The sequence below is a fragment of the Vallitalea guaymasensis genome (assembly GCF_018141425.1).
In the GTDB taxonomy this organism is placed as follows: Bacteria; Bacillota; Clostridia; order Lachnospirales; family Vallitaleaceae; genus Vallitalea; species Vallitalea guaymasensis.
In genome coordinates this window covers 4152347-4383032 of sequence record NZ_CP058561.1, presented here as the reverse complement: position 1 = coordinate 4383032, position 230686 = coordinate 4152347, and the positions used below count along the sequence as shown (strand labels likewise).

Annotated in this window: 192 protein-coding genes, 1 other RNA gene, 3 riboswitches and 2 other annotated features (2 of these 198 cut by a window edge); of the genes, 25 read left to right on the top strand and 168 right to left on the bottom strand. The window is 31.2% G+C overall.

What is annotated here, in order from left to right:
* The 24 genes from HYG85_RS18765 to HYG85_RS18650 all read right to left on the bottom strand — a co-directional run.
* Positions 1–730 carry the 5' portion of a uroporphyrinogen decarboxylase family protein gene (locus HYG85_RS18765; RefSeq protein WP_212690948.1) on the bottom strand. 506 nt of this gene lie to the left of the window's left edge, so only the first 730 of its 1236 coding nucleotides appear in the window; its start codon is at positions 728–730; the stop codon falls past the left edge of the window.
* A 208-nt stretch (positions 731–938) separates the two neighbouring features.
* The gene (locus HYG85_RS18760; protein ID WP_113671451.1) at positions 939–1931 is read right to left on the bottom strand and encodes an ABC transporter substrate-binding protein; all 993 of its coding nucleotides are present in this window, start codon (positions 1929–1931) and stop codon (positions 939–941) included.
* A 27-nt stretch (positions 1932–1958) separates the two neighbouring features.
* A complete protein-coding gene (locus tag HYG85_RS18755) occupies positions 1959–2939 on the bottom strand; it encodes an ABC transporter permease (protein WP_113671452.1) in 981 nt (326 codons plus the stop codon).
* Between the two features lie 53 nt (positions 2940–2992).
* Entirely contained in the window at positions 2993–4486 is a 1494-nt protein-coding gene (locus HYG85_RS18750) for a sugar ABC transporter ATP-binding protein (protein ID WP_212690947.1), read from the bottom strand.
* 244 nt (positions 4487–4730) lie between these two features.
* Complete coding sequence (locus HYG85_RS18745) at positions 4731–5726, bottom strand: substrate-binding domain-containing protein (RefSeq protein WP_212690946.1); 996 nt, start codon at positions 5724–5726, stop codon at positions 4731–4733.
* Positions 5723–7516, bottom strand: a complete 1794-nt coding sequence (locus HYG85_RS18740; RefSeq protein WP_212690945.1) for a sensor histidine kinase — start codon at positions 7514–7516, stop codon at positions 5723–5725. Before HYG85_RS18740 ends, HYG85_RS18745 begins: the two co-directional genes overlap by 4 nt.
* On the bottom strand, positions 7510–9129 hold the full coding sequence (locus HYG85_RS18735; RefSeq protein ID WP_212690944.1) for a response regulator: 1620 nt from the start codon (positions 9127–9129) through the stop codon (positions 7510–7512). The genes HYG85_RS18740 and HYG85_RS18735 overlap by 7 nt, the downstream gene beginning before the upstream one ends.
* Before the next feature lie 213 nt (positions 9130–9342).
* A complete protein-coding gene (locus tag HYG85_RS18730) occupies positions 9343–10353 on the bottom strand; it encodes a LacI family DNA-binding transcriptional regulator (RefSeq protein ID WP_193774347.1) in 1011 nt (336 codons plus the stop codon).
* 168 nt (positions 10354–10521) lie between these two features.
* Positions 10522–10941 (bottom strand): PPC domain-containing DNA-binding protein, encoded by a 420-nt coding sequence (locus HYG85_RS18725; RefSeq protein ID WP_212690943.1) that lies wholly within the window; start codon positions 10939–10941, stop codon positions 10522–10524.
* A gap of 78 nt (positions 10942–11019) precedes the next feature.
* Positions 11020–12942, bottom strand: coding sequence for a cache domain-containing protein (locus HYG85_RS18720; RefSeq protein ID WP_212690942.1), 1923 nt, complete (start codon positions 12940–12942; stop codon positions 11020–11022).
* Positions 12943–13328: 386 nt separating this feature from the next.
* Positions 13329–13946, bottom strand: a complete 618-nt coding sequence (locus tag HYG85_RS18715; RefSeq protein ID WP_113671463.1) for a cyclodeaminase/cyclohydrolase family protein — start codon at positions 13944–13946, stop codon at positions 13329–13331.
* Between the two features lie 40 nt (positions 13947–13986).
* Positions 13987–15240 carry an imidazolonepropionase gene (gene hutI / locus HYG85_RS18710; RefSeq protein WP_212690941.1) on the bottom strand — a complete coding sequence of 418 codons (1254 nt, stop codon included), beginning with the start codon at positions 15238–15240 and terminating at the stop codon, positions 13987–13989.
* Between the two features lie 60 nt (positions 15241–15300).
* Entirely contained in the window at positions 15301–16200 is a 900-nt protein-coding gene (gene ftcD / locus HYG85_RS18705; protein WP_212690940.1) for a glutamate formimidoyltransferase, read from the bottom strand.
* Positions 16201–16213: 13 nt separating this feature from the next.
* Complete coding sequence (locus tag HYG85_RS18700; protein WP_212690939.1) at positions 16214–18247, bottom strand: urocanate hydratase; 2034 nt, start codon at positions 18245–18247, stop codon at positions 16214–16216.
* 33 nt (positions 18248–18280) lie between these two features.
* A complete protein-coding gene (hutH, locus tag HYG85_RS18695) occupies positions 18281–19807 on the bottom strand; it encodes a histidine ammonia-lyase (RefSeq protein ID WP_212690938.1) in 1527 nt (508 codons plus the stop codon).
* A 472-nt stretch (positions 19808–20279) separates the two neighbouring features.
* The gene (locus tag HYG85_RS18690) at positions 20280–21011 is read right to left on the bottom strand and encodes a glycerophosphodiester phosphodiesterase family protein (protein ID WP_113671470.1); all 732 of its coding nucleotides are present in this window, start codon (positions 21009–21011) and stop codon (positions 20280–20282) included.
* A gap of 235 nt (positions 21012–21246) precedes the next feature.
* Positions 21247–22008: a PHP domain-containing protein gene (locus HYG85_RS18685; protein ID WP_113675980.1), complete on the bottom strand. Its 762-nt coding sequence runs from the start codon at positions 22006–22008 to the stop codon at positions 21247–21249.
* A 90-nt stretch (positions 22009–22098) separates the two neighbouring features.
* A complete protein-coding gene (locus tag HYG85_RS18680) occupies positions 22099–22980 on the bottom strand; it encodes a carbohydrate ABC transporter permease (protein ID WP_113675979.1) in 882 nt (293 codons plus the stop codon).
* A gap of 11 nt (positions 22981–22991) precedes the next feature.
* A complete protein-coding gene (locus HYG85_RS18675; protein ID WP_113675978.1) occupies positions 22992–23882 on the bottom strand; it encodes an ABC transporter permease in 891 nt (296 codons plus the stop codon).
* Positions 23883–24017: 135 nt separating this feature from the next.
* Positions 24018–25703 carry an extracellular solute-binding protein gene (locus HYG85_RS18670; RefSeq protein WP_212690937.1) on the bottom strand — a complete coding sequence of 562 codons (1686 nt, stop codon included), beginning with the start codon at positions 25701–25703 and terminating at the stop codon, positions 24018–24020.
* A 374-nt stretch (positions 25704–26077) separates the two neighbouring features.
* A complete protein-coding gene (locus HYG85_RS18665) occupies positions 26078–27574 on the bottom strand; it encodes a response regulator transcription factor (protein ID WP_212690936.1) in 1497 nt (498 codons plus the stop codon).
* Between the two features lie 96 nt (positions 27575–27670).
* A complete protein-coding gene (locus HYG85_RS18660; protein ID WP_212690935.1) occupies positions 27671–29407 on the bottom strand; it encodes a sensor histidine kinase in 1737 nt (578 codons plus the stop codon).
* A 246-nt stretch (positions 29408–29653) separates the two neighbouring features.
* A complete protein-coding gene (locus tag HYG85_RS18655) occupies positions 29654–29839 on the bottom strand; it encodes a hypothetical protein (protein ID WP_212690934.1) in 186 nt (61 codons plus the stop codon).
* 650 nt (positions 29840–30489) lie between these two features.
* Positions 30490–31323, bottom strand: coding sequence for an AraC family transcriptional regulator (locus tag HYG85_RS18650; protein WP_212690933.1), 834 nt, complete (start codon positions 31321–31323; stop codon positions 30490–30492).
* A gap of 119 nt (positions 31324–31442) precedes the next feature.
* Here HYG85_RS18650 and HYG85_RS18645 point away from each other — a divergent pair, with 119 nt between their 5' ends.
* Entirely contained in the window at positions 31443–32513 is a 1071-nt protein-coding gene (locus tag HYG85_RS18645; RefSeq protein ID WP_212690932.1) for a uroporphyrinogen decarboxylase family protein, read from the top strand.
* 274 nt (positions 32514–32787) lie between these two features.
* Here the strand turns inward: HYG85_RS18645 and kamE are convergent, their stop codons facing one another.
* Genes kamE through kal form a run of 10 tightly spaced genes read right to left on the bottom strand, consistent with a single transcriptional unit; the run spans position 32788 to position 42627 of the window.
* Positions 32788–33570 (bottom strand): lysine 5,6-aminomutase subunit beta, encoded by a 783-nt coding sequence (gene kamE, locus HYG85_RS18640; RefSeq protein WP_212690931.1) that lies wholly within the window; start codon positions 33568–33570, stop codon positions 32788–32790.
* Positions 33571–33585: 15 nt separating this feature from the next.
* Entirely contained in the window at positions 33586–35139 is a 1554-nt protein-coding gene (kamD, locus tag HYG85_RS18635; RefSeq protein WP_330619134.1) for a lysine 5,6-aminomutase subunit alpha, read from the bottom strand.
* A 31-nt stretch (positions 35140–35170) separates the two neighbouring features.
* The gene (kamC, locus tag HYG85_RS18630) at positions 35171–36625 is read right to left on the bottom strand and encodes a lysine 5,6-aminomutase reactivase ATPase KamC (protein WP_212690930.1); all 1455 of its coding nucleotides are present in this window, start codon (positions 36623–36625) and stop codon (positions 35171–35173) included.
* A 22-nt stretch (positions 36626–36647) separates the two neighbouring features.
* Positions 36648–37676 carry a lysine 5,6-aminomutase reactivase subunit KamB gene (gene kamB / locus HYG85_RS18625; RefSeq protein ID WP_212690929.1) on the bottom strand — a complete coding sequence of 343 codons (1029 nt, stop codon included), beginning with the start codon at positions 37674–37676 and terminating at the stop codon, positions 36648–36650.
* Positions 37648–38943, bottom strand: a complete 1296-nt coding sequence (kamA, locus tag HYG85_RS18620; RefSeq protein ID WP_330619133.1) for a lysine 2,3-aminomutase — start codon at positions 38941–38943, stop codon at positions 37648–37650. Before kamA ends, kamB begins: the two co-directional genes overlap by 29 nt.
* Before the next feature lie 18 nt (positions 38944–38961).
* Positions 38962–39996 (bottom strand): L-erythro-3,5-diaminohexanoate dehydrogenase, encoded by a 1035-nt coding sequence (gene kdd, locus HYG85_RS18615; RefSeq protein ID WP_276515008.1) that lies wholly within the window; start codon positions 39994–39996, stop codon positions 38962–38964.
* A 44-nt stretch (positions 39997–40040) separates the two neighbouring features.
* A complete protein-coding gene (locus tag HYG85_RS18610; protein WP_330408071.1) occupies positions 40041–40703 on the bottom strand; it encodes a 3-oxoacid CoA-transferase subunit B in 663 nt (220 codons plus the stop codon).
* A gap of 16 nt (positions 40704–40719) precedes the next feature.
* Positions 40720–41364: a CoA transferase subunit A gene (locus HYG85_RS18605; protein WP_212690928.1), complete on the bottom strand. Its 645-nt coding sequence runs from the start codon at positions 41362–41364 to the stop codon at positions 40720–40722.
* 53 nt (positions 41365–41417) lie between these two features.
* Entirely contained in the window at positions 41418–42236 is an 819-nt protein-coding gene (kce, locus tag HYG85_RS18600) for a 3-keto-5-aminohexanoate cleavage enzyme (protein WP_212690927.1), read from the bottom strand.
* 10 nt (positions 42237–42246) lie between these two features.
* Complete coding sequence (gene kal / locus HYG85_RS18595; RefSeq protein WP_113675963.1) at positions 42247–42627, bottom strand: 3-aminobutyryl-CoA ammonia lyase; 381 nt, start codon at positions 42625–42627, stop codon at positions 42247–42249.
* Between the two features lie 188 nt (positions 42628–42815).
* Positions 42816–43011: riboswitch (Lysine riboswitch) on the bottom strand.
* Positions 43012–43411: 400 nt separating this feature from the next.
* Here kal and HYG85_RS18590 point away from each other — a divergent pair.
* Positions 43412–43954: a DUF6512 family protein gene (locus HYG85_RS18590; protein ID WP_212690926.1), complete on the top strand. Its 543-nt coding sequence runs from the start codon at positions 43412–43414 to the stop codon at positions 43952–43954.
* Positions 43955–44074: 120 nt separating this feature from the next.
* Here HYG85_RS18590 and HYG85_RS18585 read toward each other — a convergent pair whose 3' ends face one another.
* From HYG85_RS18585 to HYG85_RS18485, 21 genes are all read right to left on the bottom strand, one after another.
* Positions 44075–44797 carry a GntR family transcriptional regulator gene (locus HYG85_RS18585; RefSeq protein WP_212690925.1) on the bottom strand — a complete coding sequence of 241 codons (723 nt, stop codon included), beginning with the start codon at positions 44795–44797 and terminating at the stop codon, positions 44075–44077.
* A 409-nt stretch (positions 44798–45206) separates the two neighbouring features.
* Positions 45207–45431: a NifU family protein gene (locus HYG85_RS18580; protein WP_113675960.1), complete on the bottom strand. Its 225-nt coding sequence runs from the start codon at positions 45429–45431 to the stop codon at positions 45207–45209.
* A 131-nt stretch (positions 45432–45562) separates the two neighbouring features.
* Positions 45563–46819, bottom strand: a complete 1257-nt coding sequence (locus tag HYG85_RS18575; protein WP_212690924.1) for an MFS transporter — start codon at positions 46817–46819, stop codon at positions 45563–45565.
* A gap of 120 nt (positions 46820–46939) precedes the next feature.
* Positions 46940–48157, bottom strand: coding sequence for a MerR family transcriptional regulator (locus HYG85_RS18570; RefSeq protein WP_212690923.1), 1218 nt, complete (start codon positions 48155–48157; stop codon positions 46940–46942).
* 237 nt (positions 48158–48394) lie between these two features.
* The gene (locus tag HYG85_RS18565; protein ID WP_212690922.1) at positions 48395–48868 is read right to left on the bottom strand and encodes a zinc ribbon domain-containing protein; all 474 of its coding nucleotides are present in this window, start codon (positions 48866–48868) and stop codon (positions 48395–48397) included.
* Between the two features lie 19 nt (positions 48869–48887).
* Positions 48888–49238, bottom strand: a complete 351-nt coding sequence (locus HYG85_RS18560; protein ID WP_212690921.1) for a hypothetical protein — start codon at positions 49236–49238, stop codon at positions 48888–48890.
* A complete protein-coding gene (locus HYG85_RS18555) occupies positions 49238–49798 on the bottom strand; it encodes an RNA polymerase sigma factor (RefSeq protein WP_212690920.1) in 561 nt (186 codons plus the stop codon). The genes HYG85_RS18560 and HYG85_RS18555 overlap by 1 nt, the downstream gene beginning before the upstream one ends.
* A 102-nt stretch (positions 49799–49900) precedes the next feature.
* Positions 49901–50218: a hypothetical protein gene (locus tag HYG85_RS18550; RefSeq protein WP_212690919.1), complete on the bottom strand. Its 318-nt coding sequence runs from the start codon at positions 50216–50218 to the stop codon at positions 49901–49903.
* Between the two features lie 125 nt (positions 50219–50343).
* On the bottom strand, positions 50344–51639 hold the full coding sequence (locus HYG85_RS18545) for a peptidylprolyl isomerase (RefSeq protein ID WP_212690918.1): 1296 nt from the start codon (positions 51637–51639) through the stop codon (positions 50344–50346).
* A gap of 304 nt (positions 51640–51943) precedes the next feature.
* On the bottom strand, positions 51944–54100 hold the full coding sequence (locus HYG85_RS18540; protein WP_212690917.1) for a glycoside hydrolase family 3 N-terminal domain-containing protein: 2157 nt from the start codon (positions 54098–54100) through the stop codon (positions 51944–51946).
* A 37-nt stretch (positions 54101–54137) separates the two neighbouring features.
* Positions 54138–55124 carry a LacI family DNA-binding transcriptional regulator gene (locus HYG85_RS18535; protein ID WP_212690916.1) on the bottom strand — a complete coding sequence of 329 codons (987 nt, stop codon included), beginning with the start codon at positions 55122–55124 and terminating at the stop codon, positions 54138–54140.
* Positions 55125–55198: 74 nt separating this feature from the next.
* Positions 55199–58546 carry a cellobiose phosphorylase gene (locus HYG85_RS18530; RefSeq protein WP_212690915.1) on the bottom strand — a complete coding sequence of 1116 codons (3348 nt, stop codon included), beginning with the start codon at positions 58544–58546 and terminating at the stop codon, positions 55199–55201.
* Between the two features lie 13 nt (positions 58547–58559).
* A complete protein-coding gene (locus tag HYG85_RS18525; protein ID WP_113675948.1) occupies positions 58560–59384 on the bottom strand; it encodes a carbohydrate ABC transporter permease in 825 nt (274 codons plus the stop codon).
* 25 nt (positions 59385–59409) lie between these two features.
* A complete protein-coding gene (locus tag HYG85_RS18520) occupies positions 59410–60309 on the bottom strand; it encodes a carbohydrate ABC transporter permease (RefSeq protein WP_212690914.1) in 900 nt (299 codons plus the stop codon).
* 102 nt (positions 60310–60411) lie between these two features.
* Entirely contained in the window at positions 60412–61677 is a 1266-nt protein-coding gene (locus tag HYG85_RS18515) for a sugar ABC transporter substrate-binding protein (RefSeq protein WP_212690913.1), read from the bottom strand.
* Between the two features lie 446 nt (positions 61678–62123).
* Positions 62124–62948: a hypothetical protein gene (locus HYG85_RS18510; RefSeq protein WP_212690912.1), complete on the bottom strand. Its 825-nt coding sequence runs from the start codon at positions 62946–62948 to the stop codon at positions 62124–62126.
* A gap of 49 nt (positions 62949–62997) precedes the next feature.
* Positions 62998–63420, bottom strand: a complete 423-nt coding sequence (locus HYG85_RS18505) for a hypothetical protein (RefSeq protein WP_212690911.1) — start codon at positions 63418–63420, stop codon at positions 62998–63000.
* Between the two features lie 66 nt (positions 63421–63486).
* On the bottom strand, positions 63487–64137 hold the full coding sequence (locus tag HYG85_RS18500; RefSeq protein ID WP_212690910.1) for a hypothetical protein: 651 nt from the start codon (positions 64135–64137) through the stop codon (positions 63487–63489).
* 9 nt (positions 64138–64146) lie between these two features.
* Entirely contained in the window at positions 64147–65322 is a 1176-nt protein-coding gene (locus HYG85_RS18495) for an alpha/beta fold hydrolase (RefSeq protein WP_212690909.1), read from the bottom strand.
* A 73-nt stretch (positions 65323–65395) separates the two neighbouring features.
* Positions 65396–66121 carry a helix-turn-helix domain-containing protein gene (locus tag HYG85_RS18490; protein ID WP_212690908.1) on the bottom strand — a complete coding sequence of 242 codons (726 nt, stop codon included), beginning with the start codon at positions 66119–66121 and terminating at the stop codon, positions 65396–65398.
* A gap of 26 nt (positions 66122–66147) precedes the next feature.
* Positions 66148–66660 carry a hypothetical protein gene (locus tag HYG85_RS18485; protein WP_113675943.1) on the bottom strand — a complete coding sequence of 171 codons (513 nt, stop codon included), beginning with the start codon at positions 66658–66660 and terminating at the stop codon, positions 66148–66150.
* A 306-nt stretch (positions 66661–66966) separates the two neighbouring features.
* On the opposite strand from HYG85_RS18485, the gene HYG85_RS18480 reads away from it, so the two are divergent.
* Positions 66967–67725, top strand: coding sequence for an abortive infection system antitoxin AbiGi family protein (locus HYG85_RS18480; RefSeq protein WP_212690907.1), 759 nt, complete (start codon positions 66967–66969; stop codon positions 67723–67725).
* A 185-nt stretch (positions 67726–67910) separates the two neighbouring features.
* On the opposite strand, the gene HYG85_RS18475 is transcribed toward HYG85_RS18480, so the two are convergent.
* Entirely contained in the window at positions 67911–68393 is a 483-nt protein-coding gene (locus HYG85_RS18475) for a hypothetical protein (RefSeq protein ID WP_212690906.1), read from the bottom strand.
* Positions 68394–68623: 230 nt separating this feature from the next.
* Between HYG85_RS18475 and HYG85_RS18470 the strand changes: the two genes are divergently transcribed.
* Entirely contained in the window at positions 68624–68851 is a 228-nt protein-coding gene (locus tag HYG85_RS18470; RefSeq protein WP_212690905.1) for a hypothetical protein, read from the top strand.
* A 40-nt stretch (positions 68852–68891) separates the two neighbouring features.
* Here HYG85_RS18470 and HYG85_RS18465 read toward each other — a convergent pair whose 3' ends face one another.
* The 5 genes from HYG85_RS18465 to HYG85_RS18445 all read right to left on the bottom strand — a co-directional run bounded on the left by HYG85_RS18465 (position 68892) and on the right by HYG85_RS18445 (position 73012).
* A complete protein-coding gene (locus HYG85_RS18465; RefSeq protein ID WP_330619129.1) occupies positions 68892–69446 on the bottom strand; it encodes a DUF6144 family protein in 555 nt (184 codons plus the stop codon).
* Between the two features lie 159 nt (positions 69447–69605).
* Positions 69606–70424 (bottom strand): creatininase family protein, encoded by an 819-nt coding sequence (locus tag HYG85_RS18460; protein ID WP_212690903.1) that lies wholly within the window; start codon positions 70422–70424, stop codon positions 69606–69608.
* 369 nt (positions 70425–70793) lie between these two features.
* Entirely contained in the window at positions 70794–71234 is a 441-nt protein-coding gene (locus tag HYG85_RS18455) for a GyrI-like domain-containing protein (protein ID WP_212690902.1), read from the bottom strand.
* A gap of 150 nt (positions 71235–71384) precedes the next feature.
* Entirely contained in the window at positions 71385–72359 is a 975-nt protein-coding gene (locus HYG85_RS18450) for an alpha/beta fold hydrolase (protein ID WP_212690901.1), read from the bottom strand.
* Between the two features lie 80 nt (positions 72360–72439).
* Positions 72440–73012, bottom strand: coding sequence for a TetR/AcrR family transcriptional regulator (locus HYG85_RS18445; protein ID WP_212690900.1), 573 nt, complete (start codon positions 73010–73012; stop codon positions 72440–72442).
* Between the two features lie 128 nt (positions 73013–73140).
* A riboswitch (guanidine-I (ykkC/yxkD leader) is annotated at positions 73141–73238 on the top strand.
* Positions 73239–73299: 61 nt separating this feature from the next.
* On the opposite strand from HYG85_RS18445, the gene sugE reads away from it, so the two are divergent.
* On the top strand, positions 73300–73623 hold the full coding sequence (gene sugE / locus HYG85_RS18440; RefSeq protein ID WP_212690899.1) for a quaternary ammonium compound efflux SMR transporter SugE: 324 nt from the start codon (positions 73300–73302) through the stop codon (positions 73621–73623).
* A gap of 118 nt (positions 73624–73741) precedes the next feature.
* On the opposite strand, the gene HYG85_RS18435 is transcribed toward sugE, so the two are convergent.
* From HYG85_RS18435 to HYG85_RS18360, 16 genes are all read right to left on the bottom strand, one after another.
* Positions 73742–74080, bottom strand: coding sequence for an SH3 domain-containing protein (locus tag HYG85_RS18435; RefSeq protein WP_212690898.1), 339 nt, complete (start codon positions 74078–74080; stop codon positions 73742–73744).
* Positions 74081–74201: 121 nt separating this feature from the next.
* The gene (locus HYG85_RS18430) at positions 74202–74603 is read right to left on the bottom strand and encodes a hypothetical protein (RefSeq protein WP_212690897.1); all 402 of its coding nucleotides are present in this window, start codon (positions 74601–74603) and stop codon (positions 74202–74204) included.
* Between the two features lie 171 nt (positions 74604–74774).
* Complete coding sequence (locus HYG85_RS18425) at positions 74775–75809, bottom strand: fibronectin type III domain-containing protein (RefSeq protein ID WP_212690896.1); 1035 nt, start codon at positions 75807–75809, stop codon at positions 74775–74777.
* A 334-nt stretch (positions 75810–76143) separates the two neighbouring features.
* Positions 76144–77085: a methionyl-tRNA formyltransferase gene (gene fmt / locus HYG85_RS18420; protein WP_212690895.1), complete on the bottom strand. Its 942-nt coding sequence runs from the start codon at positions 77083–77085 to the stop codon at positions 76144–76146.
* Positions 77086–77224: 139 nt separating this feature from the next.
* Positions 77225–77587, bottom strand: a transfer-messenger RNA (tmRNA) gene (gene ssrA, locus HYG85_RS18415).
* 85 nt (positions 77588–77672) lie between these two features.
* Complete coding sequence (smpB, locus tag HYG85_RS18410; RefSeq protein WP_113676113.1) at positions 77673–78134, bottom strand: SsrA-binding protein SmpB; 462 nt, start codon at positions 78132–78134, stop codon at positions 77673–77675.
* 140 nt (positions 78135–78274) lie between these two features.
* Positions 78275–80428, bottom strand: a complete 2154-nt coding sequence (gene rnr / locus HYG85_RS18405) for a ribonuclease R (protein ID WP_212690894.1) — start codon at positions 80426–80428, stop codon at positions 78275–78277.
* 207 nt (positions 80429–80635) lie between these two features.
* Entirely contained in the window at positions 80636–80884 is a 249-nt protein-coding gene (secG, locus tag HYG85_RS18400) for a preprotein translocase subunit SecG (protein ID WP_113676115.1), read from the bottom strand.
* A 135-nt stretch (positions 80885–81019) separates the two neighbouring features.
* Positions 81020–81688: a PHP domain-containing protein gene (locus HYG85_RS18395; protein ID WP_212690893.1), complete on the bottom strand. Its 669-nt coding sequence runs from the start codon at positions 81686–81688 to the stop codon at positions 81020–81022.
* Positions 81689–81748: 60 nt separating this feature from the next.
* A complete protein-coding gene (eno, locus tag HYG85_RS18390; protein WP_212690892.1) occupies positions 81749–83068 on the bottom strand; it encodes a phosphopyruvate hydratase in 1320 nt (439 codons plus the stop codon).
* Between the two features lie 216 nt (positions 83069–83284).
* Positions 83285–84823, bottom strand: coding sequence for a 2,3-bisphosphoglycerate-independent phosphoglycerate mutase (gene gpmI, locus HYG85_RS18385; protein WP_212690891.1), 1539 nt, complete (start codon positions 84821–84823; stop codon positions 83285–83287).
* Positions 84824–84901: 78 nt separating this feature from the next.
* Positions 84902–85651: a triose-phosphate isomerase gene (gene tpiA, locus HYG85_RS18380; RefSeq protein ID WP_212693789.1), complete on the bottom strand. Its 750-nt coding sequence runs from the start codon at positions 85649–85651 to the stop codon at positions 84902–84904.
* A gap of 26 nt (positions 85652–85677) precedes the next feature.
* Positions 85678–86871, bottom strand: a complete 1194-nt coding sequence (locus tag HYG85_RS18375; protein ID WP_212690890.1) for a phosphoglycerate kinase — start codon at positions 86869–86871, stop codon at positions 85678–85680.
* A 190-nt stretch (positions 86872–87061) separates the two neighbouring features.
* Complete coding sequence (gene gap / locus HYG85_RS18370; protein WP_113676120.1) at positions 87062–88051, bottom strand: type I glyceraldehyde-3-phosphate dehydrogenase; 990 nt, start codon at positions 88049–88051, stop codon at positions 87062–87064.
* A 68-nt stretch (positions 88052–88119) separates the two neighbouring features.
* Positions 88120–89151 (bottom strand): sugar-binding transcriptional regulator, encoded by a 1032-nt coding sequence (locus tag HYG85_RS18365; protein ID WP_212690889.1) that lies wholly within the window; start codon positions 89149–89151, stop codon positions 88120–88122.
* A gap of 187 nt (positions 89152–89338) precedes the next feature.
* Positions 89339–91009, bottom strand: a complete 1671-nt coding sequence (locus HYG85_RS18360) for a Na/Pi cotransporter family protein (RefSeq protein WP_212690888.1) — start codon at positions 91007–91009, stop codon at positions 89339–89341.
* 449 nt (positions 91010–91458) lie between these two features.
* Here HYG85_RS18360 and HYG85_RS18355 point away from each other — a divergent pair, with 449 nt between their 5' ends.
* Complete coding sequence (locus HYG85_RS18355; RefSeq protein WP_212690887.1) at positions 91459–92271, top strand: histidinol-phosphatase HisJ family protein; 813 nt, start codon at positions 91459–91461, stop codon at positions 92269–92271.
* A 142-nt stretch (positions 92272–92413) separates the two neighbouring features.
* Positions 92414–93412 carry a patatin-like phospholipase family protein gene (locus HYG85_RS18350; protein ID WP_212690886.1) on the top strand — a complete coding sequence of 333 codons (999 nt, stop codon included), beginning with the start codon at positions 92414–92416 and terminating at the stop codon, positions 93410–93412.
* A 264-nt stretch (positions 93413–93676) separates the two neighbouring features.
* Here HYG85_RS18350 and mnmA read toward each other — a convergent pair whose 3' ends face one another.
* The 20 genes from mnmA to HYG85_RS18250 all read right to left on the bottom strand — a co-directional run bounded on the left by mnmA (position 93677) and on the right by HYG85_RS18250 (position 119884).
* Positions 93677–94759, bottom strand: coding sequence for a tRNA 2-thiouridine(34) synthase MnmA (mnmA, locus tag HYG85_RS18345; protein ID WP_212690885.1), 1083 nt, complete (start codon positions 94757–94759; stop codon positions 93677–93679).
* Positions 94760–94844: 85 nt separating this feature from the next.
* Positions 94845–95285 carry a Fe-S cluster assembly scaffold protein NifU gene (gene nifU / locus HYG85_RS18340; protein ID WP_212690884.1) on the bottom strand — a complete coding sequence of 147 codons (441 nt, stop codon included), beginning with the start codon at positions 95283–95285 and terminating at the stop codon, positions 94845–94847.
* 51 nt (positions 95286–95336) lie between these two features.
* Positions 95337–96518 carry a cysteine desulfurase NifS gene (gene nifS / locus HYG85_RS18335; protein ID WP_193774827.1) on the bottom strand — a complete coding sequence of 394 codons (1182 nt, stop codon included), beginning with the start codon at positions 96516–96518 and terminating at the stop codon, positions 95337–95339.
* A 53-nt stretch (positions 96519–96571) separates the two neighbouring features.
* Positions 96572–96991, bottom strand: a complete 420-nt coding sequence (locus HYG85_RS18330; protein ID WP_212690883.1) for an RrF2 family transcriptional regulator — start codon at positions 96989–96991, stop codon at positions 96572–96574.
* Positions 96992–97134: 143 nt separating this feature from the next.
* The gene (locus tag HYG85_RS18325) at positions 97135–99510 is read right to left on the bottom strand and encodes an ATP-dependent Clp protease ATP-binding subunit (RefSeq protein WP_212690882.1); all 2376 of its coding nucleotides are present in this window, start codon (positions 99508–99510) and stop codon (positions 97135–97137) included.
* Positions 99511–99822: 312 nt separating this feature from the next.
* Positions 99823–100848, bottom strand: a complete 1026-nt coding sequence (gene queA / locus HYG85_RS18320; RefSeq protein WP_212690881.1) for a tRNA preQ1(34) S-adenosylmethionine ribosyltransferase-isomerase QueA — start codon at positions 100846–100848, stop codon at positions 99823–99825.
* A gap of 81 nt (positions 100849–100929) precedes the next feature.
* Entirely contained in the window at positions 100930–102522 is a 1593-nt protein-coding gene (locus HYG85_RS18315; protein ID WP_212690880.1) for a SpoIID/LytB domain-containing protein, read from the bottom strand.
* A 211-nt stretch (positions 102523–102733) separates the two neighbouring features.
* Positions 102734–103456 carry an amino acid ABC transporter ATP-binding protein gene (locus HYG85_RS18310; protein WP_113676132.1) on the bottom strand — a complete coding sequence of 241 codons (723 nt, stop codon included), beginning with the start codon at positions 103454–103456 and terminating at the stop codon, positions 102734–102736.
* Positions 103443–104171, bottom strand: a complete 729-nt coding sequence (locus HYG85_RS18305) for an amino acid ABC transporter permease (RefSeq protein ID WP_244971222.1) — start codon at positions 104169–104171, stop codon at positions 103443–103445. The genes HYG85_RS18310 and HYG85_RS18305 overlap by 14 nt, the downstream gene beginning before the upstream one ends.
* Positions 104172–104498: 327 nt before the next feature.
* Complete coding sequence (locus tag HYG85_RS18300; RefSeq protein WP_212690879.1) at positions 104499–105350, bottom strand: basic amino acid ABC transporter substrate-binding protein; 852 nt, start codon at positions 105348–105350, stop codon at positions 104499–104501.
* Between the two features lie 297 nt (positions 105351–105647).
* Positions 105648–108041 (bottom strand): phenylalanine--tRNA ligase subunit beta, encoded by a 2394-nt coding sequence (pheT, locus tag HYG85_RS18295; protein WP_212690878.1) that lies wholly within the window; start codon positions 108039–108041, stop codon positions 105648–105650.
* Between the two features lie 128 nt (positions 108042–108169).
* A complete protein-coding gene (gene pheS, locus HYG85_RS18290) occupies positions 108170–109189 on the bottom strand; it encodes a phenylalanine--tRNA ligase subunit alpha (RefSeq protein ID WP_212690877.1) in 1020 nt (339 codons plus the stop codon).
* 72 nt (positions 109190–109261) lie between these two features.
* Positions 109262–109519 (bottom strand) — a binding site (T-box leader).
* A gap of 318 nt (positions 109520–109837) precedes the next feature.
* The gene (locus tag HYG85_RS18285; RefSeq protein WP_212690876.1) at positions 109838–110863 is read right to left on the bottom strand and encodes a sensor histidine kinase; all 1026 of its coding nucleotides are present in this window, start codon (positions 110861–110863) and stop codon (positions 109838–109840) included.
* Positions 110860–111534: a response regulator transcription factor gene (locus HYG85_RS18280; RefSeq protein ID WP_113676138.1), complete on the bottom strand. Its 675-nt coding sequence runs from the start codon at positions 111532–111534 to the stop codon at positions 110860–110862. Before HYG85_RS18280 ends, HYG85_RS18285 begins: the two co-directional genes overlap by 4 nt.
* A 176-nt stretch (positions 111535–111710) precedes the next feature.
* Positions 111711–112832: a KamA family radical SAM protein gene (locus HYG85_RS18275; RefSeq protein WP_113676139.1), complete on the bottom strand. Its 1122-nt coding sequence runs from the start codon at positions 112830–112832 to the stop codon at positions 111711–111713.
* 558 nt (positions 112833–113390) lie between these two features.
* Entirely contained in the window at positions 113391–114392 is a 1002-nt protein-coding gene (locus HYG85_RS18270; protein WP_113676140.1) for a GGGtGRT protein, read from the bottom strand.
* A gap of 12 nt (positions 114393–114404) precedes the next feature.
* The gene (locus HYG85_RS18265) at positions 114405–115097 is read right to left on the bottom strand and encodes an iron-sulfur cluster assembly scaffold protein (protein WP_113676141.1); all 693 of its coding nucleotides are present in this window, start codon (positions 115095–115097) and stop codon (positions 114405–114407) included.
* A 332-nt stretch (positions 115098–115429) separates the two neighbouring features.
* A complete protein-coding gene (locus HYG85_RS18260) occupies positions 115430–116980 on the bottom strand; it encodes an ABC-F family ATP-binding cassette domain-containing protein (protein ID WP_212690875.1) in 1551 nt (516 codons plus the stop codon).
* Between the two features lie 224 nt (positions 116981–117204).
* Positions 117205–119133: an ABC transporter permease gene (locus HYG85_RS18255; RefSeq protein WP_212690874.1), complete on the bottom strand. Its 1929-nt coding sequence runs from the start codon at positions 119131–119133 to the stop codon at positions 117205–117207.
* Positions 119120–119884: an ABC transporter ATP-binding protein gene (locus tag HYG85_RS18250; protein ID WP_212690873.1), complete on the bottom strand. Its 765-nt coding sequence runs from the start codon at positions 119882–119884 to the stop codon at positions 119120–119122. Before HYG85_RS18250 ends, HYG85_RS18255 begins: the two co-directional genes overlap by 14 nt.
* A gap of 228 nt (positions 119885–120112) precedes the next feature.
* Here HYG85_RS18250 and HYG85_RS18245 point away from each other — a divergent pair, with 228 nt between their 5' ends.
* The 3 genes from HYG85_RS18245 to HYG85_RS18235 are packed head-to-tail and all read left to right on the top strand — an operon-like array spanning position 120113 to position 122216.
* Positions 120113–120472 (top strand): GntR family transcriptional regulator, encoded by a 360-nt coding sequence (locus HYG85_RS18245; protein ID WP_212690872.1) that lies wholly within the window; start codon positions 120113–120115, stop codon positions 120470–120472.
* Positions 120473–120474: 2 nt separating this feature from the next.
* Positions 120475–121167, top strand: coding sequence for an ATP-binding cassette domain-containing protein (locus HYG85_RS18240; protein ID WP_212690871.1), 693 nt, complete (start codon positions 120475–120477; stop codon positions 121165–121167).
* Complete coding sequence (locus HYG85_RS18235; RefSeq protein WP_212690870.1) at positions 121164–122216, top strand: hypothetical protein; 1053 nt, start codon at positions 121164–121166, stop codon at positions 122214–122216. The genes HYG85_RS18240 and HYG85_RS18235 overlap by 4 nt, the downstream gene beginning before the upstream one ends.
* 47 nt (positions 122217–122263) lie before the next feature.
* Here HYG85_RS18235 and HYG85_RS18230 read toward each other — a convergent pair whose 3' ends face one another.
* From HYG85_RS18230 to HYG85_RS18175, 12 genes are all read right to left on the bottom strand, one after another.
* The gene (locus tag HYG85_RS18230) at positions 122264–122974 is read right to left on the bottom strand and encodes a hypothetical protein (protein WP_212690869.1); all 711 of its coding nucleotides are present in this window, start codon (positions 122972–122974) and stop codon (positions 122264–122266) included.
* 150 nt (positions 122975–123124) lie between these two features.
* Positions 123125–124789, bottom strand: a complete 1665-nt coding sequence (ilvB, locus tag HYG85_RS18225; RefSeq protein ID WP_212690868.1) for a biosynthetic-type acetolactate synthase large subunit — start codon at positions 124787–124789, stop codon at positions 123125–123127.
* Between the two features lie 88 nt (positions 124790–124877).
* Positions 124878–125130 (bottom strand) — a binding site (T-box leader).
* Between the two features lie 74 nt (positions 125131–125204).
* Complete coding sequence (locus HYG85_RS18220) at positions 125205–126008, bottom strand: aminoglycoside N(3)-acetyltransferase (protein WP_212690867.1); 804 nt, start codon at positions 126006–126008, stop codon at positions 125205–125207.
* 94 nt (positions 126009–126102) lie between these two features.
* The gene (locus HYG85_RS18215; protein WP_212690866.1) at positions 126103–126561 is read right to left on the bottom strand and encodes an NUDIX hydrolase; all 459 of its coding nucleotides are present in this window, start codon (positions 126559–126561) and stop codon (positions 126103–126105) included.
* Positions 126562–126605: 44 nt separating this feature from the next.
* Positions 126606–127037, bottom strand: a complete 432-nt coding sequence (locus tag HYG85_RS18210; protein WP_212690865.1) for an RrF2 family transcriptional regulator — start codon at positions 127035–127037, stop codon at positions 126606–126608.
* A gap of 45 nt (positions 127038–127082) precedes the next feature.
* The gene (cysK, locus tag HYG85_RS18205; protein ID WP_212690864.1) at positions 127083–128000 is read right to left on the bottom strand and encodes a cysteine synthase A; all 918 of its coding nucleotides are present in this window, start codon (positions 127998–128000) and stop codon (positions 127083–127085) included.
* Between the two features lie 282 nt (positions 128001–128282).
* Positions 128283–130073 carry a glycoside hydrolase family 30 protein gene (locus tag HYG85_RS18200; RefSeq protein WP_212690863.1) on the bottom strand — a complete coding sequence of 597 codons (1791 nt, stop codon included), beginning with the start codon at positions 130071–130073 and terminating at the stop codon, positions 128283–128285.
* Positions 130074–130182: 109 nt separating this feature from the next.
* Complete coding sequence (locus tag HYG85_RS18195) at positions 130183–132354, bottom strand: glycoside hydrolase family 3 C-terminal domain-containing protein (RefSeq protein WP_212690862.1); 2172 nt, start codon at positions 132352–132354, stop codon at positions 130183–130185.
* Positions 132355–132500: 146 nt separating this feature from the next.
* The gene (locus HYG85_RS18190; protein ID WP_212690861.1) at positions 132501–134024 is read right to left on the bottom strand and encodes an ABC transporter substrate-binding protein; all 1524 of its coding nucleotides are present in this window, start codon (positions 134022–134024) and stop codon (positions 132501–132503) included.
* A gap of 62 nt (positions 134025–134086) precedes the next feature.
* Positions 134087–134992, bottom strand: a complete 906-nt coding sequence (locus HYG85_RS18185) for a carbohydrate ABC transporter permease (protein ID WP_212690860.1) — start codon at positions 134990–134992, stop codon at positions 134087–134089.
* 12 nt (positions 134993–135004) lie between these two features.
* A complete protein-coding gene (locus HYG85_RS18180; protein WP_244971221.1) occupies positions 135005–135952 on the bottom strand; it encodes an ABC transporter permease in 948 nt (315 codons plus the stop codon).
* A gap of 116 nt (positions 135953–136068) precedes the next feature.
* On the bottom strand, positions 136069–137316 hold the full coding sequence (locus tag HYG85_RS18175) for an ABC transporter substrate-binding protein (RefSeq protein WP_212690859.1): 1248 nt from the start codon (positions 137314–137316) through the stop codon (positions 136069–136071).
* 253 nt (positions 137317–137569) lie between these two features.
* Here HYG85_RS18175 and HYG85_RS18170 point away from each other — a divergent pair, with 253 nt between their 5' ends.
* Entirely contained in the window at positions 137570–139429 is a 1860-nt protein-coding gene (locus HYG85_RS18170; protein ID WP_212690858.1) for a sensor histidine kinase, read from the top strand.
* Positions 139407–141002, top strand: coding sequence for a response regulator (locus tag HYG85_RS18165; RefSeq protein ID WP_212690857.1), 1596 nt, complete (start codon positions 139407–139409; stop codon positions 141000–141002). The genes HYG85_RS18170 and HYG85_RS18165 overlap by 23 nt, the downstream gene beginning before the upstream one ends.
* Here HYG85_RS18165 and HYG85_RS18160 read toward each other — a convergent pair.
* Positions 140988–142166 (bottom strand): glycoside hydrolase family 130 protein, encoded by a 1179-nt coding sequence (locus HYG85_RS18160; RefSeq protein ID WP_212690856.1) that lies wholly within the window; start codon positions 142164–142166, stop codon positions 140988–140990. The two genes, HYG85_RS18165 and HYG85_RS18160, sit on opposite strands and share 15 nt — an antisense overlap.
* 204 nt (positions 142167–142370) lie before the next feature.
* On the opposite strand from HYG85_RS18160, the gene HYG85_RS18155 reads away from it, so the two are divergent.
* From HYG85_RS18155 to HYG85_RS18145, 3 genes are all read left to right on the top strand, one after another.
* Positions 142371–143246, top strand: coding sequence for an AraC family transcriptional regulator (locus HYG85_RS18155; RefSeq protein WP_212690855.1), 876 nt, complete (start codon positions 142371–142373; stop codon positions 143244–143246).
* Positions 143247–143425: 179 nt separating this feature from the next.
* Positions 143426–144244 (top strand): YihY/virulence factor BrkB family protein, encoded by an 819-nt coding sequence (locus tag HYG85_RS18150; RefSeq protein WP_113676164.1) that lies wholly within the window; start codon positions 143426–143428, stop codon positions 144242–144244.
* Positions 144245–144456: 212 nt separating this feature from the next.
* Positions 144457–145464 (top strand): ketoacyl-ACP synthase III, encoded by a 1008-nt coding sequence (locus HYG85_RS18145; protein ID WP_212690854.1) that lies wholly within the window; start codon positions 144457–144459, stop codon positions 145462–145464.
* A 403-nt stretch (positions 145465–145867) separates the two neighbouring features.
* Here HYG85_RS18145 and HYG85_RS18140 read toward each other — a convergent pair whose 3' ends face one another.
* From HYG85_RS18140 to HYG85_RS18095, 10 genes are all read right to left on the bottom strand, one after another.
* Complete coding sequence (locus tag HYG85_RS18140; RefSeq protein WP_212690853.1) at positions 145868–146263, bottom strand: hypothetical protein; 396 nt, start codon at positions 146261–146263, stop codon at positions 145868–145870.
* 442 nt (positions 146264–146705) lie between these two features.
* Positions 146706–148181, bottom strand: coding sequence for a xylulokinase (gene xylB, locus HYG85_RS18135; RefSeq protein WP_212690852.1), 1476 nt, complete (start codon positions 148179–148181; stop codon positions 146706–146708).
* A gap of 25 nt (positions 148182–148206) precedes the next feature.
* On the bottom strand, positions 148207–149247 hold the full coding sequence (locus HYG85_RS18130) for an NAD(P)-dependent alcohol dehydrogenase (protein ID WP_212690851.1): 1041 nt from the start codon (positions 149245–149247) through the stop codon (positions 148207–148209).
* Between the two features lie 75 nt (positions 149248–149322).
* Positions 149323–150333: a sugar ABC transporter substrate-binding protein gene (locus HYG85_RS18125; RefSeq protein WP_113676169.1), complete on the bottom strand. Its 1011-nt coding sequence runs from the start codon at positions 150331–150333 to the stop codon at positions 149323–149325.
* Between the two features lie 106 nt (positions 150334–150439).
* Complete coding sequence (locus tag HYG85_RS18120; protein ID WP_113676170.1) at positions 150440–151417, bottom strand: ABC transporter permease; 978 nt, start codon at positions 151415–151417, stop codon at positions 150440–150442.
* Positions 151418–151435: 18 nt separating this feature from the next.
* A complete protein-coding gene (locus HYG85_RS18115; RefSeq protein WP_212690850.1) occupies positions 151436–152929 on the bottom strand; it encodes a sugar ABC transporter ATP-binding protein in 1494 nt (497 codons plus the stop codon).
* A 252-nt stretch (positions 152930–153181) separates the two neighbouring features.
* Positions 153182–154780, bottom strand: coding sequence for a response regulator (locus HYG85_RS18110; protein ID WP_212690849.1), 1599 nt, complete (start codon positions 154778–154780; stop codon positions 153182–153184).
* Positions 154781–154813: 33 nt separating this feature from the next.
* Positions 154814–156562, bottom strand: a complete 1749-nt coding sequence (locus HYG85_RS18105; protein WP_212690848.1) for a sensor histidine kinase — start codon at positions 156560–156562, stop codon at positions 154814–154816.
* A gap of 20 nt (positions 156563–156582) precedes the next feature.
* Entirely contained in the window at positions 156583–158076 is a 1494-nt protein-coding gene (locus HYG85_RS18100) for an extracellular solute-binding protein (protein ID WP_212690847.1), read from the bottom strand.
* Between the two features lie 111 nt (positions 158077–158187).
* Positions 158188–160665 carry a SpoIID/LytB domain-containing protein gene (locus HYG85_RS18095; RefSeq protein ID WP_212690846.1) on the bottom strand — a complete coding sequence of 826 codons (2478 nt, stop codon included), beginning with the start codon at positions 160663–160665 and terminating at the stop codon, positions 158188–158190.
* 465 nt (positions 160666–161130) lie between these two features.
* On the opposite strand from HYG85_RS18095, the gene gltB reads away from it, so the two are divergent.
* The 3 genes from gltB (at position 161131) to HYG85_RS18080 (ending at position 167623) form a co-directional block, all read left to right on the top strand.
* Positions 161131–165663, top strand: a complete 4533-nt coding sequence (gltB, locus tag HYG85_RS18090) for a glutamate synthase large subunit (RefSeq protein ID WP_212690845.1) — start codon at positions 161131–161133, stop codon at positions 165661–165663.
* Positions 165663–167126: a glutamate synthase subunit beta gene (locus tag HYG85_RS18085; protein ID WP_212690844.1), complete on the top strand. Its 1464-nt coding sequence runs from the start codon at positions 165663–165665 to the stop codon at positions 167124–167126. Before gltB ends, HYG85_RS18085 begins: the two co-directional genes overlap by 1 nt.
* Before the next feature lie 296 nt (positions 167127–167422).
* Positions 167423–167623 (top strand): cold-shock protein, encoded by a 201-nt coding sequence (locus HYG85_RS18080; RefSeq protein WP_113676178.1) that lies wholly within the window; start codon positions 167423–167425, stop codon positions 167621–167623.
* A 65-nt stretch (positions 167624–167688) separates the two neighbouring features.
* On the opposite strand, the gene HYG85_RS18075 is transcribed toward HYG85_RS18080, so the two are convergent.
* From HYG85_RS18075 to hcp, 5 genes are all read right to left on the bottom strand, one after another.
* A complete protein-coding gene (locus tag HYG85_RS18075) occupies positions 167689–169116 on the bottom strand; it encodes an arylsulfatase (RefSeq protein WP_212690843.1) in 1428 nt (475 codons plus the stop codon).
* A gap of 218 nt (positions 169117–169334) precedes the next feature.
* Positions 169335–169697, bottom strand: a complete 363-nt coding sequence (locus HYG85_RS18070; protein WP_212690842.1) for a DUF1667 domain-containing protein — start codon at positions 169695–169697, stop codon at positions 169335–169337.
* Between the two features lie 3 nt (positions 169698–169700).
* Positions 169701–170963, bottom strand: a complete 1263-nt coding sequence (locus HYG85_RS18065; protein WP_212690841.1) for an NAD(P)/FAD-dependent oxidoreductase — start codon at positions 170961–170963, stop codon at positions 169701–169703.
* 17 nt (positions 170964–170980) lie between these two features.
* Complete coding sequence (locus tag HYG85_RS18060) at positions 170981–172729, bottom strand: FAD-dependent oxidoreductase (protein WP_212690840.1); 1749 nt, start codon at positions 172727–172729, stop codon at positions 170981–170983.
* Between the two features lie 322 nt (positions 172730–173051).
* A complete protein-coding gene (hcp, locus tag HYG85_RS18055; RefSeq protein WP_212690839.1) occupies positions 173052–174692 on the bottom strand; it encodes a hydroxylamine reductase in 1641 nt (546 codons plus the stop codon).
* 709 nt (positions 174693–175401) lie between these two features.
* On the opposite strand from hcp, the gene HYG85_RS18050 reads away from it, so the two are divergent.
* Positions 175402–175740: a helix-turn-helix domain-containing protein gene (locus tag HYG85_RS18050; RefSeq protein ID WP_193774833.1), complete on the top strand. Its 339-nt coding sequence runs from the start codon at positions 175402–175404 to the stop codon at positions 175738–175740.
* Between the two features lie 106 nt (positions 175741–175846).
* Here HYG85_RS18050 and HYG85_RS18045 read toward each other — a convergent pair whose 3' ends face one another.
* The 4 genes from HYG85_RS18045 to HYG85_RS18030 all read right to left on the bottom strand — a co-directional run bounded on the left by HYG85_RS18045 (position 175847) and on the right by HYG85_RS18030 (position 182306).
* Complete coding sequence (locus tag HYG85_RS18045; protein WP_212690838.1) at positions 175847–179377, bottom strand: NPCBM/NEW2 domain-containing protein; 3531 nt, start codon at positions 179375–179377, stop codon at positions 175847–175849.
* A gap of 237 nt (positions 179378–179614) precedes the next feature.
* A complete protein-coding gene (locus HYG85_RS18040) occupies positions 179615–180820 on the bottom strand; it encodes a hypothetical protein (protein WP_212690837.1) in 1206 nt (401 codons plus the stop codon).
* Positions 180821–181133: 313 nt separating this feature from the next.
* On the bottom strand, positions 181134–181493 hold the full coding sequence (locus tag HYG85_RS18035; RefSeq protein ID WP_212690836.1) for a hypothetical protein: 360 nt from the start codon (positions 181491–181493) through the stop codon (positions 181134–181136).
* Between the two features lie 36 nt (positions 181494–181529).
* The gene (locus tag HYG85_RS18030) at positions 181530–182306 is read right to left on the bottom strand and encodes a hypothetical protein (RefSeq protein WP_212690835.1); all 777 of its coding nucleotides are present in this window, start codon (positions 182304–182306) and stop codon (positions 181530–181532) included.
* Between the two features lie 215 nt (positions 182307–182521).
* A riboswitch (cyclic di-GMP riboswitch) is annotated at positions 182522–182607 on the bottom strand.
* A gap of 235 nt (positions 182608–182842) precedes the next feature.
* On the opposite strand from HYG85_RS18030, the gene HYG85_RS18025 reads away from it, so the two are divergent.
* Positions 182843–183118, top strand: a complete 276-nt coding sequence (locus HYG85_RS18025; protein ID WP_113676192.1) for a hypothetical protein — start codon at positions 182843–182845, stop codon at positions 183116–183118.
* 55 nt (positions 183119–183173) lie between these two features.
* Here HYG85_RS18025 and HYG85_RS18020 read toward each other — a convergent pair whose 3' ends face one another.
* The 11 genes from HYG85_RS18020 to HYG85_RS17970 all read right to left on the bottom strand — a co-directional run bounded on the left by HYG85_RS18020 (position 183174) and on the right by HYG85_RS17970 (position 197137).
* A complete protein-coding gene (locus HYG85_RS18020) occupies positions 183174–183998 on the bottom strand; it encodes an undecaprenyl-diphosphate phosphatase (RefSeq protein WP_212690834.1) in 825 nt (274 codons plus the stop codon).
* Between the two features lie 195 nt (positions 183999–184193).
* On the bottom strand, positions 184194–185246 hold the full coding sequence (locus HYG85_RS18015; RefSeq protein ID WP_212690833.1) for an ATP-binding cassette domain-containing protein: 1053 nt from the start codon (positions 185244–185246) through the stop codon (positions 184194–184196).
* The gene (locus HYG85_RS18010; protein ID WP_212690832.1) at positions 185236–185943 is read right to left on the bottom strand and encodes a GTP-binding protein; all 708 of its coding nucleotides are present in this window, start codon (positions 185941–185943) and stop codon (positions 185236–185238) included. The genes HYG85_RS18015 and HYG85_RS18010 overlap by 11 nt, the downstream gene beginning before the upstream one ends.
* Before the next feature lie 17 nt (positions 185944–185960).
* The gene (locus HYG85_RS18005; RefSeq protein WP_212690831.1) at positions 185961–187190 is read right to left on the bottom strand and encodes an ABC transporter substrate-binding protein; all 1230 of its coding nucleotides are present in this window, start codon (positions 187188–187190) and stop codon (positions 185961–185963) included.
* 265 nt (positions 187191–187455) lie between these two features.
* A complete protein-coding gene (locus HYG85_RS18000) occupies positions 187456–189855 on the bottom strand; it encodes a hypothetical protein (protein ID WP_212690830.1) in 2400 nt (799 codons plus the stop codon).
* Between the two features lie 175 nt (positions 189856–190030).
* Positions 190031–190606, bottom strand: coding sequence for a hypothetical protein (locus tag HYG85_RS17995; protein WP_212690829.1), 576 nt, complete (start codon positions 190604–190606; stop codon positions 190031–190033).
* A gap of 201 nt (positions 190607–190807) precedes the next feature.
* On the bottom strand, positions 190808–191614 hold the full coding sequence (locus HYG85_RS17990; protein WP_212690828.1) for a sugar phosphate isomerase/epimerase family protein: 807 nt from the start codon (positions 191612–191614) through the stop codon (positions 190808–190810).
* A 14-nt stretch (positions 191615–191628) separates the two neighbouring features.
* The gene (locus HYG85_RS17985; protein WP_212690827.1) at positions 191629–194658 is read right to left on the bottom strand and encodes an efflux RND transporter permease subunit; all 3030 of its coding nucleotides are present in this window, start codon (positions 194656–194658) and stop codon (positions 191629–191631) included.
* Positions 194659–194663: 5 nt separating this feature from the next.
* Positions 194664–195527 (bottom strand): efflux RND transporter periplasmic adaptor subunit, encoded by an 864-nt coding sequence (locus HYG85_RS17980; protein WP_212690826.1) that lies wholly within the window; start codon positions 195525–195527, stop codon positions 194664–194666.
* A 126-nt stretch (positions 195528–195653) separates the two neighbouring features.
* Positions 195654–196283 carry a TetR/AcrR family transcriptional regulator gene (locus HYG85_RS17975; protein WP_212690825.1) on the bottom strand — a complete coding sequence of 210 codons (630 nt, stop codon included), beginning with the start codon at positions 196281–196283 and terminating at the stop codon, positions 195654–195656.
* A 113-nt stretch (positions 196284–196396) separates the two neighbouring features.
* A complete protein-coding gene (locus HYG85_RS17970) occupies positions 196397–197137 on the bottom strand; it encodes a flavodoxin family protein (protein WP_212690824.1) in 741 nt (246 codons plus the stop codon).
* Between the two features lie 264 nt (positions 197138–197401).
* Here HYG85_RS17970 and HYG85_RS17965 point away from each other — a divergent pair, with 264 nt between their 5' ends.
* Positions 197402–197539, top strand: coding sequence for a hypothetical protein (locus HYG85_RS17965; protein WP_212693830.1), 138 nt, complete (start codon positions 197402–197404; stop codon positions 197537–197539).
* Positions 197540–197652: 113 nt separating this feature from the next.
* On the opposite strand, the gene HYG85_RS17960 is transcribed toward HYG85_RS17965, so the two are convergent.
* The 9 genes from HYG85_RS17960 to sigI all read right to left on the bottom strand — a co-directional run bounded on the left by HYG85_RS17960 (position 197653) and on the right by sigI (position 206207).
* Complete coding sequence (locus HYG85_RS17960; protein WP_212690823.1) at positions 197653–198288, bottom strand: chloramphenicol acetyltransferase; 636 nt, start codon at positions 198286–198288, stop codon at positions 197653–197655.
* 99 nt (positions 198289–198387) lie between these two features.
* Positions 198388–198870, bottom strand: a complete 483-nt coding sequence (locus tag HYG85_RS17955) for an LURP-one-related/scramblase family protein (RefSeq protein ID WP_212690822.1) — start codon at positions 198868–198870, stop codon at positions 198388–198390.
* Positions 198871–199296: 426 nt separating this feature from the next.
* The gene (locus tag HYG85_RS17950; protein WP_212690821.1) at positions 199297–199674 is read right to left on the bottom strand and encodes a CoA-binding protein; all 378 of its coding nucleotides are present in this window, start codon (positions 199672–199674) and stop codon (positions 199297–199299) included.
* A gap of 12 nt (positions 199675–199686) precedes the next feature.
* Positions 199687–200481: an ABC transporter permease subunit gene (locus HYG85_RS17945; RefSeq protein ID WP_212690820.1), complete on the bottom strand. Its 795-nt coding sequence runs from the start codon at positions 200479–200481 to the stop codon at positions 199687–199689.
* Positions 200482–200515: 34 nt separating this feature from the next.
* Complete coding sequence (locus HYG85_RS17940) at positions 200516–201313, bottom strand: ABC transporter permease subunit (RefSeq protein WP_212690819.1); 798 nt, start codon at positions 201311–201313, stop codon at positions 200516–200518.
* A 3-nt stretch (positions 201314–201316) separates the two neighbouring features.
* On the bottom strand, positions 201317–202201 hold the full coding sequence (locus HYG85_RS17935) for an ABC transporter ATP-binding protein (protein WP_212690818.1): 885 nt from the start codon (positions 202199–202201) through the stop codon (positions 201317–201319).
* Between the two features lie 235 nt (positions 202202–202436).
* Complete coding sequence (locus HYG85_RS17930; protein ID WP_212690817.1) at positions 202437–204149, bottom strand: S-layer homology domain-containing protein; 1713 nt, start codon at positions 204147–204149, stop codon at positions 202437–202439.
* A 100-nt stretch (positions 204150–204249) separates the two neighbouring features.
* Complete coding sequence (locus HYG85_RS17925) at positions 204250–205506, bottom strand: anti-sigma factor domain-containing protein (protein ID WP_212690816.1); 1257 nt, start codon at positions 205504–205506, stop codon at positions 204250–204252.
* An 11-nt stretch (positions 205507–205517) separates the two neighbouring features.
* On the bottom strand, positions 205518–206207 hold the full coding sequence (gene sigI, locus HYG85_RS17920; RefSeq protein WP_212690815.1) for an RNA polymerase sigma-I factor: 690 nt from the start codon (positions 206205–206207) through the stop codon (positions 205518–205520).
* Between the two features lie 244 nt (positions 206208–206451).
* Here sigI and HYG85_RS17915 point away from each other — a divergent pair, with 244 nt between their 5' ends.
* Together HYG85_RS17915 and HYG85_RS24700 are read left to right on the top strand one after the other, a co-directional pair.
* Positions 206452–207198, top strand: a complete 747-nt coding sequence (locus tag HYG85_RS17915) for a DUF2087 domain-containing protein (RefSeq protein ID WP_212690814.1) — start codon at positions 206452–206454, stop codon at positions 207196–207198.
* Positions 207199–207360: 162 nt separating this feature from the next.
* Positions 207361–208032 carry a Crp/Fnr family transcriptional regulator gene (locus HYG85_RS24700; protein WP_212690813.1) on the top strand — a complete coding sequence of 224 codons (672 nt, stop codon included), beginning with the start codon at positions 207361–207363 and terminating at the stop codon, positions 208030–208032.
* 13 nt (positions 208033–208045) lie between these two features.
* Here HYG85_RS24700 and HYG85_RS17905 read toward each other — a convergent pair whose 3' ends face one another.
* The 7 genes from HYG85_RS17905 to HYG85_RS17875 form a co-directional block, all read right to left on the bottom strand.
* Positions 208046–210328, bottom strand: a complete 2283-nt coding sequence (locus HYG85_RS17905) for a carboxypeptidase-like regulatory domain-containing protein (RefSeq protein ID WP_212690812.1) — start codon at positions 210326–210328, stop codon at positions 208046–208048.
* Between the two features lie 32 nt (positions 210329–210360).
* The gene (locus tag HYG85_RS17900) at positions 210361–210660 is read right to left on the bottom strand and encodes a hypothetical protein (protein ID WP_212690811.1); all 300 of its coding nucleotides are present in this window, start codon (positions 210658–210660) and stop codon (positions 210361–210363) included.
* The gene (locus tag HYG85_RS17895) at positions 210653–211189 is read right to left on the bottom strand and encodes an RNA polymerase sigma factor (RefSeq protein WP_212690810.1); all 537 of its coding nucleotides are present in this window, start codon (positions 211187–211189) and stop codon (positions 210653–210655) included. Before HYG85_RS17895 ends, HYG85_RS17900 begins: the two co-directional genes overlap by 8 nt.
* A gap of 146 nt (positions 211190–211335) precedes the next feature.
* Complete coding sequence (locus HYG85_RS17890; protein ID WP_212690809.1) at positions 211336–213705, bottom strand: transglutaminase-like domain-containing protein; 2370 nt, start codon at positions 213703–213705, stop codon at positions 211336–211338.
* Between the two features lie 25 nt (positions 213706–213730).
* On the bottom strand, positions 213731–214930 hold the full coding sequence (locus HYG85_RS17885) for a DUF58 domain-containing protein (protein ID WP_212690808.1): 1200 nt from the start codon (positions 214928–214930) through the stop codon (positions 213731–213733).
* Positions 214917–215873, bottom strand: coding sequence for an AAA family ATPase (locus HYG85_RS17880; protein ID WP_212690807.1), 957 nt, complete (start codon positions 215871–215873; stop codon positions 214917–214919). The genes HYG85_RS17885 and HYG85_RS17880 overlap by 14 nt, the downstream gene beginning before the upstream one ends.
* 139 nt (positions 215874–216012) lie before the next feature.
* Complete coding sequence (locus HYG85_RS17875; protein ID WP_212690806.1) at positions 216013–216768, bottom strand: PIG-L deacetylase family protein; 756 nt, start codon at positions 216766–216768, stop codon at positions 216013–216015.
* Positions 216769–216961: 193 nt separating this feature from the next.
* Between HYG85_RS17875 and HYG85_RS17870 the strand changes: the two genes are divergently transcribed.
* Complete coding sequence (locus HYG85_RS17870) at positions 216962–218254, top strand: MFS transporter (RefSeq protein WP_212690805.1); 1293 nt, start codon at positions 216962–216964, stop codon at positions 218252–218254.
* A 1002-nt stretch (positions 218255–219256) separates the two neighbouring features.
* A complete protein-coding gene (locus tag HYG85_RS17865) occupies positions 219257–220216 on the top strand; it encodes a hypothetical protein (protein WP_212690804.1) in 960 nt (319 codons plus the stop codon).
* A 125-nt stretch (positions 220217–220341) separates the two neighbouring features.
* Here the strand turns inward: HYG85_RS17865 and HYG85_RS17860 are convergent, their stop codons facing one another.
* The 12 genes from HYG85_RS17860 to HYG85_RS17805 all read right to left on the bottom strand — a co-directional run.
* Positions 220342–221862: an extracellular solute-binding protein gene (locus tag HYG85_RS17860; RefSeq protein ID WP_212690803.1), complete on the bottom strand. Its 1521-nt coding sequence runs from the start codon at positions 221860–221862 to the stop codon at positions 220342–220344.
* 127 nt (positions 221863–221989) lie between these two features.
* Positions 221990–223303, bottom strand: a complete 1314-nt coding sequence (locus tag HYG85_RS17855; RefSeq protein WP_212690802.1) for a S41 family peptidase — start codon at positions 223301–223303, stop codon at positions 221990–221992.
* Between the two features lie 10 nt (positions 223304–223313).
* Positions 223314–224129 carry a hypothetical protein gene (locus HYG85_RS17850; protein ID WP_212690801.1) on the bottom strand — a complete coding sequence of 272 codons (816 nt, stop codon included), beginning with the start codon at positions 224127–224129 and terminating at the stop codon, positions 223314–223316.
* Complete coding sequence (locus HYG85_RS17845; protein WP_244971220.1) at positions 224122–224475, bottom strand: PadR family transcriptional regulator; 354 nt, start codon at positions 224473–224475, stop codon at positions 224122–224124. Before HYG85_RS17845 ends, HYG85_RS17850 begins: the two co-directional genes overlap by 8 nt.
* Positions 224476–224633: 158 nt before the next feature.
* On the bottom strand, positions 224634–225368 hold the full coding sequence (locus HYG85_RS17840) for a hypothetical protein (protein WP_212690799.1): 735 nt from the start codon (positions 225366–225368) through the stop codon (positions 224634–224636).
* Between the two features lie 91 nt (positions 225369–225459).
* A complete protein-coding gene (locus HYG85_RS17835; RefSeq protein WP_330619125.1) occupies positions 225460–226221 on the bottom strand; it encodes a type II toxin-antitoxin system prevent-host-death family antitoxin in 762 nt (253 codons plus the stop codon).
* A gap of 170 nt (positions 226222–226391) precedes the next feature.
* On the bottom strand, positions 226392–226916 hold the full coding sequence (locus tag HYG85_RS17830; protein ID WP_212690798.1) for a peptidylprolyl isomerase: 525 nt from the start codon (positions 226914–226916) through the stop codon (positions 226392–226394).
* A gap of 96 nt (positions 226917–227012) precedes the next feature.
* The gene (gene arcC, locus HYG85_RS17825) at positions 227013–227960 is read right to left on the bottom strand and encodes a carbamate kinase (protein ID WP_212690797.1); all 948 of its coding nucleotides are present in this window, start codon (positions 227958–227960) and stop codon (positions 227013–227015) included.
* Positions 227961–227983: 23 nt separating this feature from the next.
* Positions 227984–228319: a sulfurtransferase-like selenium metabolism protein YedF gene (gene yedF, locus HYG85_RS17820; protein ID WP_212690796.1), complete on the bottom strand. Its 336-nt coding sequence runs from the start codon at positions 228317–228319 to the stop codon at positions 227984–227986.
* Positions 228320–228722: 403 nt separating this feature from the next.
* The gene (locus HYG85_RS17815) at positions 228723–229943 is read right to left on the bottom strand and encodes a 6-phosphofructokinase (protein ID WP_212690795.1); all 1221 of its coding nucleotides are present in this window, start codon (positions 229941–229943) and stop codon (positions 228723–228725) included.
* A gap of 36 nt (positions 229944–229979) precedes the next feature.
* A complete protein-coding gene (gene dhaL, locus HYG85_RS17810; RefSeq protein WP_212690794.1) occupies positions 229980–230627 on the bottom strand; it encodes a dihydroxyacetone kinase subunit DhaL in 648 nt (215 codons plus the stop codon).
* A gap of 34 nt (positions 230628–230661) precedes the next feature.
* Positions 230662–230686: the final stretch of a dihydroxyacetone kinase subunit DhaK gene (locus HYG85_RS17805; protein WP_212690793.1), read on the bottom strand. 983 nt of this gene lie beyond the right edge of the window; 25 of the gene's 1008 nt are visible here — the last part of the coding sequence; its start codon lies beyond the right edge, outside the window; it ends in the stop codon at positions 230662–230664.

The following is a 230686-nucleotide window of genomic DNA, read 5'->3' as shown; positions in this document are numbered from 1 at the left end:
TGTACTGTCCAACAGCATTTAGGTATTTCTCTAGATTATATAAATAAACATCAGTTAATTTTTGTAAATAGTAATGCACCAACTCTGGATTTAATGCCAATTCCATATAAAATCGTTCATATCCCCAATCGATTTGACCTGATTCTAGTATGTTGCCTCCAAATGCACCTAATATAGCATAATCCGTTTCTTCGTATAATTTCTTTGCCGTTTTACGTAAATACTCCAATTCTTCATCTGTAATTTTTTCCATTGGGATTTTATCGATATCTTCTTTTGTTTGCACATCAGCATAAGGGTGGTGTATCTGATCAAAATAGAATCCATCTTTTGGCATTCTCGCTATTACTGTACCATCTTTTACTATATCTAATCCTTCATCCTTATTAGTAATTGGGTTAAAGTCTTTGGGAACCATACAATTTGAGCCATCCTGAAGTATGCTTTCTTTCCACTCTCTTATATCTAATCCAAAAGTAGGACGTAGTCTATGTAGCTGAATGACGTCTGCTCCCATTCTTTTCATTAATTTTTCTTCAGGTTCTGCTAATTGTTGAAATACATCGTATACTTTTGTAGCTCCATCAGTCATTTTCAAATGTTTTTTCAACTTATTATATCCAATTGCACTAATACCCGATGATCTCATTCCTCCAAAATCTATAGGTATTTTATCAGGTTCCTCATGGTTTAATGCCATACGTACACGCTCTCTTGATGTTAGAATCATTTTATTACCTCCTAATAATAACTTACTTAATTCATTGTTTTAACTAAGTTAATTATACTATAGCTTTTATTATATTTCAATGCTTTTGTATTAATTTATTGATATATCTTAATTTTATATATTCAAGATAATCATTGTTCCCCAAAATAAAAAACCTAGCTAGAGCTTAATATGCTCTGGCTAGGCAAGTATTTTTCAATAATGTTTCTTATTCATATAATAACGCTTGTATATCATCTGAATCAATTGTTGTTTTATCATAATAATGGAATCCTGTATCTATATTCTTTTCTACTTCTTCACCATTAATAGCTTTTACTGCAGCTTCTACAGCCTTGTATCCAATACCGATTGGATCCTGTGTTACTGCACCTGCTTGTTGACCATTTCTAATGGCTTCTTGTTGTTGCTTACCTGAATCATATCCTATTACTACGATATCTCCAACTTTGTCAAGTTCATTTACTGCATTGAGTACACCGATGATAGAACCTTCATTTGCACCAAACATACCTTTGATATTTGGATGAGCCTGAATAATTGATTTAGCTATATCTGTAGATTTTAATTGGTCTCCATCTCCATATTGAATATCTACAATTTTAATATCTTTATACTTCTCTTCGATTCTGTTTTTGAAACCATCTCTTCTGTCTATACCAGTACGACTAGTCTGGTCATGAACAACTAAGGCGATTTCACCTTCTCCACCGATAAGTTCTGCCATTTTATCAGCTGCTTCTGCTGCTGCTGCAATATTATCAGTTGCTGCTGTAGCAATAGGAATTTCACTATCAACACCAGAGTCGAATCCTATGATAGGAATACCTCTTTCATCTGCTTGTTCTAGTAATGGTATAACCGCTTGACTGTCAAGAGCTGCTAAACATATAGCACTAGGATTTTTACTTAATGCAGCTTCTAGCATCTCTATCTGTTTATCAACCATAGCTTCTGATTCTGGACCTTCAAAAGTAATCTCTACATTATAATCTTTTGCAGCATTTTCTGCCCCTAATTTAACTGCTTGCCAGAATTGATGTTGGAAACCTTTTGATATTACAGGTATATATATCTTTTCTTCACTACTTGAATCACCATTGTCATTACCAGAATTACTAGGCTTTGTTTCCTTAGGACTACAACCTGCTACAACACCTATCATGCAAATAATCAGTAATAATGAAATTAACTTCTTCATAAAACTCCTCCTTAAGATTAATTATTTTTATTTTTTATTTTTTCTAGCAACATCAGCAACTACCGCAGCAATAACAATAATTCCTGTAACCACTGTCTGCCACTCTTGTGGAACAGATAATATCCTTAGTCCATTAATCAACACACTCATGATGAATGCACCAATGATAGTACCTAAAATAGTTCCTTTACCTCCACTAAGTGAAGTTCCACCAATAACTACCGCTGCAATGGCATCTAGCTCATATCCTTGACCTAATGCTGGATGAGCTGAATTAAGTCTTGCAGCCATCAAGATTCCTGCTACACCACAAAAAGCTCCAGTTAGTGTATGTATAATTATGAGCCATTTATCAGTATTGATTCCTGATAATCTTGTAGCTTCTTCATTGCTGCCAATAGCAAAAGTGTATCTTCCAAGTAATGTTTTATTTAAGAGAATACCACCGATACCTGCAACTACGAATAGAATAATAACCGCATTAGGTATTCCCAAAATTGTACCTGTAGATATATCTGAGAATTTATCTATAAATACTCCTTTGGCACCAGTAAAATATATTGGTTTGGCATTAGATATAACAAGAGATAATCCCTTGGTTATCATCATCATTCCTAATGTAGCAATAAATGCAGGTATTCGAAATTTTGCAACATTGAAACCATTAATAAATCCACATAAACTTCCTGCCAATATTGCTCCTAGAAGACCTAACCATATAGGTAGCCCCCACATAGATATTATTACTCCAGCTATTACTGAAGAAAATGTCATGACTGTTCCGATTGATAAGTCAATCCCACCTGTTATAATAACAAAAGTAACTCCCACAGCTAATACACCATTAACCGCTGTTGCCAGCAATATACCTTTTATATTCGTTCCAGTAAAAAAGTTAGGTGATGCAATAGAAAAAATAATTAATAGCAATATCAAACTACTGAATGCCAATATTTTTTGAGTAGTATTTGAATTAAATAATTTTTTCTTTAATCCAATCTTATCCATTTCTCTACCTCCACATAATAATTAGTTAGCTTATTATAATCTTCAAAATATATCTATCTTGCAGTTGCATACTGCATAATCTTTTCTTGGGTAGCTTCTTCGTTACTAAGCTCACCTGTTATTCTTCCTTCACACATTACAATGATTCTATGGCTCATTCTAAGTACCTCAGGTAATTCTGAAGAAATCATGATAATTGATTTCCCCTGACTGGCTAGTTCATTGAGAAGCTTATAGATCTCACCTTTCGCTCCAATATCAATACCTCTAGTTGGTTCATCGAAGATTAAGATATCACAATCTCTAGTTAACCATTTTCCAATGACCACTTTTTGTTGATTACCTCCAGATAGGTTCTTGACTTCTTGAGAAATACCCGGTGTTTTTATTGCTAATTCCTTGACACTTTCAGTAGCTGATTTAGAAGTTTTACCAGTCTTCACAAATCCTATTGGATTAATATAATCACTGAAATTAGCCATAACAACGTTGGTTTCAATATCAAGCCCTAATACAAGCCCGTATCTCTTTCTATCCTCTGATAAATAACCTATACCATTTTTTACTGCATCTTTTGGAGATTTTATTTGTATCTTTTTATTATTCAGTAGAATCTCTCCTGAATCTCTTTTATCCGCTCCAAATATTGCTCTAGCCACTTCTGTTCTTCCTGCTCCCATCAACCCTGCAAAGCCTAATATTTCTCCTTTTTTCAATTTAAAGCTTACATCTTTCACCTTGTTACCTTGATTCAGGTTATTGACTTCCAATACAACTTCGTCTGAATGGGTAATCTCTTCAGGGGCTGATACATATAACTCACGTCCAACCATCATATTAATGATTTTATCTATAGTCACCTCATTCATATTTTTTGTATCAATATAACTTCCATCACGCATTACTGTAACTCTATCGCATATTTGCTTTAACTCTTCCATTCTATGGGATATGTAAACTATCCCTACACCTTTTTCCTTTAACTCTTTTATAATACTAAAAAGTTCTTCAATCTCCAGTTCCGTCAATGCAGCAGTTGGTTCATCCATGATGAGTACATCTGAGTTATAGGATAATGCTTTTGCTATTTCCACCATTTGCTGTTTGGCTACTGACAGATTCTCTACTTTTTCTTCTGGACTAATACTAAGGTTCATCTGATTCAATAATTCACTTGCCTTATCATTAATTTCCTTATTATCCAAAAACAGATTTAAACACTTTTTAGGTTCTTTCCCAATAAAAATATTTTGAGCCACTGTCAAATCAGGCATTAGATTCAATTCTTGATGAATTATACTTATACCTAAATCCCTAGCCATTCTAGGATTAGTAATATTAATCTCTTCACCTTTATAAAAAATTCTTCCTGCATCTTTTTTATAAACACCTGTTAGAATTTTCATTAGTGTTGATTTTCCTGCTCCATTTTCTCCTATTAAAGCATGAATCTCTCCTTTTAATAATTGAAATTTACAATTATCAAGAGCCTTTACACCTGGGAAACTTTTATCTATGCCTTCCATTAAAACCAAGGAATCCTCCATATATTTAACTCCTTTCATTTTTTCTTGAATTACGAGATAAATGCAGGACTTCTATTTATTCTCGTTATTCGAAACATCAATTACAGGAAATTTATAATAAGATTATATAATTATTTCTTATAAAAAAAATTGAATATTCTACTTAGAAAGTTGAAATTTATGTACATAAGAATAAAAGCTATACCTCCTCTTACTTAGGAACATTCATAAAAAAAATCACCTTTGATAAGGCGATTTGACAAATCTATTTGTTCTCAAAAGAAAACAATAATTTTTGATTTTCTGGTGTGTACAAGTTGCTTTTATCTATAAGTACTGCTCCTGTATCAATTATTTCTGGTTTTTTTTCTCTATTGGCTATTTTAATAGCTTCTTTTATTCCTTGATATCCCATATTGAAAGGTTTTTGAACCACTATTTTATCTATGATACCTGATTCTATTCTACTTACTATCTCTTCATTGGAATCAAATCCTACTACTACAACTTCATCCTTCAAACCGAATTCTTCTATGGCTCTCCCTATCCCTACGATACATATTTCATTAGCACCGAATATAGCTTTTGTATCAGGATATTTTTTTAATATCTCTTTTGTTTTTTCATAAGCAATATCTATTGAACCATTACTATACCAAGTCTCTTCAATGACGTCAATATCAGGATATTCTTTTAGAACTTCTCGAAAACCTGCCTCCCGTTCTATTGATGTTGATGTTCCATACACATATGACATAACAGCCACTCTGCCTTTGTTATCTATCATACCTGCTAATTCTTTTGCAATGGTTTTGGATGCTCCAATATTATCAGTTCCAATAAAACTATGATCAGTATCAACATCAACTTGTGAATCAATAGTAATCAATGTTATTTTATTGGATATAACCTCTTGTCCCACTTCACGTAATTTCTTGTAATCCGTGGCTGCTAAAACTATTGCTGTAGGTTTTTGCTTTATGGCATCTCTTATCAATCTGATTTGTTCCTCAACTTGAGTTTCATCTTCTGGACCAGTAAATATTACATCAACATCTAATTCAGTTGCAGCTACATCAGCTCCCATCTTAACTATTTCCCAGAATTCAAAACCTTCACTTGGTTTACTGGACTTGACAATCATATATACTACTGGTTTCTCTTTGGTATTATATTTAAATGACTTTGCCAAATCGAACCCTATTATCAATAACATCGCTAATGAAATACAAATACTTAAGGGTACTATATATTTTTTCAAACGTTATCCCCTCCTATAATTGATATATTGGGTAACCAAGCTTTAACAGTAGTTCCTTCGTATATCTCACTCTCAATCTCAAGTCCATAATCTTCCCCATAATACAGCTTTATTCTATTATCAACATTCCTGACTCCCACACCGCCTAGTTTTTTCTCTTTTGGCAACTCTTTATCTTTTTGAAACAGCAGATTGATTTCTTGTTCACTCATACCAACTCCATCATCAGCAATTGTGATTAATATCTTATTATCATATTTTTTCACACTTATATCTATCATACCACCACCAGGAACATTTTTAATTCCGTGATAGATAGCATTTTCTACTATAGGTTGTATGATAAGCTTGATGATCTTATTCTGTTTGATATCTTCCTCTACATCAATATGATAATCCAGATGGTCACCATACCTTATCTTCTGTATCTTCAAATAATTCTCTACGTGCTCAATCTCTTCAGCTACAGTTATATATTGCTCCCCTTTACTTATACTAATCCTGAACAATTTCGCTAGGGCAGAGGTCATAGTCACTACCGCCTTATAATTCTTTGATTCAGCCATCCATATGATTGAATCCAGTGTATTATATAGAAAATGAGGATTTATCTGAGCCTGTAAAGCTCTCAATTCATTTTTCCTCTTATTTTTCTCTATCTTCTTATTTTGGTTGACTAGATTGTTGACTCTGTTTGTCATAAGATTAAAAGCTTTTGCCAGTTCTCCTATTTCATTATCATTTTTTATATCTATTGATACATCAAGATTGCCTTCTTCTACTTGATGCATGGTATTAACCAATTTCTTGATTGGATGGAGAATACTTCTTGATATTAGTACAGATATAAATATAGAAATAAATATTGCAAGAGTTCCCATAATGAAAAAGAATCTATCCAAGTTGGGTTTATAGGATAGTATATCCTCCATATATACTGAACTGACTACTTTCCATCCTGAATATTTGGATGTGGTAATTGTATACTGTTTCTTTTTTCTATCCTCCACTACAGTCTTGGTACCGTCCTCAGAATTCAATATGGTATCCATATCTTCTGATTTCAAACCACTGTACAGAAGTTGTTGTTTTGGATGATAGACTATATCTCCATTATTATCAACAATGAATACGTACCCTTTCTGTCCTAATTTAATTGAACTAACCATATCATTGATAAGATTATAATTTATATCAACAAGAAGGACTCCAAGATTTTCTTCATAATATGGACTTTTAAGTAAGGTACTACATGAAACGACCCATTTATATCTTGATTCAAACAATCTTTGGATATGGGATTCTGAAACAACGAATTTCTCTTCATTCTTTGCCTTCTTATACCACTCAAAGTCTTCAAAATTAATATTATCTTTGAGTTTTAATTGTAGATTATTGTGAAATACTTTACCTTTGTTAGAGATGAAAACAATATTAATAATGTCATTTCTTGATTCAACGTATGTATTCAAATCTGAAATTATATCTTTTTCCAGTTCTTGGTCTTCAGTTCTTACATACTCGTTTAAATCATTATTATATCGTATATTTTCAGCAATGGTTTCTACTGTTTTAAGATAATAATCAATATCATTATTAACTTGTTTCACTAATTGATAAACATATTCGTTGGTATTTTCCTCTACAACTGTCCCTGTTATATGATAAGATAAAAATGCTATGGCACATATAATAAAAAATATTAATATAGAAAATGAAAATGTTATAAGTACCTGGATACTTTTTAAATTATATCTATCAATCAATTTGATAAGTAGATTCTTCAACATTCCACCTCTTTTTTTCTATATTGTGTTGGTTTCACTCCTGTCTTCTTCTTAAAATTATAACTAAAGTAATGAGGATCTTCATATCCAACTTTCTCAGATATTTCATATACTTTATAATCTGAATTCATCAGCAGGTCTTTAGCTTTTTCCATTCTTACTTTTGTCAGATACTGCATAAATGTTTCATTTGTCTCTGTTTTGAAAATACGGCTAAAATAACTTGAACTTATATTAAGATGATTACAAATCATGTTGATATCGAGACTCTTGTTCTGATAATTGTTATAAATGAATTGATAGGCTTTCTGCATCTGAGAAGCTTTGATATCTATTCGTTCTTTGTTTATTTCATTAGATAAATTCTTACATAGCTTTTTGTAATAAGTCTTTACTTCATCTATTTTTTCTTTTCCAAATACTTCATTGAATTGATTGAAGTCAATTATTACATCATTAGGTGATCCACTACAGATATCTTCATATGCCTTCAATATTGTAGTTGTTATCTTAAGAAGAATTGTTCTGAATTGTGATATATGAACATTAGAAAATATTATTATACTAAATATATAATCAATGATTTTATCTGTTTTATTTCCACCTATTTTTATGGCATATTCTAGTTCTCTAAGGTATTCGTCAATTTTATGATAAGAGAAGGATGATGTCTTTTCAACATCCATTTTATAAATTATTTTATTACTTCCGTTTAATACCCTATATTCTAGAGCATTCAAAGCATCTTTATATGAGAAATGCAAATCCTGCAATTCAGCATAGTTGTCACCTACACCAATATACATACCGATGTTATAAAATTTCTCAACGCATACAATAATTTTATTCATTATCTCATCAATGGTATCTCTAAACTCTATTTCATCTTGATTATCATTAACAAAAAATATTATCAACTGGTCATCATTCCCTAGTATACAGATATTTTGACCGTAGTTGGTTAACACTTCATTACAAATGTTTAATATAGCAAATTCCAATAATTGATAATCACAGTCCCAGTTTGAATCAGCTATTTCTTTTATATTTTCTGGTTGTAGTACAGCTACAATATATTTGGTTCCTTCTAGTTTGATACCAAGATTATTGACTTTCTCTCTGATTATATTTGAATTTATTTTATTGTATAATAAATTCATCAAGAATTTATCTCTAAGGATGTCTTTATTGGTTTCTACTTGTTTTTTCAATGCTAACAGATTTCTCTTCTTAGAGAATTCATTATCCAATTCATTTTTAATTTCTATAAGCATTTTGGTAAATTCATCTGCAGTTATAGGCTTCAATAAGTAATGGTCAACACCTATTTCTACTGCTTTGTGTGCATATTCAAATTCATTATATCCAGTGATGATAACAATTTTTACAGTGGGTAATATTTTTTTCGCTTCATTAGACAGCTCCAGACCATCCATAAAAGGCATACATATATCGGTCAAAATAACATCAATCTGTTTATTCTCTATGTATGTTAATGCATCTTGTCCATCGCCTGAAACATAGACTAGTTCATAACCTAATTCTTCCCATTCAATAATATTACATATAGCATTTCTAACAGGTATTTCATCTTCGACAATAATTATTTTATACATACCTCTCCTCCTAAGATATATATTTGTATTTACCTTAATAATTATACTATTTGTTTATTCTTTTTTCATCTTTGGTTTGGTTATATATACAAAATAATACCACGAGAACAAAGATTTTTCAAATGGGTTATTTAGGTTAAGGTAAAAATAAAAATGCACCTTAAAAAATTTATTTTAAGGCACATTTACTATTAAACCTACTATACAACTTACTTAATCATTTATTTTTTTAACAGAATCTCTAATTATAAGATTTGTTGGAATTTTAATATTTGGTTTCTCTTTATTATTTTTCTCTATCATATTAATCAAGTTCTCAGCAGCTATTTTCCCTTTTGCAATGATATCCTGATTGATAGTTGTAAGCTTTGGATTTACAAGTCTGGATAAATAAACATTATCAAATCCAATTATGGATATATCTTCTGGTATTCTATAACCTTTACTTCTTAATAGTTCCATAATTTCAATGGCTAATATATCGGCACTAATACAGATACCAGTTTTATCCTTAACAAAATCAAGTATCTTATTTTCGCAGTCTTTACCGATAGGGTCAAACCCGACTATTTCTAATACGTTCTCTGAACAGTCAAAAGGCAATCCTTTACTTTCAATAGCGTCCTTGAATCCATTAAGTCTCATACTAATAACACTTGGATAATCTATATGATAAGATATAAAACCTATTGATTCATGTCCCATTTCTAACAGATAGTTAGCAGCTTTGAATTCACCTTGATAATCTTCAGAACCTATATTTATGTATTTAAGTTCTTCATAATAGGTATCAATAAAAACTGCAGGAACATTTTTGAACTTTTCCAGCTGTGGAAGTTGATACCCTATAAGACTAAGTATTATAAAACCATCAACACTCCAATTTCTCATCAATTCATAGATTTCTTCGTAATTATCTATTGATTTAATCATGAGATCATATTTCTTAGCACCAACAATCTTCTCAATACCTGTTAATATTTGAGAGTGAAAAGGGTCTTGCATAAATCCTTCCGTTGTTTTTGGAAATATTACTCCGATTATTTTTGATGAATTATTTGCAAGGGCTCTAGCATTTTTATTAGGAACATATCCTGATTCTTTTATTACTTTTTGAACTTTATCAATAGTTTTCTGTGAAACTTTATGATAATTTCCATTAATAACATTGGAAACTGTAGTAGGAGTAACTCCTACAGCATTAGCAATATCTTTTATAGTCATATATTTTACCCCTTCATTCATTTATATATATGATAGTAATAGTACAGCTAAACGTTACATATGTCAAGCAATTTGTTTACCGTTAAACCAGTAATACTTAAAAAATTTGGATGTTTATTGCTGAATAAGTTCAATTAGCAGGACTATCATATGATAGCCCTGACTATACTAGAATTTGAACAAATTCAATCCTATCTCTTCACTGAATTCTCTATCTATTTCACCATCAATGACATCAATAATCATTTCACAAGTTGCAGATACCATTGCTGAGTTAAGATGTCCACCAAATATCTCCTTATTATCATTAGCTACATTAATATGTAAGTGTAGATATACTTCACCATTCATAGTAGATATATTACCTATAAGATTTGCTATTTCATGATCTCCCTTAAGGATATAGGAATTGTATGATTTATCTGTAGTATTTAATATACCTAATTCTACTTCATTAGTTGCTCCTATAGCACTTACTGAACCTAACTTGATATTTTCTTTTTTACATAGATCAGTTAGTGTAGCTATGATTTCTTCGCCTTTATCAAACCTTACCACATACTTGCTTCCAAATTTTTTAAACTCCATTGAATCTCTCCTTTTCGTATAATTTGTCACATATTTCAAATCACTATTATTAAGTAAATGTCTTTGAAATATGTTTATCTATATTTCAATTCTATCTCTACCATTTCCCTTTGCCTTATACAATAGACGGTCAACTTTTTTAATATATTCAGCTATATTCAATTGACTGTTATTTGTATCAATTTCTACTATACCAGCACTAAAAGTTAATTTCAACTCTTTTTCTTTAAATGAGTGATTTTTTATAATATTTTTTATTCTATCTAAACTTGCATAAGCTGAGTCTTTATCAGTTTCTGGAAATATTATAATAAATTCTTCTCCCCCATATCTTCCAATATAATCCATATCTCTTATATTCTGTTTGAAGGTATCTGCAAAATATTTTAATATTTCATCTCCATATGTATGACCATATGTATCATTGATTGATTTGAACAAGTCCACGTCAATCATTGCCAGTGAAATTGGTTTATCTTTTTTTCTGTGATTGTTTACATCTGATTTAATCTGACTAATCAAAAATCTTCTATTATAAACTCCTGTCAGCTCATCTACAAGAGCTAACTTTTCCAGTTTCTTTTCATAGTTTATTCTTTTAGTCAAATCTCTTAGATAAGCTATATAATACTCTCTTCTCCTTATTTTAGTTAACTTTATATGTATTTCAACAGGAATTTTTTTACCTTTTTTATTTTCTAATACACTATCAATATAGACATGTTTCCTATTATCCAGTTTTGATATTATGTTATCTCTGAACATTTGAAAAATATTGGTATCATTTACTTCTTTACGAGTTATCCCTATTAATTCAAGCCCTTTTTTATTGATATCCAGTACTTGCCCACCTGAATTGATTATTAGGATTCCATCCACTGATAATTCTGTTATAGTAGAGTAGAATTGAAACAATAGCAACATGAATACCAATAAACCAATAACTAAAAGTACACTTAATAAATTATCTCTCATTTCTTTTTTAAGATCAACTTCAATAGCTAGCACATTGGCTTCAATATTATCTTTATAGACACCTGTTCCAATAATCCATTCCCACTTCTCATATGATTTAAAATATGAAAGCTTAGAAAATACACCTTCTGAGAAAGGCTTAGTCCAAAAATATTCAAAATAACCTTCGCCTTTTTCGTTTACCCTATCAATTATTTCTTGATAGACATTTGTACCTTTGATATCTTTTATCAGAGTAATGTCTTTTCCAATATAACTCTTATCAGAAAAAGCTAGAGCAGTTCCATCGTAATCTGTTACATAAAAGTATCCGTCTGTATCATATTTGATATCTTCAATTGTATCCAGCAGTTCTTCTTTTACTTCACTCTCTAAATCCTTAACATTAATACCTGAACCTATTAGCATATTCAAAGGTTCAAAATATTTGATGAAGGATAGTTCACTCTGATTTTCATCACCCTTTTGTTCTAGTATAGAACCATCTAGACTAGCATATGATTCTCCTTCTTTTTTTACTAGATCAACAATCCCCTCGATCTCTTTATATTCTATTAATTCTAATGTACCAAATGTAGTTTTATCTGATCCTTTTGTTGGTACTATTATTTTCCCTTCATCCAATTCTATTGCAAAATAGTTTGTTAATGGTCTTGGAGTTACTCTATTAAGAATGTCTAATACTTCTTTTTTTATTTCCTGTTTAGATTTGAGATTGTTGGTTCTACAATGATTGTTGATAATATCGTACAGTGTATATACCTGCTGCTTAATATTATCTTTATATGTTTCTTCTGATTTGTTTATGTAATAATCCATATATTGACATATATTATCAACTTCACTCTTGATAACCTTTTTATGATGGGAATAATATTGTTCTCTTATTTTTTTACTATCGGATTCAAATTTATTATATGACATGGTAATAATGAAAAGGGTTATGGATAACGATATAATTATCATAAATAAAAATATAATTTCTCTTATATAGGATAACGGTTTTACTCTTAGAAATGTTCGCATTCTTATACCCCCAGCAGAATCAACAGTCAAGATTAAGTCATTTTATTTATTTATTGGCACAATGTCATGCCTTTAGCCAAAATATGTAAATCAATACTATCATTATATAATTATTACATATTTTATGCAAATGTAATTCTGTACATGATTTATATATTCCAAGGAGTATTTTTTGAAAAACCACGAAAAATAATTCATATTATACATAGAATTTTATTAATATTTACCATAAAGCATATTAGAATATAAATAATAGGAGAATACATATACAAATTAGCCAAATGAACTCTGAAATAAAATAATATGTTGTCAAAAATATTCCAACAAAAAGCTAATTTATATTAGTATTCTCCTAATAGACTCTGAAACTATGTAATTATGTAATCCTACAATTCTACTTTACCTAATATTTCTTTCTCTTTACTGTTTACATTCATTTCCAGCCAACTTACTTCACTATCAACTTTTTCAACATAGATATTATCTTTTATGGATGAAAGATTTATCTTTACATTGTATATAGCTGATAATACAGCTGTCCTAGCCATCATTGCTGACACAGCACCATCAGTTACGGCATTTTTATTTCCACTTTCTACAACTCTCATGGACAGCTCCATAATATCATAAGATTTTTTTGCAACTTCCAGCGGAACAGATGCAGCATATTTCATAGCATTTTGTATTGTCATTTTTCTTACGATTTTTTGTTCCTCTGTATCTTTTGGCAGCTTATAAGCATTCATAACTCTATTGAATGCCTCTGAATCGATATCTATATATTTTAATAACTGCTGTCGTAGATCATTAGCTTTTTTAGATATTTCTTTCATCTCATCATTGACATCTTCATATTTTTTCTTACCAATAGTTAAATTGGCTACCATTTCCACCAAAGCTGCAGCTGTTGCACCACTACTGGCAGCTATTGACCCTCCGCCTGGAACTGGATCGTTAGATGCTGTTGCATCCAAGAACTGAGAGACACTTTTATCTATCAACATTTTATTAACCTCCCTTTATTATATATGACTCCTAGAATATCTATTGTTCGTATTTATAATAGACCATCTGTCCATCTTTAATAACTTTTTCTGCTGTACTGACCCCTATATGGTATGGAATAAACTTATAAGAAGGATATTCATGTATTACAACATCACCTTTTTTACCCACATCAATACTTCCTATATTATCTGCTTTATCAAGAGCTGCTGCGCCATTGATTGTAAGAGCAGTTATAGTCTCTTCTATGGACATTTTCATATATAGAGTTGCCAGAGCAATTATCAATGGAATAGATTCTGTAAAACAGCTGCCTGGGTTAAAATCAGTAGCCAAGGCTACAGCCAAGTCATTATCAATCATGTATCTTGCTCTTGCAAAATTTTCTCTTAAACTAAATGCAGTACCAGGAAGAAGGGTGGCTACTACGTCGTTCTTAGCCATTTCTCTTATTCCTTCATCAGATGCCATCAGTAAATGATCTGCTGAAACAGCACCTAACTTGGCAGCAAGATCTGCTCCGCCTAACTGAACTATCTCATCAGCATGGATTTTCAATTTCAATCCTTTTTCCTTAGCCGCTGACAGCATTCTCTCTGATTGTTCTAATGAAAAAACTCCTTTTTCACAAAAAACATCACAGAATTCTGCTAAGTCTTTATCCACTACATGAGGTAATACTTCGTTAATCATAAGATCTATAAATTTATCTTCTCTGCCTTTGTAATCCTTTGGTACAGCATGAGCTCCTAAAAATGTAGGGACTACATCAATTTTATGTCTGATATCAAGTTTTTTCATTACTTCCAACTGTTTAATCTCTGTATCATAATCCAAACCATAACCACTTTTACCTTCAACAGTGGTTACACCAAACGAAAGCATGGAATCTAATCTTTTCATTCCTATCCTTATCAGATAATCTTTTGAAGCCTCTTTCGTCTGTCTTACACTATTTACTATCCCACCACCCTTTTGCATTATTTCCATGTAGTCGTCGCCTTTTAATCTCCAAGAATATTCTTCTTCTCGATAGCCTCCAAATACAAAATGAGTGTGAGAATCTATAAATCCAGGAAGAACAGTTTTATTAGTTGCATCAATGACTTCAGCAACCTTTTCGAATTGTCTAGGAATATCTGGTGTCTTACCAACCCATTTTATGATACCTTCCTCAATAACAACAGCACCGTTTTCTATTATACCTAGATCATTCATTTCTTTACCTTTTTTAGCCTTGAATCCACTGCATGTTACTAGTTGGCTGGCATTTTTAATAATCGTTCTTTTCATACTATTTTCACCCTTTACTAATTATTAATCAAGGTTACTAGGAACATGTTATAAAATTGATTACTCCATCAGATTTGTTTCTATGACTTTATCCATTGAAAATCCATACAGACCTAGATAATATGCCGCTGAATCAACTAAAGCTTCCATAGGAACCAACCCAACTATTTCACTACCTAAAACATTCACACCATATCTTTTTGCTTCCATCTTAACTGTTTCAAACACACGATAGATGGATGTCTTAGTATAATTAGTGATATTCATTGTAACTTGAGTTATACCTCTTTCTTCGACTTTGACACCACCTGCTTTAATATATCGAAATCCTCCGCTAGAATGTCTAATGCATCTGGATATCTTATTAGCTATTTCCACGTCCTGAGTGTCTAAATCAATGTTATAAGCTACTAAAGGCATTCTAGCACCTACTGCTATCGCTCCAGCAGTTTCATGGATTTTTGCTTCACCAAAATCAGGTTTCCATTCTTCCTGCTTAATCTTGTCTTTCATTCCTTCAAACTGTCCTTTTCTGATTTTAGCTAGATTGGTTCTGCTTGGAGAATTAGCAGCATCTTCATATAAAAACACAGGTATACCATATTTATCAGCTATTTCTTTTCCTGTTTCATTAGCAAGTTTTACACATTCTTCTGTTGTCATATTTTTTATTGGTATGAATGGAACTACATCCGTAGCACCCATTCTAGAATGCTGTCCTTCATGCTTATTGAGATCAATAAGCTTTGTAGCTACTCCAATAGCTTCAATTACTGCATTCTTAACAGCTTCAGGTTCTCCCATTACTGTAACTACAACTCTGTTATAATCTTTATCGGCTTCATAGTTCAACAATTTCACATCTTTTTTACCGCGCAATGGTTCAACTATTTTTTCAATCTTATCAAGGTCTCTTCCTTCACTAAAATTAGGTACACATTCTACAATTTTGTTTTGCATGATTTTCTCCTCCCTATTTACCGTAAACTTTTTTGACTTCCTTGGAAATCATTTCATCATCAGCTATAAAAGGTAGTGTAATATGGTCAAGTCCGTTCATCATATCGTTGTACCCTGCAGAAGTCTCTATTGCATTTTCACATCTTGCCCAAGCTCTTCTTGCTACACCTCCCATAACATCCCATAGGATAGCGTTCTTAAGGATTTCATCCACTCTTCTGCTACCATCAAGAACCATTCCGAATCCACCGTTGATTGATTTACTGATTCCTACTCCGCCGCCATTATGTAGAGTAACCAAGCTCATGCCTCTAGCACTGTTTCCAGCGAATATATGAGTAGACAAGTCAGCCATTATATTACTGCCATCCTTGATATTGGAAGTTTCTCTAAATGGAGAATCGGTTCCTCCTGTATCATGATGGTCACGACCTAGCATAATAGGACCTACTTGCCCTTTTCTAACCATTTCATTGAATCTTAGAGCTATCTTCAATCTTCCAAAAGCGTCTTGATATAATATTCTTGCCTGAGTACCAACAACTAATTTATTCTTCTGTGCATCCTTTATCCAAACATAATTATCCTTGTCTTGATATCTCCTTGAAGGATCTATACAATCCATGGCAGCTTTATCAGTCTTGATTAAATCTTCTTCTTTACCACTTAAGCAAACCCATCTAAAAGGTCCATATCCATAATCAAAAAGCCCAGGTCCTAAGATATCTTCTACATATGAAGGCCATATAAATCCATCTTTATCATTTCTACCATTTTTAGAAATTTCCTTGATACCAGAATCATAAATAGCTTTCATAAAAGAATTACCGTAATCAAAGAAATAAGTTCCTTTTGATACAAGTTTCTTAATGACTTCATAATGATTCTTAAGAGTTTTATCAACCAAGCTTTTAAAGCTTTCTTTATCAGTCGCTAACATCTTGGTTCTTTCTTCAAAAGTAATTCCCTGTGGGCAGTATCCACCGTTATATGCTTCGTGGCAAGATGTTTGATCTGATAACAAATCTATATGTATATCTTCATCTACTGCATATTGCAGCAAGTCAACAATATTACCGTGGTATGCTATGGCATATGACTTATTATCGGCTATACATTCTTTTGCTAGAGAAAAAGCCTCTTTTGGTGTATTGGTAATCTCATTTATCCAACCTTGGTCGTATCTTGTCTTTATTCTTGAATAATCTACTTCAGCAATGATACCAATACCGCCTGATATTTTAATTGCTTTTCCTTGTGCTCCACTCATCCCGCCAAGTCCGGAAGAAACGAATAACTTGCCTGATAGGTCATCATCTTCTCCAATATCAAGTTTTAATCTTCCTGCATTAAGCAATGTGCTATATGTTCCATGAACTATTCCTTGAGGTCCAATATACATCCAACCACCAGCAGTCATCTGTCCATAATTAGCAACTCCTAGTGCAGCTGCTCGATTGAAGTTCTCATAATCGTCAAAAGCTCCCACCATAAGACCGTTGGTTATCATAACTCTTGGTGCATCTTCTCTTGAATGGAAGAATCCTAGAGGATGACCTGATACTATGACCAATGTTTGGTCTGTAGTTAACTCTTTCAGATATTTTTTTATCAGCCTGTATTGCATCCAATTCTGAAATACACTGCCTGATTCCCCATAAGTCACTAATTCATATGGATATAGAGCTATATCAAAATCCAGATTATTATCTATCATGACTTGGAAAGCTCTACCTTCTATACATTTCCCTTCGTATTCATCAATAGGTTTTCCCACTATTTTACCTTCTGGTCGAAATCTATAACCATATATACGTCCTTTGGTCAATAATTCTTCTAGGAACTCTGGTACAAGCTCTTCATGATATTCTTCTGGGATATATCTTAGCGCATTTTTAAGTGCTAATTCTGTTTCTTCCTGTGTCAATGTAAACTCTCTCTTAGGTGCTCTTCTTATTCCATCTTGGAACTTTGAATATTCTGGTAGACCTTCTCTAAAATCCAATTTGATATCCATCATATTGTATACTTCTGAATTACTTAACATTAAACCATCCCCTTAATATAATAATAAATATGTCTACAGCAATTCTCCGATACGCACTTCTACTTCATCAATCATTTTATTGCTTGTAACTAAAGCGATAATTTTTTCAATGTCCACATACATGATTCTATCTTCCATCAATTTATCTACTTCTGTTCTAACTAATTCATATGCTACTTTTGTACCTTTTCCTAATGTTTTACCTTCCCTGAATTCTAATGCTTGTGAAGCCGCTAGTAGCTCTATCGCAATGACTCTTGTAGTATTATAGAGTATATCTCTTGCTTTTCTAGCAGCTATAGATCCCATACTTACATGATCTTCTTGATTAGCTGAGGATGGTATAGAATCAACACTTGCAGGATGAGCTAACACTTTATTTTCAGAAACCAGTGAAGCCGCTGTATATTGAGCTATCATAAAACCTGAGTTAAGTCCGCCATGCTCTGTTAAAAATCCTGGCAAGCAGCTTAGATTAGGATTAACTAATCTTTCTATTCTTCTTTCAGCCGAATTAGCTAGTTCAGCAAGTGCAATACCAAGAAAATCAAAGGCTAACGCCATAGGCTGACCATGAAAATTACCGCATGATATGACTTCATCTTCGTCTGGGAATATTAATGGGTTGTCAGTTGCTGCATTTATCTCTTTATTAACCTTATCAAGTACATAATTTATTGCATCCTTACTTGCACCATGTATCTGTGGGACACATCGTAAGGAGTAAGGATCCTGTACTTTTATTTCCCCTTGTCTTGTTGTAAGATTACTACCTTCCAATATTTTCAACATGTTTTTGGAACATTTCATTTGACCTATATGATTTCTTAACAGATGTACTTTTTCATCAAAAACATCTGTAATACCTCTTAAGGCTTCAAAAGTAAGAGAAGCTGATACATCTGACAGTTTTGCAAGTTTTATTGCATCATATGTAGCTAGTGCACCTACTGCCGTAAGTACTTGAGTTCCATTAATTAATGCTAGACCTTCTTTTGCACTTAGACTAATTGGCTCTATACCAGCTTGATTCATAGCCTCTTTACCACTTAGCAACTCACCTTTATAGTATGCTTCCCCTTCTCCTAACATAACTAATACCATATGGGCTAGAGGTGCCAAATCACCACTTGAGCCAAGAGAACCTTTTTCTGGAATAGCTGGATGAACTCCCTTATTAATCATTTCTACTAATGTATTAAGTGTTGTAAGCTTTATACCTGAATAACCTTTTGTAAGTGCATTAACTCTAAGGAGCATAATTGCTCTGACAGTTTCAATAGGAAAATGATTCCCAACACCACAAGCATGACTTTTTATTAAACTTGATTGGAGATTTTCCACTTGATCTTTTGAGATAACTACATTACTAAATTTACCAAAACCAGTTGTGATTCCATATACAATCTTCTCTTTGTCAACTATTTCATCAACATATTTCCTTGATTTATTGACCTTTTCTATTGCTTCTTTTGAAATACCAACCTTTTTGTTGTGTCTAGCAACATTTACTACTTCTTCTAATGTTAAATTATTTCCGTCAACATAAACAGTATCCAATAAAAACACCCCACTTATTTTTTAGTATATTCTTTAGAAATGTTTTGCCGTTATATTTACAAAATAGTATTTTCCTCTTTGTAAATAATCTTTTTTTAGTGTCTAATTAAATTGTAAACCATCCCAAGAATATAATCAATATTTTTTGAAATTTCTATTATAAGTTAGAGTTTTACCATGATAAAGAGGTGACAGGGTAATATTTTCAAGAATATTTTTAATATAGTAACATCTTATTTAGATTAAATTACTTTATAAATTAATAACTATTATTAACTTAATAGCTGAACATATTTTGATAAATTAACCATACCTAGATTTTTACAATTCTTTGTTAATTTACTACTCTATTACTTTATTAGAGCAGAATAAAAGTAGTATACCTTTTTACTTTTTATATGAGAATTTTTATAAGATCATTTATTAAAATTGAAAAAAAGCTAGATAATTCTAGCTTTGATTGGTAGTGGGTTCACTCACAAGGATTAAAATCTTCAAACACAGCATTTTCACATCTATTCAATGCATCACAAAACTCCGTCTTACTCCTAGCTGTCCACCCAAAGACAAACTTGCCTTTACATCTTATTAATTTTATCGGCAATCTATGTAGATAATTAATATCGTAGTTAATGAAATCAGGTTTACTCAAGAAATTCAACAGATAGTTTCTTAGCAATACCCTAGATACAAGTGATAGATCATCATCTTTGAAGTATCCCGAAAGCTGACCTCTGACAATCTCTGGTGCATTTTTATAAAACCATGCCACGGAAAAAGGATTGAAGGATTGTATTATATATCTTCCTTTATAGTTTTTTAGCATTTCATATGTCTTTTCTTCCAAAGGTCCAGCCTTACCCCTGGTCTTCAATTCTATCATAATACCTACTTTTCCATTTACTTCATTTAATACATCTTTGAATAAAGGAATGTTTTCATTAGAATCTAACAACTTAAGATTTTTTATCTCTTCATATGTACATTTTTCTATATCCTTATCTACACCTGTGACTCTCTTTAAATTATCATCATGATAAACAACTATCTCTCCATCCGATAACATATGTATGTCCAACTCAATTGAAAATCCATGATCTATGGCTCTTTTGAAAGCTCCCATTGAATTCTCTGGATATCTGCTATTATGATATCCCCTATGAGCTATTTTATCCTCAGCTAACCATTTCATTCTTGAATCCATATTAAATCCTTCTTCCTAAAATTTATTGATAATCTATAAATAATATGATAATAAAATTATCTTAGTTTTTCAATAGAATACAATAACTTTAACATAATAATTAAATATATTTAACAAAAAGCTAAGATTTATTATTAAATTATAAATACAAAATAGAGCTTTCTATTAACGTACTCTGGTTAATAAAAAGCTCTTAATACTTTAATTAATATATAATTATCTATAAACTTATAAATTATATTTCATAAGATTTACCCATTGCAACTCTATCAAATTGACCTTCCCAATTTCCTGTAGTTTCTTGATAATATTTTTTATCCTTACCTTCTTTAATGAGTTTTCTTATTATTTCTTCTTGCTTTTTCACTTTTTCATTGAATATCTTTACTCTCACGCTACTTGGTTCGCATGTATACTTACCTGCCTTCAATATCTCAACTAATTCAGCATCATCTTCTGGTGTATAATCCAAATCATTATGATAAATGCCAACATGTTTGGAATCATGTCCGTCAGAATTAGTTATTAATCTAGTATTTAACCTTTTTGCTAGATTTTTGATATTCTGCTCATCATCTTTACCTATATTGGTTGAATGAATCTCTATAGCATCTGGTATGTAATTTTCTATGTCTACATTTACATAGTCTTTATATCTATATGGATGGGCTAATGCTATGAATCCATTATTTTCTTTTACATATTTGTATAGTTCTTCATATGACCAGTCTTTCTCTTCCAATATCTTATCATTAATACCAATAACCAAGATATCTTCACCTTTATCTTTTATAGTGATTTCAATTCCACTATATATTCTGAATGGCTTATATTTCTTGTTTAATTCATCTATATGTTCTTTTGAAGAAATCCTGTTATGGTCTGTAAAAACCAATCCATCCAATCCAAATCTAATTGCGGATTCTATATGTTCCTTTTCACTTGCTATACTACAAGCTGAACGTTCCTTAGCATGTACGTGTAAATCTATTTTCATATTAATCTTCCTTTCTATAATTTATTTTAAATCAAAATAAGGTATTGTGTATATAATATCAATACCTTATTTCAATAATTAAATATAATTTTATTCTTTAACGGCTCCTACAACAATTCCAGTTACAAAATACTTCTGTATAAACGGATATATGAGTAGTATAGGTACCATGGAAACAATAACCTTAGCTGAGTTGAAGGTTAAACTAGACATTGCCATTTGTCGCTCAATCTGTTCTGGCGTCATGTTAGCCATTCTTTCAGGATTCAAATCAACTGTCAAGGATTGAATATATGTCTGTAATGGTAATTTTGATGGAGAGTTAATATATATCTTACCATCAAAGAATGCATTCCAATGAGCTACTATAGCAAACAATGCAATTGTAGCCAAAGCTGGCTTTGAAATAGGTACGAAGATTTTCCATAAAATCTGCATTGGATTAGCTCCATCCACTTCAGCTGCTTCTTCTAATGAATTAGGTACACCTTTAAAGAAGTTCATCAGAAGTATTACATTAAATACTGGAACAGCAGTTGGTAGAACTAATGACCATATTGTATCCATTAGACCTAGATTCTTAATAACTAAGAATGTAGGAACTAAACCACCATTGAACATCATGGTAACAATTATTATCCACATATATACTTTCTTGTATTTAAAAGCTTTTGTACTCTTAGATAGTGGATATGCCATCAATATTGAAAGCAACATATTAATTGACACACCTAATAAAACTCTATATATTGAATTGAAGAATGATACTATAAATTGACTCTCATGTATCATAGCCTCATAAGCTGCCATTGTGAAATTAACTGGCAGGTAATATACTTTTCCTAATGCTGCACTGGTTCTATCACTAAAAGATATGGCAATAGTATTAAGTATAGGCATTAAACAGGAAAAAGCACATAAAATGAGGATGATACCTATAATAATATCAGCGGTTGTAATTTTTTTTCTCATTTTTGTTCCTCCTAGAAAATTCTATAATCCGAATACTTAGCTGCCAATTTATATGATACGAACAACATTACAAAGCTGATTACTGATTTTAATAAACCTACTGCTGTACCAAAACTGTATTGCAGATTTACTAAACCAACTCTATAAACATATGTATCTATAATATCACCAGTTTCATATACCAAAGGACTATACATGTTGAAAATCTGTTCAAAACCAGCGTTCATTACCTTACCCATGTTAAGGGTTGTCATCAAGATAATAGTTGGTAAAATACCTGGTATCGTTATACTTTTGATTTTCTGCCAACGAGTCGCCCCATCAATATCTCCTGCTTCATAGAGTGTAGGATCAATACTGGTCATGGCTGCAACATAGATGATTGCGTTATAACCAAAGTTTTTCCAAACATCTCCACCAATCATAATGGACCTGAACCATTTATTACTAACCAGATACATTGATGGTTCGCCACCAAAAAATGTTACTACTTGATTCACTATTCCTGTATATGAGAAAATGTTACTGAACATAACTGCCAATATTACCCATGACAAGAAATGAGGTAAGTACACAATAGTTTGTACTGCTCTTTTAAATATTAATATTCTACATTCATTCAATAGAAGAGCAAATGCAACAGCAACAATCATTCCTATAAGTATTTTAGCTACGGCAATTATTATTGTATTGAAAAATATTTGTTTTGCATCAGGCAATAATAATATACGTTTAAAATTGTCCAATCCTATAAAATCAGAATGTAAAATCCCTTTTGCAGGTTGGAAGTTCTGGAAAGCCATGATTATTCCACCCATAGGAATGATGCTGAAAATAATTAATGCTACCATCCCTGGCAATAACATAGCATGATAATATAATTGATTAACCTTGCTTCTCAAAATATGTTCCTCCTAATATTTTATTACACCATCATAGACAACCAAGGATATTTATATAAATTTTTATTTAATTTCTACCCTATTATAATATTAACCGCCTAATCTTATAGGCGATTAATATGTTTTGTCTATATATTATTTCAAGATATCTTCTACTTCTTTAGTTAATACATCTCCACCTAACTTGTACCATTGTTCTACGAATTCATCAAAATAATCAAGTGGTTTTTCACCAATAATGATTTGTAAGAACATTTGATCTTCCAATTTGTCAAGTGTAGGCTTTAATCTTGCAGATGATTCAGTTGTATAACAGTATGCTGCATCAACTGGATTGTTTTCTGGTGTATCTAAAATATTAGATGATAAATATCTTCTCTCATATGCTTTAAAATGATTTTTATCTTTATTAACGCCATCTACATAATCTTTTGCATATTGAGCTTGAGCTCTGTCATAATCTGATGTAGTTTCATCTTCATGTAATTCTCCAGTTTCAATAAGACCTTTAGTCAATTTACCTAACTTAGGTACTACATCATAATAATCAATATTAAAGTTTCCTGTTGGGAATAAAGCTACTCTACTGATACCTTTATCAATAAGTGGTTGAATTGCTTTGTTTCCTTCTACGTTAAAACCTCTATACATATCAAATGATAAGTTTACGATCTTTAATAATGCTTCTGGATTCTTGAAGTTCTTGTTAATTGCTAATAAGTCACCTGTTGGTGATGGATTAAGGTGATTGAATTTTCCATTGGCATCAAGTGGTGCATTTACTGGAATAAATTCAGCATTTGGATCTGTTTTGATTATATCACCAGGCACTGACCACCAAGGTCCAAAATACGCTCCTGATAATCCAGAAGTTAATAATGCTTCTGTTTCACCAGTTCCAAGACGTGTTAAGAATTGCTTATCGATCAAACCTTCACTATACATATCTCTTAAAACTTTTAAACCTTCTTTTACTTCAGGTGCTGTTGAACCATAATAGATTTTTCCGTTCTCATCTTGCATCCATTGTGCTGGATAAGCTCCTAAACTATGGAATATTGGTTCTGCTCCGTATTGGTTAGCATATCCCCCAACAGGTTTTACTGCACTTAATGCTAAACCAACTGTATTACCAGCTCCATTATTTCCTGGGTCTTTTTCAATGAACTCTTTTAAAACATGTTGAAGGTCTTCAATTGACTTAGGTTCTTCTAACCCAAGTTTGTCCATCCAGTCTTTACGTAACCATAGAATGTTGTGTCCATAACCTAAGCTGGCACTAGAGATAGCTCTTAATTTTCCATCAATAGTTAAAGGCTCTAGGTTTTTACCATTGTATGACTCATATGTACTCTTCATATATTCACCAGCACATTTATCATATATATCAGTTAAATCTGCTAATAAATCATTATCTACCATTTGTCTGAATGTTAAATAGTTTTCTGCAGGAATAATGAACATATCTGGTAAAGCTCCTGCTGCAATGTTTAATGAAAGCTTATTATTATATTCGCTTCCTTCTGCTTGCCATGCAACTTTTACATCAATATTTAATTCATTACGAATCCAGTCTAGTAGGATATTATCTTCTGGAGTTTGTCCATCAACTAGATTAGGATTAGCTGCAATAGTTTTCGCTACGTTTATAGTTACCATTTCAGGGTATTTACCCAAAGGTGTCATTGCTTCAGAATCTTGAGTTGCCGTATTCTTATCGGATTCGTTATCCTTTGGTTTGCTATTTGATGTACCACATGCAGATAGTACCATACTAACTATTAATAATAGTATTAATAAACAGCTTTTCTTGTTTTTCATTATCTGATCCTCCATGTTTTTAATCAATTAATATTTTCATACCATCATTAGCAACTTATCTCCTAGGGTGAATCATGTTTATAGATATCTACCATGTTTCGTGGGTAAATTATTGTTTAATATGAGATATAGGCATAAAACAAACATTTGATATTAGTTAAGGCTTCTTATATCTAAATGGGAGATAGGCATTTCTCCCTTATCAACGCAACCGTAAGTTCCCTTAACCATAATTATCAACTTCCATTTCACTATCCTTACACATATCATTCATAGACATTTCATTCACCCTTGCTTGCTATATATATATAATATCTGATATAAATATTTATATAAATAAACAAACATGTGGTGTTTTGTGTACAAATCCGACATTAATTATACAATTCCTTATATTCCTTTGGTGTATATCCTGTACTTTTTTTAAAAATCTTACTGAAATATTGTGGATTATGTCCTAATCCTATTTTCTCTGCAACCGTATATATCTTCTCATCTTCGCTCATTAAGCTTATAAGATTCTTAGCTCTTTCAATACGTTTGTGATTAAGGTAAGATGTAAAATTCTGACCTACCTGCTTAGTGAATGCTCTGCTGATATAATCTTCATTAAGGAAAACCAATTCCTTTGCACACCACTTCAAAGTAAGATTTGAATCATCTAAGTGTTCATCAATATATTTAGTTATTTTATCTACAAAATTCTCATCTTTATTTTCTACAATCAAGCTACATATAATGTTGTTCAGAATAACTATTACTTCATCTGTATCATCTATTGCATAGACTTGATTCAAGACACTTGTCAAATGCTTAGTATCAAGTAGACCTGCAGATGAATATTTTATTAATAATTTTGTACATACCATAACCGAAAAATTTCTATCATATTTGTAGAACAAGGATTGGATATGATCTTTTATGCTACTCTTATCACCTTTTGTAATATATTTCACAAACTGCTCATGAATATGCGCAATATCCACATCATTATATGCTCCCTTTATATCACATCGACTTATACCATCTCTATTGATAATTAGATAGTATGATGATTTTTTGTATATTTTAGTGATAATACCGCATAACTCATTAGGTGAGCATTTTATGACCTTGTTAAGTACAGGCATGCTGCCTAATTGCTCCAATAGTCTTTTTTGCAAAAATGTAAGTTCATTGTAAGGTAATTCATCCTTTGTAGAAAAGTAGAAACAGCCTAGAGTATTATTTATTTTCATTACTGATGAAATGACTGTAGATGAAGTTGACTCAGCAAATTCTAAAAAGCTATCATAAACACCCTCTGGATTATTAACATCCTCATCCCAATTGAAGCTGACCCAAAATAATTTATCATAATCAGAGAATAATATATTAAGCCAATGTTCCATTTCTAGGTCTGGCTCTTTATTCTGTAATACCAGATTTATGAATTGCTGCAAAAAGATATGTTGTACAAATTGTTGTGCCTCCATTTTCTTCTCTATCATTCTTTTACTATTGATATCTGAGATAGTTTTCAATAATGCCTCTTCTATCTCCTTTTCACTACAAGGCTTCAAAATATAATGCTTCACGTTCTCCTGCATTGCATTTTTTGCGAATTCAAATTCATTATAACCTGATAAAATAATGAACTCACAATCAATACCCAATCCTTTTACATTCTTTATAAGTTCTATACCACTCATCACAGGCATTTTGATATCAGTAATAATAATATCTATTTCATTTTTCTTTGCTATATCTATCGCTTCAATAGCATTAGAACAACTTCCAATAAGACTTATATTATATTTCTCCCAATTAATCAATTTACTTATACTCTCTCTTACAATACTTTCATCATCAACTAATAATAGTTTATACATGATAATCCTCCCAGTAATCTACTAATTATAAGAACTTCAATAATTGAAAATCTCTCAATTATAATAGTTGTAAAATATATTTATTAATGTTTGAAACTATCCTTTTGGCAATTTTATTATTACTCTCGTTCCATGTCCTGTATTATGAAGTTCAAGACCATATTCATCTGAAAACAATAATTGTATCCTTTTATGGATATTAGTTAATCCAATACCTAGTCCTGAAGGTTTTACAGTCTTGTTTTCCAATTTCTCCAGCATATTTTCTTGAATCCCAGGTCCATTGTCTTCTACTATCAAATTAAATGAATCACCTGTATCTTCTGTAGCAATCTTGATGATACAAGTCTCAAGCATATTTTCAAGGGCATGATTGATGGCATTTTCTACAATAGCCTGTAATGCCATTTTGGGTATTTTTTGATTATATAGGGATTCTGAAACATCTACTTCCGTTTTCAGTCTATCTTTATACCTTATTTTTTGTACCACTATATAATTTTGTGTATTCTCCAATTCTTTTTCCAATACTACAACATTATTTTGCTCATCCAATGCAAATCTTAGCATTTTACCTACTGATTCAACTATAACTGATATTTCCGTCTGATTATTGGCTTTAGCCATCCAATTAACGGTCTGCAATATATTAAACAAAAAGTGAGGGTTAATCTGTTGCTGTAAAGATTTTATATGAGCATCCTTTATCAATAATTGTTTCACATAATTATCATTTACCAATTTCCTGATATCATTAACCATTTCGTCAAAACTTCTATGGACGAATCCTAATTCATCATTCCTATTGGTGTAGTCATACTCGCAATCAATAGTAAAATTGCCTTTTTTAAATGTATGCATTTTATTAACAAGGGTATCAAAATGTTTAATGATCTGAGATACTATTTTAATGCTCAATCCAAAGGCTACTATCATGACAATGACAAGTACAATTGTCATAACTAACCTAAGGGATTTTATTGACCCTCCTATAGAATCAAAAGGAATGTACATTGTATATTTCCAAGGCAAGAAAAGATTTTGGGTTTCTGTAACAAAATACTCACTCTTACCGTTTTTCATAATGCTGTAAGTATTATCCAAGCTCTTTCTCTTAACCTTCAAATCTATTCCTAAGTTACTGTACAATACTTCATCTTCTGAAACAATGCTTATTAATGGATTATAGTTAAGCTTTTGGTAATATACCAATTGTTTCTCTAATATATCTTGCAAATCAACATGGACAACTAATACTCCCATACTGTTTAAGGAAAGATTCTTTACCTGTCTTATATCTCTGGCACATATAACACTTGAGTCACTTCTGCCACTTGATAACCATACAGTTTTACCACCAGCATTTTTAGCTTCTAAAATAGCCCTTTGTATTACTTCATGTTTATCATCGAGAAAATTCCACCCGCAATTGATACGTAGATTATCTGTATATATTGCCATAGAAATAATATTTCCATCTGAGTAGTACTCATTCAATGTTTTGTTGATACTAGCGATGGATTCGCTGTACATAATATTCATTTCTTCAGTTTGAATAATGGGCATCTGATTTTGAATAACACTATCACCAATGATAGAATCTGTTATTTTTTCTATTTGTTTAAGATCTTTTTCTATATTGACAATAGTCATTTCTAGAATATGAGATGTGTTATGATAAAGTAATTGGTTATATTTCCCAAAAATATAAAACGAAAATATAGATGTTACTCCAACACATATTAATACAGAAACAGTTATAATTACCGAAAATTTATGCTTAAGACTTATATTCCTAAGAGTTTTTTTTATGTATTGCACAATCTTATTCATTGAACTATCCTTCCATTTAATAACATTTACCACTAATTCAACAACATTTTTCGCTAATTACCGGCAATTTATTTATATTATACATTGTAGCACCTATAGTTATTAAAATACAATATATTTTATCCCAAAAATATATTTCTAAACATTTAAATATATCATTCTAATTAAATAGGAACCAGATATATGCCTATATACAGGCTATATATTCTAGTTCCTATTATAATTTTATATTCTATTGATTTAGTATTATCTTATCAAGTAATTACACATTGAATATTCATCTAACCTTTGATTTTTTTCTTTAATGGCTTCTTTTATTCTCTTTCTAGCTTGATAATTCTTTTTCTTTTTATTTACTAGTTCGTCACTTTTATTAACCGTCAAATTTACTTTAAAAGTTCCTACATTCATTGCCATACTTAAAACTGACATTCTTATTCCCTCCTTGATGCTGTCCTTATATTCCGCACTATTTCTATTATCTATATTTTGTATTATTGATATGTCACTCACAAATATCAACTCCTGTTATTTTTTTGATTTATTATAACTTTAATCTACATCTTTTCCTATTGTTACCTATCTAAATATCTAATCCCAATGTTCTGTTTTTTATATTCATAAGTATCCTCCCATAAAATTCTAGCCTACATTATTAGTTATAATTTTATCACCATCATATTTATTTAACCTCCTTTATCCTTAGAATTATATGTAATCCAATAAAGGTTACAAACATAGAAAAAGCCATAGGTACTACCCTATGGCTTATCTAAAGCTATGCATAAAAAAACCATAGAGCATTATACATGACCTACGGCTGTTATTATCTATATAATTAATTCATTACTATATATGAATTCTTAAAAGGTCTAAGTCGTGTATAACATTATTACAATATGAAGTTTGTTTGCTGTTCATTACTATTATATTTAACATTTGTACACAACCTCCTTTTTTCTCTTTTATATTCTTCTGTTATTAAATATCTTAACCGATAACTATTATATACTATTATCAAGCAAATTGCAACCTTTTTTTGGAATGTAATATTTTTGTAATATTTTACCATTGAAATACTACTATATTCCCTCTCTAAAATTCTTTGGTGACACACCAACAATTTTCTTGAATTGGTTTGAAAAAGCATATGAATCATAAAATCCCAACATATCAGCTATTTCAGATATAGTAAGATTAGGGTCATGGAGCATACTCTGAGCCTCATTGATACGCTTTGTTATCAAGTATTTATGTGGAGAGACTCCTATCCTCTGTTTAAAAAGTTTTCTCAACTTTTCATAACTCATACTGTATTTCTTAGCTTCTTCTTTTATATCTATCTTTCTGTGGAATCCGTGACTTAATGTATCACATAACATTTCAATACATCTATCTTCTTCATTCAATATATATAACTGTTCATTAATAGAATTGATTAAAATCAAAAAGCTTTGAACCTTTATAAATAATTCATTCATGTCCTTTTCCTTTGCTTCCTTGAAACTGGCTAACAGCTTACAACATTGATTAATAAGCATAGGACTAGGCTTAATCTTAAATACAGGATCAACCGTATTAAGAATCCCTATATCTCCTAATGTTCTATATATAGAAGGACCCACACAAATATAAAATTCCAACCAAGGTTCACTACCATCAACAACAGTTGTATGTTTTACATTAGGTATTCGCTGAACAAAATAACCTGGCTTCAACTCAGTCTCATATCCATCTTCACTAATATATCTACCCTTACCACTTAGAACAATGAACCCTCCATAATAAATGAAGTTATGTAATTTCTTCTCAGCATTTTTAGTTAAAAATCCACATGATATTATTCCTTCAATAGGTTTTTGATTAATATGATAATAACAAGTATCTGTCACAAAAAGTTCCCTTGGAATATCCACTCTACCATCCCCATACCATTTTTTACATTATTTGTACCATTTATATCATTCTTACTAACAATAATACCATATATACTTATACCTATAATACCATATTATACATATTAGGAGGTATAACAATGACAAAAAAAGATAATTTAATCTCATTAATCAAAAGACAAGGTTATGAAGAAGCTCCTGTCTACTTCGACTTATGTCCATCCTTGATAGAAAAATATAAAGAGGAAACGAAATCTGATAAATCCTACCAAGAATACTTTGATATGCCTTGGCGTTGTATCGAAGACAGAAAACTGATTAATCATGATACAGAAAAATATCGTTCCTACTATAACTTTCAACTAAAAGAAGGAACTTATATTGATGAGTGGGGAGTTGCCCATGAACCAGGCAGTGAAGCAGCTATGCATATGACATATATGCGTCATCCAATGAAAGACTTGACAACCATGGAAGAACTTGAAGCATATCCATTCCCTGACTTCGCTAATGCTGACCATGCAGATCAAAAAGCACAATGCGATGAATATCACGCAAAAGGCTTAGCAGCTATGGGCAACATGCAATGTACAGTTTGGGAACTATCATGGTATATGCGTAGCATGGAACAACTAATGATGGATATGATTACCGATCCAGAAAAAGCAGCATTTATCCTAGACCGTGTAACTGAATTATCTATTATAAGAGCAGTATCATTCGTCAAAGCAGGAGCAGATATGCTCTTCTTCGGAGACGATGTTGGAATGCAAAACAGCATAATGCTCAGTGAAGATATGTATGTAACTTGGTTAAAGCCTAGATTAAAAAAGATTATAGACACCGTTAGAGAAATCAATCCTAACATAATAATCTTCTATCACAGCTGCGGTTTCATCACACCATTCATACCACACCTTATAGACGTAGGTGTAGATGTACTTAACCCCGTTCAACCAGAATGTATGTCCTTTGATGAAATCCACAAGAAATACAACGACAAAATCTCTTTCTACGGAACCATAGGTACTCAAACCACTATGCCATTCGGAACCCCAGCCGAAATTAAAGAAGAAGTAACCAAAAATCTGACTCTAGCCGGTAAAAAAGGCGGATTAATATGCGCTCCAACCCATTTATTAGAACCCGAAGTACCCTGGGAAAATATACTAGCTTACGTAGAAGCCTGTAAAAACTTCAAACTAATATAATATAATATAATATTTAATTATATATAAATCACTTATAAACTTCAACTATAAGTTAGTAACCAAACTAATTATTTTGCAAATAGAAGAAAAAGTGTTTTGTAACTAAATTGACGTTCACTAAGAGCAAAATAGTATATGTATATGTGGAGTAGTGAGGCAGGACGCCGAACCCAGCTTTTTGCTCAGGACGAGCAAGTAGCTGGCGTAACATATACATATACTATTTTGCAAATAACCAAGTCCGAACAAAACACTTTTTCTGACTTATTTGATATTAAAATCTCTCCTTCATCTGAGTTACCACAAAAGAAGCCACATCATCAGCATACTTACCTGGTCCAAACCCAGCATCAAAACCTATCTCCTTCGCCAATTCATGAGTAATCCTTGGTCCACCACATACAAGTATAATCTTATCTCTCAACCCTTCAGCTTCAAGTAATTCAACAAGATTAGTCAAATTAGCTATATGTATATTCTTTTGTGTAACTGTCTGAGAAACCAAAAGAACATCAGCTTTCAACTCTATAGCCTTTTTTATAAACTCCTCATTAGGTACTTGACTCCCAAGATTATAAGCATCAATCATGTCATATCTCTCTAATCCATAATGTCCCGCATAACCCTTCATATTCATGATTGCATCTATACCAACAGTATGAGCATCAGTACCTGTACTAGCTCCAATTATTACAACTTTTCTTTTGATATGCTCTCTTATATAATTATTAATCTCTTTCATATCCATAGTATCCACTTCAATACGCTCAACATGGATTTTTGTATAATCTACTCTATGACTCACACCACCATATACAACATAAAAAGTAAACTCTTTATCTAAAGCATTATGGCAAACCACCGAAGGCTCTGCAATACCCATCTTCTTAGCCAGAATCTTAGCTGCTTCCATTCCATTTTCATCATCAACAACTGGTAATGTAAAACTTAACTGTACCTTACCATCATTCATTGTATCTCCATAGGGAGCTAACTTACATAGATCAAGGGTTGTATCATAATCCCTTTTCTCCATAGAATATAAACCACCACTCATACATACCACTCCTATCTATTTATCTAACATCAATTCAATAAAAGGATTATAATATTCTCTATCCTTCATAATTACTCCATCTAATCCTTTACCACCATCTATAGGTCTCTTAACTCCAGCAAATATGCCTTTTTCAAGAGTCTTAAAAAGTCCTTCTTTTTCTATTTCAACTAACAGATCATTAGTTTTTGCAAGAACTTCTTTAGCTCTATTTTGAATAATGCCATCTTCTTTATAAGTTATTTCCTCTCCAAGAGAATGCATGTTGTTAAAGATATACCTGGCATTTTCTATTGATAAGGCTCTATCTGCCATAAAAGGTGTATGTATGGCTTCTGTCAGCATACCTAATAAATGTATCTTTTGATTGGTTAAAATTGAAACCATATTAAATAATGTATTCTGAACATGCCCTTTGAAAATATTACCTGTCATGAATTTTGTTGGAGGCATATATTTCAACGGAGCTTTCGGAAAAATCTCTCTTGCCATTTGTGCTTGAGCAAGTTCCATCAAAAAACCATCCTTCAATTCTGGATTCATTTCAAATGCATGACCAAGTCCCATTAATTCTTCTTTTAATCCTGCAAGCAAAGCAAATTGCTCATTTATGAATTGTGAAGCCAGAACAGTATGTGCCTCTTCAACTGCATCCGAAGTAGTTAGATAATTATCTTCACCAGTATTGATAATTACACCTGCAAAACCATTTATTATTCTGGAAAAATGCTGGTCTATCATTGTTCTCTGCATATTGATATCCCTGAAAAGTATTCCATACAATGCATCATTAAGCATTACATCCAATCTTTCAATAGCTCCCATTGCCGCTATTTCAGGCATACATAAACCTGAACAATAATTACATAATCTTATATATCTCCCTAGTTCTATAGAAACCTCGTCTAGAGCTTCTCTCATTAAGCGAAAGTTTTCTTGTGTAGCATAAGTACCTCCAAATCCTTCTGTAGTTATTCCATATGGAACATAATCAAGAAGACTCTGCCCTGTTGTTCTTATGACAGCAATGATATCTGCTCCCTGCTTAGCTGCCGCTACAGCTTGAGTTATATCTTCATATATATTACCTGTAGCAACTATGACATATAGATAAGGTTCTGTCTTGTCTCCAAAATCTTCTAGTAGCTTTTCCCGTCTATTACTATTCTTTCTTATCTTGGCTACTGTCTCTTTTGCTGTTTTATCAAGTTCTAATTTTATATCAAAAATATCCCCCATTGGAATCTTGGTCAAATCAAGTTCCTCATTTGCTACTTTTTCTGCCACCATTTGTGGTGTCATAGAATACTTAAGCATAGCATTACCTATGTAAACAGCTGCACCACTGGATAATCCTTCTCCCTTTTTAATATTATCAACCACAACGTTAGGAAGTGGAACCATATAGTCATTGACACCATCAATACCTAACAATCTACATACAGTTCTTTCTACAGAAACAGTCGTATGTCTTTCAATGAATTCTTGTGTATCCGTAGCAATGTTTCTTGCTGCGTTTCTGCAATCATCTACTAACTCCATGTTAAGATTTATTTTACTTTCCATCATACCCACCAACCTTCTCTTAAAATAAATATTACTAAGAATTTTTTATCATTGCTTCTGTATAGTCTAATATTTTTTCATCAAGTCCTAATAATTTAGCTACCTTTATGGCATCTTTTGGAACAGCACAATGCTCATCTACAATTTCTAATCTATAATCCATTTTGTCTTGAATAATACGCGTTGAATCTTCTCTGTCCACATTGATTTTATTTTTCAAATTGTTCTCATCAACATTCTTAAGTCCCACAACTTGATAATGTTTCATATCCCTATCAATGATGCCATCATAATGTGTTGATATAAGACTTACAGTATTATAATCTTTAAGGAATTTACATAAAGATCTTAGTAGAATGACTCCTTCTCCTGGATTGGTTACTCTTGCGAATTCATCTAATCCTATGAAGCCATTACCTGTCTTAATATCTTTAATAGCTTCATTTATCTTGATAATCTCTGCCCCAAAAGAACTAAGACCTCTACTTATTGACTGCATATCATCTGATATCAAGTATACGAAGTCCATCATAGCCACTTTAGCCTCTGCTGCAAATACATAAAAACCCATTAGTGCCAATAATAGATTAAGAACCATTGTTTTTATTGTAACGCTCTTTCCTCCCATATTAGCTCCTGTAATAACAGTAACCCCTTTTTCCAAACTAATACTTACAGGTATATAATCTTTATTGTTCTCTCTTAGATAATTTATCACTTTTGGATTTTTCATATCCTTGAACCAAATATTGACTTCTTTCAGTATCTTAGGTTTTACAGCCAAATATTTTATTGCAATCCTGCCTTTTGCAATAAGCATATCCAATCTTCCTATTGCATCAATATTATGCTTTATATCATCTATATAATCATAAATCTTTTTACTCAAACACATCTTTATGCTGCTCTCTAACTTCTCTTCCTCAACTACTAAATCCAATCTTTCACTTTTCAGTAGTTTAATTCTTTCTTGATTTTCTTCCTTGAATATAAGTTTTTCTAACTTTATCTTCTTAGTTCTAACCTCTTCTAGTTCTATGCTATAAGCATTATATATAGAAAAAGTATGGGAAGTCTTATTCTCCGGATTCAACAGTTTAATAATACTTTTCATAGATTGAAATTTGATATCTATAACAAGGTCAAGATTCTTATATGTACTCAATAACTTTTGTGTATTTATTGCAAAACTCTTGATTTCAAACAATTCCACTTCGTCTAGTATATAATTTCTGTTATATCTTTTTACAAGATTAGTTATATCCTTAAATTCCATCATAGTTCTTTCAATTTCACTATATGCCTCTTTGTTTCTATGTAAACTAGTAATGATTTTTTCAACATTGTCTAGTTCATTGCAAAGTAAATTATATTCTTCTTTTCTATAGACCCTGATTTTTTTCTTGACAGCCATTCCATAGGGAGTATTGATAGATAACTCATTCAATACATAGTTAAAACCAATCTCTTCTTTTATCTTATTATCCAAATATTTTATTATAACCACCTCCCTAATATTTTTCATCATCCATTACGTTATAGACAGGTAAATTGATTTCTCCACTAATTAATGACTTGAGTCTATCTTTGTCAAATTCATAACCATATGGGGATACTGGATTAACGGTAACTCCTATTAGATTTATCTTCTTCAATGCCTCAATGGTTCCACCGCTTCTTAGAAATATATCATACTCTTTTTTACTAACGAACATCTTAGTACCATCTTCAATAATAAACTTTATTTGTTTGTATAACTGTGTGCTTCCTATGATTCCCTGAAGTAATCTATCGGATATAATGCCTTTGATAACTACATATTTTGTATGTTCATTGATATTATTTACGATATCTCCCGATGCTTCTAATGCTGTAAGAACAGGAAGATTTCTTATACCATAATCCTTATCAACTAAACATACCTTGTAATCACGGTTTTCCTTTAATAGATTCAATAAATTGATATCTTCATTTTCTTTAATAGATAATAGATTCACTGTGTGTACAGTTTCATATACCACTTTATTTATATCATTGCTCAGAGATGCTCCAGTACATAATATGGTTCCATCAGTAATCGTTGGTGATGCAAATGTTTTTCTTGAAACGGCACCATCACATAATACATAGTCAGATCCATAATCTTTAAGCTTGATGCAAATATCTTTCATGTAGTTATTTACTGAAGGTCCAGCTAATTCTATATAACCATCGCTTAAGGACCTAATGATTATAATTTCTCCCATTGGTGTGTCAATACCAGTAGTATCAATAATCTCCATAGTTACATCACTTGTCATGAGACATTTCTTGGCTGTGGCTACAAAAGTATTTTTACCAATGTATATTTTGGGCTTGTTTGTACCTGTAACCATATCTTTTTCTTCTCCATCTCTTCCAATGGAGGTAAGGCCAAGGGTATACCTACCCCTAGCCTTGTTTATTATGAAATTTAATGTAGTTGTCTTTCCAACATTTTTATCCATACCAATAATTGATATGCTGTTGTATTCAGTTAACCTTTGCAGTAGTTTTTTCAAGGTGTCCATACCCTCTCATTTTTCTTTCCAGACCTTCTGGCTCTATCAATGATTTTTCATTATTAGATAATAATTCTGCAACTCCAACCATATGGGTTTCTTTTTCATGTCTGCATACCTCACAATTACATGCTGGTTCATAATGGTTTGGTTCTTTATAAGTTGTTATAACTCCTTCAAAGTTTCTAAGAACAATCTTATTATGACCCTGCGAAATAAGGTAATTAGGCATTACTGGTATCTTTCCGCCTCCACCAGGTGCATCAACAACAAAAGTAGGTACACAAAGTCCAGACGTATGTCCACGAAGCCCTTCAATGATTTCAATACCTTTTGCTACAGAAGTCCTAAAATGTTCTATGCCGACTGTAAGATCACATTGATATAAATAATATGGTTTTACTCTTATTTTAACCAATTCATTTACCAATTTTCTCATTACGAACACACAATCATTTACACCCTTAAGCAAAACTGATTGATTACCAAGTGGAATTCCTGCATCTGCTAATTTTTCACACGCCTCTTTTGATTCTTTCGTAATCTCATTAGGATGGTTGAAATGTGTATTAATATATATTGGATGATATTTCTTTAACATTCCTACAAGATTATCTGTTATTCTCTGAGGCAACACAACAGGTGTCCTAGTACCTATTCTGATTATCTCTACATGAGGGATTTCTCGTAATTTCTTTATTATGGATTCTAGTTTGTCATCTGATAATAATAGGGCATCTCCACCAGATAACAATACATCTCTAACAACTGGTGTATTAGCAATATATTCTATGGCAGTATTTATTCTATTCATTGGCAGTTCTTTATCTGTATGTCCTGCAAATCTTCTACGAGTGCAGTGTCTACAATACATAGAACATTGATCAGTTACTAAAAACAACACTCTATCAGGATATCGATGAACCAACCCGGGCACAGGTGAGTGTGCATCTTCTGATAGGGGGTCAATGAAGTCAACGGTTGATGTGTGTAATTCTAAGCTATTAGGTACAGCTTGTTTTCTGATAGGGTCATTTTCATCATTCTTATCAATAAGGGATAAGTAGTATGGTGTAATGGCCATCCTTAGTGATTGCAAGCATTTTTTGATTCCTTCTTCTTCTGATTCATTAAGTGGTAAATATTTTTTTAACTCTTCAACATTTCTTATCCTGTTTTTTATCTGCCACTTCCAATCATTCCAATCGCTATCACTAACATTACTATAATATTCATACCTTCTGCTCTTTTCCATTTTACACCCCACAAAATTTCCTTCCTATAATTAGTTTAAATACATTTTTTCAAAGATATCTCTGATTATTTTACTTTCTCTAACATCTTCTAGTGTAATATCAGCATGATTCTTAGAATATCCATTTCCAATAATCATGTTAACGTCTTTTCCAATACCTTCTGCTCCAAGGGCAGCTTTTGTAAAGCTTGTAGCCATTGAGAAGAAATATACTATTCCTTCTTCTCTTACAGGAAGTATTGTTGACATCTCAGTATTTGGGATATTAACACAGTTTATTGCAACATCAATTTCTTTTCCACCAGTTACTTTCATAACTTCTTCTAATACTTTTGTAGGATTAGTAGCATCAGCAAGGATGATATCATGACAAAATCCTGTTTCTTCCAAGAATTCTCTCTTGCTTTCACTTCTAACCATACCAATTACTTTACCATTTTCGCCTACTTGTTTTCTTGCTTCGTAACAGCATAATAAACCTGATTTTCCATTAGCTCCTAATACAAGAACTGTTTGATCTTTTTTAACTAGTTTTCTAGTTTGAGCTGGTGCTCCTGCTACATCAAGTGCTGCAAGTGCTAATGTTTCTTCCATATCATTTGGTAGCTTAGCATATATACCGCTTTCAAATAAAATAGCAGTACCTTTTACTTCTACACGGTCAATGTCCATCTTAATATCCAATATTTCTTCAATCTTAAGTGGAGTAAGAGTAAGTGATACCAATGAAGCTATTTTATCTCCAACTTTCAAGTCTCTGTCTTTTAAATCGCTTCCCATTTCTTTGATTGTACCTATTAGCATACCACCAGAGCCAGTTACTGGATTCTGCATTTTACCTCTTTTACCAATAATCTCCAGTATCATAGCTTTCATTTTTTCTTTGTCTTTATTACAGACCTCTTTTATTTGAGTGAAGCTCGCTGAATCTATGTTTAGTGCTTGGATATCAATAAGCATTTCATTATCATATATTTTCATATCGTTAGATATTTTCTGTGCAGCTTGTGGTAATACTCCTTTTGGCTCTATAACTCTATGTGTTCCGTATTTGCAACCTCTCATAATTTAATCAATCCTTTCAAAATAATATATTTATTATTAACCACTTACACTTCCATCACTTGTAAATTATCATCAATGATAAGTTCACAAGCAGTTAAAGATTTTATTTCTTCTATTGTTGTATCTTTATTTATTTCTTTTAACACTATTCCTTTATCGGTTACTTCCATTACTCCAAGCTCTGTTACTATAAGGTCTATAACTCCTTTTGCTGTTAACGGTAATGTGCACTCATCTAATATCTTAGGTGTACCTTTTGCAGTATGAAGCATAGCTATTATCACTTTCTTGGCACCTGTTACAAGGTCCATAGCTCCGCCCATACCTGGAACCAATTTCCCTGGTATGATCCAGCTTGCAAGATTGCCCATCTTATCAACTTCAAGTGCTCCAAGAACAGTGAGATCCACATGTCCTCCTCTTATAAGTCCAAATGAGAAGCTGGTATCAAAAAAAGCTCCATCAGGTAATACACTCACGTATCCTCCACCAGCATTTATGATATCTTTGTTTTCACTTTCCTCTGGAGATAGTTTACCCATACCTGTCATGCCGTTTTCTGATTGAAAACTTACCTCTATACCTTCTGGAATATAGTTGGCTATTTTAGTAGGAAGACCAATACCCAGATTAACCAGCTGACCACTCTTCAATTCTTTTGCTACTCTCTTAGCAATTATTTCTTTACCTAACTTTTTATCTATCAAAAAATCCACCCCCATCTTAGTTAATTATGTAGTCAACCACAACACCTGGTGTTATAATACTATCTTTATCAAGTTCGCCTGTCTCAACTAATTCTTCGGCTTCTACTATAACAGTATCAGCTGCCATAGCTATCATGGGATTAAAGTTTCTTGTAGTTCCTTTATAAATTGTATTGCCGAATTTATCAACAACACTTCCTCGAACAATTGCTATATCAGCTCTTAGAGGCATTTCAAGTAAATATTCCTTATCTTTAACTTTTATAATTTCTTTGCCTTCTTCAACTAAAGTACCGACTCCTGTAGGAGTAAGAACTCCACCTAATCCAAATCCACCTGCTCTTATTCTCTCAATAAGAGTTCCTTGTGGTGACAACTCTACTTCTAGCTCGCCACTATTCATTAATTCTCCAGTAACAGGGTTAGTTCCAATATGTGATGTTATCACTTTTTTAACCTGTCTATTGACTATTAACCTACCAATACCTTTATCTTCATAACTAGTATCGTTACCAATTATTGTAAGGTCTTTGATTCCCATTTCAATTATTAAGTCAATAATCGTTTCTGGGGTACCACATCCTAGGAAACCACCCACCATAATGACTGAACCATCTTTTAACAAAGGCTTTAAATCGTCTTTACTAACTAATTTATTCACCTTTTCACCTCTTTTAAAATATTATTTATATAAACCTTCTCCTTATTTGACTCTTAACCTATACCTAATATTTTTCTTGCTTCATCAGGAGTTGCAATTTCTCTTCCAAGTTCTTTCGCTAACGTCACTACTTTTTCCACAAGCTCTCCATTGGAATTTGCTAACACACCTTTTTTCATGTAAATATTATCCTCATAACCTACTCTAACGTGTCCACCCATAATAATACTTATAGTAGCCATGTTGAACTCATTTCGTCCTATACCAGTTACTGTATAAGTTGCATCATCTGGAATACTGTCCACTAAGTATATTAAATCTCTAGGTGTTGCGGCTATTCCTCCGTTAACTCCTAATACAAAGTTAAAATGGAGTGGCGCTTTTAGAATACCTTTTTTGTATAATCTAAGTGCCATATCAACCATACCTTTGTCAAAAACCTCTATTTCAGGCTTTATACCTAGACCATAGATTTTTTCTGCAAACTCTATTATTGTGTTTTCAGTGTTAACAAAAATATCGTCACCACCAAAATTACAAGTTCCACAATCCAGTGTTGCCATCTCAGGATCAAGATATATTGGCTGTAATCTCTCTTCATTTGTCATCCCTACTGCCCCACCAGTGGATGGTTGAATGATTACATCTTTGCATCTTTCTTTTATACCATCTATGCATTCTTTGAATCTATTTTTATCTTGTGTAGGAGTTCCATCATCTTCTCTTACATGTAGATGAATGATACTTGCTCCAGCTTTGTAAGCTTTCTCGGCTTCACTTACAATTTCATCCACAGTGTAAGGTACAGTAGGATTATGTTCCTTGGTAACTTCTGCTCCGCAAATAGCTGCTGTAATTATTAATTTTTCCATAACTACTTCCCTACTTTCTTTGTTTGTCCTTAGGAACTACACATGTTCCACTTGCCTTGCATACTACAACAGACTCTTCCATAACCTCAGCTGCTGAATCATTTATATCTGGTCTTTGTCTTATTACTTTCCTTGCTTCAAATACCATTTTCCTTGAAGTGTTTCCAAAACCAGTAATCTGTCCTTCACATTCTATGTAATCACCAGCATATACAGGAGCTATAAATTCAATATTGTCATATGCTTTGAATAATCCTTCGTCCCCATCATTTTTAATCAATAATTCTGTTGCTACATCGCCAAAAAGCTGTAAAATCTTAGCTCCATCAACTAGATTTCCCCCATAATGAGCGTCATGACAACTCATTCTTACTCTTATTAATGATTTCATCTACCTAACTCCTTTCTCCCAAACCTAAGTTACTTCTAAGTAATAACCTTAAAACGTTTACTATCAACTCCCTTTTTCTCAATTTTCCACCCTAAATCCAGTCACATAACGCAAGAAAAGCACTGAAAATAAGATTTCAATGCTTTTCGTAAATAAAAGCTATTTATGTAATGAAATCTTATTTTCAATACATAAATAGCTCTCCATAAAACTTAGGATATCTAATCATCCCTTATGGCAGTGATAATGTATTGTCATTATCACCAAGAATATATTTAAGAACCAACATACTCTTTCGGCAAAGGAACCATTCATCTTTAATATTGGAGGTTCTTCTCCTTAACAATTAAAGATTACCCTCTCCTTCGCGCCTCTATTCATGTTTTATATAATATTTATATAGATTGTTATATGAATCTATATAATAATCATATTCAATTTATTATTTAATTGTGTTTGTCAAATTACTATTTCATATAGTTATAATATAATCATGATATAGTTAGCTTGGGGTCATTTTAGTTTGTTATTAGACTTATTACATTATAATATTTAAGATTACTATTATAATTATTTTTAGAAGACTTAGGGGTATGTTTTTATATTATCATCTTCTATTTTAATATTCAATTATTCTGATAATACTTTTATCATTCGAAATATTTTTTTATGGTTTAATAATTATAATAAAATAAAACTGTATATTTTATTAACTTTTTTTAAGATATGACTATTTTTTAAAGTTCATTGACATATACTATAGACATATGAAGGTGGTGGTTTTATGAATGACCATAAAAAGGTTATTATAGCTGAAATTGTATCGGCAATTGCAATAATACTAGTAGGAAGTTTATTTCACTTCTTATATGAGTGGACAGAATGTACGTTTATAGGAATATTCAGTCCAGTTAATGAAAGCCAGTGGGAACATATCAAAATAATGTTTTATCCTGTTATTTTAGTAAGCATCATTGAATATTTTTTCGTAAGATATGATGTTAATAATTTTGTGTTCGCAAAAGCTATGTCAGTACTAGTTTTTATTGGAACTACTTATTTATTGATATTCTTATATGAGTGCATTTTTGGCGAAGGTGAAATGGTACTTCATGTAGTAACATATATTATTGGAGCTTTTGTTGGTCAATTGGTAAGTTATTTTATATTAAAATCTCCAAAAAGAAGTAAATGCAAAAATCTTATAGGTTATTATATTTTTCTATTACTGTTTTTGGTAATTACTCTATTTACCTTTAGACCTTTGCAGTGTGATTTCTTTAAAGATTCTACAACAGGATATTATGGAATACCTCCTAAAAGTTGAAGATTAAGTATTCTATAAAAGTAAAATAGCTGTCTAGTAATATATTTTATGTCAGTGCTAATAAAATATATTACCAAACAGCTTTATTTTTATAAATCTATTCTCACAATATAGATTTTTCTATACAAAATTATCCATACCTATTTTACTGAGTTTTTCTCCACAATAGAATTTTAAGTGATAGAGTATATCTTTTTTATCATTCACATAGACAACTCTATTAGAAATCATCATTTTACTGTCATCATTCAATTGAAGTAATTCTTTTTCTTCACCTACAGCTTTTACAATTTCCAAGTCCATATTCATTTTGGTTACAGAAACTTTCAGTTCTTCAAATAAGTAATGAGATATACCATTTTCAAAGTTAAAATCTTTGAAGAAATTCTCCTCTTCATATACAAAATGAAAGACTTCCAGCCCAATGGGTCGTCCATCCATCATCCTGAGTCGTTTTACAAAAAGGCATTTTGTATTTTCTTTTATGCCTGTTTTTTCAGCTATTTCTGCATCTATTATAATTTCTTTTTTATCTAGTATCTTAGTACTTATGTTCAAGCCTCGCATCTTAATGAAATATGTTAAACTTACAAATGGTTCAATAGATATTCCAACTTCTCTTTGAGCTACAAAAGTTCCAATACCTTTTTTTATATATAAATAGCCTTCGTCTATAATTAACTTAATAGCTTCTCTTACTGTTCCACGTCCTGAATGATATTCTTCCATTAGCTTTAATTCTGATGGGATTTTTTCGTTTTCTTTCCAAATTCCCAAGCGTATTTTTCTTATTATATCTTCTTTTATTTGAATATATACTGGTAATGATGGATTATACTGCATACTCATCCTCCTATCTTGTTACTTATGATTATCCATTAATAATATTACCATATAATAGTGTTGGATGTCTAATTTTAAATTTAATAAATGTAATGGTGAACGGTCGTGTAGGTAGTATAGGGGAATATTACGTCAGTCAATTAAACGTCCGTGTTTAAATGACTGAGTTCGCCGTCCATGGCTCACTGCTTCATATTCCCCTATACTACCTACACTCGTTCATATATACTGATGTATAGTTGTAAAATAAAGGGGCTGGCTCACAATATATTTTAGATGATGGCAACTCAGTAATATGGCTTATGTTAAGCTCTATATTACTAAAGCTGATTACCTAAAAAATGTATTGTTAGACAACCCCTTAATGTAAACTTAATATATAATTTTAGGTAATATTACCTTTAATTTACTAGTTTACTGCTTGGACTTCTTTAATTTCAGGTATTTGCTCTTTTAGGGCTTTCTCAATAAAATTCTTAACTGTTAATTGAGAGAATGGACATCCTTTACATGAGCCTTGTAGTTCTACTCTTACAATACCATCTTCTGTTACTTCTACTAATTGTACATCGCCGCCGTCGCTTTGTAATCCTGGACGAACTTGATCTAATACTTGTTCTACTTTATCTTTCATAATTAAATCTCCTCTAGTCTACATTTTATTGGTGAAACCAATTATGTTTATAATAACCTATGTGTTTAGTTTTAGTCAACCCATATATAAATTATACAACTTTTGAAATAATTGATTTTAATTTTCTACTATTATTCATTATCTTCCTTATACAGCAATGGGAATATTTTTTTATCCAACTTATAGTTATATGCTATAATAATCACAATTACAGCTCCTACGCAAGTGACTACAGTAAAGGCTACGGAATATGAATAAGCATCGATAAGCCATCCCATCAATACACGTCCTCCAACTGCTCCTATGAAAGCGCCAATATTACGATAACTATTTATTCTTCCTCTATGAGAAGCTGGGATTCTTCTGCTTAGGTAAGGTGAAGCTCCCAACATATTAATGACTTCACCTAGAGTAAAGGCAAACATCATTACAAAGAACAGAGGATATGCTGGTGAATCTCTTATGATGAGAAAGCTGAATGAGTATAAAAATATACCTATAATCACTTTCTGTAATTCATGCAATGATTTTAATAGCCAGGTCATCAATGGTGTGAAGATTATTACAACCAATCCATTAAAGCTCGATATGAACCCGAAGTATTTTCCTCCCTTTTCTAGAAATAAAGTTTCCATATATAGTGGTACTGAAAAGCTCCATTGTTCGTATATGAAAGCTGCAAATATAAATACTATGAGTTGAATCAATACTGATTTTCGTTGTTTCAGAATCGAGAATGAAGTCATTTTTTCATCTTCATCATTTTCATATTCATTTTTTTCTTCTTCTTTGATATCTTGAATATTGATTGTCTTTACAAAAACAATAATCAATATTGTAGATGTAAGTGTTGTTAATCCATCAATAATAAAGGCTAGACTTAGATAGTTTTCAAATAAAAATCCTCCTATAGCGGCTCCAACCATAAATCCCAGATTATGTCCTAGATAGGATAATGAATATACTTTTTCTCTCTCTTGTGGTTTAGATACGTCCGCAATCAATGCTTCAAAAGCAGGACCTTCTATATTAGCAAAAATACCTGCCGCAGCAAATAATATAGTCATTAAATTACCAGGTTTCACGAATGCACAGGATATAAAGAAGGTAACACTGATCAAGTCAAATATTATTATTAATTTTTTACGATTATACTTATCAGCAAGTTTACCACCTATTATATTAGCTGGTATAAACAATACTCCTATACCTACTGAAATGTATGATATAGTTAAGGCAGAATATCCTATCTTTCTACTTAGAATAAGGGTTAATAGAGGCCAGATGAAAGCACCCATATTAGTTATGATTCTAGCATAAAATATAACATATGCTGATTTGGATAGACCTTTGTATTGAGAAAACATATTGAGTATCTTTTTAAACATGTAAAATTCCTCCAGTAAATTATAATATAATCATTTTAATAAATGGAGTTGAGCCTATGTCAAGTGATTATATTAACTGTTTATAATCAATATTTTTGAAAAGATAGGGTTAACCCCACCTTACCTTTTGCCATAAAAAGCGTATAAATAGACTTTTTCACCTTTTGTAAAATAATTTTCATATTCTCCAGCAGTTTCAATGTAATCATATATATAATCTTCCATTTTTTTCTCATATCCCAGACTTTTAATATCCTTTTTGATATTATCCTTGATGAAATTCTTTCTATACTCTACATTAATCAAACTTGAATTACTGAAGTTTTGAAATAAGATATAAGCACCAATTAACGACGCTTGTTTCTTAATATAATGATTAATAGAATTCAATAAATATTCTTTATTGTTAAAACCATAATTACTGGTACCAGCTATATCTAGAAGTATATCAACAGATTCGTTTTTGATAGGTATCTGTAAAAAGTCAGAACAAATAAAAATAATATTCTTATCACATTTAGCTTTTTCAAGCATTTTTTTAAGATATCTATGCATCGTAATATTATGGTCAACTGCAATATATATCACATCATCCGAGAGATCATTTAGAATATTCCTTAAAATAAATCCTAATCCCGAACCTACTTCAAGTATAACTTTATCTTTAAAACCATGCCAATCTATCTTTTGACGCACCAATTCAATACCTTTATATAAATTATCAATAAAATGTTGGTCTGTATTTATAATATAATTACTGATGCTATATGGATTATCGCTATAATCTTTATCATAATTGCCATCTACTATGAGTATACCATCATCAATAGAATATTCTTGTCCACATTTACATTTAAGCTTTCCCTGAATTATCTCATTATTATTTATTATTCCATCATTAAGTGTTAGATTTCCTTTACAGCTTCTACAAGTAAACATATCCAAAAACCTAATGTTGATACCCCTTTTATAGGGCTTTTGTCGATTTTCATTTGCTAGTTTTTGTATTTCTTTTTCCAGACTGACTTTCACATTAATAAGATGTTCTATTTCTTTTTCAATGTTATTATGCTTATCTATAAATAACTTTTGATAGTAGTCATTCTTTTGATAATCTGAATATTTTCCTAATAATTGCATTCGAAATATATTTCTAATCTCATTTAATGAAAACTCCATGTTTTTTAACATTAGTATTTGTTCTAAACTTGTTTGGCATTTTTCATCAAAGTAGTATTGACCCGATTTCTTATTAGGAACTATCAAATCTAAGTCCATATAATGTCTAATTGTATCTTTACTAACTTTATTATGTTCTGCAAATTTACCAATCCTCATTATATCACCATCGTATTACTTAATATTTATACATACAAGAATTATATCATATTTTGTTGTGTGTTAATTACAATTATATTTCATATTCAGATAAAACACAAATATAATTGTGCACTATGTACTTTTTAACTATAGATGAAGATTAGGCTAAACAAAAAATCCATGCTACTATAAATATTAGTCACATGGATTTTTTATTAATGTATTATTGTTATTGGTATAACTAATTTCATTATACTACTTTTTTTCTATATCTTTTCCACAATAAGGACATATGGAAAATTCTTTCTTTACGTACCTACTACAATTGGAACATACATCAGCTAATTGATGTCCACAATTAGGACAAATATTATAATCTGATTCTACTGCACTACCACAATTAATACATCTTGATTTATTTTTTTCATTGCTTCGAACTACCAAATAAATGATTAACCCTATGAAATAAGGAACATACATAACAATTAAAGTCCACATCCAAGGGTCCATCTGTAATCTCTTAGCATCTTTATGAACTAATATACCCATGATAATTGGAATTAATGAAATAAATAAACCAAACACACCCACTATAATTGAAGGAATAACATCCTGCTCTTTGATTGTACCACTTAGGATTACAATAAATACCATACTCCCTATACCTAATATTATAACTGAAGTAATAATCCAAAATATTATTTTAAACTTATTAGTATTCTCGTTCATACAATTAACCTCCTAATAATTATGACAGTCGAGATATTTCTTTAACAATTACATCTTTGAAAATTAGAACTACTGCTAAAATACTCACATTAATAGTCATTGTAACAGATAAAATAATGATCCATTGATACAGCTCAAGAGTAAAGTAAAAACCTATACCGAGTATTGAAGCAACTGTTATAATAAAATTTATTCCTATAGCAAATGCAGCAATCCAAGGAACAGCACCATCTTTTCTTTCATTATCCTTTTGTATTTTTTCATAAGTCTTTATAGATAAATTTTTGGGTATTGTTATTTCTTGCTTGCTTAATTTTTTAAGTTCCTTGTCAATATCAATATTATGTTTTTCATCTGGTTTATGGCTCATCATTTCACCTCCAACTTCTCTTTTAATATTTTTTTAGCCTGATTCAATCTAGATTTTACAGTTCCTTCAGGAACACTAAGTATATAACTTATTTCCTTGATAGTCTTTTCTTCAAAGTAGAAAAGAAGAATAACTACCTTATAATGTGGTTTTAGTTCTAACACTGATTTTTTTAATTCCTTAGAAATATCTTTGAATAAAAATTCTTCTTCTGGCAAAGGATCTTTTGAGGGTATGGATGCTAATTCTTTATTCATTTTATCTTCTGCAAAATAATTTTTGATTTTACTGGACCATCTTTTTTGTTTACGATACCAATCTTTATACGTATTTGATGCAATAGATAGTAACCAATTTTTAAAAAGATATTTGTCTGAATACAGTTTTATTTTTGAATAAGCTTTTAACCATGTTTCTTGAAAAAGATCTTTTCCCTCTTCTTGGGAACCGGTTAGATAGAAACAATATTTATATAGCATGCCTTCATATTTTTCAATAAGTATTTCAAAATATTCACTATATCCATTTTTACATCTTTCAATGATTATTTTTTCATCCAAGTCCTCACCCCTTTTGCTCTTGTCTGCCTACATTTATTATTACGAGCGAGATAGTAAAAGGTTCGAAAAAAAAATTATTTAATTTCTTATATATTTTAAAATTTACAAATTCATTGGTGAGGAAATGAAATATGCAATAATAACTATGGCATCAATAGTAATCCAAATAACATTAAAAAGCATTAATATTATTGTTGAAACTATGTTAGTCCTTGTTATAATTAAATGCATTATTGAAGATATTACCCCAGCAATAGGTAAAATGTGTAACACAATTAATAATATATTAACTGTTATTCCACCATTATACTCATCTATGGAAGCCAAACTGTAAATTATTATTATTGTACCTATAGTTGTAATTAAAAACGCAAATAATGGAAATAAACGACTCAAAAAAATATTTCTTAATCTTTTCATGATACTACTCCCTTCTATTATTAAATAGTATAATATTAAAACCAATAAATTAAAAGGGGTATGTTTTTAATAATCACTATTAGTTAGTATAAAAAAAGCATCCTTTCGGATGCTAAACATTCAATCTAAAATTCAAATTCAGAAATTTTAACATTCTTCCAAATTTCATCATTAATTTCTATTTTATAATCAGCTTGCCATTCTTCAACTTTTTTATTAAATGCTTGTAGCTTTAATTGTTCAATGGCTTGAGCTTTTATATTAGCTTCATTATCTTTTATCGCTTTAATATCTTCCTCAGTAGGTTCTATCACTTCTTCTAATTTTATGACATGGTATCCATAACCAGTCTCAACAATTTTACTTATTTCTCCTGGCTTGAGATTAAAAGCAGCTTCTTCAAATTCTGATATCATTTCTCCTCTTGCAAAAGTATATTCTCCACCATTATCTTTAGAACCAGGATCTTGTGAATATTCTTTTGCTAGAGCGGCAAAATCTTCTCCTGCTTTAGCTTTAGCTAATATTTTCTCAGCTTCTTTTTTAGCCTCTACCTTTTTGTCTTCTGACAAAGGTTGATTACTATCATCTACTGTTTTTATTAATATATGTCTTGCTCTAACTTTTTTAGCATAATATTCATAACCATTTTCTTGATATCTCTTATATTGTACATTTTGGTCTAATATAGCGTTTAGTTTCTCTTCATCAACAGTATAATCCTTCATTTCTTTATTATATAATAATTTATATAACTCTTGATTTTCCATTGTTTTCTTAACAATTTCTTGAGTAATACCACTTTTGCCAGTACTTTCTTTCTGCAATGCGCTCATAAAACTATTAACTTGGCTATCAATACCTTTTTGTTGTTCATCAGTCAATTTTATACCCTTTTGTTTGGCTATTAAACCTATAAGGTTACTAGATTGAGCTGCACTAATGGCATTATCTTTAGCTACCTGTTCTACAGATTGCCCATCTTCTGTTGTCTGTTCCCATACATTAGGTCCGAAATATGATTCATATTGAGTTTTTATTTGTCCTAAATATAGATTGATTTCACCAAGGGTAATCTTATTTTCTCCATTTATAGTAACTATAGTATCTTCATTATTATTATTAGGTTGTGTAGATAATATAATTGATTTGGTATCATTTTCCCACCCTACTGATACACCAAGAGCATCGCATAATGAACGAACAGGTAAGTAAGTTCTTCCATTATATATGATTGGTTCTAATTCAGTTCCATCAGTATCTTTTGGACTAAATTCTTCACCGTCCAATACTGTTTTGATCTCATAAGATATCTTAGCGGTTATATCTTTTACTAACCCACTAGCTGAGACTCCTATTACAGCAGCTGATAAAAAAGTTGCAGTAACAAATCCTAAAATAAAATGTTTATAATTCTTCATTTCTTCCTCCTTTGTCCTAAGTAAATAATCACATATGTAAGTTATTTATACTTCTTATTCAGATTAATTCATAAATATGGTATAAATAATGCAAATAATAATATAATTTAAATTTTCTTTAATTATATTATTATAATGATATCAGATAATAAGACATAGAGCAATAAAAAATTCCATATAATTCAAAAAGGAATATCCCCCAATATAATTCTATTCAATGCCAACATAGACCTTTCTATCTGGAATATAAAATAAAAATATATTAGAGAGATAATCCTTCTACTTATTCTTGCTCATATGGAATTTATAGCAAAGTGAACTTTTTAGTATAAGTATCTGCTGAATTACATCCTACCATTGCGTGGAAATCTCCTGGTTCACTTACTAATTCACAATCTATATTATAATATCTTAACATTTCTTCTGTTATCACAAATTCAACTTTTGATTCTTCCTGTGGTTCAAGCTCTATTCTTTTGAATCCCTTTAGCTCTTTTACTGGTCTTACAGTACTTCCTACCAAATCTCTTATGTAGAATTGTACTGTTTCTGTTCCTTTTCTATCACCAATATTTTTTACTGTTACAGAAGCAGTTATTTTATCATCCTTAGTCATTTTATCAGAACTTAAAGTGAAATCTTTATATTGGAACTGTGTATAACTAAGTCCATATCCAAAAGGATAAAGAGGTTCATTGGGAATATCTATAAACTGAGAAACATACCTTGTTTCAGCAGTATTAGCTGTTTTTGGTCTGCCTGTATTATAGGAATTGTAATATACTGGTATTTGACCTGTAGCATAAGGAAAACTCGTTGTCAGTCTGCCAGAAGGATTGAAGTCTCCGTATAACACTTCAGTAATAGCTGATCCACCTTCTGTACCAGGAAACCAGGCTTCTATTATTGCAGGAGCTTTTTTACTGAGATTTGTTATTTCTAGTGGACGACCGCTAAATAATAAAACTACAGTAGGTTTGTTTAGTCTTAAAATTTCTTCTGCAAGTCTTTCCTGTACTCCAGGTAATCCTATATATGCTCTACTTCCACCTTCACCACTCATCTCTGAACTTTCTCCTAAGGCTAATATAACAACGTCAGCTTCTTTTGCTACATTTACAGCTTCTTCAAAACCACTTTCATCATGACCATTGACATCACAACCCTTTGCATATGATATAAGGTTATTTCCAATTTCATTAATCAGATTTTCTTTTAGAGTTGTAATTTTTTCTTTTCTTCCTTGCCATGACCAACCTCCAAGTAAATCAGTGCTATCCCCTTTTGGTCCTATAACAGCTATTTTCTTATCCTTAGATAGAGGTAATACATTATCATTCTTCAAGAGTACTATTGATTCTCTAGCAACTTTTCTTACGGCTTCTTTGTGTTCATTACACATAAACATTTGTTTTGCTTTATCTCCATCCATACCTCTGTACGGGTCACTGAATAATCCTAGATCTTTTTTCAACTGCAGTATTCTAAGTACAGCTTCATCTATTAATTCTTCTTGTACCCTGCCTTCTTTTACAAGGTTTTCAAGATTGTTAATATAACAAGAAGTCATCATTTCAACGTCTACCCCTGCACTTATAGCTTTTTCAGCCACTTCTTCATCATCTGCTGCAACACCGTGAACCTGCAATTCTCCAACAGCACCCCAGTCGGAGATAACAACACCATCAAACTGGAAGTTATCCCTTAGAATATCTTGCATAAGATATTTACTGCCAGAAGCAGGTACACCATGAATTGTATTAAAAGAAGTCATAACCATCTTAGCACCCTCATCTATAGATGCTTTATATGAAGGAAGATAGTATTCTTTTAATTGTCTATCGGATAAATCAACTGTATTGTATTCTCTCCCAGCTTCTACCGCACCATAAGCTGCAAAGTGTTTTACACAAGAAGCTATATTATAATTAGAAGATAAATCTCCCTGATATCCTTCTACAAAAGCTTTACCAAAGACACTATTAAGATATGTATCTTCTCCAGTAGACTCCATCACTCTACCCCATCTAGGGTCTCTAACCAAATCTACCATAGGTGAGAAAGTCACATGCACCCCTGAAAGAGCTGCTTCTTTGGCAGATACTTGTCCACACAACACAGCATTATCAAGATTCCATGTACATCCTATTGCAAGGGGTATAGGAAAAATGGTTCTGTATCCATGAATGATATCAGCCATAAATAATAGAGGAATCTTTGTACTGCTTTTATCTAGGTATTTATCTTGAATCCTCCGAGCTTCTTCAGCATCTTTTACTCCTAGAACACTACCTGAAACCCATATTTTTTCTTCTGATATCCCTAGGTCTTTTAAGGGTCCAGTAAGTTCTCCTTCAGAATCTTTTATATAAAATTGGGAAGCTAATTGCTGTAATTGTCCAATTTTTTCTGATAGAGAAAGTTCTTTCAATAACTCATTTATATCAACTTCTTTATTCATTATTACACCTCACATGGAATAATTATATCATTAACTGTTAGCAACTTTCCCTGATAACAAGTTCTGATGAAAGACTTATTAAATTAGAAACCTTTTCTCCTTCTAATTTACTTATAAGACTGTTGGCAGCCATTGTCCCTAGTCCAAAACATGGTCTATGTACAGTACTTAGATTAGGAGTAACATATTTACATAGCTCTATATCATCAAACCCGATAATTGCCATTTGCTCTGGAATACTGATTCCGCACTCTTTAAAAGCACGCATGGCACCTATTGCCATTTCATCATTACTAACAAAAAAAGCACTAGGCAACTCTTCTAAAGGAATATTTTCCAAGAACTCTCTAACAACTTGGTATCCTCCTTCTTCTGTAAAATTAGAAGTTAGACACCACTGTTTTGGAAAATCCAAATTAAATTTATCCATAGCATTTTTAAATCCTTTATAACGTGTATTGTTATCATAAGAATTGTTTGGACCTCCTAGGAAACCAATTTTTCTGTGTCCATTTTCATAAAAGTAGTTAATTGCCTCATAAGCTCCTGATTCGTTATTAATTAGAATACTAGTTATATTTTTATTTTTTATTTCTCTATCTAAAACTACTATAGGGAAATTATCCCCTGCTAGGTCTTTTATCATATTATCACTTAGATATGAAGCCAAAATAACAGCGCCATCCACAAATCTTTCAGATAATACTTTTGTTATTTCACTTTTCTCTGAAAAGCATTCAGCTGCAATAACTTCATACCCATATTTTTTAGCAGCTTTACTTACACCGTGCATGATTTCTTGATATATAGGTCCAATGAATTCATTTACCACTACTGCTATCATTTGGTTTCTTTTCATTTTTAAGCTTCTTGCAATACCACTAGGTTTATAATCCAATTCTTTTACAGCAGCATAGACTTTTTTCTTGGTTTCTTCGCTTATGCTTCTTGTTCCGTTTAGAGCATATGATACTGTGGATATAGAAACACCTGCTAATTTTGCTACATCTTTTATTGTAGGCACTTATCATCACCCTCTTCTATCCCTGTTTTTACCTATTATAACATATCACATTAATATACTAAAACTAATATAACTTACTCAACGTAGATATTAACAATACCTTCTTGCTTCAAAATATCTTCAAAAATATTCTTATCGATGATAGCTCCACCTTGACGATATTCATTATCAATTATGTCAAAATCTATTTCTTTATCATTTACAATAACTTTTCTTATTGTACCTGTATCACCCTTTATATGATAGATCCATTTAACAGGTTTTCTCATATAATTATAATTCATAATCAATCCATCCAAATCCTTACTAAGAATAGGATCAATAATTATTGAATCAGATGTCATCCTTATACCAAGGATATTGCTTATAATTTGATTCAGATATATTCCAGGGCCACTTGAATATATACGCCATCCGCCTTTTACACCTATATCACCATTACGAAGCTTATCAAAGTTCTCTTGATATATATATCTATCATTGAACATTCCTTCAGAACTGCTGAAATATGTGTTGCTCTGTCTTATTTCTGCATTTGGAACTTTTTCTTTTATAAGTATGGGATTTATCTTCATCATTGCTTCCCATGTTTCCTGAGCCAATCCTAACTTAGCCACAGCCTCTATATATCTAATATGAGCATGAATATAATTTAGACTTATCTCTCTTCCAACATTAGATGCTTGTTCAGCTCTTTTAAAATATTCAATGACTCCACCTTTGTAACTTGCAGGACGATTCATGAGTCTAACTCCATCAGTACAATTAAGGTGTTCATCTATAATGCTTATATTCATATCAGCTTGCTGTTTTGATACTAATTCCGAAATTATACTTCTTGTCATAGGCAACAATCTATATTCAATACCTGTTTTACTATCTTCTGGATGAAGCATATATTCCATATCTTTTTCATTTTCAAAATACGCAAATCCTGCAATCACTTCACCTTTTATCAATAATTCATTAAAATCTTTATTGATCGCTTCTGACAATCCTATAAGTTCTTTGGACCAGTCCTTATCTACTTGTTCAAGAACTTCACCAAGTTGTTTAATTACCTGATATGTAAGTGCTACAGTCCATGAACTTACTAATTTCTCTTTTAATTCTTCACTGGCAGGTTGAAGTGTATCATCCCAATCTCCTCCAGCATAAGAGATTAAAGTTGTATCATGCATGAAACGCTGTTTTATGGTATCTACAGCATATTTCATATGTTCTAAAAGTGTTCTTTGCTCATTAGCTATGCTACCATCAATATTTCTAAAACCAATTGATTTATTCAGAATATCCACATCACCTGTAACTCTTAGATAATCTCCAACTACTTTCAACGGCCAAAGCACTACATCTCCATGACAATCTTCCTGTTGTATATGATAATCATCAATCATGAACCATTGAGGCCATTCTTTATTTTCAAAAAACTGATGTGAATATATTTCAATGATTATATCTCTAACCACTTCATAATGCTGAGTCGCCATAAAATATTCAATAGGTCCCTGACAGATGTCTCTAGTTCCCCAAGCTGCTCCACCTGGTTGTTCTAATCCATGAGGTACAGCATAATGTACCATGGCATTATGTGTGTACCACCAGAAAATCTCATTTATCTTAACTAAGTCAGAATTATCTTTCCCTGGTAAATCTAAGCTGAAACCACAAGTAAGTCTTTCGTAGAATTCATCATATTTTTTCTTCTCTGTTTCAAAACTATAATTATATGTTTTGTCTTCTCTATATCCAAGATTCCCTGATATAATTAACTGTACAGATGACGAAGGCATAATTTTCAGTGTTAATAATGTACCATTACGAACCTTGTCATCTTCAAAGAATATATTATCTTGTATAACATCCATTTGTGAACCATTCAACTTAATAGTATAATGAAGCTTCTCGTAAACTCCTGCTGTGAAACTATTAGAATCTGGTCTAAGGACTATTCTATTATTATCTATCTCAGCTTCACATTGATTTTGAAATTCATGCTCTCCCATTACCAATTGATTAGTAATAAGCATCTCATATGCTCTATCAAGTTCAGATTTAATTTCTAATATAACATCTGAAGAATCAGCCGCTACATAACTAGTAACAATCAACATATCTCCATCAACTTTATAGTACCATCTTGCAAAGTTCTGTCCCATCTCATATGCAGCAGGTAGAGTTAAAATACGGTATCTTCCATTACATTTTATATAAATGCGTTGTCCTGAATTCTTTTGTATATTCAATGTTCCTCTTGTTTGAGACACCATCTTGTTAAGAGAGGTATTACCTGCTACAAGCTGTGAATTAAAAACACCATACATATAATTAGTAGACGTTATAGTCTCTTTACTTATTTTTTTCTCATCTATGGCATTTGCAATGATATGTCCGCTAGGTCTTTCTTCCAGCAATTCTTTTTCTTGTAAAACAATATGCCTATGCCCATTACTGAAAAAGGAAAGCAATTTATCTTGAGCTCTTTCTTCTAGAATTCGTGTAGGAAAATATTTATCTAACTCATGGTCACTAAATGCATCACTATATAAAGGTTCACCTATACTATTAGATAAACTAACTTTTTTGACTCTTATAAAATCATCTTTTTTTGCCTTATCAATATACTTCCATGCATTTTCTTTTTCTTCATTAAATTCAATTGCACTAACAGCTTTTTTGAAGTTCATTTGAAATACTCCATAAAATCCGAAATTTACTGGTTTGTCCAGTGTTATTTTTTCAGTTTGAAGAGCAATATAACTTAATTCATATTGATAATTCTCATTTTCAAGATTACCTTCTAAAGCTACTTCTTGATTATTCTTTTTATATGACTTTCCAAAAAACTGTGACTGATCTGTTGAATAACCTACAATTTCTATATCTTTGCTTCCCTGTTGAATATATGGATATCCACAAGATTGTTTTTGATTTTGTCTGGAACTTATAATATATCCACACTTTCCTTTTAAGACTTTATGGTCTATATATTGACTGATGTACAATTCGTTGGCTAATACTCCACCTTTATCTGCAATACTTATATCTTGTCCATATACTATATCTACCGTTTCATTATTTCCATCCAGTATGATATCGTAACACCATGTACTTTCATTAACTAGAGTAAGTGTTATTTTATATATTATTCCTTCAATATTACCTTCCCATCTAACACTTTCATCATTATAGGAAAATAAACTATTAGAATTTATACCTAACAATTTATAGTTTTCAATCTTAGTATCTTTGTAAATACGAAGATATATATTATTTATTGAACCATAGATAGGGTCACCTATCATCTGATTGATCATTATTTCATTGTTTCTTATTTCTCTTAAATCTCCTGTATCTAAAAAAGCAAATTGCGTACTATCTTTTTTAATACTTATAAGATTATTTTCTTGTCTTAATCTCAATATGTGCATCCTCCTATTTTATTCCTGAAGTCACAAATCCTTCCATGATGTGTTTCTGGAATATGCAAAAAATAATCATTATAGGTACTACCATTATTGAAGCACCTGCCATCTGTAAAGCGAAGTTGGTTACATTTTGTCCCTTTAATAAAGATAATCCTACGGATAATGTATAGAATTTCTCATCATTGGCAATTATCAACGGCCATAAAAAATTATTCCATCCTGCTATGAATGTCAATATTCCCTGTACTGCTAAAATCGGTTTTGATATTGGTATAATCAATTTAAAAAATATATAATATTCCCCTGCGCCATCTATTCTGGCAGCTTCCATTAGTTCATTAGGAACTCCTCCCATGAACTGCTTGAAGAGGAATATATTAAATGCACCTACAAGACCTGGAAGCACAATACCTAACATAGTGTTAATAAGTCCCATCTTATTAAGTATGAGATAAACTGGAATCATAGTAACCTGTGAGGGAATCATCATTGTTGCAAGTACCATATAGAATAGAAACTTCTTCCCAGGAAACTTAAATTTACCAAAGGCATATCCTGCCATAGCATTGAATAATAATCCAATAAAGAATATGGCAACTACTATTAAAGTGTTTTTCAAGTAAACCAAGAAATTCAATTCTTCAAATAATTTTATATAATTTTCTAATGTTGGTACTTTGGGAAATAAAGTTGGCGGTACAAGCATAGCTTCATTTGCATGTTTGAATGAAGAAAAAATCATCCAAATGAATGGTGTCAACATTAAAATACCACCTATGGTAAGTAATATTATCACAATAATCTTATCTATTTTCATTTTATCTTTTTTCATTTTTCTCACCTCAGTTATCATAGTTTTATTCCCATGCATCTTGTTTGTTCATTCTAAATTGTATAAGCGTTACTATAATAATGATTACAAATAATACAAATGAACCTGCAGCAGCATATCCAAACTGACTTTGCTTAAATCCATTCTGATAGATGAATAATGCCATTGAATTGGTTTGTCCCAGAGGTCCTCCGCTTGTCATGACCATTGGTTCTTCAAAAAATTGTATCCAACCTATTAAAGTCGTTATAGTAACAAAGAATGTAGAAAACCTTAACTGAGGTAATGTGATATAACGTAAAGTCTGGAATTTCTTAGCTCCATCAATTTTAGCTGCTTCATAATATGATTTTGGTATACCCTTTAGGGCAGCTAAAAATATCAACATATTTATTCCTATAGCTTTCCACACAGCTAAAATAATAAGTGATATCTTTGCAAGTATAGGATCTTGCAACCATCGTAGTCCTTCTAATCCTAATCCATTTAAGATATTATTCAAAAGACCGTAATTTGTATTATATAAGAATCCCCATACAACTGCTACTGCAACGATATTAGTAACGGCAGGGGCATAGTATACTACTCTAAAAAAGGAAAATATCTTTTCTGTACCATAATTTATCAAAAGTGCTGATGTAAGAGATAAGAAAACTACAAAAGGTACACCAATCACAACATAAAATATTGTATTACGAATCGCTTGATGAAAATCAGCATCTTTCAATAATTCAATATAGTTTTCAAGTCCAATAAAATCAATATTATTAAAGTTAGCTAATCCTTTGATATTCATGTCTGTGAAGCTTATTCCTACAGAAACAAAAATTGGAATGATAGAAAACATAAATAGCAATATAATAGCTGGAGCTATGAATAAGTAAGGATATTTGTATTTATTCAATTTACTGATAAAATTTTTCATTTAGTCACCTGATTTCTGATTAAAATGGGGCTGTCGGATAGCCATCCAAAAAAATGTATTATCCGACAGCCCCTTATTTTATGTATAAGTAATTAAAACTAATTACTTATCAAGCATCTTTTCAACTGTCTTGTTCAATTCATCTAATTCTGTTTCAATATCAGCTCCACCGATACTAATTTCTTCGAGGCTTTTCTTAACTTCCATTGCTATAGATTCCCACTCTGGAATAAATGGTGCTATTTTTGAATTTTTCATTTGTTCTCCAAAAGCACTGAAGAATGGGTCACTTACAAGGCTATCATCATTCCATGCTTCTGTTCTTGCAGGTAAGCATTTCGCTACGTCAAACCATTTTACTTGTGTTTCTACTTCTGTCATATAAGAAATGAATTTCAAAGCTGCTTCTTCATTTTTAGTATTATCAAAAATAACAAGATTGGAACCACCTACAGATGATGTATTATTTTCTTTAGCTGGAACAGTACGAACAGCCCATTTTCCATCTATCTCTGGAACTTGATTCTTGATAATGTTTATCATCCATGGTCCACTTACAAACATTGGTTTGATTCCTTCTTTGAAAGCTTGGATTAAATCCATATCATCCTGAATTGGTGCTAATCCTTCTTCAAAGAAACTATTAAGATATTTTACTGCTTCAACATATTCTGGCTCATTAAATAGAGGTTTACCATCTTTTATTATTTCTGAACCATTTTGCCATCCGTAAGGAATTGAGAATACTTGGTCTGCTAAGTCAAAACTTATTCCGTAGTACTCATCTCCTCTTGCTGATAGCTTAGTCGCTGCGTCCTTTAATTCATCCCATGTGTTAGGTCCTTCAGGATATCCTACTTCTTCTAATAAGTCAGTTCTGTAGAACATAGCACGTGTATCAACATACCAAGGTACCCCTATATATTTACCATCAAATTTTGTAGTACCTACTGAACTATCAAAGTAATTAGCAGGGTCTAGATTAGGATACTCGTCAATATATTGTGTTAGATCTTTTAATACTCCAGCTTCTGCAAATTCTGGAATCCATGTTGTACCTAATTGAACAACATCTGGTCCTTTACCTGAAGCAACTGCCATTAATAATTTATCATGTGCCTGATCCCAAGGAATAGCTTGTACAACCATATCAATATTAGGATTTTTTGTTTCAAAATCATTTTCAATCTCTGATAATAATTTTGCTTCTTCACCCATACCCCATATATTTAAAGTTACTTTTTCATCTACACCTTCTGTTTTCGAGTCATTTTCTTTTGGAGTACTATCATCTTTTGAACCGCATCCTACAAAAAGTGATACAGTCAATAACATACAGAGAACTCCTGCTAAAAATTTCTTACTCATAATTATTTCCTCCTTTAATTATCAATATAATGTTTTCGAAACGTTTAAACTGTTAGCCAAAAAAATTTTATTAGCTTGTAAGTATAATAACATCTTATTTTATATTTTTCAAGTTTATTTTTTATAATTTGTATATTTTTTTTATTTTATTTGAATTTATATTGTTATATTTTGCCTCATTCTATGTTTTATTTTGAGCAATATTATATTCAAGATTATATTTTTATTCGATACGTTTCACCTATATATAGGTTTTTTCATCTGATTTATCCTCTTTTAGCTCTATTACTTTTTTATTCTTTTATATTTGAGTATCCCTCATATTGTCAATTTTTATTCCAACAAAAGGATTAATAAATCTCATAAAATGGCATATAAAAATCACAGGAAATAATTAATTCCTGTGATTTATGTGGCATAAATATTTTATTATCTTAATAAATAGGCTAAATAACTTCTAAAAACATTAGTAACAGGATTCCACAAAATATGAATCCACTTACTGTCAGCATATTTTTCTTGTCTTCATTATTAAAACTATTTTTTATATGTATAATGGATTTATATAATAAAACGCTTAGTATTAAGATGCTTGTTAACTCAGTCAAATGTATATTAATATTCCCAATATAGTCATATTTATTAATGACTTCACCTATTTTGATTATTAAAATATAAATCAATCCAATTATATTAGCATACCAAAAAATATTTAATTTTCTTTTGTATGCAACAACTACTATTATACTGGAAATCAACATTATAACACTATAAATAATTATACGATAATCTTGGAAATACACAAATTCATATAGGGTTTTAGTATAATATGAAAATCCTTGGTGAAATAAAAATGTTATAGTCACAAAAACTATGTTATATATATTTAACCATATTAGCGAAAATTCCAAAACTTTTTCTTGTATTTGATTATCTTTATAATCAATATTTTTTTTACCTCTATTTAACAAATACATTATTCCCCAAAAACATAGTAGACCAATCAATATAACATCTACACTTATTGATATAATCAGAGATGCAAAATAATTTGGCTTCACTTTATCGATTTCATCATCATTAAAACTATTAAAAATGCTAAAATCTTCTAAATCAATATTTTCTTTTAAAACTGCTAATGATTTATCAATTAGTTCATTTATATTATTGTCACACCTTATACTATAACTATATTCTCTATATCCTATTATCAAAATAACAACAATTACGGTCAATATACATATTACACTCATTTTTAAACGTTTGTTCATATAATTACTCCTCATATATTATATCCTTATCTCTTGCATTAGTTATCAATTACTGCTCATACATTATATAATCCATTTCTTCATAATTAAAATCATTATATAACTTTTTAACATTCTCTTTTACTTCATCATCAACCACAAACCAATGACCATCTACTTCAATTTCGTTTCCTATGAATGTTAAGGTATGTGAACCCTTATTAATCTTAATTAGCAGTTCCCAACCTTTCTGACTTTGAAAAGCTCTTAATATTAATGGTTTACCTTTTATTTGATTATAGTAGTTAACGAATTTGGCTATATCTTCTTTTCTGGTTATTTTCTTAACTTTTGGCGGAGATGGAAGGGTAGCTATGGTTATGCTTTTTATATTTTCTTCATGTAGCGTAGGCTTTGTTGATATATATTTAACCACTAAGATAATAAGTACTAATATTAAGAGTAATATTATTATTTTCTTATATCTTCTCATAATTAACACCATTCCTTAAAGTCTTAAACACCTTCTACAATATACAAAATATGCATTTTGTTAAAATCATTGATTTATTATATTGAATAACTCACTTTTTTGTTGTATTCGTTCTATTCCTAAATCACTAAAATTCAGTTCAATATTAAAGCATTCTTTTAATGCTATACTTGTTTCTCTTAATACATCAGCACACCAATATTCATTACCACTAGAAAGTTGGTCATAGCGGTCAACATCTTCATACAAAACTTTTGCTTTACTATAATATTTCTTAGATTTATTATTATCAAGCAATAAATATATATCACCCAGTAATTCAACATTCATTGCATATTCATTGGCAAGCCTAATATTAACATTTTGATTCAATACCTTTTTCTGTGAGAAAGCAATTAATTGTGCTAGTAAATTTGAGTATTCACTATTTATATATTTATAATAGTAACAACTTACATTAAGCAAACTATGGGCTTGATAATTATAAGTAAGATAATTATTGAAAAATAGTTTATTAGCACTTTTATAGTTCATTCCAATAAGTTCGTAGATAGATGCTAATTCATTGTATCTTTGTTCTTTCAAAAGCATTATTCTTACTTTTGTCAAGAAATCGTTTTGAGTAATTAAACCCAATAAATCATTTTCAATAGTATGTACTGATTCTTTAATTAACGAATTTAAATAATCACGATATATATCTTTTGTATTTAGCATGAAATATAATCACCCCATATATGAATCTCTCTTCTTCATCTGCTCTATCCAATTAATCATTGTATCAAAACAAAGTTTTGAGCATCCTACATTACAGTGTCCTTCACCATATTCTTTCTCAGTAAATAATCGGTAAGTTAGAGAACGTACATTAACTAATGAATCCAACTCTTCTTTATAGAGTTCCTTGTTGATAAAATGGTCTTTTTCAGCACCTATTACTAACATATCCTGATTAATTCTATGACCAACATCAACCATTTGATAGGTGTTCAGCTTCTTCAGATATTCAAATGGGGATTCAACTTCATATGCATACATACCATGTTTTATTCCCCAATCAACTGTTGGATCTTTTTTCATTAGCTTTTTTACTTTAGAATTTATAATCCACTTGAAGTTATTGTTAAGCATCCATTTAACAATCCCTCTAGCTGATTTTGGAAATGAATAAAGAGCAACGCTAAGAAAATTTGGGAATATAGACCATCCAATTACCCTTTTTATTCTTTTATCAAATGCAGCGGCTCGTGGAGCAAGCATACCACCAAGAGATGCTCCAATTATGGTTATATCCTCAAGTTTTAATGCATCAAGAATTGCCTTTACTGGTTTCTCCCAATATGGTGTGAAATGTTTTCCTTGTTCTCTTACTACCCCGCCTTGACCGGGACCTTCAAATAAATAGACATCAAAACCATTCTCAGCAAAATAAAGCATTGGATAGAAAAACTCTTCATAGTATGAATCATTGCCTCCATGAAGAAGAATCGTATCCTTCTTCTCTCCAATAGCCTTCGTATACATAACCGGTAGCGCAACCCCTTCATAGTCTACCTTTAACCTTTTTACTTTATTATTTGAAAAATGATCTTGGTAATAATCATAAAAAAGCTTTGTAGCAAGCTGATAATATTTTAGTTTATCTTCATCTCCGTCATACATAAAAAATTCACTCATACGATAATAAGCTATTGCATTCTCTGTACGATTTTCTTTTATTGCTATATCACCAAGTTTAATAAGTTGTTCTTTCCAGCTTTTACTATCAGTAATTTTATTTGAAATAGGTTCAACATCTTCTAGTCTTCCACCATCCCACATAATAACCCTATTAAGCTGAAAATTGAAGTTATCCTGTTTGTTAAGTCTATATGACCCTTTTTTGAGTTCTATTTTCTTCATTATATAAAAATCTCCTTTTTTTGTGTGTATTATATCTCACTGTAAAAAAGGAAACTTTTAAATAAACGCTAACTTAATCTCTCTTAAAATCCGAAAATGATAATCCAAACATCTTTTTACACGTTGCAGAAAAATGTGATGAACTATCAAATCCTGCATGTATAGAAGCTGTAGTTAAATTTTCTCCACGCATATAATAATTATAGGTCTTATGCATTTTTGCCATTACTAAAAAACTTGCTAAAGATATCTTTACTTGCTCTCTAAAAAGATGTGAAAGACGACTCTGTGATAGATATGCAATATTACTTAGCTTATCAAAAATATCTTTCTGTATGCTTTCAGTTCTATCAATTTCATCAATAACTTTAATTACTCTATCATCATAAGTTATTTGGTTAAAATTTTGAATATCGCATATTGATAATATTTTTTCATCAAGTTCTTCAGTATCTTTACACTTATAGTAATAAGTTGAAACTTGATTAACAATTTCTTCATCTATTATTTTATATTTTTGACCTTTGAGAAACTTATAGCTGATTGAACGTGCAATTTCACTTGTTTCATCAATTAATAATATTATCCTTTTTGTATTTTGAGTTAGTACAGTATGAAGGACATTTGATTCAATACATATTCCCCTACAAATTACCTTTTTATCTCCAATAGCACATTCAAGATTTCCATCTACTCCATATATAAGATGTTTGGCAAAATGTTTATGTTTGTTAGGAGTTTTTTCAGAAAATAATAATATATGGTCTTTTAGATAATGGATATTGGAAATATTTATCACCTCTAACTTTGTTAATACTCATAGTCTTACTCAAAATTTGCATATTTCAACTTATCATTTAACTGCTCTTTCAATTCTTGATATGTATATGGCTGGTAGTTATCTTCATGATATCTATCTTCTAACCAACCTTTTATAATGTTAAGGTCGTTAATAACATCTTTGAACTTTTGTTCCTCTTCAATGACGCCCTCTCTAATTTGTTCCATTTTGTATTGTTCCAATAGATGTGTATATTCTCTATAGAATTTACTAATGTCCAAACTATCATCTTCAAATAAATGCATATTACTTATATCAGCTTTTTTTAGAGCATTTATTATGTTCTGTATTTCAATCTGTGGAAATTCAGTTTCTAATATTTCATCACCATATAAATCGCCAATAATATTAAAGCTGAGTATATGATCATTCATAATCATCTTCTGTTTATTGTCATATGTTTCTTTCATCTTATTTAAATTAGTATTTACTCTTAATGAATATATTAATAAGAACAAAATAATGGGTATAAATATTAAATAGTACTTTTTCTTCATGCATAATCACCTTTTTTATTAATGTTATTTTTCTTTTTTAATTGTATAAACTTATTTATTACATAGATTTTTTCTACTTGATTATATACAATCTTGTTTAAATTCTCATTTAATATTAACAGATAATTCGGGAATAAGCAACAATATCGAGCAAAATATTCTGTATATATCTTGTTTGCATTGTATAAAATAACATCATACCACTACAAACTATTTTAGTCTCAAAGGGAACTGTAGGTCATTATATAATTCAACTTATACAATTGTGCCCTTAGATATTAAAATACAGAAAAGGAAGCTTAATATATGAGTATTATTAGTGCAGAAACCTTATTTCATTTTATGAAGGAATTTTCTTTCTTGGAAGATATCTTAAACAATAAATTTTCTCCTAGATATTATAAAGAACAATCCGTGTTTTTTAATGAACCGGTCTATATTCTGATGAAATGTTTTTGTGATATTCCATTGTCTTTAGTAAAAAAACATATAGAACAATACGGCTGTTATGCTATTGGATTCAACAAAAAATGGGGAATGACTAATAGAATTAATCCAATAAACTATTATAATGAAAACTCAAACTTCATTCACGCAATTAAAATACAATATGATGCATGTATTGATATGATAACCAACAACAAAAGTATCAACTTTGACAATTTTGATTTAAATAGACTAAAAAAAGCACTCGAGTACACTTTTATGAATTATAAACCTGTGCGTATTGAAGCAGGTGCTAAAGATTATTATAACGAAAGAGAATGGAGATATATTCCTTTGGAAGAAGAAAAAGACTCTATTATAATAAAAAAAGATAATATTAAGCAATTGTATTTATGTTCAGAAATACAAGAAGAAAAGATTGAAGAATATAATGAAACCATGAAAAATTATCATGTCCTTAACTTTGAATTAGAAGATATAAACTTTATCATTGTTAAAAGCAATGAGGAAATTCGTTATCTATGCAAGTTCTTTGATACTAATTATAAAGATAACCCTTATAGAGAAATAGTTAAAACGAAAATCATTAAAAGTGAAGACATAGAAATGAATTTTTAGTTACCTACAAAACTACCATCATTAAATTATATATTTTAAATAGATAAGTTACAAGTAATTGGATACTTGAAAAAAAGGACTCCTTAATAAAGAATGAATCCATTATTATGAAATCCTATTTCCCATTATTTATATACACAAATTATTTCATATTGGAGTCAAAAAACTAAAATGCTTATTAAGTGCTATAGATTAGTTCCTGTTGCCCAAAGTGGTTGAGTTCCTTGGTAAATCACTAGATTACCATCATCTTGAAGTATAAGATGTGCACCAGGGTTATTATATGTTTTGGAATCCCAGACTGGCATATCATACAAAGTCTGATCACCTATGTCACCAGGATCTGGTTTACTAGGAAACAAATTATGGTACATAACCAAATTACCATCGTGTTGCATTATAAATCTATTAGGTCTATGATTATATCCTGGATAATATGATATTGGTGATGTCCAAAGTACACCTCTACTTTTACTATATAGAACCATTTTTCCACCTGTTTGCATTTGAAGTAAATATTCATGATTACTGGATTCAATCCACTGCCACATACTTAGAGATTCACCAGGTCTTAAAGTATTTTCGCCATGAGCCGCTAAACAAGTCATACCATTTAATAACAACATAATTGAAAGAGTTAAGATTACTACAAAACTTCTTTTTCTCATTAATACCCTCCTGTATATAATTTTCTAATTTGTGTATATTTTGAATTATATCACACAATTTCAAAAATACATATAATTATTTTATATATTAAAGTAATTTTTTTCTTATTCTTCTTATTTAATCACTGTATTTTATCTATATTTTGAGAAATTTCAACAAATATTATATCAATTTATTCAGAAAAATGTTATAATATGAATTAATATGATATAAAGGAGGTACATTCAAGATGGCACCCAAAATTATTGGAATAATAGTACTTTCAATTTTGACACTAATTAACTTCTTTAAGTTATTAGGTACCATATTTCTAATATTTATTCAATCTAACGAATTGAATTTTGATTCAGGTTTTGCTATTGGCTCTACTATCGGTTCTGTATTAATGATGGCTCTTTTTATCTTTGGTATAGTCAAGATATCAAAATCATTAAGTACTACAAATCCTTCAAAGTAGCTGTATATGCTACTTTTTTATACTATACAAATCTTATTTATTATTGTTTTTTAGAAAGCGGAATAATCTTCATTAGACATTGATTATCACCCATCTTAATACTTTCTAATAGTTCAATATCAACTTCACAATTAAAAACATATTCAAATATTTCCTTATTATATCCTACTGTACAATAGCACCAAGTCTTAGTTGGTAGACTACTAACAGCTTCAAGCATTGGACATGGACACAAATAATATTTTGTATGTAAATTCCCATCTTTTATATACCATCCTGCTTGATACTCATTCATTTTGTTAACGAAATCTGTCATCGATACAGAATTATCATAAATTTTCTTTATAAATGTTTTAGATTCTTCTAATTTCCCATTTTCTGTACAATAACACCCCATCCTGATCTTCTTTATGGTTTTTTCATCAAAATGCTTTTCAAGTTCAGTTGATATATATCTTACCCATTCACTTTTTTCAATGGGTGTAGGATTGACTGGTAAATCAATTCCTAAAGCTATTTTATGTGCAACATCCGAACTGCTGTTTTTTCTTATATTATCAATAAGCTTTTTTACTTCGTTATTTATTAGTTTCAACATCTTCCCCCTTTTAATTATTTCTAAATACAACTAGCTATAGTCCATTAGCCTATAATTAAGATAAAATCAATATATTTAATGTTAGCTAATAATATCTTAATAATCAATTAAAAGGACTTACTTCTATTAATCAAGCAAGCCCTCAATCTTATTATATTATAAAGTATTTTTTATTAGTCTAGCAGTTATATCTGAAAAACCCTTTATGAACCCTGCAGCATCTTTCAAATTAATATTTGAAGGATCACCACAGTACCCTAGGGGAGTTACTTCTTTAGCACTTTCCCCTCCTTGCTGCCATTTCCTTAAATCCTGAAAAGTTGTTTTTGATGATTTAAGCTTTCTTGCTTTATCTTCATCCACTAACTCTTTAAAGTCTATTAACATTAGACTTGTTTCAAAACCGCCAGCATGTATATCTATATATTCTTGTTTATCATCAAAATCTCCATCATCCTCTTGAACTAATATGTATGGCTCCTTACCGTCTAGTCCACATGCATTTTTAAAAAACTCTGGAATTATATCGTAAGCATCTATTTTCATATGGGATTCATATATTTCTTTTGCTACATCTAAAATCGTCTTACAATGTAATGAATCTCCATGCAGATTGATGAAAAAGACTTTTTTGAAACCCCATCTATCAAGACATTCAATGGTATCTTTTAGTACTGCTTTCATCGTATCCACTTTTACAGTGAAAGACCCTACAAACCCACCTGTTGCCTTATTTATTCCCCAATAGAACGGAGGCGCTATTATAGAATCAATATTCATTTTACTCAAATCTTCCTGTATATATCTTAACATTGAATATGTTAAATATGTATCTGTTCCCAATGGTAAATGAGGTCCATGTTCCTCAATGACTGCTATTGGAAATAATACTACTGCTTCTTTTTCTATGAATTCTTCAATTTCTTGGTATGTCATATCTGCCATAGTTTTATCAAAGATAGATTTGTTGTTCATATATACATCCTCCATTTACTATAAATTATTATTACCAGTAACAATATATCCTTATTGCTATTGGTGTTATAATACTATCAGAAATAATAGTTTATTTCAAATAAAATTATAGTGTTCTATTTTGTCATTGTCTATTTTTAACTCATTTACTATAAAAATGATTCATTTCCTTCCTCCTTAATGTATTAAGAATTATGGATACTCTTATTTAGTTGTCTATACATCTATTTTGGAAAATAAAATTGAAAGTGATCTTAAGCTAATAATCTAACTTGGAGTAATAGATAAGGTAATATTCAGCTTATGATTTTAGATAGGGTTATATTATGTACTGAAACAATAGATACTTTAAAGATTTTATTTATTCTATTATACAATTTTAATTGGTATATAATAATCCATTTGGTTATATCCCATAGCTGTATTAGCTGATGGTGGAGTTATTATATTTCCCAGATATGCTCTAGTGGAATCTTCGTCATAACATTCTTTTTCTTTGATAAATTCTTTTATTGCATTTAATACCTTGGAATTATCCTGTCCATCAATATCTGTAGCAACAGCATATAGTCCTCCAGGGAAATCAATGATTTCAAATTCATCTGGTATAGTCATATCTTCGCTGTAAATGTAATACCATACAAAACCACCTTTTTTCTCGTCATACCACAAAAAATCTTTTGGGAACATAGGTCTTGGTAAAGTACTGAACCATTCATCAAATTTCTCAAGTTTACCATCCCCAAACATTCCTACTTGAGAAGAAACCATTTTACAAGAAGGTATTTCATAAATACGTACATTTTCCATTCTTTTATTCTCCTTTTAAGTTATATTAGATAATTAAATAAATATTATATTTAGTTATAAAATTATCTTATTTTATAATATCAAATTATTTATTTATATGCAAACAAAAACCTATATCCATTTTTCTGAACATAGATTTTTCAGAGCATTCTACTTCTTGTGATTATAATCTTTACTTATCCACTCATGTAACATTTCACTGAATTCTTCATATTTATCTTGATAAGAGAAATGACCACAATTTTTAAAAATGTGTAATTTACTACGCTTTAATCTCTTATGCAAATTTCTTGCATTGTCTGGTAATAATAACTTATCATCATTTCCCCAAAAAACAAGAACAGGTTTGTCTATCTTTTCTAATTTTGGATCAACAGTTGCAAGACTGTCAGGATAATTTTTGAACCACTTAGTAATCGTACCCACTCTATTTTTATATGATAAATTATAGTCATCTATCTCTTCTTGATTAGGCTGATAATTAACATAACCTAATCGACTACCTACAAAAACAAATGTTTCTGAACCAACTATACTAAATACCTTTCTCCAAAATCCAGACTTTACAATTTTATTTATTAGACTACCATTTTGAGAAGGACTTACACCAGGACCATCTCCAATAATCAGGCTTTCTACTTCGTTAGGCAAATTACACACATAATATAGTGCTGCTGCCATACCAACATCAGGTCCCACAATATGAGGTTTTTTTATATTAAAATGATCAATGAATTTTTCCAAGAATATACCTTGCATTTTAAAATTCATGTATTCTTCTCCACCTTCACTGCGACCAAAACTTGGCATATCATAAGCATAAATATTATAATCTGATTTTAGTTTATTCCAAATAGGAGCGTATGCTACTATACTTTGCGGAAGGGGACTTAATAAAATAATTGTAGGTCTATTGGGTTTAACTTCATGAGCATAACGTATTTTAACCCCATCTATTTCCTTATATTTTAGTGGAAGTTGGGTTAACTTTCTAAAAGTAGGTTGCTTGTCTTGCCTCTTGCTTTGATTTTTTTTAATCGAAAAATATTCAGGTGTTATCGTTAAAAAAGCACTAGCATTGAATCTACTCCATAAAGAAACTTTTACTTTTGATAAATTAGACATAAAAATCATTCTCTCTTTTATTGTAATTTTTATAAAATAAATTGTTAGTAAGTAATTGCTAACCTAAGATTAAAAAAAATTTATTTATTTACTAGCATTATATCTATTACATTTGTAATTACCATCTCTCTTAATTCATTAGAAATTTCTAATCCTCCCATATGGCAAGCCCTAGCAACTTCAAGAATAGGTGCATTAACAAATGCTTCATAAAATGCGAATGGCATATTCTTTATATACCCTTTTTCAATATTCTCAGTAATATATTGGTTAACATATTCTAACTTAGTCTTACCCATTTCATGTACTACTTTATTCATGTAAAATGAATTACTGAATTGAAGAAAATACATTAATTCATCAGGGTGACTTAAAAAATAGTTCAAATAATTAGTTAATGCTTTTTTTGTTCTTTCTTCAAATGCAATACTATGATCAACACCTACTGAAAATGCTTGGTTTAAGTCAGCTTTGATTTCTAGGTATACTTCAATAATCAATTCATCTTTGCTTGAAAAATTTTTATATATTGTAGCTTCAGAAAATCCTGCTGACTTGGCTATTTTTGAGGTTGGTGTGTTGTGTAATCCAAATTCATTAACTAATTCCATTGTAGCTTTTAATAATTTTTGTCTAGTATTTATTTTAATCATCTCCTACAACACTAATTTAGTGAGTAATCACTTACCAGTTAAGTATACTTTAATTTATACCACATGTCAATAATCTAATTTATAATTTTCTATTGACACTTTGGAGTATATGATTCATAATATAGCAGATAAATGTTTTCTAGGGTTCCGCAGTTCATAGACTGGTCTGGTCCAAGAGAAAACGCATAGGTAACTATGTACACGGAGGGACAAAAACCCGGGAGGATATTATTTTAATATCTTTCTGGGTTTTATTTTTTTGTTTTTATACTAAAGGAGGTAATAAAATGTCTTGGTTTTATCTAATTATTGCTGGTGCATTTGAAGTAGTTTGGGCAACTGCCTTAAAATATTCTAACGGCTTTACCCGATTATACCCATCAATAATTACTGTATTAGGAATGATAATAAGTTTTTATTTTCTATCCATAGCCACTAAAGTACTACCAATGGGTACAGCATATGCTATATGGACTGGAATAGGTGCCCTAGGTTCAATAATCATAGGAATATTATTATTTAAAGAACCTTGTAGTTTAACACGTATTTTTTTCCTACTATTAATCTTGATAGGTATTATTGGACTTAAAATAACGTCTATTAATCATTAATTATAATTATACTTTTCTTAATTAATTAGGATATAGTTAATAATATTACATAAAAATAAGCCTATATACATAAAAATTATATTTATAGGCTTATTTTGAAATATGTATTAATCAGTTCTTAGTATTCGTTAACAAAGTATAGATACCTGAAATGAACGTATCCAAATTGTCCAGTCTTATATCTGTATACATATTGATAAGCTCCATCATTACCATAGTAAGCTACTCTTTCTCCTTTATCAAACACTCCTAATATAGTTGAAGATGGATTAGGTTCTTCTCTAAAATATACATTATCACCATATACGTATCCATCTGATATAAATTCTTGTCCAATTGATTCAGTTAAGATCATATTATTCTTTGAATTATTCATAGTGTCTTTTGCAAAAGTATTTTGACTAAATGTTAATATAACTCCCATCACTAAAAATAATGCTACTACCTTTTTACTCATAAAATCCTCCTTTCATTTTTGATTAACTCAGTACATATATTAACATTTAGGTGATAAATTTTTTGTAAATTTCTGAATATAGAATTCGCAAAAAAAGACAAGGTATTTATCTCAAATAATCCTATGTATTAAATTTACTTCTATTACTCGAATGATATTGTAACCATTCATCTACTTCATTTTTCAAAAAATATTTTTCATCATCAATTTCAATATAAGGCATATATCTATAAGTATCGTAACTACTCAATTTTTGCCTTTCTATCTTTTCTTTCTGTAATATTATATTAAGCTTATCTTGATGGATACCTAAATATTGGGCAACCTCTTTCTCTGTTAATAATGCTTTGTCAGTAATATTCAAGCTGACTACCTGACCTTCTAACTCTTGTGCTTTATTACCTACTTTACTATCAGACTCTTTGTTTGTACTTTTTATAGCATTTCCTATCCAAACAGAACCAAAAATTATAGCCGCTGAAAGAATCAGGATACTTGTTATTAATAACTTATTTAGTTTCATCCATTTTCTCCTTTAAACATATTTTTAATAATGTTATAGTATATAGTATTTTCCCGATATTACCAGTTAATATTAGCAGATAATTTAATAATAATCAATAAAAAAGAACCCACTTTTAATTAAGAAAGCAAGTTCTATATATGTATCAACATCTATTTAAGCATATATACATTACTCTTCATATTCATTTACTTCAATACAAATTATTTTATTATAAGTAATATAATCTTTTCTGCTTAGATAAGGTCCTACATTAAAGCTTTTATTAAAAACATAATACGCTGGTCCTTGTCCCTCGCCTCTTTCAAAATACCAATTCATGAAAGTATCTACGTCACTTATAGGTAAGTCATACTCTTTATCATTTTCATCTAATAGTTTAATTAGTAAAAGTGCTCTATTATTATTTTTCTCAATCATAGCCGATGCTACATTTGAATCTGTACTTTCCACACCATCTTTTACTGCTCTTACTACATAGTAATAAGTTACTCCTGGTTCAACATCATTGTCTATGTAAGTTGTATCTGTTACATTAGAAGCAATAACTGTGTCTATTGAACTTGATGTAGTTGATTTCAATATAGTATAACTTTCAGCTTTATCTGTTGCATTCCATGTAAGCTTTACGTGTTCGTTACTTGGTGATGCTATAAGGTTTGATGGTGATTCAAGTAATGTTGGATCAAGCAAAATGCCATTTTCGTCAATATCTATTGAATCTAAACCATACCTTACTCCGTCTATAGAATAAATCTCCACTGAATGATAATCAAATTCTAATCCTGTTATTTCGCAAACTAAAGCTTGTTCTAATAAACTGTCGCCACTTATATATTCTTGATATGTAGTAACAAGTTGTCCATCTATCTTTACTCCAATCTCCTTACTTCTCTGATAATAGCTATCACTTATTATTCTCAACTTACTTCCTTTAAAAGCAAAAGATACAGATGCTTCAAGAATATCTTCTGAAGATACACCTTCTTTTATAAATGTTGTGGTTCCCCCAGATTTTGTTGGTGCAGGATAATTTAATGTCCAATTATCTCCTTTAAATACAATATAGTTATCAGATTGTTCTATTCTTTTCCATCCAGCCTCTGGTTTAGTTAATTGATTTCCCACTGTTGCAGCATATACATTAACCCCACTAATTACTATCAACATTGTAATAAATAAAACTAACTTCTTAATATTTTTCATAATATCTCATCCTTTTTTTCATTTAATATGGCAAATTATACCATACTATTCAATTAATATATAGCCTTATAATTACTAATATTAGGTAGTATAATTAAATATTGTAGTTTTTTCGACATATTATTACCTTATATTTAATTTAGTTGTTCTTATTAATTCACTACTTATTTTAAGATAATATCATAAATAAAAAATAGGGTTCAAGGTTTATACCTTTACCCTATTATTATTTTATTAATATTTACCAACCGATAACCAGACACATATCCCTATTAAGCGGACATGGCTGTGGTAAGTGGAGGTTAACCACACTCGATGAGGGACTATTCATAAATTACCTGAACACCTTACCAATTAGATTGTTTTTTTCTTTATAACCATTAAGATAATCTTTCACACTCATTTTTTTATTACCTGAAGGTTTTATTGTTTTTAAAATAATTTCCCCATCGGATACTTTAATTACTATTCCATCCTTGTATAATTTTACTATTTCTCCGTTTGATTTTTCTTTATAAATATCTTCACCTATAATAGCTTCGTATATTTTTATTTCTACATTATCTAAAATTGCATAAGATGATGGCCATGGATTAAGCCCTCTTATTTTATTAAGTACTTCTATTTTTGTTTTATTAAAATCTATATGTTCATCTTCTCTTGATATATTATAACCGAATGTTACTTCTTCTTCATTTTGGACTATTCTATTTATATGTCCACTTATAATATTTGGTAATGTTTCTATTAATAATCCTGCACCTAAAAAGCTTAATTTATCATGTAACGTACCTACATTATCAGTTTTTTCTATTTCAATGCTTTTTTGGCTTATTATATCACCATTATCCATTTTTTGCCCCATATACATTATGGTTATACCTGTAGTGGTATATCCATCAATAATCGCTCTATGAATAGGTGCTCCTCCTCTTAATTTTGGAAGAAGTGATGCATGGACATTTATGCAACCATATTTAGGATAATCTAATATTTCTTTTGGGAGAAATTGACCATATGCACAAGTTATAATGATATCAGGATTTAAATCTATTACACTTTGATATTCATTTCTTATTTTAGTTGGTTGCATTACTTTTATATTGTTTTCAAGTGCGACCTTTTTTACAGCTGATTCTGTCAATACTTGTTTTCTCCCAACTAATTTATCTGGTTTAGTTACTATTGCTATTACATTAGTATTACGAATTAAACTATTAAGTACATTTACACTAAATTCAGGTGTACCCATAAATATTACTTTCAAATCTTTCATTATTATTACCGTTCCTTTCTACGAAAATCACAAAAGGTCAATTATACCTAAGTGCCTTTTCTGGTTATGATTTCCTATATATTCACTCTTCTTCCAAATATATAAAAAATCCACGACATCTTCCTGTCGTGGATTTGACTAATGGAGGTGAGGGGAGTCGAACCCCTGTCCGAAAACCCATCCATCCGAGTATCTCCCATTACAGTCGCTATTTTAACATTCCCTCCATCTAACGCCTAACGACAGGCTGTAGACTTTAGTAGCTTCATAGTGTCTTCCTCTCCCTCAAAGCTTTGGAAGTGAAGTTCCCCGTTTAATTTGGTGCCTCAGCCCTAGCTACGGGTCACTAAGGTGAGACAGCTACCTAATTAGGCAGCAAATGCGAAATTATTATTATTTTCGTCTGCGTTTAATTTAATTTACCAGGTTGATGACGCAGGCCCAGTGATCTGCGAATGGCTGCTCGTACTTCTGATGTCCCCGTCGAAACCAGTACACCCCCGTATATGATAATCAAGATTTTCAGCTACAATATGCATATAAAATGCTCAGTAAGCTTAGAATCTTTAATTATTAACTAGGATTTATTACAGGTTACTGACTTTGAACCTTTTTTCTGCTTCACGACGTTGGTCTTTCTTAGCAATATCTTGGCGTTTGTCATACTTTTTCTTACCTTTTGCTATACCAATTTCCATTTTCATAAGACCACCTTTTAGATAGACCTTTATTGGAACGATAGTATAACCTTTGGTTGTAACAGCACCTTGAATCTTATTGATTTCATAACGATTCAATAAAAGTTTTCTTGTTCTAAGTGGGTCTTTATTAAATATGTTACCTTTTTCATAAGGACTAATATGCATATTCAATATAAATAACTCACCATCAACATTTTTTATGAAACTTTCTTTAATACTGCATTTACCCATTCTAAGGGATTTCACCTCAGTACCTACAAGAACAATACCTGCCTCATAAGTATCTTCAATAAAATAATCATGCCTTGCTTTTTTATTTTGTGCTATTAATTTATAATTACTTGCCATAATATCACCACCATTACTTGCCGTGAGATATATTATAACATAAATTATAATTATTGCAAGTAATGTGATGATGAAATTTATATCTTAAATGTTATTTTATATATACTTTGGACATTTTTTTCACAATTTGTAATAATTTTCTATTCTTCTTCCTCTGTATCTTCGCTAACTAATTCAAAATCAATAGTCCTCTCCACTTTGTTTACACTTAGAACTGCTATCTTGACAGGTTCACCCATTCTATATATCTTACTTGTTCTTTCACCTATGAAAATATGTTTCTTTTCATCAAAAATATAATAATCATCATCTAGAGTTGTGACATGAACAAGTCCTTCAACAGTGTTAGGTAATTCTACATATAAGCCCCAAGCTGTTACACCAGAGATAACCCCTTCGAATTTTTCACCTATGTGTTTTTCCATATATTGAACTTTTTTAAGTTTAATAGTTTCTCTTTCTGCCTCTTCAGCAGTTCTTTCTGTTTCAGATGTTTGTTTTGCAACATTAGGCAATATAGCATTAAAATGCCTGATTCTTTTTTCTTCCATTTTACCATTTAGATTTTCTTTAATGATTCTGTGAATCTGTAAGTCTGGATATCTTCTAATAGGTGAAGTAAAATGAGTGTAGTATTTGGTTGCAAGTCCATAATGTCCATCACCTGTTACTGTATAACAAGCTCTTTTCATTGAACGAAGAGCTAATCTGCTGATAATAGCTTCTTCTGGTTTTCCTTCAATTTCAATTAATAGTTTTTGAATTTCCTTAGGATGTATTTCTCCTTCGCCTTTTATATTGTAACCAAAATTGTGAATAAAAGAGGCAAGAGTAGCAAGTCTTTCTGGGTCTGGTTCTTCATGTGTTCTATATACAAAAGGAAGCTCCTGCCAGAAAAAATCTTCTGCTATAGTTTCATTAGCTAATAACATGAACTCTTCAATAATTTTTGTAGCTACATTTCTATCATAAGGAATGATGTCTATTGGCTCACCCTTCTCATTAAGGATAACTTTTGTTTCTGCAAAATCAAAATCAATAGAACCTCTTCTTTTTCTCTTATCTCTAAGAATAGCCGCTAATTCTTCCATCTCTTCAAACATTTTTACAAAATCTTTATATTCACTTATAACTTCCTGATCCTTGTCAGATAGGATTTTCCTGACATTGGTATAAGTCATTCTTCTATCTACATTTATAAGGGTTTCAGCAATTTTATGATTAACTACATTACCTTTTTTATCAATGTCCATAAGACATGATAGTGCTAGACGGTCTGTTCCCATGTTAAGAGAACAAATACCATTTGATAATTTGTGTGGCAACATAGGTATAACCCTATCAACTAAATAAACACTAGTACCTCTTCTTAACGCCTCAACATCAAGGGGTGACCCTTCTGTAACATAGTTAGTTACATCAGCTATGTGGACACCTAGAGTAAATGTACCGTCTTCATTTCTTTGAATGGTTATTGCATCATCCAGATCTTTAGCATCTTCTCCATCTATTGTTACCATTTGAATTTCTCTAAGGTCTAACCTACCTGCTTTATCTTCTTCTGTTACTTCAGATGGAATATAATCAAGTTGGTTCATAACTGCATCAGGGAATTGCATTGGCAATTCATAACTCCTTACAATTGATAATATATCTGTCCCAGGATCATTGATATGTCCTATAATCTCAATAATCTCACCTTCTGGATTTCTTCTTTCATTACCCCAATCAGTGATTTTTACAACTACTTTATGACCTGATACTGCTCCTTTACTCTTGTTCTTGGAAATAAAAATATCCTTGGTAAACTTTTTGTTATCCGCAACAACAAATCCAAAATTTTTGCTTTTTTGGTATGTTCCTATAACATCGCTGTCATTACGTTTGATTATCTTTATTACTTCTCCCTCTTTACGTTTCCCCTTAGAATCTCTTCTAATAAGCTTTATGGCTACTGTATCATTGTTAAAAGCACCATTAACATATGGGGCAGGTATAAAGATATCATTCTCTTCACCCTCAATTTCAACAAATCCAAAACCTTTAGCATGAGCTATGAACTTTCCAACAATCATATTTACAGCTTCTGGTCTTGCATATTTTCCTCTTTTTGTTTTAATGATCTTTCCTTCAGCTATCAATTGTTCTAATGTTTCTTCTAGCATAGCTCTTTTTTCATCATCACCATTAATACTTAATAGTATTCCTAGCTCTTTGATCTTCATTGGTTTATAATCTTTGTGATTAATTATCTCCAACAATACCTGTTTTTTTTCTTCTAATGTATTTTCCATATTTCACCTTCAAAAATTTATTTTTTATAGCATCTTCATATAACCATTATAGCTTATATATTAAACTAATATATTTTTTACCTATAGTATTTGTTAAATCAATTATTATTATTTATATAAAATTAAACTAACAGGAAAGGAACTGAATGTATAGTTTACTATAGAATAAAAAAACACCCTGCTTTGATGCAAAGTGCTTTACTTTTATTATTGGTATTTAATTAATAAACTTAATACTACAGATAAAACAATAAAAAGTATTGCTCCTAATCTAGTAAATTTTTCTAATTTACCTTCCATAGAACGAGCCTTGTTTTTACCCCAATAAGTTTCAGCAGCTCCACCAATTGCACCTGATAATCCTGCAGCTTTTCCTTTTTGTAAAAGCACTACAGCAATTAGTCCTAAACATAATATGAAATATACTATTTCAACAATTATTATTAATGCTCCCACGGTTACACCTCCTAAAGTTTAACACTAGTATTTTAGCACAAACTATGTATTAATTCAACTATTTTTTTCTAGTTAAATTTTTATATACCAATAAAAGTAGCTGCAGTCTGCAAAAAGCAAAGTGCAAGTACAGCTTTATCCTCTGAATAATGTATAATCTTTACTTTTTAAAACTTCAATCAAATCCTCATTGGTTTTTATTCTATTACTAGTAATAATTCCCCCATTATTTTCATCTCCATATTCATGGAAATCAGAACCTGAAATCATATATAGATCATTTTCACTAGCTATTACTTCTATTTCATCGTTATGTGAATCATGACGCGGATTTCCATTATGTACTTCAACACCATCCAAAAATGCTATATCCTCTAAATTACAATATCCCCTTAATGGATGTGCTTGAAAGAATAATAAATTATTTTCTTTACAAAATTTACTCAAACCTTCAAAGCCCAAATTAAATAGATCTGTAGATTTCATTAACATTTCTTCAGTGATACCATATATAAGAAAATCATTTGTTTTTGTATTATTAAAAGCAAATTCAATTCCTAGTAGTACATCCATACCATATTTATCACCTTGGTATTTTGCGTTCCTATATCCTCTTAAAAAGTCCTCTACTTTTTCTTCCCAAGTTGTAAATTCACTAGTGTTAAAGAACACTGGTCTATAATGGTCAGTAATTACAACACCAGAATAACCATTATCTCTATAAACCGCTATCATATCAGCTGCTGCTACGTGAGCACAGGGGCTAGTCTCTTTTGTATGAACATGTAAATCATATTTATACATAATATTCACCTACTTATCGCAAAATTAAAGACCCCGACGAATCGAGGTCTATTAATTTAATTATTTATCTTTTAAATTAAACCAAGCATCAATTCCTCTATATTCAGCTGCATCTTCTAATTCTTCTTCAATTCTTAATAATTGATTATATTTAGCAACACGGTCTGATCTACAAGGTGCTCCTGTTTTAATTTGTCCTGCATTAGCAGCTACAACTATATCAGCAATAGTATTGTCTTCTGTTTCACCAGAACGATGTGATACAACTGCTGTATAACCAGCTCTATTAGCCATTTCTATAGCATTAAATGTTTCAGTCAATGTACCAATTTGATTAACTTTGATTAGGATAGAATTAGCAACACCAAGGTCAATTCCTTTTTCTAATCTCTCAGTATTAGTTACGAATAAATCGTCTCCAACTAATTGTACTCTGTCTCCTAATCTTTCAGTTAATAATTTCCATCCTTCCCAGTCTTCTTCATCTAATCCATCTTCTATAGAGATGATTGGGAATTTGTTAAGTAGGTCTTCGTAATAGTCAACTAATTCTTCTGAAGTTCTTATTACTTCTTCACCTTTCATTTTGCTTTCGCCAGGGAAGTGGTATTTACCAGTTTCTTCATTATACAATTCTGAAGCTGCTACGTCCATAGCGATTCTCATATCATCACCAGGTTTATATCCAGCTCTTTCAATTGCATCAATAATGATTTGAATAACTTCTTCAGATGAAGCTATATCAGGTGCAAATCCACCTTCATCACCAATACTAGTTGCTAAACCTTTTTCATTTAAAACTTTTTTAAGATTATGATATACTTCTGCACACATTTTTAGCGCATCTTTAAATGAAGTTGCACCTACTGGCATAATCATAAATTCTTGAATATCAACTGTATTATCAGCATGCTCTCCACCATTTAATATGTTCATCATAGGTACAGGCATTACTTTAGCATTAAAACCACCTAGGTATTGATATAATGACATACCTACAGCTTCTGCTGCTGCTTTTGCAACTGCCATTGATACACCAAGAATAGCATTAGCTCCTAATTTACCTTTGTTGTTAGTTCCATCTAATTCAATTAATTTTTGGTCAATTTTTACTTGGTCAAGTGCATTCATTCCAATTATTTCTTCAGCGATAATATTATTAACATTATCTACAGCATTCTCTACACCTTTGCCCATATAACGGTCTCCACCATCTCTAAGCTCCACTGCTTCAAATGCTCCTGTTGATGCTCCTGAAGGAACTGCTGCACGTCCTAAATATCCGTCTTCTGTCACTACTTCTACTTCTACTGTTGGGTTCGCTCTTGAATCAAGTATTTCTCTTGCATAAACGTCAATAATCTCTACAAAACTCTTCATACTTTTTTCTCCTTTCGTATCTATTAAGAATTATATTAAATAAAAGGTAAATATTGTATATATGCAATATTTCAAGTTAATAGAATCGGTCAACATATATTATTACTCATAAGATAAATCTTATACTCTATATTTTACCCATATTAATATCTAATTAAAAAAATATAAGTTATATATATATTGAACTTAACATATACACCATTTAATAAGTTTAATCTATTTTTCCTTTAATAAGGATTCTCCAGTCATTTCAGCTGGTTTCTCAACTTCCATTAATTCAAGTAGTGTAGGTGCAATATCTGCTAACTTTCCACCTTCTCTGAGTGTTACACTATCTTTATAGTTAACTAAGATAAATGGAACCGGATTAGTTGTATGTGCTGTAAATGGATCTCCAGTTTTGTAATCAATCAATTGTTCTGAATTACCATGGTCAGCACAGATGAACATTTGACCATCTGCTTCAATCAAAGCATCAAGTGTTCTTCCGACACAACTGTCAACTGTCTCAACTGCTTTAACTACCGCTTTTTCTATTCCTGTGTGTCCAACCATATCAGGATTAGCAAAGTTAACGATGATAAGATCGTATTTATCTGATTTAATAGCATTTACTAGATTGTCACACACTTCATTAGCACTCATCTCTGGCTGTAAATCATAAGTAGCAACTTTTGGTGATGGTACTAATATTCTATCTTCACCTTCATTAGGTTCTTCAATACCACCATTAAAGAAAAATGTAACATGAGCATATTTTTCTGTTTCTGCCAATCTAAGTTGTTTTAATCCTTTATCAGCTAAATATTCACCTAAAGTATTTTCAAGCATAACCTTATGGAATGCTACTATTTTATTAGGTATAGTAACGTCATAATCTGTAAAACAAACATAAGTTAATTTGAAGAATTCTCTTTCAAATTTATCAAATTCTTCATCACAAAAAGCTCTTGTGATTTGTCTAGCTCTGTCTGGTCTGAAGTTAAAGCATATTATTGAATCGTTTTCACTAATCTTACCAGTTGGTTCTCCTTCTGCTAAAACAACAGTTGGAAGTACGAATTCATCATATACCTCTTCTTGATATGAGCCTTGTATAGCAGCTAAAGCACTCTTAGCAAGTTTTCCTTCACCTTTTACCATTGCATCATATGCAAGTTTTTCTCTTTCCCAACGATTATCTCTATCCATAGCGTAATAGCGACCAATTATAGTAGCTATTTTACCTACGCCTATTTCTCTCATTTTTTCTTCTAACTCTTCAATATAATCTTTACCTGAAGCTGGTGGTGTATCTCTACCATCTAAAAATGCATGTACATATACTTTTTCAACATTATGTTCTTTTGCTAATTTCAATAAAGCATATAAATGTGTATTATGTGAGTGTACGCCCCCGTCTGATAATAGACCATATAAATGCAATGCTGAATCATTTGCTTTACAATTGTCTATTGCAGCAAGTAATGCTGTATTTTTAAAGAAATCACCATCTTCTATTTCTTTAGTGATTCTAGTAAGCTCTTGGTATACGATTCTTCCTGCACCAATATTGAGATGCCCTACTTCTGAATTACCCATTTGTCCATGAGGTAATCCAACATCTAATCCACTAGCAAATCCTTCAACACAAGGATATTCTTTCATTATTTTATCCATTATAGGTGTATTTGCAAGTTTAACTCCATTACCTTCAGTCTTTTCATTGAGTCCAAATCCATCTAATATCATTAATACTGTTGGTTTTTTTGACATTTCATAACTCCTTCTTATCAAATCTATAATAGATTAGAAGGTTATGAATAAATTCATAACCTTATCTAATAATCATTATTATTTGTAATTTACTACCTTACCGAAATCAGCCTTCAGACTAGCTCCACCAACTAATCCACCATCAATATTTTCCATTGCGAAGAGTTCTTTTGCATTGCCTGCATTAACACTTCCACCATATTGAATTCTAACTGCATCAGCTACTTCTTGGTCATAAACTTCTTTAACTACTTGACGTATAGCTGCACAAACTTCTTCAGCTTGCTTTGATGTAGCAGTTTTACCAGTTCCTATAGCCCATATTGGTTCGTAAGCAAGAACAACATTTTTTGCATCTTCTTTTGCAACGTCTTTAAGTGCAACTTTGATTTGTGCTCTTATAAGATCTACTGTTATTCCTTGTTCTCTTTGCTCTAATGTTTCACCACAGCAAATAATTGGTGTTAAGCCATGTTCTATAGCTTTAAGTACTTTTTTATTAACTATTTCATTAGTTTCTCCAAAATATTCTCTTCTTTCGGAGTGACCTAATACAACGTATTTAACTCCAATTTCAGTTAACATGTTTGGAGCAATCTCTCCAGTGTATGCTCCACTTTCTTCAAAGTACATATTTTGAGCACCTATTTCAATGTTACAATCTTTTGTAGCTTCAACAGCTAATACTAATGAAACATAAGGTGTACAAAATACAACATCTACATCATCATTTTTAACTAATGGTTTTAACTCTTCAATTAAAGCTAATGCTTCTCTTGGAGTTTTGTTCATTTTCCAGTTTCCTGCAATAATCATCTTACGCATTATCAAAACCTCCATTTATATTGTTATAACTATTTATCGTTTGCTGCTGCAACACCTGGTAATTCTTTTCCTTCTAAGAATTCAAGTGAAGCTCCGCCACCTGTAGAAATATGAGTCATTTTATCTCCGAATCCAAGTTGGTTAACAGCTGCTGCTGAATCACCACCACCTATGATAGTTGTTGCATCAGTTTCAGCTAATGCTTTTGCTACAGCAATTGTTCCACCTGCAAAGTTTTCAAATTCGAATACACCCATTGGTCCGTTCCATACAACTGTCTTAGCGTCTTTTACAGCATTAGCGAATATCTCTCTAGTTTCTTCTCCAATATCAAGACCTTCCCAATCAGGTTCGATCATTCCTCTTTTTACAGTTTTGAATGGTGTATCATTCTTGAATTCTTGTGCTACTACATTATCAACTGGTAATAAGAAATTAACACCTTTTTCTTTTGCTTTTTCAATCATTTCTCTTGCATAATCAATTTTATCTTCTTCAAGTAAAGATAATCCAACTTCATTACCCATAGCTTTTAAGAATGTATAAGCCATTCCTCCACCTATGATTAGAGTATCTACTTTATCAAGAAGGTTATTGATAACATTTATTTTATCAGATACTTTTGCTCCACCAAGAATAGCTACAAAAGGTCTCTTTGGATTATTTACAGCGTTTCCTAAGAAATCAATTTCTTTTTGCATTAAATAACCTACTACACAAGTATCAACATAATTAGTTACTCCAACATTAGAACAATGTGCTCTATGAGCAGTTCCGAATGCATCATTAACAAATATTTCAGCTAGACTTCCTAATTCTTTACTGAAATCTTCACCATTTTTTGTTTCTTCTTTTCTATAACGAGTATTTTGAAGAAGTACCACATCTCCATCTTTCATGTCAGCAACTGCTTTTTTAGCATTGTCACCAACTACATTGTCGTCTGCTGCAAAAACAACTTCTTTATTTAATAATTCTGCAAGTCTTTTTGCTACTGGAGCAAGTGAAAGCTCTGGCTTAGGTTCTCCTTTTGGTTTTCCAAGGTGTGAGCAAAGAATAACTTTTGCACCATCTTTAATTAATTTATTAATTGTAGGTAATGCTGCTGTTAAACGGTTCTCATCTGTAATTACACCATCTTTTAAAGGTACGTTAAAGTCACATCTTACTAAGACTTTTTTACCTTGTACATTTATATCGTCAACTGTCTTTTTATTAAGCATTGGTAGTCGTCTCCCTTCTAATACTTGATTTATGTTAGTTAATCTCAATATAACTAGTTTATTTTGAAATTTTCTAACTTTTCTAATCAACTTTAATACTCATATGAGTATTAAAAAAGTCCTCCCTATAGTCTGACCTACAAGAGAGGACCATATGGACCTTATATAAATCTATTCAAACTTATATTAATTAAAGTCTTTCAGCTACATATTTTGCTAAGTCAATAATTCTGTTTGAATAACCCCACTCGTTATCATACCAAGAAACTACTTTAACTAAGCTTCCTTCCATAACAAGTGTTGCTAATCCATCAACGATTGATGAACGTGAATCTTTTCTGTAATCAATTGATACTAATGGCTCATCAGAATATCCAAGTACGTTACTTCCTTCTGATGCAGCTTTTAAAGCTCCATTAACTTCTTCAACTGTTACTTCTTTTCCTAATTCTACTGTTAAGTCAACAACAGATACTGTAGGAGTAGGTACACGCATAGCCATACCAGTTAATTTACCTTTTAATGAAGGGATAACTTTAGCTACTGCTTCAGCTGCTCCAGTAGTTGTTGGGATAATAGACTCAGCTGCTGCACGAGCTCTTCTTAAATCTTCGTGAGGTAAGTCTAAGATTCTTTGGTCATTAGTGTATGAGTGAACTGTAGTCATGATACCTCTTTTGATTCCGAAAGTATCATTTAATACTTTAGCGAATGGTGCTAAACAGTTAGTTGTACAAGAAGCGTTATCAATGATATTATCTTCTGCTGGGTTATAATCTTCTTCGTTAACACCCATTACAATTGATTTTGTTCCTTTACCAGGAGCTGAAATGATTACTTTCTTTGCACCAGCATCAATATGTAATTGAGCTTTTTCTTTTTGTCTGAATAAACCAGTTGACTCAATAACAATATCAACACCTAATTCTTTCCAAGGAAGATCTGCAGGATTTCTTTCTGCTAATACTTTGATTTCTTTTCCATTAACTACTAAAGTTCCGTTTCCAACTTCTACAGTTCCTTCAAATCTACCAAAGCATGAATCATATTTTAATAAGTGAGCTAATGTATTAGCATCAGTTAAATCATTAATAGCTACGATGTCAACTCCTTGTTCCATAGCTACTTTAAATGCGTTACGTCCGATACGTCCAAATCCATTAATTGCAATTTTTGCCATATTCTTGTTCCTCCTAAAATTATAATTTTTATATTAAACTGTATAACAGTTAATAAACATTTTTAGTTTTACTTCATAATCTCAATAATTCTATTGGCTGCATCTTCATCAATTATCAGTGAACCGTTTTTAATAATATTCTTTACAGCCATTATAGCTTCTGCCTTTTTTGCTCCTCCCGCTACAGCTATAGGATAAGGAGTCTTAGTCATATGTTCTAATTTTATACCAATTGACCTTGATGTATACACTATTTCACCATTTTTATTAAAATAATAACCCAGTGCTTCAGCGACAGCCTGTCTTCTATGAAGAAAATCCATAACTGGTTCAGGCAAGTTCCTTCTTCCAGCCATCTCATAAGCATTACCTATACCAAAAAGTATTATATTAGCTTTCAGTATATTAGATATTGTTTGTTCGATTTCAGGTTCTTTCCTTACACTGTCTAGTGCCTTTTTACTTAGATTATCTGGTATATTAAGAAGTTCATAATCTCCATTTAGCTTCCTAGCAAGCTTAGATACTATAGTATTAGCTTGATATTCAACATTATTCCTTAAACTACCTCTAGCTGGAACAACCAGCACATTTTCATAGGATGTATTTGGTTTATTATTCAAAGATTTCACTACATTGTAAACTGTACTTCCACCAGTAAGAGCAATGATAGTATTATCTTTTATGTGTTTTAATAAAACATCAACAGCAGCTTTTCCAATATTTTCTTTTATCTCTTCATATTCAGATGAATTACCAGGTACGACAACTACCTCTTTGCAACCTATAAGTCTCTTAACTTCTTCTTCCATATAGTTAAGACCCTTAACATGATGCATAATCTCTTTCAAATCATCCAGTATAGTATCTCCAGAATCAGTAGTACTCATACCAACACTTGATACTAGTATAAAACCTTGTGATTTCAAATATTCCGTTTCATTCCTAATAATTTTTTCTGATATTGATAATTTTTGGGATAAGCTTCGTCTTCCTATTGGTTGATAAATATGTATTCCCTTTAGTATTTCGTATCTTCGTTGCAATATATCAATCTCTTTTGGAATAATTTTCTTAAGTGTTAACAAGGTATTTTCCATTACAAATCACCTTTCGGTACCTTCTCGGGCCCTATGAACAATTATAGTCCCTATTGCTTCAAAAAAAAGGAATTAAACCACCAATTCATCCCAATTTATATTATAAACAATGTAGTATATAATTTCAAGTTTTTTTTGTGTTTTTAATAAAATAATAACAAGGGGCAGTTATCTGCCCCTGACTAATCTATAATAATTCATCTCTTACATAATAAGCAATATTTAGTGCATGGTCTGATATTCTTTCGTAATTGCTTATTAGATCTAGAAATACCACACCAGTAGTTGAATCACATATGTTTTGAGCTAATCTCCTGATATGTTTCTCTCTTAACTCATCCTCTAATTCATCTACTAGGTCTTCGTTTTGTTCAACCTTCCTAACAAGGTCAACATCATCATTTTCTCTTGACTTTATTGCAAGTTCTATTGTTTCAGTAGCTCTATTTGATATATCCAACAGTTCTTGGTTCGCACTATCTGAGAAAGTAAGATTATTTTCGATAAAGTACTCTGCAAGTTCGGCTATATTCTCAGCATGGTCTCCAACACGTTCAATATCATTGACTGTATGGAATAGATTAGTTACAATCTCATTTTGCCTTTCGTTGATAACTGAGTTGCTTATCTTGATTAAATACTCAGTGATAAGTCTTTCTAAAGAATTAATGTTCTTTTCTTCTTCATAGACCTTCTTAACTTTTTCCATATCTTTTTCTATAATAGCCGTTGTAGCACGTTTAGCATTTTCTACAGCTAAATCGCCCATGTGTATAACTTCTTTGATTGCATTTTCCACAGCGAAACTAGGAGTTTCAAGTATTCTATCATCAAGGTGTCTCAAGGCTACCTGCTCTTCAGTTTGATCTTCGTCATCTTTACCTCTTACGATTCTCTTGGATAGTGATACAAGCTTATCTGCAAATGGGAAGAGAAGGACTGTATTACTGATGTTGAAAACCGTATGGAATATACTGATACCTACCATGTTGACAGCTACATTATTACCAAAATTAGAATTAATGAATGTAAAATATACCACACATAGTATTGCAAATATCACTGTACCAAGGACATTGAATAGTAAATGGATATAAGCAGCTCTTTTAGCTGTTTTATTAGCTCCAATACTTGATAACATTGCTGTTACACAAGTACCAATGTTTTGTCCAAGAATAATATATACAGCTGCGCTCCATGGAACAAAAGTTACTGTTGCTACTGTTTGCAAAATACCAACTGATGCCGAACTACTTTGAATGATAGCTGTTACGACTGCACCTGTTAATATACCTAAGACTGGATTTCTTCCAAACATTCTAAATGCTTCTGTAAATGCTGGTGAATCTTGGAAAGGTTCTATTGCATCTTTCATATATTCAAGACCTATGAATAATAGACCAAACCCAATGATAATCTCACCAATTTGTTTTTTACGTTGATTTTTTGCAAAAAATAATAACAAGGCACCTATTCCAATAGCTAATGGCGCTAATTTTGATGGTTTCAAGAATACTAACCATTCTTGACTTGATACTATCCATGAAGTAATGGTTGTACCAATGTTTGCTCCCATTATAACTCCTACAGCTTGTGATAGATTGAATAAGCCTGCGTTAACAAATCCAACTACCATTACAGTACAAGCAGAACTACTTTGAATAATGGCTGTAACCAGTGCACCAACTGTTACTGCTAAAAATCTATTGTTGGTCAATGCACCAAGAAGACTTTTCATCTTATTACCTGCTGATTTTTGAAGACCTTCAGCCATAATGTGCATACCGTATAGGAACATACCAAAACCGCCAATAAATGCAAAAAATATAAATATGTATTCCTTTGTTAGCCAATTCATTTAGATATTTCCTCCTAATTGTGATATATATTTTGTCTTAGATGAATAAATAGAGTGAAACTTAAAAATAAATAACAGATTTAAATATTATGTAAATAAAATGTTAATTTATTATTAACAACACATTAATAGTATCATAATCATTTCATCAAAAACAAGCAAAAATATTTATCAATAATTATTTTTTTTCTCTCGTTTTTTAGTAATTATGCCAAATATACCTGTGATAACTGAACAATATACTTACAGCTCTTGTTGTTTTTATTGTTTTTTAGTATAATATTCAGATAAAGATTTATACATTTTTTACTACACGATTTTAATAATTACTAATCTTAATCATTTCCAATTATTTAATAATTCACTTATTATATATTATTATTAAAAACCATTAATTTTATTAAGTAATTATTTTCATAAATTTATTTATAGAAAGAAAGGTGTCAAATATGAGTTACTATGATTTCCATACACATACATCGTTTTCAGGTGATTGCAAATATCCAATGGAAACACAGATTCTACATGCTATCCAACACAACTTTGTTAAATTATGCTTTACAGATCATTATGACTATGATTATCCCAGCACACCTGAGTTAGCCTTTGATATTGACTTACCTAATTACTACAAAACATTTCTTGAACTAAAAGAAAAATATAAAGATAAAATCCAATTATTGTTTGGTATAGAATTAGGTCTGCAACCACATATATATGATACTGTCAATAAAGTCATCAATGATTACCCTTTTGATTTTGTTATCGCTTCCACACATGTTGTAGATAAACTTGACCCATATTTTGGTTCGTACTATTCCAATAAAACAAAAAAAGAAGCTTATACCAGGTACTTAGAAGACATTCTACACAATGTAACCAACTACGACAATTATAATGTATACGGTCACCTTGATTATATAATTCGTTATGGACATTATGAAGATAAAAAATTATACTACTATAATTATAGTGAACTTATCGATAAAATATTAATGCAAATTATAGAAACAGGTCATGGAATAGAACTTAATACCTCCGGTTATCGCAAAAATCTAAACGAACCACATCCTAATATAGAGATTTTACAAAGGTACAGACAATTAGGGGGCGAAATAATAACAGTGGGTTCCGACGCTCACTTTCCTGAACATCTTGCATATAACTTTGATGGGGCTTATAAAGTTTTAAAAGAATGCGGTTTCAAATATTTTACAGTATTTGAACAAAGAAAACCTGAATTCATTAAAATACCTGATTAAAGTCAACAGTAAGCTATTAGAAGAAAAAGAATTTTGTGATTATGTTTAAGATTACTAGGAAGCAAAATGCTTTTTCTTATTTAGTTATAAAAGACAAGAAGTTTCATATATAATTTAAGTAAGAAACTCTTTAGGTGTTGACATGATTAATAAAAAAGATATTGTTAAGATTCTCTCTATTGATGGCGGAGGTGTACGAGGTCTAATTCCATGTATATTTCTAGACCATCTTAGAAATGAATTAGATAGTTTTGGTAATAAAACACCTTTTTACGATTTATTTGATGTAATATCAGGAACTTCTACTGGCTCATTAATATCATTAATGTTAATAAAACCACCAGAAGATTATACGGATCACGAAAGACTGGATCTATTATTGGACTTGTACGAAAACAAAACAAAAGAAATATTTCCAGAAGCAAAATGTGAAATATGTCAAACAATCAAACACTTCTTTCGACCTAAATACAATGGCAGACCACTGCGCAGATTACTGCGACAAAACTTCAAGAACCTTACACTGGAAGATTCTCTATCCAATTTAATTATACCTGCCTATGATATGATATCCATGAGACCATATTTATTCAAACATCGTATAGACGTAAAAGATTACTACCATAATTTTTTCCTAAAAGACGTTGGTCTATCATCATCAGCTGCACCTACATACTTACCTCCTGCTAATGTGAAATCCATAACATCAGGTGAATCTTACTGCTTTGTAGATGGAGGAATATTCTGCAATAACCCTTCACTATGCGCCTATACATACGCCAAAAAACTATACCCCCATGCAAAACAATACATAATTGTATCCTTGGGTACCGGCGAATATGTAAGAACCTACGAATGTAAAAAAGTAAAAAAATGGGGAGTCCTAGGATGGATGAACCCTATCAACGGAATCCCTCTACTAACTGCATACATGGATTCCCAAATGGAAAGCGACAACTACATCATCAACAGCATGGATGACGTCAAAGAATATAGATTTGAAATATCCCTCAATGGAATATCCTCCGAATTAGACGATTCATCAGAAAGAAATATAGACTTCCTAAAAGGAAAAGCCGCCGAACTTATCCTACTAAACAGACACAAAATAAATCAACTAGTCAAACTACTAAATATCTAACAGTCTAATTATATATATTGAACCTAATCATCTATTCCCCATTTCAATAAGTTCAATATATCCCTTGCTAAAAGTTGCATCCAAATCATATTTTACTCAATGTTGTACGACAAATAAATAACCATATATAGTGATAAAAACGCCTTTTACGGCTTGTTGTATCCTTACTAAAACAGATAAAACAACAAACGTAATGAAAGTGATTATCACTATATATGGTTTTAATTATACTACCGTTGTCCACTTGATTTTTATAAAAATTCCCTATCTTCTTATTATATTTCCTCCACCAATAAGAATATCCCCATCATAAAACACCACTGCTTGCCCCGGTGTTATAGCTCTCTGGGGTTCATCAAATACACATTTCAATGTATCTTCATCAACCATCTCTATAGTACACAAAGCAGGTTTATGACTATAACGAATCTTCGCTTCTACCTTCAACTTGCCTTCTATCTCTTCTATTGCCATTAGATTAACATTATCAGCATATAGCGTATCACTGAATACATCACTATTGTCACCGATAACAACTTCATTAGTATCAGGTCTTATCTCTACAACAAAAGCTGGTTTCCCTAAAGATAATCCAAGCCCCTTGCGTTGACCTACCGTATAATTAATTATCCCCTTATGTCTACCTAAGACTTTTCCATTCATATCTACAAAATTACCCTCAGGGACTTTTTTATTAGTATACTCTTCTATAAAAGCTGAATAATCATTATCAGGGACAAAACAAATTTCTTGACTATCTGGTTTATTGGCAATTCTTACATTTATCTTTTCTGCAATTTTCCTTACTTCTTCTTTGGAATACTCACCAACTGGCATAAGTGTATGTTTTAATTGATCTTGAGTTAGGTTATATAATGCATAAGTCTGATCTTTTCTTATACCAACAGCTTTCTTTAATGTATATCTTCCATTAGGTAATTCTATAACCCTGGCATAATGCCCTGTTGCTATATACTTAGCACCTATAGCAAGACTTCTTTTAAGCATTGATTCCCATTTTACATATCTATTACATGCAATACAAGGATTAGGCGTATTACCTTTCTGATATTCATCAACGAAATAATCTATAACGCTATCCTTGAACTCTCCTTTGAAATTCATAACATAATAGGGAATTCCAAGAGCATCTGCAACACGACGCGCATCATCTACAGCACTAAGGCCACAACATCCAGCATTTTCTTCTTGAATATCTGTTTCTTCATCCTGCCATATCTGCATTGTTACTCCGATAACATCGTAACCTTGTTCCTTTAGTAGATAAGCCGCAACAGAGCTATCAACTCCACCTGACATACCAACTACTACTTTTTCTCTGTCCATTTAATCACCTGTTCTATATATTACACAACTTTTTAAGTATTATTCATAAATCAGTTTTATCATTGAATAGCCCTATTAATATTTTCTATTCATCATCTGTATCAATAGGATGGTCATCATGTATATCTGCCTTTGGTGGCTCTAACCCTTCTATATCAATACCATGTTTCTTAGAATAATCCCATAAAGCTGCATGTAAAGCTTCCTCAGCTAATAATGAACAGTGTATTTTAGCTTTTGGTAATCCATCTAGCGCTTCTACAACTGCATCATTAGTAATTTTCAAAGCATCTTTTATTGATTTTCCCTTAACTAATTCTGTTGCAATACTACTTGTTGCTACTGCAGCACCACATCCAAAAGTTTTAAAAGTTACATCTTTGATAATTTCATCTTCCACTTTTAGGTAGATACGCATAATGTCCCCACATTTAGCGTTTCCAACAGTACCAACACCGTCTGCATTTTCAAGTTCTCCCATATTTCTAGGATTAACAAAATGATCCATTACTTTTTTAGTATACATAACTAACACCTCAATTTTTTTTATTTATTAATAAGTACCTAATTATTTACTCTATTTATTGTTTTTTACAAAATCCTCATATAAAGGTGACATATCTCTTAATCTCTTAACTATTCCTGGTAATACTTCAATAATATAATCTACATCTTCTTCTGTATTATCAATTCCTAAAGTTAATCTTAATGAACCATGTGCTATTTCATGAGGAAGACCAATACCTAATAATACATGAGATGGATCAAGTGAACCTGATGTACAGGCAGAACCGCTAGATGCACTTATACCTTTCATGTCTAACATAATAAGTAAGGATTCTCCTTCAATGAATTCAAAACTATAATTAACATTGTTAGGTAATCTTTTTACTGGGTCACCATTCAACTTGCAATATGGTATTTCTTCCTTAATGCCTTTTATCAATTTATCTCTTAATTTATTTAATTTCTTAGTCTTTTCTTCCATGTTGGATTCAGCAATCTCTGATGCTTTACCTAATCCAACAATACCTGGAACATTCTCTGTTCCACCACGACGTCTTCTCTCTTGAGCTCCACCGTGAATGAAAGCCTTAAGCTTAATCCCTTTCTTAACATACAAGGCACCTGTACCTTTTGGTCCATTGAGCTTATGACCAGTCAATGATAACATATCAATATTCATATCTTCTACATCTACTGGAACCTGTCCGATAGCTTGTACAGCATCAGTATGGAAAATAATTTTATTTTCTCTAGCTACTTCACCAATCTCTTTTATTGGCTGAATAGTTCCTATCTCATTATTAGCAAACATAATTGTTATTAGGATTGTTGTATCTTTTATTGCATTCTTAAGATCGTCTATACTTATCAATCCATTTTCATCAACAGGTAAATAAGTAACTTCAAATCCATTTTTCTCAAGATATTCACATGTGTGTAAAACAGCGTGATGTTCAACAGTTGAAGTTATAATATGATTTCCTTTATTCTTATAACTCTCTGCTATACCTTTTATAGCCCAGTTATCAGCTTCTGTCGCTCCACTAGTAAAAAATATTTCTACTGGCTTGGCACCTATTAATTTCGCAACTTGCTCTCTTGCATCATCTATAGCATTTTTATTAATTTGTCCTATTTCATATATACTTGAAGGATTACCAAAATTTTGTGTAAAATATGGTAACATTGCTTCCAACACTTCTGGATGAACACTAGTTGTAGCAGCATTATCAAAATATACTCTTCTATCCATCTTTATCTCCTCTTTTACTGTATATTTTATTAATCATATTCTTCTAGATTTTACTATAAATCATTATGACCTTCTACCAAATCTTGCAATGATATATTATTAACGACGTCATTAATACTATCACTAATTTTTTTCCAAACAACCTTTGTAATACAGCAATCAGCTTCATCACATTGTTTATCTTCATTAACCAAAGCACAATCCACCGGATTAAGGTCACCTTCTAGTGCTCTTAAAATATCTCCAACAGAAATATCCTTGGGCGATTTTGCCAATGAATATCCACCTTTTGCACCTCTTACACTTTTAACATACCCTGATTTCTTAAGAACAGAAATAATTTGTTCAAGATAGTTCATGGAAATACCTTGCCGCTGGGATATGCTTTTTAACGAGATATTGGTTTCCTTGCTATTCACAACTAGATCTACCATAGCTCTCAAACCATATCTACCTCTCGTCGATAATTTCATACTAACACCTCAATTCAATTCCTAGTAGAATACTAGGATTTAAATGTATTATAAGATTATCATTTTTTTTTACAAATGTCAATATGTGTATACAAAATATTTTAAACAATATTATAGGCCACCCATTAGGCAGCCTACAAATATTATTCATGTTCAATTGTATCTATATCTTTATCCTTTACTTTAATCACAATCTTATCATCTTTCAAATTAAGAATTGCCGTACAACCATCTTTTATATTACCCTTAATGTAACTTTCGGCAATCTCATCTTCAATATATCTTTGTATCGTTCTTCTTAATGGTCTAGCACCATATTTTGCATCATAACCTTTTTCCAAGATGAATTCTTTGATGTCCTCAGCAATCTTAATAGTAATATTCTTAAGTTTTGCTTCTGTAATTACTTCATTCAACATCAAATCAATAATATCTCTAAGTTCATCCTTATTCAACTCAGTAAATACTACCGTCTCATCTACTCTATTAAGAAATTCAGGTCTAAATACCTGTTCTAAAGCTTCTTTGCATTTACGTTCAAGACTGTCAAAATCATTTTTACCAAAACCAATACCATTAGTTTTCTGAGCTGTACCTGCATTAGATGTCATAATAACTACAGTATCTTCAAAACTTACCACACGTCCAGTATTATCAGTCAGTCTTCCATCTTCTAATATCTGAAGTAGAATATTAAAAACATCAGCATGAGCCTTCTCAATTTCATCTAACAATATAACTGAATATGGTTTACGTCTTACTTTTTCAGTAAGCTGACCAGCTTGATCAAATCCTACGTATCCTGGAGGTGCTCCAATCAATTTGGATACAGTATGTTTCTCCATGAACTCTGACATATCAAATCTGATCATAGCATCTTCTGTACCATATAATTCATGAGCCAAAGCCTTAGTCAATTCAGTCTTACCTACACCAGTAGGACCTACAAAAATAAATGATGAAGGTTTTTTCCTCTTTCTGAATCCAGAACGATTTCTTCTAATTGATTTAGATAACCTAACAACTGCATTCTCTTGTCCTATAACTCTCTCATGCAATCTATCTTCTAAGTTAAGAAGTTTCTTAGCTTCTGATTCAGATATGTTTTGAACAGGAATCTTAGTCCATGCTTCAATAACATATGCGATATCTTCCTTATTAATAGCTACGTTATTACATTGTTTCTCTATCTTTTCAATCTTAGAAAGCAATTCAAACTCACTTACTTTACACCTAGCAGCTTTTTCATAATCATCATTTGCTGCCGCTTCTTCTTTCTCATCAATGACTTTGCTTAATTCTCTTCTTAATGCTTCTAATTCAACTAATCCTAGATTTAATAAATTAGCACGAGAACCAGCTTCATCAATGACATCAATTGCCTTATCAGGTAGAAATCTATCGTTGATATATCTTTCTGAAAGGTTTACTGCATATTCTATAATCTCATCTGATATCTTAACCTTATGAAAATCCTCGTAATAATTCTTAATCCCTTTTAGTATCTCTATACTATCTTCAGCACTAGGTTCATCAACCTTAACAGGCTGGAATCTTCTTTCTAATGCTGTATCCTTTTCTATGTGTTTTCTGTATTCATCAAGGGTTGTAGCACCTATTACTTGTATTTCACCTCTAGCTAAAGCAGGTTTTAAAATATTAGCAGCATTCATTGAACCGCCTTCTGCTTCACCAGCTCCAACAATGTTATGGACTTCATCTATAACAAGTATTACGTTACCACACTCTTTTGCTTCGTTGATTATAGCTTTCATTCTAGATTCAAACTGTCCTCTAAATTGTGTACCAGCAACAACAGCGGTCAAATCCAACAAGTAGATTTCGGTACCAATTAGTTTTGCAGGTATTTGATTTTCCACTATCCTTACTGCAAGCCCCTCAGCAATTGCCGTTTTACCTACCCCTGGTTCTCCAATGAGAATAGGATTATTTTTAGAACGACGGTTCAATATCTGTATAACTCTATCTATTTCTCTATTTCTACCAATAATTCTATCTACTTTACCATTAATGGCATTTTCTGTTAAATTAATACCATAAGTATCAAGATATTTACGCTTATTTTTCTTGGCAGCCTTTTTCTTCTTAGTTCTAACACCAGAACCAGAAGGATTATTTGTATTAGGTATTTGTTCTTGATCCTGTTCCTGTTCTATATCTTCTTCAGGTTGAAACTCTGATTTATTACTATTTTTCAATCCAGAAAAGGCACTATTTAATAAATTCATAAAAGAATTACCGCCTTCCGCTCCATCAGGATCGCTCATTGAAGATGTTAATTCATCCATATCCACATTTTCAAACATAGTCATCATCTGTTGATTAACATTCTCAAATTCTTCTGGACTCATACCACTTTGACCCATTAGCTGGTCTAGAGGTGCGATACCACTTTTTTGTGCACATGGAAGACACATACCTAAACGTTCTTGCTTTCCATCAACTATCTTTGAAACAAAAACAACTGCTGTATTTTTATGGCAAATTGAGCACTTCATATATATCATCTCCTATATAAAAACAAACAACTATCTGCTTAGTTACTTTTATCCTTACTATCTTATTAACTTAACACATTTACAGTTATTAGTCCATATTATTTACTAAATTATTTATGAAATTAACAGTTTATTAACAATTTTTCTATATTATATTCTTATTTTTTCCAATATAAAACAGCTATATAATAGTTTCTAATTTTAGTTATAAAAAACAGACTTACTGTAAACATCAGTAACCCTGTCTTGTTGTTGCTTTGCGTGTTTTTATCTATTATATTTCTAAACAAAAGTTCTTACTTACTATTTTTGTTATTTAATAAGCATCGCATCTCCAAAACTAAAGAATCTATATCTTTCATATACTGCAATTTTATAAGCATTTAATACATTTTCTCTTCCTGCTAGCGCTGAAACTAACATAATCAATGTTGATTCTGGCAAATGGAAGTTAGTAATCAAAGCATCTACCACTTTGAATTTATAACCTGGATAAATGAATATGTCTGTCCATCCTTTTGATGCTTTTACATAACCGTTATCGTCAGCAACAGATTCCAAAGTACGACTACTGGTTGTCCCAACTGCAATAACTCTTCCACCGTTTTTCTTGGTTTCATTAATTTTATCTGCTTCTTCCTCTTCAATCCAATAATATTCAGAATGCATTGTATGCTCTAGTATATCATCAACTTTTACTGGTCTAAAAGTTCCGAGTCCTACATGGAGAGTTACATAAGCAATCTTTATTCCTTTATCTTCAACTGCCTTCAATAGGTCAGGTGTAAAATGTAATCCTGCCGTTGGCGCTGCCGCAGATCCTCTATGTTTTGCATAAACAGTTTGATATCTCTCTTTATCTTCCAATTGATGTGTTATATAAGGTGGTAGAGGCATTTGTCCTAGTTCATCCAATACTTGTTCAAATATACCTTCATACTCAAATCTAGCTATTCTATTTCCACCCTCAACAACTTCTAAGACCTCTGCCTTCAATAAACCATTACCAAATTCTATTCTATCACCAGGTTTTGCTTTCCTACCTGGTTTTACCATTACTTCCCAATTATCATTTTCTAGTCTTTTTAATAATAAGAACTCAACTTTTCCATGAGTTTTTTCTCTACTTCCAATTAATCTTGCTGGTATTACTCTTGTATTATTCAATACTAAGCAATCACCTTTATCTAAATAATCTATAATATCCTTGAATATTTTATGCTTAGTTTCCCCTGTTTCTTTATTAAGTACTAACATCCTTGAACTTGACCTGTCCTTCAAAGGATCCTGTGCAATTAATTCCTCTGGTAAATTAAAATCAAAATCTTTACGTTTCATTAATGTCTCCTATTCCTTCTAAATATATTTACTAAATATCATTCATGATATTAAAATCCTATCCTATTATACTACTATTTATTACTTAATATCTACACCTTTATAATAATATTTTAGAATTTCATCATATGTAAAACCTTCCAACGCCATCCCTTTAGCACCTGATTGGCTCATTCCAACTCCATGTCCATAACCTTGTCCCACAAATATATAAGTATCTTTTTTACCAGCTATGGTTGGAATACTATCAATATTATGTCCACTAACGACAATCAACTGTTCATCATTGACCGATAGCTTTCTGCTGCTATTAGAACCAGTAGCAACATACACGTTGTTAATATTTTTAACTTTTACAAATGAACCTGCTGCCATAACATTAAACATTTTTTTATTGGAATAGTCTTCTTTTACTAGAGTAAATTTTCTACTATATAATCCTAACCATATTCTAATAGTTTCTTTATTAATTATATGTTCACCCTGTGTTCCTACTATCTTAAGGTCAATAACTCGCTTACTGTCTGTATAACCCATAGGAATAACATCTGTAACATCTCCTATATCAATACTATAATTTGCCAATCTTTGCTTTATTTCTTCAGAAGTACGCTCTACAATCCACGGCTTCTTAGCTGGCTGCATTTCATAGATATCAGATACCCCCTTCATAAATGGCACTGTACCATTCCATACATTTTCACTATTCTCAGTATGTCCACCACTTGTGGAAAAGAACGTAGCTTGAATAACTTCACCTTGATAATAAATCAACTCATTTGCTGTCTCATTAACAGCTATTATAGTATTGGGGTGTTCAACCGAACATCCTTTATATGCTTGAGAATTGGTTTTGTCACACACTACATATGGCTTATTAGGATATTTGCTGTCTCTCTGCATATAATAAACAGCATAATTCCTTGCTGCAAGAGCTTGGGCTTTCAAAGCTTCAATAGGCCAAGATGGTGACATTTCCGATGCTAACACACTATATAGATAATAATTCATAGGAACTATATTAATTGCTGTAATACCAGACTCATCATATCTGCCGAACTCTAATCTACCTCTGTATTGTCTATCTCCCAAATCAATAAAATTAGTATCTTCATCATTGCTCATAGAAGAAAACTGAGGATATTGATATGTGTTTTCCATAACAAGACATTCACCTGCTGATAACTCCATGATTGTCCTGCAACCATTATCAGCTACTTTTTCATAAGTTAATCCATCTTTTCCATTCAACTTTGATAAAAAAATCCTAGCTTCATCACTATTTTGCGCCTCAATATATATCTTCCATATACCTTTTGAAGCATTCCCAACATAAGCTTTATAACCCTGACCCTTTAAAGACTTAACACTCTCATTAGCCTTATCATAAGTATCAAAACTATTTATAGATATTAAGTAGTCAAAAGTAGCAGCCCTGAATACGAAACCATCATTTGACATGAACACCTGTTCAGATATATATTCATCCTGCACAACATACCCCATATTCAAAACTTTATTACTAACTGTAATAGACTCTTTCTCCTCATATAATTGTCTTAACCCGACTCTCAATTCCTGTATAATATTATCCTCTGCATATATATTACTAGAACTACATAGCAGCGTTATTGTTATAATTACGATATTACACCACACAAATACTTTTTTCATATAATCCCCCTTTAGTTAGATTGATGCAAAACACTTTTTCTGACTTACTTGCAAAATACTATAACACAAAAGCACCCTATTATATTATAAGGTGCCAACAAACAAAAATCTACATAAAATTGCTTATCTAGTAAAAATTATCCATTATCCATTATTTTTCTTTATGCCAATAACATTATACACTGACTATAACAAATAATCTAATACCATCCTATAGGACTTTACTAAAAAATTCCTTAGTCCTTTCATTCTTAGGATTATCAAAAATTTCTCTTGGATTACCTTCTTCTGCTATAATCCCTTCGTCCATAAAGAACAATCTTGTACCCACTTCTCTAGCAAATCCCATTTCATGAGTAACTACAACCATAGTCATGCCTTCAGAAGCCAATTGCTTCATAACATCCAATACTTCTCCTACCATCTCAGGGTCAAGAGCTGATGTAGGTTCATCAAACAGCATAACATCAGGTTCCATTGCCAATGCCCTAACAATGGCAATCCTTTGCTTTTGACCTCCAGATAATTGTTTTGGATAAGCGTCAGCTTTATCTTCTAATCCTACACGAGCCAATAAAGCCATAGCTTTTTTCTCTGCATCCCCTTTAGGTATCTTTTTAACTTTTATAGGTGAAAGAGTTATATTATCAAGAACGGTCATATGAGGGAAAAGATTGAACTGTTGAAAAACCATTCCCATCTTCTGTCTCTGAACATTAATATTATTTCTTTTGCTTGTAATATCTACATCCTCAAATATGATACTACCTTCAGTAGGAACTTCCAGTAGGTTAAGACATCTTAAAAAAGTACTTTTACCTGAACCACTAGGTCCAATAACTACTACCACTTCACCTTTCTTAATATGGGTATTAATCCCTTTCAATACATGTAATTCACCAAATTTTTTATGTAAATCATTAACGTATATCACCAGCTCTTAACCTCCTCTCGATTTTTCTCATAATAAATGTAAATATTGATGTTAATATTAGATAAATGACTGCTGAAGTAATTAACGGTTCAACAGGCGAGTAAGTTTGACTTATAATAGTATTCGTAGCTTTTAAAATATCATTCCCTGCAATATATCCTATAACAGATGTCTCTTTTAAAAGTACAATAAACTCATTAACTAATGTTGGCAAAATATTTCTTATTGCCTGGGGAATAATTATATGTTTCATAGCCATTCCATATGGCATACCTAATGAACGAGCAGCTTCCATCTGTCCTCTATCCAGTCCTTGTATACCAGCTCTAATGATTTCTGCTACATAGGCTCCACTATTAATACCAAAGGCTATTGCCCCAATAACAAGCTTCGGCAAATCACTAGCTGAAAAAACAACTAGGTAAATAAATAAAATTTGTATAAGTACAGGAGTTCCTCTAATCAAATCAGTATATACAGAAGCAAGCGCTCTAACAATCTTATGCTTTGATAGCTTACACATAGCAATACATATTCCGATTGCTATACCAATAAGTGCAGCTAATAGAGTAACCTCCAATGAAAATTTGATACCATTTAGCCAATACAAATATCGTGGATAACTTCCCGCTCCCTTTTCAGGTCCGAAAACTATTTTAAAAAAGTGTTCAAAGTAGTTAGTTATCTCTGACATATAAATTAATGAAAAATTCACCTGATCACCTACATTCCTATTTTTTCTTAAGAAATTGCAAAATCAAACTATCCATACCAATGTATATTCATAAAATTCTTTGCATATTTAGTTATAATTTTGCAATCCCTTAACTTATTCTTATCAAATCAAGAAAAACATCCTATCATTTTCAACCCATATACAAGGAGTTAGGAAAGCAGATGGGAAGTCCACTTTCCTATTTGGGTAAGTAGTAATAACTACTAAACTCATACTCTCAAATATATTTGAAAGTAAGGTTGAAAGGATATAATTGTTATAATAAAGAAAGGCTAGCTCTCTTTATCTAACTTGCATAATAATTTTTTACTCTTTTTCACCGAAGTATTTTTCATATAAGGCGTCATATTCGCCATTTTCCTGTATCTCTTTGATTACTTCATTAATTGTTTTCAATAATTCTTCGTTTTCTTTATTTACAGCAATTGCATAATTCTCTTTAGTTAATTCTTCATCAAGAATCATGATCTTATCATTTTGCTCAACAAATTTTTCAGCAGGTTTTTGGTCAATAACTACTGCATCTAATTTACCATTAACTAGACTCATAACAGCTGAATAACCTGCGTCATAAGATTCAACAGTTGCACCTTCGATTTCTTTAGATTCAATTTCACCAGTTGTTCCTAATTGAACACCTATCTTTTTACCCACTAAATCTTCTTTTGATTTAACTGTGTCACTATCTTTTTTAACGATTATTACTTGTGAAGCAGTAAAATAATCTTCTGAGAAATTAACTTCTTCAGCTCTTTCTGGTGTATTTGTCATACCAGCTGCAACAAAATCAACTTTTCCTGTTTGCAATGCTGCTGTTAATGAAGCAAATTGCATATTTTCAACTACAAGTTCTAATCCTAATTTTTCAGCAATCTTCTTGGATATGTCTACATCAAAACCAACAACTTCGTTTGCTTCAATATATTCAAATGGAGGGAATTCTGCATTCGTACCCATAACAATAACTTTTTTATCATCATCTTTACTTGCGTCTTTATCCTCTGTATTACCCTCTTCTTTATCACCTTTGTCAGCATCTACATTATTATATGTATCATCTGATGTAGTTTTTGTATTTTTCTTACCACATCCTGCAAATAATGTCATTGATAATGCTAATATTAATAATAAACTAATGCTTATAATTTTCTTTTTCATTTTATGTCCACCCTTTCGTTTAATTTTTTTAATATTCATTATATACACGCAACAATGTATATTTATTAAAAACTTAGCATAATTATACATGATTCTACGTAATATTACAAGAGTAAAATTAAATATATATACAAATAAATTTATAAGTATTCTAGGCATATTGTACAAATAGGGGGGTTGAATAGCGAACAGTCGTAGATAGAGTATAGTTTTGGTATCTAAGTAAAAGTTAAAATAACATAGAAAAAGCTGTCTCTCACATTTTAAAATGTGAAAGACAACTTTACATTTAATGAATTACTGTCTTAGCTTAACATCTAGTGTATTTTCAAGACCATTAAGTATTTTACTCATTGTCTTGCTTATTTCTTTTTCTTTTAAGGTATGATCATTAGCTCTGAAAGTAAGAGCGAATGCTAGGGATTTATATCCTTCTTCTATTTGGGAACCTGTGTATACGTCAAATAACTTGATGTCTTTTAATATTTTGCCGCCACGTTGTTTTATTATAGCTTCTATCTGACCTACTAAGACTTCGTTCTTAGCTAATAGACCTAAGTCTCTGTTTACAGCTGGATATTTGGCTAAAGGTTCGTATTCACGTTCTAGATTAGATTTTTTAACTAATACTGGCATATCAATAACTGCTAAATATGCTCTTGTATCAATATTATAATTGTCAGCAACCTCTGGATGTACTTCTCCAATGATTCCTAATTCTTTTTTATTGATTGTTATTTTTGCCTGTCTTCCTGGATGAAGGTAATTAATGGATACATTAGGGTCGTATTCATAACCTTCGTAGATTCCTAATCTATTAAGTAATGTTTCTACTACACCTTTAACGTTGTAGAAATCAATATCTCCATACATTCCAATAGTTAACTGCATTCTTTCATCTGGAAGTTCTTTTATTTCTTCATCTTTTGGAAGATAGATATAAGATAACTCGTATAAGCTTGCGCTTTCATTTCTTCTATTATAATTGGTAGATAATGCAGTAAGCATTCCATTTACAGTTGTTGTACGCATAACACTAAAATCTTCTCCAAGAGGATTCGATATAGTTACAGTTTTTCTTAATGAATCATCCACGTCAAGTCTAATCTTATCGAACACTTTTGGACTTTCAAATGAATAAGTCATAGCTTCACTTATACCACAGTTCTCCATTACAACTCTAGTTATATCTTCTATTTTTTGTTTATAACTTTTCTTACCAACTGTTGGAGTTCCTGTTGCTAGTGTTACAGGAATATTATCATATCCATAGAAACGTGCAACTTCTTCAGCCAAGTCAGCTTCTCTTTCAACATCTGGTCTGAATGTAGGTACTATAACAACACCTTTATTCTTATCTACCTTCAAATCAACTTTTTCAAAGATCTTAATCATTGCATATTCAGATAAATCAGTTCCCAATAACTTATTAATACCTTCTGCTGTAAAAGCTACTTCTTTTTCTACTCTTTTAGCTTTATATACATCAACCATTCCAGAAACTACTTCACCAGCACCTAACATATTAATTAACTGACAAGCTCTGTTAATAGCTTCATCAATGTTATTAGGGTCTAAGTATTTTTCAAACTTAGCAGATGAATCAGAACGAAGTCCTACTTTTTTAGAAGTAAAACGCACATTAGTTCCTTCAAAGTTAGCAGCTTCAAAAAGTAATGTCTTAGTTTCTTCTGTTACTTTAGTATCTTCTCCACCCATGATACCAGCTAATGACACTGGTTTGTTTTCATCAGCTATTACAAGCATTGATGAATCCAATTCTCTTTCTTCACCATCTAACGTAATTATCTTCTCATTGTCTTTAGCTCTTCTTGCAATAACTTTCTTTCCTTCTAGTTTATCTAAATCGTATGCATGCATAGGCTGACCAAATTCCATCATAACAAAATTAGTTATATCAACGATATTGTTTATTGGTCTAACACCACATGATAATAATCTCTTTTTTAACCACCATGGTGATGGCTCTATCTTAAGATTCTTAACTACTCTACCTGCAAATCTAGCACATAGGTCTTCATCTTCTATCTCTATTTTTATATAATCATTGGCATTACCTTCAACTTCATCAACTTTAATCTCAGGATACTTGAAATCTTTACCGAAAGTCGCTGCTGCTTCACGGCCAATACCTACAATACTGAAACAGTCAGGACGGTTAGATGTAATTTCATACTCTACTACAATATCATCCAATCCAAATATACTCTTAACATCCATTCCTAATTCATATTCTTTATCAAATATATAGATACCATGTTCTGGTGCTTCTGGGAAATCTTCTCTCATCAAACCAAGTTCTTCAACAGAACACATCATTCCATTAGATGGGATTCCTCTTAGTTTCCCTTTTTTGATCTTAATATCATCTGGTAATGTAGAACCAACAAGAGCTATTGGCACATAATCTCCTTCACTGATATTATTAGCTCCAGTAACAATCTGTATAGGCTCTTCTTCACCTACATTAACTTGTGTTACAACTAGCTTATCAGCATCTGGATGTTTTTCAATCTTTAATATTTTCCCAACTACTACCTTACTAATTTCTTTTCCTAATTCTTCATAACCTTCTACCTTAGAACCTGACATAGTCATGCCGTCCATAAAAGTATCTATATCACAATCAATTTCTACGTAGTCATTCAACCACTGCATAGGTACGTTCATTTTTACACCTTCCTTATAAATTCTAAACGGATATCACCGTCACATCTATTTTAATTAAACTCTGAGTCATTTTTCACTTAATTTTATAAGTTAATATCTATCATTACTAAGATTCATTACAGCCTTAATTAGAACTGTGATAAAAATCTCACATCATTTTCATAGAACAATCGAATATCTTTGATACCATATCTCAACATGGTAATACGTTCAAGTCCCATACCAAAAGCAAATCCACTATATTCTTTTGGATCGATTCCAACCATTTCAAGCACTTTTGGATGAACCATACCACAACCAAGTATTTCTATCCAACCTGAACCTTTACATACACGACAACCTTCTCCTCCACACATTACACAAGATACATCAACCTCTGCACTAGGCTCTGTGAATGGGAAATGATGAGGTCTGAATTTTACTCTAACCTTTTCTCCATAAAGTTCTTTTACAAAAACTTCTAAAGCACCTTTTAAATCTGCCATAGTAATGTTCTTATCAATTACCAATCCTTCAATTTGATTGAAAACTGGTGAGTGAGATGCATCAACTTCATCTGAACGATAAACTCTACCAGGAGCCATTATACGAATTGGTGGTTTATTATTTTCCATAACTCTAATCTGCACTGGAGAAGTCTGTGTTCTAAGAACAACTTCTTTATTTATATAAAAAGTATCCTGCTCATCTTTTGCTGGATGATTTTCAGGAATGTTAAGAGCTTCAAAATTATAATAATCCTTTTCAACCTCAGGACCTTCAGCAATCTCATAACCCATTCCCATGAAAATGTCTTTTATATCATCAAGAACAATATTCATTGGATGTCTATGACCCATAACAACCTTCTTAGCTGGCATGGTAACATCAATAACTTCTTCTTTTAATTGTTTCTCTCTTTGTTTCTTAGCTAAACTACCTTTAGCATCCTCTAATTTTTCCTCTATTAGATTCCTGACCTCATTAGCCAACTGTCCAATAACCGGTCTTTCTTCCTTAGTCAAATCTTTCATACCTCTTAAAACACTTGTTAACTCTCCTTTTTTACCTAAGATGTTAACTCTAATGTCATTAAGGACTTTCAAGTCTACTGCTTCATTAATACTTTTTAAAGCTTCTTCTTTTATAGCCTGTAACTTTTCTTTCATGCTATATACTCCTTTCAAACCTTTTATTAAAATAGGTAAAACTATAATGCGCAATAAAAAAACTCCATCCCTCCAAGGGACCGAGCAAACTTCGGTGGTACCACCCTAATTTCAATAGGCAAACTACACTAAGCCTAATTAGACACTCAACTAACGTAACGCGCTCAACGTTATCTCCTACTTATATCCTATCAAAGATCATCCATGTTCAGAAATACAGCTCAAGTGGGAAATTCACCAGATATCAGAACTTAAAAGTGCTTTCAGCCAACGACACTTTCTCTCTAAAAGTAAAATACCTACCTACTTATACACTATCATAGCCTTTATTTAATATTCATATTAATAATTTACTTCCTATTTTATCATATTCCTAATATGTGTCAAGGGCTTTCTACAAAAAAACAAGATACACCACTATAAAAAAATACATGGATGGCTCCGTCAAAGTAGTCCTATCCGAAAAGAAAATCAGCTCTTAATATATTTTTCATCCTTCCTAGTTGACTAACCAAAGGTGTATATAGGTGGTTTAACGCAGACCGATCGCTTCCCAGAGTAAGGCAAGTTAAACCACCTATATACACCTTGCCCCAGCCAAATCATTCCACCAACTTTCACTAACTAACTAATTTTTAATATAATCCGCTACCTCAAAAAATATTCCCCCACCTTACTAACATGAATCCTAACCAAAGTATAAACATTAGACTTAGACTCAATAGTAATCTTATGGCCCAACTTCCTAGCTAATTTCCTAGACAAATACAACCCCATCCCTGTAGACTTCTCAAAATACCTACCATTAAATCCAGTAAAACCTCTCTCAAAAACCCTCCTAAGATCTTCAATCTTAATACCTACTCCATTATCCCTAATAAGCAATCTATATTCCCTATCATCTTCATAAGTACTAATATCAATCCTACCATCACTCTTATCAGTATACTTCAACGCATTAGAAAGCAATTGCTCCAATATGAATCCAAACCATTTTTTATCCGTATAAACACAGATATTATCATCAATATCCACCGTCAAAGCAATCTTCTTACCAATAAATGTCTTAGCAAACTTCTTGATGGACTGTTTTACCAGCTTATTAAGATTATATTCCCTAATCAGATAATCCTTAGAAAAACTCATACTTCTAGAATAATACAAAGTCTGTTCAACATATCTCTCAATCTTATCTATCTCATTCTCAATACTGACCAAAGTATCTTTCGTATTCTCTTCATGACTCTCAATAAGTAATCTACTAGCAGCAATAGGTATTTTAACCGCATGAACCCAAGAAGTTATAAAATCATAATACTCATCATTATCCTTATCCAGCATTTCCTTAGAAGTATTAACCGTCCTAAAAAACTCATTAAACAACTTGAAATAAATCCTCTTAATATAATGCGTACTACCACTTATCTCAAACTCTTCAAAATGATGATGATTGATTTTATACTCTATATCTTTATATAGCATATTATATTTTCTATATTCTCTAGCCATGTAAACTCCAATTATGAATAATGATAAAATGTCCATATATATAATATTATTAATATTTACAGCATTGCTTTCATCCAAGATCAATACAAGATTAATAACAAATAGATTTACCCCATAAAATAATAAAAGACTAATTCTATCTCTCAAATATTTTAATATATTCATTCTATAATATACCCCTGTCCTTTTTTCGTAGCAATAAAATTATCTAAACCTTTGTTATCCAATTTTTTTCTCAATCTATTAATATTGACAGTTAAAGTATTATCATCTACAAAACTTTCATGTTCCCATAGATTTCTCATAATCTTGTCCCTTGAAACAATACTGTCCTTATTACTCATCAACACATATAATATCCTGTATTCATTTTTGGTCAAATCAATTTTCTCATCATTATACACTAACGTTCCATCATCAATATTAAGTATTGCTCCTTTATGTTCAATAAGATTAGTTGCCTTATTGGTATAAGAATATGTTCTTCTAATAAGGGCACTTATCTTAGCAAGAAGAATCTCCATGGAAAAAGGTTTCGTAACATAATCATCTGCACCCATATTGATAGCCATCAATACATCCATATTAGAATCCTTTGACGAAATAAAAATAATAGGCACTTTTGATTCCTGTCTTATCTTTGAACACCAATAATAACCGTCATATAACGGTAACACAATATCTAACAGAACCAGGTCAGGCTTGAAACTAACATATTCTGAAAAAACATCGGAGAACTCTTTTGCAACAGCTGTCTCGTATCCCCATTTCTTAAGATTATCAGATATGATATTTGCAATTGTTGTATCATCTTCAACTATAAAAACTTTAAACATAATTACATGTCCCTTCTTTAATATGAAAAACGTCTAAACCGTATTTGTATCTTTTTATTACATAAGAAAAAGATAATCCAATATAACAGATTATCTTTTTTAAATATATCATTACTATAGGTTTATTTCAATACATAAGGAACAAATTAATATTTTTCTAATCTAACGAATCATATTTAACCTATTTTCTTTAGATTTTCTTCATCTAGACAAATATCATCATCCAACCAGCCCTGCTTTTCTCCTACTTTAACACTGAATACTGTTCCCATTCTTGAATCTATTGGGGATTGATGATATTTAAATAGTATCTGCTTATTGAATTCACCTAAGATTTCTATCTTACCAGTTTTATGTGACATAATGAATTTAAATCTCTTGGAATGTCCACTTAATTTCTTTTTAGCATCTTCAACAATTTTGATTCCTTTTGCAAGAGGAACTTGGAAGCTGTGTTTTACACCTTTTACAGGTCTACACTGGAATAGATAATATGGGTTAACACCGTATTTTACCAGATCATTCATTAATTTGGCTAGTACTGTAGGGTTATCATTAACACCTTTTAATAGTACTGTCTGATTATTAATTATGATACCAGCTTTCTTCAATCTATTAATTCCTTCAACTGCTTTATCTGTCAATTCTCTTGGATGGTTGAATTGAGTAACTACATATATTTGTTTCATTTTCGAGTAATGCTCCAGTGCATTTATAAGTTCCTCATCTTGAATAATTCTATGAGGCAATACTACAGGAATACGTGTACCAAATCTTATAAAGTCAATGTGCTCAACTTTCGAAAGTGTTTCCATAAAAACTTTTAATATATTGGTTGGCAAGAAAAATGCATCTCCACCAGTAATTAAAATATTGTTTATTTCTTTATGCTGTTTAATGTATTCTACTGCGTGTTCAAAATTACTTAAAACTTCTTGATTACTAAGTCCAACCAGCCTTTTTCTGAAACAATGTCTACAGTACATAGCACATGAATTAGTGGCTAACAATAAAGCTGTTGTCTTATACTTATGTTGCAATCCTTGCATTTTAGTATTTTCTGATTCTCCACTAGTATCAAATACTCCTTCTTCGCTTTTTTCGCCAAATGAAGGTATCTGCATTTTTTTTATTGGATCATTAGAATCATCTCTATCAATCAAAGATAAATAATACTTTGTAGTACAAAAAGGGTGTTTTCTTGTGATATCTTCAAATAGCATCTGTTCTTCTCTAGTCATAGGAATATATTCTTTTAATTCCTCTCCAGTTGTAATTAAACTTTTTTTCCAATCCATTCACTTTCCTCCTTAAAAAATATAATTTTAGATATATGGTATAAGCCTATTAATAAAGGCAAATAAACACAAAGTTAAATTATTGTTAAATTAAAGATATAGAATTAAAATTAATAATATTTTAGAATATTCAGATATATAGTAGTTGATTTTATAAAAACTTTTATTTATGGGTTCAAAAAATAAATCTATAAACCAAAGTTTACCAATTATGTTAAAAATCGGGTCATATTTTTGAATTAATTATAATTGATACCAAATATCAATTAATTAATGTTAATTATTATAAAAATAATCCAATACGAAAATAAGAAATAAACTTATTCTATTCAGATATGAATTAGATATATTAACCATGTATAATAGAAAAAAGTGATTTAACTTAGAAATCATTTTCATTATACTATCTAAAGGTAGGTAACCTACTCATATATATAGTATAACATAAAACAAATCAAAATCAAAATTTTTTTTGCGACAAAATAATCTATGAACTCCTCTAATATAAAAAATCCCTGACATCTTAGTCAGGGATTAATAAATATTCTATTTACAATACTATTTATTCATAGCTTCTTGTATTGCAACAGCAACTGCAACTGTAGCACCAACCATTGGGTTATTACCCATACCGATAAGACCCATCATTTCTACATGGGCTGGTACAGATGAAGAACCAGCAAATTGAGCGTCAGAGTGCATTCTACCCATAGTATCTGTCATACCATATGAAGCTGGACCAGCAGCCATATTATCTGGGTGAAGAGTTCTACCTGTTCCACCACCAGATGCTACTGAGAAATATTTTTTACCTGTTTGTACACATTCTTTTTTGTAAGTACCAGCAACTGGATGTTGGAAACGAGTTGGGTTAGTTGAGTTACCAGTGATAGAAACGTCTACGCCTTCTTTGTGCATGATTGCAACACCTTCACGTACATCGTCAGCACCGTAACATCTAACTTTTCCTCTTTCTCCTTTAGAATATGCTTTTTCACTAACTACTTTTAAATCACTAGTATTATAGTCAAACTCAGTCTTAACATATGTAAATCCATTGATTCTGGAAATAATATGAGCTGCATCCTTACCAAGTCCGTTAAGGATTACTTGTAAAGGTTGTTTTCTAACTTTGTTTGCAGAACGTGCAATACCAATAGCACCTTCAGCAGCTGCAAAAGATTCGTGGCCTGCTAAGAAAGCAAAACATTTTGTTTCTTCTCTAAGAAGCATAGCTCCTAAACCACCATGACCGATACCAACTTTTCTTTGGTCAGCAACAGAACCTGGAATACAGAAAGCTTGTAAACCTTCACCAAGAACTTCTGCTGCATCTGCTGCAACTTTTATTCCTCTTTTTATAGCAATTGCTGCACCTAGAATGTAAGCCCAACATGCGTTTTCAAAACAAATAGGTTGAATAGATTTAGTAATTTCATATACGTCAATACCTTTTTCATCACATATTTGTTTAGCTTCTTCAATAGAACTAATGCCATTTTCTTTTAAAGTCTTTTCTATGCCTTTAATTCTTCTATCGTATCCTTCAAATAATGCCATATTACTAACCTCCTATTCGTGTCTTGGATCGACTGTTTTAACAGCGTCTGCAAATCTACCATATGTACCTGTTGCATTTTTCATTGCTTCTACTGCGTCCATACCAGTTTTAATCATATCCATCATTTTACCGAAGTGAATGAATTCATAACCAATTATTTCATCGTCTTCATCTAAACCAATTTTAGTAACATAGCCTTCAGCCATTTCAAGGTAACGAGGACCTTTATCAAGAGTACCATACATAGTACCTACTTGTGAACGAAGACCTTTACCTAAATCTTCTAGACCTGCACCAACTGGAAGTCCATCTTCTGAAAAAGCAGTTTGAGTTCTTCCGTAAACTATTTGTAAAAATAGTTCTCTCATTGCAGTATTAATAGCATCACATACTAAATCTGTATTTAATGCTTCTAAAATAGTTTTTCCTGGTAGAATTTCTGAAGCCATTGCAGCTGAATGAGTCATTCCTGAACATCCTAATGTTTCTACTAAAGCTTCTTGAATAATACCATCCTTTACGTTTAATGTAAGCTTACATGCTCCTTGTTGAGGCGCACACCAGCCAACACCGTGAGTAAGACCAGAAATGTCTTTTACTTCTTTTGCTTGAACCCATTTTCCTTCTTGAGGGATAGGCGCTGGACCATGGTTAGGACCTTTTGCAACACAACACATGTTTTTCACTTCATGAGTGTACATCATATTCTCTTTTTCCTCCCTTAATGAATGAACGATAATGATAATACTTATCACATCGCATTATTATGTTATATAGAATGTCAAACTCATACTGTCATGCTCTTCAAGTTAGTACTAGAGATCCATCTAACGAAGACTACTAACAATAGGAGTCAATAACTATATGCTGTTAAAAATGACGAATGAAGCCATTTTATAGAATTTCCTCACCTATTATATCGAATTTCTAAACTTTTTACAATTGGTTTCAGCATATTTTGTAAATATTCTTCATTTTTATTCTCATTAAGGGTATTCAATTTAGTTGGTCAAGTAAAGATAATTTATCATATTTCCTATATAATTTTTGTTGTCCAGTCTTCCAAATTCCAAACCTCATTTATAACATCCCTATAAAACTCTGGTTCATGGGATACAATTATCAAAGTACCCTTGAACTCTTTTATAGCTTTCTTTAATTCATTTTTCGCTATAACATCCAAGTGGTTAGTAGGCTCATCTAAAACAAGCACATTAATGTCACGCAACATCAATTTACAAAGTCTTACTTTTGCCGCTTCTCCTCCACTTAATACTTTCATTTGACTTGTTATATGCTCATTGGTAAGTCCGCATTTTGCAAGCGACTGTCTAACTTCATAATTCGTAAGTACAGGATATTCTTCCCATATTTCATCAATAGCAGTTTTTACATTATCAGGATTGGACTCTTGTTCAAAATAACCTATTTCAAGATAGTCACCCAATATGACTTTGCCTGAATAAGGTTTAATAATCCCTAACAAGGTTTTTAGTAACGTTGATTTTCCAAGTCCATTGACACCTTTTATTGCAACTCGCTGACCTCTTTCCAATATCATATTCAGAGGACTGGTCAATGGCTCATTATAACCTAATACCATATCCTTAGTTTCAAAAATGGTCTTGCCTGATGCTCTACCATATCTAAAATTGAATTTTGGAATAGGTTTTTCTCTAATCTTTTCAACTTTCTCCATTTTATCTAATTTTTTCTGTCTACTATTAGCCATACCTCTTGTAGCTACTCTAGCCTTATTTCTTGCAATAAAATCTTCTAATTTATCAATTTCCTTTTGTTGCTTTTCAAATGCTTGCTCGGCTTGTCGTTTCTTAATCTCATACATCCTTATAAAATCATCATAATTTCCTGTATATCTTGTAAATTCACCATTCTCAATATGATAGATTACCGATGCTACACTGTTTACAAAAGGAATATCATGGGAGATAAGAATAAAACTGTTTTCGTATTCCTCAAGATATCTTTTTAACCATTCAATATGATTTTCATCAAGAAAGTTAGTGGGCTCGTCCAATAATAGGATAGTTGGTCTTTGCAATAGTAACTTCACCAATAGTACTTTCGTACGTTGACCACCGCTTAGCTCACTAACATCTTTATCCAGACCAATGTCACCAAGTCCCAGACCATTAGCTACTTCTTCAATCTTTGAATCAATTACATAAAATCCACTATGATCAAGTTTTGTTTGTATATCCGCAGCTTCTTCTAGCTTAGCAGTCATTTCTTCTTCAGTAAAATTAGCCATTTCATCATAGATCTGTATCATTGTTTCTTCTAACTGGAAATCTTCCTTAAAAGCATCTTTTAAGACTTCTCTGATGCTACATCCTTTTTGTAATTCTGCATGTTGGTCCAAGTAACCTACTTTTGCTTTGGGAGACCATTTGATTACACCTTCGTCTGGCATAAGTTTGTTGGTTATTATCCTTAGAAATGTACTTTTACCTTCTCCATTTGGTCCAACTAGAGCCACATGTTCACCTTTTTTCAATCTAAAGGAAACATCACTTAATATTATTCTTCCGCCAAAATCATGGTTGACTTTTTCTACACTTAACATCTATAAAAACACCTCATTCAATTTCGTATGTCATGTCAATAATCCCATACACCTTATATATATGGACTCTTGTAATATTTTATAGAATATCATGATATAGCTACAAAATCAATTAAAAAACTACTCAAATAAATCTTCATAGTATTGAAACCATGATAACATTAGTGTCAACCATGGTTTCTTAATCGAATTTATATCAATAGAATAAATTTATACTTAAATAATTATTTCTTTAATATAATCTTTTTATAATAATTAACTGTAAGGTAATAATAAATGAAGTAAATCACTGTGTAACCTACCATAGTAATTATTACAGGTGTTAAAATATGTGCATGCAACACTTTATTAAAAGCACTTAGAGCAAATCCTGAATGGAAAAGTCCAACTATTAGCGGTAACAAGAACATCATTAATATTTGTTTCTTTATAGATCTTGTAATATCCTTTTTACTTACACCTATCTTTTTAAGTATAGTATATCTATCTTTTTCATCATTGGCTTCAGTAATTAATTTAAAATATATTATACTTCCTGTAGATATCAAGAATACAATACCAATGAAGAATGCCGCGAATAGTAGAACTACATAGGTTTCATTAGCATCTCTAAAATGATAATAATATGTCTCGAATCTTGCTTCTTCAGGAATTACCTTTTGAATTTCATCTGCTAATTCCTTGCTTTGAAGAGGTTTAGTTACATTTATACCATAAAAGCTGTTAGTTTCTGCTCCACCACTAATATATTCCTTATAGATTTTATCACTAACAACTAAATATTCTGGATCAAAACCGTTTCTGACCATGGATTGTTTATAAACTTCTTTTATCGTCATCACTTTTTTAGGTATCTTATCTGTGAATGCATCCAGTGTATAATCTTTCAACTTAGTCATATCATAGAGCATAAGGCTTGAATAATTAATTACACACTCATCATCTTTCAATTCTACACCTTTATCCATACCTCTTAATTCCATCATCTTATTGAAAGTAGAATTAGAGATGATATAATAAGTATTTACTGCACCTAGATTCCAATCACTAAGCTGTGTCTCAAAATCATAATTGAGCTTAACACTCACTTTGGCTCTATCTATTTTAATACTCCCTATCAAATCATTAGTTTTATTACTATTAACTATATCCAGTACTTTATTATTCAGCTCTTCATCAACATAATTATAAGTGAAAGAATATGGATAATTCTCTGCTTCATTAGTTTTAAAATCATAATAAACGCTATCTACCATACCTAGTGATGCAATTGTTGAAGCACTTAGAACTGCAATGGTAGCAAAAGTAACTGTATGACTCTTGATCCTGTAGGCTATATTAGATATTGCTAATATATTATTCCCCTTATAAAATGTTTTCTTTCTCTTCTTGAGAACCCTGACCATAAAAACAAGAAAATAGGAGAATAAACCATATGTACCTGCAATAACAGTACCAAGTACAAGAAAAACATTAATTACAAACATACTGTTAACCATATGTTGTGATAAAGAATAACCATAGATCACTAAACCTAGTGAAATTAACGCAAAAATTGGTTTAGTCTTAAATGCTTTTTCTTTTTTCCTAGCTGATGTAAACAATTCAATAAGTTTGACTTTGTATATTATCCTATAACTATGAAAAGATGCAAACAAAAATATTATAAAGAAAAATATAACAGTATCTCTGGCTGCCTTTATTGAAAAAGAGAAACTGACATAAATAAATTCGTTCATCATTCTAAGCAGAAGCATAACAAATAATTTTGAAAACAAAGTACCTACAGCAATACCAATCACTAAGGATATAACTGCTATAATCATGTTTTCTCCAAACAGCATCCTGCCTATTTTTTTCTTCTTCAAACCTAACAAAGAATACAGGGCGATTTCTTTTTTTCGCTTTTTAACAAAAAATGAATTTGAATACCATATGAATATCAGTGAAAATATTAATACTACATAACTAGTAGCAGAAAACACTGTCGTAACCTTCTCCGATGAATTGATAGCCGATATTATCTGTGTATTATATTTGATTGAACAAAATAAGTAGAATATCAAAACACTAAAAACTGTGGACATAATATATATATAATAATTCTTAAAACTCTTTTTCATATTGCTATACATAATACTATAATACGTCATTAAGGTCTCCCCCCATCATTGCAAGTACATCAATAACCTTATTATAAAATTCTTTTCTGTCGCCATTACTGATAAGTTCAGAAAAGATATTGCCATCTTTAATAAATAAGATTCTGTCACAATAACTTGCAGCAAACGCATCATGAGTAACCATAAGAATTGTACTGTTATACTCCTTATTCAACTTTTTCATACATGTAAGAAGTTCAGCTGACGACTTGGAATCCAATGCCCCTGTCGGCTCATCCGCCAAGACCAGCCTAGGATTATTGATAATAGCTCTTGCAGCAGCAGTTCTTTGCTTCTGTCCTCCTGATATCTCATATGGATATTTTTTTAGTATGTCATTTATACCAAGTATCTTAGTAACATCTTGTAATCTTTTTTTTATTTCTTTTACATTCATTCTAGAGATAGCTAGTGGGAGAACTATGTTCTCTTCAACACTTAGTGTATCCAGTAAGTTAAAATCCTGAAAGATGAAACCAAGTTCATTTCTTCTAAAATCAGATAGTTCATTTTCTTTCAAAGAACCTATATCTTTGCCTTCATAGCTGATTGTACCACTAGTCGTTCTATCAATTGTTGATATAACATTAAGCAGCGTACTTTTCCCTGAACCTGATGGACCCATGATTCCAACAAATTCACCTTGATTGATTTCAAAATTAATATCCACAAGTGCAGTTGTCTTATTCAATTTTGAGCCATAGACTTTTGTCACATTACTGACTTTAATTATTTGTTTCATAATATATATCCTCCATATTTCTTTATTACAAAAGAAATCTTATTTAATAAATTGTTTATTGCTAATTACAAACCTATTATAAGCAAAATAAACTGTATTAACAATAAATTCATCTTACAAATAGTATAATAAACTTACATTTTTGTAAGATTAGAGATAATCTTACTTGACAATATATTTTAACTGTATTATAGTATTAATACAGTATGCAATAGGAGGCAAACATTTATGGAATTTGATAATAATATCCCTGTGTATGTCCAGATATTATCTTATCTAAAAGAAATAATAATAAAAAAAGAATTGAAAGAAGGTGATAAAATGCCTTCTGTACGTGAATTAGCAAAAGATCTAAAAGTAAACCCTAACACTGTTCAAAGAGCTTATAGAGAGTTGGAAAGCGAAGGATTAATTATATCCAAGAGGGGTATGGGTTCTTACGTAACTGATAATGAAGACATGATTAATAATCTAAGAAATGACATAGCAAAAGAAACTGTTATCTCTTTTTCTAATCGTATGAAAAATATGGGATTCTGTAAAAAACAAATTTTAGAGATTATTGATTATTATGTGGAGGGAGATTAAGTATGTTAGATATCAAGAAACTATCAATAAGCTATGGCAAGCATAAAGCTCTGGATGATATAACTTTTCATATTGATAAAGGTGAAGTTGTTGGATTACTAGGTCCTAGCGGAAGTGGTAAAACAACTTTCATGAATACTGTAGCTGGTCTTATACCCTATAACCATGGAGAAGTATTGATAGATGGACTAAACCCCAATGAAAAAACTAAAGGTTATGTATCACTGCTTACAGAAAATAATGCTATCCCAAAATGGATGAGTGTAGAAGATATTAGAAGTTTTTATATAGATATGTATGATGACTTCAACGAAAATAAATTTGATAGCATATTACAAGACATTAATATTGATATACCCTATTCAGAAAAAATAAAGAATCTATCGAGGGGTATGACCCAACTATTACGTTTATCTCTTTCAATAGCCAGAGAGGCGAAACTTTATCTATTTGATGAACCGTTAGGTGGTATGGATACCCTCGTGAGAGAACAAGTAATAGATACTATTATTAATAATATTGATGATAATTCTACTATTATTATTGCAACTCATTTAATTCAAGAAGTAGAGAAACTATTAGATAAAGTTATATTTATAAAAAAAGGACAAATGTTGGGTATTCATGATTGTGAGGACCTACGATTCCAAAAAAGTCAATCCATTGAGAAAACTTTTAAAGAGGTGATGAAATGAAAAGTTTAATTAAGTATGAATTCAAAAGAGATTTCTATAAAATAATATGTGTCATAATAGGAGTTATTATTTGTACATGTTTAGCTAAAACATTAATATATCCAAATCAGCATTATAAAATGGTCCTATTTCAAGAAATAGTAATTATTGTTGGTTTTTTATATGTTATAGATAAAAAAATCGCTCATCTTGCAAAGAATGTAATATTTGAAAACAAAGAACATATGATGCTCATTCCAAAAAGCATTTTACAAATATTAAGTGCAAATGCTTTAGTAGTGTATCTTTATTGTATTGTTTTTGTAAGTATATTATTGAGTACATTAGATATTTCCAATAGTATAAAAATATTAAGAGGATTTATTTATATTAACATTGCTTTCTTAGTTTATGTATTATTTACTTGTTTGTACATAATATCAGGTCAAATCATCAAAAAACCTTTACTTGCTACTATTTCAGGATTATTGGTGACCACTAGCATTATCATTATATTAATACTTAATGGTGCCTTAGAAATATTCACTACTAGAATTGTTATTTCCACTTTACTGATAATCTTGTTATCAATACTAGGAATTATAGGTATAGCAGTATCACTAGGCCACAAATTTAATAAGAAAAAATCAGTAACTATAGTAGGTGTACTAATAATTTTAAGTATACTTAATTTAGGAATTATAATTCATAGTTATAGTAATCGCATAATTGAAAATATTGATATACCATTTACAAGCGATGAACGAGTTATAGGTAAATGGAAAACAGTTGATTTTGTTGAAGACTATCAAGGATATACACCCAAAGAAACTGAGAGAAAATTATATATTAACTCTTTAACTTTTAATGAAGATGGTAGTATTCAAGAGCGAAAAGAGTCAAATTGGACTAAAGGATTTGTTCTAGCGTTTCCATTTGAACATTCAAAATCCCAATATATTATTCAAGTAATAAACGGTAACACATATTTATTTGTACAATGGAAATCTGGGGATTACATATATAGGCATCAAAAGCCTAATTATTATGTATTAAGGAAAGTTGATTAAATAACAATCGGGAAGATTTAATCTTCCCTTGAAACTAAAATGAATTATTAACCTATCCCTCCATCTTTATCATTGTTTTTATTAACTTCTATAGCTTTTTCTGCTTGCTCCTTTGTTGTAAATCTAAAACACGATATTTCTTGAGAGAGTGAATGTACTCTGATAATTATAGCTCTGTCTTTTTTATATTCATATGCTATATAACAACTATCTGGAGCAATTCTTATTTCACCTAGAAATTCTAATTCTTCTATTTCCTTAATTAATTCTTTTGCTTTTATAAATTCAAGAGTGATTTTCTTGGCATCCTCAGTTGAGATTTCTATTTCTCTTAATTCTTCAATGGTTAGACCTTTATCATTATTGTTATCAATTATCCCTATCTCTAATATTTCCTCATCATGGATTTCTATCTTAGCATAATAGGTAACAGATTTTTTGCGTTCCTCATTAATTTTGTCTGCTTCTTTTTGAGTTTTGATATCCCTCAATTTCGATCTATCAAAGGTACTAAATACAATTTCCCAGTACTCTTTACCAGTTTTATTGTGTTTATTATCTATATTGATGTGTCTATTATACTGAAAGTAATCATCAGCTTTTATTTTGATATCAAAGTATTTTTGAAAATAAGATATGGCAGTCTCCTTTGCTTTTTCCTCATCAATATATTCTATTTTTGATTCGCTAGCAATAGGGTTGTTCTTTGCAATTGTGGCATTATGATTAATCAATAATATGCTAATAGCAAGAAACAATACTATACTCATGTATAATTTTTTAAGTTTAATGTTTATCACCTCCATTATAATATATATGAAATTCATACAATATTATGTTGGAAACGATTACGAAATTATATCAAAAAAGGAGCTATCCAGCCCCTTTTACTTAACTAATCATATATTTTAACCTTCCATAATTAATGAATCTATGGCTTCTCCAGGAGCAACCATCGGAAATACTTTGTCATCTTCATGGATTCTGCAATGAACTAATACTGGTCCTTTGCAATTAATAGCTTCCTGTAATACTTCCTCAACTTGTTCTTTTCTAGAGATTTCTAATCCTCTCATTCCAAAATTCTCAGCCAATCCAACAAAATTTGTAGCATGATTAAGAGTAGTCTCTGAATATCTTCCATCAAAGAATAATGACTGCCATTGCCTAACCATTCCTAGAGAATTATTATTAATAAGTATTATAATTATTGGTAAATTATAGTTAACTGCTGTAGCAAGTTCAATAAGATTCATCTTGAAACAACCATCACCAGCAATGTTAATTACTGTTTTAGTTGGATTACCAACTTGTGCTCCTATTGCTGCTCCTAGACCAAATCCCATTGTTCCAAGTCCTCCAGAAGTCAAGAATTCCTTAGGACTATTGAAATTATAATATTGAGCAGTCCACATTTGATGCTGTCCTACTTCTGTTGCTACTATAGTATTTTCATCTGTAATATCATTAAGTTTTTCTATGATATATTGTGCTTTTAGACCATTATCAGGATATCTTAATGGATATTTATCTTTGTATCCTTTGATTTTGTTTACCCACTGCTTTCTATCTTGCTTTATAATATTATTATTAAGTTGCTTTAATACTTCTCTAATATCTCCAACTATATAATGATATGAAACAACGTTCTTATTAATCTCAGCAGGATCAATATCAATATGCAGTATCTTAGCATTAGGCGCAAATTTCTCAACTTTACTTACAACCCTATCACTGAATCTAGCACCTATGGCAATTATTAAGTCACTCTTATTAATTCCTTTATTGGATGCTTTTGTTCCGTGCATTCCAATCATTCCAGTAAATAATTCATGGCTGCTTGGAAAACCTCCTAACCCCATTAGACTTGAGGTTACTGGTGCATCAATATTCTCTGCGAATTCTAACAATTCTTTTGATGCTTCTGATCTAACTACACCACCGCCAATATATATGAACGGTTGTTTTGATTTATTTATAAGTTCTAATGCGTTCTCTATAGCTTCCTCAGTAATATTTTTAATACATCTTTCTACTAATTTAGGTTCTGCATATTCATAATCAGTAGTTGTCATGGCTATATCTTTTGGGATATCAATAAGTACCGGTCCTTGTCTACCTTCACTAGCTATATAAAAAGCTTCTCTTATGGTATCAGCCAGCTTATTTATATCTTTAACTATATAATTATGCTTTGTTATAGGAGCAGTAACTCCAGCTATATCTACTTCTTGAAAACTGTCTTTACCAAGTAAAGATAATGGAACGTTACCTGTTATTATAACCATTGGTACTGAATCCATATAAGCTGTAGCAATACCTGTAACAAGATTGGTTGCCCCTGGTCCTGAAGTAGCAATACAAACCCCTACTTTACCTGTAGACCTTGCATAACCATCTGCTGCATGTGATGCGCCTTGTTCGTGAGCAGTTAAAATATGCTTAATATACTTTTTATTCTTATACAATGAATCGTAAATATGAATTACATTTCCTCCTGGATACCCAAATACGGTATCTACTTTCTGTTCCTTTAAACATTCAACAACTATATCTGCACCAGTTAATAACATATGTAACATCTCCTTTTTATTATTATAATTTTTGATTGTAAATAGATTCAAATTTTTTGCAAGAATTAAAAAACCTTCGTCCTTGTATTAAAAGGACGAAGGTATTATCTCCGCGGTACCACCTATATTGCATATTATGCCACTTAGTCTAATACGAGATAAATAAATTTCATCTGATATCAGCTCCCTAGTAACGGTGGGATTCCGTTGAAGTCTACTCTCTTACGATTTCGGTTCACAGCTCCAAGGCTACCTTCCATTATTTCTTCATGGAGAATTTCCACCAGCATCTCCTCTCTATATTTCCAAAATAAAGTACTCTTCCTCTTCTTTGCTTTTATGCTTTATCACTTTTTTACGTTAAATTATTTTAACCATTATATCAATATAGTTTTGGTTTGTCAATAATAATTTTCTATTTTCTATTTTTTTCCATCCACTTGACAGTCCAGTCTATTAATGGTCTTTGCTTCATAAATCTTACCTCAGCATTTCCGACTTTATGGATTTCAATATTGTTTTCTTTATCATACTCATTACCTAATTCTATAAAGTCTTCATCATCTACAACTTGAGTATTATATGTCACCCATTCTCTTTTACCATTGATGTTAATTGCACTACTTTCATTAGCATATTTCTTACTACCAAAGTCAGCTCTAGTTTCTGCTAAATGTAATGAAGTATTTTTATTATATCCAACGCCGATTAACAATACGTATCCATTTAATTGATACAATTTATCTACAGGAGAATTCTTACCAAAAATATTACTCAAATCATGTTCTTCTGTAATATATTCTGCATGTTTACCAACTGCTGCTATTGACCTAGCTGGATGATCTGATCTTTTTGCTCCTGGCCACTTTCTAAACATTTCAGCTACTACCCCCATACCAATTGCAGGTGTAACCTCTTTATCATAAGCTGGCCAATTTTCACGAATTATAGGCCACCATTCTTCTGGTTCTTCCCAATGAACCCCTGTTGAAGGATCAAGATTTTTCCAAGTTTGAGATGGCATCATTAGTGTACCTTCAGGTCCAACTATCTCAAGAAGCGCCCTAATCAAGGTTTCTGCTCCACCAACAACAAATCCAATACTCTTTAATGAAGTATGAACAAATATTGTCTGTCCTTTTGCTACTCCACATTTACTAAACTGTTCTATTAAATCTTCCTTAGTCAATATTACTCTTGCATTTTTCTTTTCAGCCATTTTACTATCTCCATTCTTGCTTTAACATTGTTCGTTATCCTATTAAAATTATTATAGCTTCCTTTATTACAAGTTCCCTTCAAAATTAATATTATTAATAATTAACTACTAAATCATAATCTATTAATTTTTTACCATCATAAATAAATTTAGCTGAAAACATTTTGTATTTTTTTAGCCATTTCAAAAAGAGATTATCTCCTTCTGACATTTTTAGGTTTAGTAAATCCTCATTATCAATCCATTCTAGATTGCCCTCGTTACATTCAATTAAATCTCCGTTGAATTCAGTAGCTGTATAGAGAAAAACGTACCAATTGTCTTTGCCGAATTCAGGGAAAGTCAAAATTCCTCTTAGGTCAGGATTTTTTATGGTTAGACCACTTTCTTCTTTAACTTCCCTGATTACACATTCTTCTGGTGATTCACCGTTTTCTATTTTTCCTCCTAGACCAATCCAGTTACCTTCATGAATATCATTTTCTTTTTTTACCCTATGGAGCATAAGAGTTCTACCATCTTTTTCTATATAACACAATGTACCTAATTTCATTTTTTATTTCTCCTAATTTATCTTTTGTAACATATATAAAACTATTATATATAAAACATGTTTCTGCTAAGTGAATTATAGTCGTTGATAATATCTTCAATAGTAATACTATCCACTGCATCAATTAGCGCTTGTGACATTTTGTTCCATACTTTGTTGACTATAGTATATTCTAAGTCTTCTATATTATAATCGTCTATTTCTTGAATGACATTCAAGTTACCTTCAAGTAATTTAATAATACCGCTTACCGTAATTTCAGAAGGCTTAGTTGTTAGAAAATAACCTCCTTTTGTTCCTTTGGTACTATTAATGATTCCACCTTTTTTCAGTTCAGCAAATATCTGTTCCAAGTATCTTTTTGATATACCTTCTTTATCAGATATTTCCTTGATGGAGATATTTTCTTTTTCATAATTTATTCCTAGATATACTACTGATCTTAATCCGTATCTGGTTTTATTGGATATATTCATTATTGCACCTCATAATAACAAATTTTGTGTATGATAATTCTTCATCTAAAATATGTTCATAGATAAATATCTTTCACCATTGTCTGGTAATATTACAACGATATTCTTACCTTTGTTTTCTTCTTTCTCAGCTATCTGTAATGCTGCAAAAACTGCGGCTGATGATGAAATACCTACAAGCATTCCTTCTTCTCTGGCTAATCTTCTCATTGTAGCAAAAGCATCTTCATCTTTTATTTTTATTATCTCATCTATCACATCTTTATTCAATACATTAGGTACAAATCCTGCTCCTATCCCTTGTAATTTATGTGGACCTGGATTTTCACCTGATAAAACTGCTGAGTTATTTGGTTCTACTGCAACAATTTTAACACCATCAATCTTATCTTTTAGAATTTCACCAATACCAGTTATTGTTCCTCCTGTTCCAACACCTGCAACCAGAATATCAATCTTACCATCCATATCATTTATTATCTCAAGAGCTGTAGTCTTTCTATGGATTTCTGGATTAGATACGTTATTAAACTGCCCAGGAACAAAGTGATTAGGATATTCTTGCTTTAATTCTTCAATCTTATCAATTGTCCCTTTCATTCCTTTAGTACCTGGTGTTAAAACTAATTCAGCTCCATAAGCTTTTAATAGATTCTGTCTTTCTTTGCTCATTGTATCTGGCATAGTCAGTATAACACGATACCCTTTTACTGCACCAGTCATAGCTATACCTATTCCAGTATTTCCACTTGTAGGCTCTAATATAACTGTCTCCTTATTTATCAGACCTTGCTTCTCACCATCTTCAATCATAGCTAGACCAATTCTGTCTTTTATGCTTCCACCTGGATTAAAATATTCCACTTTTCCAAATATGTTAGCATGTGTATCATTTAAATTATTGATTTTCACTAGTGGTGTTTTACCTACTAATTCTAATATATTGTTGTATACTTTACTCATAATTAAACTCTCCTTCCAAATACCGAATAGTCCTATCGGTTATTGTGTATATATTATTATTTTACTCAAACAAAGTATATATGTCAATACCAATAGCAAAATTTTTTGTATATTTAGAACGAAGCAAGGAATTACTGATAATCAAACCATCTAATAAATTAATTAAAAATATGAAATTCCTATAATGCAGGATATAAAAAGTCTGTATAAATCTCTCACAGAGAAATTATACAGACTTTTAATTGTACGTTATCAAATGATTAGATATCATCAAAAATATATTTATTCGCTAAGGATAAATTTAATCTTAGATATTTGTTTTTCCCAAGTACTGTTATCAGTTAATTTTACTTTTATGTATTTAGTACCTTCAGGAATATATCTTGGAATGTGAGCCATCTTATACCACCTACTACCTTGCCATTCTCTAGGATATGAACTATGTGGAATTTCAATCCAACTCATATTGTCCTCAGATGCATAGAAGGAAAGCGCATCAAAATACCAATACTGGAACAATTTCACCTCAAAGAAATTAATATCTTTTCCATCAAAATAATATACTAACTCTTCATTCTTACCGGAATTCCTAGCAGCTCTTGACAAATCTCCTTCAAAATACTCTGAATTGGATGAATCCAAGAACCAACCCTCTGATTTTGAATAAACCATAGACCAATCATCTAGATTATCTTCAATAACCTCTACATCTGTTAATGTATTACTATTTTCCTTACCCACATATGTAACTACACTCTTTGGTGGTAATGCAATATAATATGTACCATCATTATAAGGAACCTGACTACCCTTTTGCATATCCAGAGTATCATCTGTAATATATGGTGTCAGCTTATCAGCACTGAATCCATCAGCTAACAGGTCAAACTGCTGTATTTTATCAGTATCATTAATTGCCACTATAGCAAAATCTCCTGTTTCTTTATTCTTATACGCTGATATATAAGTATCAGAGATTCCTGTATCCGATGTGCCAATACGTACATACCCTGGTCTGATAAACTTGCTGTAATGTCCAAAAGTATAGTATCTCTTGGTCATAACATAATCAGTGAAATCTGAATTAGTGCAAATTAATCCTTCACTACCCTCTCTCATTACTCCCTGCCAATAAAGGTATGCGCTTGCTTCTGCATCTACCATGAATTCATGAATATTCTTAGCCCATCTAAGCCCTTCACCAATACCAGCATCAAAATGTCCTGGGTCACATACTTCTGTTTGCCATACTTTTTTGCCTTTGGAAAAAGCTGTCGTGAACTTAGAAGGTGATAGTTGATATTGATGTGATCCAACTATATCAATCATATCACAAGTGACAGGATCATTTAACGAAGGTTCCATCAATGATTCTGACCACCAAGATGGTTCTGCTATAATGAACTTGGTGTCATCAATTCCTTTTGCAACGAATGCTGGTTTCATGTAGTCTTTAATGAAAGTCTTGATCTGCTCGCCCTTCCAAGAACATGAATTCCAATTCAGAAAAATGCTAGCATTAGGTTCATTACACATTGATACTGCATAAAAATCAATACCATGAAGCTGTTCAAATTGAACTACAAATTCACTTAATAGATCAGCAAAATCATTATAATATTCTTCAATCAGATATCCACCATGTGTTTGGCTATTATTGGTTTTCATGAATGCTGGAGGTGTCCAGGCAGTTGCAATCTGTTTATCCACGCCTCTAGCCTCAGCTTCTTTTATATACCATAATTGTTCAGGTTTGATACTTACAAAATCATATTCTCCTAATGCAGGTGAATACTCAGGATGTATTTCACTTCTGCATATTGATGCCCCAATACCATCGTCAATATTAAATAATAAATCCATTACCTCTGTTCTTTCAGGTTCTTGTAATTGATATGGTATATGTGACCAGTCAGCTCCTGAGAATCCGAACCCGTCAATTTCCTGTTTTTCATCTTCCCAATATATTGTAATAAAATTTGATGCCAAAGAATTAGTGTAAGGTTTTGTAATAGTGAGCATCAAGCCAAAAACAAGGAATAAAACCAGAAACCTTCTCCATTTAAGTCTCATTTTATTTTCCTCCTTATAAAACTTATTTTTATTTTATATCAAGCTCGATAACCCACTCTTATATTAACCTGAATCCCTCACTCTCATCATTTATTAGTTAATCTGAGCTTTAATATTTTAAAGTCTTTATGTTACCTACAACCTCAAATGTTGCATCCAATACTTTTTGTTTAGTTAATTCTATACTTCTACCATCTGGCTGACTTCCACCTACAAATATCTGAAAACTGCCTGGTTCCAGCTTACATTCTCCATCATTGTCTATTAAAGCCAATTGTCTAGGTTTTAGCACCAACTCTATTGTCTTTGTTTCTTCCGGCTTCAATAATACCTTTTTGAATCCTTTCAACTCATACTTAGGGACATCTACTGATGCCTCCAAATCTTTTACATATAACTGGACAGTTTCATATCCTGATAAATCCCCTGTATTAGTAACGTCAACATTGATTAATAAATCTTCTCCCATTTGTAATATATCTTTTGAAAGTACTAAGTTAGAGAATTCAAAAGATGTATAACCAAGACCATATCCAAAAGGATATAACGGTTCTTTTTCAAAATATCTATATGTCCTATTCTTCATACTATAGTCATCAAATGATGGTATATCATCTAGTGACCTATAAAAAGTTATTGGTAATTTACCTGAAGGGCTATCATCTCCAAAAATAATATCAGCTATAGCATTACCCCCTTCTCCACCTGGATACCATCCCTCTAAAATTGCATCTACATTATCATCAGCCCAGTTTATTGCAACAGCACTTCCATTCAATAAAATGAGAATAATTGGTTTCCCTGTCTTATATACTTCTTCCATGAGTTTTTGTTGTTGTCCAGGTAGATCCAAATGAATTTTATCTCCTGATGCATCTGAATTAGCTGCATCTCCTTGTTCACCCTCAATTATAGGTGATAATCCAAGACACATAATAACTGCATCTGACATCTTGGCTACGGATATAGCTTCAGAAAATCCGCTGTCCTTCTCTTGACACATACTTACTTCCGGCTCAATCAACTTACAGCCTTCTGCATAATATACACGTGTATTATCATTGACTGCATTCTGTATTCCTTCAAGTACCGTTACATGTCTGATTGGTGTTCCATTATAGTTCCCTACCAATACTCTTCTATCATTGGCATTAGGACCTATTACACCTATGGATTTTATTTCATTTTTATCCAGTGGTAAAATGTTGTTCTTATTCTTTAATAGTACCGCTGATTTTTTAGTTACTTCCAAAGCCAATTCTCTATGCTTATCACAAGCTACTACCTCATAAGGGATTGATGAATATGGAATATCTTCATTGTCATCAAACATCCCTAACCTGAATCTGACTTTTAGTAATCTTTTTACAGCAGCATCTATAGTATCTTCTGAAATCAAACCTTTATCATGTGCAAGCATCAAATATTCAAATGTATCTCCACAATTCAATTCACATCCATTATTAAGAGCTAACGCTGCTGATTCGATAGGATTCTTCGTAATATGATGATAAGCATGGAAATCCATCAATGCACCACAATCCGATACTACATGCCCTTGAAATCCCCATTCGTCACGCAAAATATCCTGTAGCAGAAAATGACTTCCACAACATGGTTCACCATTAACTCTATTATAGGCTCCCATGATTGCCTCTGCTTTTCCTTCTGTTACGCAAGCTTTGAACGCCGGCAGATATGTTTCTCTAATATCCTTTATTGAAACTTCGGCATCAAAACTATGACGGTCTTTCTCTGGTCCACTGTGAACAGCGTAATGCTTTGGCGTTGCAACGCTTTTTAGATATTTATCGTCTGTACCCTGAAGACCTTCAACAAAGTTAACTCCTAACCTGCTGGTTAGATATGGATCTTCTCCAAAAGTCTCATGACCTCTACCCCATCTAGGATCTCTAAATATATTAATATTAGGACTCCAAAAAGTTAAGCCCTTGTATAAACCACAGTCACCTTGACGTTGGAATTCATGATATTTCGCTCTTCCTTCATCTGATATGACAGTAGCCACTTGATTAATTAATTCTTCATCGAAAGTTGCACCTAGAGCTATGGCTTGTGGGAAAACTGTTGCCACTCCTGCTCTCGCAACTCCATGAAGTGCTTCATTCCACCAATTATAGGCAGGTATACCTAGTCTTTCTACTGGTGATGCATTATGCACCAGCTGAGAGACTTTTTCAATTAATGACATACGTGAAACTAAATCGTTGACTCTTTCATCAAAAGATAATTCTGTATCCATATAAGGAAACTCATTCATAATATTAATATCTTCCTTTCGTATGTTAGTGGTTACATGGAATAAGCCTACATGATAATATTTTAATCTCGTAAGGATTCATTGTAACAAAACTAATGTTACCATTACACGCCAACTTTTTCAATTTACTTTCACGTAGATATCATTTATTTTTTAGCTTTGAATTCATCTACTTGCCTTTGTTTTTCAGTTACAATCTTCTCTGAACCATTTGCCTTTAATTTTTCTAGATATTCTGGAACAGCTACGTCTGGATCCAAAACACCACTTACCAATGCTTTTTCAAATTCTTCACGAATATTTTTACAAGCTGCAATCTCAGATTTTACAGGTGTAGCGTCAAATGCAAAACCTAATAATGGACTTACTACTGCACTCTTGTTGAAAATATCATATTGTTCCCATTTGTCCTCTGCTTCACCGACTCTTAGATAATTCAAAAATTGATTTTGGAACATCCATTGTGATGAAGGATAATAAGTACTTGTAGAAGCTGTTACACCTTCTGGAAAATCTATTACATTATCTTTCACTTTCAAGTAGTGAACATCTTCAATACCATAATTCAATAGATTGTTAAGATACTTGTCAGTATTCAACAACTCTAGAAACATCATACATCTTTCTGGGTTCTTACTATTTCTTGATATCGCAATCATGGAACCTGTCACTTCACATGTAGTGGTATAAGGAGAACCTATGACTTCTCCTACTAACTCAATGCCTAATTGAGCTGACATCTCAGCATCTTTACCAGGTTTGTATGGCATCCAGGTACAGAACATGTTAGGAACCCATTCCTCTGCTGTAACTGCATCCTCATTAATATATCCCATATTAGCCCACTTGTAAGCTAAATCATATAATAACAGCTTCTCTTCACTTTCTTGTGTATACTCTATCTTACCTGAATCAGGATTATAATACCCTGGAGTATCTCCTCCACCAATAGATAGTGGTTGATAGAAACTCACTAGACTATTGTAGCCATTAGAGTAATAAGGATATATTCCTGGCTCATTTTTCTTGATAGTTTCTAACATTGGTTCTAGAACAGTTTCAAAATCCTTAATAGATTTTATCTTAGATATATCAAACTTATATTTCTCAACTAAGTCTTTTCTGAAGAATAATCCTGTAGCTCCTGCTGTTTCTTTGTTTGTTGATAAACCATATATGACTCCATCTACTTTTGGACCTTCAAATAATGCAGGATTCAATAACTCTTTTGTTTTAGGTGCGTATTTATCAATTAAATCATTCATTGGTACATATGCTTTTTTAGCAACATCTGTATAATAAGTCATCCAAGATGCAGTGAATATCATATCGAGATTATCACCTGTTGCCATCATCAAACTGGTTTTTTCTTCGAAGGCTGACCAATCTATTGGTTCAATATCAATAGACGCATTTATTTTATCTTTTAAATATTCATTAATAGCTTCTTCAACTTTTTCTTCATCCTCTTGATGTGAACCTGGATATGTAAATTTCAGAGTAACAGGTTCTAATTCATCTTTATCCTCTGCTTTTTCTTCAACATTAGAAGAATTGTTTTCTACATCAGCATTTTCCCCTTTTGTTTCCTCAACTTCCTTCTTACCTCCACATGCAGCCAATGATAGTGTTAAAACTATTATTAGCATGACTGAAACTAATTTTTTCATAAAAACTACCTCCTAGAATATTTTTTTATATATATAATCAAAATAATTACTAAGTAATTATTCTAACCTTTCAAAGCACCTATAGTTAATCCTTTCACAAAATGTTTTTGGAAATAAGGATAAGCTAGTATTATAGGTCCTATTGCTATCAATACCATTGTAAATCTCACTGTTTGGGTTGGTACTGTACCCAAGCTGTTCAATGCATCAGATGATGTTTCACCAAATTTCAATAAATACTTGATATTCATGAGAGCAGTATACATGGTGTACTGCAAGGAATATAATTTTACATCTGATATGTATAACAAACTTGAAAACCAATCATTCCAATAACACAAAGTGTCAAATAAAGCTATCGTGGCTATGGCTGGTTTTGATAAAGGTAATACCATTTGAATAAAAATTCGTAACTCGCTAGCACCATCTATCTTTGATGATTCGATTATTGATTTTGGTACACTCTGTTTATAGAACGTCCTTACGATCAATACATTGAATGGATTCATCATCAAGGGCAATAACAGGGAATATAACCTATTCTTGAAATGGAATAATTGAGTATTTATATAGAAACTTGCAACCAATCCACCATTGAACAACATTGTAAAAAATATGAAAAAGGTAAAGAATTTAGCCGCTGGAAAATCTTTTCTTGATATTGGATAAGCATATAATGCTGTCAACATCACACTAAATAACGTACCCACCACAGTAACGAATATGGATACACCATAAGCTCTAAGCACATGTGATGCATCTTGAAATAAAAACCTATAAGCGTCTAGGCTAAATTTTCTTGGAATAAAATTAAAACCATGGAGAATGACTTCTTTTTCATCAGTCAAAGATACACCTAATGATAGTAATAATGGCGCAATACACAAGATTGCATATATAAGAAAAAAGATATTAATTATACAGTTGGCTCTGTTAGAAATCTGATTGACTCCTGCTTTCTTTTTCATTGTGCTTCCCCCCTAGAATAATGCATTATCTGAATCGATTTTTCTTATTATCCAGTTAGCTGTTATAACCAATACAAAACCTACAAAGGATTGATATAATGCAGCAGCCGCAGCCATTCCCAAATCCCCTAATTTTGTCATTGCACGATAGACATATGTATCAATAACTTGTGTAGTAGAAAATAGAGCCCCTGAATTCATTGGCACATTATAGAACAGACCAAAATCAGCATAGAATATTCTTCCAATAGCCATTATGGCTAATATTATTATTATAGGCTTTATAGATGGTAGAGTTATATATATTATCTGCTGCCATTTACTGGCACCATCTATGATTGCTGCTTCATATAATTCTGGAGCTATCCCCAATATAGCTGCCAGATATATTACTGTTGAATACCCTACATTTTTCCACAGATTAACAAATACCAAGATAAATGGCCAGTGCTTAGGTTCTGCATAAAACCGTATTTTTTCAATGTTTAAAAATGAAAATATACTTTTATTCAATAGACCATTCTCCATTCCTAAAAAAGCAAATACCATATATGCTACAACAACCATTGATAAGAAATAAGGGAAGAAAAAAATGCTTTGATAAACTTTAGCTGCAAATCTATTACGAATTTCACATAATGCTATAGCAAAAGCAATTGAAACGACCATACCCAAAACTATAAAAGCAAGATTATATAATAGAGTATTCCTAGTTGCTATGAGAACATCTTTGGTCTTGAATAGAAACTGGAAATTAGCAAAACCACACCAGGGACTTCTTATAATGCCATCAGCATAATTTATATTTTTAAAGGCAATTATAATACCACCCATAGGTAAATATCTCATACATAATATTAATAGAAATCCTGGCAGAATCATTAAATAAAGTGGATAATATCTAAAGTGCTTCTTTAGCGTTTTCATTATTGTCACCTCTGTTTTTTTTGGTATATTCATTATATAATCTGCTGAGAATATGTAAATTTAAATAACTATGATTCTATAAAAATAACTACAAAAAAGCATCAAAATCAATTGATGCCTTTTATAAAATAAAATATATCCTGTAAATATCAATTACTATCATTAATTTCATTCATTATACCATTCAAGGTATTAAGCCCTTCTTCTATTGGTCTTTCACCTGTTATTATATCAAAATAAATATCAAACCTTTGTCTTTCGTATTCTTTGTTTTCCTTGTTTGTCTCATATACACACATTCCTTCATGGGGTAAGAATTCTTTTGGTGTCTTTACATTTAACATTTCATCCAGTTCTTCCAACTGAACATTATATGTGGGTATGATATATCCTTTTTCATACATGTAGATTCCCCATTCTCTTGATGTCAATGCTTTACAGAATTCAACTATTTCATTAATGGACTCTGATTTACTGTTAACACCTATCAACATACCCGGTATGCTTATATTATTGATATTCATATTTTCTTGATTCCAGATAGGTACACTACTTATACCGACATTATTGTCTTCTTGGTTATCAAGCCAATAATAATCTTCATTGGATATAATCATCATGCCTATATTACTCTCTGCATATTGTTTCAGCACATTGTCCTTTTTCAATTTGGTAGCATATTGTAATATACCACTTTGCTGATTGATCTTCCTCATTACTTGGAACCATTCTTTATATATACTAAAATCATAATTATCCTTTTCTTTATCATAATAATAAATACCATTCATCTTATTAGCATTCTCCAGAAGACTCATGAACCCACTTTCTTTATCTTTTAGATATAGTGCAAAACCATAACTCTCACCGATTTTCATTTCACTGATTTTAATGGCCTCTTTATATAATTCCTCTAAGGTAACAGGTGGTTTCTCCCAATCCAGACCAACTTCTTTGAATATGTCTTTATTATAAATCAATCGATATGTACGCATACTCAAAGGAATAACATTTTCAAATGACTTATCTGCCTTCTCACTTAGATATGTATTTATAGGCAGCAGCCAGTTCTTGTCATTATATGTTTGTAACCAATCTTCATCAATCATAAATATATCTGGCTTATCCTTTGACATCATTTTCATATTTAATATGTATTGATATTTATCATAAGTGACCTTTTCTAGAACTATTTTTTTACTGCTGGTACGATTATATTCTTTTATCAGTTTTTCTAATGGTGTGATAGTTTTATCATCTATAACTTTTACCATGAATGTTATAGTGTTTTCCTCTGAATCTTTTGGTTCCATAGTCTGGGTATCAATATTCTTATTATCACATCCAATCATTAACAAGCATATCAGTATCATAATTGATATAATCTTTATCTTCATTATGTTCTCCTTTGCATACATATTGTTTTCAAACACATTCTATAATAATAACATTTTATTTTCAAGTAATATCTAATTTAAAACAATTACTTTCCAATAGAAAAATCAAAGATTATTATTAATCCTAATAGAAATGTTTAGAAAAACGTTGATATTTATATGGACGTTATATACATTCTGTTGTATTATTATAATCTAAATAAGTATTTACTTAAGATATGTTTCTAACAAATATATAATATGGTGATAATCAATGATTAAAAAACTACTATCTTTCAAGAAATTTTTATCCAAAAGAATATCAACAATTAAAAACCAGCTGATTATAACATTTTTACTAATCATCATAATTCCCACTGCGATCATTTCTTCAATCATATATACTAAATCAACTGAAAGTCTCACTAATAAAACGGAAAACATATTAGAAATGAATTTCAACCTGCTAGAAAACAACATCCAGAAAGAAATCAATCTAATAGATAAAGTTGTTACACAGATTTATTTAGATGATAAAATGTTGGATCTATTATCTTATTCACCATCTAAACATTACTATTACCTATACTCAAGATATAAAGTCATAAAAGACCCTATAACTCAATCTTCAGCTTTTGAAAATGTTCTTAATACATATACTTCCACATTGAACTATTTCAACAAATCCAAGACCAAACTATACGTGTATCAATTTGGTGATTACAAATTTCATACTAACATATTCAATTTGGAAGAAGTCCAAATAACATCATGGTATCCTAGTATTTCCCCAGATTCAAGCCCTAGAATAATGTATTTTCCTAGAAGTAAAAACAACAACTTGCCTCAAGGAGTCAACTATGTTCGTAAATTATTCGGATTGAAAAATTATGATTTATCTTTTTCTAGTTTAATAACAATTCAATTGCCAATGAATGAAATAAGCAGGATGCTAATTAATCTAAAACCCACTAATGGAAGTACTATATTTGTACTTAACGAAAACAATTGGATAATAGCGAGTACTGAAAATAAGTTTATCAACGCTAATTTCAAATCTTTCTTTTCATCCTATATGCCAATAAACGATAGTAATAAATTTAATACTCAAATCATTGACTACAATGATACAAAGACTCTCTTATCTACAAAAACCATTAATGATATAAACTGGAAAATAGTTGGAATAACGCCACTTAATGAACTTAACAAAGACCTGTATAAAACTCAAAAATTCATAAAGCTAGTTATACTCATTATACTCATCATCAGTCTAAGCTTTGCTTTATTGCTGGCTAATAGGATCTCCAATCCTATAAAGAAACTAGTAGAATCTATGGGTACTCTTGATACGGATAATCTATATGTCAAGATTGATGATTATCATTTCAATGATGAATTCAGTTACCTGATAGACCACTATAACGCAGCAAACAAAAAGATCAGGAACTCAATTGTTAAGATAAAGGAAATCGAGAATGAAAAGAAAGAGGCAGAGTTCAAAGCTTTACAGGCTCAGATTAATCCCCATTTTCTATATAATACACTTGATGCAGTCAACTGGCTTTCATTAAAATATGATGCAGAGGATATTAGTATAATGGTTACATCCTTATCGGATTTCTTTAGATACAGCTTAAGCAAAGGTAAGACAATAATACCATTGAAAAATGAGCTAATACAAACTGAGAGTTATTTGACCATACAAAAAATAAGATTTCCAGATATAATTGACTATTCTATTTACTGTGATGAAGAGATAAAAGAGTGTTCTATTGTCAAGCTAACTCTTCAACCTTTAGTTGAAAACTCAATCATTCACGGTATAGAACCAACTGATGAACCAGGATTCATAGAAATTGTTTGTCTCAAGGAAAATAATAATATAATTATAACAGTTAGTGATAATGGTATAGGTGCTGACATTGATATGCTTAACAATATAATCAATGACACCTCTAGTAGCTGTAGCTCTTATGGACTAAGGAATGTTAATCAGAGAATCAAAAGCTACTTCGGTGATACATATGGCATAATCTTTTCAGAAAATGAAACTACAGGAATTACAGCAACCATTACCCTGCCTTTTATGATTTATGAGGAGGATAATAATGTTAAAGATGATAATTGCTGATGATGAAATACTTGTAAGGGAAGGTCTTAAAAATATTCTACCCTGGGAAGCTTATAATATTGAAGTAGTAGGAGTAGCAAAGAATGGTATTGAAACTCTTACTTTATGTGAAGAACTGAAGCCAGATATATTATTCACTGATATTAGGATGCCACATCTGACCGGAATCGAAGTGGCTCAAAAACTGAAAATGCAAAATTATAAAACTAGAATTATAATAGTAAGCGGAATTGAAGATTTTTCTTATGCTCAGCAAGCAATAGAATTAAATACAGAGGGTTACATATTGAAACCCATAAAGAAAAATAAGTTAATCGAAATTGTAGAGAAAGTAGTTAGTTCCATTAATGATGAAAAGGAACATGCAGTCAAATTCAAGCAGTTGAAAAAACAATTATATGATAATATACCAGCTATCAAAGACAGGTTCCTTTGCAATATAATATTCAGAAAGTATTCAAACGAAAAAATAATATATGACAAATGCAAATTCCTTAATATTCCTTTTGTAGGCTCTAAACCTTTTGTTGCCTGTAAAATGGTGATTGATGAAATCACTGGTAGTTTTTCCAAGAACTCTGAAGAGAATTATGAACTTATTTTGATGTCTATATTAAATATATGTAATGAACTACTAGCTTCTTATGATTATGGTATCTGCTTCAATATCAATGAAAATGAATTCATCATCATATTCAATTATGACCGAATAGAATCAATAAGCGATATCTGTGAAGAGCTTTTGACTGCCCTTAATAAATATATTGAAATAAAAGTTTCTATAGGCATAGGTGAAAAAGTGGATTCAATATTATTGCTGTACAACTCTTATAAATCTGCTGAAACCTGCTTGGAATATAAATTCTATTCTGGTATAAATACTGTAATAAACTCAAAAGACTTGACTTATAAAGCAGATACACTTGAATATGTTAAACTACATATCATAGAAGAAAAATTGTTGAACGGGATAAAGCTAGGTAATCTAACAACAGTTAACGATGTACTCTGTCAGATTTTCAATCACATTGAAAGTTCTTCATTCACCCCTGAAGAATACACCAAAAGCATTTTTACCGAGCTTATTTTTATAACTACCCGTTCATTATATGAGATACAAGAAAATCTTAGTGACATTGTGGAAGAACCTATTAAACTATGTAATGATATCAATAAATTGAATACCTACGATGATTTGAAAAATTATATACTTGGTCTTTTTGATAAAATAACTGCTTACTTCAATAATAAACTCAATCAGAAAAACAGATATGTCGTTAATGAGATCAATGATATAATCAAACATCAATACACTAAAAACATAACTGTAAAATTAATATCAGAGCAAGTTGGTTTAACACCAAATTATATAAGCCAGATTTTCAAGAAGGAAACTGGGATTACTATAACCAAGAAGATTACTGAGATAAGAATTGAGGCAGCCAAGGAACTTCTAAAGGACAGTAACTTCAAGGTTTTTGAGGTAGCTGAAATGGTAGGATTTGATAATCCATATTATTTCAGTACAGTTTTTAAAAAGATTACAGGAATCCATCCTTCAAAATTCCGATAGCAGTTTAATATTATTATCAATCAACTGTATACGCTGTTTTACACAATCCAGAGACCTGTTGGCATCTTCTGGTGTATTGAAGGTATAATCAATCAACTTATCTACAGTTGTTGTAGCCACATGGATTCTCGTATCGCTGGAAGCATAATACATGAATACTTCATTTTGTTCGTTAACCATGACTCCATTGCAGAAAACCACATTTGATACATCTCCAACTCGTTCATTATCATAGGGGGCAACGAAATATCCTCCTGGTTTTGCAATTACTTTAGAAGGGTCCTCTAAGCTAGTAGCAAAAGTGTATAGAACATATCTTAATCCAGCTGCTGTATTTCTTACTCCATGAGCTATATGTATCCATCCTTTATTTGTTTTTATAGGAGCTGGACCTTCTCCATTTTTGACTTCATAGACTGTATGATATCTCTTCTCATCAATAACCATTTCTTTTTTGATTACTGGATTCAATATGTCATCACATAGTCCCAAGGCTATACCACCACCTGATCCTGTTGAGATGAAACCATCTTGTGGTCTTGTATAAAAAGCATACTTGGAATTGATGAATTCTGGGTGAAGTACCACATTCCTCTGTTGTGGTGATGGTGTTTTTAGATTAGGTAACCTTTCCCATGATTTCAAATCCTTAGTACGTACTAATCCAGCTTTAGCCACAGCACTAGACGTATCCCCTTGCTTACAATTACCTTCTTTACTTTCGGAACAAAAAACACCATAAATCCATTCATCCTCATGTTTAACCAATCTCATGTCATATATATTAGTTTCTTCCTTATCAATATCTTCCCAGTAAAGAGGTTTGTTGATGAATCTAAAATTATCTATCCCATTATCACTCTCTGCAACGGCGAAGAAAGATTTTCTATCTAAACCCTCAACACGACATATTAGATAATATTTTGAATCCACATATATAGCAGCTGGATTGAACACCGCATTGATACCTAGCCTTTCAATAAACTGAGGATTCCTTCTTTTATCCAAATCAAATCTCCAGTGAAGAGGTATGTGATGTCTAGTTACAACAGGATATACATATCTTTCATAAACCCCGTTATAAAATCCATCACTCACCATATTCTTTCTCTTCAATAATTTATTTTGCTTTTTTAATAGGTCATAATATTTTTCATGTATCATCTTCATTCTCCTCTCTACTCTTTTATACTAATGTTTTTCCATTCATCTTTTCAGCTAATTATAATTATCTGTTAATTTCAATAATTACACTTGATAATTATACTAATTTTAAGTATACTCTAGTATATATTTGTTTTTTGTTAAGTTATGATTCTATATTTATTAATAAGAATTGGTTTACATCATTGTAAGTGAGGTGTTTTTATGGCTAATCAATTAGTTGATTTAAAATTCAGCAGTTCAAGTTCATTTGTAATCAATAGAAGAGTCCAATTAGATTATTTTCTACCACATAAGCATGATTTTGTAGAATTCTACTATGTATATCAAGGAACTGGCAGTGAAAAACTTAATGGTAAAGAATATATCATAGAACCAGGAACCTTCTGCGTTGTTCTCCCTTACCAAGTTCACCAACTATCAACAGATAAGAGTAATACTGTTTCCCTTATCAATGGAGAAATATCCTTGGACTCAATATATGATACTGATTCAGCAACATCAGATTTATATGAACTATTGTTCACAGATTTACCTGCCATAACATACCTTAATAAAAAAACCTCATTAATCATTGAAGATATATTGAAACAATTACTACAAGAACAAACTAACTTTTACATATACAAAAACAAAATGATCAAAGCAAAATTAATTGAATTATTTATTATAGTTAATCGCTTTCGTCATAATCTTGATAGTTCCTCAGAAAAAGGCATAAGTTCCAAGACTTCAATCAATAATAATTCCAATAAACTTATATGGGAAATTATTTATTATGTACATTCACACTATCAAGAAAATATAACATTAGAAAAATTATCTAATATATTTCATTTGAGTAAACCTTATATTAGTAGTCAATTCAAAAAACAGTTTGGTCAGAATTTCATATCTTTTTTGAATGAGGTTAGAATCAAAAATGCTTGTGTGTTGATACTGTCAACTGATCTATCAATAACTGAAATAGCTTTTACTTCTGGTTTTAAGTCATATTGTTCTTTTACCCGGACATTTCATCAGATAAAAGGTATGTCTCCTAGTAAATTTAAACAGGCTAATTTATCCTTGAAATGTTAAGAATAATTATGATTACATTTTACTTTATGATATTGTAACGAACTACTACAATATTAACCGAAACATTGCAATTATTAAACCAATTTATTTTATTGTCCCTTGCTATACGTAAGGTTTTTGCTTATAATAAAATTACTATAATTATCCACACAGATAGTATTAAGTAGGAGGAAGCTTATATGAATTTTAAAAAAGCCATTGTATTCGTTAATTTATTCAAGAGAATACAATCAGATGATATTACAGCTTGGGCTTCAAAACTCACTTTTTATATACTGTTGTCCATTTTTCCTTTTATACTATTTCTTATGCAGATACTTAGTTATACATCCTTATCAGATGTGGATGTCCTTTATCAATTCAAAGACATCTTTCCTGATGAGATTTTTGGTGTTATAGGATTCATTACTACAGATATTGAAAAAAACCAAAGCGATACATTATTGTCCATTGCACTTATTGCGACTATCTGGGCTGCATCAAAAGGTATAATGGCGATAATAACCAGTCTTAATAAAGCATATAGAGAAAAAGAAACTCGTTCATATATCTTTTTAAGATTGATGTCATTTATATATACTATAGCTTTTGCAATAGTATTGATTCTAACTTTCTTGTTAATTATATTTTGGAATAAGCTACTTAACCTAGCGTTTTCATATATATATCTTCCCACAGGGTTAGAAGGAATAATTGACTTCATCAGAATACTTTTTGCTATGGTACTTCTATTCTTCTTTTTTATACTGTTGTATAATGCGTCACCAAATAAAAAGATAACTTTCAAAGAAGTAGTACCAGGAGCTATACTCTCTACAATCGGTTGGTTAGCTATGTCATTTATCTTTTCATTCTATATTGATAAAATAGGTAACTTCTCTTATATGTACGGAAGTCTAGCGAGTATAATTATACTATTAATATGGTTATACCTATGTAGTATAATAATATTAGTCGGTGGTGAACTTAACGCCATCTACTTTGAAAAAAACAAATAATGAAAAGAGGCAAGTCTATAGGTCACTTCACTTAGGCCAAGCCTCTTTTTTATTTCATCCTTGACAAAGGGTCCATTTTGTATTAGTTATTTTTTTATTCATAATAATTAGAATATTATATTAATAATAATATATAGACAAAGAAATATATATGTAAAAATCCTAAAAACTATTATATTGCATTGGAATTTACAAAAAAGGGAGTAATGTATATGAAAAATACTAATATCAATATTATTGGAGTTGGGACATACCATCCCAAAAACAAAGTCAGTAATAATGAACTTATAGCTCATTTTAATAAATTAGGTATTGAAATACAAGGTCTATTGACACATCTAGAAAGAGAGTACAGATATCTTTCTGATGATAAAGATGAAACTGTCATTTCTATGGCATATGAAGCTAGTATTAATGCATTGGCACAGGCAAAAATGAAACCTGAAGATATTGACATAATAGTATTCGCAACGGATACACCTGAATACACTTCTCCATCAAATGCAATCAAGCTTACCGATCTCCTAAAAGCAGATAACGCCAAAATGGTATATGATACCAACAGCAACTGCATAGGTATGCTAACTGCACTTGACCAAGTTAGTCGAATATTACAAACTAATAAAAGATTTAAAAGAGCATTAGTCGTGGGTGGTTTATTGATTAGTTCTGTAGTTAACACTAATGATCCAGTAACTTACGGAAATTTTGGGGATTCAGCAGCAGCAGTTATACTAGAGAAAGTTGAAGAAGACATAAAAAGAGGATTCATTGATTCCACTCATTATACAAAAACCAGTGAAGTGGATAATATTCTTATGCCTAAGATTGGATATTCAAAGATAACAAAAGGTGAAAAAGTAACAGAAGAAGATAAAAAATGGACCTTCGTTCCATTTGAAAGTGATTTCATAAGTGACTATTGGGTAGAACTCATAAAAGACCTGGCAAGAGAAAATGGTATGCAACCTACAGACGTAGACCATTTTCTTTTTTCACAATTCACAAATCCAGCAGCAAAAGCCACTTTAGAAAAATTGCAAATATCCAGCGATAAACTGACCTATGTCGGCAATGAATATGGATATACCGGTGTAACAAGTCCTATCATGGCATTGGAAAGGGCACTAGAAAAAGGTAGAATCACAGAAGGTTCTAAAGTAATCCTCATCTCAGTAGGCTCAGGGTCAACTGCAACCGCAATCTTATTCAAATTTTAACTAATACATAACTATAAAAAAAGTTTTTTATTTTACAAATGGACCCTTTGTCAAAGATATATATCTACTAAAGTTCGTTATGCAACTATGAAGAAAAAGTGTTTTGTAACGGGCAATTAAACAAGCAAAATGGTATATGTATATGTGGAGTAGTGAGGCAGGACGCCGAACCCAGCTTTTAATCTGACAGCCCTACTGGACTGTCAGAAAAAATAGTGGACTCGATGTCCATTATTTTTTTGTTGAGCTCAGGACGAGCAAGTAGCTGGCGTAACATATACATATACCATTTTGCAGTACCCAACTTAAAACAAAACACATTTTCTGACTTACTTGCACATAAACAAACTGTCTGATACTCATATCAGACAGCTCTTATTTAATAATATGTATTAACTTTATACTATGCTAATTTACTCTTAACCTCTTGCATATTATCTGCATATTCAATTCCTTCGTCCCATCCAGGAATTTGTTTTCCTAATCTCTTGAATTGTGATATTGTAATAATATTACCTTCAGTAAGTAAAAATCTTCTTTTAAATGGAACTTCTATATATCTTTTCATTAGATCTGTCAATTTGTCTGCAACAGGAGGGCTTGAAGGTTTTAAATCATTGCTTAGATTAATAACCAAAACATAATTATTAGTATTCATAGAACCAACTAATTTGTTATAAGCATTGATAAAAGAATCTCCATCCTCTTCTTTGTAAAATCCTGATGCACTTAAATGAACAAATTTTTCTGTTTCATTTACTTCCATAGTATATCTTGCGCTTCCATTTTCATATGTCATTTCATGTCCTCCTTAAGTATATTATCTTCAACAATAACAATTATACTAGACAAAAGTTATAATATCAAGCAAATTATTTGACAACTATGTGTCAAACTGGCACAATTAAACAAAATATAGTGTTAAGTCAAGTATAATAAGTAAGTCAGTATGTTTTAATGAATAGAGTATAGGTGGTTTAGGTGAGTTATGTTATTAATTTCCGCTACTATGGTATAGGTTAATATTACGTCAGCAGATTAAACGTCCATGTTTAAAACTGCTGAGCTCACCGTCCATGGCTCGCTGCTCCATATTACCCTATACCATATCCGCTAGGCTAGTACCTATTTTATATTGTAATAGAAAAATACCTACAGATAAGATATTAGTTGTATCCTATCTATAGGTATAATCGTAACTTGGTCTTAGTACTATTAATTTACTGGAATAAACAATGAACCTATTTAATCAATTCTTTGAATAGTTCTTTTGTTGCAGGATATATTTTTTTGAATTTATTGTATTTCTTGTTGTATAGTTTTACATCATCTTTGTTGGGTTCTATGGTATTGGTTATTTTAATGAATTTTTTACAGGCTTGTTCCACGGATTCAAATAGTCCATAACCCACTGATGCTAATATGGAGGCTCCATATGCTGGACCTTCATTAGTATTAAGTTTATTTACCTTGACATCTAGTACATCAGCTATTATTTGACACCAGAGTCTGCTTTTGGCTCCACCACCATTTATGCTGATAGCATTTATTTCAATACCCATTTCCTTCATAATTTCAAATGTATCACGTAATGAAAAGGCTACTCCTTCTAATACGGCTTTTGTCATGTGTTTTCTTTCATGGGTCATATTCATTCCTATAAATAAACCTCTGCAATTAGGGTCATTATGTGGTGTTCTCTCTCCCATGAGATATGGTAAGTAGAATAAGCTGTCATCAATCTTAGCTTCTTGTGCTTCATCTAGTAGTTTATCAAAATCATTGGTCTTGTTTATTTCTTCGACCCACCATTTTAAGGATGATGCTGCTGCTAAGGTTACACCCATGAGATGATATTTACCATTAGCATGACAGAAGGAATGAAGACTGTTGTTTTCATCTACAAAGAATTTTTCATTTGATGTAAATACTACGCCGGATGTTCCAAGGGATAGAGAACATGAGCCTGATTCTACAACGCCTCCTCCCACAGCAGCAACAGCTTGGTCTCCACCGCCAATTACAATTTTAACATCTTGGTTTAGCCCTAGTTCATTTGCTAGTTCAGCATTTATATTACCTATTGACTCGTAAGATTCATATAGTTTTGGTAATTGAGTTTCAGATATTTCTAGGAGTTCAAGCATGTCTTTTGACCATTTTCTGTTTTTGACGTCCATGTAGAGAGTTCCTGAGCCATCTGACATATCTGTTGCAAAGACACCTGACATCTTGTATGCTAAGTAATCTTTTGGCAGCATTATCTTTTTTATTTTATTGAAGTTCTCTGGTTCATTTTTTCTTAGCCATAGGAGTTTAGGAGCTGTAAATCCAGTAAGTGCTAGGTTACCTGTCCACTTGGATATTATGGTTTGCCCTATTTCCTTATTAAGATACTGGCATTCTTCATCGGTTCTTTGATCATTCCATAGTATTGCAGGTCTGATTACTTCATCATTCTCATCAAGTGTGACTAATCCATGCATCTGTCCACTGAAGCTAATGGCCTTTACCTTGTTTTTATCTAATCCATCCAACAAATCTATTAATCCATGTTTTGATTGTTCCCACCAGTCCTCTGGATTCTGCTCTGACCATAATGGTTTAGGAAAATAGATAGGATATTCTCTGCTTATAGTTTTTATTACATTTCCATTTTCATCTGCTGCAATTATTTTAACAGATGTAGTTCCTATATCAATACCTATAAAATACATTTCTACCCTTCTTTCTCCTGTTGGATTAATCTATTTTGATTACAGCTTTTACAACCTCACTGGCGTTATTTACAACAAAGTCAAAAGCTTCTTTTGTATGTTCAAAATCATATTCATGACTTACTATTTGCTTAACGTTAATTGACCCGCTAGCAATTGCGTTAATTGCTACAGGATATAGATTTCTATAGCGGAAGATAGTTCTGACTTCTCCTTCTTTACCCATTAGTTTCATGAAGTTAAAACTTACTTCATCATTAGGAGTCATACCTACTAGAACAATGATACCGCCACGTTTTACTACATCTACAGTTTGTTTCACAGTGATTTCAGCTCCTGCTGTATCTATTACAACATTAGCCCCTTTTCCATCAGTCAATGATTCTACTTGCTTAATTACATCAGTTTCTTTTGCATTAATAACTGAAGTTGCACCAAGTTTTTCAGCCATTTTCAATCTATTTTCTAATACATCTACAACTATGATATTGGAAGCTCCTCTTGCTTTACATGATAAAAGGGTTACAAGACCAATACAACCTGTTCCAAAGATAACAACTGTGTCTCCAAGTTTTACATCGCCAATACTTGCTGCATGCAATCCAACAGCTAGTGGTTCAACTAAAGCACCTTCCATATTGCTTACATTATCAGGTAGTTTAAAACACATATCCTCTGGATGTTTAACATAATTCTGAAGAACTCCATGATATGGAGGTGTTGCAAAAAACTCTACATCAGGGCATAGATTATATTTTCCTTCTTTACAGAATTCACATTTGCCACAAGTCTTGCCAGGTTCAAGACAAACTCTATCACCTACCACTAGATTTTCTACTTCACTTCCTACTTGTACTACTTCTCCAGCACATTCATGTCCTAGAATAAAATCTCCATTGACAACAAAGTCACCTATTTTACCATGTTGATAATAATGTACATCTGAACCGCAAATACCTACTGTGTCTATCTTGATCAAAACATCTTTTGGTAATAATTCAGGTACAGCTACATCCTTGAATACCATATTGTTTGTTCCTTGCATATATACTGCTCTGTTTTTCATTATAATTAACCTCCTTATTTTGAAATTGGTACGTGCACCAAGTCACGTACCAATCAATCTACTTATGAATACTTTTTATAATGCTCCTGCTTTTTTGTGCATTTCGATTGTATCATCAACATTTTCACTATTGATTAATGGACAATCGATATCAATATCAATTTGTTTTTCTTCACCAGTCAATAATTTATTTGCAGTATCAAGTAGAGATTCTGCTAAATCATAAGCACTTTGAAGACATGTTGAAGTCATAAGTCCATCTTTTATTAATAATGCTGCTTCAGCAGTTCCATCAACACCATATGCTAAGATGTCTTTGTATTTTGGATTATCTTTTATTACTTCTATTGCTCCAGCAGCCATGTTATCATTCATTGCGATTATTGCGTCAATCTTGTCATTAGCTTGAACCCAAGTTTCCATATAATTCATAGCTTCATCTTTATTCCAGTTAGCTATTTCTTCACCAACTACTTTTACATCTGGACGTTTTTCAAAAAACTCTTTCTGCCAGCTTTCATATCTCTTATCTGCATGGAAGTTTCCTGGAGGTCCTTTTAATACTACTACATTAGCGTTTTCTGGAATTTGATCTATTGCAGCTTGTGCATTTACTGCCGCTTGTAAGTATGGGTCAGCATCTACTGAGGATGCCCCTTCAATTCCATCAATACGTGCATTGGTAGTAATTGTTATAATACCTGCTTTTACAGCTTTTTCAGCGTAAGGTCTTTGAGCTTCACCATTGTTTGGCTGAATGATAACTGCATCATACTTATTGGTTATAGCATTTTCAATCAATGAGTTTTCAGTATCATCAGAAGCTTGTCCATCAAATACATCCACTTTGATATTGTCATATTTATCAGCTTCTTCCATAACTGCATTTGCAAGCCATGCGGCAAAAGAATCCGCTTGAGCTCTTGCTATGTATGCAACTCTAAAAGGCTTTTCTTCATCATTTGTTTTTTCATTTGACACCCCAGTATTGTCCCCTGTTTTTGTTTCTTTGTCAGAAGACTGGCAACCTGCAAACATTAAAGTAACCATTGTCAAAATTAAAGTGACTACCAAAATCTTTTTCATTTCATTTCCTCCTTAAATTTTATGAATAGGTTAATAGACTATTCTTTTATCTAAATATGAGTCCATTTTTATTGTTCCTGAGAACAATACTCATATAAGATTCAATTTATTTTTTCTCTTCAATACTGCCAAGCTTACTTTTAGTTCTTTTTGTTTTAGCCCATATATCATAGATAACTGCAAGAGCTATAATTGCACCACGTACTATTTGTTGCAGATAAGAGTTGACTCCTGTCAATACCATGATGTTATCCAAGAAACCAACTATGAATGCACCTGCTAAAGTACCTGTTGCTGTTCCAATACCACCTGTAAAACTTGTTCCACCAATTACTGCCGCTGTAAGAGCTTTGAATTCATAACCTACAGCACCATTAGGCATACCACCGTTTACACGAGACATGAATAATACACCAGCAATACCTACGAAAATACCATTAATGATAAAAGCTTTCATCTTGATCTTGTTTACATTGATACCTGAAGCATTAGCAGCTTCTTCATTACCACCAATTGCATAGGTAGAACGTCCAAACACTGTATGGTTCAACAGATACCAAGTAAGTATCAGAATAATTACCAAGAAGATCAGTGGTGTAGGTATTCCCATAATTGAACCTTGACCAAATTTCACATAATCTCCTATTTGATATATGTTTTGCCCGTTAGTATATAGAAGCGCTGCACCACGAGCCATTGTCATCATTGCAAGAGTTGCGATAAAAGGTGGTGCTTTGAACTTGGTAATCATTACTCCGTTAATCATGTTACAAAAAACTCCTGCTACTATAGCAACTATGAAAGCTATCAATAAACTTCCTGTTGATGTATAAGCTGAAACTGAAAATACTCCAGCTAGAGCAAGTACCGAAGCGGATGATAAATCCAACATACCAGATATGATCAATATGGTTTGTCCAAAACCTAATATGGTTGCAACGGAAATTTGTCTTGATATATTAGTCAGGTTATCTATCGTTGCAAAATTCTTATTTGCTATACAGCATATTATGAATAGAACTATGAGTACTAAAAATATACTGTACTTGCTTTTAATAGATGACCATGTGTTATTTGTTTTCATTTTGTTCTCCTCCATTTACTATTTGGTTTTTGTAGCTAACTTCATTATGTTTTCTTGGGTGAACTGTTCTCTAGTTAGCTCTCCAGTTATCTCTCCTTTTGCCATGACATAGATTCTGTCACACATACCAATGAGTTCAGGAAGCTCTGACGAAACCATTATTAGAGCCTTTTTCTCTTGTGCCAATTTTGTCATTAATTTATAGATTTCATATTTTGCACCAACATCAATTCCTCTGGTTGGTTCATCTAAAATTAGGATATCTGGATCTGTTACCATCCATTTAGCCAATACAACTTTTTGTTGATTACCACCGCTCAATGATTCTATAGTCGTTTCATAAGTAGGAGTTTTAACATTCATGTTTTTACAATATTCTTGCACAGTTTTATTCTCTACCTTCTTATGTAATCTACCTTTGTTGATGAATTTCTTAAGACTTGCAAGAGAAGTATTTTCTTTCACACTTCTAACGGGTATAATACCGAATCTTCTTCTATCCTCAGACAGCATAACCATTTTTTTGTCAATACTGTTTTTAACACTTTTAATATCTACTTTTTTGTTTTTTATGAGAATTTCACCTGATTCATAGCTATCCAAACCAAAAAGTGCTCTCATGACTTCTGACCTGCCGGCACCCATAAGTCCTGCAAAACCTACAATTTCTCCTTCACGTACATTAAAGCTTATATCACTAAAGTTTCTAGTAGAAGTCAAATTCTTAACCTCAAGGACATTTTCTCCTAATACTATTTTTTCTTTTGGATAGTCATTGGTTAACTTTCTACCAACCATCTGAGCTATTACCGTTTCCATATCATAATCATCTTTTGATCTTGAATCTACTACTGCTCCATCTCTGAATACTGTTATTTCATCTGCTATTCTAAATATTTCATCCATCTTGTGAGAAATATATATTATACAAGCGCCACGATCTCTTAATTCATTTATCTTGCTGAACAATACTTCAACTTCTTTTTGTGTTATTGCGGAAGTCGGTTCGTCCATGATAATGATATCTGAATTATAGGAAATAGCTTTTAGTATCTCTAACATCTGAACATCTGATACTGTCAGGTCTTTTAATCTTGTTTGAGGAGAGTAAGAAAGATTCTCTTTTCTCAATAAATCAATAGTTCTTTTTCTTATTTCACCCCAGTCAACCTTTCCTAATTTATCCTTAGGCCAATTACCAACAAATAAGCTTTCTTCTATTGTCATTTCAGGTATATAATTCAGTTCTTGAAATATCATGGATATACCAAGACTTCTAGCTTGAATTGGATTCTTTATATCAACAGCTTTTTCATCAATCAATACTTGTCCCGAATCTGGTTTATAAATTCCATTTATGACTTTCATAAGAGTTGATTTACCAGCACCATTTTCACCACAAATAACATGGACTGTACCTTTTTTTACGGTAAAATTAATTTTATCCAATGCCTTGACACCTGGAAATGATTTCTCAATATTGGAAACTCTTAATTTGATATCTTGATTCATAGCCTTTTCATCTCCTTCCAATGGTTTTGTGCAATTTAACATCTTCGCTTTGTGAATACAATGATATATCAAAATTACCACCAAATAAATGGTCTATTTTATTATTGTTTTATACAATTTTACTCAAATATAATAGTTACATTTTTGAATGCAATCTTTTATACTTAGTTAATATTTTTTTATACTATATTAATCACTACATAAAAAAATGCAAAAAAATAGCCCCCTCCAATGAGAAGACTTAATAAATATTTATATATTTTTACTATCCCTATATTCCATTACGGTCATACCAGTTATTTTTTTGAATACCTTACTAAAATATTGCTGATTAGAGAAACCTACTTTTTCAAATATCTCTTTTATCTTGTTATCTGGTTTCAATAGCATTTTCTTGGCTTGTTCTATTCTAAGGTTATTAATATATAGAGACATGGTTTTGCCTACTTCTTTCTTGAATATATTACATAAATAGTGTTTGGATAAATTAAGGTTGTTAGCTACATCTTCTAGAGAAATCTTTTGCTGATAATTGTTTTCTATATAGTTGATTGCTCTATTAACCAGTAACTTGGAATGGTCATGAGTCAAATTTTTAAGTACACCCACTACTTCATCTATGAAATCCTCTAATAATTGTATAACTTCCTTTTGAATCTCTGCATTGATTATTTGATAATGATAGTATTCAAGATTACTAATATTTGTATTATCTTCGTATAATTGACCATAAGAATTAAAAATATCTCCTATTAAATTGGAGTAGAATATTTTCGCTATCTTAGGATTGATATCATTATCTCTAAAATAAATACTTAAATCACCAATCAATCTGCTGGTTTTTTCTATACTCTCTTGACCTATGAGTTCAATAACCTGTTTATTATAAGATTTTCTTAGATCAAAAACGTTGACGTCATTGAATTCTATATTGTTGGTATTTACAATAGAAAGTATATGTTCATCCCTATAAAAGGAAATCTGGGTTTTTTTAATGAATTCCTTATAGGAGCTTCCAAGTTCAATACTTTCTTTTATTGGATTGGTATATATAATATTAACTGAAATATCAAAGTACTGTTTAGCTGCATTACTCACAGATAAAAATATACGTTTCAATTCTGATATACTTAATTTCGGTGAAGACAAAAGATAATTATATTTCTTTTTATAGCTTATAAAAAGGAATTCAATATTTTTTTCATTCAATTGTTCATGAAGAATATTAATTACTGCTTGTTTGATTTGTCTGAACCTTTCTTTGTCTTCTTGATTTTCACCTTGATGTTTCTCTATCACTATATTCACAAATGAGAATCTAGTATCATTATATGGAAACTCTAGATTTTTACATCGTTGGGTAAGTTTATTATCCATTGAAAAATCAAGTTTAATCATATCATTGAAAAGAGCCCTTTTCATATCACTTGTATTCTTCTTTACTTGGTCATGTTTATCCTTTTTCTTATTCTGTACTTCTATTTTACTCTTGATTTTATTCATGATGCTTATAAGCTCTTCATCTTCAACTTCTGATTTGAGTATATAGTCATCAGCACCTACTTTTAGGGCTTTTCTAGCATAGGAGAATTCATCGTAACATGTTAGAACTAATATCTTCACATCTGCATTTTCTTTTCTTACATCCTCCACTAACCAAAGTCCATCTTTTTTCGGCATTCTTATATCAGTAATAATAACATCTGGCATATGCTTCTTATACTGTTCATAACCCTGCTCTCCATTAGAAGCCTCAGCCACAACTGTAAAACCAATGTCTTCCCAATTTATTGTTGTTTTCAATCCGACTCTTACCAGTACTTCATCATCAATAATAAGTACTTTATACATAATCAAACACCCCGCTTAATCTACAATATTTCCTTAAGAATATTTTACATCCTTTACATTAAGTCTAACCCTAACCAATGTTCCTGCTCCTACTTTTGTTTCAATCTGCAAACCATAATCACTGCCACAATATAATTTAATCCTTTGATTAACATTATTCAACCCGACTTTACTGAATTTATTTCTATCTGTTTGGGATTTAAATATTTTTTCTAATATTTCATCCTCAATACCTGGTCCATCATCTGTTATTTCAATAATCAAGTCTTCTCCTCTGGTAAAAGCTTTTATTTCAATATTCAATTCGTTGTTCTCATCACCAATACCATATATGATTGAGTTTTCAACTATTGGCTGCAAAAACAACTTTGGTACAGTAAGTCCCAAACAATCACTATCAATATTATAATTTAGATTAATCGCTTCGTTGAACCTTAACTTCTGAATGACAATATAGTTCTTAACATAATCTATTTCTTCTTCAAGGGTTATCATATCCCTGCCTAGATTAGTACTTATCCTTAATAATTTTATCAAGGCAGTAATAGCTCTACTGACACTTTTATTACCTTGAATCTTCGCCATCCACTTAATGGTATTCAGAGTATTGTATAAAAAGTGAGGATTAATCTGGGCATGAAGAGCTTCCAACTCCACTTCTTTTTTTGCTTGCTCTTCTTTGACCAATTTGTTGATAAGTACTTCCATCTCAGAAATCATATTATTAAGACTATCCCCAAGTTGTCCTATTTCATCATTGGAATGAACTTCTGTCCTAACTGTCAAATCACCTTGTTCAACTTTATTGATTACTTTTTTCATTTTCATCATAGGTTCCGTATATCTTATAGAAAAAAAGATCATGAATAGAATTATAACGATACCATACAAGAATCCTCCTAACAGAAAATATTTTTGTATGTTATTGATCTCTTCATATAGATAACCAGTAGAAATGGTTTTGATTATCTTCCAGCCATTACTGTCAATAGTGGAATATATTGCTACCTTATCTATTTTATCCTTGTACTGAACATAACTGTTATTATCTTTACTGGTCAGAACCTCATTAGCATAGCGTTTATACCTGATTGTTGTACCTATTTTACTTTTATCTGGATGACTGATTATTACTCCATTCTTATCACATATGAATAGTTCTACATTCTCATCATCTATCAAACTCTTGTAGGCTTGTTCCAAAATGACTTCTTCCATATTAATCATCAGATATCCATAATCGTCCAGTGTATTGAAATCAATGATTCTACGAGCCAATGTAAAATAATATTTATCAAAAATACCTGATAGTATTTCTATATTCTCTTTTTTGGTAGGTAGCCATACTGGTTGTCCAGAAGAATCCATAAGTGCTTTTTGAATAGAATATGCACTTGTTATTTTGGTAGCTCCAATAGAATATTTTCTACCTTGCATAACCAAGTCAATGACTTCAATATCATCTCTCGAAGTAATAAAACCTCTTAAAGTATTCTTGAAATCGTCATATCCATATTCCGATTCATTCTTGAGCATCTCAAGTAGATTGGTATTGGATATTATGACAGTAGAGAATTCCTCAATATCTTGCAAGATAAAGTCTATCTTATCTCCTGTTTCAAAAACAGATTGTATAGCTGTATCAGTATATTTGTTTTTTATGATTTCTTTGACAGTTCTTGAATAGGTGATAGATATAGCTATCACAGGAAGTGCAATTAAAACTATAGCTATTATACCAAGTTTGACACGCAAAGCATGATAGATTTTTATTCTTTTCATTTATATCTCTCCTGTGCCATTCATTCTTGTAATCTAATCTGTCTTAGTTCTTCATATATTTTATCACTTACTTCTTTTGAATCCAGATCATATTTTATCATATCATGAAGGTTACTTATTATCACCTGTTCCACATCATAGAAATTAGATATCTTAGGTCTTAGATATAGATTCTCAGGTTTCCAAGCATCCAACACAGCACTTTTGTGCTTAATAAAATTATCTTCAAATTGTATATCCACAGTTTCTGTGTTAATATCATATGCTGATTTTCTTGTTGGAAGACTGCCGCCTTCAGGATGTTCAAGTACTTTTAACTGCATGTCCTTAGAAGTAGCCCAAGTAATGAATAACCATGAAGCTTGTTTTTCTATATCAGAAGCATATTTGTTAATTCCTATTCCTGAACCGCCAAAAATGTTTGCACTTCTTTCATCTCCATTAGGCAATATGGAATAGCCCACTTTTCCTGCAACTTTTGAGTGCAATTCATCTTCCATATAAGTATAGTTCTCATCCCAATTAGGCATCATAGCTATTTCCCCGTTTCTAAAAGCATTAGCTGAATCTGTCCAATTCCATTCAACACTCTCTGGCGCAGCTGTCTTTAGAATCTCTTTATATACATCAAGAGCTTTTAAGAATTCTTTATCTTTTACATTAATATTTTTGAATGATTTCAAACCAAGAGTATTGATGTTTTCATCAAAGAAATAATCTCCCCCATAAGAAGCCAACACATTGGAAAAATCGCAAAAAATAGAATTATGTTTTTGAGCCATATGACCACTGCCATACTTTATTTCTTCATCCGGTACATTTTCATCAATCCACTTAGAAACTTCAATATACTTTTCCCAAGTAAAACCTTTAGTACCAGGAGTAGGGTCATACCCTTTTTCTTCAATGAACTTATCTTTATAAGCATCAAAAATATCTTTTCTATAATATAAAATCATAGTAGTACTGTCAAATGGCACAGTATATAAATGGGTATCTTCCTCAAAATAAGAAATAACCCTGGTCTGATATTCTAAAAAATCATCTGTATAACCAATTATATGGGGATAATCAGGATTGGTGTTGTATGAATTAAGAACCTCCAAATAGTTATAAAATCTATTAAGAGTTTGATATGGATCAACATATATGAGCTGGTATTTACCATCTTTTGCAATAAAATCCAGATTTACCTTTTGAACTAGAGTATCAAAATCTACAGCTTTTACTTTGATATTGATTCCAGTTATATCCTGGAATTCTTCACTTTCATGCAAAATAACATTAGCATATAGATTATTTTCAACAATAAAATTAAGAGTAATACCCTCAAACTGTCGAATATCATAATTCTCAGGTAAATCCAGATTTTCAAAATTAGTTCCCATCAAAATATTATTATCATTCTTTACTTGTGTATTTTGTTTCATATCTTCATTATTATATCTAGCAAGGAAGGTCGTAATTAAAAGCCCTATTACTATCAAAATTATAGCTAACGTCTTTTTGTTCATTTATGTCACCCACTTGTAAGTTAGATATTTTATATATTACGTTATTATATCACATTATTCAAATACTATAAAAGGAAATATTTTATCCAAAATGCTTATCCTTACATGAAATTAATAAATCTCTTTTACCTGTGTTCCCTCATAATAATGATTAAGTATTTTCTTAAAATCATGCCCTTTATCAACCATGCCTTTCACACCATTTTGACTCATTCCAACACCGTGACCGTAGCCGCCCCCTCTGAATATTACCTTGACCAAATTACCATCCTTATCATACTCTTTATCCATTATATAAAAAGCACTAGGCATCAATTTTTCAACTATCTTTTCACTTTTGTTCTGTAATATAACTGGAACTGTTTCTTTACCTTCTATATAACTAACTGGCGAAACCAATAACCTGATATTATATTCTGTTGCTACCTTAACAATACCCTCAGAACCTTCAATAATCATTTCTGTAATGTTGCCACCTTTACCTCTTTTATATATACCAATATCTTTTAATGTTCCAATACTGTCAATAGGTCTGCTTCTGAATATTTTATTTTCATCAAGGGTCTTAATAAGTTTTGGCTGCTTCTTATATTGATTACCTATAGTACTGTTAATACATGCTTCAATATGCTCTTTTGTCAATTCAACGGACCATCTGTAATAGGCAAACTTCTTATCATAACCATCAACCTTATCATCCAATATAAACTCTCTAAAAAGCTCTTCATCTTCTAGATTATCATATTTGGTTTCACCATCAAATTGAGGCTTAGCCCTAAGATACTTGGGAGAGGTTGTTGGAAATTCTGTATTACTATAGTGTGGCCATACCTCTCCTGAACTTGCTGTAAAACCACAGGAAGTCGAAAAGAAATTAGCAGAAACCACATTGCCATTAAATGTTAATCCCATTTTACTGGTTTCATTTACAGCTTTTATGGATGTTTCATTTTCAGATGCATTATTATATACTTGTGAACTGACGCTATCAATAACATGAGCACCATATTTACAATAACTGTTTGAGTAAAACTGAGTATACGCATAACTCCTAGCACATACAGCTTGAGTTTTTGACGCTTCTATACCATAGGAAGTCGGCATTTCACTAGGAACAACTGCATATAGATACTCTTCAACAGGAACCTCATTCACAATCAAATAACCTTCTTTTTCTTTTGCAACCTCTATTACTCCCCTATAAGAAGGATTGAAATCATTACCTCTCTTAATACTATTAATTGTTATCTTACCATTATCTAATGCCTTAACGTATATCCTATCATTAGATTCAAAATAATTATCATTAATATTTATAATCTCTCCAGCTTTACTTTGCTTTTTATTATCTCCATATTCTATTATGTAATCGGTTGTTGCTGTTATTGATACATTCTTATGATATTTACTCTTGAATTTATCGGTGCTTATTAGCACTCTTATATCCTTAATATCCACCTTATCCCTAATAATTGCTGCACATACTAATCCATTATCATCAACAACGAAGTCAGTGGAATCATATCCAACAATGATATTATTAATGCTTTTCCAACGAATACCACTTACCGTTGAATAGATTTTAGCATCATCTGTTAGAGAATATGTGCCCAATTCATCTAAGTCTACTTTTTCACTGCTCATCAACATAACTTTACCTGCGACTTTTTGCTCTTTTAATAGAATACCAGTAATATGTCCCTTATCAATAATTATATCTCCTATCACATCATTCTTCTGTTTGTATTTATCATGGTTTATAGTTAATTCTCTACTGATTCCTCCCATAAATACAGTAGCAATATTCCCATCAATCTTTTCAATATACGCATTGGTAAGTTTTGGTGTTTCATTTATAACTCTCTTGACTGCAACAATTTCTCTATCCCTAATTATTACTTCAATCTCTTTATCCAAATATCTATCAAGAGTCAGACCCTCAAAAGTATACATGCCATAATTAGTAGCCATTTGCCAAGAATTCAAACTGGCACTATTGGCTGGTGTTGCAAATACTGTCAATTTCTTGGTTCTTATTCCACCTTCATCTTTATTCTTGTCACATAGCACTTCAAAGAAGGTCATAAAATCTTCATAACTTACTGCTTCATCCTTATTTGTCATCTCTACATGTAATCTATCTAAATTAATACCAAATCTTTCACTAATAGTCTGTAATTCATTAATAGTTAGAGGTCTCAGTGGATTAAAAGTCTTACTGCCACCTAACATCCATTTATTGATTACTACCATATTAATATATTTGTCAAACCAATTTTCTGGTGTTGTGTCTTCAAATTCTATTTCTCGGTCACTGATTTCAATAGTTCTTTTGTCAAAATTTGCAAGTGATATCATTTTTGCTGCAACAGCTCTTGTAACAATCATATCGCTTTTAATAATTATAGGTGGTTCATTATTGTCATCTTCATTATCTCCTTTTGGAGTAACTGAATCATTATCTGTGTTGTTTTCTACCTGAGTACTATTACTTATCGTATTATCTTCTACTGTATCCTTAGTCTTCGTACATGCACATAACATGATAATTATTAATAAAGTGGCACCTAAAATTTTACTATATTTCATTTAATAACCCCCATATATTGTTTCATTTGTAAAATATATACTCCACAGTATATTTTATCACAGATTCTAATTTTATACTAATAAATTAAGCTATCTGCCAAGATATTTGTTAATAGTTTATAATCAATAACTTAATCTTGTATAATATATATATTATTTTAGGCTTGTTTATACCAATTTTTTATTTTTATTACAATTTTATATTTTCAAATGATGGATATTTAGTAATATAATTCACATTTCAAGTTCTATCTGGTAATCTTTTTATATATAAAATCCAAAAAAACTGTGTTATCATTAATAAAACAAGGGGTATTTTTCCTAAGTTTCACCCCAATGGCAATGATGAATAAAAGGTCATTATGAATGTCATTATATTTTATCCTTCATTGTATTGAATTGTCTAATAATTTATGTTATACTATCTTCAACAATCTGTAAATACATAATCAAGGAGGCAACGATATGAATAAATCTTATGGTTTACCTGGAAAACAAGGTCTATACGATCCACAATTTGAAAAAGATAACTGTGGCGTTGGCTTTGTAGCTCATATGAAAGGTAATAAATCCCATACAATTATAGAGCAAGGACTGGATGTATTAGTTAATCTAACTCATCGTGGAGCAGTAGGTTCTGACCCTGATTCTGGTGACGGTGCAGGTATCTTAATCCAAATCCCTCATGAATTCTTAAAAAAAGAAATGGCTGCATTAGATTTCACTTTACCTGATGAAGGTGATTACGGTGTTGGAATGGTCTTTCTACCTCAAGAACCTAATGCTAGATATTTCTGTGAAGGTGTATTTGAAAAATACCTTGCCAGTGAAAACCTTGAGTTAATTGGATGGAGACATGTCCCTGTTAATGAAAGAGCCTGTGGTTTGACTGCAAGAGGAACAATTCCTGTAGTACACCAGATTTTTATTAAAAGAGGCGATCTTACTGCAACAGAATTTGAAACCAAATTATATATTGTTAGAAAGCTGGTTGAAAAAGCTATAAGAGAAGCATATCATACTTATACTGAAGCTTTTTACATTTGCAGCCTTTCAAGTAAGACAATGATATATAAAGGACAGTTACTTGCTAGACAAATTCCAGAATTCTACCCTGATCTAAAAGCTCCTTCAATGGTTAGTGCTATTGCTTTAGTTCACCAAAGATACAGTACTAATACCTTTCCATCATGGGATAGAGCCCAACCATTCCGTTTCTTAGCTCATAACGGCGAGATTAATACTCTTAGAGGTAATGTTAATTGGATGAATGCAAGAGAAGGTATCCTCAAATCAGATATTCTAGGAGAAGATATTAAAAAACTTTTCCCAATAATAACACCTGATGGATCAGATTCAATGAATTTGGATAATGCATTGGAACTATTAGTAGCCAGTGGCAAATCTTTATCACATGCCATATCCATGTTGATACCAGAAGCATGGCAAGAACATGCTACCATGGATGAAGATAAGAAAGCTTACTATGAATATCATGCAAAACTCATGGAACCTTGGGATGGTCCTGCTGGTATTGCATTTACAGATGGTATCGAAATCGGTGCTACACTTGACCGTAACGGACTTCGTCCAGCAAGATATTTAGTAACTGATGATGATTTGGTTGTAATGGCATCTGAAACAGGAGTTTTACCATTTGAATCAGAAAACATAATCAAAAAAGGAAGACTAGAACCTGGAAAGATGTTTTTAATAGATACTAATGAAGGAAGAATAATCTCAGATGAAGAAATCAAAAAAGAACTGTCATCTGAAAAACCATATAAAAAATGGGTTGATAAGAATAAATTAACTTTAGAAGATTTACCTTATCCTCATGACCCAGCAGTACTTAGTCAAGATAGAATTATTAGAATACAAAAAGTTTTCGGTTATACAGAAGAAGAACTAAAAAGAATTATTGCTCCTATGGTTGAATTAGGTAAGGAAGCTATTAGCTCAATGGGTAATGATGCACCTCTTGCTGTGTTATCAGAAAAACCTCAACTGCTAAGTAATTACTTCAAGCAACTATTTGCACAAGTAACAAATCCACCTATTGACCCTATACGTGAAAAATTAGTAATGTCCCTAAAACAATTCATTGGTTACAAGGGTAATATTCTAGGTGAGTTAAATGAGAAGAAAAATATTAACTTCATTGAATTAGATTCACCTATACTTGACAACGCTAGTTTTGAAAAGATACGTCATATTCACCATAAAGATTTTAGAGCAGTCAAGATTCCAATTATCTTCCCTGTTTCAAAAGAAGGTGAAGGTCTACAAGAAGCTCTTGATTCTCTTAATGAACGAGTTATAAACAATATCAACGAAGGATACAATGTAATCATTTTAAGTGATCGTAACATTGATAAATACAATGCTCCAATACCTAGTTTGTTAGCTACTTCAAGTGTTCATCACCACTTGATAAAACAAAAATTAAGAACCAAAGTAGATATCATCGTAGAGACTGGTGATGCTAGAGATGTTATGCATATGGCATTGTTAATAGGTTATGGTGCAACTGCTGTCAATCCTTATGTCGCTCTTGATACCATTATGCATCTTGTTGAAAACAAACTATATGTTACAGAAGATATATCCTACGAAGAAGCTTACTCAAGATATAAAAAAGCTATAGGAAACGGTTTATTGAAGATATTATCAAAAATGGGAATTGGAACACTTCAAAGTTATCATGGAGCACAGATTTTTGAAGCTGTGGGTATTAACAGTGACATCATAAACAAATACTTCCCTGGAACACCTTCAAGAATCCAAGGTATCGGTATTGATATTATTGCAAAAGAAGTGATTATGCGCCATAGCGTAGCCTTCAATTCACTTAGAAATCCTTATCAGAACTTATTGGAAGGTGGTAATTTACATTGGAGAAAAGAATCTGAAGCACATTTATTCAATCCAGATACTATTAGTAAATTACAACAGTCTTGTAGAACTGGCAATTACGATTTATACAAAGAATATGCAGGGCTTATCAATAACCAAAGTGAAAAACTATGTACAATACGTAGTATGCTAGACTTTTCTACAATGGGTTCTATACCTCTAAGTGAAGTTGAACCTGTAGAGAATATAGTCAAACGTTTTGCAACAGGCGCAATGTCCTTTGGTTCACTAAGTAAAGAAGTTCATGAAACCCTAGCATTAGCTATGAATAAATTAGGTGGTAAATCAAACTCTGGAGAAGGTGGCGAAGACCCTGCCAGATTTGTAAAAGATAAAGACGGCAGCTCAAGAAATAGTGCCATCAAGCAGGTAGCTTCTGGACGTTTTGGTGTAACTGCCGAGTATCTTGTCAACGCAGAGGAAATACAGATAAAAATGGCTCAAGGAGCTAAACCAGGTGAAGGTGGTCATCTACCAGGACACAAAGTAACTGAAGCCATAGCTAAGGTACGTCACTCAACACCAGGTATTGACCTTATTTCCCCACCACCTCATCATGACATCTATTCTATAGAAGACCTTGCTCAACTTATTTATGACCTGAAAAACATTAATGAAGAGGCAAGAATAAATGTTAAGCTTGTTTCAGAGGTTGGTGTAGGTACAGTTGCAGCAGGTGTAGCTAAGGCACATGCAGATGTAGTTCTTGTATCAGGTCATGACGGAGGTACAGGTGCTTCACCAGCAAGTTCAATCAAATACGCTGGTCTTCCTTGGGAACTTGGATTAGCTGAGACTCAACAAACATTACTTATGAATGACCTTCGTAGTCGTATTGTTGTTCAGACAGACGGTCAGTTAAAGACTGGTAGAGATGTTGCAATCGCCGCATTACTTGGAGCAGAGGAATTTGGTTTTGCAACAGCGGCATTAGTAGTTAGCGGATGTATAATGATGAGAAAATGTCAAAAGAATACATGTCCTGTAGGAGTTGCGACACAAGACCCTGAGTTGCGTAAACATTTTAAAGGTAAACCAGAACATCTAATCAATTTCTTTACCTTCTTAGCTACTGAACTTAGAGAATATATGGCTGAAATGGGCTTTAGAACAATTGATGAAATGGTTGGCCGTGTAGATATGTTGAAACCAAACCAATCCAAGATGCATTGGAAAGCAAAAGCTATTGATTTTGATTCTATTTTATATAGACCAGAACTTCCATCAAGAATACAGCCAAAATGTGTTAAAGAGCAAGAACATGGTTTGGAAGATATTTTTGATAGAACTCTAATATCTGATGCAGCTGAAGCAATTGATTCAAAGAGCAAAGTATATAAAGAATATCCAGTTAAAAATATCCATAGAACTGTAGGAACTATGTTAGCAGGTAAAGTAGCCAAAAAATATGGTGATAACGGTTTAACTGATGATACAATCCATTACAAATTCAATGGTTCTGCCGGTCAGACTTTTGGTGGATTCGCTACTTCTGGTATGACATTAGAACTTGAAGGTGATGCTAATGATTACTTAGGTAAAGGCTTATCAGGCGGAAAGCTCATAGTATATCCTGATAAGAACGCTACCTTTGATGCAGGCGAGAACATCATAGTAGGTAATACGTTATTATACGGAGCAACAGATGGTGAAGTATATATAAATGGTATTGCCGGAGAACGTTTTGCAGTTAGAAACTCTGGTGCTACAGCAGTAGTTGAAGGTGTTGGAGATCACGGTTGTGAATACATGACAGGCGGTATTGCTCTGATTCTAGGTTCAACTGGTAGAAATTTCGGTGCTGGTATGAGTGGTGGTATTGCATATGTTCTTGATGAAATAGGAGATTTTGAAAAGAATAGATGTAACTACCAATTAGTTATTACAGAAACTATCCAAGATGAAGACATTACAAGAATCAAAAGATTATTGGAAAATCATATAAAATATACTGATAGTGAAAAAGCAAAAACAATCATTAATAATTTTGAACAGTACAAAGATAAGTTTATTAGAGTTATATCTCCAGCGTACAAAGAAATATTACTAGAAAAAAACCTTGAATTCAGGGGGTGCAGATAATGGGTAAAGCAACAGGTTTTAAAGAGTTCGAAAGAAAATTAGGAAATTACAAACCAGAGCTAGACAGAGTTAACAATTTTGATGATATCTATGTTCCATTAGAAGATGAAGAGATTAAGGTTCAAGCTTCTAGATGTATGGATTGTGGAGTACCTTTTTGCAGCTATAACTGCCCTCTTGGTAATATCATCCCTGACTACAATGACTTAGTTTATAATAATCAGTGGGATAAAGCTTTGGAAGTTCTTCATACTACAAATAACTTCCCAGAATTTACTGGTAAAATATGTCCTGCTCTATGTGAATCAGGATGTGTACTTGGTATTAATAGAAAGCCTATCACATGTAAACAGATAGAACTTGCAATTATAGAAAAAGGTTGGGAAAAAGGTATAGTAAAACCTCAACCGCCTGCCGTATATACTGGCAAAAAAATAGCTGTTGTAGGTTCTGGTCCATCTGGACTGGCTGCCGCTCAACAATTAGCAAGAGTAGGTCATACAGTTACAGTTTATGAACGTGCAGATGCAATTGGGGGCTGCCTAAGATATGGTATTCCTGATTACAAGCTTCCACAACTCTATATAGACCGTAGAGTCAATCAAATGGAAGAAGAAGGTGTTGATTTTAAGACTAATACTAATGTAGGTAAAGATGTCAGCGTAGAAGACTTGAAAAACAAGTATGATGTAATATGCTTGACAGGTGGTTCAACAACACCTAGAGACCTTGATGTATCAGGTAGAAATTTGGATGGTATCCATTTTGCAATGGAATTCCTGCCACAAGCTAATAAAAGGAATGTAGGAAAAGATATTCCTGCTAATGAATCCATAACTGCTAAGGATAAAAAGGTAATTGTTATAGGTGGTGGAGATACAGGGTCTGACTGTGTCGGTACTTCCATTAGACAAGGTGCAGCTGATGTAATACAGCTTGAATTACTGGATGCTCCCCCTGCCGATAGAAGCTCAGGACAGCCTTGGCCAGTTTATCCAATGATTCTTAGAACTTCTACTTCTCATAAAGAAGCAATGGCTAAGTTTGGTAAGGATATAAGGAATTACAGCATAGCTACTAAATCCTTTGAAGGCAAAGACGGAAAAGTAACAAAAATCAATTGTGTAAAACTTAAGTGGTCTACTGATGAAAATGGTAGAAAGACTATGGAAGAAGTTGAAGGCAGTGAATTTCAGCTTGATGCTGATTTAGTACTTTTTGCTATGGGATTCTTACATCCTGAACATAAAGGTATGTTGGATGACCTTGGAGTTGAATATGATGGACGTGGTAATGTATTAGCTGCTGCTAATTGCATGACCAATATTGAAGGAGTTTTTACGGCTGGTGACATGAGACGTGGTCAATCACTAGTTGTTCATGCAATAGCCGAAGGTCGAAAACTGGCTAAATCAGTTGATGAATATCTTATGGGTACTACTTACCTAAGAAGTTCATTATAATACATTAGAATATGCCAAATATATTTTAAAAAAGTTAATTTATTATTGTTCTTATAATCAGTATGGTAATATTTATGTATATTTAAGGTAAATATTACCATACAAAACCAAATAATTCTATAAAATGATATTTTCATGGTAAAATTACACTGAAAACTAAAATAAAATCATAAAATTTTATGTTTATTGAATAAAAATATTAATTCTTTTTAAAATAAAATTTGACATTTCTCGCTGTATATGATAGTCTATATTAGTAAAGAATTACAAATAATTTTATTTCGGAGGATGTTTTAATGAAAACAGGTATCGTAAAATGGTTTAACAGCGAAAAAGGATTTGGATTCATTTGTGTTGAAGGTGAAGATGATGTATTTGTACATTTTTCTGCAATTCAAGGTGATGGATTTAAAACTCTAGAAGAAGGCCAAAAAGTTGAATTCGAAGTTGTCGAAGGCGCTAGAGGACCTCAAGCAGAGAATGTAGTTAAGCTATAATAAATGAACGAAATAAAAAGAAGGTATATTACCTTCTTTTTTTCATGTCCATTTATTGACATGTTTTATTTACATAGATATTCTCTTACTTCTGGAGCATATCTGCCTGATACTAATTTGCCATCTTCTACCAATCCGTCTTCTTTACGTTCTTTTAATGTATCAATCATAAGATTCTTCCATAACTGAATCTTATCATGTTGCTTTTCATCATTAATAATATTTTTCATTTCATTAGGGTCGTTTTCTAAATCAAAGAAATACTCTTTTCCTGAATAACTTTCCCATATATATTTTTCTTTTCCATCAGTAACAAATTGCCATCCTTCAACCATATTCTTACTAACAAAACTATGTTCTCCATGTATAAATGTTCTAGTTTTTTCATCTTTTCCTTCTAATGCAGATAAAAGACTTATACCTTCTACTTCTTCTGGTATTTTTAGTTTGGCTGCTTCAAGTATTGTAGGCATAATGTCCATATGGGTAACAGGAAGTGTTCTTTTTCCTGTTATCTTACTTTCAGGGGTTCTTATTATAAAAGGAATCCTTGCAGAACCTTCCATTGGAGTTACTTTTCTGAATGATAGATGGTCACCCATCAAATCTCCATGATCGGAGCAAAAGATTATGTATGTATTATCATATAACCTATTTTTCTTCAGCCAGAAAATCAAGCGTCCTATTTGGGCATCAATATGAGTAATTGAGCCGTAATATGCTCTTCGCATCCTATCTAACAGATAATCAGGTAATTCCCCTCTAAAAGAATCAACTTCCTCTATTTCTCTACTATTTTCTTTTTTTGCCCAATCCCCCACTGGAATAGGTGGCAATTCCTTGTCTTTATACAGATCATAATAATATTTTGGTGGATCATATGGTGAATGAGGTCTGTGGTATCCTATTTGTATAAAAAATGGTCTGTGGGGATCTCTGTTTTCAAGCATTTCTATTGCATTATCAGTAGTCCAATTAGTAGGATGAAGATATTCGTCTGCTTCCCAACTATACCTCATCCATGTATTATTATTCCACTCTATTGCTGGGTCTTTTACTTTCCCATTGGTTTCTTTTTCAAGCCAGCGATGATAATCGCTCTTAACATCACCTAACTTCTCCTGCGGGTCATACAATCTGAGTTCCTCAAACCCTAATCTTACCCTTTGTGGATAAAAATGTGTCTTTCCTACACACATTGTATGATAGCCTCCATCACGAAGCTCCTTCATTAATGTATGTTCATATCTCCAAGGGATGCCATCCCTATATCCTGGTCTGCCGCAAGTTGACGGAGTCTGCCCTGTTGCAAGACATGCTCTAGCTGGAATACAACTAGGTGCAGCTGCATAAGCATGATTGAACATTACTCCTTCAGATGCCAGAGCATCCAAGTAAGGCGTCTCTATAATAGGGTTATCATCTTTTCCTAAACAATCACCTCTCCATTGATCTGGAAATATAAAAACAAAATTAGGTCTACTAGCTTCCATTACATCATCTCCTATTCCTTCAATTCATCAGAAGCTATACTTTTGTAAATATTACTGGTAAAAATATATATTTAAAGCCTATTTATATTCTACTTTAAATTACTTGATATTAACATGATAATTTTTACTTTTTTTGATATATATTTATAAAAAAAATCACGATTCTCATACTGAACTAAGAATCGTGATTTTTATAGTTAATGATTTTTTTAATTATGCTAAGATATTTTTGCTATACTTCTAGATGCTACAATATCTACATTTGTATTACATATATCCTTTATTATAATATCCCCTCTATTAATTGGTGCTCTAACTGTCATTTTGTACAATTCATTGACACATTCAAATATTTTACTTTTTGGTATCTCATCATTACTGATTACTGGCAATCTTTTCAAATGACTTCCATCTATTTTTACTGTAGTTGTCAACATTCTTTTAGGATTAACATATTCGTTTTCACCGAACACCTTACCTCTATTGCAAGTATTTCCTTCTACAATTATATTATCTCCTTCTTGATAAACAGTCAGATGGCAACTCATAGGACAAACAATACATGTAAATTCTTTTTTCATAATCTACCCCACCTTTACACTAATGGTCAACTCATTATTACTTGACTTGATTTTTTCACTTTTTATATTTTCAACAATCATTTCAGGTGGTAATACTACGACATGTTTTTTATCCAAACAAATCTCTCCGTCAATTTCACCAATCACTTTAACTTTTTTCTCTTTCTGCTTAACTCTAAAATATATAGGAAGCTGTTCTTCCAAGTTGTTTTTCCTGATTATCTGTGGTACTACAAAATTAACGTTTTCACCAGGAACAACTGATTGATATTCATCTTTCAGATTAAGATTCCCTTCCAGATATCTAGCTGCTCCACGACCTGCTATCTCTCCCGTTATGGATACATAATCTACTAAATCAAATACCGTCACTACATTTCCAGCAGCAAAAACACCTTCAACTGATGTCATGAAACTTTCGTCTACCACTGGTCCTTTTGTTCTTGGATCAATCTTGACTTCCAGTTTTCTAGACAATTCATTTTCAGGTATTAATCCAACTGCAAGAACCAATAAATCGCATTCAATGTATTTTTCTGTACCCTTTATAGGATTTCTATTATTATCTACCTGGGCTACTGTCACACCTTCCAATTTCTTGTTACCATGTATTCTTACAACTGTTGTTGACAGGTGCATTGGTATATTATAATCATCCAAGCATTGACAGATATTTCGTGTTAATCCTCCTGGAGAACTCATTAGCTCATAGACACCTTCTACCTTAATACCTTCAAGTGTCATTCTTCTTGCCATAATAAGTCCAATATCACCTGAACCAAGAATTACTGCTTTTTTACCTGGGAGATATCCTTCCATATTTATATATCTCTGTACAGTACCTGCCGTAAGTACACCACTTGGTCTTGTACCCCATATAAATACTTGGGAACGGGTTCTTTCTCTACATCCCATGGCAAGGATGATTGCTCCACATTTTATTCTCATCATGCCTTCAGACTCATTCATTGCATATATTATCTTTTCTTTAGTTATTTCTAAGACTATAGTTTTTATCTTTACATCTATATCTTGATTATCTACTTCTTCTATAAAATTCTCAGCATACTCACAACCGGATAATCTTTTTCCAAATCTATGCAATCCGAACCCATCATGTATGCATTGCTGTAAGATTCCGCCTAATTCTACATCTCTTTCAATTATAAGTACATTTTCTACGCCTTGTCTCTTAGCTTCTGTAGCCGCTGCTAACCCAGCTGGTCCGCCACCGATAACAGCTACGTCTGTTTCAATATATTTCATCTAATCCCTCCTTTCCATTACACTCTACTGTTTTTATCTAGGACATATGAATCTGAACCTTTTAGAGTTATTTCTGTAGGTTCTTTTTTCAACTCCCTAGCAAGTATTTCTAATACTCTAGGACCACAAAAACCACCTTGGCATCTACCCATTCCAGCTCTTGTTCTACGTTTTATAGCATCTATAGTTGTTGCTGGTATTTCAGAATGTATAGCATCTAATATTTCTCCTTCGGTTATTAGCTCACATCTACATATTATATTCCCGTATTTGGGATTCATCTTTATTAGTTCATCTTGTTCTTCATGGGATAAGTCCCTGAATTGTACCTTAGGTTTCCTAACTGGATTAAAGTTTTTATTTAGAGGCATATCCCCCATATCATCTTTTATTATTCCTCCAACCATTTCTGCTATTGCAGGTGCCGATGCTAACCCAGGTGATTGTATTCCTGCTACATTGATAAACCCTTTTACTTTTTTTGACATACCTATTATAAAATCTTCTTTATAATCTGCCGCTCTGATACCTGCAAAAAAAGTGATTACTTCTGATTTCTTGACTTCATCTGTAACACGCTGACCTAATTTTATTATATAATCCATATCACTAGCTTCTACTGACTTATCTTCTTTAGATGGAATCTCTGTAGCAGTTGGTCCCCATAATAGATTTCCTTCTGGCGTTACACAAGCTCCACCGCCTTTTGAGTTAGTACTTTTACTTCGTCCACTTCTTGTTCCAGCTGGTCTGTTAAAGAAACCTTTTCTATTCTTATCAAATATGGCTATGGCACCTCTTCTAGGATGAATTGTAAAAAATCTGTCTCCAGCCATCTCAGCTATGTTATCTGTATATACTCCAGCACAATTAATGACATATTTACTTTCAATGATGCATTTATTGGTTATTACCCCTTTAGTCTTTCCGTCTTCTGTCAGTACATCTAGGACTTCTGTATCCAACATGAATGTTACCCCATTCTGGACTGCATTTTCTGCAAAGGCTATACATACTTCATAAGGTTCAACCAATCCCATTGTGGACATTAAAAATCCTCCAATAGGCTCACCTTTTAGGTTTGGTTCTAATTTATTGACCTCTTCTTTATCCAACCATTCTAGTCCAGGAACTTTCATAAATTGTCTCGCTGGCTTAACTAGATATCCTAGTTTAGATTTTTTTAGGAACTTGAGTCCTAACATCTTTCTCCATTCACTTTTATCATAAACAACGTTTAAGGAACCAGATCTTATTAGTTTAAAATTAAGGTCTTCAGACAGCTTTGTATATAATTCATTGCCTCTTAGATTGAGTTTTGCTTTTAAAGTCCCAGGTTTAGCTAGAACCCCTGGATGAATATTACCATTATTGGCTTTTGTTGCTTCTTCTGCTATATCACTGTTCTTTTCAACTATTATTGTGCTTAGATTGTATTTGGATAATTCTCTTGCAATTGCACAGCCACAGATCCCTGCGCCTATTATTAAGATATCGCATTTCTTATGTACATTCTCTTGCAGAGTCTTTTTGATTTTTTGGCTATTATCTTTTTGTGGTATAGTTATCCCCCGTGCTGTTATATCGTTCACCACATTATTAACACCTTTTACTTTTGCAACAATATGACCAATATCTACTACATGCTGCCATTCATCAACTTCCCCTGTCAGAGTAACAATTTTGTCAGATGAGATTTCTATGCCTATATCATAACAAGAAAGTTCTTTTACACTTTTTATGGCTTTTATAATCTTATCTTTCATGACCTCTCTCCATTCATTTGACACTTAGATTTAATTAATATTAATCTTCCAAACATTTCCCAACTGGACGTCTATACGTCTATACTAACTTTAATTTTGTTATTTGTCAAGATTGGGGAAAGAAAATTCTTAATAATATTTTCTATGGTGAGGAATTGAATAATAATTATAGAAGATACTTTAATTTATTCATATGTGATTTATTTGTTCACCACTATGTTAAATAAATATCTTCTTCCACCCATTAATATAAAACGTTAAAAAGGAGATACATCAATCTGCATCTCCTTTTTAGCATTTCATATTTTCATTATATAATATTTTATTGTAAGAACATTTTTATATCATCTTCCACGTTAGTAATACCACCGATACCAAATGTTTCTACTAATACTTTAGCTACGTTTGGTGATAAGAATGCAGGAAGTGTAGGTCCTAAGTGAATATTCTTCACACCTAGATGCAATAAAGCCAATAACACTATTACCGCTTTTTGCTCATACCATGCAATATTATATGCAATAGGTAATTCATTGATATCATTAAGTTCAAATACCTCTTTTAATTTGAGAGCAATGACAGCAAGTGAATATGAATCGTTACATTGTCCAGCATCCAATACTCTAGGAATCCCACCTATATCACCTAAAGGTAATTTATTATACTTATATTTTGCACAACCAGCTGTAAGGATTACTGTATCATCAGGTAATTGTTTAGCAAAATCTGTATAATAATCTCTTGACTTCATTCTTCCATCACAACCAGCCATTACAAAGAATTTCTTGATTGCTCCAGATTTGACAGCTTCAACAACCTTATCAGCAAGTGCAAAAACTTGAGCATGTGCGAAACCACCAACTATTGACCCTGTTTCAATTTCAGTAGGAGAATCTAATTTCTTAGCATGTTCTATAATCTCACTGAAATCTTTTTTACCATTCTCGTCAGCTTCAATATGCTTACATCCAGGGAATCCTGAAGCTCCAGTTGTATATATTCTATCCATATGATTTGCCTTTGGAGGTACTATACAATTAGTAGTAAATAACACTGGTCCATTGAATGATTCAAATTCTTCTTTTTGTTTCCACCAAGCATTTCCATAGTTTCCTACGAAATTATCATATTTCTTGAATGCTGGGTAATAATGCGCTGGTAACATCTCACTATGTGTATATACATCAACACCAGTTCCCTTAGTCTGCTCTAATAATTGTTCCAAATCGCTAAGGTCATGACCTGATATTAATATGGCAGGATTATTTCTTACACCTATGTTTACTTCTGTTATTTCTGGATTACCATAAGTAGAAGTATTAGCTTCATCAAGCAATGCCATAGTATCTACACCATATTTTCCAGTTTCAAGAGTAAGTGCTACTAACTCATCTGCACTTAGAGTATCATCTAATGTAGCAGCTAATGCTTTAGTAATGAATGCATATATTTCATTATTTTCTTTACCTAAGTTATAAGCATGATGTGCATAAGCAGCCATACCTTTTACTCCATATGTTATTAATTCTCTTAATGAACGAACATCTTCATTTTCAGTTGCCAATACCCCTACAACTACACTGTCTGCTTTCGCTTCCATTTTACTATTTGAATCTGCTGTCCATGTAGCGCTATCATGTAAGTTTTCAAGAACAATACCTTTTTCTTCTAATTTAGTCTTTAATCCTTCTCTTAGTATTAGTCCTTCTCTTATTGTCTGATAAAATGCGTTTTCATCAAAATTAGCATTTGTTATTGTCATGAATAATCCATTTACTATAAATTCATCCACTTGGTTAAGATCAATCTCAACTTTTCTAGCCTCATTAGCAAATATTGAAAGTCCCTTCATAGTATAGATAAGTAAGTCTTGTAGATTAGCTAGTTCTGGTTTTTTGCCACAAACTCCTGCTAATGTACAACCTGTTCCCTTTGCAGCCTCTTGACATTGATAACAAAACATAGTTCACACAACCTTTCATATTTTTATTTTAATTATGTTTTAATTTTTGTTTTTTGTTAACCACTGACCAAAGTATAGCATGAGGTGAATTAGAATTCTGTAACTTATGTTACGAATGAGAAATTTTTAACAAATTCAAGACAGTTATTTTAGATACTTTTGATTTCCAGGCAAAAGATTTTTACCTTAAGCATGGATATGAAGTTTTTGGGGTATTAGATGAGTGCCCTCCAAAACATAAGTATTACTTTTTGAAAAAGAATATATAGTTTAACATATAGATAATCTACTATAAAATGCTATTTTTACATATGAAGCTAAAGCTGTTTAATTTATGACAGCTCTAGCTTCATTTTATTTTTAATATAACATAGGATACGAATAAATCTAGAATTTTGTCAATACTAATAATATACATGCAGTAAAAAGAAAGGGATTTTAATATTGTCCCTTTCTTCCAGTGGGTTAAGGTGTGAGGAGTGAGAATTGTTACATTAATTTTATAATACCATTATTCGACCTAATGGTATCTGCCCTCTTTCATCAATGTTTCTTATTAACATAACACTTCTCCATAACAAGTATAAGAAAAATATGTTTTTTTGTCAAGCTATTCAATCACTATTTTAAAATAAATTAGGTATTAAATGCACTTGTTAAGTCTAGCATAAATATGTAAGTTATAAACAAGGAAAATGGGGTGATAAAAGTGAGTGACATATTAAATATTGTTGGCAATAGAATAAGGCAATTTAGAACAGCAAAAAATCTAAGCCAAGAGGAATTAGCCCTTAAAGCAAATGTTGACCCCACACATATTGGTAGAATCGAAAGAGGGGTAAATAACGCTTCCATTGAAATGCTAAACAAAATTATTACCGCTATGGGGATAAGTTTAGAAGATTTTTTCAAGCAAACTCAACAACCCTATAATACAGATGATGAAGTATTATCCAATATAATAGCCAAGTTAATACTGTTAAATAAAGATGAAAAAGAAAGTATGTTAGAATTTGTTACAAATTATAAGTTAATGAAAAAAGAATAAGGTCTCAAACTATTACATGAAAAATTATAAAAAAAAGCTATATCCCAATGATGAGATATAGCTTTTGATATCAACAGTCTAAGACTGACTAATGGGGTTATTGAATCTAATATAACTTAGCATCTGCCCAATCACCATGGTCAGAATTAATTCCGTCTCCACCGTCGGTAATGACTAATTTCAATTCATCAACACCAGTTATATCCTCATTGATTTCCTTATAAGAATCACTAGGAGTCATTACACCACTTTCGTAAATCTTTTCTCCATCTGCATATACCTCAAAAACCATTGTTGAGTTTGTTCCTACTTCGTCATCTACGCCAATATGAGAATAGAAAGTTGTATATGCTCCATCTAAGTTATAGATAATCTCACTACTTGCATGGGTACCAAGCCCTTTTGAATAGGTATTCCCATCAATTGTCAATGGATTACCGTCTACACTTGTATCTTTTTTAACAGAACCCCAATCTGACTGTGCACTTGTCCAGTTTAGGTCACTTAGATATACAACTGTAGTTACTTCCTTATCAATTAGTAACATAGGATTTCCCCAATCAGCATGGTCATGATTTTTGTTGTCTCCTCCATCTGTTACAACTAACTTTAATCTATTATTATCTTTAATATTAACCTTTATGCTCTCAACTGAATCAGTACCATAGAGCACGTTGCTTTCATATAATGGTGTTGCATCATCGTCACCATATACTTTGAATATAACAGAACCATTAACACCTGTTTCATCATCTAGACCTATATCACATTGGAACCAGTCGTACTGACCATTGATTTGATAAACAATCTCACTATCTGCATGTGTTCCAATTCCCTTATCATAGTTGTTTCCACCTATAGTGATAGAATTGCCACCATTGGATTTATTAAGTTCAACATCGCCATAACCAGCTGTTGCCAAATCCCATTGGTAATATGTAAGGGAAATCTGTGTATCTGAAGGAATCAAAACATCTAATGGTTTTGTTTCAGCCACTTCTCCATTACTTAATCTGGTAACTTCTAGAACTAGAGTTACTGTTGCTTCAGTAGCTGGTGGTGTAATACTTCCATCTAATCCAACAATAGAAGTATCACTTGATGTTTTAACACCAATTGTATAACCCTCTGGTACTTCAGGTAATGTTAATTGTGTTTGTGCTACCCCTGGCATATCTATAAATCTGATTTTACGCGCTAATACAAGTGCAGATTGCAAATCAACCTCTGGATTGTAAATAAGTCGTGCATCAGCCCAGTTAGCTCTGTCATTATAACTACTACCTGCATCGTCAACAACTAATTTCAATTGATTCATATCTGTAACATCAATATTCATAGTTTCAATAGGACTTGTGTGAGTCAATGTGCTTGTTTCTCTTAATAATTGGTCGTTGTCCCCATATACTCTGAATATGACATCACCATTACTTGTTACACTTTCGTCTAATCCAACATCTACAATGAAGCTAGAGTACAATCCATCTAAATCATAGACTATTTCATTGTCTGCATGAACACCTAATCCCTTAAAATAAGAGCGTTCATTAATATCAATGGTTCTACCATCATAATCCAAATCTTTATTAACTGTGGTATAACTTCCTCCAACACTAGCTGAGGATATATCACTTAAGTATACAAAATCAGCTGGAGCTTCTGATGGTAATTCTTCAAGGTTCGTATAAACTTTTGCATCTCCCCATGTTCCATAATCACGATTACTACCATCGCCAGCATCATAAGTTACTAAATCAAGTACTCTTACACCTGTCAAATCAATATCTACTTCTTTTGCTGAATCTGATACACCCATAACTTGACTATCAAAGACTTTTTCGTTATCTGCATATACTCTAAAGACAACTGAGCCGCTAGTTTGATCTTCTCTCACATCATCAAGCCCTACTGTTGCTGTGAATCTACTAGCTTCACCATCTAAATAGTAACGAATAGTTGTATTTGCTAATGTACCCAATCCTTTTTGATAGTTTTTCTCATCAATCATAATAGCATTTTCGCCATAACTTGTATCTAATTTCAATTTATCTTCATCTGTAACATACGCCCATTGTTGATCACTAAGATATAAGAATCCAGGATGTGTTTTGTCGACTTTTACTGTCTTCTTTTCTCCTGATTGTACACTTAAAGATACATATGATATAGTCTTACCATTTAGCTCTCCAACCGTAGCTTGAATAGTTTGACCATCTACTTCTAATGAATCAACTTGACCATAAAAACAAGCTTCCCATGTCATTGTAGAACCTGATGTGTTTTCAAATGTGGTTTGATCAGTTCCATCGTGTCTAACTGATACTTTATTGGATCCAATAGGAATATTATCTACTTGAACCCATGGAACTTCTTTTGTTAAACGTGGAATAGTGGAAACTTTATTATTTGGAGCATCTGGTTCAACACCCATCATACCTGTAATAACATTAGATATGTTCAAGAAAAATATTTCAGGATATGTTGTATTATGTTCAAGCACCTTTTTAGTCCAATGCCATCCCATAGCATTCTCACCATGTTTATAGAATGTATCAGCTAGGTATGTTTGCGCTTCTTCATTCAGTGGGTCAACAAATGCATTGTAATGAATGAAATCCAAGTATCTATCTGTTCTAGGACCATTATCTGTAAGTAATTTCATTGGCATGAAAAAGCTATTTTCATGTCCCCAATTTGTTCTTGTATCTCCGAACTTATCAAAAGCACGTATGTATATTTGCTCTTCTTCTGAATACCAGTTCTCTTCAAAATATTCTCTAAGTGCAATCGCTCTATTACGAATTTCTTGAGCTTTTGTCATTTCCCCTCGTGCCTCTAGAATACCTGCATATGCTAATAATGATTGATATTGAACACCATATGTATCACCAGCTTCAACTATCATACCTCTCTCTTCAAATTCCCATAAGGTAGGTAAGATATCCATGTTTCCGCCACCGTCAGCAATACCATTATTATTTACATCATGTGAACCCATAAACGCATCAATTGAATGTAAATTTTCAGCATATTCCAATATCTCTGGGTCATTAATCCATCTGTCATCCCCTGTCCATAGGTATTGACGATAGATTTTTTCTAATAGCTCAAAAGGAGCAGGCAACTCTTGAAAACCCGCATCCATATAATAAGGGTAACCATAGAAATCATAAGACCATTTTGGCCAGTATGGTTTTATAGTGTTATCGTTAGCACCTATTGCAAAAAGTTGGAGCATTGTAAAGTTTTCATTATCAAGACCTAACAAGTGTCCTGCATCAGTTTGGTGACAGATATCACGAAGGCAGAAACATTCCCTATAGTGATTACCGCCTTCATTAGCAGGTACTCCGTGATAACTTCCCCAATAAGAAGGAATTACTGTATCTACCCCATAATGTTGAGTTATTCGTGGTTCCCATTCACCTCTTGGTTCATTTTCAGGTGAAACAACTTGTACTTCAAGGACATTTTGCTTAGATAAATTAAATCTTTGCTCTAACATTTTGTTAGCTGATGTAATCCGTAAATCACTTTCACTCTCCGTAGATGCCATAGCAATAGTCGTTGTAAAGTTTGACAATGACATTGTCACTACCACTAAGCTGATGAAAAAGACTTTAACCTTATTATACATTTTTTTCCTCCTATACAATAATTTTCTAAATTTTGGTACATCTTAATTTTAACATCTATAATCCTATATCTATATGATATAAAACTACATTAATAGGACTCATTTCTATAATCCTAATCAAAATAGCAACAATTAGAAAATCAAAAAAAATGATTCCTGATATATACAGAGAATCATCTTTTTAATGTATTTATTTTTTGATTATTGCAATCAATTTGCTTTAATTAAATTCCTTTTTTAGATATCTTTTGGATACATTTGACTAAAAGATTCACTTCTAGCTTTCATTAATTCATTCAGGTCAACAGAATTCTCTTTAGTCAATTTAGGCATATCGATTTCAACTTTTTCATTTATATTATATATTTTTTTGTTGAATTTGAAACCTAATTTGATTACACCAGATACGTCTTCATCTAAAATATCTTCATCATATTCTTCATCAGTCAATCTATTTTGTATAGCCATGACTTCTTCTATCTTAGCAATATCAATATTCAAATCTATTAAACCTGATTCGTTAATGATATAACCTTCTTTATTGAGAGCATATTCTATAACGATACCTTTTTCACCTAATAGATTACATTTACATAATTTATCTGTAAAAATATCAATCATATTTTTTAATGCAGGTTTACTCTCATCTAAATTTTCTAAGATAGTATCTATTTCTTCCTTACTTTTTTTGACTTCTTCTTCAGACTTGTTAACCATCTTTGAGATAATGTCCATATATTCACTGAAGAATTCAAGTGCTTCTTTATTATCTAATAGATTATTAGCTGTATAATTTATCAACTTACTTAGTGACTCGTTGTCTAATGATAATTCATATACATATGCTGTCTTACCATCAATTGTTTTTCTTCCTTTGTTTTTCACTAATTTCAAGTTAGGATTATATTGTAAAGCGTAATCTTTTAAGAATTTATTTAATTTTTCTTGTAATTCCAATACTAATTTACTATCATAAGTAATATCTTCATTGTTCTCTTGATTTATTACAAGATATTCTTTTCCAGCAAACTCCTCGCTGAACATCATTATAGATGGTAATTTTATTACATTGAGGGATTTTGAATTCTTTTGTAACATATTATAATCTCCCCAATATTCTACTCCCATTCCTATTCCACCAAAAACGAACTGAGTATCTACATACATTTTTCTTGATGTCTTTTGTTTGTTTTGCTGTAACTTCGTGTGAATGTTAATGTTCGTATCCTGTAATAACATCTTTACAGCAGCAATACTGAATTGCTCTTCTTCTGAAAATCCTTCAGTCTCTAAAGTTATTGAAATATCTGTGTCACTTTCACTTGAAGTGACTTCTAGTGATTTCTTAAATGCATTATATAATTTATTTTCATTATAATCACATCCAACAAATATTAACATAACAGATAATACACATACTATCATTGCTGATATTCTTTTCATACTATATACCTCCTAATATATTGTCTTTTTTTGTCACTACCCATTATAAACTATGTTAAGTATATTGTAAATCAATTATTTATTTGACATCAGTTTGTAATTTGTCATAATTATTTATATATTCTGTCGTAATCTTGCTGAATATTGCAACAAATCATACCTACTAATAACTATAAATCTATTGTAACTATAATAATATCTACTACTCTTATTATGAACACTATAACTAATTTCATTCAAAGTAAAAAATAAATCCAGAGGAAAATATTTAATTCCCTGGATTTATAATCTATTCTTGTTAAATTAATAAATATTATAGACTATTAATTACTTCTTCTGGTGTATTTACTACTTCAAATTTATCAACAAAGTCTTTTCCACCAAGTCTTCTTATTTGTGACATTGCAATAACTGAATCAAGTTTTACATAATATCTCTTTTTGAATGGTGTATCCAAGTATTTTTTTAATGCTTCTGTTAACATTTCTCCTACTTCTGGAGTAGAAGTTGATTGTTTTCTTGCATCAACTAAAAATACATAATCCTTAACATTTATCATTCTTAATTTGCTTTCATAGTCTTTCATACAATCTTTAGCTTCATCTACTGTGAACATTCCCTCAGCTACTAAAGATACTAATTTCTTACTTGAATTAACGTCAATTTTATACATGTGTATACCTCCTAGTAAATGTTTTGTTATTTAATATTAAATATCATATTCTGGGTCAAGCGCTTTATAGAATAATTTACAATCCAAGGATTTTTCAGGTGGTATATCTTTAAAATGTTCTGTCTCAGCATATTTTGTATGTATAAGCATTCCTTTTTCATCATGAACAAGTTTAAACTTAAAATATTTTGAGATTAATGTAGCAGATTTAATATTGGTAGCTTCAAGAAACATACCTTTATAGCCTCTTTTTATTGCATCATCCTGACAGATTCTCACTAAGTCTTTTGCTATTTCTTTCTTTAGCTTATCTGATTTTACACCAATCATAAACATATGTACAAAATCATTCTTTTTAACTTTTTTATTTGTTTTGTAATAAATAGTATCCAAAAACCTCTTATCAAGAACTTCAAGTAATTCACAGATTTTATTCATGGGCTCTAAATTATCTGTAAATGGAGGGACTTCTTCATCTGGATCAAAGTCTTCACATGCTAACACACCTATGATTCTATTGTTTTTTCTGTTTATAGCTATATAACACAATCCTTGTTCTACAACATTTTTCATGTAATTATAAACAAATTCATTAAAATCCTCAATAGATAAGTGAACAGCCTGTACCATCGGTTCAGATATTGTTTCTTCCTTTACTGTTACCCCTGCAAAAGTTTCAGCAAGACATTTTGCCGCTTCAGCGATCAACTCTTCATTTTTCCCATCCAATCGCTTATACTCTAATTCTATATTTAATTGTTCCAAAAATTTTACTAAAAATACTTTATCATATAAAACATCATTTTTTTTCATTATATCCCCTCTTTCAACTATTAATTAAACAAATAAAATAATTTCATCAAACAAAAATGATAAAATATACTATATTTTATGGCAGGAAGATTCCTTTAATATAAAAAAGGTAATTGTTACACTCCACATAACATTTCATATAACGTTATTAGCCAATGAAAAAAATGTGACAAAAAAAACAGCTACTAATAATAGTGACTGCCATCAAATTATTATACGGCAACCTGGCAGTCCTAGGATATAATCCCTTAGACCCATAGCTTTGCGTCCCTATTTTTCAATAGGTTTGCTATTTTCTTAATAAACAATATTTAATACTGGACTTATTATAACATAATTATTCTTTGCTTTCAATTTATTTTATATACAAAATATTCCCGATTACCTACTTTTGCAATTCATACTTAAGTTATTATTACTACTTGTTTATTTTTTAAATAGATAATTTTACCTAATGAAAGCAGTCAAAAATCAATTACAACATTAAATAAATAATTTCATCAATCTTAGCAAAACATAACTAAGAGGTGATGAAAATGGAAGATACAACTGTAATAGATAATGAGGTTTATTATAATGTGAGCAATAGATTATTTCAATTTGCTGATACAGAAGACGATTATAATAGAATAATGAAAACAGCTACTCATTGGTTATGTGAAGCATCTGGACGTAATTTTACAAAAGACCTTTTATATCCTTTATCAAGTAATGGCTACATCATTAATGATGAAGGTACAGCAACCAAAGAATGGGAAATAGCTGAAGGAGTCTTAGTTAAAAAGCAAACTGAAGGAATGGATCGTGTATAGAAAATATAAGGGCTGTAGGATAATACATTTTTAATTATCCTACAGCCCCATTGTTTTATTTAAATATTGTAAAATATAGGATTACAATGATTCCTAACGCTATTCTGTACCAACCGAATACTTTGAAGTCATGTTTTTTGATATATCCTACTAGGAATTTGATAGCTAATATTGAAACTACAAAAGCAACTATCATTCCTGTTAGAAGAACCAATAATTCTAGACTTGTAAATGCAAAGCCGAATTTTAGTATCTTGATTATACTTGCACCAAACATAACTGGCATAGCCAAGAAAAATGTAAATTCAGCGGCTACAGTTCTTGATGTTCCTATAAGTATTGCTCCTAATATAGTTACTCCAGAACGTGAAGTTCCTGGTATTAATGATAATACTTGAAATAAACCTATTATAAGTGCTGTCTGATACGTAAGCTCAGAGATATCATTAACTTTACAAGTTCTGCCTTTGTTCCATTTCTCTATGATAATAAATAAAATACCATATAATATCAATGTAATAGTAACTGTCTGATAGTTATAGAATAATTCATCCATCTTATCGTTAAATAATATACCTACGATTCCTGCTGGAATACATGCAATGACAATCTTTACCCATAAAAGAATAGTATCTTTTTTAATAAATTGCTTTTGTTTAAATGAAAAGGGAAAAATCTTCTTCCAGTAAATAACTACAACTGCCATTATTGCCCCTAGTTGAATTACAACGAAAAACATTTCCTTAAAAGCGTCCGACATATTCAACTTAAGAAATTCATCAACTAGAATCATATGACCTGTGCTGCTTATTGGCAACCATTCTGTAACTCCCTCTACGATACCAATAATCAATGCTTTAAATATCTCAATAATATCCATATAAAAAACTTCCTCCTGCGTAAATAGCTTGTTCTATGTTGTAAAAATAATACATTTCTTCAATTATACATTAAATCAAGTCACATGCGCAATAAGATAAACATTAAAAAACCCTTAAGTTTATTAATATTCTATAAAAAAAAGAAGCTACGCCTCGTTCCGTAGCAACTTTCCTATAAGATAAATAAGTTTTTGTCAATGAATGCTTTCATAAACATTTATATTACTGATATTGTCATTATAATTAATTATTTCTCCCTTTCTTAGAGAAGTTCTTAATCCTTTGATGACTTTATCCATCTTTTCTAATTCTTGCAGCATAGCTTTTTCTTCTTTTCCTGTTTCTATAACCTTATATATACCACCGTTTCTTATAACTATTCTCTTATCAGCCATAAGTGCCAAACTAGGGTCATGAGTCGCCATTAATACAATCTTTTCTTTGCTAACAAGAAGACCCAGTGCTTTCTTTCTATCAATTCCAGCATTCTCAATTTCATCTATTAATACAATAGGGGACGTGCTTAGAATAGCTGTATCCGCTATCATCAAAGCTCTAGATTGTCCACCACTTAAGCTTGTGATAGGAGTATTAAGGTCAAAAGCTTCTCCTGCTAGATTATTAGCAGCTTCAATAATCTTTTTTATTACTTCTTCTTCATTTTCAACCATACGACTTTTTGCATGTAGTTCAAGAAATTCACTGACAGTTAAATCCATTACAAAATTCATGTTCTGTGATAACTGTGCCACCAATTTATTACCTGATGAAAACCTCCACTTTTTATCTGGTTTTTCACCATTAATTAGAATGGCTCGACCTGTTGGGGTATCTTCATTAGCTGTCCACTCTATATCAGCTAATAATCTGCTTTTACCTGAACCCGTTGGACCGACAATAGATATTATCTCACTTTTGTTTATAGTGATATTATCAAAATTTTCTTTTTGTCCAGATTTATCATGTCCTGCTATAATTGTTAATGAATCAACTGCTTTTTCTTCTTTTATGCCTAAAAAATCCAGCATGGTATTGATATATACGATTATATCCTCAGTTAATTTAGTTGTATCTATAGCCCATTCTTCTCTTTCTTCCTCAGAAAAATGTTCTAGGAAACTTATGAAAGTCTCATTTCTATATTCATCAACATCCAACTTATTATCTGCAAAGAATGATATTATAAAGGGATATTTATTTTCTATTTCATTAATTGTCAGTTCATCAAGCATTTCTCTATTTATCATCTTCATCATCACCTAATTTCATTTTTCTTACATTACCCATTTGATAATCCTCACCGATTCTAGTTTCACCTAAACAGTATGAACAAAGTGCTGATGGCATTGAGAATCTTAATTTTTTACCTTTTACTGTACTTGTATCAGTTTCTTCATCATATAATAGAGTACTTAATTCAAATGCGCCTTGTCCAGTCAACCCATTGATATGCATCGTAACAGCTTTTGGATTAACAGAATTAACTCTTGAAGAAAACACTTCCCTCTCTGCTTGTGATACAATGTCACCTTTGGTTATTACAACTATATCAGCAGATTTTAACATTGGTCCTATTTTCTTAGGAGTATTTATCCCACTAAGATTATCTATTACACAAATTGCTTTGATATCCTTGATATATGGTGAACAACGATTACAAAGTCCTGCACTCTCAGTAATGAGTAAATCCAAGTTTTCTTTTATACCCCACTTAACAACTTCTTCAATATTACTGACAAAGTAATGGTCAGGGCATAGAGAACCAGACAAACCTTTCTTAACTGGTATTCCTGCTTTTTTATATAATATATCATCATCTGTATAGAGACAGTCAAATTTAACTACACCTACTGATAATCCTCTTTTTTGAAGAGCGCCTATTGTTTTTAAAATAACTGATGTCTTACCTGAAGATGGAGGTCCGGAAATAGTAACTAGATTCATATTTATCACCTTTCTCTCTATTTAACATCTATATTTTCATTGAAAATACTCTCACATCTATTTATTAATTCACCCATATCATTATTGTATATATAATCCCAGCCTAACCACATATATTTATGTTCCATTGATATCATGTTATCCACTTCTGGATTAACACTTGGAAACTTACCGTTATGAGATAATATCTCTCCTACTTCCTTTGAAGCAAAGAAATCAACAACTGGTTCTAACATATCTTTTTTGCTTTTCTTGGATAGTAAGAATATTGGGCTTATTATAGCTCCATCTAATGGCCATACAGGTTTCATTGGTCCTTCATTTTTAATCATCTTAGTAAAGAAATATGGCATGATTGTAACTACTGGTTTATCCTGTTTTCTGTGAGATTTTACCATTTCAGAAGGATGCATTCCTGTTGATAGGCATTTTCCTAGTTTTCTCAATCCTTCTTCACCATATTTTTGATGAATATTCAATAATATGGCGTTAAATAAATCAAAATCACCGATTGGCAGACTAACACTATTCTCAAACTCTGGTTTCAATATATCTTCCCATGATTTTGGCATATCTCTGCCATTTAATTCTTCTATATTTATTAAAAATACTGCTGGTACTACCCCTATAATTGAATAGTTGTTATTAGGGTCTTTTAGACATATTTCTTCATTATCAAATTCCTTATTATAATGTTCCATTTTGGTTATATCTTCAAAAACACCTTTTGAAGCCCATTTGCCAATTAATTTTTTATCAAAAAACAGATCAAAACCTGCTGATATGAATATATCTGATAATACATCTGGGTCTTCAGTTTTCTCTAATGATTCTTTTAACCAATCCACACCCATGGATGCCGCTTTTAATTCATACTCCATTTTAGTATCTAGGTTATTACCAGTGCCTTCCATCCATTTATTGAATGACTCCATAAGTGGTATTCTCACAGGACAAGGTAAGATACCTTCAATTTTAATGTCAGCATCATTATTGGTAACCTTATCAGTTTCATCATTTATAGCTTTGTTATGATTTATAGCATCTTCAAGATTTTCTGTAAATACATCCAAATTGATTTTCTTCATCTTCAATGCTGTTTCAAGGGTAATTGACTTTCCTATCAATTTTCTCTGGTTTTCATTTTTCATTCCTTCAAATCCTATTGATTCGAATAAATCTATGGTCTCTGGGTAACGTTCTGTAATATCATATAATGAATCTTTTACATTAAAATATTTTGTCATAATATCCTTCCTTTCAGCTCTATATGGTTAATAAATAATTATATTTTATCATCGACTTACTCTTTATTATACTATTATTTATTATTTTAGCTGTATCATATGTTACCAATTCAACTTTCCCACATCAATATTCTATGGAGGTAAGCTAATTAAAAGGTTTTAAAGAAAAAAACTTACTAAACCCTTACACTTATGATGTGAGGGTTTAATAAGTTTTAGTCTTTTTTTCATATTATATTTTATAATATTTGATTATTGTATCATATCATTGTTCTTTTACATCAACTAAATTATCATTGATAGTAATTGATATACTATAATTATTACTTGTAAGCTCAATAATATCCTCAATATATTTTACTCTGAACTGATCATTTTTTGCTAGTGTAATTGCTGTAACATTAAAATGTTTGTCAGATTTTTTAGTAGTCAATTCCAGTTGAAAAACCTCTTGTTTCTCTCCGTCCTTAATATTTCTTACATTACTGTCCTGACATTCCCAATTCAATGGTATTACATTCAAACTACATTTATCAAAATCAGCAGTGAATATACCTTTTTCCTTTTCTTCGTAGTCTGCATAAGAGTTCAATAAGAATTTCATTTTATGCTCTTCATATAATTCAACATCATCAACTATGATATATATCTCTGCACATGGCGAATATATTCTTCTCTTGGAGTGTTTCATCAGTCCTTCTTCCCAAGCCTGGGTTTCATCACTGGCAATAGTTACATAATCATCTTTTAGTTCTGCCCTGATAATCTTACCGCCATATTGTTCCATTGGCTGACGAGCTAGTTTACCATTATCAAATACAGGCAAGAATAAGCTATGGTTATTCGCACAGCATAAATTGCTTAAATTAGCATCATGATAGTATCCAGCACCACAATCCGGACATAAAGTAATGCCTTCTGCTTCTAATATTATACTACCTTTATCTTGGTGAGAATGTCCTACATATAATTCACCGCTGCAATAATGTAGATGAGCTTTACTAATATCTTTTCCCTGTCTATTAATATCCACTTGTCCAGTTACTTCAAAGATTCCTTGTTCAATTACAGTATCTCCTTCTATTTTCTCAACTAATGGAGAGGCTACTAATGTAAAGACATCATCACTTACATAACCTTTTTCCAATAATTTGGTATAGAGTGACAACCATACTTCATTACCTGTCAATTCATAGAAACTATAGGCTATATTTGCTTTTAGATGAACCCCTGGATGAGCATCATTAATTGGCAAGAGTATCGTACCATCATCTTGTTGAGACAAATGGGATAATATGAATTTACCAGTCTTAGAAAGTAATTCTTTATATATTGAGAAAGGTTGTTTTTTATATCTTGCCAAAGCATATAAAGATGGTATTACATTGGAAAATGTATACTGCCAGTAGTGTGGTCCTTCCAATGTTCCACCATCTTCTTGTACATAATTATTAATCATTTCAATGATATCCTGCTCTGCCTCAAGAATATTAGAATGATATCTTGGAAATCTATGTACCAACCCTAATAATCCAGTTACTCTACCTCCACTGAATACAATACCTTGGTTCATCTGCCTAATATAATCCACGCATTTGAAATCTGCTTCTAATCTAGGTAATCCCTTCATTGTAATAGCATCTCTTATTATCTGCTTACCATAAGGAGTGAGTAGAGAACCAGCCCAATCAAGAACGTATCCACAGCTTTTGCAATAGATCTCTTCCGTAAAACTTCTATGATGCCACATAGCTCCTGGGAATACCCCCATTATACTTTCGCACCAATATGTACAATGAGCTACAGATAATGCACATCTACAAGCCATTCTCAGCATTTCATAATCTTTTTCAATTAATCCTACAAAAGCTAAGTTTTCCATTATAGTATCTAGTGCTGGCTTGTTAACGTGTCTATCACGACACCATCGTCTATCTGGTTTAGGTACATATGTTCCTATTAATTTTTCTGGTTGAGTTTTCATATATTCTTTGGCTAACTCTACCATACCCTCATAAGCTGATTTGAAAGGTTCTATTTCAAACTTTTTCCTTAGAGTGTCTAGGTCTTTATTGTCAAATAATATTTCTATCTCAGCATTAAAATCAACTTCACTTTTTTCTTTGAAGAGTCCTGTCCATTTGCTGTCATAATGGTTTTTACGGCTCTCCATGAATTCTACTCTCTTAGAATCTGCAAGTCCCAACCATGCTATATTAGCTGTTATATAATCTTTGGTTGCTATAAAATCAATTCTGATGGTTGTTATTATATTTCCTGCTATCGTCAAGTCATATTCTCCTGTTACTCCATGACCTTTTATCTTGTCACCAATCTTCTTATACTCACCATCTATAGTTACATAAACATCAAACAATAACTCTTCTGGTATGGAAGCAAAAATCTTTAATGTATCATATGTTTCAATATCAAGTTCACATTTTCTTGACATGGACATAGCTACTGTATTCTTTTTAGCTTTATCAATATTTATACTGGCAAAAGCCCAGCCCTGACTTATTTGTCCTATAGTATCTTCACTATACTCTATTTCATACTCATCCAGCACACGATATTTTTCATGTGGATTGGTATGTTCACTTGTACCACCCTCCCAAAAAGGTTCAAAAATTGCCTCAGCTTCATTAATCTCTACTATCCTCATAATCTTACACCTCATTTCATTATAATAACTAAATCATAGCAACTTCATTATCATAATAAAACCCTAAAAAATAGATTAAAGGGGCAATATATTTACTTGTTTTATAGGAGGGTAATTATACATCAAAAAAGCCCAAGACTACTAATCTTGAGCTTATAAATATTCCTAGTAAATTTTATACTACCATAAATTGTTGGTATTCTTTTTCATTACAGAAATCTGATAATTTTCCTTCATATACTTTATGTAACTTCATCCTATTAAGATAATAGAAATCAACTGTAGAAACTAATGAACTTCTTTTATCAAAGAGCTTTACACCGCTTCTTTCGTATACATGGGATACAAAATGGGTACATACATATCCGTATGGAATTTTTACTGGTATATGCAACATCACTGTAAAAATTCCAAATATATTATAATAGTATCTTCTTTTTCGCTTCTTGAAATGTTCTATGTTCTTGATTAATTTATCATATTGCTCTTTTGTAACTTCCATTTTGCATATTAAACAAGTAGTATTTTTAAAACGAGCATAAGTTCCTTTGTCAATATATTCTCTGACAAATCCTCCGATTAAAGGGTTTCTAGGGAATTTTCTACCAAAACTGTACATCTCGTTCAGCTCTTCGTCCAGTGCAACCGATACATGGTTATATGGTATTTTGGTATAGAATTTGATCAATCTATTCAATACAGAACCAGTATCAGAAAGCATAATATAAGTGTCTATCGTGTCTTTCTTCATGGTCAACCCTCATTTATATTTAGTCTAATTAATAATGATTATTTTTTAATCTTATGTCATCTTACCATATTTTTGAACCAATAACAATTAAAAATGAATTAGAAAAACCTTAATTTTTTAATTAGATTTTTTAATGTTTTTCATAACAATACTCATCCCATTATCATAAAATAAGCCAATCACCTCTTTAATTTTAATCAACTATAATATATATTCTAATTCAGTTCTTAATATAACAGCCTTATCATGTGCTTCTCTTAAAAATTCAGCTGAGTCATAATCATCTTTTGTTTTATCATAAAAGACCTCAAATGATAGATTTCCCATATAATTTATTTCCTTCAACTTATAAAGCAGCTTATTCCAATTGATGACGCCTTCATAAGGAAGCCAATGTCTATCAGTACATCCATCATTATCAGATAGATGTAATGCAATAAGTCTGTCACCATATTTATTTAAAACATCATAAATAGAGGTGCTGTACAAATTAGCATGAGAAGAATCGTAACACACCCCTAACCAATCTGATTGGATATTATCAAGAACATAATCAAAAAACTCTTCTTGTCTTGTATTTTCTATGGCAACTTTGATTCCACATCTTTCTGCTTCTTCCAATATAGTCTTTATGGAGTTAAGCCCGTATATGTTGGGTTTGTCTGGATAATCACCTTGGGTCAGATGCATGACTATTACCGGTATATTATAAGTATGGCAATCATGTATACATTTAATGAATTCATTAATTATATAATTACGGTCAGATTCATTGCTGCTCCATAATTTATTACATTCATAATATGGTGCATGGATGTTTTCAATACTTATATCCATCTCCAAGATTTTTAATAAATCCTTTTTACCTTCTTCTGAAAATAATTCTTCATCCCACCATAACATAATGCTGTCAAATCCAGCTTCTACTATCTTCTTGACACGTTCTACAGGGGGCATGATATATCCAAACCAATTAAATATTCCTAATTTGATATTACTGTTTTTCACTAGCATCTACCTCATTATTTCTTAGTTTTCTCTACCAAAGTATATACAACTGGTATAATTACCAATGTCAATATAGTAGATATCATCAATCCACCCATCAAAGCTATTGCCATAGGACTAAAGAAAGAACTACCTGATAATGCTAGTGGCACTAATCCAATAACTGTGGTAACAGTACTCAGCATAATAGGTCTAAACCTCTTATCCACTGAATCTATACATGCTTCTATTAAAGAAGCTCCTTTATCTCTAGCCCTGTTAATATATTCAATCAATAGTATGGCATTGTTTACTACAATACCGATTAAGCTAATTACACCTAATAATACTGTAAAAGTTACTTTTATATCCAATAAAACAAGTATTAGGATAGAACCAATAAGTGAAAGTGGTACAGTCAATAATATTACTAATGGTTGCTTGAAGGAGTTGAATTGTAATAACAGTATAATATAAATTACAGCAATTGAAAAGATAGCTGCCAGATCCAGTCCATCAAGATAAGTATCCATGGTCTGTTTCTGCCCGTAATATTTGATGTTCAAGCCGGCTGTATTCATATTATTATCTACCATTGATTCAACTGTATTACCAATATCCACAATACTATAACCAGATATGACATCACACTGGACGATGATGGCTTCTTCGCCATCCAATCTATTAATAGCTGGAAGATTCTCCTGTAATTGTATGTTTGCAACTTGTTTTAGTAGAACTTTCTCACCTGTTATATTCGATTTTATGGCTAGATTATTGATGTCCCTGATTTCTTTTGCATTTGTCTTAAGATATACCTGATAATTTTTGTTTCCCAAATTAGCTGTAGTTGGTATTGAACCATATAATGATAGATTCAGTTGTTTTTGAATATCATATTTAGTTAAACCATAAGAAGCCGCCGCATTGGAGTCAATATCAACTTTATATTCATATTCTTTACTAAGCATATTGGTACTTACATTGACAGTACCTTCTTTGTTTAATAATTCTTTTTCTATTTCTTGAGCTATGGACGTCATTCTTTCAGTATCTTCTCCTGCAATTATTACCTTGAAATCCGGTCCACTTTCAGTTAATTCCAATCTGCCAACGGTAGCTATACCATTTTGTAGTACAGAATTAAGCTTATTCTGTAGATATAGTGAAAAATCGTTTAGATTCTTATGTGTATCAGTTTTCTTCAAGTTGACTCTAAACAAGACTTGACCTATATCTTCCGTGGAGGCAAGAGAATTAATTGTTATATAGAATTTTGGCATAGAACCACCTATTGCTGAAGTATAGGTAGTAATATCCTTTTCTTGTTCTAGTACTTTTTCAACTTCTTTTACTAATTCTTTTGTTTTACTGATATCCCCTTTGACCTCTCCTTTTACATTGATGTACATTATATCTTTGTCTGCATATGGGAACAAATCTATATCTAGGGTAAAAACAGCCAGTATTGATAATACTAGAACTCCTAGGCTAATTGCAATAGTAGTTATTTTGTGTTTTAACCCAACTTTTAGGAATCCTTTGAAGAATTTTCTTATTATATTTTTTCTATTCTTCTTATCTTGACTGTGTTCCTTGAAGAACAAACTTGCTAGTGCAGGTGTAACGAGCATTGCAACAATGAAAGAGGCTGTAAGGGATATAAATACCACTTGTGGCAGACTCTGTACGAATTCACCTGCTGCCCCAGGAAGTACTGTGATAGCTGCAAATGCTGCAAGAGTTGTCAATGTAGATGTAAGAACAGGAACAAGTTGTTCTCTGGCACCTAGATAAGCTGACTCTTTTTTACTATTTCCTTCATTCAATTTAACTTGTATTGCATCACTAATTACAATTGAATTATCTACCAAGATACCCAATGCTACTATTAAACCTGATATTGACATTTGCTGTATATCTATCCCCAACAGCTTCATTACAATAAAAGTAATACAAATGGATAATGGTATTGATGTGGCTACAATAAGAGCATTTCTTATACCAACTCCGATTAGTACCACCAATAGAACGAATAACATACCTTCTAATAGGTTTATTATGAAGTTATTAACTGATTTCTCAACTTCTTCAGGCTGAAATAAGACTTCATCAATCTTCAACAATTCATTTGACGAGTCTTTATAATTATTAATGATATCTTTCACATCTTTACCAATGTTGACGATATTCTTATTCTCTTCAAAATAACCTGTAAGAAGTACTGCTTCCTCACCTTCATGAGTATACTGTCTAACATTTTCTTTTCTTACTATATCAACCTCAGCTATGTTTTTTAACCTGACAATGCCTCCTGTTTCTGGTGATATAGTTATTATCAAGTCTTCTATATCTTTTAGTGATTGATATTTTCCGGGAGTACTGACTGTTATTTTTCCTTTATCAGTTTCCACGTATCCTGAAGGAATGTTAAGATTTTGTGAAACAAGCAAATTATATATATCTTCAATAGACAGACTGTAGGTATTCAATGCCTTGTAATCCACCTCAATGACTACTTGTTTTTCTTTTAGTCCATCTATAACTACTTTTTTGACTCCGTCTACTTTAATAAGTTCCTTTCGAATATCCTCTCCATGACTAGATAACTCATCATAAGCAAGCTCTTTTGATGATAAACTGATTATGAAACCAGCAGAATCTATTAGATCTGTTTCAACAACAGGTTTATCTGCTCCTAAGGGCAATTTGCTTTCCATGCCATACATAGCTTCTCTGAGATTATCCCATTGTTCACTACTGTCAATTCCAGTAGTAAGTTTGACAATAACTATTGATACATTATTGTTGGAAATAGATTCAATACTATCTATTCCATCTAAAGTCATAGCTTCGTCTTCAATAAGCTTAGTTACTTGTTCTTCCACCTCTTTTGCTGATGCACCTGGGAAGGTTACTGTAACTACTGCTGCAGGAGAAGTGGTATCTGGGTTTTCCTGTTTAGGAAGCAGATAATAGTTATACAATCCATAAATTATTAAAATTATAGCTAAAAGTATTGTTGTTTTTCTTTCTTTTATGGCATACCTAATAATTTTACCCATGTGCTTTATTCCACCTCTTCTTCAGGTATTTTAACTTTTTGACCTTCTTTCAAATTGGAAGTTCCTGATATAATGAGCTTATCCCCTTCATTTAGTCCTTCAATCAATATTTTATTTTTACTATATCCTTTTATAGTGATATTCTTTTTAACTGCACGATTGTCATCATTCATAAGATACACAAAAGGATCTCCTTCATTAAGTACATTGTTGATATCTATATAAAAACCTTCTTCTTGCCCAATAATCAAATCAATCTCTGCTACTGCTCCAACAATATAATCCTCTTTATCGTATGTACCTGCCAGCTCTATCTGAGCAGGGAAGGTCTTACTTGATTGATCTGGATAAGGACTGATTTGACAGACTCTACCTGATGTTTCAACACCATTGATGGTTATATTGACTTTTGTTCCAACATCAACTTTTTTAATATCTTTTGAGATTATACCAAAAGATACTCTATGATTATAGACGTTGAGACTTATTAATGGATCTCCCTCTTGCACTGTGGTTCTTGACTTCCCAAATACCTCTTTCACATATCCATCTATATCTGAATTAATACTTATGGTATTATCTTCATTCTCTTCTATCATAAATAATTCTTCATCTTTATTAACTTTTTGTCCTGCTGCTACATTAACTCTGGTTATTGTTCCTGAAACATCAGTAAATAATATACGTTCATCATTGACTATGACAGTTCCTAGATAATCTAAAATAATATCATTCATTTCTTTCTTTACTTCTTTTACCTCTACTGTCCTTACAACCTCTTCACTTTTTACAATCTTATCTGGAATTAGACTACAACCGCTTATGCCTATAATGATTATTAAGCAGCTTATAATTATTTTTAATTTCATTTCCTTCCCTCCAATCTACTATATTAATAGTATTCCCATTTCAAAAGAGAATCATGGTTCATTTTACGATAAAAAAATAAATTTATTATTAATTACAACAAGTTTATTAACCAATGAAGATAACTGTTATAAGAAGTATAACTTTACGACCTTATTCATTAAATCAGCCATATCAAAGGATTCTTCCATGTTAATAACCATATAGCTCAAAGTCTCATAGAAACCTTTTGCCAGACTGCAAGCATATAATTTATCTTCGTCTTCTAAATATGTCTTATTCATATCCTTCTTTATTTTTCCATAGAGAACTTTTTGAATTATCTCTATGAGATTAAGTCTTGAACTTGGAACTTCTTTACTGCTTTGAAAAAATATTATTGCTTTATCTCTGTTTTTATTTATGTACTCACTAAGGTCATAACAAATCTTACTTACCATGGGGTATACACCTAGATAATTAGGATAGTCTTCAAGCTTGCCCACTATATCATAGACATCTTCCTCCATATCTTCCAGATTAACCATGTTGTGAGTGTTTTCCTTGATGATGTTGTTTACTGTATCTACGAATTCTTTTATGATCTCGTTATACAAATCTTCTTTACTGTTAAAATATCTATATAGATTTCCCACTGCTACTTTTGCTTCTGTTGCAATATTCTTCATTGAAGTTTTTGCATAACCATAATTCTTGAACATCTCTACAGCTACATGAAGTATTCTATTTTTAATATCGTCTTTTAAGACTTGTGGCATTAGTGAACACCCCTTCATTATTGTGTTATATATTATTATACTGCATTCCTTTTGATAACGCCAGTATTTTTAAATATTTTAATCAGATTTTAAGTTTTTTGTATTATTTCAGATTATTCTTCCACTCTATTTACTTTTTTATATAACATTTTATAGAATCTATTAGCTATTACCTTTTTGAATATATTGATTTTGGAATCATAAAAATAGTTTTTTGATAACCAGCCTTTGTCTTCCCAGTATTTAGCATCTCTTTTAATAACTTTTAGAGCAAGTACTTTAGAGACTGAGAAATATATTAACTGTTCTATACTAGGTTTATATAATTTCTTATCCATCATAATATGTTTCACAAAATTTTCGTATTCTTTTGGTTGTACTTTCTCTTTGACAGTTGTTACTTTTCTGCTAATGTTATCAGTTGGAAAAGCTCCCCATTGAACAGCTACATTATCCATGTATTTTAATGTGTTTTTTATACCTGAAGATGATGTTGTTACTACATTCATGATTGGTATTCCAGCTAGAGCTGGTCTATGAACCCATCTACAAGTTCTATCAATAAACATTTTAAGTTTTCCGCTAATATTGTTAAGGTATATTGGAGTACTAAGTATTATTCCATCGTATTGTTGCAATTTATTCATCAACATATCCATATCATCATCCAAGAAACATTTATCCTTCAATATACAAGATTCACAACCTGTACATAGCTCAATGTTATAATCATGTAGATTAATGATGTCAACATCAATATTGATTTTTTCAAATTGCTCTTTGATGTCAATTAACAATCCATAGGTATTACGCTTTCTTTTACTACTATTTATAGCTAGAACTTTTTTATTCATATCATCATCACTTTCTTATTAATATATACATAATTATTTTATCATAAATATTTTAAAAAATCACTTGGATTTACTTTTTATTAAATGTAACATTAATCCATTAATCATATTTCTGATTTTAATCAACATCAATATATTTATAATCTCCTTTATCCTATGCAAGAATACATACTACATTTGTTCATTTATCACATTTGGTTGTATAATTGAATATAAAGATGCAAATAATAAAAATGAATAAATTAAATAAAAGGGATGATATATGTGAATGATTTAAATAATCTTAATCAAGTACCTCTTGCTAATTTATCCAATAATGAACTAGATAGAATTACTCAATTAGAAAAAGAGTTCAATGAAAAATATTATTTGATTGCTTTCGAGAAAGATGAGAGCAAATAGAACTATTAATTAATTTGTAAAATAGGCTCTGTTATAGTACCTTACCGCTAAACAGAGTCTATTTTATTTATATACATATTTTCACTTGGTACTTTTACATTATGTACTATTGTCTATAAGTATTTTTCTGGATTATCCATAATCTCTTGTATTAGTTGAAAGTATTTTCCTACATGAAGTCCATCTGCCAAAGCATGATGCACTTGTACAGAAAGAGGTAATTTGATTACACCATTTTCTTCAAAAAATTTTCCCCAGCCTATTCTTGGTATGCTATCTACTGGATTTATGCTTATTGGATGTGAAGCTGTTGTAAATGAGATCCAAGGAAGACTTGTAAGATATAGAACATCATCTTTGCTAGGGTCATCTTTTAAAGATATATTTTCCTTAGCTTTCTTCATCTTAATCATAGTATTTTCTTTGAAAGTTTTAAAATCATTAAAATAGTCTACTGTACAGAAACCAAATAATTCTTCATCCCCCATTATAGTAAAAGCTGGTCTAACTTTTTCATGTTCTATAACATTCTCTCCTCTTATTCTATATCGGAATTCTTTTATGTCATTAGCTGTTTTGGAAACAACATATATGGTAGTTATAAAAAAAGGCAGATCATTTTCTTTTATGAATTTATGAAATTTAGTTATGTCTATATTAGCGCAAATATTATAGTGTGGATAATCTAGTCGTTTATAGAAATTATAGTGTTCTTTTCTTTTCCAGTTATCAATGTCAATAATTTTCATAATATCATACTCCTTGAATAAAATTTCTATTTAAAAGACACCTATAAGGTGCCTTCTATTACAATTAAATTTTAACTGAAACATTATAAGTTAATAGTGTTAATGATTATTGTTATCATGGATTATCTGGTCTATGACTATTACCAGGGCTATAATGAATCCATAATCTTCGTTATCATTTACATCAACACCATATGTATCAGAGAAGCTAAAAAATTCTTTTGATACAGTCGCTACTATATTGCCATTTTTCATTATTGAAAAATTATAGTTAAAAGGTCTACCGTCTATATCATAATAACCGTTTTCACTTTCTATATTGAACTTAGAACCAAAAAAAGCAATCTTTTTCTTGACTAACGCAACTGGATTACCTTTTCTGAATATAGTGTATTCGGGTAGCATCCTTAGAAGCTTCTGCTCTATATAAAATACTTCTTCTCCATTCATGTCAAATAATTGTAGTTTGTCACCTAAGCTGAATACTTTACCTTTTACTATAAAAAAGTCATTCCCCATTTCATCTTTTATAGTAAAGTCATCTCCAAAACTAAATATTTTTTCCCTTACTTGGAATCTCATCGAATAATCACCCTTATTAAATTATTTTAGAAACGCCATAATACTTGTAATAAATATTAGGGCGTTTCTTTAATGACATAAATTCTAAATTTTGTATTATTAGATTATTTATAATCAATTATATTTTATCATTATTATGGGTTTTTATCAATATAGGTATTAACTAAAAGATATTGTAAATAGGTCAGAAAAAGTTTTTTGTTCTGACTTGGTTTTTGCAAAAGAGTATATGTATATGTTTCGCCAGCTACTTGCTCGTCCTGAGCAAAAAGCTGGGTTCGGCGTCCTGCCTCACTACTTCACATATACATATACTCTTTTGCTCTTTATACCCTTCAATATAATCACAAAACACTTTTTCTTCTAATTGGTTAACTATTGGCTATACTCTTTTTTTATATATTTTATAGTGCTTGAGAACTTACTTTACGACAAGGCAACGAGTACGCATGCTTGTACTGCTTCTATTTCGTTATCTTTTGCGTATTGTAGTATTTCTTCGCTGACGGTGCCTGGTTGAAGCCAAACGTTTTTTATTCCTAGGTCTTTACATTGTTTTATGATTGATATTCCTATTCTTGGATTGACTACGAAATCTACTACGTCAACTTTTTCAGGTAAATCAGCTAGTTCTTTGTATGCCTTATCACCGTCTATTTCTTTGCATTTGACACTTATTGGGTAGACTGTGTAGTTGTTATCTTTTAATTTCTTATATATTTTATAACCAAATTTATCCTGGTCATCAGTTGCTCCTACTACAGCCCATTTTTTTGATTCCAACATTATTGTTTCTACGCTCATATAATCGCTCCTTTATAAAATATCTTTTCTTTGATAGTTAGTATACGTAAGAACGATGCTTACTACTATGATAATTATTGACAACACAATATATAATGCCTCAAAACCATTGCCATTCAACACTTTGATGGTATCAAAATATGAGAATGGAGTTATATATTTGACAAAATCCAGTTTATCGGATATATTTCTAAAAACATCCAAGAAATACATTATGAGTATTATACCTGTTGATATTGTTGTTGCTTTTTTAGCTTTTCCAGTAAATGATGATATGGCTAAACCAAGACTCAAGAATATACATTGTATTATTAATAGTACAACCATACCATTAATTAGACCACCAATTATGGATTCGCCATTATTATTTATATTTACAAAAACAATGGTTGTTAACCCTGTTACAATATTAATGATTAGAACATCTATGAAACCAACTATTATTTTACTTGTAATCATACTGCTTCTTGTTATTGGTTTTACCATGAGAAAATCTGCTGTTTTGTCTCTTGCTTCTTTTGATATTATTGTTGCACCCAACATTACTGCATGTATTCCAGTTATCAGTGCATAGTACATGAATAAAACACTATAATATCCTTTTATTTCAGTAAGATTCAAGGAAGACAAACCAAATGCATTCTTCATAAAATCAGGTAGACTTTCCAATAATTCATTGGCTTCACTGCCCATAGCTGCAAATCCAGCATATTTTGCGAAAGCCATAGCAGTAAATATAATTATACAGACGCTCCATATAATAAGAGCTTTCCTATACGAACGTAATTCTCTAAGAACAATATTCATAGAATTTTCCTCCTATCCAATGTTCCTTCATATACTATACAGAAGGAATATCCTTTTTTTGATATATGACATATGAAGCTACTATAAATATAACTGTTAATGATATTGACGTTATTAAATGTGATACAGAATACGCTGAGTTCTCAGTTATATATCCGCTGTCGAAAAAACCAAATGGTGATAGATAGCTGTATTTTTCATCTTCTACTGTTTGATTGAAAAGATATAATACATAAAATCCAAATACTACACCTAGGGTTACTGGTAAAACACTTTTTAACTTATTAACAATAGTTCCTATAAGAATACCTAATGAGAATAAGAATAATTGTACAAAGAATAAGCTAAGTGTCAGTAGTAAAAAATCAGTAAAGTTGTAATCTGCTTTTTTAAATGCCTCTACAGCAATTATTGCAAAAACGAAAAACAGTACATTCATTATTACAATATGAGTCAATGAAGCCATAATCTTAGGGGTTAGTATATTAGCTCTTCTCAGAGGTTTGACAAGTAAGAAATCTGATGTCTTGTCTCTTGATTCTTTTGAAGTTATATCAAGTCCTAGCTTCATAGCGAATATACCTCCTATAAGAAGGATATACGAAAATGCAAAGCTATAATAGCCAATAATATGTGACACACTCATATTATTTAGACCCATTGCTTTTATGAATGCTTCTGGAAACTGACTAATAAGCTTCTCAAACTGCTCTGCCTCTTTTGAATAAGTAGGAAATAATGATACAAATAAGAACAGAACAGCTATGATAGATATAGTCCATATTATATTACTTTTAAGATATTTCCTAAACTCGAACTTATAAATATTCATAACCTAAACCTCCTTTTGATAGTAGTACATGAAAATCTCCTCAAGAGTTGGTTCTTCAACTAGGAGGTTAGCTAATTCTATTCCACCTAATTTATTAATCATAATATTAATATCGCCTTTATATAAAAATGTTGCTTTATTATCCTTTACTTCTAGTTCTGTAACACCATTAACATCAAACGCAGCTTTTTGAAGATTGTCATGAGATTCAATCCTGAATCTTTTATATCTGCTTTGACGTAAAGATTCTATGCTTTCGGTTTTAATTATTTTACCATCCTTGATGATAGCAACTCTGTCACACATTCTTTGCACTTCGTCTAGTATGTGTGATGAAAAGAATATCGTTGCTCCTTTTTCATTTTCTTCTCTTATAAGGTCAAAAAATTTCTGTTGCATCAATGGATCAAGACCGCCTGTTGGTTCGTCAAGTATTATCAATTTTGGTTCGTGAAGCAATCCTTGGACAATCCCAACTTTTTTCTTATTTCCAAAGGATAAATCATCTATTTTTTTCTTAAGGTCTAGGTTCATTACTTCTGCCAATTCATGAATACGCTTTGTACAATCCTTACCATAAAAACTAGCAGAATATTTTAGTAAATCGATAACTCTCATATTATCATAGTAAAAAACTTCTGATGGTAGATAACCTATATTCCTTCTAATCTCGGCACCATCTTTGATACAATCTTTTCCAAATATCTTAGCACTACCACTAGTTGGATAAATCAATGATAATAGAGTTCTTATAGTTGTTGACTTACCAGCTCCATTTGGTCCAATAAAACCAAAGATCTCTCCTTCTTCAACTTTTAATGAAACATCAATTATACCTCTTGATTTACCATAGTATTTAGTAAGTTTTTCTGTTTCAATGATATGCATATGATAACCTCCTTTATTAATAGCAAATAGTTAGGTTTTACTTATTAAGAATTAGTATATTCTAAAACCAATGCATTTATTATTGACTACTTTGGTCAATAATATTGTAGCATATATTTTTTTAAAATTCAATATATTATTTAATAAAAAAATGACTGTATCATCCAACAACTTATTTTTCATAAGCTATATCATGATACAGTCAAAATCTACCATATTAAATTATATCAAATCTTTAGTCTATTATCTCAAATAGTGCTATTTTAACTTCATCACCTTCAGTAATTTCAGTTACCCTTACTTTATCTTCAAGTGATATATCTTCAACTTCTGCATCTTCTCCATGATCTTTTATTATTGTTTCTTCTCCGATACTAAAAGTATTAGATTCTTCTCCCACATTTACTGTTATCAATTTTTCATCTACTGTCTCAGCGATAGATACTACTTTTCCCTCATAAACTTTCACTACCGGCTCATCTATCTGTATTTCTATTTCTTTGACATTTACACTATCACCTTCTGTGATCTCTGTTACTTTTACTATGTCTCCTATTTTAATATCTTTAACTTCTAATTCATCATCTTGTCCTTCTTTTTTAATTACAGTATTTTCATCAACTATAAATGTTTTTTCTTTATCATCATCTTGACGAATAGTTACTAATTTATTGGTTGTTGTCTCTGTAAGAGCCATTACTATTCCTTCATAAACTTTCGTAACTATCTCTTCAACCTGAATTTCTATTTCTGAAATATAAGAATCGTCACCTTCAGTAATTCTTGTTATTTTAACTATATCCCCAATTTTAATATCATTAAAGTTCAATAAATCATCTTGACCTTCTTTTTTAATAGCAGTGTCTTGATTAAGTACAAAAGTATCTTCTTCTTCATTAACTAGAATACTTATCATTTTGTCTCCTTCAGTTTCAATTACCTTAGTTACTTTACCTTTGTAAGTTTGAAGAATTTTATCATCTTCCTCTTCAAATACTTCAATGTAAACAACTTTGTGGTCAAAGAATTCAAGTTGTAGTTTATCTCCTACTTGAAGGTCAGTTAATTTAATTTCTTTACCATCTATATCATATACGACTACATTTTCATTAAGAAGATATCTTTCTGATTCATAATCATCCTTAATGGTAATAATGCCGTTTGATATTTCAACAAATTCTCCCATTTCTACCTCATCTTTATCACAATCTACTTTATCATCCAATCTAGAAAATAGAATTGCCATTTCAGCTCTAGTCAAATTACCATTTGGATTAAACATATTTTTAAATCCTGACATAAGTCCTAGTTTATTAATTAAATAAATATATCCATTATTTCCTTCAGGTATTGATTCTTCATCATCAAAATCCAAATCCTCATCATCATTATCTAATGCTTTATCATTTAACCCTAATGCTCTAACGATATATTTAGCAACAACATACCTCTTAGCAGCTCCATTAGCTTCAAAACTCTTCAACTCATCTTCAGTGATTATTCCTTTTATATAAGCATAAGCTAAATAATTAACCGACCACTCAGGAATATCAAGGCTTTCTATTATTTCTGGTATTTCATCTAACTCTTTTGCATCATCTTCCCATCCCATAATCCTAAGAATCATAGCTAGGACCTCAATATTTTTTGTTGGTTTGTTAGGTAAGAATTTACCATTTCCATTTCCTAAGATATAATTTTTTGCACTCATACGTTCAATATCTTTATTAGCCCAATGTTCTTTTTCAACATCTTGGAATTTTTTTGTATATTCATACTCCCATGTTTTATATTGATCAGCATGTTTTTTATAAAGGTAATTCCAATTGACTTTACTCTTACCTCTATTTCCTTTATTATTATCATTTTTTGCCATAGCAGCATTTGATAATATCAAAGAAAATACTAACACCATTGTAATTATTCTTGCTAATTTCTTGTTCTTCAAAATAATAACCTCCTATTTTTGTTTAATTTGATTTATTCATTTGGGTATTATATCTATTCGTACACATTTTTACCATTTTAGGGGTATTATTTTTTTTTATTTATTTTTTATTTTTGTTTTTATTATTTGTATTTCCATTACTTTTAATTGAGTCATTATTTTTTTTATTATTATGGGATTGACCTATATGTTTCCCTTGATATTTATTACCCTTAATATCATCTTGCGTTTTTTTATCATTACTTAATTCTTCTTTTATGTGTTTTTGTTGTTTATTTTCCACTTTGGATTCTTCTTTTTGATCTATTATATTTTTTGAGCTGGTTTCTTTAGTATTATTACTATTTAATTTTTTACCATTATTATTTTTGTTTCCATTATTGTTCCTATCACTATTATCATCAATGTTATTATCATTGTTTTTGTTACTATTGCTACTGCCATTAGCATTGTTTTTATTACCATTGTCACTACCATTATTTATGGTTTTATTACCATTACTACTGCCATCATTATTGTTTTTATTACCATTGCTACTGCCATTATTATTGTTTTTATTACCATTGCTATTGCCACTAATATTATTTTTATTACCATTATCACTGCCATTATCATTTTTCTTATTACCGTTATTATTTTTCTTATTATTATCTTTATTACTATTATTTTCCTTATATTTATTATTTCTTTTATCAACTATTTCAACAAGCTCTTCTATTGTCTTTTCCTCAAGTTTTTCTTTATAAGAAGGATTACTTGTTTTGATTTTATCAATTAAAGCTGCTTTACCAGGTGATAGATTATCACATTTTATTTTCTCATATTCGTTTTTAGGAATTTCAAATGCATATACATTCACCTTATCATTTTCTTCAATAGATTGTTTTAAATTATCTATGGCTTCTTCCTCAAGCTTATCATAAGTAAGAATGACATTAACTTGGTCACTATTATTCAATGCATTTTCAGCTATTATATCGCCTAAAAATTTTTCAACCTTCTTATTTTTATAATCAGATATGTTATCAACAACATTTTTTCCATCTTCATTGACACCATTAATCTTTAATATCCTATTAAATCTATTGTATACAATTTCAATACTTGGGTTAATATCAACATTAACATATCCATAAGGTGTATAATATGCATAGGCACTAACTCCAAATCCGCTAATAAGAAATACTATTGCAATAATAGCTGCTATTCTTCTGTAATTCGTATTTGTCATACTATCAATATTTATTTCCATTCCAACTTCTATATAATGATTGGGTTTTTTCATTTTTTTGAACTGACCGTCTTTTGTTAAGACTATTATATGATTACTATATATCTCCATAACTACTGCACGCATATATTCACCTCCTACAGATATTCTTTTAAATATTCATAATCTCCCATTTTAATAATTATTAGTGCTATAATATATATTCGTCCTCGTTCTATTTTTTTTCGGTGTATTTTCATTTTTTCTGTTATTTTCTGAACAGGTAATCTTTTATTATTATGTATATAATTCATCAATTCACAATCTGATACAATCAGAGTGGCTATTTTTTTATATAATCTTCTAGTTCTTTTATGTTTGGGAGAATGCTCAACAAGTTTGGTAAAGTCAAGTCCCCACGTCAATAACTCTTTTTTGAATTCTATTATCTCCAATTGTCTTAACTCATTTTCGTTTTTGATTCTATATATATCAAGACTTTTCCTATCAACTAAATCTATATCCTTAGCAACATCATCATTATAAAGTATAACATTATTACCATGATTAGAATTCTTTCTTTGATAATCAATAAGCCTTCTACTTATAACTATTTTTGAGAAAGTCAAAAAACTCCCCTTATCTTTTTCATATTTATCAATAGCTTCATTGAATGCAATTAAACCTATAGATAGCTCTTCATCAATACCATATTCAATATATCTACCAGTTTTATTTTGGATTATTGATGCTATAAAAGGCTTATACTGCTCTATAAGAGTGTTTCTTATGTGTATATCATCCTTCGCTACTAAGACCATCTCATCTAGCGACTTGTTCTTTTCCAACTTTTTCACCTCCCTACTTATAGTATAAGATTATATAGATTCAAACAAATGGTAATTTTTACCTATAGTGGATGCATATCGTTAAATTATGATATTCACTCATCTTAATTCTTGTAAATTCCATCCCATAGTATCCAAACCTTATTTGTTATTGTTTGTATTTTTATAAACCAAAACAATTATTGTTTGCATTAATCATGTTAATGTGTTATTATGAACTCAAATGATATATGAGGTGTTAAAGATGATGAATAATGATTTATTTTGGAATGCAAGTATTGATGATTTAAAAAAAGGTTATTTATATGATGACAATGACGGTAATTATATTTGTCTTATATGTGGAGATAAATTAGAAAATGGTATAATCCATAATTATAATAATCAACTAATTACATCTGAAAAGAGAATGCAGTATCACATTGATGAAGTACATGGTGGAACCTTCAATTTTTTGATTAGCCTAAATAAAAAGTATACTGGGTTGACTGATAATCAAAAAGAAGTCCTTGAATGTTTTCACAAAAATATGAATGATAAAGAAATATCAAGAGAGCTGCATATATCTGAATCTACCATTAGAAACTACAGATTCAAGTTACGAGAGAAAGAAAAACAAGCAAAGATATTTACAATTTTGATGGAATTGGCAAGTAATAATACTCATGATAATAAAATAATAGAGCCACATAAAACTGCTACAATGATTGATGACAGATATGTAATTACAGAAGATGAAAGAGAAAAAATAGTAAAAAGATATTTTACACCAGAAGGTAAATTAAAGGATCTGCCTTCCAAAGAAAAAAGGAAAATAATTGTTCTAAGACATATTGCAGAGAATTTCAAACCTAACTATAGATATACGGAAAAAGAGATAAATAGAATCTTAAAAAGAATATATGATGATTATGCTATTGTTAGAAGATATCTCATTGAGTATGGTTATCTAGATAGGTGTAATGATTGCAGTTATTATTGGGTTAAATAGTTTGTGATGAATAAATGAAATCAGATTGGTATTAAAATTCGTATTAGTATAATGAATACTTTTATTATTTATAGACTTGAAATTATTAACTCTATAAATTAAACTATAAAAAAGACTTTTATTACTGTTAGAAAAAATATTATTAAAAAAGAGGTATTCATTATGCTAATTAATATATTACAGCAATGCTCCTTATTCAAAAATATGAGCACAGAAGATATTGAATCTATCTTGTCAACTATAGATTATGATGTAATAAATTATTCAAAAGAACAGATAATCAGTACTGAAGGAGAAGAATGCCATAAGATAGGGATTGTCCTTGAAGGCAATATTGAAATTAGGAAAATATACCCTCTAGGAAAATCTATTACTGTAACAAGATTGAATCCTAGTGATATATTTGGAGAAGTTATCCTTTTTTCTAACATGAAACATTATCCTTCAACCTTAGTTGCCTGCAACTCATTGGAGGTACTTTATATCTCTAAAAAACAGATTATTGACCTTATGGAACATCAATCAATAATAATGAATAATCTGCTCAATGTACTATCCAGTAAAATACTTACCCTTAATAAAAAACTTAGGAATCTTTCCTATGAAAACATGCGTCAGAAGATAGCTGATTTCCTACTCTCAGAATATAAAAAACAACAGAACCTATATATAGAACTAAATATCTCAAGAAAAGAAATGGCTGAAACCTTAGGCGTTACAAGACCATCTCTATCTAGAGAACTCGCTCTTATGAAAGATAAAGGCATCATTGATTATCATAAGAATACTATAAAAATAAACAACCTCCAAATGCTTGAAGATTGCTTATTCTAGTTATCTGTATGATCTAATCCTGTATTGCTTCATCATTGTTATTATCATGATTATAGGTATCATAGTCTTTAATTTCGTCATATCCTAGATTTTTTGCGTAATCCTTTAATATATCATCGTTAATATCTTTGTATACATCCATGAATTTATTGGCTCTGCTTTCACCATTAGTATCTTCAAGTAAGATAAATAGTAATTGATAGAATCTGGCTAGATCACTATCTTTATTACTCAGAAAACTTTTTGCTTCATCAATATTACCATCGTTAATGAATCCATAGAACTCTTTGAAATCTGACCTATCCATATTGATATATTTATTTGTCACTGGTTCATAATCGGCATTATTATACTTATTGGTATACTTAGTTATAACACTTTTTAAACCTTCCATGTCATCTTGAAGCAAATATATTCTTATCATTTTTTCTATGACAGTATCATTTAAATAGCTTCCAATCAATCCGCTATAATTTTCTATAGCCTTATTATACTCATTAAGATAATAATAACTCTTAGCTATATAGTATTGCTGGATATCAACATCTTTATCATAGTACTCTATGGCAGTTTCATAATCTTTTAGATTATAGTAACAATTCCCAATAGCTTCTTTTATTTCTGGTGTAGGCATCGATTCATTAATAATCCGCAAATGTTCTAATGCTTTCTTATAATCAATATTTGATTCATCATCGTTATCATCCCATTCCCTCATATACATCTTAGCTAAAGTTCTACGAATATGCAGATCATCAGGATTTTCTTTCAATTCTTTCTCGTATTGTAAAACAGCTTCTCCAAATTTTTGGTCGATAAGTAATTTATCTCCTTCTGTCCACTCTTCACCCTGGATATCAATAGTAGTAATAGGCGTATTAGAATAAGAACCATAATTGTCAATCCAACAATCTCGGTCATCATATCCCCCAGTAATTTTCAAATAATACTTTCCTGAATGATGTAGAGCATCTAGTAATGACTCAACATAAATAATACCATTAGAAGATCTATAGCCTGTATTAAAATAACTCTCCCTTTCTTTATCTACATCAAAGTTTATAGTATTTCCTCTGAATTTTGTGTTTGAATGATAGTTAACATTATAAAAACCGTCTTCATCACCATTTATAAGTGATAATCCTACTTTATAATAGTCAAAATCCAAATAATCATGACTTACTTGGAACTGATATCTATTACTCTCAATCTTTTTAATACTTACTTTTATAGGTGAAAATAGATTTATATTTCTTGTATATGAACTGTTACCTTCCATCTCAATCTTTCTATAGCCCTTATCAAATTCTATATTATGACCCTTTATTCTATTCCATGGAACACATAGCCCCAGACTATAATCACCATTTGGTACATTATCAAAACTATACTGCCCATTTTCATCTGTTACAGCAATCAAGTTATTTCTAAATACGAATCCCATCTGACTGCTTACTCCATCCATTGATGTTAAAAACACCAACATATTCTCTACTGGCTTACCATCACTTAGCAATACCCCTTGTATAGTATTATCTGCCTTTTTATTTTTTTCCATTTGCACTGATGAAATATCTTCATTGAGGTAGTCAATAATTCTAACCTTTTTATCTTCAGCAAATATATGATCGCTAAAATCTTTTTTACTAAAATCCTTCTTACCGCTTAACAGGCTATAATAATAAGCTACTGTATCCCAATAGAATTCATATTCCTCATCATAATGTTTTTCCATTAAATTTACAGCTTCATCAAAATTACCTAATTCAATGTTCATTAATGATAGATACATATTTCGTAAATTTTCATATTCTTTATTATTGAACACATTTTTCTCAAGCAAACCTAAAGCATTTTCATTGTATCCAGCATACCAATTAACTAAAGCAGTATACAATGTATAGTTATCAAAATAATCATTGTCTCTATGATATTCCAATAATGTACTATACGTATCATTTATATCTATAATACTCTCCTCACCAACAACTCTAGTATCACCATTTACGGTGCTGAATCCATCTTGTACAGTAACTATCATCTTATTAAAAATTTTATTGTTATCGTTACTGAATAATATGTTTTCAAGAATCTTAATCTGCCCTAAAACACTGTTTTTGTCTTCTGGATGCTCATTCACCAATCTATTGTAATAAGCATTACTATTATCTCCCTTACTCATGTTCCCCAATAAATAATACATACCTGGAGAATTGAAATTAATACCAATATACACTATAATCAACACACAAATAAATATAATAATATGTTTCACCTTTATCGTTATATACTTCATAAGCTATTACTCCCATCAATTAATAAAATAATTCATCTTACACTTGATATCTCTATATATTGAATTTGACTGTCTCTTATGTTATCAGGTGTTAATCTAAATGCCTGATAAGATAAAAATACTACTGCAAAAGCTGTAACACTAACCCCTACAATCAATTTGTTAACTGGTATCCTTAGCTTGTAATCAAGAAATCTATTCAGTATACTTTGATTACTGTTATTCTTAAGTTCCCTAAGGACTGCATCTTGTGATTTATCACTAAAAACTATATTCTTCAGCTCTCTATCCAAATTTTTTCCAACCATTCTAGTTATCTTATCATCATTCATCTACAAACACCTCCTCTAGATATTTTTTAATACTATCCCTTGCATATTTCAACCTACTTTTGACAGCACTGTTAGTTAGATTCAATATTTCTGATATATCAGCAACAGAGAACTTCTGATAATAGTAGAGTATGATTATTTCTCTATATTTTGGTTTTATCTTAGCCAGACAATCAGCAACTGCTATTTTGTCAAGACTATCCTCTTCATTGTACTGAAACTCATTCTTTACATCTTCATAATTATTCCTGTTTTCTCTACGAAACCAATTTTTCCTCTTAATCTGTCTGCACTCATTGGTTAGTATAGTGTACAAATAATTTTTCTCACTACTGTCACGCCGATAATTGTTTAGGCTATAGTAAAAGTTAATGAAAGTCTTTTGCACCACATCTTCTGCCAAATGTTCGTCCTTAACCATCATGTAGGCATATCTTTTAAGCTGAGTTCCATACCTGCTCATTATATTTTTTAAGTATTCTTCATTATTTAATTCAAACATTTGTGTTTCATCACTAGTCGTTACCATTTTTTCTCCCTTAACACCTATTATTTAACACATCATTTATAGGAAAATATAGATTCTATATTACTTTACAATATATAGATGCACCAAATACTAATTTGGTTGCAAAAAAACCTAAGGAATATTTTCCAAAGGTTTTTATAATAGCTTTATTTCATATTATAGATGAATAATTTTAATCCGACTACAATAATATTAGATTTTTTCTTGGCAATATTTTTTATGACTTCATAATACCCTTCAAACAACTCTAATTTATCATCCTCAATTACTTCATTGCTATAACAAGCAATTTCGTAGATCTTGGTTAACTCCATTAGATTATATCCTTCTACATCAAGTTGTCCGTTGATACTTTTAGCGTATTCTCTAATAGTTTGATTAGAATATGTCTTATATCCCACAAGCTCCATCAACATGAGTATTTTTGTAAACAGTTTTATTATCTTGTTAGGTGTAGTACTGATTTCATAAAACCGCTTATGCTTTCTAAGTCTTGATGTAATCAATAAAACGCTTATTACCAACTTCAATGTTATCAAGAAAATTATTATATAACTGGTTGGAATTTTTTTCTCTTTTACATTTTTATTAGTCAAATCATCTATCTTTGTATCTTCAATATCTGTCTGTGGCTTCTTAAGGTAGTCAATCTTTTTAGTCTCCTGAACAAAATTAAAACCACTTGTAGGCTCAAAAGGCAACCAGCCATACCCTTCCAAATAAGCTTCAACCCAAGCATGGGCATTATATCCCGTAACAGTTCGTTTATTATTTTTGGATTCCTCTTGTTTTTTATTATTATTCTGCAATACTATATTATCAGCATCTTCCTTTTCTTTTTCTCTGATTACGAATCCCTTTACATACCTGGCAGGAATACCCACACTTCTAAGCATAATAACCATTGATGTTGCACTGTATGTACAGAAACCTTCTTTTGTTTCGAATAAGAAATTATCAATAATATCTTCTCCATCATCAGGCAGGTCAGTAGAATATGAATAATCAATATTTGATTTTAGGTAAATCTCAATTGCTTTAGCTTTATCATAATCATTATTATAACCCTTTGTTATATTATCAGCTAATTCTATTGTTCTATCTGTTGTACCATCTGGAATCTGCATATATTCTTGTCTTATCTTTCTAGCTTTATAGATTAAATCTTCCTTATGGCTGGAATTACCGAAACTATCATATAATCCTTCTTTACTTCTCCTTAACATGTTCTGAAACATTTCCAAGTTATATTTAGGTTTTAGATAATTTATGGAACAGGTAAAATCTTTTCCAAGAACCTTATTGTATCTAGCAATTTCACTTGCATCGTATCTGAAAACATCATTTGAATTATTACCATTACTATCATATATAGATATGAAGTTGGTTGGTGTAAAAAGTATATTCGTAGCAATATTTTTATATATTATACCGACCTTTTCTTCATCAAAAAAACTATTGGCAACATCTCTGTACTCCTTATAAACAGTATCATCCCTAATATATCTGGTTAGATATTTCAATCCAAAAATATGTTCCTCCATATCATTAATCTCAAAATTATAGTTCACATAATAATCCCACTGTTTTCCATTGAATATGTTGCAAACACTTCCTCTAAGATATATTGGATGGTCTGTATAAACATATAATAAAGACTTGCTGGTAGTTTCTACCTTAGGTTTCAATATGTCTGCACTTTCATATTCAACTGCCTCTTCATCTTTCTCTTCTCTATTAAATTCATTATCACCATTTTGTCCGCCTGATTCATCTGATTCTTTTTTTCTAGCATTCTTTTCTTTTATGTTGTCAATATATTTTTCTACAGCCGTTCCAATATCATATAAAAATATCAATGGCTGAGGTTTTATTCTATACAAGTTTCCAGCTAGGAAAACAAGAATTATAGAGAATAATATTGAATTCACTGCTAGAAGATAAAAACCTTGTTTATCTTTGTTCTTTATATTCTTGGTGTAAAAATAATAGAAATAATTAGTGATTAAAGCCACTATAAAAATATAGAAACCTGTAACATTATAATATCCTCTCACAAATGAAGCTGTTAAGAATGCTGCTAATCCTGTAACAAATAAACCTATAAAATAATATCTGCATTTTGATATCAATATTACAATTAAGCAGATAATAAAAGCAATTATGGTTATAGGTATAATCTGGTCCTTCACTTCTAGTAATGAACCCTTTACTATTGCATCATTATATAATTCTATATATATATTTATTTTTGATATAAAATCCAATAGATTGTTAGACAAAACCAATATAACATAGCCAATTATCATTAGAGACGACATACTTACAATACTCACCAACAGAAACTTTATGTTATGTGTAACCAACGATAAGGCTGTATATGTAATAATTATTATTGCAAATAACTTGACATAAGAAATCTCATACCACATTAAACCTGTTATAGTCATTGTTATGCTATAGACCATGAGTATCTTAGTAAACTCAAATAACATAGCATCAATTATTTTTTTCAAGTATTTCCCCATAATTTCCCCTCACTTATAATGAAGTTCCTTCTACCAACGTGTCCAAGTCACTATCATAAGAAATGTTTATTATATTATAACCCTCTGCATTAAGTTTTTCTAAGCACTCATTATTCTTGTTATCGCTGAAGTATATGTATACAATGGTTATTCTTATCTTTTGTATATTTAGTTGTTTTAGGCTTTTGATTAAAACTTCATTTATATTGGATGTAATAATGTATTGATTACTATTAATAAAGATATCATTATTTTCTCTATAATAATATTCTAGGATTGATTTTCCAAAATCAAACTTACGTGTGAATTCTAATAATGCGCACTCCTCATATATCCTTTGGAAATCATTATAGTCTTTACCTGTTATAGCAACATTTCTTACATCATTGTATATGAAATTAACCGTCTTGTTATGAATCAAAAGATAATTTATAAGCATTACACATGTCTCAATCATTTTATCTTCTAAAGCTATATTCAACTCATAATCAGAATAATGCTTATTGGAATCTAATATGATATCAACTTCATTGCTAATTTCACCGCTATATTGTTTAACCATGAGTTCATTATACTTAGAGGATAATTTCCAATGGATTTTATTTAATGTATCTCCTTTTTCATATTCTCTGATATAAGAGATATTATTCTGTTCTTCCATTGTCCTGTTCCTTGAATCGGTTACTTCATCAACATCCATATGGGTATTAGGTAGATAGTTCAAATTCTTTATGGATGGATAAACTATCATTTTCACAGCATCAAGACACTTGAATTCTTTGGAGAAAAGTCCAAAATAATCATCTATTATAATGGATTTAACACCCAATCTATAGTAACCTCTATAGTTACATCTAAGAGGTATTACTATCTCTTCTTGAGTTTTAGGGTACAGAACTATAGTTGGAGTTACAAATTGATTTTTAAAGAGTATTTTATCTGATTCGAGTTTTAGTCTGATAGGACAGTAAACTAAGCTGTTAGTATTATATAATGTAAGAGTATAATTGATCTTATCCCCTTTGACGATTTTCTTTTTACTCACCTTATGACTTACCTGGAATTGATTATAGGTAAGTAATATTGACCCAAAAGATAGAATAGGTACCAATAATAAAATATAGAAAACAGTTGTTAATATGTATCCTTCAATATAATAAGTTAATATTCCAATTATGAGTAATAATATTAGATAGAATCTATTTTTTTTCATGGTAATCACCCGTAGGCACTTTTACTTGTTTCATGATATCATTCAATATTTGTTCTGGAGTTACTTTATTGAACTTGGCTTCATTTCTGAGTATGAGCCTATGAGATAAAACAGGTAAAAAGATTTCTTTTACATCGTCTGGAATAATAAAATCCCTGCCATCGTACAAGGCAAATGCTTTTGCTGCAAGAAGAACATATAAAGAACCTCTTGGGCTTGCACCTAATACCAAATCATCTGATTCTCTTGTCATAGCAACAAGCTTGACAATATATTTCATGATATCGTCACTACAGTATATCTCACGAACTTTGCTCTGAACATTAATAATATCTTCGCAAGTTGCTACTGGTTGTAATGATTCAAAAGGACTTTTGTGTTCATATAATTTGAGTATCTTCTTTTCTTCACTTTCTTCTGGATACCCAATGGATATTTTCATGATAAACCTATCTATCTGAGCCTCTGGCAAAGGATAAGTACCTAAATATTCAATAGGATTCTGTGTTGCTAACACCATAAAAGGTTTTGGCAGCTCATGGGTTATACCATCAACAGTTACCTGTTTTTCTTCCATAGCTTCCAATAGACTTGATTGAGTTTTCGGTGGTGTTCTATTGATTTCATCCGCCAAAAGGATATTTCCCATGACAACGCCTTTATGGAATTCAAATTCATTACTCTTTTGATTGTACATAGAAAAACCTGTTATATCTGAAGGCATAACATCAGGAGTAAATTGAATTCTATTGAAAGAACCATTGATGGATTTAGCTAATGCTGATACCAATGTAGTTTTTCCTACTCCTGGAACATCTTCTATCAATACATGAGAATCACATGCTAATGAAATTACCATCAATTTAATAACTTCGTTTTTTCCCACAATGACTTTTTCTATATTTCTGACTATATCTTGTAATACCTGTCTTGATTTTTCCATAAGAACCTCCCTCATATCTCGTAAAGTAGTGGTGTTTACAAACTGATATATAATTAAATCTTGTTAGAATGATAGCATAGTATATAAACGATAAATTATAATTACTATGCTATGTATTTGAACTAATATTGAATTTCAATCATATCTTGACTGCATCTACAAAACAATGCATATGTTTCGGAGTAAAGATCTTGAACCCCTCAGCTAACTTATAACCATTGGATTCACCGATTTGTTTACTTTTCAACTTAAGATAATCTTTCATCATCTGCAGATCATCTTTATTGAACTGGCTTATGTGAGTAGCTATACTTTTGATTTTTGTTTCAAAATATCCACCAATATCTATAATGGTATTAGGATATGTGGTATGGTAAAAACCTATACCTTGTACACTGTAACTCTCATAAGTAATACCTTCCTCATTACTTGGATAATGAGGGAATAATGCAAATAAACAGGCTTCAACTGTTGCTTTTCCTACTTTTATATGATCTGGATGACCTTCATACATCAACCATGGATCAACTGTTATAACAATCTCTGGTTTGATTTCTCTTATGACACTAACTATTTTACCTGCCATATCTGTAACTGAGATATTAGTCAATTCATCAATACCTAGAGAAATCACTTGTTTTACCCCTAGAATATCTGCTGCCTTTTCTTGTTCTTCTTTTCTTATATAAGCCAATTTATCCCTTTTCATCAATGGGTCTACTGTTCCCATACTTCCATTTGTTACAGTTAAATAATATATTTCACAACCATTATTAGATAATTTTGCAATAGTACCCCCTGCACCAATATCATTATCATCTGGATGAGGCTGTACAAACAAAATTCTACCAGCATCTTCTATGCTAGGTATCTTAAATATTGTACTCGCTACCAAATATAACTCCTCCTTTAACTATAAAACCACCTAAATATTATCTTATCATACTCAAAAAAATGAATCAACAGAAAGTTTATGCGTTTTAATTATATCATTGATATTGTTATATTTATTGATGTATAATTGAGTCTGTAAAGCATTTAGTTATAATATTCACAATCAATTACTTATTAAAGGAGATGATTTTAATTTGAATGAATCACAGGACAACAAAAGAAAAGTATCAACATTAAGGTATTCATTAGGTATGCTCGGTTTGCAAATACCTAGTCAGGCTTTCACTGTATTTCTCATGTACTATTATGTGGATACCCTTAACTTGGCAGTGGGTCTTGCAGCAATTGGACGAGGTATATTTTCAGTGTGGGATGCAGTAGATAATATTTTATTTGGTTATTTATCAGATAATACTCGTACCAAATGGGGCAGAAGAAAACCCTGGCTCATTGGAGCATTACCTTTCTACATAATATTTTTTATCTTGGTTTTCTCTACACCTTCAAGTTTTATGGAGGGAAATAGACTTTTTTGGTATTTTACTATAATTATTTTTCTGTATGAAACTTTTGCAACTATTTTATGGGGAAATTATGGTGCGCTTTTCCCTGAATTATTCAGAAAAAACTCATTAAGAGCAAAAGCCAGCGGATTGAAACAGATCTTTGGAATCATTGGTACAATCATTGGTATGGCTGTAACTCCAATATTATATAAAAATCTTGGGTTTACTATGATGGCTGTTGTATATGGCATTATTGGTACTGTGATATTGTTGTACTCTATACTTGGGAGTCATGAGGATAAGTCTCTGATTGATACTCCGAAAATACCTTTTGTCAAGGCATTCAAAGAAACTCTTAGCAATAAATTATTCTGGATCTATTCTATTGCTTATACTTTCATACAATTTGTTTTTGGTCTGCTTATAGCGGCTTTACCGTTTTATGCTAAGTATTCTCTAGGATTAGATTCTGATAAGACCTCTCTGATGATGGCTTCTATATTCGTTGTAGCTATTCCAGCTGTGCTTATATGGACTAAGCTTGTTAAAAAAGTAGGTGCTTCCAAGACATGGTTGATAGGTGTAGCGGTTATCGGGATAACAGTCATTCCTTTAGGTTTTTCGTATAATTTTACTACAGGGATTATTTCGGGAATGCTGTTGGGCATAGGCTATTGCAGTGTTTTAATTAGTGGTGAGGTAATTACTAGTGAGATTATTGATAAGGATGCTGAAAAAACAGGTTCAAGGAGAGAGGCTATCTATCTTAGTGTTTATGGGTTTATTATTAGAATCAGTGGAGTTTTTCAAAGTGTGGCTTTTGCATTGATTGGAGTGTTGTATGGATATGTTAATGGGGATAATCCAGGTCCTAATCCAGCAGGTGCGTTTAGATTTTTGATGTCGGTAATTCCGTTTATATCTTTGGTTATAGCGTTTTTTATTGGGGTTTTATATAGAAAAGAACAGAAGAAATTATAAATATTATTAAGTTAATGAAGTGATAGAGTGCCTAACGGTCGTGTAGGTAGTATAGGGGAATATTTCGTCAGCCCGTTAAACGTCCATGTTTCCAATAAATAATAATGGACATCGAGTCCATTATTATTTCTGACAGTCCAGTAGGGCTGTCAGATTAAGGGCTGAGTTCGCCGTCCATGGCTCACTGCTACATATTCCCCTATACTACCTACACTCGTTATTTATATCGTTATATGTATCGTTATTTATATCGTTATTTATATCGTTGTATGTATCGTTATTTATATCATTATTTATGTCATTATTTATATCATTAATTTTATGGATTAATTAGATAATTAGTTTAATATGGATTGAAATAATATTTAGTATGTTGATAAAGATAGATAGTAAAAAGAAGACAGCTACCGATCGCTGTCTTCTTTAAGGAGAAGGTATTTAAAAAAATAAATTTTTGGGGGTTTATAGGTTTTTATGGGGTTTTCTTACTCTTATTATTATACATGATTTCTAAAATAATGCTACACAAATATCCATTTTATTTACAATTCTTTTTGTATATATTTTACTATATAAATTTAGTAATATACTTTTTGCTTGGAATAAGTAACAAATACCCTTAGTAAAAGATAATTTTCTTTGATTTGTGTTAATTTTATTGAATTTTTTGGCTTATTAGATTGTATAAAATAGGTCTAATTACTATATAAAAATAGTGTCTATCTTCCTCCAACCTCTTTTTCAAACACTTTTCTAAACATTTAGCTATTTTAAATAATAAATAGATTTTTTCAGTAATTTCGGCAAATTATTAATCTAATTATATGTATAATATAATTACAGGCTGCTAGATTATATTATTAAGGAGTGTGATAATTCACTTTTAAAGATGGTACAAGCTGCACGAGGACTTGTTTCATAAGTTTGAATATGTATGATGTGAATTCTTGAATAGATAGTGGTTTATATTTTTTATTTAAAAATTATTAGAGGAGTGTTGTTATGAAAAAATTGTTTAATATTTTCGTGGTGCTTTTATTAGTTATGTTGCCTGTATCGTCAGTGCATGGAGCTAGTTCAATTACAAAGTCCAGTGTAGTTGAGCCATTAGTGAAGTCATCCCCAATATACATAGTAGGACCATATGATGAAAATTCTAATACTGGTTATGTTAAATATAGTGATGACAATGGAGACTATTATGCTAGAGTTAGAGAAACAAAATTAGTTAAAGGTCCTTCAGATGATGACCCTGTTGTTGATTACAAGAGATTTGGAACTATCTATAGAACAGATAATTTCTCAGGAACATTAAATGAATCAGTTTCTATATCCCATTCTGTTTCTACTTCTGAGACAAATACAACATCTGTTTCTGTATCCTTGGGTATAAAAATATCCAAAATCTTCTCATCAAATGTTAGTACAAGTCATTCACAGACCATTACCAAAACAGTAGGAAATACTGTTACAAAAAGCTATAGCAAAGGTTTTAATTATGGTTTTCCTATAGCAAATGCTCCTGCTAATTGTACTAAAGCTGAAAGAGGAGTTGGATTCCAATTTTCAACCTATCGTTCTCTTATTGATGTAAAAAAATTAGTTAACGTTCAGAAATACATTGATATCATAAGAGTAAGACATGTCAATGAATGCAGTATCTGTAACGGTGGTGGTGATTTAGGAAGACCAATTCCAGGGCATTTTCATGATGGTTTTGTTGGAAATATTTATACATTAGCAGATGGAACAGAAGAAAGAGTCGAAGATTATTTCCTAGATAATATGATTGAAATGGGAATAATAAACACAGAAACTATGCAATTCAGAAAAAATGTAAAAGAATGGAAGAGAGAGGTTGTTGTAGGAGAAGTTAAGATACCTACAAATGTTTTAGTAACAACATATTTTGATAAAGATGGTAATATTATAGACGAAAACGGAAATATTGTAAATTACTGATGAATCTGTTATAAGATTATGGCAGTCTGTTTATGAACTAAATTTAAGGGCTGTCGGATAATACATCTTCCAAGACTTGTAGCCTTCTGAAAATGTATTATCCGACAGCCCCATTGATAATTTATTTATTTTAGCTTTTCCTGTGCTAACTCTGTAATTTCTTCTCCACCAGCCTTATACCATTTTTCAACGAATTCATCAAATTTTTCAATACCTATTTCACCATTGATGATTTTATAGGAATATTCTTTGTAGAGACTGGTCATTTCATCCCAATTGGTACTATACTCCTTAGGAATTTCAAAATTAATATCTTCAGTGTAATATTTAGATGCTATATCAAGTGATTCTTGAGCTATATCTGATAGTAATGGAACTGGTGATTCCCATGAGGGTACATCAAAAAATCTGGCATACCACTCTTCACCTTTTTTAGTACGTGTAATATTACCATAACCATCTATTGTATAATCTCTTCCTTCAATTCCAAGTCTATCTAATAATTGCCCTTCATCAGAAGCCATAAATTCTAGTACTCTAAAAGCCAGGTCTTTATGCTCACACTGATTAGATATTGCAAAACCTTTGTCTTCTCTTGTAACATCTACTGGAGCTAATCCATTACCGCTATTTCCTATAGGAGGATCAAGGGGAATTAGATCAGTTTCAATTCCTGCATTTCTTAATTTGGTATTATAGATTTCAATGACTTTTCCTGCTGATCCTATAATCATACCGACTTTTCCTGTATATAATTTTTCTTCCATAGAATCCCATTTAGTTACAGCATAATCTGGATCAAGTATTTTTTCTTCTACCAATTTACGGTAAAAAGCTAATTTCTCTTTTTCACACCAACTTACCTTTGAATAGATGTATTTGCCAGTTTCGTCTTTTATCCAAGTGGTAGGCATTGAAAAAGCAGCGTTGAAAATATCATCGAGCCTATCTGTATCACCTGTGACTGTTACCCCATAAGTGTCTTTTTCACCATTATGATCAAAATCACTATTAGCAAATGCGCTTAATACAGTATAATAATCCTGAACCGTCTTAGGAATTGGTAATTCTAATTCATCTAACCAATCTTTTCTCACCACTGCCAGCTTGGGAGTGTTATATCTAATTCTTAACAGGTATGGATACGAATCTATACGAGATTTATTGTATTCCTCCATAGCTTTACCCAATACTTTTGAATCATCAATATACTCTGTCAGATCAACCAACATACCCTGTTCGGCATATTTTTTATCAATTCCATCCCTGAACCATATGATATCAGGTATATTACCGTCAGTAATCAATTCATCTATTTTTTCTGAATAACTTCCTTGAGGAAGCTGTACTAATTCTAACTTAGCTTTTATTCCATTCTCTGATAATGCAGAATTTATTTCATCAATATACTCTAAATCATCAGTATTAGATGGCATAAAATCTTTTTCTACTAGAGTCAATGTTATTATATCATCCTCTTGTGACTTTTCTACATCCTCTAACTCATTATCCTCATTATTAGGCTCTACGGTTGTATGGGTAGTTTTATCTTTAGATGTTGGTTCGCTATGACTTTTACATCCATACAACAAAACTATTATTAGACAAAAACATAATACTAGCCCTGTAATTTTTCTCTTTTTCATAAATATCCTCCTCTGCAGTTATTGTATATATTTATAGATTAACCCTATGTCCTATCTTTCATACCTATAAATCCCAAGTACAATATTTACAGCAGTGGATATTTCAATACATATTTCTATCAAGAATTTACTTTTTTATAATTTCTTTCATCACTGGGTCAATGCCATTAATAAAATCATCTAAATAATATTTTATATGGATATCAGGATATATAGAATCCTCATCGTTTTCACTATGCTTAAAATATTTGGTAGAGTATTGTATTGTAATACCAGTATTAGGTAGTCTAAAAGTTTTTATTTCACCATAATGGTTTGGTTTGCCTCCAGTTGGACTACCAATAATTGTCGCATTGGTTTCTTTTTTCATGGATAGAGTATTAAGTATTGCCGATGAAAAAGTATCACCGCCAATAACTACATACAAATTATCTTTTGTATTGATAGCTTCATTTTTAACAAGTTCATTAATTAGTGGTTCAATAATACGAGAATCTCCTCCACCATTGAATCTCATATCAAATACAAATTTCTCCACATCTTTATCCTCTATGAATGCTGATAATTCATCTATGAATTCATTTATTGGTCTTTCCTTATTATTCATACATACATTATATTGAAAATATATTAATTTCTCTTGTGACAAGTATTCATACCAATATGGATTGTTTGTGTTTTTAATATAGCCCATGTCAGCTATCTTAGGATATTTACTCACGATAGAAACCCATTTTTCATTGCTTTGAGTGGATAAGCTTTTAAGGTCTAATGTGATTTTTTCACCTTGTGAATTCTGGAAAACATATTTACTTCCTTTAATATCTTTGATATATCCATATTCATATAAGAAGTCAGCATTTATAAGATAATTTAGAGTACCTTTTAATAATTGCACCTCATTATCCCTAGAGATTATGTCTCCCATCTTTTCAATAATATTTTCTACTGGTTCATTACCTATCTGTACCAATTTGGTTCCTAATATCTCTTTATACTCTTCTGTGGTATTAGTAACAACTATCCCATCTTCAAACATCATAAATTTCAATGGGAAATATCTTACATTCATGTTCTCTATAACAGTAGTGTGTCCATCACCTATTTTTGCAACTAAGCTTTTTAAGCCTATAACTCTTCCTATATTATTCAAATCAGGTATTTTTTCCAACAATAGGTTAGTTTCTTTCTTGAACTCGCTTTTACTTATAGTATGATAAAGGTTCTTATGTTTTGATTTTAAATTCTTAGCTAGATATGAGATATCTTCTCTCCATAATTCAACAATATGGTCATCAGTACTATCATCACTTAAACTATTAATATCTATCTTAGGGGTACTACCTTCTGCATTATCATTTGGCATTTTTATAAAAAGAACTGCTATCATAATGACAGCTAAAACTACTAGAACTATAAACTCTTTATTATTTTTCCTCATTTTTATCCCCCTATCTTAAACTATCTACGAAATACATACATTTATCCATTACACCTTTTACAAAACTACTTAAATCAGGCACTTTGCTATATATATAATCCTTCATGAGCTGAGTATCCTCTACTATCTTTCTCACAAATTCTCCTTTTCCGCTTTCGGAATAGAAACCAACTTTTGCATTGATTTCCTTACCTATGGCTACCTTTGCTTTTGCATATCCACCATAAGCAAATTCTTTAGCAATGGCTGCTCCCCCTATTGATATGTAGTTGGAAAAAGCCGCTCCTCCTATAGCAAATAACCCAGCTACAGCAAGTCCTCCAATACTAACTACTCCTGATAATGCAGCTCCTCCAATACCAAGTAATAATGCAAAGCTGACACCTCCAAAAGAAATAACACCTATTGAAATACCTCCCAAACTGATAATTCCTATTGATATGGAACCACAAGCAATAATCCCCTTGGCAACTCCCAGCGGCTTATTATTGATATGAACAAGGGGTATTCCCATGATAGTTTTTTTAGATTTATATTCATAACCTCTATAATTATGATTGTTTATCTGTATTACCGGAGTTCCTAGAATCGTTTTTTCGGATACATACTGATATTTAGTAAAGAGATTCACTCCCATATTTTCTGCAAATTCTTCGGCTACTTGTTCAGGCTCTCCCAACAGCTTATATGGATCTGATTCGTTTAGTTCTAATGCCTTTTCCTCCATCATTATATGCAAATCATTTCTTATCCTTTTCTTATAACTATTACTGCAATCTATTCTTCTCAGAACTTTGTTAACATATCTTTTATGCGCCTTATTCATTTATATCACCTTCTATACCAAGAATTTTATTAGTTATAAAAACAAAGTTATTCCATTCTTTTAGATAATTATTAATCTGATTTATCCCCTTATCAGTTATCTTATAATATTTTCTTGTAATTTTTCTTTTCCCTTCCTCGTGGAACATATAACTCTCTATGAAATCACTATCTTCAAGCCTATATAATACAGGATATAGAGAACCTTCTTTCAATGAATAGAATCCATTGCTGTTTTGTTCTAATTGCTGTATGATTTCATATCCATACATTTCCTTTTTGCTTATCAAGCTTAAGATAATAATTTCTAAAGTTCCTTTCTTAAGTTGTTTTTTTATTCTCTCCAAATCTTTCATCCCTTTAAAACTAAGTATTTAGTATTACTAAGTATATGTTAATACAAATCATATATTGTGTCAAGAAAATATTTAGCAAAAAAAGAGTATACCAGACCTATCTGATACACTCTTATCCACTCAATATAAATATCACTATTATTGATGACTCAACTTTCTGTATTCGTTTCTTCTTTTAGATAATCCTTTCCAAAAGTATATATTTTTTCGGTAATAGTAAAATCTTCATCTGCTATTTTTTCTAATGTTGATATCCCTTTACCTTGTTCAAATGTTGTTCTGGCTTTCTTAAAATAATATTCGTCATTATCCTCAGTTATTACTGTTTCCGTTATGACAGTAGTATCAGTGACATCAATTATTGCCGTTTTGGCTTTTGCACCATAATACCATTCATGTTCCCATGCATTACCCACTTCAATAGGTGTTTTCAACAAATAGAATTCTCGGTTGTCAAGATAAACAGGTGAACCTTTGTGGCTTAATTTTATTCCATCATCAGTTATTTGAAAATCTTTTGTGAATGTAGGATCTTGACCACTCTCTCCATCACTAAGATCATCTTCTTCACCTTCAATAATGATATGCTTAACACCATCTTCTGTGTAACATTTGGTTATTGTTTCATTTCTACCATAATCCAATGTTCCGTTATATATCCAACCAAATCCTATTTCATCTGGAAAAATTTTATCTAAAGTAATTTTATCATCTACTATATCATCTTCTATAACTTTTTCATCATTATCCTCATTAACAACAATACTTTTACTTGATTCATTTGATTTGTATACATTTACATCTAATTTATCTTTCTTATTAGATGGACTGCATCCTGAAATTAATACTGCGAATATTACTAAAAACATAATTATCTTTCTCATTAATGTTTCTCCTCACTTTTGCTAATTATAATTGTCTCAATGAGTATATCATGAAAATGTTTAGAAATTATTACTATATAATTAATAATAATTAAATTAACTCAAATATATCATTAATACTAACCTCTAAATCTTCAAAGTGGTAAGACTTGAGTATATCACCTGGTTTATAAGAACAAAATTCCTCTATTTGAAATTTATCAAACCCATATACTAATACATCTTTTTTCTTAGGGTCAATCACCCAAAATTCTTTTACACCTGATAACATATAAGTATTCAATTTATCTACCATATCTCTAGATCTTGTACTTGGTGATAAAATCTCTACTACAAGTGTAGGTGTTCCCATATAACGTCCTCTTTCGTTAACTGTGTCTTCTGTATCACAAGCAATCAACAAATCAGGCTGCATGACATCTGGTTCCTTGAAATCAATTTTATTGAAATGTACATCAAATGGTGCATAGAATACTTTACACTTCTTACCTTTCAGGAAACCTCTTAATATAACATAAAGATTACCTGATATTTCTTGATGAAATGTACTGGGAGAACCTAAAATGATGATCTCTCCATTAATAAACTCCATTCTCAATTCACTTTTCTCATATATCTCCATAAATTCTTCATATGATACCTTTTTACCTCCATATTGATAGTCCACTGCTTCTTCCCTTACTGTATAATATCGTTCGATATCAGTAATGTATGGAGTTAGTCTTGCTGCTTTTTTTCCATTTTTGGTTATGACAATTTCATTGTCATCAATTGCATAATCCAAGTATTTCCCTAGATTATTCTTTAGTTCTGTCGCTGTAATTGTTTTCTTTAGATTATTATATTCCATCATCATCACCTCGTACAATAATTATATATCATCATACGATTATTGTCAACATTAAAATATATCGTACGATTAATAGTACGTTTATATATAATCTAAAAAAACGAAAACCATATATGATTGCTTAGCTATTAATAATGCTAAGCAAACAATATATGGTTTATATAATCACATTGTTACACTGTAACTACTTCATCATATTCTACACCAAATGTATCTACAGTAACTTTTTTTATTATTTGTGGTTCATAAGGTTTATCTTGATAATCTCTATCAACACTTACTATTTTATCAGCCTCTTCTATACCAGAAACCACTTTACCGAATGCTGCATATTGACCATCTAAATGTGGTGCATCTGCAACCATTAGGAAAAATTGTGAACCAGCTGAATTAGGATTAGCTGATCTAGCCATAGATATTACACCTTTTGTATGTTTTAGATCATTAGTGAATCTATTCATGTTGAATTCGCCTTTTATTGAATATCCTGGGCCACCCATTCCAGTACCTTCTGGACATCCACCTTGAATCATGAAACCAGGGATTACTCTATGAAAAGTAAGTCCATCATAAAATCCTTTTTTAACTAATGAAATAAAGTTATTAACTGTGTTTGGTGCTATATTAGGATATAATTCTATTTCAATCTTATTACCATTTTCAATTTCCATTGTAACTATAGGGTTTTTATTCTCCATTATTATCACCTTTCGTAAATATATTGATATCATTTTTATTGTTTCCATTATATTGTAATCTATAATGAAGAATTCTTCAATAATTTTCTATATACCCTATTTTGATATTATAGTTCCCTTATCTCCCATAACTGCTTCTTTCAATTCTTCAGGACATGTAATTATAGCTTTTTTTCCACCATTCTCAAGGAAATTTATACAAGCATTAATCTTAGGAAGCATACTTCCTGGAGCGAAATGTCCTTCATTTCGTAGATTCTTTATTTTGTCCATACCCACATCATGAAGCTTTTCTTCATTCTCTTTACCAAAATTAATGCATACATTAGGTACTGCAGTAGATATAATAAATAAATCGGCATTCAGTTCACCAGCTAATAAACTTGATGCATTATCTTTATCTATTACAGCATTAACACCTATCAAATTATCTTCTTCATCTCTTATAACAGGTATTCCGCCGCCACCTACAGCTATAACTGTAACACCTTTTTCTATCAACAATTCTATTGAATCTTGTTCAATAATATTTATTGGCATAGGTGATGGCACAACTCTTCTGTATCCTCTTCCTGAATCATTTATCAATATCCAATTAGGATGCTCTTCTTTTATTTTGTCTATCTTGTCTTCACTATAGAATGAACCAATTGGTTTAGAAGGGTTTGAAAAAGCTTTGTCATTTTTATCAACCTCAACTTGGCTTACGACAGTAGTAGCCTTTTTCTTCATTCCTCTTTTATGAAATTCATTCTGTAATGCTTGTTGTATTTGATATCCTATGGCACCTTGTGTATCTGCATCACAGTTAACCAAAGGTACAAGATGCATATCATCAGTTTCATGAGCTATTTCTGAGCGTCTCATGATAAATCCAACTTGTGGACCATTCCCATGTGTTACAATTACTTCATATCCTTCTTCAATTACATCAACAATATGTTTCACTGTTTCACAGACCGCTATGTATTGATCGTCTACTGATTGCCTTTTATCTTTGATTAAAGAATTACCCCCAATAGCTATTACAGCCAACTTACCCATAACACCTTTCCTCCAATCAATTTTTAGATTGTTATTACACTTTTTGCTTCCATCATGGTTGATGAAATCTCCTCCATATTACTTATCCTGCCAACCATCATCTTATCTTTCAATTCATAGAAATTGATACATGTTCCACATGCCAACAATTCAACACCTGATTCACTTAATCCAGTAAGCACATCAAGAACTGTTGAACCTTTTGCTGTAAGTTTTACGCCAGCATTATAGAACAATATTGCTTCTGGTTTTTCATTTCTAGCCCAGATTTTCTTTAGAAAAGCCCCCATTAACTTTTCACCTAAAATTCTATCTCCATGACCAAATACATCATTATTAATAACTATAACTTTTTCCATTTTTATCACTCCTATTATTTTTATCATCATATTATAACATAAAGATGTTAAATCTATGAATATATTTTTATAATTATAGAAGTAATTTTGAAAAAACTCATATATAATGTATTTTTTGAATGAAGAAGCCTTATTTCAAAATTAAGAAATAAGACTTTTTTATAGGATATTTAATATGTAAATCAATTATACCACAATGTATGTAATTGACCATAATATTTTTTAAATAAAACTCAAAATACTTTGTTTAATTTAATAATTTGATATTTTTAATATATTATTGTAAATATTAAACAGTAAAACTTTAATTAATAATTGCAAAAGTTTAAATTCCCTATATGATAAAAAGAAGTAATACTATAAAACATTTCCATAGTATTACTCCCTTGATAATTATATATATTTACTTTTTTTCTAAGCAAAAGTATTCTGGCAGTCCACTATCAATTGATAAATCTTGAGATAAGGTTATTAAAGGAGCTATGTAATCAATAGCATCACTCTTGACATTATTCTTTTCTTCATTAATCCATTCAGCAGGAAAATGTTTTATATTATTTGCTACTGATGATGCATCAACCCTAAAAGTCTGCATTTTATATGGATTATCCTGCAATCTCTCAATTCCAATCATAAAGCCTGTGTATCCCTCCACAGATTCTTGTACTGCCTCTTTGCCTAAAATAAACGCTTCTTCAATATCTCTATCAGATACACAATGCATGCTGCATCTTTGAGCTATATTAAGTTCAAAGGTCTTAATTCTTGTGGCAATACCTCTTTCAAGGATTAACTTTTTCAAATATTGCCCCACTCCTCCCAGCTGGGAGTGAGAAAACGCATCATGGTCTGTGGAATTAACACCAAAAAAATATTCTCCTGAACTATCCTTGATACCTTCTGAAACAATTATATAAACTGACTTTTGTTCTTTGTACTTTTCTTCAACCTCTTTTAGAAATTTTTCGGGTGAGAACTCTATTTCAGGTAAATATATAAAGTCTACAATGGCTTTTCCATTTATTTTTGCAAGAACACCACTCGCTGCTAACCAACCAGTATCTCTTCCCATTGTCTCTAAAATAAAAATGCCTTTATTGGAGTAAGCGTTAAAATCCAAATATGTCTCTAAGATTGTGGTTACAATGTACTTGACTGCACTACCATATCCAGGTGTATGATCTGTATGACATAAGTCATTGTCAATAGTCTTAGGTATACCTATTACTTGTTTGTTCAAGCCTCTTAACTTGGCATATTCGCTTAGTTTGCTAACAGTATCCATGGAATCATTTCCACCAATGTAAAACAGTGTATGTATATCATACTCATCCAGTATCTGAAATAATCGTAGATACTCTTCCTCTTGTTCATCGCAATCTTTTAATTTATACCTGCATGATCCAAGAAATGAAGAAGGTGTGTATTTAATACATTCTAATTGGTTAATGTCAAGATTAGTCAGATCAATAATTCTATTATCTAGAATTCCTTGAATACCATTGATCCCACCATATATTCTGTCATAATAATTGCTTTCTAGTATACCGTTAATTACCCCAATAGCACTGGCATTAATAACTGCTGTAGGTCCTCCTGACTGAGCAACTATAGCATTCTTCATACAATCTCTCCATTCATATGTAAATTCATTTTGTCATTACATATCTTCAATTAATTCTATCACAGAATCAATTATACATGCTAGTATTAAATTACAAGATACAGCTCCTGCATCTAATACACCTCTTGATCTTTCACCCAATCTACTGGCTCTACCTACTTTTGCTACAAGGTCCTTTGTTGAATCTTTTCCTTTTTCTGCTGCTGTCTTCATGGCTTGTAATGCTTCCACAAAACTTTTTCCTTCACCAATTTCTTTGTCAAATTTCACTACTGCAGGAACTAAAGTATCCATCATGGTCTTGTCTCCAACCTTGGCATTACCTAATGATTGTAAACCTTTTAAAGCTGCGTTTAACATTTTACCGAAAACATCTTTATCGATTTCTTCTTTATCACTGATGACCTTTGACATTTCTACAAAGAATGTACCATATAGAGGTCCCATGGAACCTCCAATCTCCATCATTAGTACGAGACCCAATGTCTTGAGAGCTTCTGCTAGATTGACTTCTTTGTCAGCCAATCTGGTTTTGCATATAGAAAAACCTTTGTTCATATTTATACCATGATCACCATCACCAATTGCTCCATCAATCTCACTTAGATATTCTGTATTATTGATTATTGTTTCAATTAAGTTGTCTACAATGATAGAACTGTTTTTATTTAATATATAAGCCATTTTTTCCACTCCTTATAAAATTCATGATTATCAATCATTTAGAGCCAAATTGTGTAAGT

Excerpts from the sequence above, each read along its gene's own strand:
- HYG85_RS18760 (WP_113671451.1), bottom strand. The coding sequence starts at position 1,931 with ATGAAGAAGTTAATTTCATTATTACTGATTATTTGCATGATAGGTGTT.
- HYG85_RS18755 (WP_113671452.1), bottom strand. The coding sequence starts at position 2,939 with ATGGATAAGATTGGATTAAAGAAAAAATTATTTAATTCAAATACTACT.
- HYG85_RS18750 (WP_212690947.1), bottom strand. The coding sequence starts at position 4,486 with ATGGAGGATTCCTTGGTTTTAATGGAAGGCATAGATAAAAGTTTCCCA.
- HYG85_RS18740 (WP_212690945.1), bottom strand. The coding sequence starts at position 7,516 with ATGTTGAAGAATCTACTTATCAAATTGATTGATAGATATAATTTAAAA.
- HYG85_RS18735 (WP_212690944.1), bottom strand. The coding sequence starts at position 9,129 with ATGTATAAAATAATTATTGTCGAAGATGAAATACCTGTTAGAAATGCT.
- HYG85_RS18730 (WP_193774347.1), bottom strand. The coding sequence starts at position 10,353 with ATGACTATAAAAGATATTGCTAATGCTGTAGGAGTTACTCCTACTACA.
- HYG85_RS18725 (WP_212690943.1), bottom strand. The coding sequence starts at position 10,941 with ATGGAGTTTAAAAAATTTGGAAGCAAGTATGTGGTAAGGTTTGATAAA.
- HYG85_RS18720 (WP_212690942.1), bottom strand. The coding sequence starts at position 12,942 with ATGCGAACATTTCTAAGAGTAAAACCGTTATCCTATATAAGAGAAATT.
- HYG85_RS18715 (WP_113671463.1), bottom strand. The coding sequence starts at position 13,946 with ATGTTGATAGATAAAAGTGTCTCTCAGTTCTTGGATGCAACAGCATCT.
- hutI (WP_212690941.1), bottom strand. The coding sequence starts at position 15,240 with ATGAAAAGAACGATTATTAAAAATGCCAGCCAACTAGTAACATGCAGT.
- ftcD (WP_212690940.1), bottom strand. The coding sequence starts at position 16,200 with ATGCAAAACAAAATTGTAGAATGTGTACCTAATTTTAGTGAAGGAAGA.
- HYG85_RS18700 (WP_212690939.1), bottom strand. The coding sequence starts at position 18,247 with ATGTTAAGTAATTCAGAAGTATACAATATGATGGATATCAAATTGGAT.
- HYG85_RS18690 (WP_113671470.1), bottom strand. The coding sequence starts at position 21,011 with ATGGATTCAAGAATGAAATGGTTAGCTGAGGATAAAATAGCTCATAGG.
- HYG85_RS18685 (WP_113675980.1), bottom strand. The coding sequence starts at position 22,008 with ATGAAAATAGATTTACACGTACATGCTAAGGAACGTTCAGCTTGTAGT.
- HYG85_RS18680 (WP_113675979.1), bottom strand. The coding sequence starts at position 22,980 with ATGAGAAAAAAAATTACAACCGCTGATATTATTATAGGTATCATCCTC.
- HYG85_RS18670 (WP_212690937.1), bottom strand. The coding sequence starts at position 25,703 with ATGAAAAACAAGAAAAGCTGTTTATTAATACTATTATTAATAGTTAGT.
- HYG85_RS18665 (WP_212690936.1), bottom strand. The coding sequence starts at position 27,574 with ATGTATAAACTATTATTAGTTGATGATGAAAGTATTGTAAGAGAGAGT.
- HYG85_RS18660 (WP_212690935.1), bottom strand. The coding sequence starts at position 29,407 with ATGAATAAGATTGTGCAATACATAAAAAAAACTCTTAGGAATATAAGT.
- HYG85_RS18655 (WP_212690934.1), bottom strand. The coding sequence starts at position 29,839 with ATGTCAGTTTTAAGTATGGCAATGAATGTAGGAACTTTTAAAGTAAAT.
- HYG85_RS18645 (WP_212690932.1), top strand. The coding sequence starts at position 31,443 with ATGACAAAAAAAGATAATTTAATCTCATTAATCAAAAGACAAGGTTAT.
- kamE (WP_212690931.1), bottom strand. The coding sequence starts at position 33,570 with ATGAGTGGTGGTTTATATTCTATGGAGAAAAGGGATTATGATACAACC.
- kamD (WP_330619134.1), bottom strand. The coding sequence starts at position 35,139 with ATGATGGAAAGTAAAATAAATCTTAACATGGAGTTAGTAGATGATTGC.
- kdd (WP_276515008.1), bottom strand. The coding sequence starts at position 39,996 with ATGAGAGGTTGCAAATACGGAACACATAGAGTTATAGAGCCAAAAGGA.
- kce (WP_212690927.1), bottom strand. The coding sequence starts at position 42,236 with ATGGAAAAATTAATAATTACAGCAGCTATTTGCGGAGCAGAAGTTACC.
- kal (WP_113675963.1), bottom strand. The coding sequence starts at position 42,627 with ATGAAATCATTAATAAGAGTAAGAATGAGTTGTCATGACGCTCATTAT.
- HYG85_RS18590 (WP_212690926.1), top strand. The coding sequence starts at position 43,412 with ATGAATGACCATAAAAAGGTTATTATAGCTGAAATTGTATCGGCAATT.
- HYG85_RS18585 (WP_212690925.1), bottom strand. The coding sequence starts at position 44,797 with ATGCAGTATAATCCATCATTACCAGTATATATTCAAATAAAAGAAGAT.
- HYG85_RS18580 (WP_113675960.1), bottom strand. The coding sequence starts at position 45,431 with ATGAAAGATAAAGTAGAACAAGTATTAGATCAAGTTCGTCCAGGATTA.
- HYG85_RS18575 (WP_212690924.1), bottom strand. The coding sequence starts at position 46,819 with ATGTTTAAAAAGATACTCAATATGTTTTCTCAATACAAAGGTCTATCC.
- HYG85_RS18570 (WP_212690923.1), bottom strand. The coding sequence starts at position 48,157 with ATGAGGATTGGTAAATTTGCAGAACATAATAAAGTTAGTAAAGATACA.
- HYG85_RS18565 (WP_212690922.1), bottom strand. The coding sequence starts at position 48,868 with ATGAACGAGAATACTAATAAGTTTAAAATAATATTTTGGATTATTACT.
- HYG85_RS18560 (WP_212690921.1), bottom strand. The coding sequence starts at position 49,238 with ATGAGCCATAAACCAGATGAAAAACATAATATTGATATTGACAAGGAA.
- HYG85_RS18550 (WP_212690919.1), bottom strand. The coding sequence starts at position 50,218 with ATGAAAAGATTAAGAAATATTTTTTTGAGTCGTTTATTTCCATTATTT.
- HYG85_RS18545 (WP_212690918.1), bottom strand. The coding sequence starts at position 51,639 with ATGAAGAATTATAAACATTTTATTTTAGGATTTGTTACTGCAACTTTT.
- HYG85_RS18540 (WP_212690917.1), bottom strand. The coding sequence starts at position 54,100 with ATGAATAAAGAAGTTGATATAAATGAGTTATTGAAAGAACTTTCTCTA.
- HYG85_RS18525 (WP_113675948.1), bottom strand. The coding sequence starts at position 59,384 with ATGAAAAAAGATAAAATGAAAATAGATAAGATTATTGTGATAATATTA.
- HYG85_RS18520 (WP_212690914.1), bottom strand. The coding sequence starts at position 60,309 with ATGAAAAATTTTATCAGTAAATTGAATAAATACAAATATCCTTACTTA.
- HYG85_RS18515 (WP_212690913.1), bottom strand. The coding sequence starts at position 61,677 with ATGAGTAAGAAATTTTTAGCAGGAGTTCTCTGTATGTTATTGACTGTA.
- HYG85_RS18510 (WP_212690912.1), bottom strand. The coding sequence starts at position 62,948 with ATGAACAAACGTTTAAAAATGAGTGTAATATGTATATTGACCGTAATT.
- HYG85_RS18505 (WP_212690911.1), bottom strand. The coding sequence starts at position 63,420 with ATGAGAAGATATAAGAAAATAATAATATTACTCTTAATATTAGTACTT.
- HYG85_RS18500 (WP_212690910.1), bottom strand. The coding sequence starts at position 64,137 with ATGCTAAATACAAAAGATATATATCGTGATTATTTAAATTCGTTAATT.
- HYG85_RS18495 (WP_212690909.1), bottom strand. The coding sequence starts at position 65,322 with ATGAAGAAAATAGAACTCAAAAAAGGGTCATATAGACTTAACAAACAG.
- HYG85_RS18485 (WP_113675943.1), bottom strand. The coding sequence starts at position 66,660 with ATGAAGAAAAAGTACTATTTAATATTTATACCCATTATTTTGTTCTTA.
- HYG85_RS18480 (WP_212690907.1), top strand. The coding sequence starts at position 66,967 with ATGAGTATTATTAGTGCAGAAACCTTATTTCATTTTATGAAGGAATTT.
- HYG85_RS18475 (WP_212690906.1), bottom strand. The coding sequence starts at position 68,393 with ATGAGAAAAAGAAGTTTTGTAGTAATCTTAACTCTTTCAATTATGTTG.
- HYG85_RS18470 (WP_212690905.1), top strand. The coding sequence starts at position 68,624 with ATGGCACCCAAAATTATTGGAATAATAGTACTTTCAATTTTGACACTA.
- HYG85_RS18460 (WP_212690903.1), bottom strand. The coding sequence starts at position 70,424 with ATGAACAACAAATCTATCTTTGATAAAACTATGGCAGATATGACATAC.
- HYG85_RS18455 (WP_212690902.1), bottom strand. The coding sequence starts at position 71,234 with ATGGAAAATGTACGTATTTATGAAATACCTTCTTGTAAAATGGTTTCT.
- HYG85_RS18450 (WP_212690901.1), bottom strand. The coding sequence starts at position 72,359 with ATGTCTAATTTATCAAAAGTAAAAGTTTCTTTATGGAGTAGATTCAAT.
- HYG85_RS18445 (WP_212690900.1), bottom strand. The coding sequence starts at position 73,012 with ATGATTAAAATAAATACTAGACAAAAATTATTAAAAGCTACAATGGAA.
- sugE (WP_212690899.1), top strand. The coding sequence starts at position 73,300 with ATGTCTTGGTTTTATCTAATTATTGCTGGTGCATTTGAAGTAGTTTGG.
- HYG85_RS18435 (WP_212690898.1), bottom strand. The coding sequence starts at position 74,080 with ATGAGTAAAAAGGTAGTAGCATTATTTTTAGTGATGGGAGTTATATTA.
- HYG85_RS18430 (WP_212690897.1), bottom strand. The coding sequence starts at position 74,603 with ATGAAACTAAATAAGTTATTAATAACAAGTATCCTGATTCTTTCAGCG.
- HYG85_RS18425 (WP_212690896.1), bottom strand. The coding sequence starts at position 75,809 with ATGAAAAATATTAAGAAGTTAGTTTTATTTATTACAATGTTGATAGTA.
- fmt (WP_212690895.1), bottom strand. The coding sequence starts at position 77,085 with ATGAAAGATTTGAAAGTAATATTTATGGGTACACCTGAATTTAGTGTA.
- smpB (WP_113676113.1), bottom strand. The coding sequence starts at position 78,134 with ATGGCAAGTAATTATAAATTAATAGCACAAAATAAAAAAGCAAGGCAT.
- rnr (WP_212690894.1), bottom strand. The coding sequence starts at position 80,428 with ATGGAAAATACATTAGAAGAAAAAAAACAGGTATTGTTGGAGATAATT.
- HYG85_RS18395 (WP_212690893.1), bottom strand. The coding sequence starts at position 81,688 with ATGTATAAATATGATTTACATGTTCATACAAAAGAGACTAGCCCCTGT.
- eno (WP_212690892.1), bottom strand. The coding sequence starts at position 83,068 with ATGAAGAGTTTTGTAGAGATTATTGACGTTTATGCAAGAGAAATACTT.
- gpmI (WP_212690891.1), bottom strand. The coding sequence starts at position 84,823 with ATGTCAAAAAAACCAACAGTATTAATGATATTAGATGGATTTGGACTC.
- HYG85_RS18375 (WP_212690890.1), bottom strand. The coding sequence starts at position 86,871 with ATGCTTAATAAAAAGACAGTTGACGATATAAATGTACAAGGTAAAAAA.
- gap (WP_113676120.1), bottom strand. The coding sequence starts at position 88,051 with ATGGCAAAAATTGCAATTAATGGATTTGGACGTATCGGACGTAACGCA.
- HYG85_RS18365 (WP_212690889.1), bottom strand. The coding sequence starts at position 89,151 with ATGGAAAATACCTTGTTAACACTTAAGAAAATTATTCCAAAAGAGATT.
- HYG85_RS18360 (WP_212690888.1), bottom strand. The coding sequence starts at position 91,009 with ATGAATTGGCTAACAAAGGAATACATATTTATATTTTTTGCATTTATT.
- HYG85_RS18355 (WP_212690887.1), top strand. The coding sequence starts at position 91,459 with ATGAGTTACTATGATTTCCATACACATACATCGTTTTCAGGTGATTGC.
- HYG85_RS18350 (WP_212690886.1), top strand. The coding sequence starts at position 92,414 with ATGATTAATAAAAAAGATATTGTTAAGATTCTCTCTATTGATGGCGGA.
- mnmA (WP_212690885.1), bottom strand. The coding sequence starts at position 94,759 with ATGGACAGAGAAAAAGTAGTAGTTGGTATGTCAGGTGGAGTTGATAGC.
- nifU (WP_212690884.1), bottom strand. The coding sequence starts at position 95,285 with ATGTATACTAAAAAAGTAATGGATCATTTTGTTAATCCTAGAAATATG.
- nifS (WP_193774827.1), bottom strand. The coding sequence starts at position 96,518 with ATGGATAGAAGAGTATATTTTGATAATGCTGCTACAACTAGTGTTCAT.
- HYG85_RS18330 (WP_212690883.1), bottom strand. The coding sequence starts at position 96,991 with ATGAAATTATCGACGAGAGGTAGATATGGTTTGAGAGCTATGGTAGAT.
- HYG85_RS18325 (WP_212690882.1), bottom strand. The coding sequence starts at position 99,510 with ATGAAGTGCTCAATTTGCCATAAAAATACAGCAGTTGTTTTTGTTTCA.
- queA (WP_212690881.1), bottom strand. The coding sequence starts at position 100,848 with ATGAAACGTAAAGATTTTGATTTTAATTTACCAGAGGAATTAATTGCA.
- HYG85_RS18315 (WP_212690880.1), bottom strand. The coding sequence starts at position 102,522 with ATGAAAAAAGTATTTGTGTGGTGTAATATCGTAATTATAACAATAACG.
- HYG85_RS18300 (WP_212690879.1), bottom strand. The coding sequence starts at position 105,350 with ATGAAAAAGAAAATTATAAGCATTAGTTTATTATTAATATTAGCATTA.
- pheT (WP_212690878.1), bottom strand. The coding sequence starts at position 108,041 with ATGAACGTACCTATGCAGTGGTTGAATGACTACGTAGAAATTGATTGT.
- pheS (WP_212690877.1), bottom strand. The coding sequence starts at position 109,189 with ATGAAAGAAAAGTTACAGGCTATAAAAGAAGAAGCTTTAAAAAGTATT.
- HYG85_RS18285 (WP_212690876.1), bottom strand. The coding sequence starts at position 110,863 with ATGAATATATTAAAATATTTGAGAGATAGAATTAGTCTTTTATTATTT.
- HYG85_RS18280 (WP_113676138.1), bottom strand. The coding sequence starts at position 111,534 with ATGTTTAAAGTTTTTATAGTTGAAGATGATACAACAATTGCAAATATC.
- HYG85_RS18275 (WP_113676139.1), bottom strand. The coding sequence starts at position 112,832 with ATGGATTGGAAAAAAAGTTTAATTACAACTGGAGAGGAATTAAAAGAA.
- HYG85_RS18270 (WP_113676140.1), bottom strand. The coding sequence starts at position 114,392 with ATGGCATTATTTGAAGGATACGATAGAAGAATTAAAGGCATAGAAAAG.
- HYG85_RS18265 (WP_113676141.1), bottom strand. The coding sequence starts at position 115,097 with ATGATGTACACTCATGAAGTGAAAAACATGTGTTGTGTTGCAAAAGGT.
- HYG85_RS18260 (WP_212690875.1), bottom strand. The coding sequence starts at position 116,980 with ATGTTAAGTGTAGAAAAAGTCAACCATGATTTTGGCGGAAGAATAATA.
- HYG85_RS18255 (WP_212690874.1), bottom strand. The coding sequence starts at position 119,133 with ATGACGTATTATAGTATTATGTATAGCAATATGAAAAAGAGTTTTAAG.
- HYG85_RS18250 (WP_212690873.1), bottom strand. The coding sequence starts at position 119,884 with ATGAAACAAATAATTAAAGTCAGTAATGTGACAAAAGTCTATGGCTCA.
- HYG85_RS18245 (WP_212690872.1), top strand. The coding sequence starts at position 120,113 with ATGGAATTTGATAATAATATCCCTGTGTATGTCCAGATATTATCTTAT.
- HYG85_RS18240 (WP_212690871.1), top strand. The coding sequence starts at position 120,475 with ATGTTAGATATCAAGAAACTATCAATAAGCTATGGCAAGCATAAAGCT.
- HYG85_RS18235 (WP_212690870.1), top strand. The coding sequence starts at position 121,164 with ATGAAAAGTTTAATTAAGTATGAATTCAAAAGAGATTTCTATAAAATA.
- ilvB (WP_212690868.1), bottom strand. The coding sequence starts at position 124,789 with ATGTTATTAACTGGTGCAGATATAGTTGTTGAATGTTTAAAGGAACAG.
- HYG85_RS18220 (WP_212690867.1), bottom strand. The coding sequence starts at position 126,008 with ATGGCTGAAAAGAAAAATGCAAGAGTAATATTGACTAAGGAAGATTTA.
- HYG85_RS18215 (WP_212690866.1), bottom strand. The coding sequence starts at position 126,561 with ATGAAATTAGGTACATTGTGTTATATAGAAAAAGATGGTAGAACTCTT.
- HYG85_RS18210 (WP_212690865.1), bottom strand. The coding sequence starts at position 127,037 with ATGAATATATCCAATAAAACCAGATACGGATTAAGATCAGTAGTATAT.
- cysK (WP_212690864.1), bottom strand. The coding sequence starts at position 128,000 with ATGAGTAAAGTATACAACAATATATTAGAATTAGTAGGTAAAACACCA.
- HYG85_RS18200 (WP_212690863.1), bottom strand. The coding sequence starts at position 130,073 with ATGAGACTTAAATGGAGAAGGTTTCTGGTTTTATTCCTTGTTTTTGGC.
- HYG85_RS18195 (WP_212690862.1), bottom strand. The coding sequence starts at position 132,354 with ATGAATGAGTTTCCTTATATGGATACAGAATTATCTTTTGATGAAAGA.
- HYG85_RS18190 (WP_212690861.1), bottom strand. The coding sequence starts at position 134,024 with ATGAAAAAATTAGTTTCAGTCATGCTAATAATAGTTTTAACACTATCA.
- HYG85_RS18185 (WP_212690860.1), bottom strand. The coding sequence starts at position 134,992 with ATGAAAAAGAAAGCAGGAGTCAATCAGATTTCTAACAGAGCCAACTGT.
- HYG85_RS18180 (WP_244971221.1), bottom strand. The coding sequence starts at position 135,952 with ATGAATATACCAAAAAAAACAGAGGTGACAATAATGAAAACGCTAAAG.
- HYG85_RS18175 (WP_212690859.1), bottom strand. The coding sequence starts at position 137,316 with ATGAAGATAAAGATTATATCAATTATGATACTGATATGCTTGTTAATG.
- HYG85_RS18170 (WP_212690858.1), top strand. The coding sequence starts at position 137,570 with ATGATTAAAAAACTACTATCTTTCAAGAAATTTTTATCCAAAAGAATA.
- HYG85_RS18165 (WP_212690857.1), top strand. The coding sequence starts at position 139,407 with ATGTTAAAGATGATAATTGCTGATGATGAAATACTTGTAAGGGAAGGT.
- HYG85_RS18160 (WP_212690856.1), bottom strand. The coding sequence starts at position 142,166 with ATGATACATGAAAAATATTATGACCTATTAAAAAAGCAAAATAAATTA.
- HYG85_RS18155 (WP_212690855.1), top strand. The coding sequence starts at position 142,371 with ATGGCTAATCAATTAGTTGATTTAAAATTCAGCAGTTCAAGTTCATTT.
- HYG85_RS18150 (WP_113676164.1), top strand. The coding sequence starts at position 143,426 with ATGAATTTTAAAAAAGCCATTGTATTCGTTAATTTATTCAAGAGAATA.
- HYG85_RS18145 (WP_212690854.1), top strand. The coding sequence starts at position 144,457 with ATGAAAAATACTAATATCAATATTATTGGAGTTGGGACATACCATCCC.
- HYG85_RS18140 (WP_212690853.1), bottom strand. The coding sequence starts at position 146,263 with ATGACATATGAAAATGGAAGCGCAAGATATACTATGGAAGTAAATGAA.
- xylB (WP_212690852.1), bottom strand. The coding sequence starts at position 148,181 with ATGTATTTTATAGGTATTGATATAGGAACTACATCTGTTAAAATAATT.
- HYG85_RS18130 (WP_212690851.1), bottom strand. The coding sequence starts at position 149,247 with ATGAAAAACAGAGCAGTATATATGCAAGGAACAAACAATATGGTATTC.
- HYG85_RS18125 (WP_113676169.1), bottom strand. The coding sequence starts at position 150,333 with ATGAAAAAGATTTTGGTAGTCACTTTAATTTTGACAATGGTTACTTTA.
- HYG85_RS18120 (WP_113676170.1), bottom strand. The coding sequence starts at position 151,417 with ATGAAAACAAATAACACATGGTCATCTATTAAAAGCAAGTACAGTATA.
- HYG85_RS18115 (WP_212690850.1), bottom strand. The coding sequence starts at position 152,929 with ATGAATCAAGATATCAAATTAAGAGTTTCCAATATTGAGAAATCATTT.
- HYG85_RS18110 (WP_212690849.1), bottom strand. The coding sequence starts at position 154,780 with ATGTATAAAGTACTTATTATTGATGATGAAGTACTGGTAAGAGTCGGA.
- HYG85_RS18105 (WP_212690848.1), bottom strand. The coding sequence starts at position 156,562 with ATGAAAAGAATAAAAATCTATCATGCTTTGCGTGTCAAACTTGGTATA.
- HYG85_RS18100 (WP_212690847.1), bottom strand. The coding sequence starts at position 158,076 with ATGAACAAAAAGACGTTAGCTATAATTTTGATAGTAATAGGGCTTTTA.
- HYG85_RS18095 (WP_212690846.1), bottom strand. The coding sequence starts at position 160,665 with ATGAAATATAGTAAAATTTTAGGTGCCACTTTATTAATAATTATCATG.
- gltB (WP_212690845.1), top strand. The coding sequence starts at position 161,131 with ATGAATAAATCTTATGGTTTACCTGGAAAACAAGGTCTATACGATCCA.
- HYG85_RS18085 (WP_212690844.1), top strand. The coding sequence starts at position 165,663 with ATGGGTAAAGCAACAGGTTTTAAAGAGTTCGAAAGAAAATTAGGAAAT.
- HYG85_RS18080 (WP_113676178.1), top strand. The coding sequence starts at position 167,423 with ATGAAAACAGGTATCGTAAAATGGTTTAACAGCGAAAAAGGATTTGGA.
- HYG85_RS18075 (WP_212690843.1), bottom strand. The coding sequence starts at position 169,116 with ATGGAAGCTAGTAGACCTAATTTTGTTTTTATATTTCCAGATCAATGG.
- HYG85_RS18070 (WP_212690842.1), bottom strand. The coding sequence starts at position 169,697 with ATGAAAAAAGAATTTACATGTATTGTTTGTCCTATGAGTTGCCATCTG.
- HYG85_RS18065 (WP_212690841.1), bottom strand. The coding sequence starts at position 170,963 with ATGAAATATATTGAAACAGACGTAGCTGTTATCGGTGGCGGACCAGCT.
- HYG85_RS18060 (WP_212690840.1), bottom strand. The coding sequence starts at position 172,729 with ATGAAAGATAAGATTATAAAAGCCATAAAAAGTGTAAAAGAACTTTCT.
- hcp (WP_212690839.1), bottom strand. The coding sequence starts at position 174,692 with ATGTTTTGTTATCAATGTCAAGAGGCTGCAAAGGGAACAGGTTGTACA.
- HYG85_RS18045 (WP_212690838.1), bottom strand. The coding sequence starts at position 179,377 with ATGTATAATAAGGTTAAAGTCTTTTTCATCAGCTTAGTGGTAGTGACA.
- HYG85_RS18040 (WP_212690837.1), bottom strand. The coding sequence starts at position 180,820 with ATGAAAAGAATATCAGCAATGATAGTATGTGTATTATCTGTTATGTTA.
- HYG85_RS18035 (WP_212690836.1), bottom strand. The coding sequence starts at position 181,493 with ATGTATAAAATTGACGTTAATTCAAGTAAGAAATTAGTATCTTTAGTA.
- HYG85_RS18030 (WP_212690835.1), bottom strand. The coding sequence starts at position 182,306 with ATGAAAAAAAATGATGTTTTATATGATAAAGTATTTTTAGTAAAATTT.
- HYG85_RS18025 (WP_113676192.1), top strand. The coding sequence starts at position 182,843 with ATGGAAGATACAACTGTAATAGATAATGAGGTTTATTATAATGTGAGC.
- HYG85_RS18020 (WP_212690834.1), bottom strand. The coding sequence starts at position 183,998 with ATGGATATTATTGAGATATTTAAAGCATTGATTATTGGTATCGTAGAG.
- HYG85_RS18015 (WP_212690833.1), bottom strand. The coding sequence starts at position 185,246 with ATGATAAATAGAGAAATGCTTGATGAACTGACAATTAATGAAATAGAA.
- HYG85_RS18010 (WP_212690832.1), bottom strand. The coding sequence starts at position 185,943 with ATGAATCTAGTTACTATTTCCGGACCTCCATCTTCAGGTAAGACATCA.
- HYG85_RS18005 (WP_212690831.1), bottom strand. The coding sequence starts at position 187,190 with ATGACAAAATATTTTAATGTAAAAGATTCATTATATGATATTACAGAA.
- HYG85_RS18000 (WP_212690830.1), bottom strand. The coding sequence starts at position 189,855 with ATGAGGATAGTAGAGATTAATGAAGCTGAGGCAATTTTTGAACCTTTT.
- HYG85_RS17995 (WP_212690829.1), bottom strand. The coding sequence starts at position 190,606 with ATGAAGAAAGACACGATAGACACTTATATTATGCTTTCTGATACTGGT.
- HYG85_RS17985 (WP_212690827.1), bottom strand. The coding sequence starts at position 194,658 with ATGGGTAAAATTATTAGGTATGCCATAAAAGAAAGAAAAACAACAATA.
- HYG85_RS17980 (WP_212690826.1), bottom strand. The coding sequence starts at position 195,527 with ATGAAATTAAAAATAATTATAAGCTGCTTAATAATCATTATAGGCATA.
- HYG85_RS17975 (WP_212690825.1), bottom strand. The coding sequence starts at position 196,283 with ATGCCACAAGTCTTAAAAGACGATATTAAAAATAGAATACTTCATGTA.
- HYG85_RS17970 (WP_212690824.1), bottom strand. The coding sequence starts at position 197,137 with ATGAATAAAAAAGTTCTAGCTATAAATAGTAGTAAAAGAAAGCGTAAT.
- HYG85_RS17960 (WP_212690823.1), bottom strand. The coding sequence starts at position 198,288 with ATGAAAATTATTGACATTGATAACTGGAAAAGAAAAGAACACTATAAT.
- HYG85_RS17955 (WP_212690822.1), bottom strand. The coding sequence starts at position 198,870 with ATGAGATTCCAAGTAAGGGAAAAAATATTTAGTTTTGGAGATGACTTT.
- HYG85_RS17950 (WP_212690821.1), bottom strand. The coding sequence starts at position 199,674 with ATGAGCGTAGAAACAATAATGTTGGAATCAAAAAAATGGGCTGTAGTA.
- HYG85_RS17945 (WP_212690820.1), bottom strand. The coding sequence starts at position 200,481 with ATGAATATTGTTCTTAGAGAATTACGTTCGTATAGGAAAGCTCTTATT.
- HYG85_RS17940 (WP_212690819.1), bottom strand. The coding sequence starts at position 201,313 with ATGAATATTTATAAGTTCGAGTTTAGGAAATATCTTAAAAGTAATATA.
- HYG85_RS17935 (WP_212690818.1), bottom strand. The coding sequence starts at position 202,201 with ATGCATATCATTGAAACAGAAAAACTTACTAAATACTATGGTAAATCA.
- HYG85_RS17925 (WP_212690816.1), bottom strand. The coding sequence starts at position 205,506 with ATGCGTGCAGTAGTTATGGAGATATATAGTAATCATATAATAGTCTTA.
- HYG85_RS17915 (WP_212690814.1), top strand. The coding sequence starts at position 206,452 with ATGATGAATAATGATTTATTTTGGAATGCAAGTATTGATGATTTAAAA.
- HYG85_RS24700 (WP_212690813.1), top strand. The coding sequence starts at position 207,361 with ATGCTAATTAATATATTACAGCAATGCTCCTTATTCAAAAATATGAGC.
- HYG85_RS17905 (WP_212690812.1), bottom strand. The coding sequence starts at position 210,328 with ATGAAGTATATAACGATAAAGGTGAAACATATTATTATATTTATTTGT.
- HYG85_RS17900 (WP_212690811.1), bottom strand. The coding sequence starts at position 210,660 with ATGAATGATGATAAGATAACTAGAATGGTTGGAAAAAATTTGGATAGA.
- HYG85_RS17895 (WP_212690810.1), bottom strand. The coding sequence starts at position 211,189 with ATGGTAACGACTAGTGATGAAACACAAATGTTTGAATTAAATAATGAA.
- HYG85_RS17885 (WP_212690808.1), bottom strand. The coding sequence starts at position 214,930 with ATGAAAAAAAATAGATTCTATCTAATATTATTACTCATAATTGGAATA.
- HYG85_RS17880 (WP_212690807.1), bottom strand. The coding sequence starts at position 215,873 with ATGGAAAAATCAAGACAGGTATTACAAGATATAGTCAGAAATATAGAA.
- HYG85_RS17865 (WP_212690804.1), top strand. The coding sequence starts at position 219,257 with ATGAAAAAATTGTTTAATATTTTCGTGGTGCTTTTATTAGTTATGTTG.
- HYG85_RS17860 (WP_212690803.1), bottom strand. The coding sequence starts at position 221,862 with ATGAAAAAGAGAAAAATTACAGGGCTAGTATTATGTTTTTGTCTAATA.
- HYG85_RS17855 (WP_212690802.1), bottom strand. The coding sequence starts at position 223,303 with ATGAGGAAAAATAATAAAGAGTTTATAGTTCTAGTAGTTTTAGCTGTC.
- HYG85_RS17850 (WP_212690801.1), bottom strand. The coding sequence starts at position 224,129 with ATGAATAAGGCGCATAAAAGATATGTTAACAAAGTTCTGAGAAGAATA.
- HYG85_RS17840 (WP_212690799.1), bottom strand. The coding sequence starts at position 225,368 with ATGAGAAAGATAATTATGTTTTTAGTAATATTCGCAGTATTAATTTCA.
- HYG85_RS17835 (WP_330619125.1), bottom strand. The coding sequence starts at position 226,221 with ATGATGGAATATAATAATCTAAAGAAAACAATTACAGCGACAGAACTA.
- HYG85_RS17830 (WP_212690798.1), bottom strand. The coding sequence starts at position 226,916 with ATGGAGAATAAAAACCCTATAGTTACAATGGAAATTGAAAATGGTAAT.
- arcC (WP_212690797.1), bottom strand. The coding sequence starts at position 227,960 with ATGGGTAAGTTGGCTGTAATAGCTATTGGGGGTAATTCTTTAATCAAA.
- yedF (WP_212690796.1), bottom strand. The coding sequence starts at position 228,319 with ATGGAAAAAGTTATAGTTATTAATAATGATGTATTTGGTCATGGAGAT.
- HYG85_RS17815 (WP_212690795.1), bottom strand. The coding sequence starts at position 229,943 with ATGAAGAATGCTATAGTTGCTCAGTCAGGAGGACCTACAGCAGTTATT.
- dhaL (WP_212690794.1), bottom strand. The coding sequence starts at position 230,627 with ATGGCTTATATATTAAATAAAAACAGTTCTATCATTGTAGACAACTTA.